Consider the following 230,686-nt stretch of genomic DNA (forward strand, 5'->3'; position numbering starts at 1 on the left):
TTATCGTGTAGAAAAGGAAATAACTTAAGCTCGGGTGGTGATACAGAATACAGTTATGCTTTACGTTTATTAGGGTATAAAATATGGTATGACGAGCGTTTATATTTTAAACACTATATGACAGAGGGCCGTATGCATTTAGAGTATTTAAGTCGATTACGCAAAGCTATGGCATATTCTAATTTTATGGTGTTGAGTTATAAGGAACTTTTAACAGGTAATAAACAAAGTTGGGCTAAGGTCTTAAATAAAGGGAGGAAAGCATTTTTATTGAAATTGTACAATAATTTATTATCTCTATTTAGTAGTAATTATGAAGAAAAAGAAGGGGCAAAAACCTATTTTAGACATTTATATTATTTAACTTTTTATAAAAAACAGCATTTGTCTAATGTAAAATTTATTACTCGTTGGCTAAAAGGAAAGAAGATATGAAAACAATTTGTTTTATGATAAATAAATTTCCTTCTATTTCGGAGACATTTGTGACAAATCATATTTTACAAGCTAAATTACATGGTTATAAGGTCATTGTGATGACAAACATAAAGTTAGGTTTAAATAATTCATCTCAAAAATCTTTATTATCCCAACATAGTATTTTGGAAAAGACTTATGAGGTTGATTATAAGATACCTAAGTCTAAAATAAAAAGGAGAATTAAAGCTTTTTTTTTAATTATTAAGTTTTTTAAATTTTGGGTACGTTTTAAGGGTGGTAATACCCGCAAACTCTTTTCTACAATACCTTTTAAATTAGGTTTTTATCATCAGTTTAAATCTATTTCTGTTTTTCACGTTCAGTTTGCTAAGTCTGGATTAGAATTAGCTAAGATGAAGTCTGTAGGTTTACTTAAGGGAAAAATAATTACGACTTTTCATGGGTATGATGCCCATTTTAAAGACGATAAAGGGTTGTCTCAATTAAAGCAGCGTTATGATTTATTGTTTAAAATGTCAGAATCTTTAACTGTTAATACGATTTATCTTAGAGATAAAGTAATAGCGCTTGGAGGAAACCCTAATGGAATAAAGGTTATTCCTATGGGGATTGATTTGCATTTTTTTGAAGCTCAAAAGGAAAAATTCTTCTCTGATAATTCGGTAGTAAATTTAGTTTCTATAGGACGATTAGTTTCATTGAAGGGTTTTGAATATGCCATTAATAGTGTTAAAGTAATTGTTGATAAAGGTTATGATGTACTTTATACTATTGTTGGTGATGGTGAGGAAAAAGATAGATTACAGCAATTAATTTATGATTTAGAATTATCAAATAAAGTGTTTTTAGTTGGTGCAAAAAATCAGCAAGAAATAAAAGATTTGTTAGAAGCTAATCACATATTTTTAATGAGTTCTATAACAGATGAAACAAATAGGTCTGAGGCACAAGGCGTTGTTACAGCAGAAGCTCAGGCTATGGGTTTGCCTATAGTTGCATTTAGGAACGGAGGTGTTCCGTACACTATAGATGAGGGCAAAACTGGGGTTTTAGTAAAAGAAAAAGATGTGGAAGCGTATGCCGAAGGCATTATCAAGTTGATAGAAAGTCCAGACTTATATGTTAATATGAGTAAAAATGCTAAGGAGTTTGTAAGTGAAAATTTTTGTAGAGAAACTTTATCTGAATTGTTTTTTAAATTATACGATTAAGCATGTATTTAGTATGTCTTATAAACAAACGGACGCCAAAAGCGTCCGTTTTACAAATACAGTGTTTTACTCTTATAGGATTTCTAAGATTTGAAATGTATAAAACGTTTCGTTTTTAATCGGCTATATTACATTATTGATTTCTTGAGAAGTGTTTATTTCTTTTGTTGTTTTTTTATGATTGATTTTCGTCTGACTTTGTATCTTAGTTGTGTTATATGTACTTATGCCAAAACAGCCACTATTTTCTATTATAATTCCCACTTTTAACCGTGCCCATTTAATTGGAGATACTTTAGACTCCATAATGGCACAAAGCTACCAAAACTGGGAATGCATCGTTGTAGATGATGGGAGTACGGACACTACCGATGCGTTATTGACTAATTATTGTAAGCAAGATTCAAGAATTCAATACCACCATAGACCTAATGAGCGACCAAAAGGAGGGAATACCTGTCGGAATTATGGATTTGAATTAAGTAAAGGCACATATATTAATTGGTTTGACAGTGATGATCTGTATCTACCAGAAGCGCTTCAAATTATTAGTGCTGCATTTGAAACTGATACTGATGTTGTTGTAAGTCCGATGGCACGATTCGATGGAATAACAAAGCAATATTTAGGGCAAAATACAATTGATACAACTCCTCTAATCCCAGCCTATTTAATAGGAGAGGTTGCTTTTTATACTGATGGTCCAACATGGAAACGTAGTTTTTTAGAGCAGCAAGACGTACTGTTTGATGATGGCTTACCAATTATTCAAGATTGGGATTTTAATTTGCGTATGTTATATCAGAACCCAAACGTAGTGTTTCTAAAAGAAGCTCAAATAGAATATCGGGTTCATAATCAGTCTTTACAAAAAGAGTTGGCTAGGTTAAATCTAGATATGATTGCAGCGGATTTTAAAACACGACATCAACATTTAGAGCTGTTAGCCATATATTATCCAAAAGGTGTTCCTATTTTAAAGCAACTTATTTTAAATCGGAGCAAACATTTTGTGAAGTTAGCATTTACTAGAAATGATGAATCTAAGTTTCATTTAGTCAAAAGATTAATGCAGTATCAGAAAACACATCAGGATTATTTGGGGCTTATTAAAACCTATTTAGGTGTTTGGTCTTATAAATGGTTGGGTAAAGGGTATTGGTTTTTTAGATGATTGTATTAAGAGGTAATAAGTGTAAAGTAAAAAGTGAGAAGATGGGTGTTTGAAGAAGCCTCTTTTGTCTTTGATTTCTATTGAGAAAATCATAACCACCTTTGCTAGAATGAAGGGTAGAATATAGGTTTTTGTTTTGAGTTCTAGGTTTGGGGTAATAGGTTTGTATTTGGTTGTTTATGTCTTCTCGATACAATTTATCATCGTTGCTCAACGATAAATCACTCGAAGTGACGTGCTTCTTGATACAGTATTATTTTTAGGTAAAGGTTTGATGCCCTTTGTTTTTATAACAGTTCCTTTAGTTTTACTAAGTATATATGCGCGTTTTTGTCATTTCGAACACCGTGAGAAATCTCATTGGAAATATAGAATTAAGAGGTTCCTCGTCGCTTTATTCTGTCGGAATGACAGTCGTACTTTAAAACGTAGTTTCACTCTTTTTTTTTAAACTAGGATGTCCAATCTTTAGTAATATCGCTTGTTTAACTGCGCAAAGTCATAAGGCCGGACAATTTTCTAAAAACCAACTATTATCAACTTCCAACCACCAACAAAATTACTATCTTAGCCCACAGCTAATAAACCCTTTGTTTTCATGACCAAACAACCTTTGGTATCTATTATAATTCCCACATTTAATCGTGCACATTTACTCGGTGAGACTTTAGATTCCGTGATGGCGCAAACTTATACTAATTGGGAATGTATAGTGGTAGATGATGGGAGTACGGATGGCACGGTCGAACTAATGGAGAGCTACTGTAAAAGAGATGCGCGGTTTCAGTATCATCATAGACCAGTAGATCGTTTACCAGGTGGTAATGCGGCTCGTAATTATGGGTTTGAAGTGAGTAGAGGTGAGTATGTGCAGTGGTTTGATAGTGATGATTTGATGAAAAATACATTAATAGAACAACAGCTTCAAAATATAGAGGATAGTCATAAGTGTATCTCTATATGCTTGTTAGACCGTTACAATGAAGATTTTTCAAAATTATTAAGGCCTGCTAAAAAACATGAGATTAAATATTCAATCTATGATGATTTTATTTTGAGAATTTTTAAAGCAAATTTACAAACGACCTTTTTTAAGAAATCAAAAATAGAAAATTTTCATTTTAATGAAAGATTAAAAAAAAGCCAAGAAGTTGAGTTTTTACAGCGTGTTTTTAGAGAGAATGAAGCATTTATTTATTTGTCCAATACTATTTTAGTTGATCTTAGGCGGCATACAAACTCTATAACAGCGAATTATAATTCGGATAATATAGCCTCTATACTTGAGGTTAAATTTATTTTAATAGAAGAATTTCCTAAAAACGGAAATAATGAAGTTTTAAGTCAACTCATACATAATTATTTAAATAGTTTAAGACATGCTTTTAAAGCCAAAAACACCTCTATTTATTTTATGTATTTATTTAAATTTAGATATTTAAGATTAATAGATTCCTGTTTCTTAATATTGATATATATCTATTACTTTATAACAAATAAAGGTTTGGTTTTATATAAAAGAAAAATAAAAAAAATAAGCTCATAAAAATGAAGATATTTCATGTTTTTCCAAAATATTCGAACAAATATCAGCCTTATAATAAGAGATTAATTTCAAGTTTAAAGACTTCATCAAAAATTGAGGTTGAAATAGTTTCGTTACGTGGCTATAGGAAAGATATTAAAAATATAACATATGTTCATAAAAAAGGTTTTTTAAATAAATTAGTTATTTTTTTATGGGGTGTGCTTTTTCTTATTAAAACAGATATAAAAGCTTTTCTAAAAAAGGAGGCTAGAAAAAAAATTCATCTATATGGTACTTATCGGGTTGTTTTAAATAACCCTAATTCTCTTTTTCACTTCCATAATATTCATTCTATAAATAAGAGTTTATTGGAATTATTAATTGAAAGAAATTATAAATTTATTGTTTCTATAAGAGGGAATGATGTTACTATTCTTCCGTTAATTGATCTAGAAGCAAAGATTTATACGATTAAAGTGTTAAGACATGCATGGAAAATACATTCAGTTTGTGAAAGCCTTAAAGATGATGCGATTGCATTATCGGGTGTAGAGTCTAATAAAATTAACGTTATTTATAGAACTCCAAATTTAAAAGATGTATACCCTGTTAAGGATTTAAATAATATTTTAAAGCCTATTAATATTTTCACTGTATCTAGAATACATTGGAAGAAATGTGTGTCAGAATCGTTTATAGCGATTAAGGATTTGGTAGATAGGGGTTTTGATGTGCATTACCACGTATTAGGAGATTTAGGTGGAACAGAAAAAGAAAAAATAATTTATTTAAGAAAAAAATTAAAATTAGAGGATAAAATTACCTTACATGGGTTCGTTAACGAACATGATTATAAATCTATTCTAAAAAGAATGCATATTTGTTGGATACCAACTATTAATGAAGGAATACCTAATACATTATATTTTTTCTTAAAAAGTGGCTTTCCTATAATTGCTTCAGATACAGATGGAATTCCTGAAGTGATTAAGAACGAGGTAAATGGTCTTTTATTTAAGCCATATGATTTTTTAGATTTAGCAAACAAAACAATTTATTTAGTAAATAATTCAGAAAGTAGAGTGTCAATCCAAAAACAAGCTCGATTAACTGTTTTGCAGGAAGAAAATAATGAGATTAAGGAGTATGAAAGATTGTATTTAAGTTGATATGGTAGTTAGTATTTTAATTTGATTAATGGGTTATGAATTATATTGTCTAGTAATTTGATGAGATAACTCTTTTTGTATCTACCACATAAAATAACGAAATACACCATTCCTATTTCTAGTTTGACCTCAATCGTAGGTGTGGTAAAAGAACAAGAGGATTTTACTAAATTTTTGAGCAGAAGACATTTAAAAAAGAACCAATTTATTTTATAACTGTATAAGGATATTCGTTTATTTTAAATTCTGTATGAGTGGTTATCATTTAAATTTATGCAAAGTATAAAAAGCCCGTATTCATAATTTAATACTATTTTTATAGCCATGAAAACAGCTTTGGTTCTCACTGTTAAAAATGAAAAGCGATTATTGCGTGATAATATGTTATATCACCACGCTATAGGTGCGCATCGTATATATGTTTATTTTGATGGTACAACAGATGGTGGTAAAGCTAGTATTGCAGACCTAGATTTTGTTACCATTCAAGATTCGGTATCGGGTGATTTGTATGCTCATTTACCTTATTTAGAAAAATTTACAAAAAATGCAGTTGAGCATCATACAGCCAGACAGTGTTTAAATACATATGATGCTATACAACATTGTAAGCAAGACAATATAGACTGGTTAATTTCATTAGATGCCGATGAGTTGGTTTGTTTAGACTTTAAACAGCAGCTATCTTTTCCTGATTTTTTTGCTACCGTTCCTAAAGAGGTTAATGCCGTTAACTTTAAGGTTTATGAAGTATTACAACGAAAATTACAGTATAATAATGTGTTTAAGGAAGAAACCCTATTTAAAACCACCTCTTCTTTTAAGAATAGGTTTATAGCAGAGCAAAAGAACATTCTTAATCCTTTTACAAATAAGAATCATTCATTTAGTTATTGGTATGGGCAACATCTAGGTAAATCAGCATTACGTGTTTCAAATGATATTATTCCTAAAAATGTGCATCGTTATAAAACAATTAGCGGAGTGTCTCTTAATAGCATAAGTTGCATGGCTTTATTACATTACCACGCCTATGATGCTAATGATTTTATAAAAAAATTTAAGAATTTTAAAAATCGTGCGAACACTTACTTGTCAGGTAATTCAGTGGATGCTTTAAAATTACTACTACGAGATATTGTTAATCAACCAGGTATTAGCACTAAGGCGTTAGAGGACTATTATAAGAACTATATTTTATTTTCGCCAGCAGACGTTAAACGTTTATTGAAGAATAGGTGGGGATTGGTTTTTCAGCATAAGCCTAAATTATTGCAAGAGATTACTAGTGTTCGAGATGTGTTTCATAGCCTAAATTCGATTAATAAAAATTAACATATTTTTTGAAACCACCACTTAAAATAGCCATTTACACTGGAGTAATCCCGAACACGACGTTCATAGAAACTTTAATCGCTGGGGTGGCTAAAGAGCATGAGGTGTTACTCTTTGGTACGGTTAAAAAGAATACCAGTTATCCTTCTAAGCGTATTAAAATTATTGATACGCCAACATCGCTATACAAAAACGTACCATTGACCCTTTGGAGAGCCATAAAATTAGGTGTTAAGTATCCTAAACGCTTAGCATTAGCTCTAAAAGAAGCAAAAACGTATTCTACAAATTATACTAAATGGCTTCGGTTTTCACGCTTTGTACCTGTATTATTATATGCGCCAGATATATTTCATTTACAGTGGACGAGCCGTATAGATCGTTGGCTATTTTTAAAATCGGCTTATCCTTGTCATATTGTAGTGAGTCTGTTAGGCTCTCAAGCTGCTATTTTACCCTATATTGAATCAGAAGTATTAAAGCGGTACCAACGCTGTTTACCAAAAGTCGATGCTATACATGCTATATCTGAGCATTTAGGTCATCAAGCTACAAATTTTAATGTCTTTCCAGAGCGTGTTCAAGTAATTCCTACGACAATTCCAGCGGCTGCGTTTTCCTACTATAAACCTTTTGAAAAACGGGAAACACAAGCATTTCAGTTGGTGTCTGTAGGACGTCACCATTGGGTAAAAGGCTATCGATATGGCATACAAGCGGTACATCAGCTTATTCAGTCGGGTATTGCTATTCATTATAGCATAATTGCGGCAGGGAAAATTCCAGAAGCTCTTTTATTTCAAGTTAGTCAGTTAGGTTTACAAGATCATATCACCTTTAAACCCAGTTTGACTCAAAGCGAGTTATTTGAACACTTGCAAACTTATGATGCTTTATTGTTGCCAAGTTTAAGCGAAGGTATTGCGAATGTGGTGTTGGAAGCTATGGCTATTGGAGTCCCTGTGATTTCTACAAATTGTGGAGGCATGGCAGAAGTTGTAATTCCCGAAAAAACAGGATGGTTGGTGCCTGTTAGAGATCCTAAGGCGATTGCTGATGCTGTGAAAGACTGTATGGACTTAGAGGAAGAGTTTAAGCGCAAGATCATACAACAGGCTTATGATTTGGTGAGTGCTAGTTATCATGAAAAACATAGTGTTGCGAAGATGCTGCGGCTTTATGATGAGGTGGTGGGAAGCATGAAGTTGGAAGCACGGAGTGGGAAGCTTGAAGTTTGAGGTTGGAGGCTTGAAGTTGGAAGCGGGAAGCATGAAGCATGAAGCATGAAGCATGAAGTAGGAAGTAGGAAGTAGGAAGTAGGAAGTAGGAAGTTGAAATTGAAGAAAAACCCTTCCGTCTTTGTTTTCTTTTTGGGAAAACAAATCCACCTTCCTTTATTCTAAGGGAAGAGCTTGATGTATAGGGGGTCATTGGGACTAGGTATTAGGGATTAGGAAGTAGAAATTCAACTCGAACTCGAACTTGAAACTGACTCGAACTTGAAATTAAATCCATCTTCCGATATAAATAAGTGACGAACTAACGATTGACTTCGCTTTTATTTATGAGCTTACATTTATAACTTACCTTTGTAAGTCTAATTTATACGGGAATCTATTAGATTATGCCTAAACGTTTAAAAATAGCTGTTTTTTCTGGAAGCATACCGAGTACCACTTTTATTGAGCACTTAATATCTGGTGTTTCTGCGAGCCATAATGTGTTATTGTTTGGTGTGCAAAAAAAGTCTGTTGCGTATTCATCTAAGCACGTAAAGGTGTATGACACTCCGAAATCGCATTTAAAAAATGCCATTGTCAGTAATTATAGGTTGCTAAAATTGCTAATCAAATCACCGAAAGATGCAATAAAATTATACCGTCATATTTCTCAATTTAAATCGGTTTATAATCGTTGGATTTGGTTTACAAAACTATTACCTATAGTGTTGTGTAAACCGGATATATTCCATATTCAATGGGCTAAGGATGTGGAGTTTTATATGATTTTACAAGATGAGTTTAAGATTCCAATAGTGCTGAGTTTACGTGGTGCTCATATTAATTATACACCTATTATAGATTTAGGAATTGCGGCACTTTATAAGCAAGAATTCCCAAAAATTAAAGCCTTTCATGCGGTTTCTAAGGCTATAGGAAAAGAGGCCATGCTGTATGGAGCTAAAGCCTCTAACATCCATACCATTCATTCTCCAATTCCTACTTTCTTTTTTAATCATTATAAGGCTTGTGAAACAGTACAAGATAATACTATACGCTTGATTTCTGTCGGGCGTTTTCATTGGAAGAAAAATTATGAATCTGCCTTAGAAACGATTGCTATTTTAAAAGGTAAAGGTTATCATATTCAATATACTATTGTAGGGGCTGATGAGTTCACTGAAGCCTTATTATTTCAATGTCATCAGCTTAATTTGGTTAATGATGTTACTTTAGTTGGAGCTATGCCTCAAATGGAATTAATTCCATTTTTACAACAATTTCATGCGATGCTGCTACCAAGTGTAGAAGAAGGTATTGCTAATGTGGTTTTGGAGGCTATGGCTATTGGGTTGCCTGTGGTGTCCACAAATTGTGGAGGTATGGCAGAAGTGGTGATTCCTAATGAGACCGGCTGGTTGGTGCCTGTTAGAGATGCTGAAGCGATGGCTGATGCTGTAATAGCTTTGAGTGCAACTTCAGAACCTGAATTGCATGCGCTTACGAAACGGGCTCATGAGTTTGTGAAAGGTGCGTTTAATGCCGATGATAGCATTGCGCAATTTGTGGATTTGTATAAGGAGGTTAGTGAGGAGCGGGAAGCTTGAAGCTCGAAGTAGGAAGTTGGAAGCTCGGAGTTGGAAAAAGAACCTTCCGTCTTTGATTTCTTTAGGTGAAATCAAATCCACCTTCCTTTGAAAAAAAGGAAGGAGCTTGGTGATGTTTGAAGCTCGGAGTTGGAAGTTGGAAGTTGGAAGAAAACCCTTCCGTCTTTGTTTTCTTTAAGTGAAAACAAATCCACCTTCCCTTATACCAAGGGAAGAGCCTGAAATATAGGATTTATTGAAATCTAAGGTTTATTTGGAATTTTAGGCTAGAAATTAGAAAACACTTGCGACTTTTATTTTTTTAGTGAAATTAAATCCACCCTCCTTTGAAATTATTATATTCGTCGTGCTATTACACTATGAAAACAATCACCACATCTGTTATCCCTATTACACCCACTTATGCTAAGGTAGAAGCTCCTCATGAATTGCATTTAGAGGCGATTTGTGTGTTTGCTGCGATTGGTTTTTTCTTAGATACAGATACCTACTGGAAAGACGAAGTGGTATTACAACCAGGATGCAAGCATATCATTTCAGAAGATGGCTATCTTATAGAAAGTACACCTTGGTTTAAGTGGCATTATACTCCGGATAACACACGCGATTTTAATACTACTTTAGAAGAATTTACTGTACTGTTCGAATCCATTATGGATGAGCAAACGGCAGGTAAAAAGGTGATTTTACCCTTGTCTGGAGGCCTAGACAGTAGAACACAAGCCGTGGCACTACAACATTTAAAAGCGTCAGTAAATAGCTACAGTTATGATTTCCAGGGAGGCTATAAAGAAACTAAAATCGCAGAGGCCATTGCTGAAGTTTGTGATTTCGATTTTACGGCTTATACGATTCCTAAAGGGTATTTATGGGATGTGCTAGATAATTTAGCAACATTGAATCGCTGTGAATCTGATTTTACGGCACCACGTCAAATGGCTATTGTTGACGAATTTGAAACTATGGGAGAGGTCTTTTCACTAGGTCATTGGGGAGATGTGTTGTTCGATGATATGGGAGTTAGCGATGATTTACCATTAGAAGATCAGGTGACGGTGCTTCAAAAAAAACTGATTAAAACTGGAGGAGCAGATTTAGCAACGCAGCTTTGGACCCATTGGAACTTAGACGGAGATTTTGATTCTTATTTTAACGATCGCATTTCCGCTTTGCTATCTGCTATAGACATTCCTAACAGTGCTAATGCACGCATTCGTGCTTTTAAAAGTTTGTATTGGGCACCACGATGGACGTCTGTAAATTTAGCCGTGTTTGCCAGTAAACACCCTATAACCTTACCGTATTATGATCAGCGGATGTGCGAGTTTATTTGTACCGTTCCTGAAGACTATTTAGCCAAGCGACAACTGCAAATTGGGTATATAAAAGAACGCGCTCCAAAATTAGCAGAGCTTACATGGCAGGAACAACGACCATTTAATCTCTATACGTTTCCTAATAATAGGATGCCTTATAATTTACCTTATCGCATTACGAATAAAATAGAACGGGTGTTTCAAGAACTTTCAGGTAAAAAGTATGTGCAACGTAATTGGGAATTGCAATTTCTAGGAGAGGCTAATCAAAAACAGTTAGATAAAAGTTTAACAGCTCAGAATTTTATAGATTTTATACCAGAAGTCACTATAAAAGGTGCTTTAAGTGGTTTGGATTCTAAAATAGCTAATTATCATGCACACCAAGTGAATATGTTGTTGGTACTCGCCGAATTTAAAAAGAGCACTAATGCATAGACCAATCCGTATATTATTTACCATTCCTAACTTTAAGAATGCAGGAAGTCAGTATGTTTTATTGGCTTTAATAACGAGATTACATAAAAATGATTTTGATATTAAAATAGGTGTTGAAAATCATTGGGATTATGCAAAAAAAGTAATTCTAGAAAATAATTTGGTGCAATTACCTAAGCCTTTTCAGGTTTCTAAAATACCTTACTTAAAGCAGTATATAAAGGTGCTTAAAACAAATAATATAGACTTGGTACACTCATGGGATTATAAATCGAATTATTTAGAGCCCTTGGCTTGTAGATTAGCAGGGGTAAAGTATTTATATACAAAGAAAAACAATTCTTGGTCTAGACCTTGGCAATTAAAAAGTATATTGTCGCATTTTATTGTGTATGATCAACCAGAAATGAAAACTCGTTTTTTTTCAAACCAAATATTTGCAAATAAAATAGGACTCATTCCGCACGGAGTAGATTTATTAAAGTTTTTTCCATTGGAAAAATCACCCCATTCAGCATTTAATATGTGTTATGTTGGCAATATCAATAGTAACAAAAATCAGTTGTTTGTGTTAAAAGCCATGTTGAATTTTCCTGAGAACATTCATTTAAATTTGTTTGGTAAGCCTGATTTAAACTATAAGAGTACCTTAGAATCATTTATTGAAGTTAATAATTTAAAACACAGAGTACATTTTCGTGGTTTTATAACTCAAAGTCAATTGCCAGAGATGTTTAGAACTCAAGATGTTTTAGTATTGTCGTCATTAGAGGAAGGATTTCCTGTTTGTTTGTTAGAAGCCATGGCTTGTGGATTACCGGTATTAAGTTCAGATTCTGGTGGAGGTGCAAAGTTTATGTTGCAGGATATGACCAAGGATTGTTTGTTTTCGATTGACGACAGTGCTGATTTTGAGAATAAAATTTTGAATTTAATCCAAGACCAAGATTTATATCAATCACTTTGTAAAGAGGGTTTAGATCTAGTGAAAAATAGGTTTTCAATAGAACAGGAGGTCAATAGTTATGTTAAATTATATAATAATATTTAATACAAGGTTAAATGTATTTTGGTTTTAAAGGGTTTAATAAACATGTATTAGTAGTTGGGTCTGCACGTAGTGGTACCAGTTGGTTAAGTGAAATAATAGCCTTACAAAGCCGTTACAGAATGTTGTTTGAACCTGAACACGAATTTAGAACACCAAAAGGTCATTTACTTTGTGATCAGTGGCTAACCCCAGTTGATAATACTAAGCATCAAAGGACTTATTTAAAAGCTGTATTTAGTAATCGCGTGGATTGTGATTGGATTGCTCAGATTTCTAATCGTAAAAATAAACAGCATTTGTGGCCATTTCTTCCCAAAAAGTATGTTATAAAAATGGTGAGAGGGAATTTATTAGCAACTTATGTTAATAATACTTTTAATATACCAACCATGCATATAATTCGAAATCCTTATGAAGTGATAAATAGTCAGTTACGTGTTAGTTTTCCTTGGCTTATTGATTTAACATGTTTTGCTAATCAGCCAAAATTAGTAAGCCTAATACAAGATACCTTCGATTTTGATATTAGTAATTTTAATACATTGAATGTTACGCAACGCTTAACTTTACGCTGGTGTATAGAAAATGTACTTCCATTAGAAGTACTGCAGCAACCTAAAAATCAATTTGAAGTTGTGCGACATGAGCAGTTACTTAAAAATATTAATCTATTTTATGGTTTGTGTGAACGCTATGATTTAGAACCGTTATCGGATATTAGAACACGGTATACAAAACCATCGTCTAAAATGCACCCAAGAAGTCAGTTGTTAGACGGCACAGTAGTACAAAAACCAATATTAGATGCAGATAAAATGACAGATATAAATGAAATTTTAATGAAGTTTAGGTCAACTTTATACCCTGTAGTTGATTCTTATACACGTGAGCCTTAATGAGTAAACATATAGCCCTCATATTATCGCAACCACCAGGCTATTCTGAGACTTTTTTTAGATCTAAAATAAAAGGCTTGCAGGAGGCAGGTTATCGGGTGAGTCTGTTTGTTTATAGAGGTGATGCTGAGTTTACGGACTGTGCCGTTTTTCCAATGCCTAAAGTGTTTACCAATCCTTTTCGTCATTTTTTTGCGACATTAGGAGTAGTTTTGGGATTACTGCCTTATTTAAAAAGGGTTACACGTTACATGAAATTAGAGCGAGACGCTGGCAGAGAACTTAAGCAGGTTCTTAAATATGTTTATATCAATGCAAAGGTTTTAAAGTCAGATGCTGATTGGCTACACTTTGGTTTTGCAACATTAGCATTGCAAAGTGAACATGTGGCTAAGGCTATACATGCTAAAATGGCTGTGAGTTTAAGAGGATTTGATATTGATGTGTATCCCATGAAACATCCTAATTGTTATGCTAGATTATGGCAAAACGTAGATAAAGTTCATGCCATCTCTAAACATACACTGCAACAAGGTCACTACTATGGTTTACCAAAAAACAGTCCTTTTCAAATTATTACTCCTGCCGTAAAATTAGTAAACACGGAACGTACTTATAAAAACCGTCAAAAAGCTGTGAAAATTATAACGGTTGGACGTTTACATTGGATGAAGGGATATAATGATATTTTGGAAGCTTTAGCTATCGTTAAACAATATAATAACAATTTTCATTATCAAATTATCGGCAGAGGACCGGAAGAAGAGGCCATAAAATTTGCGATACATCAATTGGGATTGCAAGAGCATGTTACCTTGTTAGGAAAGCAACCTCATGAAGCTGTTATTAAACATGTTGAAAAAGCAGAGTTATATATTCAATACAGCCATTCGGAAGGCTTTTGTAATGCGGTATTAGAGGCACAAGCTATGGGGAAATTGTGCATTGTGTCAGACGGAGGTGGTTTGCCTGAAAATATTGTACATGGTGAAACCGGTTGGGTAGTGCCAAAACGACAACCCAAACGATTGGCGAAGACCTTAGAGACCGTTATAACTTTAGATGCAACTATTAAAAATCAATTTTCAGAACGGGCTAAAGCACGTGTTAAGCAACATTTTACACTGAAGCAACAGCAGGCAAAATTTGTTGGGTTTTATAATGATTAACTACTTAAACTTGAATTAATGATCTTTAACTCATTAGATTTTGCAATCTTTTTACCCCTAGTGTTTTTTTTATACTGGTTTGTTTTTAATAAAACCGTTTCACTACAAAATATGTTAGTGGTTGTTGCTAGTTATGTGTTTTATGGTTGGTGGGACTATCGGTTTTTAGCATTGATATTATTTAGTACGATAATAGATTTTGGTATAGGGCAACTACTTTTGAAGACTGATGTTCATAAAAAAAGAAAAATACTATTATGGACAAGTGTCTCTGTGAATATAGGGCTGCTTGGCTTTTTTAAATATTATAATTTTTTTGCAGATAGTTTTGTAGAAGCTTTTTCTTTTTTTGGACAAAGTATTCAATCCAATACTTTAAATATTATTTTACCAGTAGGTATTAGTTTCTATACCTTTCAAACACTTAGCTATACCATCGATATTTATCGGAAAAAATTAGAACCCACATCAAATTTTATTGAATTTTCTGCTTTTGTAAGTTTCTTTCCTCAACTCGTTGCGGGTCCTATAGAACGTGCCACCAATTTACTACCACAATTTAAGAATAAACGACATTTTAAGTACTCAGAAGCTATGGATGGAGTGTACTTAATTATTTGGGGCTTGTTTAAAAAAGTGGTTATAGCAGACAATTGTGCTCAGTTTGCTAACGATATTTTTGAACATTCTGATAATTATTCGTCACCTACATTAGTTTTAGGAGCTTTTTATTTTGCTTTTCAAATTTATGGTGATTTTTCAGGTTATTCAGATATGGCTATAGGGACTGCTAAATTGTTTGGTTTTAATTTGATGCAGAATTTTTCTGTGCCCTACTTTTCAAGAGATATGGCCGAATTTTGGAGACGTTGGCATATTTCGTTATCCACTTGGTTTCGAGATTATTTGTATATTCCTTTAGGTGGTTCTAGAGGCTCTAAATGGCGACAAATACGAAATGTATTTATAATTTTTATCGTAAGTGGATTTTGGCACGGAGCCAATTGGACCTTTATTGTTTGGGGTTTTCTAAATGCCCTTTATTTTATGCCTCTATTATTAATGAATCGAAATAGAATACATACTAATATTATAGCAGAACATCGTATTTTACCTTCTGTAAAAGAATTTTTGCAAGTTATAGTGACCTTTGCTCTAACATTATTAGCTTGGGTATTTTTTAGAGCTAATACTATAACTGATGCTTTTTTGTATTTAGAAAGACTATTTCAGTTTTCGTTCAAAATAGATCGTCTAACTTTAGAGCGTTTTTCTTATGAAATGATACCGTTAGTTTTAGTTTTATTGGGTATAGAGTGGATTACAAGGACAAAGCAGCATCCTGTAAAGAATACGACTACACCTATGTTATGGAGTATGATTTTATTGTTATTAATATTTGTTTTTGGAAGCTTTTCAAGTGTACAGGAATTTATTTATTTTCAGTTTTAGGTATGAAACAATTTTTAATTAAAATAGTTTGGTTTTTAGTTACAGGATTTTTAATGCTTATAGTTTTAGATGTTACATATACTTCTCTTTATAAGCATTCAAACTATACAAGATCTAAAGTGTCTTGGTTAAGAACATTAGACTCAAATGATTCATATGATTATGCAGTTTTTGGCTCCTCTCGAGTATATTTTAATTTTAACCCCTTAATCGTAAATGCTAAAACAGGAGTTAAGGGGCTTAATTTAGGTTATCCAGGTGCAAATAATTTTGAGATTAAATTAATGATTAAAAGCTTCTTAAAGAAATATAAGGCTAATCGTATTTTTGTACAAGTAGATGATCAATATAATAAATATCACGCTGACCCAGTGGCAATAATTCCCTTTATACCATTTATACGAGAACCAGATCTATATAAAGATATTGGTAGAGTGAATTCTAAAGCTTCATCTTTATATTATTTACCTTTTTATCGCTTTATGAAATATGATTCTAAAATAGGTTTTAGAGAACTTATGATGGGATTAATTAAAAATAATAAATATGACAAGCGATTAGGATATCCTATTACTACCAATAAAGAAATGAAAGAAAGAAATACATCGTATGACTTTAAAATCGAAGACAAACCTAATCGGCATATTGAAGAAATAATTCAAATTTGTAAAAAAGAAAAGGTACAGATTTATTTCTATACAGCTCCTATATATAAAGCTAATGGCAACCTTGATGTTATAAAGCGGCAATTAGCTAACTATAAGGATTTTTCTGATTTTAGTGAGGATGAGAGTTTGTTTAGTGACCCTTACCATTTAAATGCGTTAGGAACTAAGGTGTTTACAGAGCAATTTATACATACTTATTTTAATCCTTGATTGCTACTAATTAATATGAAACTATTTTATCCAAAATCACACTACAACAAATCCTATCGTGGTCATACATTTCCCTTACTAAAGCCATTTTTAAAAGGGAAAGGTTTTACGGACCAAGAGCGTATAGCCATGTATGGTTTATCGGAGGAAGACCTTGTGTTTGTAGATACTATGGAAACATCTGATGTGGCTATATTAACCATGTCTTGGAATTATTATGTAACGACGAAACAGCAAGCAAATGCCATTCAATTTTTAAAGGAGACGCAGGGTTTAAACATACCAACTTGGGTGGTGTTGTTAGATGATGTAGGTTTAGATTTTCCTGGTTTTCCGCATGTGAAACTTTTTAGACAAAGTGGATACAATTCTAAGACGCCTGATTGGCATGTTGGTTTACCGGTTTTTATCTCTGACCCCTTAAAAGAACAGTATGACACTACTGCTATTTTTGAGCGTCCCTATACAGAAAACCCAACCGTAGGGTTTTGTGGGTATGCTACATCTGATGTTGTATTAGCATTAAAAACGAAATTTAAAGTTGGTTTAAAAAATTTGGCTTATTATTTAAAATTACATTCGCAAGAGCCAGAAATGTTATTAGCGGCTGCTCAGTGGCGGTATAAGATTTTAAAACGCTTAGAAGCTTATTCAGCTATTAGGACAAATTTTATATATCGCGAAAAATATCGTGCAGGGTCACAGAGTGTAGCAGAACGAGCGGTAGCTACAAAAGATTTTTTTGATAATATAAATGCTTCTGATTATGTGGTCTGTGTGCGTGGGACTGGTAATTTCTCAGTACGTTTGTACGAAACTTTGGCAATGGGACGTATCCCTATCTTTGTGAATACGGATTGTATATTGCCTTTAGAGGACGAGATAGATTGGAAACAGCATGTGGTTTGGGTGGAAGCCCATGAGATTGATAAGATTGGGAATATTTTGAGTGCGTTTCATAAAAAATTAGATCAGGAAAAATTTATAGCATTGCAACACGCAAACAGATGTTTATGGAATGATCGTTTAAGATTGAAGGGTACATTTCGATAGTAGTTTTAAATAAAAGTATAGATAAATTATTGATTGTATTGAATGCAAGACTTATCAAAAAAAATATCTTTTCTTAGTTTAAGAAAAAAGCTCTGGAAAAGTTGGCCTTATCAGATCTATTTAAATATATATGATCAATTATTATGGTCGTTCATTAAATTTAAAGGGAGTGAAGTTCGGGTAATTTGTGTTAATGGGATGAGACGTTCTGGTAATCATTATTTGATAAAAACACTTATGAAATCTAGTGAGAGTACTGTAGTTTTTTATAATAACTTAAAAGCTCATAGTAAAAAGCCCACTGTAGCAGGCGGGGTTGAAATTAAGTATAAAAGAAAGCGCGGTGTTTTAGTTATTTTAGGATTTGAAGATTTATTTATATCTGAATTTAAAGATTCATGTAACTTAATACTTAACCATAGTTTTCGAGGCTTACCTTATAAAAACCTACTAATTTGTAGAGATGTAAGAAATGTAATGGCAAGTCGTTTAAATCATCCTCATATGGCGCCAAGTTTAATAAAACATAAAAGCCAGTTAGAATTTACTAAAAAGCTTTGGTTGGATCATCATACTGTTAAAGATGACAATGAGATCCATGTTATACGATATGGGTTTTTATTAAAGGATTTATCTGGAATTATTTTCGAGGATTATTATTTAACTGATATTAGAGAGAATGAAGACATATCTAATAGATATGGAGGAGGTAGTAGTTTTGAAACTAATAACTTTTCGGAACGCTATAAGGCTTTTGAAGGTAATGATTGTTATGAAGACTTGATACAAGATATGCAAATGTTGGACATTAAGAATCATAGTACACATTGGAATAATTAATTATTTAGAAAAATATATTAAATTGAAAATACTAATTCTATTTACATATAATAAAAGTTTTTTATCGCTGTTTTTTGTTGAATTGGCTAAAAGTTTAAAAAGTGATGGGAATGAGGTTTCTTTATTCTCATTGAAAACAGAAGAGAAACCTGTATATAGTATAGATGGAATTAATTGTACGATTAAGCAAAAGGGAAGTTATATAAAGAATTATAGGTTAATAGGTAGGTTTATCAAACAAGAATCACCGGATATTATTATCTCAAATTTTAGCTATGTAAATCCTGCATTGTTCTTTGGTAAAATATTTAGAATAAAACAAAATATAGCATGGGTACATACGCTAACCGAGCAAACAAATCCAAGTAAAAAACAAATATTTATAAAACAACAGTTTTTAAAACTAGCCAATTTAGTGGTTGTTAATTCTGAATATTTAAAACAAGATTTGGTGACTCATTTTAAAGTGCCTTCGTTTAAATTAAAAGCCATTCCTTTTTGGACGACGTTAGGGACTTTTAAAAAAGAATCTACAATAGAATTAAGTCCAAATTCGCATTTTAAAATAGGTTGCCCTGGTCGTTTAGTTCCGGATAAGAATCAAGCTTTAATCATTTCCGCATTAGTTAATTTAGAAAACAACTCTAGCGTTACATTATATTTGGCTGGAGATGGGGCCAATAAGCAAAACCTAGAAAAGCAAATTGCAGGACATAGTTTAGATGCTCAAGTTGTGTTTTTGGGAAATTTATCTAGTGAAGCCATGAGAGGGTTCTATACCGGTATGGACCTTATTGTTTTGCCTAGTTTACATGAAGCTTTTGGATTGGTATTTATAGAAACCATATCTCAAGGAGTTCCTGTTTTAGTGTCTTCTGCTTTTGGAGCTTTAACTTTTATTGATTCTAATTATGAAGGTTTGTCGGACATTGTTTTTGATCCCGGTGATAGTGAGTCGTTAAAATTAAAAATAGAAAATATTATACAGGGTAAGGGCAAATCGAATCAGTATTATTTAAATTTATATGAGAACCATTTTGACAAAGACACTATATTACATCAATTTAAACAACTTTTAATTCCGTAATGCTATTCACCTTCCTTAAATATTTACAACCAACACACTACTTTCGTTTACCGAAAGGCAGTGGAGGTTTTATTTTTCCAAAAGTAGGTTTGCTGCCAGTGTCCGTTCGTTCTAAATTGACTGAAGATGTAAGTTATGCAAGTATTATGGCAAAAGATTATGACTTGGCATGGCAAGCCGTTCAAAAAGGTTATATAGGTGACGCAGAAACATATACCCAATTTGAGGATGTACCCGTAATAGATAATTATAGGTTCGCTCGAAAATATTTTAGTTCATTCTGGGTGTTTTATGTTTTAATAGTACGTGTTTTAAGTTTTAATAATCCTATAACAGAAATTCTTGGGTGGTGGAAAACCCGTAAGGTTTCGCGCAGCAGCTATTTAGAAACTCCATTAGTATATTCAGAATATGATGTTTTTGAGTCGGAGTTGGTAAAACAGACCCCTTTAGTTAGTGTGGTGATCCCAACTTTAAATCGTTATGTATATTTAAAGGATGTATTACAAGATTTAGAGCAACAAGATTACAAGTATTTTGAGGTTATTGTTATCGACCAATCAACGCCATTTCAAGCTGCATTTTATGAAGATTTTCAATTAGATATTCACGTTGTTCACCAAGAGGAGAAAGCCTTATGGTTAGCTAGAAATCGTGCTATAAAAATGGCTAAAGGTGAGTATATCTTATTATTTGATGATGATAGTCGTGTTTCAGACGATTGGATTAGTGAACATTTAAAGGCTTTAGATTTTTTTAAAGCCGATTTATCCTCGGGAGTTTCAATTTCCGAAGTTGGCGCTCCTACACCAGCGCATTATGCGTATTTTAAAATCAGTGATCAACTAGATACTGGGAATGTTTTGCTTAAAAAAGATATTTTTAGAACGATAGGATTATTTGATCGACAGTTTGAAAAACAACGTATGGGTGATGGGGAGTTTGGCTTACGGTCCTATTTAGCAGGTTACTTAAATATTTCTCATCCGTATGCGAAACGCTTACACTTAAAAGTGGGCAGTGGAGGTTTACGGGATATGGGCAGTTGGGATGCTTTTAGAACAAATTCCTTGTTTGAGCCACGTCCTATACCTAGTGTGCTTTATTATTTCAGACGGTATTGGGGACATACAGCAGCACGTTGGTCGTTATTGCGCACGGTGCCGTTATCTATTATGCCATATCGTTTTAAAGGATCAAAGTTGATGATGATGGTAGGAGCGGTGGTTTCTATTTTTATTTTGCCTTTAGTGGTTTTTCAGGTTTGGAAGTCTTGGAGGTTGGCTGGTGCGAAATTGAGGGAAGGAGCACTTTTGGAGAAGTTGGAAGTTTGAAGTGGGGAGTTTGAAGCTTGAAGTTTGAAGCACGGAGTATGAAGTAGGAAGGACGACGTTGGTTTGAAGGTTGTTGATTATTAAATTTATAAGATTTGATTTAGATTAGGAATGATGCTGCATCGTTCATAATTGGTTAGGAAAGTGACGTTGTTTTCTTAGCTAGCTTGTTAAAAGAGCTACGCCTTTTAGGTAAAACCTTCCGATTTTTGTGGGCACAAAAACCACCTTCCTTCAGCTGAAGGAAGGGGCTTGGAATGTAGGATTTAATTGGGATTTGTGGAATCTTTTATATAATACTTTATAAAAATTGGTCTTGTGCAGGATAATATATTTATTTTTAGGCGCTATTAAACATTACTCTTGAACGCTACTAAATTACTTATAGTTACCTCTGAATTCCCTCCGCAACCTGGTGGAATTGGTGATCATGCTTATAACATGGGGTTTTACTTAAGTCGTGCGGGTTACGATGTTTCTGTCATTGCGGATCAGCGTTCTGTAAATGGAGAAGAAGAAATTGTTTTTGACGCGACTTTACCTTTTAAAGTGTTGCGAGTTGCGATAACTAGTCCTCGTTTTAAGATGTACATCAATAGGATTAGGCTTTTGAGAAGTATTATTACATCTGCAGATGTTGTTATTGCTTCAGGGAAATTTTCATTGTGGAGTGTTGCTATTTTAGGGAGGCGACAATCGACAGCAAGTCTAGCGGTTATACATGGATCTGAAGTCAACTTTACCAATGCATTGTTGAAATTTAGTATTAACAAAGCTTTACAACGCTTTGTTAGAATTATAGCCGTATCTCAATTTACAAAATCATTAATTCCTACAGCAATTCAGAAGAAAACAGTGGTCATTCCTAATGGTTTTAATTCGGATAAGTGGCCTATTGATACGACTACGGGAATAGAATTAGAGGGGAGTCCTAAATTGATTACGGTAGGCCATGTTAGTGAACGAAAAGGCCAGCATGAAGTGATTAAGCTATTACCAAAATTAGCGTTGCGTTTTCCAGATATTACATATCATTGTGTGGGATTGCCAACGGAACAAAAGGCTTGCGAATTACTAGCTAAACAATTAGGAGTTGCGGATCGTGTTTTTTTTCATGGTCGCGTCAATAATGCCGTTTTAAAATTAGCATTAGAGGCTAGTGACGTTTTTGTGATGTTGAGTACGGTAACGACTTCAGGAGATGTTGAAGGCTTTGGCATTGCATTGTTAGAAGCGAACGCCTTAGGGATTCCGACCATTGGAGCAAAAGGTTGCGGAATTGAAGATGCTATACAAGAGGGTAAATCAGGAGCATTAGTGACTTTAGGAGATGCGCCTGCTTTTGAAGCGGCTTTAGGTAATTTATTGGCCTCTAAAGATTTATATGCGAAAACATCAAAAGTATGGGCAGAACAACACGACTGGGATGTTGTAATTAAAAGGTATATTGTAGAACTAGAAAAAATAATCCGTAAGACATAGTTGTTTTTGATATTTAAAACGCAATTACGAATAGATTCTCATTTTGAAACATCTCTTTATGATTAAGTTAAAGTTTAAAAATTAGCAATCTCATTGTAATTACTATAGCTTTTATAAATTTTTATGCGATTTTTGTCATGTAGAATACAGGGAGAAATCTCATAATGGAATATAATTATGAGACTCCTCGTCGCTTTGCTCTGTCGGAATGACAACAGTATTCAAATAAGAATATTATAATTATTTTTTAACAAAGGGCTCATAGAGTTCGTTGTAGTATATTTTTGTTAGTAAGAAAAAAGTATAAGGATCAATAAGCATACTAATAATCCTTTAGCTATTTTTAATAGTTAAATACGTAGCCAAATAAATGAAACTTGTCATCATATCTCATACCGAGCACTATCAAAAAAGCGATGGTACTATTGTTGGTTGGGGACCTACGATTACTGAGATTAATCACCTTACGACTATTTTTGATGAGATTGTTCATTTAGGAATGCTATATAGTGGCGAACCACCTCCGAGTGCATTGCCTTATACGAGTACGAAAATTAAATTTGTTAATATTCCAGCTGTAGGAGGTGCTAGTTTAAAGCATAAATTAAAAATTTTAACAGCAGCTCCAAAAACAATGCAGTTGGTAGGTCGTTATGTCAATGCTTCTGATTATTTTCAATTACGAACTCCAACCGGAATAGGAGTTTATTTAATACCTTATTTAACTTGGTTTACAAGAACTCCAGGCTGGTATAAGTATGCTGGGAATTGGAAACAATCGTCGGCGCCTTTAGGCTATGCTTTTCAGCGTTGGTTCTTAAAAAGACAATCGCGAATAGTTACCATTAATGGATCTTGGAATGACCAACCTAAACATTGTGAGACTTTTGAAAATCCTTGTTTAACTGAAGCGGATTTAGCTTTAGGTAAAGCCATTATGACAACAAAAAAGATGGAACATCCGATTAACTTATGTTATGTTGGTCGATTAGAAACCCCAAAAGGAGTTGGACGTATTATTGAAGCAGTCACCGCATTAAAACCTGAAGACAAAGCAAAATTAGGTACAATTCATCTTGTTGGAGACGGAGTTGAGCGCCAAGATTTTGAAGCACAGGCTGCATTAAGTGGAGTGCTCTTTAAGTTTCATGGGTTCTTATCTCGTACCTCTGTTTTTGAAGTATATAAAGTGTGTCATGGTTTTTTAATGCCAACTACGGCATCGGAGGGTTTTCCAAAAGTATTAGCAGAGGCAATGAATTTTGGTTGTGTTCCCATGGTCTCTAATATTTCATCTATTGGGCAATATATTAAGAACGAAGAAACTGGTTATATACTATTTGACATAAACAAAGATACGCTTAGTTCTCGAATTATTGATTTTGCAACTCTTTCTACACCAGACTATTTGCGTTTAGTATATAATGGACAAGCGATTGTTAATCGTTTTACGTTTGCATACTATAATAAGCATATCAAACACGCTATTTTGAATTAGATCTATGGGAATAGCTAAGACAGATAAACGTTACGACGATAATTTTATGCCACTCCTTTTAGGACATGTAATATTAGGGGTCGCTATTTTCTTTTTTGAACCTATAGCACGTATTTATTTTATAGGGGTCATGCTTTATTTTCTGTGGCATATCGCTTCTTCGGCCGATAAAGATAAAACGATGTATGTGTTGTTAGGCTGTGCTTATATCGCTGGAGGTGAGGTCTTTTTACGAATGACCAAAGGCTATTTTTTTTATGAAACGGGTAAGTATTTTGTGTTGTTAATGATGTTAATGGGTATTTTTTATAAAGGAGTATCTGGTAAGGCTTATCCTTATTTTTTATACCTAATTCTATTAGTGCCTGCCGTCATTGTTGCTTCCATTACCTTGACTTATGATGCTAATTTTAGAACTAATGTGACGTTTGTACTCGCTGGTCCTGTTACTTTAGGTATAGCCGCATTATTTTGTTATGATAAAAAAATAACACAACAGCAAATCTTAAAGGTCCTACAGTATTTAGTACTGCCCATTATTTCTATGACGGTGTATTTGTTTTTATACAATCCGTCGATACGAGAAACCATATCAAATACAGCGTCTAACCCAGCAACTTCTGGAGGTTTTGGCCCCAACCAAGTCTCTACTGCGCTTGGCATGGGTATGTTTGTCATGGTAGTTCGTATTTATATGCAATCGCCTAGCTTTTTTATGAAAGTTTTACATATTGGGATTTTTGCAGCCATTACATTTCGAGCGATCGTAACCTTTAGTCGCGGTGGCGTTTTTGCCGCTATAATAGTTGTTATTGGATTTCTTGGAATTTTGTTTTTTAAATCGAGTTATAAGGTTAAAAACCAAATTATTGGATCTACTTTTGTGTTTTTATTTGCTATTAGTTTGACATGGGTTATCGCTTCAGTACAGACGAGTGGGATGTTAGATAAACGTTATGCGAACGAAGATTCTTTAGGGAGAGATAAAGGAGATGCAACCACTGGGAGAGGAGAATTATTTGCCCAAGAAATGGATGGGTTTTTACAAGAGCCTATATTTGGTATTGGTGCGAGCAGGACTAAAGATATTCGTGTTGCTAAAACAGGACAACAAGTGCCAACACATAACGAGGTAGGTCGTTTATTAGGAGAGCATGGTATGTTTGGTGTCATAATTTTATTAATTTTATTACTAAAGCCCTTGGCATTTAGATCAACTAACACAAGAAGTTATTTTTTTTATGCGTTTTACTTTTTTTGGTTTGCCACTATTAATCATTCCGCTATGCGAATTGCGGCTCCTTCATTGTTTTATGCATTAGCCTTATTAAATATTACAAATGTTAAGAAAAAAAATATTATACATAGGAAACAACTTATACAATAATAAAACTAATCCTTCCTCTATACAGGTTATAGGGAGTCAATTAGAGAGTGAAGGGTTTGAAATGTTTTATAGCTCGAGTAAAAATAATAAGGTTTTAAGGCTATTAGATATGCTTTACTCTTGTATAAAATATAGGAAAGCCGTTAGTAATGTCATCATTGATACTTATAGTACGAGCAATTTTTATTTTGCCGTATTAGTGAGTCAGCTATGTCAACTATTGAAGCTACCTTATGTCTTGAGTCTTAATGGAGGGAATCTACCAGCACGTTTGAAAAATAACCCGAGATTGTGTACCATCACTTTTAAGCCTGCCAAAGCTTTAGTGTCGCCATCCTTGTATTTGATGGATGCTTTTCATAAACATGGTTATATGGACGTCGTCTATATTCCTAATGCACTGAATCTAAATTATTATAAATTTAAGAAGCGACCAATAGAAAATATTAATTTATTTTGGCTTCGTTCCTTTTGTAAAATATATAATCCTTGTTTAGCAGTTGATGTACTAAAAGCTTTACAAGAGGAAGGTTGTAAGGTGAGTTTGTGCATGGCAGGTCCCGATACAGATGGTTCTCTTAAAAAAGTAAAAAAACATGCTAAGGCTTTAAATATTGAGGTTTTTACACCAGGAAAACTTACTAAACCAGAATGGACACACCTTGCTAAGGATTACAATGTGTTTATCAATACAACTAACTTTGATAATATGCCAGTCAGTGTTATTGAAGCCATGGCCTTAGGTTTACCTATAGTCACTACCAATGTTGGAGGGATGCCATTTCTCATTGAAGATGGGGTTGATGGCATTTTGGTACCGCCTAATAATTCTAAAGTATTTGTAGATGCCATTTTAAAATTAAAATCTCAACCTAATGAGACGGAAACTATGGTGATTAAAGCTCGGGAAAAAGTAGAACAGTATGATTGGATGCTTTTAAAAGAGAGTTGGGCCAAGGTTTTAAGTCCTATTTAGCTTTCTAAGCTAAAGAAATCTTTATTAATAATATTATATTGCCTAAATTTTGATTGATAAAAAAATGAACGATTCTCACAATAAAACCTTAGAAGTTAATAAACGCCAAAAAGAGTTCTACAATGATACTAATAAGCATAAGAATGTAGCAACTAAAATTTGGTCAAAGTTAAGGAACGGAACTTTACATAAATATACGAATGACTTAGATCTTAAGAATAAAGTTTATACAGAACATAAACTTTGGTTGGGTGACTTAAAGGACAAAAAAGTACTTGATTTAGGTTGCTTGAGAGGAAACCATCTATCCTTGTATATGGCTCAAAACGCAAAAGAATATGTAGGTGTTGATCTCAGTGATGTGGCTATTGCAGAATTAAATGAGAAATTAAATAAGGCAGATTGTAGAAATGCAACAGGGATTGCTGTTGATTTTTTATCAGCAGACTTTAAGCATTCTAACTTTGATATTATTTATGCATATGGTGTTTTACATCACTTTGAGGATTTTGACTTATTGATTAATAAATTAAAAGAGAAGCTGTCCAAAAATGGAATTATTATATCTTATGACCCTTTAGAGACAAGTCTTCCAATAAAAATTGCTAGAATGGCATATCGACCTTTTCAGAGTGATAAAGACTGGGAGTGGCCATTTACAAAAGCGACTTTAAAAAAACTAGACTCCACTTTTACTATTGTAGAAAAACGAGGTATTCTCGGTCGTAGTAAATATGGTATGCTTTTAAATTACTTACCATTATCTTCGGCTTTTAAAAGTGGTAAAATTCAAAACATGATTAACAAAGATTGGAATGCAAAACAGTGGACTGCTATTTATTCCTGTATGCATGTTACCATGCTGTTAAGAAAAAAATAACTACTTTTTTCAGTTGTGTTAGTTGTTCAATTACCTGCACCTATCATTTAATGACTTTTGATACTAAATGAGAATCTAATTTACAGGTGTATGTATAGCTTATGATGCACATAAAAAACCGTAATAATTTAATAACCGTGGTTGTCAAAGTAAGTTGCTCCATTAAAAACTCCTTTAATCTAAAATAAATGTTAAAAACCTTTTAGACTTCTTATATTTACATCAGCGTTTTTCTTAATAATGACTAAAAATAAAAATATTCACTTCGAAGTTTCAGAGCGCAAAATTCTCTTGAGAATTGTTGACTTAATTATGGTGTTTATTGGGGTTTATGCTTTGAGTTATTGTTTTGACTTTGAGTATATTGAAGTTAGTGTAGAGAATAGTGTTGCCTTAATGTTATTAGGAGCCTATGTTACGTTATTCGGCACTATCTTTGAGATATACGATCTACAAAAAGCGAGTCGGATAGAGACAACGTTTAAAAATACAGTCTTAACGGCATCTACTGTTGTACTGTTTTATTTATTGACTCCTATATTATCTCCTGTATTGCCAAATGAACGTATGCAAATAGCCTATCTTTATTTGGCTATTATTGTTTCAATTCTCTTATGGCGCTTTGTATATATTCATTTAATTGAGTCTCCTCGTTTTTACAAGCGTGTACTGATCGTTGGTGAAATATCTAATATCGACAGTTTAGTTAAAGCTTTAAACACTTCGGACCCTAATTATAAAATAGTTGGTTTTATAAATAGTGAGGAGTCATCCAATGAATCTGTAGTATTTAAAGGGCTTCCAGAGTTTGAAGCCAAAGACTTTTTAAACACGATTAATAAAGAACGGATATCTGAGATTTTGGTGGCTAGTTCTAATACAGAAGCTATAATGGCGGAGGTATATCACGATTTAATTTCGTTATTAGAGCGTGGTTTTAAAATTAGGGATTATACCCAAGTTTATGAAGAGTTACTGCATAAGGTTCCTATTCAATTTGTAGGTAAAGACTTTTATAAATATTTCCCATTTAGCCGGAATAATGAGAATAAGCTCTACATATTTATACAACGTGCTTTTGATATTGTTTTTGCCATTATTGGTTTGGCAATTGGCATCTTATTATTACCTTTTATACTAGTAGGGAATTTAATAGGAAACCGAGGTCCTTTGTTTTATACACAAGAGCGTGTTGGTAAGAATAGTCAACTTTTTAATATACTGAAGTTAAGGAGTATGGTTGTAAATGCTGAAGCCAATGGTGTAAAATGGGCTCAAAAAAATGACAGTAGAATTACGGCCTTTGGTATGTTTTTGAGACGCTCTCGATTGGATGAAATTCCACAGTTTTACAATGTCCTTAAAGGTGAAATGAGTATTATAGGACCACGACCAGAACGTCCTTTCTTTGTGAATGAGTTGTCTCGGGCGATTCCTTTTTATGAAACACGACATATTATAAACCCAGGACTAACCGGTTGGGCTCAGGTTAGTACACGTTATGGGTCTTCTGTAGATGATAGTCTTACAAAGCTTCAATATGATTTGTTTTACATTAAGCATCGCAGTGTTTTCTTAGACTTAAATATTTTTATAAAAACGCTTAGTACTATTTTGTATTATAGGGGGCAGTAGATGGAGTGTTAGTTGGTAGTTTGAAACTTGAAGCTTGAAGCTCGAAGTTGGAAGTGATGAGTATTAAGTACAAAGTATTAAGTACAAAGTACAAAGTACAAAGGTATTAAGTATTATTTGTAATGTGAGACGTATAATGTATACTACTTTTTTAGATTGATTGCTTTTTGATTGTATTATATTGTTTTGTAAGTTTTTGAGATGCAGTGTGTTGTTCTGCTGCGAAAGACTTTAGACTCCTTCACCTTTTTACTAAAGAGCATTGACTTGTTTCTAATTAGCTTAATACTGAGAATTTCGATTTTCGTTTAAAACGCTAGACTTTTACTTTATTGCGGCAGGTCTTTGTTAAACCACTTTATTAAATACAAATATCTTATCAGCAAGGCAATTACAATTGGTATTAAACCAATAGCGAATACTTGTACACCTCCAATCCAGTGAAAGATCATTAGGGCGAACATTATGATTAAAAATTTAAGGTATCGTGTGATCCATTTCTTAACTTGTGGTTTTAATAACTGTAGCATTACAATTACATTTAAAGGAAATGCCCATAATAGATTGTAGTTGTGTGCGGTTGCTGAATGATCTGTTCCAAACCATAAGAACAGTATGAGCACACCGATTAGTCCTGTAGTTCCAAATATAACAAGGTCTAGCCATTTTGTTCTGGTGTTGTTTTTGGCATCCTTATAGGTTATATATAACATTATTAAGGCTATTAAACCTATAATTACTAAGGGACTGAATAAGCAATTTAAAGCTGATTTACTTTCTTTTTTTTGATAAAGCGTAGTTGAGTTTTGAACCAAATTCTCATTGCCATTTATGGTGGCATTCTCAAAAAACGTGTGAATGTATTCTGGAAGAAACATGTGCTCACTTACTGACGCTTTTCTGTCTATTACTGAGCCTAAAGCGATATCAATTCCAAAACTCCCCCAAGAGTTTAAGCCGACATGGTCGTGAATAAGCGTCCGAAAGGTCTTTGGTTCGAAATTTTCTGGTGTTTTAAAGTCTATTGTAGTGGTGGTTGTCGTTTGTGCAATATCTCTAATTCGTGTGGCGCAGTTATCATAGAAAAAATCATATAGATACCGTCTGTTTTCAGGTTTATAATTGTTTTCTAAATAATTGAATAGGTTTTGTTTCTCCGCTGAACTAAGGTTTAAAACTTGCTCGTTTATGGTACGATTACTATTGGAATAGTGATACAATAGATCCTTAAAATTATGTCTGCTAATAAGGTAGTTTAACTTGCCTTGTGCAAATTTTAAATAAAAATTAGGGGATTCAAAATCGTATTCACCATAACCATAAACCACATCTATGCCCAAGGCATTATCTTTTATTCGGAAGCCGTTATGACCAAAAGCATCATTTAAGGATTCACCAGGGCCAATGGTTAATACTGATACTTTTGCATCGTCTGAAAGTTGAAACTGTTGACCAAATACTGAAACAATGGAACATAGGAAGAAGAATACGAGTAACTTTAATTTCATAAGTATAACTATCTAAAGATGCTAAAATCTATTTTTAGTGAAAACACATTGGAATACAAGGCTGCACTTTGATCGCCAATATCTGTAAAGGCATAATCTATTTGGATTCCTCTATATTTAAACCCGACGCCAAAGTTGGGTTGAAATGTCACTTGTTCGGAATCATCGATTTGTAGCTCATTTTGAAAGTTGCCTACTCCAGCTCGCAAAAACACCAAGTCCGTATAGCCAAACTCGAAGCCTAAAGCCGGATTAATACTTGCAAAGGATGTAGAAATAATATCATTATTTTCAGCAAAACGCATATTTAGATTTGCAGCGGCTAAAAAGGAATAATCATAATTAAAAAGCCACTTTTTAGAGAGTCCGATTTGTAATTTAGGAATTGTTATTTCTGTGGTTTCTGGTAATTCTTGGTTTTCGCCATCAATAGCACTACTAATTTGTTCGAATTTTTCTTCGTCAATTGACCAAGCGTTATAGGTTGTGGTGATATCTCTTGCCATGATACCAAACTTCCAATTGTTTTTACTTTCAAACTGAATACCAGCATCCAATCCAAACCCCCAAGATGATGCGAAATCACCAATCACTCGTCTTATAATTTTTGCATTGACGCCAAAATTTAGACCGTCTAAAGGTAGTTTTCTGGCATAAGAAAATGTAAGGCCGTAATCTGCGGTAGAAAAGGTGCTTATTCTGTCGTAATTAATATTGCCTTGGTCGTCAATTAATTGTGTGGTGTCTAATATATCATCAACGCCAAATCTAATGAGAGAAAGGCCAACAGCACTTTTATTGTCTAAAGGCATGGCGTAGGCGATGTAGTTGTAATTGGCTATGTTAGCAAAATAACTAGAATGCATTAATGCGAGTTGGTTATCTTCTAGATGTACCAAGCCGGCTGGGTTCCAATATCCAGAATTAACATCGTCAGTTTGCGATACCACTGCATTACTCATACCCAAAGCAGCTGCATCAACACCGATATTCATAAATTCATTAGAATATTTCCGTGTTGTTTGTGCCGAAGCGATGAGCGCTGTAAGTGTGAATACCAAACCAAGCACATAATGTCGCATATAATTTTTTTCTTTTTAGCTTACTTTTTTTAAAATTGTTACCGTAATAAAGGCTATGCAGTCCCGATAGGTATCGGGATTGTAATTTCATTTAATCTAAAAATAATTCAATTTCTTTATACGACATTAGTTGTTTAATTGAGTATAAGAGAATTACCTAGTAATTTTTAAACAGCAAAAATTTTTTACAAAGATGCACATTATTTTTCTATATATTTAACTGATAAATACTGTTCTTATTGTTTTATTTTGAAGCAATTCGGAAAAATTATAAGATTGAGCGCAAATACTTTTTTATTTTTACAAAAAATACTTCTATGAGTTTTAAGAGACACATTCCAAATATAGTGACGCTCCTTAATTTATTTTCGGGTTCTATTGCTGTACTATTTGCTGTAAATGGGAATTTTATTGCAGCTGCTATTTTTGTGTTTTTAGGAATATTCTTCGATTTTTTTGATGGACTTTTGGCGCGGAAGCTCAATGTACAAAGTCCTTTAGGCATTCAATTAGACTCTTTGGCCGATTTAGTAACCAGTGGAGTAGTGCCAGGTATTATAATGTATAAGCTGATTTCTGACGCTACAAATTCTCCAAGTTTAGGTGTGAGTTCTGATAGTTGGAATTCTGTTTTTCATTGGGAAGAGTTTCAATTGCCAGTGCTACCTTTAATTGGTTTGTTAATTACCTTAGCCTCTGCTTATCGCTTGGCTAAATTTAATATAGATGAAGATCAACAGAGCTATTTTAAAGGTTTGCCAGTTCCTGCAAATACCTTGGTTATACTGTCATTACCACTGATTTTAGAATATCAGAATAACGACCTTATGAATTCCATTATTTATAATCCGTGGTTTTTAATTGGGCTAACGCTTTTGAGTTGTTACCTCTTAAATTCTAATATTAAATTATTTGCTCTAAAGTTTAAAAATTGGGGATTTAAGGATAATGCCGTTCGGTATATATTTCTAATATTGAGTCTTGTCATTTTGATAGTGCTACATTTTGCCGCAATTCCACTGGTTATTGGCTTGTATATTGTGCTTTCTTTATTGACGCAATCTAAAATTTAATAGTCTTATTATTAATGTCCGATAAAAGACATAAGGCCGCTGCGCTGTTAGACGTAAGAACCAAGACTTGATTCTAACTAACTGATAAACAGTTTTGTTTTAAAAGTATGTGCCCAAAAGCATAGTGTTTTTTTTAATTCTTAAAAGCCATTGTTTAAATAAGGTTTAAGAATCTTGATCGTTTTTAGTCGGACAACAATAATAATGTATCATATTTGGAAATAACAACCCATGAACGGTAGTGTTATTACCGAAGAATAATTTTATGTAGTTTGTAAAAAATATCTCGCAGATATATTAGATTTACACTGAAAAACAGCATTGGTTGTATTCAAAATGAGACTGCTGATTATGTTATTTTAGATCAGCCCATTAATACTGGGTGTTTAGAATAGAACTATTTATAATACAGTCGAGAAGTTATTGAAATTAAGGGTTTGAAGGTATTCGACTATGCTAAGATTGACATAAATTAAACATTGCTTTTTAAAATATTTTTATTCAAAATTTAATTCATATAAACACAATTATAATTAATGGCTTCAGGATTTTTTGCATTACTCGATGATATAGCAGCTATAATGGATGATGTTGCTGCGATGACTAAAATCACAACCAAGAAAACAGCCGGTATTTTGGGCGACGATTTGGCTGTAAATGCCGAGAAAGCTTCTGGGTTTGTATCTTCTCGTGAAATTCCCGTTTTATGGGCAATTACGAAAGGTTCCATGCTTAATAAAATAATAATACTGCCATTGGCTTTTTTATTAAGTGCATTTATACCTGGGGCAGTGATTGCTATATTGCTTTTTGGTGGCCTGTACTTGGCTTATGAAGGGGCTGAAAAAATCTACGAATATATTGTTCCACATCCACAAGACGTTGTCGTTGATCTAAAAAAGGATTATACAGAAGACGAGCTTTTAGAAAAGGAAAAGGCGAAGATTAAATCTGCTGTAGTTACGGATTTTATTCTTTCCGTTGAAATTGTAATAATAGCTTTAGGAACAGTAGTTAATGAGACGTTGGTGACACAAATTATTGTGGTTTCAATTGTTGCGTTAATTGCAACGGTAGGTGTTTATGGCATTGTTGCTATAATAGTACGAATGGATGATCTTGGATTAAAACTAATTAGTAAAAGTAATGGAAGTCGAGGTTTTTTATTTGGAATTGGGACGTTTTTGGTAAAGGCTTTACCGATTGTAATTAAGAGCTTATCAGTTATTGGTACGATTGCTTTATTGTTAGTTGCAGGTGGTATTTTTGTTCATAATATTGAATATATGCATCATTTTTTAGACCAGATTCCGTCGTTGTTGCGTGATTTTCTTATTGGACTTGTGGTTGGTGGTGTTTGTTTGCTGCTGGTTAATAGTTTTAAGATGTTGTTTTTGAAGAAGCGGTAATAGTTGGGGTTTTGTGAAATGAAATATTTCTTAAAAATGGAACAATAGCGATTTACAAGTTTTAAATCAATAACCAATATTGGTGTTTTTTAATAACGTATATAGAAGTGGATTAGCTTCGTAGAACTTAAAGGTTTGCCTGCCTTTATAGAAAGACAGAACACGTTTACTCTCTTATGTATTCTTATGTTTTTATATTTATAAAAACTTCGTCGCTTTGTCATTCCTGCGACGGCAGGAATCCACTTGTTTAAACATAATAATGTATAAAACTATTTATCAATATTATCTTTATATTATTACCAATAAAACCAATGGTACACTTTATATTGGTGTCACCAATGATTTAGAAAGAAGAATGTTTGAGCACAAGCGTAAACTCATAGAAGGGTTTAGTAAAAAATATGGGCTTACTAAATTGGTTTATTTTGAGAGTTATCAGTATGTGAATGATGCTATTAAAAGAGAAAAGAATATGAAGAAATGGAAACGACAGTGGAAGATTGATCTTATTGAAAAAGAGAATTTTAGTTGGGTTGATTTATCTAAGGATTGGACGGTGTTTGATGATTAGTTGGCTTTGTTATTGAGTAATTGGAGCTGATTGATTTGATTGTTATCTAAAGTTTGAAGATTAGAGATTGTATTTAGTTAGTGGATTCCTGCTTTCGCAGGAATGACAGAACAAGTTTATTATGGTAAACGCTATACTTAGACTATTTGTTTATAGTGGATTAGCTTCGCTGAACCTAAAGGTTTGTCTGCTTTCGCAGGAATAACAGCGAACAATTATACTTTTATGTAATATTTACTTTATTGAGGGTTTGTTTACTTTCGCAGGAATGACAGTGCGTGTTTATTCTTTTGTATTGTAAATTGCTTGTTGTTAGAGGTTTATATTTACTGAGCATAAAGGGTAGTTGGCTTTTACAGGGAAGGATAAAACAAGTTTATTTTTGTAAACACTATACTTAGAGTTGAAAATTTGAGACTGTTTGTTAATAGTGGATTAGCTTCGCTGAACCTAAAGGTTTGTCTGCCTACGCAGGAATGACAGAACGAAGAAATTAAAATAAATTAAACATAAACAATGTAGTCATTGGTGTTTCCTACCAACAATTAAAGAATAACTTATAATTTCGCAGTATTAAAAGGCTTTTCTGTATTTAAAACTCCAATTTCTTTTTACGTAGTTCAAAATTTTGACCTAAATACACTTTACGAACCATTTCATCACTAGCCAATTCTTCAGGTTTACCTGCTTTTAAGATACCTCCTTCAAACATTAAATAAGTTCTGTCTGTAATGGCTAAGGTTTCTTGTACGTTGTGATCTGTAATAAGGATACCAATGTTTTTCTTAGTTAGTTTAGCAACGATTCGTTGAATATCTTCAACTGCAACAGGGTCAACTCCTGCAAAAGGTTCATCTAATAATATGAAATTTGGATCGGTTGCTAATGCTCGTGCAATTTCTGTTCTACGTCGTTCTCCTCCAGACAGTAAATCTCCTCTGTTAGTTCTAATATGACCTAAACCAAATTCTTCGATGAGCGATTCCATTTTGTCGTGCTGTTCTTTCTTACTCAGTTTTGTAAGTTGCAACACGCTTAAAATATTATCTTCAATACTCAGTTTTCTAAACACCGATGCTTCTTGAGCTAAGTAACCAATTCCGTTTTGAGCACGTTTGTACATGGGGTATTTGGTAATATTGGTATCATCTAAAAAGATATTACCACCATTAGGTTTAATTATCCCAACAATCATGTAAAAAGACGTTGTTTTTCCAGCTCCATTAGGACCTAACAAACCAACAATTTCTCCCTGATTCACTTCTAAAGAGACATCTTTTACTACTTTTCGTCCACTGTAGGACTTCATTAAATGTTCTGCTCGTAACTTCATATATGGTCTAAGAACGCTAAATTTAATAAAATCATATAGATTCTATTAGCTTTGGCTATCAATTTATTATAAGTTTAACCTTGTGCGTTGTGTTCTTCTATGGCGTCCCAATATTCGTGTGCACGACGTAAATGTGGAATCACAATAGTACCACCAACCAAAGTTGCAATGCCAAGGGCTTCACTTATTTCTGCTTTGGTTAACCCTTCCTTATAAGACGATTCTAAGTGGTATTTTACACAATCATCGCAACGTAAAACCGTGGAAGCCACCAAACCTAAAAGTTCTTTGGTCTTTTTATCTAAAGCGCCTTCTAGAAACGCATTCGTATCGAGATTAAAAATACGTTTTACAATTTTATTATTATCAGCTAATATTTTATCATTCATTTTAGCACGATAATCGTTGAACTCTTTTACAGTATCAGACATAATTTAGGACTTAACTTTTGATTTTTTATTTTCTCTTGCAGCGCGTCGTTTTTGTTTTCTAACAACTATAGCTGAAATATATATACTTACTTGGTATAATATTAATATTGGAATCGCCACAATGACCTGGCTTGCAATATCTGGTGGTGTAATCACTGCAGATAAAATAAGCACAATTACTAAGGCGTATTTTCTGTATTTTCTTAAAAATTGAGGTGTTACTAATCCGATTTTAGTTAAAAAATAGATGAGTATTGGCAATTCAAAAACAAAACCTGCAGCTAAAGATGATGATCTTACAATTGAATTATAAGAGCTTAAATCAAATGCATTTGAAACTTCATCTGCAAAGGTATAGTTTGTTAAAAAGTTTAGTGATAAGGGGGTTATAACGTAGTACCCAAATGCCACACCCAAAAAGAAAAGAAGGGATGCGATTAATATAAAACCTCTAGAACTTCTCCGTTCGTTAGCTTGAAGTCCAGGACTAATAAAACTCCACAATTGATATAATACATATGGAAAGGCAATAACTAAACCTGCATAAATGGATGTCCAGATATGTGCAGAAAACTGACCTCCAACGGATCTTACTTCAATAACAAATGGTAATTCATTGGCGCAAAACGACATGTCCATTCCGAAAAACTTAGACATTTCGCATAATGCCACGTAGGTTGGAAAATCCATGTGCTTTGGAGCCATAATAATCCCAACAATAAAATCTTTAAAAATAAAAGCTAATATTGCTGCAACTAAAACACTAACAACAGCTCTAACTAAATGCCATCTTAATTCTTCGAGATGGTCTAAAAAAGACATCTCATCTACATTCTTTTTCGCCATTATATAATGCCTTCTTTTATTAAATCGTGAAGATGAACTACTCCAGAGTACCTACCATCATGTTCTACCAACAATTGAGAAATTCCAAATTCTTCCATAACTTCTTTGGCGTCTACAGCCATTGCATCTTCCGAAATTCGTCTTGGATTAGTACTCATTATGTCTTTGGCTTTAAGGCTCATAAAATCATCACTCTTACTCAACATTCTCCTTAAATCACCATCTGTAATAATGCCCATTATCTTTTCGTTGTCGATAACCGCTGTTACACCTAACATTTTTTCCGTTATTTCTACAATAACTTCTTTTAAAGATGTTTCTAAGCCAACTTGTGGTTTCTGATTTTGAGACGATAAATCATTCACTCTTAAATATAAGCGCTTACCAAGTGCACCACCAGGATGGTATTTCGCAAAATCTTTACTCGAAAACCCTCGTAATTCTAATAAACAAACTGCTAAAGCATCTCCCATAACCAATTGTGCTGTGGTGCTTGTTGTTGGTGCTAAATTATTAGGACAAGCTTCTTGTGCGACATAAGCATTCAAAATAAAATCGGCTTGTTGGCCTAAAAACGACTCAATATTACCTGTAATGGCAATCATTTTATTATTTGCATTCTTAATAAGTGGCACTAAAACTTTTATTTCAGGAGTATTTCCGCTTTTAGAAATACAAATTACAACGTCGTCTTCAAGGATTAATCCAAGGTCTCCGTGAATGGCATCTGCCGCGTGCATAAAAATTGCTGGCGTGCCTGTTGAATTTAGCGTAGCAACGATTTTCTTAGCAATAATGGCGCTTTTGCCGATTCCTGTAATAATAACACGACCTTTAGATTGGTAGATTAATTCTACGGCATCTGCAAAATCTTCTGTTAAAAGTTCAGACAAATGGTCTATGGCTTTGCTTTCAGATTTGATCGTTGATTGTGCCGTTTTTAAGATTGATTTCTTAGTGTTCAAAACTTATTATTTATAGAGTTTTCAAAGTTTAAAGAAATTGTTATCTTTAAACTTGTTGCAAATGTATATAAAATACCAATAGGGATTAATGAGTATTGCAGAAATTGACTTACACTCCGCATTAAAAAAGTACTTTGGATTTTCAGAATTCAAAGGCCTTCAAGAAGAAGTAATAAAGAACGTCGTTGCCGGAAATAACACTTTTGTTATTATGCCAACAGGTGGTGGAAAATCTTTATGCTATCAATTACCAGCATTAATAAAAGACGGAACTGCCATTGTAGTATCTCCTCTTATTGCGCTGATGAAGAATCAAGTAGATGCCATAAGGGCCGTGTCTGAGCACGAAGGTGTTGCTCATGTTCTCAACTCTTCTTTGAATAAAACGGAGGTAAAACGCGTAAAAGATGATATCACAAACGGCATTACAAAATTGTTGTACGTCGCTCCAGAATCATTAACTAAAGAAGAATATGTAGACTTTCTAAGAACGGTTAAAATTTCGTTTATGGCAGTCGATGAAGCCCATTGTATTAGTGAATGGGGACACGATTTTAGGCCAGAATATAGAAATCTTAGAACGATTATTAAGCGGATTGGTGACGATATTCCAATTGTTGGACTCACAGCAACAGCAACTCCTAAAGTTCAAGAAGATATTTTGAAGAGTTTAGGTATGCCAAATGCAGTCACTTTTAAAGCGTCTTTTAATAGACCTAATTTATATTACGAAGTACGTCCTAAAACTAAAAATGTAGATGCTGATATTATTCGTTTTGTAAAGCAGAACGAAGGAAAATCTGGTATTATATATTGTCTAAGTAGAAAACGGGTTGAAGGCTTAGCGCAAGTTCTTCAAGTCAACGGTATTAAAGCGGTACCGTATCACGCAGGTTTAGATGCTAAAACAAGAGTGAAACATCAGGATATGTTCTTAATGGAAGATACCGATGTTGTGGTGGCTACGATTGCGTTCGGAATGGGAATAGACAAACCTGATGTGCGTTTTGTGATTCATCATGATATTCCTAAAAGTATAGAAAGCTATTATCAAGAAACAGGTAGAGCAGGTAGAGATGGTGGCGAAGGTCACTGTTTGGCGTATTATGCTTATAAAGATATAGAAAAGCTCGAAAAATTTATGGCAGGTAAGCCTGTTGCTGAACAAGAAATAGGTCATGCTTTATTGCAAGAAGTAGTTGCTTTTGCAGAAACTTCAGTATCGAGACGAAAATTTATCCTACATTATTTTGGTGAAGAATTTGACAACGAAACGGGTGAAGGTGGAGATATGGATGATAATGTTAGGCATCCTAAAAAACAAATTGAAGCTCAAAATGATGTAAAAACGCTGTTAGAGACCGTAGAAAAAACGAAAGAGAAATATAAAGCAAAGGATTTAGTACAGGTACTTGTCGGAAATTCTAATGCACTTATTTCTTCGCATAAAACAGATTTACAAGCGCACTTTGGTGTTGGTAAAGCTAAACCACCACGATATTGGATGGCTTTAATTCGTCAGGTTTTAGTAGCTCGTTATTTAAAGAAAGATATTGAAACCTATGGTGTTTTAAGGCTAAGTGAAACAGGAAAGGATTTTATTAAAACGCCTAGTTCTTTTATGATGGCAGAAGACCATGTGTTTGATGAAGAATCAAACGATGGTATTGTTACGGCTGCTAAAGGTAGAGGAGCCGTTGCAGATGACAAACTAATGGGAATGCTTAAGGACTTACGTAAGCGAAATGCTAAAAAGTTAGGTGTGCCTCCGTTTGTTATTTTTCAAGATCCTTCTTTAGAAGATATGTCTTTAAAATATCCGATTTCTATTGAAGAATTATCTAATGTACATGGAGTTGGAGAAAGTAAAGCCAGAAAATATGGAAAAGACTTTGTTGGGTTAATCGCAGATTATGTTACTGACAATGATATTTTACGACCTGAAGATATGGTGGTAAAATCAACAGGTACTAATTCTGCTATTAAACTATATATTATTCAAAATGTAGATCGAAAATTACCGTTAAGCGATATCGCCTCATCAAAAGGTATGGAAATGCCTGCATTTATTAAGGAAATGGAATCAATTGTGTTTTCAGGAACAAAGTTGAATATCGATTATTGGATCAATGATATTTTAGACGAAGACCAACAGGAAGAAATTCATGAGTATTTTATGGAATCGGAAAGCGATAAAATAGATGATGCTATTGAAGAGTTTGATGGAGATTATGATGATGAAGAATTACGCTTGTATCGTATTAAGTTTATGAGTGAGGTGGCGAATTAGTTTTTAGTAATCAGTAATCAGTAATCAGTAATCAGTAATCAGTGATCAGTGATCAGTGATCAGTGATCAGTGAAAAATGGTCTATATTTAATGTAAGGATTGAATTTCTGATTTAGATTTTCTGAAAAAAAATGAATGAACGTTTTTAAATTATAAAATCAATACGTGAACCCGTTTTTGGCTGTTTTATTAGTCATATTCATTCCTTTTTATATCTGGATAATGGGGTATATAAATGCATATTTTTTTATTCCATTTTTTAAAGAAAAAGAGGCTTCCGATTTTTTAGAAGCTCATGGTTATGAGTTTGTTTCGTGTGAAGACACAAAAAGCGATGGACGCCATAACCTAGAAGAAAACCTTATAAAAAGACTGAATTCTTATAAAAGTTACTACCAGATTACTGCCAAATCTATTTTAGATGGTTCGGAGAAAACATTTAAGCTCATCCTAACGAAGACCTATTTGCCATTCCATCAAAATAGAGAATTGCATTATTTTGAAGACACATAAACTAAACCTTGAATCTCAGTTTCTAGTTTATTCCTCTTCGTCAGAAGATTCTATCACAACATACTTGCTAAACAGAATGTCATGCTTTTTTACCTTTAGTTGAATACTTCTAAGTGTTGCGTTTTCTAGTTTTTTTACCTCGCTTTCTTCAATCTGAAAATCTATTTTAGTGACATTTCGGCCTTTAATATCTGAGTTTTCGGATTCAAACTCAGGCATATCAGCTTCTAGTTTCAATTTAAAGTCATCACCAGAAAAATACAGTTGTGCTCCATTTTTACATTTCACATTAAGATCACCAACAATAACAGTTTGAAAGAAAAAGTAGCCTCCCAACTCATTTAGTCCAGCAAAAAGAACGTTGCTTTCAGAAACACCAAACGGTTTATTTTCTACATCATTTATAATGGCTTCAATGGTATCATTAGATTTTGATTTGCGATCGGAAGTTTTAGAACCAAAAAGTTGAGATAAAAATGCCATAAATGATTTTTTTTCAAAACTAAAAAAAAGAATCAGAACCCGAAATCGAATTTGAAGTTGTTTTATTTCGGTTTCAAATTCAGATTCGATTTCAAGTTAACTTTCTTATCTTTGCAGCCTTAAACAAAATAAAATACAATGCAAGACGGTATATACGCAAAATTCAACACTTCAAAAGGTGAGATTTTAGTAAATTTAGAGTTCGAAAAAACTCCAGGGACAGTTGGTAATTTTGTTGCTTTAGCAGAAGGGAATTTAGAAAATTCAGCAAAGCCTCAAGGTACTCCTTATTATGATGGGTTAAAATTCCATAGAGTTATTCCTGATTTTATGATTCAAGGTGGTTGTCCACAAGGTACAGGAACTGGAAATCCTGGTTATAAATTTGATGATGAATTTCATCCGGAATTAAAGCATAGTGGTCCTGGTGTTTTAGCCATGGCAAACTCTGGTCCTGGTACTAATGGAAGTCAGTTTTATATCACGCATATTGCTACGGATTGGTTAGATAATAAGCATACAGTTTTTGGAAATGTTGTGGAAGGACAAGATGTTGTAGATGCTATTGCACAAGGTGATAAAATTGAAAGTTTAGAGATCGTAAGACAAGGAGACGCAGCAGAGAACTTCAATGCAATTGAGGCGTTTAGAACGTTTGAAGGATCTCGTGAAAAACGAATTGCTGCAGAACGCGAAGCTGCGCGAGCAGAATTAGATAAGCTAGCTGAAGGATTTGAAGAAACAGCTTCTGGTTTACGTTATAAAATCATCCAAAAAGGCGAAGGTAAAAAAGCTGAAAAAGGACAAATGGTTTCTGTGCATTATAAAGGTCAATTAGCTGATGGTACGGTTTTCGATTCGTCATATAAAAGAAATTCTCCTTTAGATTTTCAAGTAGGAGTAGGACAAGTGATTCCGGGTTGGGATGAAGGTATTTGCCTTTTAAATGTAGGAGATAAAGCACGTTTGGTAATTCCTAGTGATTTAGCTTATGGTGCTGCTGGTGCAGGTGGAGTTATTCCTCCAAACGCAACATTAGTTTTTGATGTGGAATTAATGGGAACAAAATAATACGTGTATAACCACATATAAACGCATTACAAAAAACCTCTTAAAATTAGTTTTTAAGAGGTTTTTTTATATCTCATTTGAGTTGAAGTAAAAAAAGTGAACCTATAAAGTTCACTTTTTTTACAATGATATACGTCTAAATTATGCGGTCTGCATCTCGTGCTTTCCTTCGTATATCTCTTCGACTAACTTTTTGTTAAATGCTGGTAAGTCATTTGGATTTCTGCTTGTTACTAAGCCTTCATCGACAACCACTTCGCTGTCTTCCCATTTGGCTCCCGCATTAACTAAATCTCGTTTTATTGAATTATATGATGTTATTTTTCGACCTCTAATAACGTCTGCTTCCGCTAAAATTTGCGGTGCGTGGCAAATCGCTCCTACAGGTTTTTTATTAGTGAAAAATGATTTTACAAACCGAATACCTTCTTCATTTTGTCTTAGTGTATCCGGATTCATTACACCTCCTGGTAATACTAAAGCATCATAATTTTCTTGTGACGCTTCACTTATGGTTTTATCAACCGTATATTCATTGCTCCAATTGTTATTGGCCCAAGATTTAATTTGTCCTTGCTTTTCTGATACGATATGAACATCTGCATTGGCGTCTTTTAATGCATTCATCGGTTCTCTTAATTCACTTTCCTCAAAGCCATTTGTTGCTAATATGGCAACTTTCTTTCTATTTAAATTTTCCATTTGTGATTTTATATTTTGATTATTAATAATTTGATTCATCACTAAGTTAAAGAAAACAAAGGCGTACAGCGAATTTTGAAATGAACTTAACTCGGATTTAATAGTAGTTGTTAATGAATACGTTTTTCGTGTTAAAATTAAGGACAACCGTTAAAAAGTTTAACGATTATTAATGTGAATTGAGGTGCTTTAGTTTAAGAGAACCTATTTCATTTAAAATATTATCGTAATTAATCCCTTTTGGACAAATACTGATACTCTTCGGTAGTTTTAGACGAAATACAAATAAAAGGATGTATATCATTCATCTTTAAAAATATATTCTGTTTTATATTCCATATTATAAGCGTTAAGAAAATCGATATATTCTTCTTTAAATGATTTAATCTTATGATGCGCTTCTTGGTTTTTAATGTAGGCTATAACATTATCTATTCCTGACTGGCTTACGGTGAATGCTCCAAAACCTGTTTGCCAAGCAAATTTTCCATTAATGTATTGTTTTTTATTTAGCCATTTTGTAGAGTTAGCCTTAATGTCTCTCACTAAATCTGATAAATTACAGTCTGGTTTTGTGCCAATGAGTAGGTGGATATGATTTGGCATTCCGTTTATAATCATTAGTTTTTGGTTTTTGTTAGAGATGATTCCAGAAATGTATTTATAGAGTTCTACTTTCCATTTTTTAGCAATTAAATTATCTCTTCCTTTTACAGCAAATACAATGTGAAAATAGAGTTGTGTGTATGTGTTTGCCATGAGGTTTTGTTTTAAAGAATATATGCCGATCCTCTGGAGCTCAATGTTCTTGGTTTGTTTTAGTATTAATATGTTGCTACGCTTTGGCAATGACCTTTAAAATCTATAGCTGCTAAAGTTAAATATAGAGATAAATTGTCTAAATAGTTGTAAAATAGGTTTTTGAGATGAACTCTGTTATTTGTTGATGTTATGTCATTCCTCTGGAGCTAAGTGTTTATCCTATGATGTTTTTGGTTACTGGTATAATGCCACGCTGTGGCAGTTGATGTTATAAGCAATTTTTTTAATTAAATTGTTGCTCCAGAGGAGCAACATATTAATAACCAAATATTCTATGGTGCCAATAAAAACTCCAGCGGAGTGAAATTATTTAGTAATAAAAATAACATAATATTATGGTTTGTAGGCTTTTATTAGATGTCTGTTTGTGTCAATTAGGATTTTTGGATGTTTAAAGATTAAATGTCGCTCCGCTGGAGCTAAGTGTTTGTGCTTTTGTTGTTTTGATTATTAATGTGTTGCCACGCTGTGGCAGTTACCTTTTAAAACCTATACCTGTTAAAGTTAAATTTAGAGATAAACATTGTGATTAATCGAAAAAAGGTTTCTAAGGTTAATTCCGTAATTCTTTTTATGTATATATGTCGCTCCGCTGGAGCTAAGTGTTTGTGCTTTTGTTGTTTTGATTATTAATATGTTGCCACGCTGTGGCAATATGTTAAATAAGGATTCTTAATGTGAATTGAAGTGCTTTTAGTTTAGGCGAACCAATTGCATTTATAGTAGTAATCTATGCGTCTGCTTTTGTTAATGCTAAAACAATGTCTTTATAACAAAACATATCAACCTCTTCTTTTTTAGAGATGTCTAACAAATGTGTTTGTCTTAATGATTTACCCAATCGTACTAATTCCCAAAATGTGTCTGTATGTTTAGGAATTGGTATATTAGGATCATCTATAACTAAAAAAGCGTTATATTTTTCTCTATTGCTTGGCGATTGTAAAAGAGAATAGCTATAATCTAAAACATCTATGGTTCTAAAACTTGTTTTGTAATCGTCTCTGAGTTCTTCACTATTTATAAAGCAAACATTGCCTTCGGGTTCAGTTTCTAAAATAAATGTAAGACCCAACCTTTTTGATATCTGCTTAGTAAGTTTTTGTATGTGGTTGGTTTGTAGTTCTTCCAAAATTATAAAATGTCTGTTTATTAACTATAACACGTTTATGTCTCTAATTTACTAAATAATATTTAATGCTGTTAGAATGGATATGATATTAGAAATCTAAAAGATTCATATTTAAAAATAGGTTTCGACGTTCAATACAGTCCATTTTTTTAACTTTATAAAAAATTTAAAACATTATTTTATGAAACAACTATTACTTAATTTATTTACTGTTTTTGGCTTTGTTGGACTAGTTTCAGCGCAATATATTACGCCAGATACAGGTATGACCTACAGCTTGGACGACCTTGTTGTAGAAAGTCCGGCTACCATTTCGGTTAGTGGAACGACGTATACGTTGGTAGAAGATTTAACCATTTCTGCAACGGATACTTTTAATATTAGTGAGGATATCACTTTAGAGATTGGAGAGGATATTAGAATTACCATTTTTGGAAATTTTAATGTCGATGCGGATACGGCTATTTTTACAGCAATCGATACTGCTGCTCCGTACGATGGTTTTCGTTTTGAGGAATCTTCTGCGATTAATATTCAGAATGCAACCATACAATATGGAGGTGGTATGCGTGTATTAACAGAAACATTTACGTTAAATAACTGTTTAGTGACTAACAATGTTGCTGGTGTTTCTTCAGGTGGAGCTATTGGTCTTTCTAGAGGTATGCCTCAAATTACTAATAACACTATAATTCTTAATCAAACTACGGCTATTGGTTCTGGTGCTACAAATCTAGTATCTCCTTACATTTTTAATAATTATATTGAAGGGAACAATCAAGCAAATTCTAATCGACCTCAGATTAATTTAGGGCCACCAATGGTTGGTAATCCGACACAAATTATTCAGAATATTATAAAAGGTGATCGTAGTTTAACTTCGGTAGGTGGAATTTCTGTTTCAGATTTGTTGAGCACTCAAGGGGTTAATGCTGTTATTGAAGGTAATATTGTAAGCGATAACCGTTATGGTATTACAATACAGAGTAATGATGCTATTGCATTTATAACAAACAATGTCATTGAAGACAATAATTCTCAAGGAAACCCTAATTTAGGAGGAAGTGGAATAAATTTATTGGCTTCCGTGGAAGGTAATAACATTATTGCTTTTGGAAATGAGATTCGAAGAAACTTATGGGGAATTACACTTCAAGGCGAAGCTATGATTAACTTAGGTGATAATGTTGATAATGTTGGTCAGAATGTATTTTCTGAAAATGGAAATGGTGGTAATGTTTACGCACTTTTTAACAATACTGACAACCCTGTAACTGCAATGCATAATTGTTGGGATGAAGACAATGCACCGATTTCACTTGCTGATGCTGAAGCTGTTATCTCACACCAAAATGATAATGCAACTTTAGGATTGGTGACGTTTGATCCTGTGGATTGTGGGTTTTTAAGTGTTGAAGAATTGGCTTTAAATGACCTAACGATATATCCGAATCCTACTAATGGAGAAGTAAATTTGGATAACAATAAGGTGTTTACGCAAATGAATGTTTTTAGTATTGAAGGTAAATTAATTATGCAAAAATCACTTCAAATAGGCACTAGCACAATTCACCTTGATTTAAATTCTGGGATGTATTTACTGGAATTTAATGGAGATACGTCAAGAGCCGTAAAAAAGCTTGTAGTTCAATAGTTTCTTTCTCTACATAATATTGAAAAGCTCCACTGTAAAGGTTGGAGCTTTTTTTTTAAAATTATTTAAACGTCACTCTTCTTAGAGGCTTGCATGCTGTTTAAGAGAACCACTTTCAATAATTCTTCGTACTTGACCCCAAAACGTTATTAAAGAATTTGAGGCGTTATCTGAAAGCTTTGAAAGCAATAATAGATTGTTTACATATTGAACAATGAATTGATCATCTGGTTTATGATAGGCCATATTCCAATCTATAAAAGACCTTCTGTCAACGTCATTTTCATAAAGCTTCATTATGCTGTGATGGCGTTTGTCTTCTTTAATTTTATTATAAACTTCGAGTACATCTTTTTTTTCTCCTTCTAGGATTTGAACAAAGCTTTCGTTATGGTATATGAGACATCCGGTGATATTTCTTTCTCCATTTGTTGAAGTCGCTTCATTAAGAATATTTTCAAGATTTTTAGACGTAAGTCCAGGAATTGATTTAGAGTGGTAATTTAATTGATACATAAATTCTAGATATAATAATATATATGTATTGAAAATAGTTATTTCCTTCCAGTTAAGACCAAACTCAACTGCTTCCCAAAAATAGCAGCTATACCAGCGGCTAAACCACCAATAGCTCCTGTGACTAACATTAAAACATACGGATTTCCACCTAAAGGTAAGAGAACTGCAATGCGTTTGGCCAAAGTGAAATCGTTTCCACTACTTAAAAAATAACTCAATACAAACCAGAACAAAAGTATGGCTAAAAACGGGATAAAAAACACCCAAATTCGTTTTAATGGAATAAATAAAGCAGTCGCTACAGCGGCAACCATTACAGACCACCAAGGCAGAAATAATGAGAGAACGTAAGCTAACAGTATTGTGACTATAAAATTGATGATATTTTTACTCATTAGTTCTTAGGTGTTAAGGTTTGTGTGCCAATAATAACGTCGGTTGCAGTATCATTTTGTAAAAAATTAAGCTCGTGGTATTCTCCAGCAGCCCAATCGTCTATAAAATTATCGTAATATTTACTGCCAGGATTTCCCGATTGTCCTCCAGGATAAATACCTAAAGCTGTTGGAGGAGAGGTCATTTCTACAATCATTCGCCAAGATGGTCCATGATCTTCAGAAGTAGCATTAACAATGCTGCGATCTCCACCAATTGGAATATCGAATACGGAAAAGGCAGGTAATCCTTGTAATAAATGTGCAGCGTAAGTCGCTTTATACTTCAACCATGTGTAATCTCCTTTTTCTGCTTTAATTTCCATTAATCGTTCTGCAGCTGATTTAAAGGCTATTAAAAACAGATCTTTAGCTGTTTCTGTTTCGGGTGTGTCTTGAATATCCATAAAGGCATCATCTCCATTATTTTTGAGTAAATAAATGGTTTGGTAGGCAAAAGGTGTATCTAAAAGTGTATCGTCAACATCCATCTCATCCCAGACCAAATTATAAAGTTTGCCGTACCATTGTCTAAAAATACTTGGACCAACTTCATCAATATCGTTATTAAACCTCCAGGTTTTTATTTCATTATAGATAGCTTTTTCATCTGCTGTTAAATCAGATGCATCCATGTGCTCTAACATATAAGGTACTATTTCGGCAGCCTTTAAATTATAGTTATTATTGTGTAAATCTTTAAAATCTTGAATATTAAACGTATCCTTAGAGCTGAAGTAATCATTTATCACTCGATTTCTGTACGTTTCATAACCATCATTAAACACATAATAGGGGTAATTTTCGTCTACAGGATGTTGATTTGCAGAACTTACAAACCCACGTTCCGGATTTTTGGTAAAAGCATTAAATTCTTGTGGTATAAAACTCTGCCAATCATTTTCAGATTTACTACCATCCATTACAAACTTCCCTTGACCTTCCCATTTATTAGGAAATAAGCCTTGTATCCAAATGGCGATATCACCTTCAGTGGATGCAAAAACAAAATTTTGAGCTGGTGCGACCCAGTGTTTTAAAGCCTTGGTGTAGTCATCGTAATTCTTAGCTTTATTCATTTCGGTGAAGGTTTTCTGGCCATTTCCAGGGATATGTCCTGTCCACTGCATTGCATAACCCGATAATTCATTGTCAGATTTAAAATTTTTGTCATAAACCACAGGACCATGATGCGTGTACAGCACGGAATCCTTGTAAGTCTCCTTGCCTTTTATCTTTATCTCTTCAACTCTCACAGAAACATTTTTCCATTCGTTGTCAAATTTGTATTGGGTTCTGTCTTTATTAAATTCAATTTTAAACCAATCAATAACGTCTCTTGTGGCATTAGTTTCTCCCCAAGAAATATGTTGATTAAATCCTGAAATAACAGCCAAAGCACCAGGAAGTGTAGCGCCAAAAGCATTATGATTAGGTGTGCTCAGCTGCATAACAAACCAAATAGAAGGTAGATTTAATCCTAAATGAGGATCGTTTGCTAAGATCGGATGACCTGAATACGATTTTTCACCAGAAACAGCCCAATTATTACTTCCATTATCTGGGTTGGGTTGGGTAATGGTTTCAGAAACAGCCTCTAAAATGGTATCATTTAGTGACGTAGGACGAGGTGTTTGTGGAACATCAATATAACTCCAATCCGTTTCTTTTGGAATTATTGGATCTGTAATATCGAAGAAATCAGGAAATAATAAATCGAATCGGTCCTTTCCAAATAAACGTAATGCATTGGTGTTCTCCATGTCTTCATCACCTCCTGCTAGCATTTTGGTCATATACATTAATAATAACGCCGTTTTTTTGGTCGTCCAAGTTTCGGGTTTATAATCTAGTAGTTTGTATTCTACAGGTAAATCTTTAGGGTCTAATTGATTGATGTAACTATTAACACCATCGGCATAAGCCTGAACAAAGGCTGTTGTTTTCTCGTCTTCTGCCATTTTTTTTAAGGTCTGCTCAGCACCATAACCCATACCTCGTCTACGCTCTTGACGGTCGTAATTTAATGCGGCTTCTCCAATGATTTCAGATAAGCGACCTGCAGCTGCAAAGGTTTGAAATTCCATTTGCCACAATCTATGTTTTGCAGTAATATAACCTTGTGCTCTGTATAAATCGATTTCATTTTGGGCAAATACATGTGGAATTAATTCCGCATCATAATGAACGGTGACTTTATCTTTTAAATCGGGAATTGAAACCTCTCCTGTGATGGATTCGTCTGTTTCATTTTGCCAAACTCCAGTGTAAGGGTTTAAGAATTTACCGATGGGTGGAATGGAGCCGAGCTTAGTGTTTAATGCATAAAAAATGCCTATCGTTAGTACGAAGGATATAATTAGTTTAAGGTATTTCATGAAGTTCAGTTATAGAGAATTTAAAAGTAGGAAAATTATTGGAAATGTGAATGACTTATTTGTGCTAAATATCGGTAATGCTGAATGTGAATTGGTTTCGCAAAAATTACACGAAGAGTTATATAGAATTTGAAGTGACGAGACTCGAATTCCACTAATTAACACGAAAGCTGGACGGTTCAATGGCTTTGCGTCTTAGCGTCTTTGCGCGGAAGTTTTTAATTGTTGTTCAATCCTGTACTTATGAGTGGAAAGATATTACGCCGAGTTCCACAGAGTTTTCACGAAGATTCGCAGAGGTTACACAGAGATACACAGAGAAAAAAAAGTGTGATTTTAAGAACTATGTTTAAAAAGAAAAAAATATTTTACTAACAGCTAACAGCTAACAGCTAACAGCTAACAGCTACCGAAGTACTAATTTCTTTACAATGTCTTTTCTAAGCGATTCATTAAGCATTTTTATGATTTTTTCGGTGCCATAACTCAACTCTTCACGCAGGACACTAGAGCTTAATTGAACGTAAAGTGTATCGTGTTTAAGCTCGATTGCTGTAGTGTAATTATTGACTCCGTTTCCCATAAGATTTGCCCAAGCTTCACGCACATCTACTTTGTCTAAACCAGATTGTAAATTGTTGGTTTGTACAAACTCTTTAAGAATGTCTTGTATTGGTTGGTTATCGTTATTTCGTTTTGCCATCTTTCGTTGTCTTTAACGGTTTTTATCGATTTGTTATTACTGTAAAAGCAGGAATCTACTTGTTTGTTTATGTCAATTGGATTCGTGTCTTTCGCAGGAATAACATTAATTTAATTAAAATTATTCTAAATCTAATTTAATCGGTGTATATCTTTTATAAAGGTACACATTTTCATCTTCATTCATTATACGAAGTTGGTCAGAGTTGGCTTCTAAAACAGTTTCTTTCCAGTTAGCATAAGGTGTTGTATAGTAAATGTTTAATGTGTTGTCTTCAATTTTTAACTGAATGGTTTCTGCATCATCAGACGTGAAATAGGTGTCATTTATTCCTGGTTTTAGTTTTTTTCTAAAACCGGTTAAACTGTCACTAACACTTATGTAGTCTATGGTTTCGTTGAATTGATATTCTTTTTTACTACCATTTGCCATCGTTACTTCTTCTATTTCCCAATAGCCTTCTAAATGCGGAATAAAGGTTTCTGGGTTGTCAGCACAACTACATATAAGGAGGCAAAGCAGCCAGACGTAATTTTTCATAATTTAAACATTTTATAGGATTGATGTGTTTGTTTTATTACATCTTCGGTACGTTCTGCATGTGTATCGCTGATGAAAATTTGTCCAAAATGTTCATCGTCTACCAAGTTGATGATTTGAGTAACTCTGTTTTCGTCTAACTTATCAAAAATATCATCTAACAATAGAATAGGAGAGACCCCACTTTGTTGTTTTATAAAATCGAATTGCGCCAATTTTAAAGCTATTAAAAATGATTTTTGTTGTCCTTGACTTCCAAACTTTTTAATAGGAAAACCATCTATCGAAAACACTAAATCATCTTTATGAGTTCCGACACTTGTATATTGTAAGGCTTTATCTTTATTGATGTTTTTATTTAGGAGATCGTTTAATTCAGCATCAAACAAATCACTTTTGTAGGTTAAATCAATAGCTTCTTTACTTTGACTTATGGCCTCGTATCGCGATTTAAAAATGGGAATAAAGGTTTGTAAAAAAGCATCTCGTTTTTTAAATATTTCGGTACCGAACGTATGCATTTGTTCGTTATAGATAGCGAGTGTATCAGCATTAAAGGTGTTATTTAATGCAAAATATTTTAATAAAGCATTCCGTTGCGCTAAGACCTTATTATAACTAATAAGTTCTGTTAAATACCCTTTATCACTTTGCGAAATTACACTGTCTATAAATTTACGACGCGTATCGCTACCTTCTATAATTAAGTCGCGATCTGCAGGCGAAATAATAACCAAAGGAATAAACCCTATATGCTCACTAAATTTATCGTAAGCTTTACTATTGCGTTTAATTACTTTTTTCTGACCGCGTTTTAAGGATACGATAATTTTTTCGGCACGTTCATTTTTTGTGAAATTACCATCCACTACAAAAAACTCGGCATTGTGGTTGATATTTTGAACTGCAATAGGGTTAAAGTAACTTTTTCCGAAAGCCAAATGGTAAATAGCATCTAAAGCGTTTGTTTTTCCGATACCATTGGCACCAACAAAACAGTTGATTTTGGCGTCGAAATCGAAAACTTGACTTTCAAAATTTTTGTAATTAACTAAAGATAGTGTGTTTAGATTCATGAAAAGATAACGTTATGCCTAATTTTACTGATGTAACAACGCATTTTGAGCCTGTAATTAATAATTCAAAAATAACAAATAAATAGGCTTTTAAATCCCAATAAAAATTTTATTTTTGCGGACGCACAAAATGACAAGTTATGGCAACGTATAAGAAAAGAGGCTACAAACCAAAGACAGTAAAAGAGAAGGAAGAGGTTTTTGAAGAAGAATCAACAACAGCAGAAGTGTTTAACACTTTAGATGAAGGTGCTTCCAAAACAGAAGAGTGGGCTGTTAAGAACCAAAAGTATATTTTAGGTATTGTTGGAGCTGTAGCTTTAGTAGTATTAGCATTTTTAGGTTATAATAACTTAGTAGCAGAACCGCAACAAAAGGAAGCTATGAACGAAATGTACACGGCTAAAAAGTATTTTGACGATGCGGTTAGTGGTATATCTTCAGATTCGCTTTACAGAATGTCCTTAGATGGAGGTGAGGGTAAATACGGAATGCTAGATATTATTAATGAGTATGGAGGAAGTCCTGCTGCCAATTTAGCAAATTATTATGCAGGTATGGCTTATTTGAATTTAAAAGATTATCAGAATGCTGTTGAGCATTTAGGGAATTTTTCTAGTGATGATAAAATGTTGAATCCTATAGCAAAAGGCGGTATTGGTGATGCGTTTGTGCAACTAGGTCAAAAATCTGATGCCTTAGGTTATTATGAACAAGCATTTAAAGCTAACGTTAATACTTTTACTACACCATTATACTTAATGAAAGCAGCACGAATTGCTATCGATTTAGGTGAGAATGAAAAAGCTTTAGGGTATTTAAAGCGTATTAAATCTGAATTTTCTGCATCAACAGAAGCAAAAACAGCAGATGTGTTAATAGGAAAAGTAGAAGCAAGCTTATAGTGTATGGCTACTGCAAATCATAATTTATCGGCTTACGATAAAGCAACAATCCCAAACGCGAAAGACTTTCGGTTTGGGATTGTTGTTTCAGAATGGAATGACAAAATTACCGAAGGTTTATGGCAAGGTGCTTTTGATGCCCTTATAGACTGTGGTGCGATTAAGCAAAATATTGTTCGTTGGAATGTGCCTGGTGCTTTTGAATTAACCTATGGTGCAGCCCGAATGAGTAAAAGTATTTATGCTGACTCCGGAATGTTAGATGCTATTATTGTGATTGGTTGTGTTATTCAAGGGGAAACAAAACATTTCGATTTTGTTTGCGAAGGGGTAACTCAAGGAATTAAAGATCTTAATGTAAAAGGCGATATTCCTGTGATATTTTGTGTCCTTACCGATAATACAGAACAACAATCTATTGATCGTTCTGGTGGAATTCACGGTAACAAAGGCACTGAAGCAGGCATTGCTGCAATTAAAATGGCGGCTTTGCGTAAGGAAACTGTTTGAGTCTTCAGTCTTCAGTCAACAGTCTTCAGTTCACAGTCTTTAGTTCGCAGTTTTCAGTCGTTTAATTAATTACGGGTAAATTAATTTTAGTAAAACGATTTTAGAATTCGTAAAATTTAATTTTGCCTACTGCCTACTGCCTACTGCCTACTGCCTACTAACTCTGGCATCCTTTTTGTTAATAATTTTAAGGAATCCTTAAGGGGTATTTACTTGTATTTTCAGTACTTTTGAGATTAATCAAGTTTAATTTAAGAGTCACTTGTTTCAGCAAAGAAAAAATAAACGTTTCTCATATAAACCTCGCTTTCAGGATTCCGATGACAAAGCGTCTAAAGAAGACTTTGAGACCAAATGGAATAAAGTAAAAGGTGGTGGCAAAAAACGCGGAAGTGTTTTAACAACGCTACCAGCGCTAATTATTATGTTGGTTTTACTTTTTGTTTTAATCTATATTCTTAATGGATATATAAAATAAGATTATTATGGGATTAATGAAAATGAAAAAGAATCGGAAGTATAATTATAAACCACGTTTTTATAAAGGTGAAGGGAGTCCTTTTGAGCTTAAACACAAATTTGATGAACAACGAACAACGGTAAAACCTGCTAAAGGCATTAAAGGTAAATTAAATGCCGCCTTGCATGACTATAAGCACAATCAAGATGAAAATGTAAATAAGCGTGTGCTTATTATTGTAGCTATTTTAGTGTTGTTATTTTTATTTATTATTGGTTTCGACCTATCTATTTTCCTTCCAAAAAGCTAATGTCAGATATTATTCAACTTTTACCAGACCATGTTGCGAATCAAATTGCAGCAGGTGAGGTCGTTCAACGTCCAGCTTCAGTAGTTAAAGAGCTATTGGAAAATGCCATAGATGCCAATGCCACAGAAATTAAACTCATTATTAAAGATGCTGGTAAAACTTTAGTGCAGGTTATTGATAATGGTAAAGGCATGAGTGTGACTGATGCACGACTTAGTTTTGAGCGTCATGCGACGTCAAAAATTAAAGCAGCTGAAGATTTATTTCAATTAAACACCAAAGGGTTTAGAGGTGAAGCTTTAGCGAGTATTGCAGCTATTGCGCATGTAGAATTGAAATCGAAACAAGACCAAGACGATTTAGGAACCGCCATTGTTATTGAAGGTAGTGACGTAAAATCGCAAGAAGTCTCTGTGACTCCTACCGGAACATCGGTTGCTGTAAAGCATTTGTTTTTTAATATTCCGGCAAGACGTAATTTTTTAAAATCCGATACCGTAGAGTTACGCCATATTACAGACGAATTCCATCGTGTTGCTTTAGCGCATCCAAATATTGCTTTTGCTTTTTATCATAACGGAAGTGATTTATTTAATGTGCCACAAGAAAATTATAGACAACGTGTTGTTCATATTTTTGGTAGTAAAACGAATGAAAAATTAGTGCCAGTTGAAGAGGAAACAGAAGTGTTAAAAATTTCTGGATTTGTAGGAAAACCTAATTTTTCTAAGAAAACAAAATCGGAACAATTCTTTTTTGTCAACCAACGCTTCGTTAAGAGTCCTTATTTGAATCATGCTATAAAATCGGCATTTGAAGGCTTATTAAAAGAGGGCTATCATCCAAGTTATTTCTTGAATCTTACGGTCGATCCTAAATCGATAGACATTAATATTCATCCTACAAAAACTGAAATTAAGTTTGATGATGAACACACGCTTTATGCCATTCTACGATCAGCAGTTAAACATAGTTTAGGACAATTTAATATTGCACCAGTTTTAGATTTTGAGCATCAGAGTAGTTTAAATACTCCTTATGATTATAAAGATAAAAAGGCGTCAACTCCTGCTATAGAAGTAGATCGTAGTTTTAATCCGTTTGCAGATGAAACTAGGGTAAAACAGAAAGCAACAAGTCAAAATACAAGGTTTAAATCTGCACCAACAGCGTCATGGGATGGTTTGTATGCTGGTTTAGAATCTAATGAAAATGACTTACAGTCAGATTTTAGTCAAGTGACTTTTGAAAGTGAAGCAAAGGATGCATCAATTTTTAATGATTCAGCCATTGAAACCACTAAAACAACTTTTCAATTACAGCAAAAATATATTGTTAGTACCTTAAAATCTGGGATGTTAGTGGTCGATCAGAACAGAGCTCATCAGCGTGTTTTGTATGAGAACTTTTTGAAGCACATTACCATAAAGGAAGCCACAAGTCAGCAATTATTATTTCCTTTACAATTGCATTTTACGCCGAATGAAACAAAGATAATAGACGATCTAAAAGCAGATTTAGAACATACTGGTTTTGTGTTTTCAGAATTGACTGAAAAAGAAATAACCATAACAGGAGTTCCTGTTGGTGTCCCAGAAAGTGAGGTCTCTATTATTTTAGAACAACTAATTAGTGATGTTGAAAATGATGTGCCAGACACAAACTTTAGTGCTGCAGATTTATTAGCAAAATCTATGGCTAAGAGTTTGGCAATTAAAAATGGCCAATCATTAAATAGTACCGAACAAGAACATATGGTAAACAGTTTATTTGCTTGTAAGGAACCCAATGTGTCACCAACTAACAGACCGACGTTTATTACGATGGCAGTTGATGATATTGAAAAAAAATTCATGTAGTATATGAGATTTAATATAACAGATGGAGTAAAACATTTATTGATTATAAATGTTATAATGTTCATAGGAACCGTAGCCATAGGTGACGATTTGTTTAAAAACTTGTTTTCAATGTTTTTTCCAACAAACGATTTGTTTCAGCCATGGCAAGTTGTGACGCACATGTTTATGCATGGAGGTCCAACACACCTTCTCTTTAATATGTTTGCACTTTGGATGTTTGGGACACCAGTTGAGCAACGCTTAGGAACGAAAAAATTCTTGTTTATTTATTTTTCAGCTGGTTTTGGAGCCTTGTTATTTCAATTAGGTTATTATTATGTCGATTATTTTACGGCAATGCAAAACATAGCTGATTTGAATATGGGAAGTGAACTTTTACATAGAATAATGAATATTGATGCGTCATCAGGAGATTATATTCAAGGAGAAATTCTTCATCAGAAAATGATACCACTATTAAATGAGGCTAATTTTACGACTAATATTTCGGGTGATAATTTTAAAGCGTTATTTGATTTGAATGTTCTAAACAGAAGCGCTATGGTTGGAGCATCTGGTTGTATTATGGGAATTTTAGCCGCTTTTGGGATGATGAATCCAAATGCAGAATTAATGTTAATATTTTTACCAATACCAATTAAGGCGAAGTATTTTATTCCAGGAATAATTCTATTAGATATTATCTCTGCAATAACAGGAACATCGTTCTTTAGTCCAAGTAATACCGCATATATGGCTCACGTTGGAGGTGCTGTCATTGGATTTTTAATTATGTGGTATTGGCGAAAAAATGACATGAATAAATACCGTTGGAATTAATTATGAGCACTGTTCAAGATTTAAAATATAAGTTCAATAACCTCGATACTTTTGGTAAAATCATTGCTATTAATATCGTGGTGTTTATTATTGGTCTCATTTTTAAATCGTTATTACGATTTAACTTGTTTAGTTATTTTGAAATGCCATCAGGTTTCATGGATTTTATTCTGCAACCATGGTCTTTAATTACGTATGGTTTTTTACATAATGGATTATTCCATTTGGCGTTTAACATGTTATTCCTTTATTATTTGTCTCGTGTTACCACAAACTTGTTTCGCCAAAAAATGGTGCTAAATATTTATTTTTTAGGCATTATTTGTGGAGGTTTAGCGTATTTGGCATTTGCAAATCTTATGCCTTCTAGCTTATTTGGTGCCCATGGAGTTTTAGTAGGAGCTTCAGCAGGTGTAAGTGCATTGTTATTGTTTGTAGCGACCTATATGCCAAATACTGAAATTAGATTATTTAACGCTTTCAATGTAAAGTGGAAACATGTTGCCATGGTTATTGTTGGGTTGGATTTATTTAGACTTTTGCTTGGGCTTAATCAAGGTGGTTATATTGCACATTTTGGTGGCTATTTGATAGGTTATATTTATGCGACTAAACTTCTTAAGGGTACAGATATTGGAACAGGCTTTGAACGCACTATGGATAGCTTTATGGGTTGGTTTAAACCCAAATCTAATTTAAAGACGGTCCATAAAAATAAAACAAAAAGTACAACGACTCGAAAGACTAAAAATGCATCTGAAGCGTTAAATAAACAGAAAAAGATAGATGCTATTCTCGATAAAATAAGTAAAAGTGGTTATGAGAGTTTAACAGCCGATGAGAAAGCTTTTTTGTTTAAAGTAGGAAAAGATTAGTAGAGGTGAAAGGTTTAAAATTAGGTAGTAAAATTATATTTGTCATCAACTCGTTGGCAGCATTTTTATTGCTTATCTCTTATGTTTTACCTTATGTACCACCAAAGAGTTTTGCATCATTATCGGTTTTAAGTTTAGGTGTGCCATTACTTATTTTACTCAACGCTATATTCTTTGTTTATTGGTTACTTCGTGTAAAAAAACAAATGCTATTATCCTTAGTGGTATTATTATTAGGATGGAGTTATATTAATTCTATGTATAAGTTTTCGTCTTCTTCTGATATTAAAGACGATGCTAATTTTTCGGTTATGTCATTTAATGTTCGTCTTTTTAATAAGTATGATTGGATGAAAGATGAAACAGTAAAGGATAGAATAATAAGCTTTATAAAAAATGAGCAACCAGATGTTTTGTGTCTACAAGAATATCCAAGAGGCGAACGCGTTAAACTGGAAGGCTATAATGATTTTAATGCTACATATCATAAAGGAGTTAGAGGTGGTCAAGCTATTTACTCTAAATTTCCCATTATTAATTCTGGTTCGTTAGAGTTTCCCAATACATATAATAATGCCATTTTTGTTGACATTGTTAAGCAAACAGATACGCTTAGAGTTTATACCTTTCACTTACAGTCTTCTGGTATTGAAACTGATGTAGAGAAACTAAAGAAAGAAACTTCTGGTCATCTATTTAAACAGGTAAGATCAACATTTAGGGCACAACAAGACCAAGTGGAGTTGTTTTTGGATCACAAATCAAAATCTAACTATAAAACTATTATAACTGGGGATTTTAATAATACGCCTTATTCTTATATCTACAGAATGATAAAAGGAGATGAATTCAACGATACGTTCGAAGCTGCTGGAAATGGTTTTGGTAGAACTTACGACTTTAAATTTTTCCCGTTACGAATTGATTTTATTTTAGCAGATGAGTCGTTTACAGTGAATGGTTTTAAAACCTTTGATGTGAAACTTTCGGATCATTATCCAATAAAAACTACCCTTAGTTTACCATAGTTACATGAGCCAGCAATCTACGGTGTCTGCGATAATATGAATGATTAATCCTAAACCAATTAATCGCGTCTTTTTAGGAATAAGTAATGCTACATAAATTGCAATAGCATAATAGGTGTGTAGTGGGTGAAAATTGATACTACAGCGGTTTGGATCAAAAATTGGACTTGCTAGTAAGTGGTCTAAATCAATCAACATACCTAACATCATAATGCCATACGCTTTTAACCAATACGTTTTATAAAATGTTATGGCAACAAATAATGGTAAACCGAAATGTATGCCGTAATGGATTGTGGATTGAAACATTTTGATTTATATTTTATTTACGCAAGTCACTTCAAGAATTTTTAACACCTTGAAGTGTTTGTCTTTTTAGGTATAACTCCGTATTAGGCCCTTCGTTAAACACAAGATCTAAAACGCTAAGATTAGAAATAAAACCATGTTTCTCTGTAAAAACTTGGGTGTAAGGCTCAAATGAATTGACCTTAGTATTTCGCTTTACTAAATGTCTAAAATCACTTTTATCTTTTGGTGTCTTTTCAAAACCTATTGTTTTTTTAGGTGTAATATTTAGCTGAAGACTACTTAAAAGTACATCGAGACATCTTAAATTAAAATCTAAAATATAGTCAAATCGTTTTTCAAATAAAGGCATTAAATCATCGATATAGTATTCAAAAAAAGGTGACATACTATAAGCCGATTGTAAAGACTTTAAATATAGTAGTTGCCATGGTTCTTCATTGGCTATTTTTACATCTTTATAAAGTTGCCTATTTTTTTGAGTATAACTCACAGGAACAGTTAAGGCTAATTTGCCGTTTGCGCCATAGATTTCTGTTCTGTTTCTATACGATTGCTTTTGATAATTATCGCTGACTTCAATATGAATATGGTCTGCATTTACAATCGCCCAAAAGTGTGCAATGTTTGGAAAAGCAGTTGGATATATGAGAATATTCAAAATTTAATTCTTAGCCTTTTTCTTTTTTCTCCATTTATTAAATAAGGTAATTCCTATGATTAGGACAATAAATGGAATAAAATAAGACGTACGCTTACCAGAACCACTAACCGTTGTGAAAATTCTGTCCCAACGGAACTTCCAGTTTTTAATCCCATCATTAATCCCATCAATACTCATCCAAATAAATACAGGCTTACCAATGACATGATTATAGGGAACAAATCCCCAAGCTCTAGCATCAATTGAGTTATGACGGTTATCACCCATCATCCAATAATAATTTTGCTTAAAGGTGTATGACGTAGTAGGTTGGTCATCAATAAATATTTGATCTCCTCTGGTAACGACCTTATGACCTTCATATTCTGAAATAGCACGTTTGTATATGGAAATATTATCCATATCTAAATCTACTGATGCACCAGCTTTAGGAATCCATATTGGACCAAAAAAGTTAGTGTTCCAGTTATGTTTTAAATCGTGAGGAAATGTATTATCATCCCTTATACCTTCATCATCAGCATTAAATGTTATGGATTTAATATTAGGATGAACAACAGCTTGTTTTGCCGCTTCTGGTGTTGCCTGTATAACAAAATTTTCGGTTTGTGGGTTGTAGCCAATACCATCCGTTATATCGTATTTTTTTAGAATAGGTTTCACCTTTTGAGTAAGCTCATACATGGAGTTGGCATTCACATTGTTAAAAACAACATCGTAAGAAAACTGCACTCTTGCTCGTTCTGGTAGTTGATTTTGTTTTCCGTTTATATAAACCACACCATTTTTAATTTCAAGAGTGTCGCCAGGAATACCAACACAACGCTTAACTAAATTGGTTTTTTTATCAATTGGCTTGTAGTAATTACGGTCTGGTGTAAAGTTATTCATATCCACCAGAGTATCTGCCGGCTGTCCGAATACTACTATATCATTGCGTTCTATGTTTTCAAAACCAGGTAACCTAAAGTAAGGTAGTTGTAGTTTGTTCATCCATGAGCTATTGCGTTTCTCATAGTTATCGTTAAATAGATACGATTTTTTACCAATGATAGGAATGGTGTCATGTACCATTGGAGCTCCAACAGTTGTCATAGGTGTACGCGCTCCATAATGAAATTTACTCACAATTAGAAAGTCACCAACTAATAACGATTTTTCTAAAGAAGACGAAGGAATTACAAAAGGTTGAAAGAAATAGGTGTGCACAATTGTTGCTGCAACTACAGCAAATAAAATAGATGCAATCCATTCTCCTGACGAAGTTTTAGGTTTTAATTCTCTGTTTTCAATATAGTTAACATCAGCAACATAGTTAAGGTAAAAAAGGTAAAAGCCTAAGGTTACAATACATAGAAGTGCGTCAACTTTACTATCTTTTCCATATGCACGAGCAGTTTCTACCCAAACGGCAGGAATCATAATAAGATTAACTATTGGTAAAAACATTAAAATGATCCACCACCAAGGACGCGTAATAATTTTCATTAATACGACAGCATTGTAAATTGGCACAAATGCTTCCCAAGCTTTTTTACCTGCTTTAATGTATAATTTCCATGTTGCTAAGCCATGAATAACTTGTATAATGAGTATAAAAATAAACCACTGTGTCCAGGTCATAATCGTATATTTTGTAAGGGTAAGTTGAAAATTATTTTAAATCGATACAATACATTGGCAAATTAACCAATGTTTAACACATCCTTCATACTAAAGATACCTTTTTTATCTTTAATCCATTCTGCTGCAATTACGGCTCCCATGGCAAAACCTTGTCTGCTATGTGCAGTATGTTTAATACTTATTGAATCTATTTTAGAATTATAAGTAACTTCATGCGTGCCAGGAACACCTTCGATTCGTTTAGCATCAATTTGAATTTCATTGGGTTTTGCATCGTTTAAAGTCCACGTTTTATAATTGGTACTTTTAATGATTTGTTCTGCTAATGTAATTGCCGTGCCACTTGGTGCATCTAGTTTTTGGGTATGATGGATTTCTTCCATTTCTGTAGTGTATTCAGAAAAACCAGACATTAATTCACTCAATTTTTTATTGAGTTCAAAAAAGAGGTTGACACCTAAGCTAAAATTTGAAGCATATAGAAAAGTACCGTCTTTTGCCTTACAATAGTCAATGATGTCGTTGTAGTGCTCTAACCACCCTGTGGTTCCAGAAATAACAGGAATTCCGGCATCTAGTGCTTTTTTTATGTTAGTTGTGGCTACTGATGGAATACTAAAGTCTATAGCAACATCTGCATCTGAAAAATCGTAATTTGAGGTTTCATCAGTAACTTTTAAGACAATGCTATGACTGCGATCTACTGCGATAGCTTCAATACTTTTACCCATTCTACCATAACCTAGTAAAGCTATTTTCATGTGTTTATTTTTATTGTTTTTCTATGGTCACATGCTGTTCGCTATTTATCATTTCGTTGCGTGATAAAATTTTGAACGCGCTCGTTTCATATTAAAATTTAAAATTAAGTGTTAGGCCTAAGTCTGACGTATTTTCTAGTTGGTTATATTGGTAATGTGGACTTAGACTTAGATTTTCATCAACATTAAATTGAAGCAAATGCGCATCAATATTAGCATCGATAATATTTAGTGCGTATAAACCAAATGTAATTAAAAGCGACATTTCTTTGTTTCGTCTAAACTGTTCTTGCGCTCTAACAAGGCCGTCGTCCGAAATCACATTAAAAAATTCATCGTCCTTAAAACCAGCTAAACGACTTTTGTAAGCATCTCTATAGCGATTAAATTGATTATCGTTTCTTACATAAAAGTAAATACCAGCACCAATAGCTCCCCAAACAATGGGAATCTTCCAATATTTTTTGTTGTAAGCTTGGCCTAAACCTGGAAGTACTGCAGAATAAAATGCGGCTTTAGCAGGCCTTAATGGATCTATTTCTGTCTTAATTAAAGTTTCATTCGCGATAATCGGACTTTCTTCAATGTCAATACTAGTGCTGTCTTTTTTGGTTTGAGAAAACGAAAAAAGAAGCGAAAACAAGCATGCTAAAAGACAGTAAAACCCCTTATTTATCACGTTGAACTAATTTTTTAATGCGGTTAAAATCTTCTTCAGAATGAAAAGGAATTGTGATCTTTCCACTACCATTTTTTGCGACTTTAACATCTATTTTATGGCCAAAGTATGCCGAAAAGTCCTTTACACCTTTTTTTATGTGTTTAGGAATTTCAAACTTAGGGTCTTCGGTTTTAGTGGGTGCCTCAGAGTTTAAGTTTTTTACGAGTTGTTCTGTAGCTCTAACGGATAATTTATTAGTAATAATTTTTTCGTAAATTTCGAGTTGGTCAACTTGGTCTTCAACATTTACAATTGCTCGTCCGTGACCCATACTTATAAAACCATCTCTAATACCCGTTTGAATAATAGGATCTAATTTTAATAATCGTAAATAATTGGCAATAGTAGAACGTTTTTTACCCACACGTTCACTCATTTGCTCTTGGGTTAATTGGATCTCGTCAATTAAGCGTTGGTAAGATAAAGCGATTTCAATAGCATCTAAATCTTGACGTTGAATGTTTTCTACCAAAGCCATTTCTAAAGACTCTTGGTCATTCGCAATTCTAATATAGGCAGGTATGGTTTCTAAGCCAATTAATTTTGAAGCTCTAAAACGACGTTCACCAGAAACTAATTGATAGTTGTTAAAGGCTAATTTTCTAACAGTTATAGGTTGGATAACCCCAAGCTCTCGGATGGAAGAGGCAAGCTCTTTTAATGTTTCTTCATTAAAATTAGTTCTTGGTTGAAATGGGTTAACTTCAATACTTTCAATATCGAGTTCCACAATATTACCCACTACTTTATCTGCATTTATGTCTTCTGCAGAATTAATATCGTTTTCAGGATCTTTCAATAAAGCTGAAAGTCCACGCCCTAATGCTTGTTTTTTAGTTGCTTTCGCCATTATAATTCATTTTTCTTAATCAGCTCTTTAGCTAAGCTCAAATAATTTACTGCACCTTTACTGCTTACATCATAATTAATGATGCTTTCACCATAACTTGGTGCTTCTCCTAAACGCACGTTTCTTTGAATAATAGTATCAAACACCATATCACTAAAGTGTTTTTGTACTTCTTCTACAACTTGATTAGATAATCGTAAGCGCGAATCGAACATCGTTAGCAGTAAGCCTTCTATGTCTAACGCTTCATTATGTATTTTTTGTACACTTTTAATAGTATTTAACAGTTTTCCTAAACCTTCTAATGCAAAATACTCGCATTGAATTGGGATAATTACAGAATCGGAAGCCGTTAAAGCATTTAAAGTTAATAAGCCTAAAGAAGGAGCACAGTCTATTAAAATATAATCATAGGTGTTTTTTAAATCTATAATTGCATTTTTTAACATGTACTCGCGTTGGTCTTTATCTACCAATTCAATTTCTATAGCGACAAGATCAATATGTGCTGGTAATACATCTACGTTAGGTGCATTAGAAGGTACGATGGCTTCTGTTGCATCTGCTGTATGTTCTAAAACTTGATAGGAGCCAATTTCAACAGCTTCTACATCAATGCCTAAGCCAGAACTGGCATTGGCTTGTGGATCTGCATCTATAAGTAATACTTTCTTCTCGAGAGCACCCAGTGAAGCGGCTAAATTTACAGAGGTTGTTGTCTTACCAACTCCGCCTTTTTGATTTGCTATTGCAATGATTTTACCCATTTAATAATTTGGTTAAATATAAGGGCTTAAAATTACGATTATTTACGACTTTAGGAAATTGAAGTTGTTAACAGTTCTATAAAAAAAACAGCCTTCATTAGAAATTGTGAAGGCTGCTTGGTAATTTACTATGGAAATCTTATTTTTCTGGATTGTGAATACCTGTGATATGGCCTTGTGTTAAATATTTTTTGGCCGCATTATGTAAATCGGACATGGTTAAACTGTTTACTGCGTCCTCGAATTTTAAGATATTGTGAGCATCTTTTTTAGCTTGAGGTTGTTGATAGTTTATTTAGAAATTCTAGAATAGAGTAAAAGAATTTATCACCACCAACCGCCCAAATATTATTATGACCTGCTGATTTTAACTCTATAAATTTTTTGTCCTTACTTTTAATATTGGCGAAGTTGGTTTTGCCTTTCGAAATATTAATGGCGATATCTTTTCTGCCATGTACAACAAGAACTGGTTGTGTAATTTTTTTGGCATATTTTACCGGACTTGCCTCATCAGCATCAAAATCACCAATACTACCAGCTCTTTCGGCTAAAAAATTACTAAGTAGAGCAAAGCTAAATCCTGTGTTACGCCGAAAAAAGCCTTGAACATTAGATTTTAAATCGGTATAAGCACTTTCTGAAATTCCGTATTTTATACGTTGATCTGTTCCCATAGCTTGTAGGGCAAGTGCGCCTCCAATAGATTGGCCCCAAACACCTATATTATCTACGCCTTCCTTATTAATTAAATCATCTACCAATTTTTGAATGTCTTTAGTTTCTTTGACTCCATAGGTAAAAAACTGACCTTCGCTTTCGCCATACCCTCTTATGTCTAATGCAACAGAATTAAAGCCATTGGTTGACAGAAACTCACTTAATTCTAAAAAATGTTCTTTGGTATGGCTACTGCCATGAAGTAAAATAATAGTGCCTTTAGATTCGGCTAAACTTGAATAGGTGAGTAGCGCATATTGTTTTAAACCATCATAGGTTGTTATTGTTAGTTTTTTTCGTTTGAATTCAGGGTTGTCATTCTGCTCAAGCGTGGAACTTATGGTTTGTTGTGTTTTAAATGACTCTATGAGTGGATTTCTTTTTTCTATGAATAATCGAGGAAAAATGAAATATAAAAATAATAAGCCTATAGCTATCAGGATTAAACAAATGCGTTTAATAAGTTTGATAACTCTGGTTTTGGGCATCTTTTAATAGTAATTGCGAATTTTGACTGTTCTTAGTTTAAGCAGTACATTTTAGTTTAATCAATCAATATCTCTAATATCTGAATTGCAGCCTCACTAATTTTAGTTCCAGGTCCAAAAACGGCTACAGCTCCTGCGTCAAATAAATACTGGTAATCTTGCTTAGGAATAACACCTCCTACGATAACCATAATGTCTTCACGACCATATTTTTTGAGCTCATCTATAACTTGGGGAACTAATGTTTTGTGTCCTGCTGCTAATGAAGATATACCTAGAATATGAACATCATTTTCTACGGCTTGTTTGGCTGCTTCTTTAGGTGTTTGAAAGAGTGGTCCAATATCTACATCAAAGCCCACATCAGCATAACTTGTAGCGACTACTTTTGCACCTCTGTCGTGGCCGTCTTGTCCCATTTTTGCAATCATAATTCGTGGTCTACGGCCATCTTGCTCTGCAAATTGGTTGGCGAGTTCTCTTGCTTTTTGAAAACTTGAATCGTCTTTGATTTCTTTACTATACACTCCTGAAAATGATTTAATTTGTGCTTTATAGCGTCCAAACTCAGCTTCTAATGCATCACTTATTTCTCCTAAAGTAGCACGTTTTCTTGCTGCATCTACAGCTAAAGCTAGTAAATTTTCATCACTAGTCTTTGCTGCTGTTGTTAGTCTTGATAATGCTTCAGTTACGTCAGAATTATTACGACTTGCTTTAATTGCGTTTAGTCGTTCAATTTGTTGCAATCTAACAGTTTGGTTATCTACTTCTAACGTAGAAATAGGGTCTTCTTGTTCTAATCGGTATTTGTTTACTCCAACAATAATGTCTTGTCCGGAATCTATGCGTGCTTGTTTGCGTGCAGCAGCTTCTTCGATTCTTAATTTTGGAATGCCAGCTTCAATAGCTTTGGTCATACCTCCTAATTCTTCTACTTCTTGGATTAATTTCCAAGCTTCATTTACGATGTCGTCGGTTAGTTTTTCTACATAATAACTGCCAGCCCAAGGGTCAACTGTTTTCGTAATGTGCGTTTCTTGTTGTAAATATATTTGTGTGTTTCTTGCGATACGAGCAGAGAAGTCTGTAGGTAATGCAATAGCTTCATCTAGTGCGTTGGTGTGCAGGCTTTGTGTGCCTCCAAAAGCTGCTGCAGACGCTTCAATACAAGTTCTGGCAACATTATTAAAAGGATCTTGCTCTGTTAAACTCCAGCCAGAAGTTTGGCAATGGGTTCTTAGAGCTAAAGATTTTTGGTTTTTTGGGTTAAATTGCTTCACGATTTTTGCCCACAGCATACGTGCGGCACGCATTTTTGCAATTTCCATAAAGTGGTTCATGCCAATCGCCCAGAAGAATGATAGTCGTGGTGCAAAAGTGTCAATATCCATACCAGCTTCAAGCCCTTTTTTTATGTACTCTAAACCATCTGCTAAAGTATAAGCTAGCTCAATATCGCATGTGGCTCCTGCTTCTTGCATGTGATAACCCGAAATACTGATACTATTGAATTTATGCATGTTATTGCTTGTGTATTCAAAAATATCAGAGATAATTTTCATGGATGGAGTAGGTGGATAGATGTAGGTGTTCCGTACCATGAATTCTTTTAGGATGTCATTTTGAATGGTGCCTGCGAGCTGTTCGGGCTTTACACCTTGTTCTTCTGCAGCGACAATATAAAACGCCATAATAGGTAGAACGGCTCCGTTCATGGTCATGGAAACGGACATCTTATCTAGTGGAATTTGATCGAAAAGTACTTTCATGTCCTCTACCGAATCGATAGCGACACCAGCTTTTCCAACATCTCCAACGACGCGTTCGTGATCTGAATCGTAACCACGATGTGTTGCTAAATCGAAAGCAACCGATAATCCTTTTTGTCCGGCAGCTAAGTTTCGCCTGTAAAATGCGTTGCTCTCTTCTGCTGTTGAAAAACCAGCATATTGTCTAATGGTCCAAGGTCTACGAACATACATTGTGGAATATGGGCCACGAAGGTTTGGTGCGATACCTGCAACAAAATTAAGGTGCTCTAAATCTTGAATATCATCTTTTGAATATGTTGACTTTACCTTAATGTTTTCGGCAGTTAGAAAGTCGTTTTTCGCGATATGCTTCGTGCTCCGTGCTTCGTGCTTAAGTGTTATATGTTGCAGATTTTTTCTTGACATTATAAAAGTATTTTTTAAGGGTGAAACGTTACTATAGGTTTTTTCTATAGTGAGTTTTACTCTTTGTCTAATCTTGTGATTTCCAATTTTTCAGATAATCTTTTCTCAATAATTGGTTCAATTAGTGTTTTGCGCTTATGTATTTCTAAAAAAGGACTGATTTCTAAATCGGTTTTCATCTTGTCTTCTAAATTAGGATGCTTATTTGTTCCTAATAGAACTAGTTTTTCTGTGTCAAAATCCGATTGTTCTTTGGAAGCACTTTCTTTGATTTTTCGTTGAATGGTGCCTTCTTTTAATTGACTTAAAAAGCCTCCATTGGCTTCAATATCTTTAAAAAGTTCTAATGCTTTTTCGGCTAATTGCTCGGTTAAACTTTCAATATAATAGGCTCCATCTGCTGGATTATTTACTTTATCAAAGTAGCTTTCATTTTTTAAAACCAAAAGCTGATTTCTCGAAATGCGTTCACCAAATTCGTTTGATTTGTGGAATAAAGCGTCATAAGGTAAATTATAAACTATGTTTGATCCACCAAGAACTGCGCTCATGCATTCGGTAGTGGTTCGTAGCATATTTACATTATAATCGTAAATGGTTTTATTGCGCTTGCTTGGTGTAGCATTGATGTGGCATTCGGTGTTTGCTCCATATTCTGATGCTAAGGTTGACCATAATTGACGCAGTGCTCTGATTTTTGCAATTTCGAAAAAGTAGTTTGAACCTGTTGCGATGTTGAAGGTTATTTGGACGTCACTTAAAGAATAGGCTTTCTGGCGTTCAAAATAGTTTAAATATTCGTTGCTATGCGCTAAGCTATAAGCTAATTGTTGAATAATGTTTGCGCCTGCATTTTGATATAAGCTTAAATCTACACTTATGTGATTGGTAGATTTTACGATGGCTTCAAATTTATTGTGATCGTCGTTAAGGTTGTTGTGCCAATTGCCTGTTTTGGCTAGGTTACCTATGATATCAGTGTGGATTTGTATGTGAGACTTCTTAACTGCGCTCGAATTGACTTTTAGCAATTTTTCTATAAATTCTACTGAAAGAAATTCACACTTAATAGCAACGCTTATTTTTTCAAAATCTATATTTTGAAACAAGTCTTCAGCGGATACATCTTCAGATGTAATGTAAAATAAAATGTTTTCTGCGCCTCGATTAATTGCATCTAGGGCTTTTAGGTTTGCTTCTTTTGCCTTTTTTACTGTAATACATTGACCTATTTTCCATTCAGTTGCTTTGCTTTTTGAGACATTAGGTAGTGTTTCAAATTCATCTGCATGATAAAATGGTTTAACATTAATGCCTTCGTTGGTTTTCCAGATTAGCGTGTTATTGTAATCTGCACCTTTAAGGTCTACTTGTATTTTTTGTTTCCATGCTTTTGAAGATACGTCTTCAAAGTCATTAAATAATGATTTACTCATCTTTTTTGTGTTTCGGAATACTGTCTTCGTATTCAATAATGAAAATGTCTTCGTTAGACTTTTTCATGTAATAAGTTTCACGCGCTGTACGCTCAATGCCTTCATCTGTACTTAACTCTTTAATGGCTTTATTGTCTTTTGCCATCTCGTTGCGGTAGTGTTCTTTTTGGTATTCTAATTCGTTAATGTCGCTATTTAACTCATGATGAAACAACCATGAATGCGCATCAAAAAACAACATCCAAACCACAAAAACAATAAGAACAATGACATAAATGTTCTTAAATGGTTTTAGATATTTAAAATTGATTTTAGACATTATAAGCGTTCGTTGATTATGGTTTTAACGATATCTACAGCAACCGTATTGTATTTATTGTTTGGTATAATGATATCAGCATACTCCTTCATAGGTTCGATAAATTGCTGATGCATAGGTTTTAAGGTTGATTGGTATCGTTGGAGCACTTCATTAATATCTCTACCGCGTTCAGTTATATCGCGTTTTAAACGTCTAATTAAGCGTTCGTCAGAATCTGCATGGACAAATATTTTAATATCGAAAAGTTCACGAATTTCAGGATGAGAAAGGATAAGTATGCCTTCTACGATCATTACTTTTCTTGGTTTTGTAATAACTATGTCGCCGGTTCTGTTGTGTTTCACGAATGAATAAACAGGTTGGTTAATTGATTTGCCTTCTTTTAGTTCTTTGAGGTGCTCTTCTAACAATTCAAAATCAATTGATCTTGGATGGTCGAAATTAATTTTTACACGCTCTTCAAAACTGAGGTGTGATGTATCTTTATAATAAGAATCTTGCGAAATAACACCAACTTGTCCTTCTGGTAACTCTTTTAAAATAGTATTTACAACAGTTGTTTTTCCGCAGCCTGTACCGCCCGCGATTCCAATAATTAGCATATTAACTTTGATTTGTTAGACTGTTGCAAATTTAATTATTTAAGTAGAATTTGAGTTTATAATTCGGAAACTTTCTGTGGTGTTACAAAGTTATTAATTGAATTTCCCCAACTGTTATTAATATAATTCATTACATCAGCGACTTCCTCGTCTGAAAGCCCTAAAGGAGCCATAGTACTGTTGTAAGTTATACCATTCACCACAACTTCACCAGACATACCGTATTTGGCTGCTTTAATACTTTCAATCTGATTTTCTCTTAAAAAATCAGAATCTGCCAATGGAGGAAATGCTTTGGGTACACCTTTCCCATTTGGTAAGTGGCAGGTAATACACATGTCGGAATAGACGCTTTCACCTCTTTTAATGCTTGCTTCTAACTTTGGTTTATCTTGGTCTTGAATAGCTGCGTATTCATTTTGAGCTGTTAAATTTGGTTTGTTTTTGTCCGATTTACATGAAACACAGGTAAATAGAGAGAGTATGATGATAATTATATTTTTCATTTCCTGATCAGTTTTACAATTCCTAAGTTTTCAACGCCTACATAAATATAGCCATCAGGTCCTTGATTTATAGATCGTATACGACCTAATCCGTCGAGTAAACGTTCTTCTTTAATTATTTTGCCATCTTTTAGAGTGCACTTATCTAAATATTGAAATTTTAAAGATCCAACAAGTAGGCTGCCGTCCCAATCACCATATTTATCACTGTTAATAAAAGCCATTCCGCTAGGTGCTATAGATGGATCCCAATAGTGAAGTGGTTGTTCCATACCTTCTTTTTCTGTAATATCTGTAAATGATGTACCACTATAGTTAACACCATAACTTATTATAGGCCAGCCGTAATTTTTTCCTGGCTGGATAATGTTAACTTCGTCTCCTCCTCTTGGGCCATGCTCGTGTGTCCAAATTTGTCTCGTTTTTGGGTGTATACTCATGCCTTGTGGATTTCTATGGCCGTAAGAGAAAATAGCAGTTTTAGCATTAGGTTCATTTACGAATGGATTATCTTGAGGAATAGTACCATCATCATTAATTCTATAAACTTTTCCGCCGTCTCTAGTGATATCTTGCGGGTTTTCATCTCTATTGCCACGATCACCTATAGTAAAATACAGATAGCCATCATCGTCGAAGATTAATCGTGAGCCAAAGTGTTGACCTTTAGTTGTATTTGGTGTTGCTTTGTATAGTACTTCTAAATTTGTTAAGCTATGTTCTTTTAATTGAGCTCTAGCGATTGCCGTGTTTCCTCCAGAATCGCCACCACTTTCAGAGGCATAAGATAGATAGATCCAGTTGTTTTCTTTAAAATTTGGATGTAAGATGACGTCTAATAATCCTCCTTGACCGCGATCATAGATTTCTGGGAGACCAGATATTGTTATTTTTTTGCCATTTTTAAAATGAATGAGGTCTCCAGATTTTTCGGTAATTAGTATAGATTCATCTGGTAGAAATGTAAACCCCCAAGGATTGCTAAGTTCTGAAACAACAACTTCATGAGTGTTTTCGGTGTTTGTAGGGTTTTTATCTTGTGCACAAGCGAAAGTACTTGTAAAGATTAAAGTAATAAGAATGTTCTTTAAGTCCATATAATTACTATTTAAAAAGATTAAGACTTTAAAGTTAGGCAAATGTTATTGGATTCTAAAGAAATATTCTATATTTGCAGTCCGAAACAGGAAAACCAAAAATTCGGGGAGTAGTACCGCATCAAGTGTGGCATAAACTACCTTCAAAATTTGGTTTAACAATTGTATAATTTGAGTTTGAATTTAATTCTAAATTATATCAAAATTCGGGGTGTAGCGTAGCCCGGTTATCGCGCCACGTTTGGGACGTGGAGGCCGCAGGTTCGAATCCTGCCACCCCGACTAAAAAAACTCTATAAGTCTAACGATTTATAGAGTTTTTTGTTTTTTAGAATGTTTAGATGGGAAGATAAGAAATAAAAAAAAACTGCTTTCCAAATTTATATGAAAAGCAGTTTTTTAATCGGTTATTACTCTTTTATGAGCCGATGTTGACTTATTTTTCCGTTTGAAACAATTTTAACTAGGTAAATACCGCTCTTAAGTGAGGATATTTCGATAGCATTATTAGAATCAACTTCTTTTGAAATCACCACTTTACCTAACATGTCATAAATACTCACTTCAACGTTTTCGGTAGAATTGATGTAAAATTCATTTGAAGCAGGGTTAGGATAGATAGTAGTTGCTGAGTATTCTTTATCATCAATACTTAATGATTGCTGGTTAATAACACCGATGCCATCCAAATCAAACCCACTAGAATAAAAAGGTGTGGGAAAAGGATCATTGATGGCATTACCATAACTATCATAACTAGCGTAAGCTGGGTCAATACTTCCAACTACATCAATTATTTTGATGTGGGTAATATTGTTTTTGTCTAGTAAAGCATCCTCCTCTAAGTCTGATAAATCAAATGGTGTTCCAAATAACCCTTTGTATTTTCCTGCTAGATTATTTAAGTAGGATGGATCTAAAATTTCAAAGCCTCCAACTTGTGTTTCAGTTTGTGTTTCGCTGTGAGATGGAAACCTAACATAATTAACGCCATCAGAACTTACTTCAACAAAGGCTAATTCTAGAAATGTATCGCTAAAACTATTTTCAAAAACAACAAAATCAAATCCATCACCATCTCCTATTGGTGTTTCAAAGGTTAGTATGGCTTCACCGGCATCACCTAGACTCACTACATTATTAGTTGGTATACCTAAGGCATCTTCAGCAGTTCCATAAGTAGCATAATTACTACCTTCATGTTCTTGCGAAGGATTAGAAATATTTACATAACCACGTTGTAGTTCTATGCCAGTTGCCCAAGCTATAAAAACATCGCTGTCAGCAGCAATTGCTGTTGATCCTGGTTGTCCTGCAGCGGGTGGGTAGCTTTGTGCCTGCATAATAACGCTAGAACATATGAAGAGGGTGATCACTTTGATCATTTTACGATTAATTTTAAAGTTGTTGAACTTCCTTTAACTTCAATATTTACTAAGTAAATACCAGCTTCAATACCATCTAAAGCTATTGGTTGTGTGTTAGTGTATTTGGTGTCTTTTACTAATTTTCCAAACACATCATACATTTTGATATTTGCATTTTCTGTAAGGTTTAATTCAAAACTCTCTGATGCTGGGTTAGGATATAAGGTTGTTGTTTCAAAAGCAAAATCATTCACACTTAAAGTCCCTTCATTTTTATACACTCCATTAGGAAGTGGGCCTACGGTATATTCCGTTATTAAACTTCCACTTTCATCATATACAAATACTTTTCCTGGGCTTACATAGTCTATGGCATCTAATAAATAGAGCTTGTCGTCAATCTTATCGAAACCATAAGAAAGTTGTACATCATTAGATGTATTAAAAGCGACTGTTGGAAGTGTAGTGTCTGTAGAGGCCATTTTATAAATGTTATTATTTAGAACATAATATAAATCGGTATCATCTACAGCTAAATAACTTGGATGTTCTGTAGTTTCAAAATTAATTGTAACATGGTTTTGGTAATCTGACAAATCTATTTTGTGAATACTACCTTGAGTTTCATCACCTGTCCATGCTTGTTTTCCACTAGAAAGTACATATAAGTAATCATCGTCAACTTTTATTGTTGATGGCACATCTCCTACAGTGATTGATTCTACAGTACTGGTTGCTATATCAATTACAGAAACAGAATTACCGTATCCGTAACCACCTTGATGTGCGACAAATAATTTTCCATCTTTCTGTACGATTTTTTCAGGACCTTCAGCAACTGAGATTGTTGAGGAAATAGTATTGGTAGTTAAATCAATAACAGCAACATAATCATCTGTTGTATCTGCAGGATCTCCCCAATTAGTCACATAACCTTTTCCGTCATAAAAAGTTATATTACGTGGTGCGCTCAATTGATCTGTAATACTAGCTTCAAAAGCAAAAGTAGTGCTATTCACAACCTTTATTTCATCACTATAATGAAGTATAACATAAGCAAAATCACCATAGAAGCCCATGCCTTGTCCTGTATCTCCTAAGGTCATACCTGGATTTTGAGTTGCGAAAATGTCATTCTCTAAGGTCCCACTGGCGTCGATATGTGAAACTGAAGCCGTATTAGTACCAAATAAACCTTCGTTTAAAATAAATATACCATTAGAATAGTCTTGTGCATAACTGGTTGCAGAGAGTAAAACTGCTGCTAGGATGTAAAATGTTTTTTTGTAATAGTTTTTCATGATTAAATTGTTTTTAATTAATTATTATAAGTTGTTAAAATAAAATGCATTTGGAATGATTTGAACAGAAAATTGATGCTGTAAGTCACCATCTAGAGTATAAATAAATGCTTCACCATTAGATGTGTAATCTTTAGCGTCAGCGATATAGATAGTACCTTCATGTACTTCAAAACCATAAAGAATTTGTACGCCATCTTCAACTGGTGAAAAAGAAGGATTTTCAGAAAGCTGAAAATTAGTGCTATCTATAGTATAGACTTCATTATCTAAGATGTAATACAATATTCCATCTTCAAACTCTAGATAATTTGGGTGTTGCTCTGCTGAAAAATTAAGCGTTGTTATGTCATTACTATCAGATAGGTTGATCTTGAAAAGTTTTGCTAGGGTTTCGTCTCCTGTCCAAGAAGCTTTACCAGAGCACATCACATAAAGAAAACCATTATCAATTACTATTCCGTCGGGTACATCTGCAACAGTAATAGTATTCAAAACACTTTGTGATGCTGCATCAATAATACTGATGGTATTGCCATAACCATAACCGCCTTTGTGAGTTACGTAGAGCTTACCGTTTTCTAATAATATTTTTTCGGGACCTTCCGCTACTGGAATTGTGGCTTCGATAAGATTTGTATCTAAATTTAAAACAGCAACATAGTCGTCATTAACGTCATTTGGATCTCCCCAGTTAGTGATATAACCCTTGTTGTCACTGAATTCAATATACCTAGGGTTTACAATCATATCGCTCACTGTTGCTATATATTCAAAAGTATAACGGTTAACAACTTCTACTGTAGCTGAGTTGTTAACAACGAGATAAGCGTTGTCACCATAAAACCCCATGCTTTGTGCTGTGTCACCAAGACTCATTCCGTTTACTTCAGAGTAAATAGAATTAAAAACGTCGTTGGTGTTGTCTAAAAAAGAAACAGATGCATTAGAGTATCCAAATCCACCTTCATTCAAAATAAAAATTCCGTCTGTATAATCTCCAGAAGGCGGTTGCACGGAAATAGGATCATCTCTATCATCACTAGTACATGATGTTATGGTGATTAAAACTATCATAAGTAGACCTGTAAGTTTATAAACGTGTTTTTTCATTGTTTAAAATTTTAGATGTATATAGAAATTGAAATTCCGGCCAGGCATTGGGCGGTTGAGAACGCTTTCGTAAGATTCGTTCCAGAAGTTTAATATTTGCGCTCCTATTTTATAGTCACGATTTTTTCCTAATGTGTATTCGGCTCCTAAATTAGCCACCATATAGCTATCTAAAATATGTTCGGTAGCATGATCTGTGGTGGTAAAAACCTCATCATTATTAAGGTATTGATAATAGGTCGAAATTCTTTTATAATTATACCCAAAGGAAGTGGTGAATTTGTAAAACGGCACATAGATAAGCTGTTTCCCTGTGTCTTTATTTTCTGAAACTGTGTATGCAAAGGTTGCAGAACCTGTAAATTTGTGATTTCCAAAAGATTTCTGAAGTGTAACGATCGATTCTAGTCCGTAAATTTTAACTTTATTAGTATTCTCTGGTCTAAAAATACCAGAGCTGTCAGGCACCCAACGTAATAAGTTTTCTACGTAATTATAATAACCGGTTAAGGAAATAGAAAGATTTTTAAAATTGAAATTATTGCTAATTTCACCTTGATAAGATTCTTCAGGTTTTAATTCTGTATTTCCAACACCTTGCCAATACAAATCATTATAAGTTGGGATTCGGAAGTTTTTAGAGGTATTAACTTTTATTTGATAAACATCGGTGAGTTGAGCGCTAAAACCTGCAGAATATAATAAGGGATCTCCATATTGTTCATTTGTTTCTTGACGTAACCCTAATTCGTAAAGAAACGTTTCTGAAAGTACATGTTTAAAACTGATTAAAGCAGCTGATAAATTACGGGTTTCTGAAGCTATATTAGAACCACGACCATCGTTATGTGTGTAATTAAGTCCGGTAGTAAGTAACATTTTATTAGACAGCGCGAAGTCTAATCCGTATTTAGCAATAAAACTCTTCACCTTTCCGTAGGTATAAAAGTCATTGTCAATGTTTCCAAAATAACGGTATTCTTCTGTTGTAGTTGCTATTTTTAAATTAGACTTCAACTTATTGAATTGACTTTCCCATTCTACGAGCGAGCGTGTGTTGAAGTCCGTATATTTTGTTTTTAATGCGTTTGGTGTTGGTACTGAAAAATTTCGTCTACCATCATAAACATTCGCGAAAATTTTTAGGGTGTTATTAGAGTTTAATTTAGAAGTCGCCGCTAAACTGATATTAGTATTGTGATATTGGCCGTTAATATTGATACGGTCAGTTTCGGGATAAGGGTAGTCATTATCAGAAGCATTGCGTGCAATACCTAAAAGCACACTAAACTTTTCTGATGAATAATTGGTTTGGTAATCTATGCCATAGGTATTGAACTCTCCGTAGTTAGCAAAAAGTTCATTATGAAATCCTTTATTAAAGCCAAGTTCATTTACCAAATTGATAGAGCCGCCAATAGCTCCGCTACCATCGGCAACACTAGAGCCGCCTGGTTTTATTTCTATTTTATTATAGCCACGTGTATTTATGGTATTAAAATCGGTTTGTCCGGTGGTTTGTGAGTTAATGTTAATACCGTTCCAAAGGACAGAAGTTTGTGATGCTGTTGTACCGCGAAAAGAGGGGGAAGAAACCATGCCTAAACCATTTTCCTTAAAATAAACTGTACTATTAAAGTTTAGAAAATTAGTTAGAGAAGCTTGGTTTTGTTTTAAGACGCTATCCTTTACAATAGTTATATTTCTTGTATAGGTGGAATCTTTAAGTTGATAGGCAACAAGGCGTACCTCTCTCAAAGCCGTGATGGAATCGGTTTGCGAATGGAGCATAGAACAAAAACCTATGCAAAACAAAATGGTGCATACAATATATCTCATAAACCCGATGCCTTTTACCCGAAAGCTACTGTGTTAATTGTTTGTAAAATTGGCAGGTCTCCTGACTCGTGTCCTAACTAATGGTCCTTCCCATTCTGTAAAGAACAGTGGATGTTGAAGAGTTTCATTAGTGGCATCCCAAACGGGACAAAACTTACAGTTGCGGGAACAGTTCAGGATTATTAAGTTAACTACTTTTTTACCTGATTCCCTTTTAATCGTATCTATAAAATTATAGACATAAACCAATTGCGTGCAAAGATAAATAATTGTATTTTAGTTATATCAAAAATTCGTCTTTATTAGTGGGAATATTCAGCTAGATTTAAAGGCTCAAAAAAAAGTGCTGACTTGTGTTTTGTCAGCACTATGTATACAGATAAATAGAGTAATCGCATATTTACTTTATATTGGCAAAGGTTCTACTTTGTGAGCTTGTTTCACCGGTTACCGAATAAAAATAGAGGTAGTCGCTTGTGTTCGTTTCATTAGTAATTTTGATGCTGATTAGAAATCTCATTAAACGTCAATCTAACTTCAATATTAAATTTCCGATGTATAAATGGGTTTACAGCTTCTTTTAGCGGTTTTAACTCGCATGCTTCATCTTTAATGTCAAGGTTGTGGTCGTCACAATTGTGATAAAAATCTAGGCTGTAAAATGTCAGCGCTCTGTAGTCTATAGCCTGAACTTTTTAAAGTTGTTCTGAAGCTCTGGGGAAACTTCAGGGTAATTAAAAGAATTTGTGGGCTTTTGTTTATTAATAAATTTTCTAAAGATTATTCTATTGAATAAGTCTTGCTAATAAATATGTATCTCAAATGTATTAACTGTAGATTTAAAAGAACGCTCCAGGCTTATTGGGCCTAAAATAAGACTGCCATATTAATCTTCATTCAACTTGTTTTAATTCGTCAAAAAGTGTTAAAATTTTGTACAATTATTAAAAAGTTAACTTTTTTTTTAACCCTACGAAAGAGTTTTGTCGTCTTAGATAAAAATACTAGTCATGACTCATGTAAAAAATTAGTAGAAATCATGATTATAGCTAAGTAGTGTAGGGCGTCGCTTTTAAAAGATGAATTCTCTTGTTAATTAAAAAACGCAACGTGCTATATGTGATAATTTTATAAAAAATTAAAACCAATATATTAACTATTAACCATTAAATTCTAAAAAAAATGAAAAACATTTACAAAAACTTCTTATTAGCTATTGTAGCCTTATTAGCAACAGATTTATCTCACTCACAAGCATGGGGTAATTTTATCAATACAACATCAGGTTCATTAGATGGTGTATCGTTTACTTTTTCAATATCTGATGAAACTATCGCAACTAAATCTGGTTCAAATTTTGAAGGTGCTAACGAAGGAGATGCTTTTTATGCAGCACCTGGGTCTTGGTATGAATCTGCAATTAAAGTTAGAGAGCTTTTAGAAGGAAATTCGTTCACCATTACGTTTGATTCGCCTATCGAAAACTTAAAACTTTATCTTAAAGATTTAAGAGGTGGGTCGTTCAGTTTTGATCAAGAATTTACCGTTTTATCAGATTATAACTTTACAGCTGTAGATGCTACTACATTGTCAACGGGGCTTCCTGCGAGTGGAATCTTGCAGTTTAATGAGCCTGTTACTACATTAACAATGACTGTGGTTTACGGTGTTGATGCCGGTGCTGCTAGTCGTTACATAGCATTTTCTAACCTTGAAAGTACATTAGGAATAGATGACGTGTTTAAAGAAGCGAATACACTTAAGATTTATCCAAACCCAACTACAGATTTTATTCAAGTTTCAGGATTAAAAGCAACAGAAAGTTATAGCGTATTTAATGTTTTAGGAGAAGAGGTTCGTTCTGGGTTAGTTTCTGAGAATGATCAGATTGAAGTAGGAAATTTAGAAAGCGGATTATACTTTTTAAAACTTGAAAGTGGAAACACAATGAAGTTTATGAAAAAATAAATAGAAATACCGTCAACTAACGACGTAGTAAAGAGTAGCAGTTGAGAACAAAAACAAAGTTTAGTTCTTAACTGTTATTTTTGTTTTAAACTGAAGATAACATTGTGTTCACTTAACGGATTTATTAAAAGAATTGAAGTAAAAATAAGTGTCTTCTTCTTAAATGTTATATGAGTCTTACAAATTCAAGTCGCTGATTTTTGTAAGCTTTTATGGTGTCATTTTTTTTGAATGCTATAAAACGTTTTGCTGTGGATTCCATGCCTCAAGCGTAGCGATTTATTTTTTTATAAAGCAGAGAAAAAGTATGTCGTAAAATTGAAGGGTTTTCTTAATTTTAACTGTTTTGCAAATAATTTTAATTAAAAATGAACTAATATATTTTTTTTTCTTTATATATGTAGTTAAAATATAAATAGGACATTCCAAATTATTATGTTGCTTACGATTTAAGTGGATTTGGATGTATAAATTAATTAATAGCTAATTGTTCCCTAAACAAGAAAAATATTCGTTGTCAATAAAAGCATATAAGAATGTCTTCGATTCTTTGTATACTTCATTATGTGTTTTTGCATCGAGTTATGTTGGCAATATTGATGTAGCGAAGGATTTAGTTCAAGATGTGTTTATAAAAGTATGGGAAGATAAAATTGATTTTAAAAGTGAACTCGCTGTTAAATCTTATTTATACACTGCTGTAAAAAATAGGGCGTTAGATTTTTTAAAAAGTAAACGGTTTAAGGCTACAGATCATATGTCAGTTGTTGAACTGGACCATCTAAATAAAGAATCATTTTATTTAAAAGAAGTGGTTATCGAAGAAGCCGCAACTGTAATTGAAGAAGCAATTAATACACTTCCTAATAGATGTGCTCAAATTATGAGGTTAAGTATAAAGGAGCTGACAAATATTGAAATTGCTAAACAATTAGAGATATCTGTGAATACGGTTAAGGCACAAAAAAAAATAGCATACAAAAGATTAAGACCATTGCTAAAAGAGCATTTTGTATTAATAGCATTTGTTTTCTCTTCTTCTAATTAATAAACTTTACTACACTATATATTTAATTATCGTGAAATGTTAAAAAAATGAACTTTGGTGAAAATAAGTTGGTTTTCTTTAACCCTTCAGTACAGTTTTGTCGTCTTAGTTAAAAATAGTAATCATAATTAATGATAAATTTTAATAAAATCATAATATTATCTAAGCAGATAGCCGCTTCGCTTTTAAAAGATGAAAAGGCAGAATCCTTAGAGTCTTCAGATCTGTTTTCTCAAGAAGAAAAAGACAATATTTTAAAAAGATTAACAGATAAATCAGAGATAGCATCTCGGTTCCAATTAAAAAATAAAATTGATAAAAAGGAAGATTGGCAATCTTTAAAATCGAAGTTACATCTCCCTAAGAAAACGTATTATTGGCAGTATGCAACCGCAGCGTCTATAGCGTTGATTATGGCATTAACATTTGTATATCATAAAATTGATACACAAAAGGTTGATCCTGTTTTGGTTGACACCAAAATTGAAATTGGTACAGACAAAGCCATATTAACCCTTTCGGACGGTTCTACAGTGTTATTAGATAGTACAAATGTCTATCAAAATAAAAGTGTGAATGGTAATGGAAATAAAATTACATATGGAAGTGCCGAAAGCAACAATCAAGAATTAGAATTTAACTATTTAACTGTACCAAGGGGAGGGCAGTATCATGTAGAATTATCTGATGGTACAGAGGTTTGGTTAAATTCAGAATCTCAACTAAAATACCCTGTTAATTTTATAGAAGGAAATCCAAGGGAAGTGGAGTTGGTTTATGGAGAAGCTTATCTTGAAGTTTCAAAAAGTACAAAACATAACGGAGACACCTTTACTTTAAAAACAAAGGAACAAAACTTAACCGTTTTAGGAACCATCTTTAATGTTAATGCTGTAAAAAACGAAACAGAAATTATTACCACCTTAGTGGAAGGTAGTATTTTGTTGAGTAATGATTTGAATACAAGTATTTTAGTACCTAGTCAACAAGCTCGGCTATCTCAAGATAAAAGCGATTTTGAAATTTCTACAGTAGAGGTAGAAGAGTTTATTTCTTGGCGCAATGGTGTATTTAGCTTTACAAATAAATCCTTAAAAGATATTATGAAGGTATTATCAAGATGGTATGATGTTGATATACTAATAGTTAATGAGGAAATGGAGAACGTAGGTTTTACAGGCGTTTTAAATAAACAACAATCTATAGAAAACATATTAGAAATTATAAAGAGCACAAATAATATGAATTATAAAATAGAAAATAAGCATATAACAATAGAGTAAAAAAGGGATAAAACTAAACATCTCACCGCCAGTGATATCCCTAATTAATTGATTAATAAACCAACATGTAAATTTATGAAAAAAAAACTTACTAATCATCTTCTCTTTTCGGAGAGAAGGTTTTTTACGCTTCTCATGAAAACATTTATTTTTCTATTTTCTTTGTCCGTATTTAGTTTGACTTCAAAAAGCGGATTTTCTCAAAATGCTAAAATTAAAATTAAAAAGGATCAGGTTGTTTCAGTTGACGGAGTGTTTAAATTAATAAAGGATCAAACAGATTACACTTTTGTTTACCGTGCTGATTTGTTTGAAAATTACCCAAAAGTTCCCTTAAAGAAAGGCATATTTCCAGCAGACAAACTTTTAGAGATGAGCTTGTCAAAAGGAACATTTATCTGCGAATTTTCAGAACAAAATACTATTCTTATTAAAAGTAAGGTAACGGACAACACCACGGTTGTAAAACCCAATACCATATTACAACAAACAGTAAGTGGTAATGTGATTGACGAAACAGGGCTTCCGCTACCTGGAGTCGATGTAGTGGTGAAAGGTACTAGAAACGGTGTGTTTACCGATTTGGATGGTAATTTTACTCTCAAGATAAACGACGTTAGTGAAACCACTACACTAATTTTTAGCCATATGGGCTATAAAAAAATAGAGCAGCTTATAGGTACTCAAACCTTTTTTAAAGTTAAAATGATTCCAAACCTTGATAATTTAGACGAGGTAGTTGTGATTGGGTATGGAACGTCTAAAGTAAAAGATGCTACAGGGGCAATTGCTAGAATAACAGCTAAAGATATTGAGAATGCACCTATGGAAGGCACTATTGAAAGTTCACTTCAAGGTAAAGCATCAGGCGTAAGTGTTCAAGTGCAATCGGCTTCACCGACATCACCGATAAGTGTAATTATTAGAGGGCAATCATCATTATCTGGAGACAATCAACCACTATGGGTTATAGATGGTGTGCCACAATATACTAGCACAACTTCTGGGGGAGTTTACAACTCCCTAAATAATTTAAATATGAACGATATTAAAAGTATCGATATATTGAAGGATGCTTCTGCAACAGCAGTATATGGATCAAGAGCAGCTAATGGTGTTGTGATTGTTACAACAAAAGAAGGAAAGCATAATATGAAACCGATAGTTCAGATATCATCACGTTTAGGACTAACGGCTATGGATTTTAACGATTACGCATTATTTGAAACTGATGCATATAAAAATTTCACAATAGCAGCTAGTAGGGAGTCGGTTATTAGTAATGGGAGTTTTAATTATTTTATACTACCATATTTAGACGAACAGGCTTTTTTTAATTTAAACACTAGTGAATATGACGCTTCAGATTTACAAGTGTTACCAGATGCTTTTTATGATTCCAATACCAATTGGCAAGATGAGATGACACAAAATCCATTAGCTGTTCAACATGATTTTTCTGTTCGTGGAGGGTCAGAAAGAAGCACCTATTTTGTCTCGTTTAACTATAATGAAAGAGAAGGAATTATTAAATCTGGACAAAGTGAGTTATATGGTGGTCGTCTAAATTTTGACACAAAAATTGGAGAGAAACTTACATTTGGGTTAAATATAAATGCGAGTAAACGTACAGCAGACGAAAAGGATGGCATGCTAAGATCTTTGAAGTACACGCGTCCAGACCTTCCCGCTTTTAATGAAGATGGTTCAATATATACGGCAGATATATATACTGAAAATCCTTATACTACACTCTTAAATACCTATTCAGGAAAGAATTTTATATTTAATGGAACAGGGTATTTAGAATACGAAATAATTAAAGATTTATCCTTAAGAGGAGCTGTTACAAGTAATCATTCAGATAATGAATCATTACGTTATCACCGTTTAGGGAGTAGTGATAATAATGCGTTTAATAATAGAACTTGGTATAGTTATAAAAGAACATTTAATGTCATGGAAGGGACGTTGTCTTATGCTAAAGTCTTTAACAAACACAATTTTAATCTTTTATTAGGATATTCTAGTGAAGGAAGCAAGAGTAATAACTATTCAATGAGTGCTCAAGACTTTCCTGACGATGATGTTCTTAATAATTTTGGTTCTGCAGCAGATATTACCGGTGTGTCCGAAACTGAGTCACAGAATGCATTGATTTCTCAATTTGCCCGTCTTCATTATAAATTTGATGACCGTTATATTATATCTGGAACAGTTCGTCGTGATGGTTCTTCTCGTTTTGGTGAAGACAATCGTTTTGGAATTTTTCCATCTGGAGCTTTCGCATGGTTGATTACAGAAGAAAGCTTTATGAAATCTTCAAAAATTGAAAAATACATCTCGTATTTAAAATTAAGAACATCTTTAGGTATAACAGGTTCTCAAAATCTTAGTAATTTTGGTTGGATAACGTTAATTGGTTCTACAATTTATGATGATAGTCCTGGATTATCTCCATCAACAATTGGAAACCCAGACTTAGGATGGGAACAAACGGAAATGTTTGATTTAGGTCTAGATTTTGGATTGTTTGACCATCGGGTCTCGGGGACAGTTGGGATATATGAAAAGAAAAGTAAGGATTTGATTTATAAAAGACCGATAGCTTGGAGTTCTTCCTTTAGAGACGTAACATCAAATGTAGCGACAATTAGTAATAAAGGTTTCGAATTTGATATCAGATACAATATCATTCAAAAAACGAATCATCGCTTATCTTTTGATTTTAATTTTTCTAAAAATGTAACCAAAGTAACTAAAATTAATGGTTCACTCGAAGAGATACATTATCCATCAAGTCGTTACCCATATATTAGATTAGTTGAAGGAGGAGAGATTGGACAATGGTATGGATTAGAAACTGCAGGTCGTTTTTATGTAAATGCGGAAGACATGTATGGTTTTGTTGATAATACAGCTTCTACGGGGCAAGCATCACATTTTAACACATCTACAGAAACAACAGGGGATCTTATTTTTATTGATCAAGATGGAGATGGTAAAATAACTGATGACGATCGTGTAAATATAGGAAGCTCAACACCAAAAGGTTTTGGAGGTTTTGGTTTAACCTATCAATACAAAGGCTTCAGTATTAATACAACATTTAGTTATGCGTATGGGCATAAAAGATTCTGGAATTTGCCATATACAGATGTTGCAAACACTAGAAATTATAACCAAAGTAATTTAATAGCAGGACAAAGTACTATTCTAAACAATCCATACGATGCACTTTATCCAAGAATGGCTCCTGGTGGACTAGGTTCTAATAACAAGTTTTCAGATTTCTATTTACACGATGCATCTTATGTTCGTTTAAATGCACTAAATATTAGTTATAAGTTACCTAGTGATATATTTTCTTCTTCGACAATAAAAGGAATAGAACTTACGCTGCAAGGCACAAATTTATTTACAATTACTAAGTATCCAGGATTCGATCCTCAAGGGAATTGGTCGAGTACGTCTATCGGTTCAGGAATGTCAATAGATTCTAGTAGATATCCTTCAGCACAAGTTTACAGCCTTGGAGTAAAAATGAGTATACAATAAAAACACACACAATAAAAAATACACACATGAAAAAGATATTTTATATAGCGTTAATTGTTTTTGGGCTTGTCATTAGTTCTTGTGAAGACAACTTAGATTTAACACCTAGTTATTCTTTAAATGAGACTAATGCTATAGCTAATGCAGAAGATGCACGTGCAGCTGTTAATGGGGCATATGCAACCATAGTAAATACAGATAATTTCTCAGGTAATCTTTTTGTTTCATTAGCGTCTAGAGCTGGATTTGTTGATTGGTCTGCTGCTGATTATAATATGGAGTACTCACAATCAAATGAGACTACTACAGATATACCAAATAGATGGTTAGACTATTATGAGACTTTAAATGCAGCAAATTTTGCAATAAGCAATATTGGTAAACTAACTCAAGACCAAATAAACCTCGAGGAAAAAGATGCTTTATTAGCTGAGGCAAGATGTATAAGAGCATTTGCAAATATGTTTGTGTTCTGGAATTATGGACATTGGTGGTCTAGTGACGATAGTAACCCGAATGGTATAATTTTCCGTGAAGAATCAATTACTTTAGGAGATATTGAAAAAGAACGCCTAAATGTAGGCGATAGTTATGAGAAAATATTTGAAGATCTTGATTTCGCTATTGAACACTTAGATAATTTTACGAATAATAGATATATGTCTAAAGAATTTGCAAAAGTTTTAAAAGCTAAAATCATACTATACAGAAATGGATATAACGACGGAACAGCTAATCTAAATGAAGCGATTACCTTAATAGATGACGTTTTAAATACGAGTACTCCAGGTTTTTCCATGCAAGGAGATTTAGCTAAGGTCTACCAAGATTCCTGGGATTCTAAAGAAAATCTATTTTGTAGTTATGTCTCTGATAACGCAAATCGAATTGATAACATAAGTTATACATACTCATATTCTATAATCATGTTCTATGCAACCAAGTTACCTGTTGCTCCATATGATCAATTGGATGCAGGATTAAATTTTGGTCTCGAATGGTTTGTAAATGATCCACGTTGGGATATCGTTACGGGAGAGGCGAGGGCGCCTATTGCATGGGATACGGATCCAAGGTTTACATTTACTAAAGTCGCAAGGTTAGGTCAGTATGAAGGGCAATTAGCGAGTCCAGAAGATCTTAAATATAATACCTATTTCTTTAGATATCCAGAATTATATATTCTAAAAGCTGAATTATTAGCAAGAACAGGTGCTTCTGTTGCAGAAGCGATTGCTCCAATTAATGAGATGCGCTCTAGAAGAACAAATCCTATTTTAGAAAGCTTAAATCCTACAACACAACAAGAATTGATGGATGCTATATTTAAAGAATACTTTTTAGAGACTTTTGTTGAAAACGGAAGTGAATATTTTGCTTCTTTACGATTTAAAGATAGTTCAGGAAAACTTTGGATGGAAGCTATCAAAGGAGAGCCAATAGATGAAAATCACCTATGCTATCCTATTCCTAATGTTGAGATGCAGTATAACACATTAATAGATCAAAACCCTGGTTTGCAATAATTTAAATTATATTATATGAAATTTATTCCAAAATATATAGTTGCCATAGCTTGTATAGCATTGTTCAATGCTTGCGATGATGAATTAGAGGTTAGAATACCATATCCAAATGATATCACCTTTAATGAAATAGAATTAGACCGCTTTACTTACGAAATTTATGATGCTCCATTTAATGTTGGGAATAATGCGTCTGGTGTCGTCACCGTAAATGTATCTAATCCTGTTGGTGGGAATTTTAGTGGTTTCGCGTTATCTAATAAAAATTTTCGTTCTTACCCTTGGAGTTTAAGTAGAGATTTTGCTCCAGAAGGAGGTCTTACACCAAGTGAAGTGCAACAAGCTATAGACTCAACAGCTTTTAGTGTTTATACAGATAAAGTCAACAGAACAGAGAATTATCTTGTAGGGAATACAACTGGAGATAACGCTTATTTTACCTTAGTGGAACCTGGTATTGTAGAACATGTTTTAGTCGCAAATACATCTTACAACTACCTTTTATCAAGCTTTGGATCAATCTATTCTGCAACATACGAACCTGACACACAAGCTTATTTGTTTGATGGTCAGGCCGTACGAAATCACCAAATTGCAAACCCAAATAGTAATCTATTTAGTGCATTTAGTCTGCCTGCACCAAATAATGTAGAGGCTGTAAGTTTAAGAGGTCACAACGTACTGACTAAACGTGCGGCAGGAGAAGCAGCAGGAGAGGTAGCTGAACAAGCTGTTTTAAATGCAGGAGGTACGGAAGAAGAAGCAGAAGAAGCCTATGATGAAGCTTATTCTGATGCTTTTGATGCTGTAAATACAGGGTATGTAAAATTGATTATAGAAGGTTACTTAAATGGAAGTACGACGGGTAACGTAGAAGTTTATTTAGCCGTAAGGCAGGAGGTTGATCCTGAAAACCCTGAGCATGGTTTTATTTTAAACGATTGGCGAAAAGTGGATTTAACCTCTTTAGGGGATGTTGACAAAGTTGTATTCAAAATGACCTCTTCTTATGTTGATGATCAAGGAAAAATGATCTATCCAAATACATTTTGTCTAGATGGAATTCGACTTCAATAAAACATAATAATATAAACAAAAACGGAAATTAAGTTTTCCATAGATAAAACACGTATTGAAATTCAAATAAACTTTTCTCGTTTATAGTTTTCAATATTTAATCGATTCATATTTCTAAAACTTCTAAAATGAAAACAAATATTGCGCTATTACTTCTTTTTACGTTATTCTTAACGTCTTGCGGAGACAACAACCAAACAAAAGACTATATAGTACTTTCTGGTACCATTGATAACGCCTCTTCTACAAGGTTCATGCTTAGCGGTGATAATATAAAGGCAAGAGATATTGAGTTAGATGAAAATGGATCCTTTTTAGATACCATAACTTCAGGTGAAGGACGCTACATTCTTTTTGATCCTAGAAATAGATTTGACTTTTATTTTACTGATGGAGGAGAATATAATTTGACGGCAGATTTAAAAGATTTTAAGAAAACAGCAAAATTAACAGGTACAGATGTTAATGCTTCAAACTATCTATTTACTAAAATAAATAATATAAAGAAAGTAAGGGGTAATTATGTTAAGTTTAATTCTTTAAATGAATCAGATTTTTTAGCTAGACAGGCAGAGCTTCACACGCAATATGTTAGTTATTTGGATAGTTTTCCAAACTTGCCAAAAACATTTGAAAAATTTGAGCGCCAAGAATTAGAAAATTATAATTTTTTAACCTTAGCTAAGTACCCAAGCTTGCACAGAATGTATACTAAACAGCCAGATTTTGATGTATCGGCAGACTTCTATAAGAAATTAGAATCTGTAGACTATCTAGATGAGGAAGCCTATAACCGAGGAGGCTCTTATGAGAAATTAGTAACATTGCATTTTAATCGTAAAGCTGAAGAATTAGCAGAGAAAGAAGATATAGATAAATACTTTGCTAAATTAGAAGTGTTTGGTGCAATCCCTAACGATACGATTAAGAATAGCCTATTGTTCTCAGCAGCCAACCGCGATATTAGCTATACAGATAAAATTGATGACTATTATAACACGTTCATTTCTTTTTCTACGGACTCAGAGGATAAAGAAAAGATTAAAGAAAAGTATGACACTGTAAAAAAGTTAGCTAAAGGACAGCCGTCACCAGTTTTTACAGATTATGTAAATCATGCCGGAGGTACAAATTCTTTAAGTGATTTTGAAGGGAAGTATGTATATATTGATGTATGGGCAACTTGGTGTGCACCTTGTATAAAGGAGATACCTTCGCTTAAAAAAGTTGAAAAACAATATCATGATAAAAATATAGAATTTCTTAGTATTTCTATCGATGTAGAAAAAGCACACGACTCTTGGAGGAAAATGGTAACATCAAAAGAACTTGGTGGTGTTCAGTTACTTGCAGATGAAGCTTGGAAAAGTGAATTTATTAAAAATTATCAAATTAGTGGCATACCACGTTTTATTTTAATAGGTCCAGATGGTAATATTGTTGATGCAAACGCACCTAGACCATCGTCTTCTAAATTAATCTCATTATTTAATGAGCTAAATATTTAAATACATAAGTCGCCATTAATTTTAGCAAAATTAAAGGAGACTTGCAGTTACATCTTTCCTAACAATTTTATTGGTATTAAAACATTTGAGTTAGTCATAATCAAAGGTTAGGAGGATTATATTGGGTTATTTGAAAAAGTAACCCTTTTAAAATTGTTTGAAATAGTTGTCCTTTTTTTTATAGAAAACCCTATCCAGTAGTTTTTTAACAAAAGCAAAAATTAAAATAAATATTTAATGAAAAATATAATATTAGCAATCGCTTTACTAATGTTTGGTTTCGTAAATAGCCAAGTCTTTGACCCTGTAAAATGGACGACTTCTGTAGAGAAAATATCCGATACAGAATATCAGTTGATTTCTACTGCAAATATCGATGCTGGTTGGCATTTGTATTCGCAAACGGTACCCGATGGCGGTCCAATACCTACGACATTTACGTTTGATAATTCAGGAGAAAATTTCACTTTAAACGGAGCGACAAAAGAAGGTGAGGGGCATACGGTTCAAGATCCTATTTTTGAAATGGAAATTAAATATTTTGATGGAGAGTCAAAATTTATTCAAAATATAACAATCGATAAAGCGACAACGTCCGTCCATGGGTTTGTAGAATTTATGGTCTGCGATGATACGCGTTGTTTACCACCAACAGAAGTTGATTTAGAATTTTATATTGGTGATAAAAAAGAATTAACTACAGAAACGAAAGGAGATGTTACAACCGTAGCACCAATAGAAAAAAGTGTTAAAACGAGTGAAGATTCGGCCACTAATAAAGGACTGTGGTCTATCTTTTTTATAGCATTTTTATCTGGTTTTGCAGCCTTGTTAACGCCTTGTGTGTTCCCGATGATTCCTATGACAGTGAGTTTCTTTACTAAACAAAGTAAAAGCAGAGCTGCCGGTATAAAAAACGCCGTTATCTACGGTATTAGTATCATCGTCATCTATTTGTTATTAGGTATCGCTGTAACTGGAATTTTTGGTGCCGATGCCCTCAATGCACTCGCCACAAGTGTTTGGTTTAATGTTATTTTCTTTATTATTTTAGTTGTTTTTGCAGTGTCTTTTTTAGGAGCTTTTGAGATTATGCTACCCAATTCATGGGCTAATAAAGTAGATTCACAGGCCGATAGAGGGGGATTAGTTGGTATATTTTTTATGGCGCTAGCTTTGGCTATAGTCTCATTTTCATGTACAGGGCCTATTGTTGGAACCTTATTAGTTGAAGCAGCATCTAAAGGTGGTTTAGCTCCAATTATTGGTATGTTCGGGTTTTCATTAGCAATAGCTTTGCCTTTTGCTTTGTTTGCAGCTTTTCCAGGCTGGTTAAATTCACTGCCTAAATCAGGAGGTTGGTTAAACACCGTAAAAGTGTTTTTAGGATTTTTAGAATTAGCCTTAGCATTCAAATTCTTAAGTCAAGCCGATTTAGTACTGCAGCTTCATATTTTAGAACGCGAAGTATTTATTGCGATTTGGATAGCTATTTTTGGAACCTTAGCGCTTTATTTGTTCGGAAAAATTAAATTACCGCACGATTCACCATTAACGCATATTTCAGTAGGTAGATTAAGTTTAGGACTTGTTGTTTTAACCTTCACAATTTATATGATTCCCGGACTCTGGGGCGCACCATTAAATCTCATTAGTGCGTTTCCACCTCCATTAGAATATAGCGAGTCTCCTTATGGTGTAGGGTATTCTAAATTAGGATCTGGCGGAAGTGCTTCAGCTCATGTCGATTTGCCTGAAGGTGCTCATCTATTAGCGCCACACGATATTTTGGCCTTTAATGATTATGATAAAGGTTTGGCCTATGCAAAACAAGTTGATAAGCCAGTGATGTTAGATTTTACAGGTTGGGCTTGTGTGAATTGTAGAAAGATGGAACAAAATATTTGGCCAAATCCAAAAATTTTAAAAATATTAAAAGAAGACGTTGTATTAATCTCCTTATATGTTGACGATAAACGAAAACTTGAAGATGATGAGGTGGTGCCATCTCAACTTAAACCAGGGAAAAATTTAAAATATATCGGACAAAAATGGAGCGAGATGCAAACTATAAAATACAAGTCAAATTCTCAGCCATTTTATGTTTTAATGGATCATAACGAAGATAAACTTATAGAACCTGTTGGTTATACTCCAGACGTAGAAGACTATCACACTTGGTTAGAAACGGGGATCTCAAAATTCTAAAGGAAAACAATAGGTAGTAGAACAAATTTTAAATAAAATCATAAAAAAAATAAAACCATGAAAATTAATTATATCCTATATCTAACTATGATATTAGTAGTTAACAGTTGTAATTCAACTAAGAAAGTTTCAGAAGCACACCATGCCTCAATTGAAATATCAGATGATGAATCAGAAAATAGTATGGAGTTTGTCAATGCGGCTCGTATAGAGATAGACAAATTAGTAGCGGCTAATTTGCATACGCCTTTTGAAAAACTTAAAGAATATAGAGATAAAAACTTTGAAGCAAACTCAGGGGTAGAACTAACGCGTACTGAGCAAACGAAAAAAACGGGTAACCAAATGTATCATCACTTGCAAAAAAGCACATTATATATAGGTTCATCTTATTTATGTGATAGATGTCCTAATGTTCACTTAAGTGCGGCATCGGGTTTTGTAATTCACGAGGATGGTGTCATCGTAACCAACTATCATGTTATTGCGCCTAAAGATAAATTTGAATACGATGGCCTTTTTGCAATAGATCATGAAGGAAATGTTTATGTGGTGACGGAAGTTTTGTCTGCAAGTAAATCTAATGATTTAGCGATTCTTAAAGTAGAAACAAAAGGAAAGAAATTAAACGCGCTACCGTTGGCTGAAAATGAACTAATTGGAGAAGATATATATGTGATGGGACATCCGTTTAAAAATACCTTTTTTATGACCAAAGGGATTATTTCTAGAAAACATGTGAATTCTAAAGGCGGAAACCCAAGAATTTCAATTACAGCAGAGTTCGGTTTAGGGGCTAGTGGTGGGCCTGTAGTTAATGATTCGGGTCAAGTTGTTGGTGTGGTAAGTGCTACACGTGCACACTATTACGGAGGAAACTCTAAACATAAAGGGGATTTGCAGCTTTTAGTAAAAGTAGCTGTGCCTGTAAGTCAACTCAATAAGTATGTTCAATAGTAAATGTAAAAAATACCATTTAGTATACGTGCTATTTTAGACGCTATGGTCTAGGATGATGTGAGGTAGATACCTCCTAAGAAGTCGAATTAGAAAATGAAAGTAATGCGTTGTTGACTAAGGCTAGAGCAATTTTTAATCTCATAACAGAGATTGAAAAAAGGAATTAAACATTTTCCGCTTATCACTTTTGTTATGTTGTCCGTCGAAATAGTCAAGCCCTTTAGCGAAAAGATGAGGTGGTTTCTTTAGTTTTTATTCAAATAGAACCAATTGGTATTCAGTTTTTTTAAATGTAGCTTATTAATCCTTAACACACTTTATGATGAAAAATTTACTAAAAAAATTATTGCTTACTTTTTCGTTAGCTCTAACCGCTGTGACTTTCGGTCAAGCTAGTTTTGAATTCACTGGCAAACCAGCTGAAATTCACCCCAATGGCACTTTAATCCCAACTGATCCTTTTGTTTTTATAGTGAGCAATGTTCCTGATGGACAAAATAATGATGTTCTATTTAGTCTGTATCCTTACCCCAATGGTGTTGACATGAGTGCTTATCGTCATGGCTGGCAGAGTGGATCTGATAAGGTTAGGATGGCTTTAAGCAAGTTAAATGACCCAGATGTAAATAATGGTTTTTTTAAAACAGAAACAGTAGACAATGAGGATGGCACATTTACAAAAACCTATACGATATTTAATGTTAGTAAAGACAATTTATTTCAAAATACAGCTAAAAATGGCGGTATAGTAGATGGTGAAAGTTATGCTCCAATAGTAAGGATAATTCAGGCTAATGCACAGATTCTAGACGCAACAGGACAAATGGCTACCGGAAGTAATCCATTTGAGGTAGATCAAGCAAGTTTAGATAGAAGTCCTGATTATATTACAACTAGTTTTGCATTTAGTTACTATCCTCCAGAAGAGAATGCAACAACAGGAGGAGGAGAGCACCCTCATGTTACAGCGAATGCTTTAATTGATTTATATGATGATGGCACCGGAACTGGTAAGCAAAATCAAATTATATCATTTGATCACCAAATAATAAGAAAATACTCTACTGATGATCCTTTTACCATTTCAGCAACATCTAGTTCGGGCTTAACAGATATAACTTATAGTGTTGTATCGGGCCCTGCAACTATTAGTGGCAACACTGTAACATTAGATGGTAATTCTGGTGGTATTGTAACCATAAAAGCAGCACAGGCAGGAGATTTAAATTACAATGCTTCAGAAAACTACTTACAATTTGAGGTTGTAGATCTAAGTATTTATAGTCCTACCATTACAACAAGACTTACTGAAGATTATCCAATAGAGATGCCTTCGTTATATGCATATCCAATTTATTTAACAACTGAAATAGACGAACCTTCCGTTTTAAATATAGATAATGCAGAAATTAAGGTTAATGACGTACCCCTTGAAATAATTGGAGAAAACGGTATGTATTACGGGCTATGGACACCAGATTCGTATGGCCTTCATACAGTAGATATTACAACGAATGCTAATAATGGACAAAGTACAACCATTACAAAAATCGTAGAAGTTACTAATACTATAGCCTCTCAAAATGTACAAACTATAGAAGATGTTGTCATAGAATATGGTGTAACAGGACAATGGCATTACGGTACATATACGATGCCACAGCATGTAGGAAGTTATAATGAAGTTATTGCAAACCTTCAGTTTGACTGTCCGTCAAATACAGGAGATTGTGATGATTGGGACCGTAGAGCTTTTATTGATGTTAAAGCTCCAGATGGTAACTGGATTCAGATTATTCGTTATAATACGCCATACGGTATAGCGTGTGGTCATACAATTGATTTAACAGATTATGAAGCGCTTCTTCAAGGTGAGGTAGAGTTTAGAGTCTTTATTGATACCTGGGGAACAGGAGGCTGGCAAGTTTCTTTAGACTTAGATTATCAACAAGGAACACCTGAATATTTATACTCCAAAGTAGTAGAATTATGGGATGGTAATTGGGATTTAGGTAATCCTACTAATTTACAACCTGTACCTGTTGTAAACTACACTTATGATTCTAATGTGTTGAGTTCTCACTTACGTTTGTCTACTACGGGACATGGTTGGGGAGATCTTAATTCTCAAAATGCTGCCGAATTTTATGAAGCTTATAATTATATTGATGTTGATGGAGTAGAATACTATGAGCAACACTTGTGGAACGATTGTAACCCTAACCCTGATAATTGTATAGGGCAGCTAGGTGCATGGTATCACAACAGAGCAGGATGGTGTCCTGGAGCAATTGCTCCACCTAGCCTTACTGATATGACACCACTAATCATTAGAGGCACAGTCGATTTTAGTTATAGATTTGATCCTACTTATATAGATTATTGTCATCCTAATAATCCTGATTGTATTACTGGAGTTACTTGTGCGGATTGTAATGACAGCTTTAAAGCACAGTACTATATTGATGGGCAATTAATTAATTTTAGCAACGCTCCGTTAATACAGGGCACTTTAGATGTTGAAGAAATTAATAACACCGAAGTATACACGTTAGCAGCACACCCAAACCCATCTAATGGCATCTTTAATATAACAACTACAGCTACTCTTGGAAAATCAGTAATGCAAGTTATAGCTGTTTCTGGAGAAGTTTTAAAAACCTATTATTTTGATTCTTCTGAAGCATTAAACAACACACCAATTGATTTGTCTTCTATTGCTACTGGTATGTATTTTGTAACAGTTGAAAATAATGCTGGTCGAGGGCATTTAAAGATTATTATAAAATAATGTTATGAATATTATAAATTTCTTAAAGGTAGTTTTAATTCAAAAAAAGCAGTAGTGTCAGAATCAAATTTAGAACAGTATTTTTCAGAATTTAGAAAACATGTAGTTGGTTTAGATCAAACGTTTGTATCTCCTTATGGGAAAAAAAATATTATTTATGCAGACTGGACTGCTAGTGGAAGATTATACAGACCCATTGAAGAACAAATTTTAAATGTTATTGGTCCTTTCGTCGCAAATACTCATACAGAAACCTCTATTACTGGGAGTGTAATGACCCATGCTTATTCTGATGCACGATCTATTATTAAAAAACATGTTAACGCCTCTAGTAATGATGTATTATTAACAGTAGGGACTGGCATGACAGGTGCTATCAATAAGTTTCAACGTATTTTAGGAATCAAGATTAGCGAAAACCTAAAAGCGCATATTGAAGTTCCTGAAGAAAAAAGACCTATAATTTTTGTCTCACATATGGAGCATCATTCTAATCAAACGTCTTGGTTAGAAACTATTGCACGAGTAAAACTTATTCCGTCAAATACAGAAGGTTTACCTTGTTTAGAAGGTCTCGAGCAGTTGTTACAAGACTATAGTGAAACTCCTATAAAAATAGCGGCGATTACGGGTTGCTCCAACGTTACAGGTATTAGAACACCATATCATGCGATTGCAAAAATAATGCATAAAAATAACGGTTTGTGCTTCGTAGATTTTGCATGTTCAGCACCTTATGTTAAAATAGATATGCATCCTAGTGATACAGAGGAATATTTAGATGCCATTACATTTTCGCCTCATAAGTTTTTAGGAGGCCCAGGGACAACAGGTGTTTTAATTTTTAATAAAAAATTGTATAAAAACTTAGTGCCAGACAATCCAGGAGGCGGCACTGTTAGTTACACCAATCCATGGGGAGACCATGATTTTATAGATGATATAGAAAGCCGTGAAGATGGAGGCACACCAGGCTTCTTACAAGCCATTAGAATTGCACTTTCTATACGGTTGAAAGAAAAAATGGGAGTTCAAAATATTTTAGATAGAGAGCACGAATTGAATACGATTGTTTTTGAAAGATTATCAAAAATCAAAAATTTAAACATTTTAGCTCCTAAGAACTTAGATCGCTTGGGCGTTTTTTCTTTTTATATTGAAAATGCGCATTACAATTTAGTAGTAAAACTACTCAACGATAGATTTGGTGTGCAAACAAGAGGAGGTTGTTCGTGCGCAGGAACTTATGGGCATTATTTGTTGAATGTAGACCAGCTTACTTCAAAATCTATAGAACTAAAAATATTGGAAGGCTGTTTAGCAGAGCGTCCAGGTTGGGTGCGTATGTCTATTCATCCCACTATGCTCAATACTGAAATTGAGTTTGTATGTGAGGCGATAAAAGAAGTGGCAGATAACTTCTCAACTTGGTCTAAAGACTATGACTATAATGCTTCTAAAAATGAATTTATTCACAAAGACAACTATAACACAGAGAACGAAATTATTGAGGAATGGTTTGTAAATTAAAATTGGTTAAAAAAACACATCAAGTAGTATGTGTTTGATTGACAGTGTCTTAATGGTGCTACGTTCTTTGCGTTGTAAAATATCTAAAACTATGAATTTATGAAAAAATGTAACCTTTTACTTCTCGCTTTATTTTTATCGTTAGAGCTGTTCTCTCAAAATCAAAAAGATAGAGAAATTATAATCAGTCATACCAATGTTGAAAAATTGAATCAAATTTCAGAAGAATTCTTAGCGATACAGGATCAATTTTTGGACAGGGAAATACTAGAAATATTAATTACTGACCAAGGGGATAAAAAGTATTTTTCTCATTTCGATACCACTGGAAACCCAGTTTATTATTCCTTAGAAAATGAAAGCTCTGCAATATCGTCTAAAGTAGACCTTATTAGAACCGGTGGTACTTCAGGATTAAATTTAGATGGTAGTGGTATAGAGTTTGGTTTATGGGATGCTGGACCACCTAGAATTACACATCAAGAATTCAATAATAATATCACGGTAATTGATAACACAACGGTGTCCTCGCATGCAACACATATTTCTGGAATATTAATAGCTTCAGGAGTAGATCCCCAAGCAGAAGGTATGGCGCCTTCTGCAACAATTAAATCATATAATATATCAAACTGGATTTCGGAGCTATCAACTTGGGCTGCTATAGGAGGTTTAATATCAAGTCATTCGTATATTATAGCCAACCCAAACACGGATTATGAGAAGTACGGGATTTATAATCAATACTCACAATTGTGGGATGAGATTTCTTATAATGCACCTTATTTAATTATGTGTACAGGTGCCTCTAATAACGGGAATAAAGGCTATAATCCTGATGGTTCTAGGTATGACTTACTTGCGAGTAATAAACTTGGTAAAAATTCAATTGTCGTTGGAGCTTCATTAGATGTATTAAATTATACTGGGCCAGAATCAGTGGTTCAAACTGCTTTTACAAGTTGGGGACCAACTGATGATTGGAGAATTAAACCAGACCTTACTGCTGTTGGTTTTTCTTCCTATTCTACAAGAGATGCTAGTGATTCAAATTACGCTACAGGAAATGGTTGTTCTTTTGCTGCACCTATTGTTTCTGGAGGATTAGCACTTTTGCAACAACATTATTATAACAATAACTCAGTTTATATGAAAGCTGCAACGGCTAAAGCTTTAATTTTAAGTACTACTGATGAAGCAGGAGACTACGATGGTCCAGATTTTTCTAACGGATGGGGATTGTTTAATGCCTTCAAAGCCGCAGAGGTGATTACAAATAATGGGGAATCTGCAATAATTTCTGAATTAGTATTAAATGAAGATGAAACATATTCGGTAGAAATAGATGTGGATGGTACACAACCATTATCGGTTGCTATTTGCTGGAATGATCCAGCAGCAGAACCTTTAGCAGATGAACTTTATAATGATGCAACTCCAATGTTAATAAATGATTTGGATGTTAGAGTTGTGTCAGATACAGAGGTGTATTACCCTTGGATGATGGAGCCTAATGCTAATTATAATAATTACGCGTTAGCTGCTTCTAAAGGAGATAATTACAGAGATAATATCGAAATAATTAATGTTAAAGATATTAGTCCTGGACAATATACGGTTAATGTTAGTCATAAAGGGACTTTAGTAAATGAGTTGCAGGAGTTTTCATTAGTTATTAATGGTGTACTATCAGAAAATCTTTCAATTGCACATATTGATAATATGGCAGATGGTATTTCCGTTTTTCCAAATCCAGTAAATGATGTATTAAAAATTAAATTTGACTCTAGTCAATTTCAAGAACTAAAAGCTAGTCTTTATACTATTTTAGGACAAAAAAAGATTGAAACAAATTACTCTAATCAAAATACTATTGAATTAGACGTTAGCGCTTTAGTAAAAGGGGTTTACTTTTTAAGGATTCAGGATGATAAAGATGTTTTAGTTTCTACAAAAAAGATAGTTGTCAATTAAGTGGTAGATAAAAATAACAAGATTTTTGATTCTAGGCACTTATTCAAATTGTTTTGTGATGGACTTCATACACTTTTGAAAGCATTTTTAGATTTAGGAGATAATTGATTTGAACTTAGTTTTGGTAAAAACAATTATATACGTAAAAAAAAAGTGCTGACTCGTATTCAGTCAGCACTTTAGCTACAGATAAAAATGACTAACTCAAATTTTAAATCTCTTATATAATCTTTATATCAATAGAAGTCCTGCTTTGCCAACCCGTTTCATCGGTTACGGAATACGCACAGTGGTAATCACCGGTGTCAATATCATTAGGTATAGTGATTACAATGTTAATTTCATAAGATGTTGGAGCATTTTCAATAGAAAAACTTTCCATATATATGAATGGATTCACAGCTGCTTTAATAGGTTCTGTCTCGCAATACACATCTTGGTCATCATGTGTGTGATGGTCAAAGTTGTGGTGAAGATCTAAACTATAAGAGGCTAGTGCTAGGTTGTCTGAAACCTGAGCTTTAAATGTGTAGGTTTCTCCTCTAACTAATTGCTCGCATGCTTGTGGAAAGCCTTCGTTATAATTGATGCTAATTGTTGGTTTTTGTTCATCTATATCAACACTATCATCACTAGAACATGAGATTATGAATAATGCAATGGACAGGAGGTTAAAATATTTTAATATCGATCTCATTTTCTAAGGTATTAAAACCGCATAGTATTTTTATACTATGCGGTATAATTAATAATTATGGTGCTGTAACATCAATATGTGCATGGTGTTCTTTGGTATTACCGTCTTCATCTTCAACTGTGAAAACCATGTGATACTCACCTTCAGGTGCCGTTACCGGAACATCAATATGCTCATGGAACTCAACTTCTGTTAATCCGTGGTAACCTTCTGAAAATACGATTTCTTCATCCCATTCTACCTCTCCAGCGCCAACAGGAAGATCATGTGCATGAATATCAACTGTAATGTTATGAATACCATTAAGGGCATTAATCACAAATTCAGCATGAAAATCAGTTCCTCTAACTGCCTCTGTATCAACATGATCGTCGCTTATAGTTACATAGTCCAAAATCTCTAAATGCCCATCAATTTCAGTGCTGTTTCCAAGCTCATCAATAACCACTAATTCTATATGGTATTCACCAGCAGGAATGTCGGTTGGGACATCAACATGCTCATGAAATGTAGGATTAATAACTTGGTAATTGCTGCCTGAAAATTCTTGGAAAAAATCCCACTCAACTTCACCATCGGCAAGTGGTAAATCGTGTGCGTGTATAGAAAGTGTAATGCTACTTACTACAGCTTCAGCATAAATGTCAGCTTCTAAATGAATATCTGAGCCTTTATACGCCACTTGTTCTGTAGAATGTGCACTACCTTCTCCATATTCAAAACCAGTTATTTCTGGCGCATTAAGACTCGGTGAAACATTGTCGTCATCACTGCTACATGAGTTTAAAAGAATTCCGAAAAAAGCGATAAATGCTAAAAATTTAAAATTTGATTTCATAAGATTTGTTTTGGTGTTTAAAATGTTTGTTTTCATGATTTTTAATTTAATTGTGGTTGTTAAAATGTTTGTGTTAATGCTATTGAGATGTTTCTTCCTGCTTCAGGAACATCGATTAAGCGGTAAAAACTTGTGTGATCAAAATATTTAGTGTCAAAGACATTATTGAGTTTAAACTTTAATTCTAAAGGCTGTTTTGCTTTAAATAAGTTGATGTCTGTGAGTAGCGACATATTTAAAACTTGATAGCCATCTGTTTGTTCTTCTGGTGGTACAATTTCATCTTGTGCTGCTGTAATTCTATAATCGGCAGTTAGTTGTGGTTCCTTAAAAAATAGTACATCTTTAAATTGGTAACGCGCTGAAAATAATCCTGATAATGGTGGGGAAAACGGAATAGTAAAGCCCTCTTTAGGACCACTCGTTTGTCTGGAATACACATATTCTGCTGAAGCATCTAATTGTAAATTATTAATAATACTTGTGCTTGCTCTAAGTTCGCCACCTGCTCTAAATACCTTACTTTGGGTGTATTCATAAATCTGTAAGGTTTCGTAATAGTTAGACGTCGGATTTAGATAAATAAAGTTTTCGAAAATATTGATAAACGGACTAATACCTACGCTAAAATCTTTTGTGGTATGGTCTATATCAATATCTAATTGATAGGATTCTTCAGGATCTAAATCGAGATTACCTTGTTCGTAGCGATACATGTGATAATTCACGCCATCTGAAGCCAGTTCATTAGGTAGTGGCATTCTAAAACTTTTTCCTGCATTAATTTTAAAGGTGGTATTATTTAGAATGTAACTTAACCCTACAGAAGCACTGACATTTCCAAAATCTAGTGTTTTATCTTGTGCACGTTGCAAATACACATACGAGGTCGTACCATTGGGATTGTTGATGGTAGATGGATACCAATCAGAGTAAGATTTGCTGTTTATTTGTCCGTAATCATATCGTACACCAGCTAAAAGATGTAAGTCGGAATGGATTTCATATTGATCAAAAGCAAATGCACCCACTGTAAAACGCGTGTACTCTGGTATTAAAAATCCCCAACCACTTATGCTATTATCTTGAAATTCTAGATTTACTCCTGCAACAACATGGTGTTTGTTAAAAGGCTCAAAAGCGTCCTTTACATTTAAGGAAAAGGTGTTTTTATGAAATCCACGTTCTTTTGTGTTTGGTGGAGTAGGCATATAACCATGAGGAGTTGGTTCAGAATGCTCTTCTCTTAAATTATTTTGAAAGCCTAAATCTAGCTGAATCGTGTGATGATCTAATTCTATCGATGTGTTATTGGTCACCTTAAAATGATTCACCTTATGATAAGGTAGGTCAATATCTCTATTTGAACGGTCATAATCGATACTCGAGGTTCTGACTTCTAAACCATGAGCATTGGCAAAAAAACCGTTTTTCGAGTTCACATTACTAATCGTCGTTTCCGTTGTAAAGCGGTCTGAAACATAACCAAAACTTAGACTTCCGTTGGCCTCTTTTCCTGCAGTGTTACGCAAATTATTCTCGTGCAACGTAAAGACGTAATTTTCGTAATTAATCTTATCTGTAGGCACTTTGTAATCCCCATAATCTCTATAAGTTAATCGGCCTCTATAAAACCAATTATGACTTCGTCCTTCTACACCTGCCGAAATGCCTAGCAAATCATTATTACTTTCTCCTAAAAGGTTAACATCTCCACTAAAAGAGTGCTTAAAAGGAATAGGGTTAGATTGAATATCTACAACACCAGCAATAGCGTCTGAACCGTAAACTAAAGATGCAGGTCCTTTTACAATTTTGATGTTTTCAATACCATATTGATCAATTTCTAATCCATGGTCATTTCCCCATTGTTGTGCTTCGTGTTTTACTCCATTTTGAACTACAGCAACTCTATTAAACCCTAAGCCTCTTATGACGGGTTTAGATTGTCCTGAACCAATATTTATGGTACTCACTCCAGGAATTTTACTTAAGGTTTGCATTAAGCTGTTTTCCCTGTTATTAGCCAAAAATTCTTTGGATACCAATTCAGAAACCACTGGAGATTCTTTGTTGATTCTTTTTTTAGATTTTCCGTTGACTTCCACTTCTTGAAGCGCCGTTGTAGACTCCTCTAAAAAGACCTCAAGCACTTCCGTATTTGGACCGACCTCAATACAAATCGTTTGCGAGGTGTAACCTAAGTGCGATATGGTTAAGCAATAGCTGCCCTTAGAAACATTATTTAGGGTAAATGTTCCTGTTGCGGAAGAAATTGAATATTGGTTTTCGCCAATAATATTGACACCCTCTAAGGGTTGTAATGTTTTTGCATCTGCAATAGTTCCTTTTATTTGAAAAGAATCGTGAGCAAATACCATTGAGCTTAGGCTAAAACATAGCCATAAACTCAGCATTTTGTATAACATAATGAGATACTATAAGATTTGATAATGTGTTCTTAAGAGCGAACTTTAACAAAACCTATACGCATTTGTATTATTTAAAATATCAATGAGAAGTGTTTCAATAGCTGTTGCTAATAACGATTTAGAAACTTCTAAAAAACATGAATAGCAGAACCTAGGATCTAGCTCAATTTTAGAATCTAAATAGATAGCTTGAAGCGCTTTGTTGCAAACTGATCACAGCTTAAATAATAAAAAATGTATAGGATTACTTATAGTGTAAAAGGTGGAGGTCTGGAAAGTAATTGATTTGTAGCAATAGTATTAGACATTACAAATTCGTAATGTGTAGTACTGTTTCTATACAAGACCAACTCTGTATTTTCAATAGAAAATTCTAATGGGTCTGGAGTTAGAGCAGGAGTTAAATTATTGATTGTAGCGTTATCACAAATAGCACAATGTAAAGCATGGTCTTGATCGTCATCATGCGTTAGTGCATGAAGCCCTACCATTTTCATCGAGAGAAAAAGGATAAGGAACAAAAAAGTGATACTATTTTTTAGGTGACTAAATTTCATTAAAATGAAAACAATCTTAATAATTTAAAAATACGCTACCATACAACGTTTAAAAATTATAACGTGTATATTGTATATATGATTTGCAAAGATATTATTTATTTATAATATTGCAAGGCTGTCGCATTAATATATTGCAAACAATTCGCATTAAACATGAAACGAAGACAAACACCAACAAAATCAGCGGTTTTAGATGTGTTGACTAAAGCTGGAAAAGCCATGAGTCAAGATGCCATAGAGCAGGAGATTCCTATTGATATCAACAGAGCTACGATTTATCGGGTTTTAAATCGTTTTTGTGATGATGGTATTTTGCATAAAGTTATTGCTGAAGATGGTAAACAATATTTTGCCTTATGCGATCGCTGTGATGACACTCACAAACAACACCAACATTATCATTTTAAATGTACAGTTTGTGAAACATTAGAATGCCTTCCCAGTGAAGTTAGTTTTTCTATTCCGCAAGGATATGTGGTCCAAAATGTCAATTGTGTTTTAACCGGTGTTTGTAAAAACTGTGCTTAATTTTCTAGGCCTAAAAATTCATTGTCACTTAAGGTTTTCATAAAAGCGATTAAACTTGTTTTTTCTACTTCCGTAAGCGGAATTCTATTATTGTTAGCTTTTAAAATAGGGTCGAGGTTATCTGCTTCTATAACACCATTGTCAAAATAATCTAAAACGGCTCGTAACGTCGCAAATTGACCAAAACTTCCGTAAGGTGCTGTGTGCTCAATGTTTCGTAACGTTGGGACTCTAAAACTCATATAGTCTTCAATAGCACCTGTTACTCTAGCGCGTCCGGCTTCATCAGTATCAGTATTTAAAGGGAAACCAATATTTCTAAAACTTTGGTCGGTAAATAATTCAGAGCTATGGCAACTCGCGCATTTTTGTTCGAAAATTAAAGCGCCTTCTGCTTCAATTTGGGTATAGCTGTCTTCATTTCGTTTCACACGATCGTATTTGCTATTGGCAGAAATTAATGTGTATTCAAATTGTGCAATACTTTTGTAAATGCGTTCTGAGGTAATGTCTGCATCACCAAAAGCTTTTTCAAACAAGTCTTGATATTCAGCGTCATTTTCAATTTTACTGATGACTTCTAATATCGAAGAGTCCATTTCTTCATGGGTGATAATTGGTACTAAAGGCTGATTTTCTAGTTGAAGCTTACTACCATCCCAATTGTAAAAATTTAGGAATGCTAAATTTTGAATTGGTGGTGTATTCCTTAATCCAACTCTGCCTTCAATTCCTATGGCTTGCGCATTATTATCTCCAAAAGCATGAGCTTGAATATGGCAACTTGAACAAGAAATGGTATTATTGGTACTAAATCTTTTTTCTGAAAATAGTTTTTCACCCAATTCAACGCCAAAAGTTGTTGGCTTATTGGTGTAAAAGGAATTATTAAGCAATGGAAAACCCTCAGGTATACTTATGTTCAGTTCAGGATTATTAAAAGGAGTAGACTCATAATTGTCATCATTACTGCAGGATGTTACTAATACAATCACAGCTAAAATAGATACTATATTTTTCATTTTGAAGCTATTTGTGGGCATGAAAATTAAAATAGAGTCGCCTAAATAGTGTGTTTCAGGCGACTCTAAAATTAAGGTTTAGTTGTTTACACTAATGATAGAGAACATTCCAGTACTATCAATTGTGCTAGCACCTCCAAGATTGTCTACAAACTTAGTCATTTCAACAGCTGTATGAATACTTGGTGTTGCATTGTTGTCACCTAGTGTTATAGTATGACTTTGACCACTTAATAAATAGTCAAAATCTGCTTTGATTGCTATTGTTGGAGCACTATTACCAACGACTGCCGTAGTCGGAAGCGTTAAGGCAATGTCTCTATAGGCATCAACACCTTGCGTATAACTTCCTTCTTCTCCTTCTACAGTACTTCCTGAATGGATAGACAAATCATCATTACTTGAACCATAGAATCCTTCAATTTTTGTAAAACGGTATCCAGTTCCCCATTCCCAATGCATTTCAGTATCATTTTCTCCTGCATTTGCATAGAAATTTGGAAAGCTTGTTTGATCTAAAGTGTTCAATTCAGATTTCACTCCTAAACCAAATTTAATTTCAGTATAATCACCGACCGGAATATCATTCATTACATAACTTAAGGTTTCTGAATTAGATTGATTAACAACAGTAGCGCCATTATCTAAATCATTTACATTATAAGGGATTTCAGTACCATCTGCCTTTATTAAACGGATGTTACTAATAACGTATTTTACTTCTTCAAAATGGTGTATTTGTCCTGCTTCCGACGTGTTTTTAGTCGCAGTACTCGATGTCGCATCACCAAGAACGATAGGAGTATCACCAAAGGTGTTGTTGAACTCTAATGTTACATTGTTTGCAACAGGATTATCATCATCTTTACTACAAGACATGAAGGCAACTAATACAGCTGCTGATAAAATATAATTTTTAAGATTTTTCATTGTTTTAATTTATGTTAATTGGTATTCTTTAATATTAAGTGCGTTTAAAATTCGCCTGTTGCATTGGTGGTGGAACTAAAATTTCTAGATAAGGCTCCGAATGATGAAACTCTAAGTAACCCACCATAACTTTGTTGTTAATGAGGTTAGGAGTTTCTATTTCAAATTCGGGGTTGGACTCAAACGCCAAATCTAAATTTTTGGTATTCATTATTTTTTCAGAATCGGATGGCTCGGTGTCTTGCAACTCTTTACTTAAATAGCATTTACCGTTACATTTTAGCTCAGGTTTATCTTTGTTGATGCAAAGCTCTATTGTAATCGCTTGTTGGTTGAGTTTAAAGTGCATAATGACCACCGCTTGCTGAGACACAACAAACAGGAAAATAAAGGTCATTATATAACTAAAAACTTTTTGCATCTATTTAGAAATTGAATTTTAAAGAGGTGAATATATTACGTCCCATTCTTGGGATATTTCCCCAATCGGCATACGTACTATAGTATTCGTTTAAAATATTTTCTGCGCCGACTTGGACTACGGTTCTATAGGCTGCAATTCTGAAGGTGTAATCTGCGGATAAATTCCAAATGGTGTACTGAGGTGTTTGGTCTTCACCATATTCAGGACTGTAATTAATTTGTTCTAAATCGCCATTAATCGACGTTTGAAAATTGAACCTATTGTATTTATAATGCAATGCAGTTTGATAGCTTAATGGTCTAATAAATGGTAAATTGTTACCATTATCATCTTGTCCACGAGCATAGGTAAGTGTGCCTTTCCAGTGCAGGTTGTTTAAAATAGAATAGCTACCGTTCAGTGAAAAATTAAATAAGGTTGAATAATCTAAAGAGGTATACCCTTTAACACCAACAGACTGGTAGTTCATTGGACTTCCTAAACTCAGAATTCTACCAATAATATAATTTTGAATATAGAAGTAATTTACCTTCGCTTGAATACTGAGTTTGTTATCTGTGAAACCAGCACTCGCATTGCCTTCATAAGAAATTTCATTTTTTAAGTCAGGATTACCAATATAATCGTAACGGTCAAAACTATTGTAAATGTAGTAACCATAACCTTCGGAAACTGAAGGTGCTCTGTGGCCGTAACCACCACCTACAGAAAAATCGAATTTATTAATGTTTAATTCATAGCCTGCGTGTAAACTAGGTAGTAGTCGCGTTTTTTCTTGAGGTGTTCCAGGATGAAAAATCCAGTTGAATTCTACATATTTTGAATGGTTGTAATTGACACCTAAAGATCCACCAAAATTCAGTAGACTTTGATCTGAAATCTCCCAAGCGTTGTTGATTGAAAGTCCTGCAAAGGTTGTTGTCACAGCAGGCCAACTGTAGGCAAACATGGTACGTTCGCTTCGGTCTTGTGGATACATGCGCATTTCTGCAGTAGATAAATTGTTATAAGCATTCAGTTGAATTTCTGAACTCAATTTATTGCTCTGTAAATTAATATTAGATAACAAACCATAAGTGGTGCTCCAACCTGGCATATCCATGTGGACCAGATTTTCTGGACGTGTGGTGTCGTCCATATAATGTTCTATGGCATTAAAATAAACTTTGGTGTCCCAAGCTCTCACAAGGCCTTCTTCAAATAATTGTTTGTAAGTTGCTGAGGTGATTAACGCTCTAGATAACCATAAATCCATAGGTAACGCAGGATAACCAACATCTTTAGCTTCATCGTAAATCGCTTCAACTTTTACAGATGATAAGTCACTCGTTTTATAGGCTAAACCAAGTGAAGCATTGAATTTTGTAAATTGCGAATGCGCAACCTCGTCGTCATTACCATCACTATAATTTTCAGCTTTTCGGTAGGCTAAACTTCCATCGGCAACAAATTTATCGGAAGAATATGAAGCATTCGCTAAGTTGAAAAACTGTTTGTTATTAAACTCAAATCCGGTTTGGTAAGCTCCATTCCATTTTTTAGGAAGATTAAAAGGTGTGCTTTTTCGTTTCAAATCAATACTTCCTGCAACGGTTGCTCCATGCATATTACCTTCTTGTCCAGATTTTATATCTATGGCATCTAAATTATTACTCTCCACATAAGAGGTAATAGGATCCATTTTATCTGTACAAGCTCCAAAAACATGCATCCCATCAATAGTGATTGTTGAGCGTTCCGAACTCATGTTATTTAATAAAGGTTCCCATGCAAAAGCACCACGTTTAATGAAACTGATATTATCTGATGATGCCAAAAACTCATCGACTGAAACGGCCATTTTCATGTCGGTTTCAATTTTCTTTTTAATCATAGTTATTAATTGCACTTCATCTAGCGCTATAATGCTGTCTTTCTTTTTCTCTGTGTTTTGCGCAGTAGAAAAAAGACCGACAAATAATACTATGAATAGTGTATTAAATCTCATCATTATTAAAATAATATGTCAATATGTAGTTCACTTCTTGCTCCTTCAACACCTGGTGTAAATTCCGTTGAAACTTCAGTGCCTTTAATAATCGCACCGAATTGATTCTGTAATCTAAAATTTAGGGTCCAGTTTCCGGTCATCGTATAATTAACCACTCCATAATACAAGCCATCATCTTGCTGTGTTAAATCTTCATTATTAGGTGAGGAATGATTTCCCATTGAAGGTTCTGGCATTCTTGGATCTAATAATAAAGTGTAATCCGAAACTGCTGTGTAAGAAAACTGCGAAGGATCAGGAAATGTTCCTGGTTCATTAGTGGGTTGGTTGTATTTGTAGATGCCTGCAACCAATTCGTTTTCTGCAATCTTAGGTTGTTGAGGAGCGACTAAAGCGATAAAGTACTGTTCGCCATCATTTGCAGTAAAGGTGGTCATATTTAAATTCTTGTTCACTTGTTCTTCCACCAATATGTTCTGCGTTACTGCGTATGTTTCACCATTGTCTGTGAATGACATATAGAGTTTCCACTGATCGGAATCATTACTTATGTTCGTAAATACAACATATCCATCATAATAGTTTTCTGCAGTATTATAGTCTAAACTATATTGATGCGGACAAGAACTGTTATTTCCATTATAATTGGTTACGAGTGGTAAAAACGTAACATCCGAAGTGCTTAAATTTTCATTAGTTTGAGTATTGGTTATGTTTACACGAATCTCATTATAGCCTTTATAGAAGGTGCCGTTTAAAGCTTCAATACTGATTTGATAATCGTTCTCTGATATAGAAACGACTTCTTCAAAATTGATATGCTCTATGACTTCTGTGCGTATTTCTGCTTCGTAATCGGTTTTGTCTATTGTACATGATGTCACTGCAAGTGCTATTGCAGCCACAAAAAAATTAATGTTTTTCATCACTTAATAATGTCTTATTAAAAAAACTTGAAAATTGTAGTCGTCTCTAACACTGTTACTTGTTGCCGTTTAAAAAAAACAGCATAGTAGCAGGTTAGGTACGTAATAAAACAGGAACTGTTTTAGTTACAACTACAGGAAATGGATAGAAACTACGAGTAAATAAGTCGTGCGGATAGCTATGCAATAATTACACTAAAGCGATACGGATACCTATTTTTTTACTATTTGTAAATATTAACATATGAGGTATGGCGTAGCCCAATGACATCGCATTTTGCTTTATACAGGTTCTAAAAGTTACTGAGTTTCTATTTTAAACTAGACAAGCGGAGGATGGAAGACAAAACTCGTGAAATCGAATTTGTAGATTTTGTTATACGTTGGTTCTATTGGAGCGTTTTGTTCTTTAGAAATGAAAACCAAGTTGTTTTTGAAGATATCTTGGTAAAATACGACTTGTTGCTCAGAAGATGATGTATGGTTTTTATCACTACTTTTTTCGGAATCTGAAGCTTTAGCTAATTCCTTTTTTAAATGGCATTTACCATTACAAGATAGTTCAGGTTCGTCTTTGTTGACGCAAAGTTCATCTTTAATATAGTCATAAAAAGCGGCGTATTCCACATAGGGAATAGTTGGTTTTAGAAGCATAAATAATGCTAAAAAGAGTGCCGCTGTTTTCACAATGCAAAGGTCTTGAATATTTTGAAAATCTCCTAATTATTAAGTTGGAAAGTATTAGGACGCTATCTTTTAATGGATTTACGTGAAAGCGTCTTAAAATTAAAAAATTAAAATCATGAGATGTCTTTTTTATCAATAATTGATATTATTTTCGAGCATGAAGTACGTAGCACATTATTTAATAGTTAGAAATACAGCAGCTCTATATGAATATAAAGATTGATAAATTCGTTTTATCTATAATAGTGGTTATACTAATGGCTTACTTTTTTCCAGAATGGGGCATTCCTGAAAGTAAAATTCCCATCGATACTATTAGCGCGATAGGTATTTCATTAATATTCTTTTTCTATGGATTAAAATTAAACCCTACCCAACTTAAAGCTGGTCTTAAAAATTGGAAGCTGCATTTGCTAGTACAAGGCGCCACATTTTTAATGTTTCCGTTATTGGTTTTATTGTTTCGACCATTAATACAAAATCAGGAACAGGAAACCATTTGGTTAGCCTTCTTTTTCTTGGCAGCATTGCCGTCAACGGTGTCCTCTTCTGTAGTTATGGTTGCTATGGCAAAGGGTAATATTCCTGCGGCTATTTTTAATGCTAGTATTTCTGGCATTATAGGTATTGCCATTACACCATTATGGATGGGTTTATTTGTAGATCCTGCGCAAACAAATTTTGATTTTACGGAGATTTACATAAAGCTTATAGTTCAAATTATTCTCCCTGTAATTATAGGACTTTTTTTACAGCGTTATTTTGGTGAATTTGCTCGTAAGCATAGCAGTAAATTAACACTGTTTGATAAGTCTATTATCTTATTGATCATTTATAAGAGTTTCGCCGCGTCTTTTTATAATGGTATTTTTAGAGTTGTTTCACTTGTAGATTTACTCTTCATATTTGTAGGTGTATTGCTGCTCTTTATGGTGGCGTTTTTAGGAACAGGTTTTATTTCTAAAACGTTAAAATTGAGTCGAGAAGATAAAATTACAGCACAGTTTTGTGGCACTAAAAAATCGTTAGTTCACGGTACTGTTTTTTCTAAAATATTATTTGGAAATATGGCAACCTTAGGGATTATATTATTACCAATAATGGTGTTTCATGCAACACAAATATTAATTATTAGTGTTATTGCTTCAAAAGAACTGAATCGTCAAAAGTAATTTTGTTTTAGAACTTTAAAACCACTCAAAGTGTATTCCTGAAGCTACAACTGCACCTACGAGAATAATTAGTACAATTATTATAAACTTAGCTCCAAATTTGGTTTTTTCGTCTTTTTGAAAGATATAGTCTCTTCTTTCTTCGTCTTCGTCTTTTACAAATTTCATAGTGTTTTAGTTTTTTTAGTTGTTAATATAAACGGTTTTTTTATTGACAAATGCCAACATACCTTCTTTAGATAATTCACGACCATAACCTGATATTTTTGTACCTCCAAATGGTAATCTTGGATCAGATTTTACCATATCATTGATGAAAAATGCACCATCTTCAATTTCTGAAATCCGTTTTGAGGCGGCTTCATAATCTGCTGTAAATACCATTGTGCCTAATCCGAATTTAGAGGTTGAGGCTGTTTTATAAGCTTCATCTTCAGATTTAACTTTAATAACCGCTGCAACTGGCCCAAATGTTTCTTCTATGAAAACGGCCATGTCTTTAGTGACATGCGTTAAAATAGTTGGCTGGTAATACGCGCCTTCTCGTGTATGGCCTAAAAGCACTTTTGCGCCTAAATCAATTGAGCTTTGGACTTGTTCTTCTAGAGTTTCCGCTAAATCTTCACGCGCTAAGCACGACATGGTTGTATTTTCTTCAGTTGGATTTCCATACTGTAAGGCTTCAACTTTAGTTTTGAATTTCGAAATGAATTCATCATAAATGTCTTCAACAACTATAAATCGTTTGGCAGCAATACAGCTTTGTCCAGAATTTTGCATTCGTGCTTTAACCATGGTGTCCATATGCCGATTTAAATCGGCATCTTTTAAAACGATACAGGCGTTGTTTCCTCCCAATTCTAATAGTGAAGGTTTTAGGTTTTTACCAGCAAGCTCAGCTATTTTTCGACCTGCTTTTTCGCTTCCTGTTAAAGAAACAGCTTTCACAATGTCGTTTTCCATGAGCTCTTCAATAGCGTTGTGATCTGTGACTAAAGTTTGAAAACAACCTTTTGGAAAGCCAGCATTTATAAATAATTTTTCAATGGCAATGGCACATCCAGTCACGTTTGATGCGTGTTTAAGTAGTGCAACATTTCCAGCTGTTAATGTTGGCACTGCAAATCGAAACACTTGCCAAAACGGATAATTCCAAGGCATAATAGCTAAAACACAACCCAAAGGATCGTAACTAATAAAGCTTTCATGCGCTTCAGTTGCAATAATATCGTCTTGTAAAAACTGTTCGGCATTTTTAATGTAAAAGTCAATCAGTAAAATACACTTTTCAATTTCAGCTGTACTTTCTGTAATTGGTTTTCCCATTTCAGATGTCATAAGCAGGCTTAATTCTGCTTTATTTTCAAAAACTTGATCTGCAAGATTTTTTAATAAATTTAATCGATCTTCAATTTTAAAGTTTTTCCAAGTCTTAAAAGTCTGGTCTGCTAAGTCTAATTTTTCATCTAATCGCGATTTAGAATCTAGCATATAGGTTTCAAGATGATTTCCATTGTAAGGGTTATAAGTTTTCGTCGTTTTTTTCATAATAAAAGGTGTACTTCAAAATTAAATGTTATCAATTCAAATGATTAATCATATTACTAAAATCTTTGACGCTAATAGTAAATAGCATTTCAGCTAATATCGATATCTAAAGAGTTAAGCGATGGTTCGTGTTTCGCTTATATTTGAAACACAGCAAGGCGCTGAATTTTAAAATTAATTAAAAAAACATAACAACATGAGTAATAACGGAAATACAGTTTTAGGAATTTTAGCAGGAACAGCAGTAGGAGCAGTTTTAGGAATCTTATTTGCGCCAGATAAAGGTAGTGTAACAAGACAAAAAATTGCAGATGAAGCTGCGGCGAAAAGAGATATAATGACAGATAAAGCATCTGACTTAAGAGATTCTTTAGGTAATACTATTTCTTCTCACAGAGAAAATTTAGATCATCAGGTAGAGTCTATAGTTTCTAACGCAAGTTATAAGGCAGAAGATGTTATAACGACGCTTGAAGCTAAATTAAAAGACTTAAAAGCTAAGAATAAGAATTTACAGAAAAAAGCCTAATTGATGAGTGTTTTTGACGACATAAACCAAACCACAAGTAAAGCTTCACATATTGGTGAGCGCTATATTAGAGCGTCTCACCAATATTTTAGACTCAAAATATTTCAGCAATTAACATTGTCATTAAGTTTAGTGACTAAAGTGTTGGCTATTGGAAGTCTCTTGTTTGCAGGGTTGGTATTTTTATCTATCGCTGCAGCATTAGAAATAGGTGATGCCTTAAATAGCTTTGCACTCGGATTTTTAATCGTAGGATTTGTTTACGTTTTGTTATCGGTAATTATTTATTTGTTGAGAGCAAAATTCAATACGATGATTATAAAACGAGTAGGACTAAAATTTTTCAATTAATATGAAGACATACACATCATTTGAAGATATTGAAACCGATTTAAAACGTTTTAAACTAGAGCGTGATATCGCATGGGAAGAATTGAAACTGACCAAAAGTGAATTTAAAGAAGATTTACAACCAATGAATTGGATAAGTTCCGCCTTAAAATTAACTGGAAAATACAGTTTTATAGCTTTAATAAAAAAGTGGTTTTTTAAAAAATAACACTAACTGACCTTAACTTTAGAAGGAGTTTGCATTTTAAATTCATTAGGTGAAACTTCAAATTTTTCTTTGAAAATTTTAGAAAAGTAACTTCTACTGGTAAAGCCTATAGAGTAAACTACTTGCGAAATATTTAAGTCCGTAGTTTTTAGTAAATCTCTAGCTTGCTCTAATCTTACGTGTCTAATAAATTCAGTTACAGTTCGCGTGTATAAAAATTTAAAGCCATCTTGAAGCTTGGCTTGCGATAAGCCTGTTTCTGCAGATAAATCCTCTAAATTGTACGATTTAGAAGGATTTTTTAATATTTTTTCGCCAATTTTTCTAATGCGTTTTAATTCACTTTTTACCAAAGATGTTGGTAATTCAACCCCTTTAGATTGTTTATTGTATTGTTGAATGTGTAGCGATAAAATTTCGTAAACTTTGGCTTCCATTTTTAAAATACGCAACATGCCTTTAGTTTTGGTGTTGTGTAATTTTTTAACGTGATCTGCCATTTTTAGATTAAGCGTTCCATGATGTAAAAAACGGTTTTCGTGAGCTGTATCAACAAACACTTCATGCAGTTGTTGGTTTAATGTAGATACTTTAGTGGTGCGTTTATTTAAGAAATCTTTTCTTACAATTTGAATAATATTCGTTTCTATTTTTACTCCTTTTTTAAAGTGGAAACAATTGAAACCGTCTGCTTTGTTGGTATAAATTAATGTTTGAAACTGCTCAATTAATGTCTCTTTACTCTGAATACCAAATCGATGTAGAAATTCGCCTTGAAGATTGTATATAAAACGAACAGGGTTAAATTCTGTAGCTTTAAATTTTATAACAACATCATTGTAAAATTCAATATCATAAATCATAAGATTTACGCCCCAATCAAAAGGAATAATCTTTACAGTTCCTTTAGCTTTTTCGTTATCTACAACGAGCGTACATTCTCCCCAACGTTCTAAAATTTCTCCACCAATATTAGTTTGCAATTGGTCTATAATGTCCTTGGTTTTTTCGGCACTTATCGCTATTTCTGTCATAATTTATTCGCTTAACAATAGTGTTAAATTAACACTTCAATAGTTAATCTTGCCTGCTGTTAGCAGAAGGCTCTCGCTCTTATTGTTTTCTCAAATAAATCTACCTCAATGTTAGACAACAACAAATAGAATGATTTGTAAAAAGTAAAGATAACTTAATTTTAGAAAGATATTTTAATTTTTTCAGGCTTTGAAGTTAATTTTTAAATCTATTGAGCAAACAAACTGAGCATCAAAGAATTATTTTTGAGTAATTAACCAAATACCTAAGAAATGAACATATACGAAGCTATAAGAAATGATCACGACATTCAAAGAGAACTTTTAGATAAACTAATTCAGACATCGGGAGATACAAAAGAACGCACTAAGATTTTTAAAGACTTAAGAAAGGAACTCGATATGCATGCTAATGCCGAAGAACGACATTTTTATAAACCATTAATTCCATCCGATATGATGCAAGAACATGCTAGGCATGGCATTGCAGAACATCATGAAATTGACGAGCTTATTGAACAATTAGAAAAAACAGAAATGGACTCCTCTGCATGGTTAAAAATTGCCAAAGATTTAAAGCATAAAGTAGAGCATCATTTAGAGGATGAAGAAAAAACATTTTTTCAATTATCTGGTAAAGTTTTAACCGAAAAACAAAAAGACGATTTAGCTACAAAATACAATGCTTACATGGAGGAACATAGGTAAGGCTTTATATTAAAGAACAGCCGTGTAATTGAGTTAATCCTAATAGCTTATGCATTAAGTTACCCATAGGTGTTTCGTTAACTTTGAATGACTGATTAAGAATTAAGATGTAAAGTGGTACACATCTATAAATTAAAGTGCCATAAACATTAAAAGCAATTATATTATGAGTACTTATACCGAAGAAGTCGGAACCAAATTAAATAACTTATTAGAAAAAACATACGATGCTGAAAAAGGTTTTACCAAAGCAGCAGAGAATATTGAAAACACTTCGTTACGATCTTACTTTAAGAACAAAGCACAAGAGCGTCTTAATTTTGGACGAGAATTAAAAGAGGAAATCAGAAGTTTTAATCAAGATGTTGATAAAGGCGGAAGTATAACAGGTTCGGCTCACAGAGCTTGGATGGATGTGAAAAGTTTATTTTCGGCCAATGATGAAGAGTCTATGTTAAATGAAGCTATTAGAGGAGAAAAAGCTGCTATTGAAGAATACGACGATGTCTTAAGTGAAACAAGTCTTCCAATGAGCACTAAATCTATATTACAATCGCAGAAATTGGCAATTAATAATGGATTATCTAAGATAAACGCATTAGAAGATATTCAATAAGAACGAAGAAAAATAGGTTAGGTTGAAAAGGGTGTCATATAGTTATGTATGATGCCTTTTTTTCGCTTAAAATCAATATGTTATATGAGTTAGGAATCTTGCCTATTGTGTCAAGAATACTGTGATTTTCAGGTTATCTTTAGTATGAGGAATTAGACGAGCTAATTTCAAAGACTAATTACTAAAACCAAAACAATATGTTACGTTGGACAATCACATTCGTTATAATAGCAATCATAGCAGCCATACTAGGATTTGGTGGCATTGCAGGAGCAGCAGCAGGAATTGCTAAAATAGTATTCTTTATATTTATAGTACTTTTTGTACTGTCTTTATTAAAAGGAGTTATTAAGAAATAAATACCTCAAATATATATACCTATAAAAACTACTAGCCATAGACGATAAAATGTCTTTGGCTATTTTTATGGATCAAAAGATTAGACATTATCAGGTTTTTAGATTCATTTTATTTTGCTTTATATTTTTGAAGACGCATTGGGTTTTAGTTTCCTACTTCTAATCATTCTACACGTTTATAATTTTCGGAATAAATTTTATTACCATCTTCATCAATTTCAATTTGTTCGAAACGATTTTCAGTTAATTCAAGTATAAAATTAAATTCCTCTTGCTCTGCGATAACTTCATTCATAAAAGCAGAACCGAACTCTAATTCTTCAGTTAATGTCCCATCTCCATAACTATAATTACCATAGCCAAAAAACTCAATAGAATCGGTTTTTAAAAGCTTACACCACATAACTTTTGTGTCTGTGTACATTTTAACTTGTCTAGAAATGGTATTATTAGAAAAAGAGTCTACAACCTTATTATCTATATAATTATAAAAACCGACAAGTTCCCAAGTGCCTTTCAGATTAAGTTTCTCTGAATTTTTTTTCGTTTCAATGTTTTCTGCAACCTTTTGGTCTTGTTCTTTACAAGAAGATATAAACACCAAGGCTGCACTTAAAAGTAGTATTTTATACGTCATAATTTCTAAGGTGTTACTGTTAATCACCTTTAAAGTACGAAATTATAAGGAGAAATTACTTCGATTCATAAATTATATGATGTTATAAGAACTGTTAATAACTTCATTGTAAGGATTTGAACAAAAAACCTACTTTTGTTTTATATAATAAAATACAAAATATGTCTGATACAATTGAAAAAGTAAAGTGTTTAATTATAGGATCTGGACCTGCAGGATACACAGCTGCAATTTATGCGTCTAGAGCAAATATGTTTCCTGTTTTATATCAAGGAGAACAACCAGGTGGTCAATTAACCACTACAAATGATGTAGAGAATTTTCCAGGTTATCCTGAAGGTATTACTGGTCCAGAAATGATGATTCAGTTACAAAAACAAGCAGAACGTTTTGGTACAGATGTACGTCATGGTTGGATTACAAAGGTTGATTTTTCTGGGGATGTCCATAAAGCATGGGTAAATGAAGAGAAAGAAATTCATGCAGATACCATTATAATTTCTACAGGAGCCTCTGCAAAATATTTAAACTTACCTTCTGAACAAAAATATTTAAAATTAGGTGGTGGAGTATCCGCTTGTGCTGTTTGTGATGGTTTCTTTTACAGAAATCAGGAGGTTGTAATCGTAGGAGCCGGAGATTCTGCTTGTGAAGAAGCACATTATCTATCTAAACTTTGTAAAAAAGTAACGATGTTGGTTAGACGTGATGAGTTTAGAGCCTCAAAAATCATGGCTAAGCGTGTTCAGAATACTGAAAATATTGAAATACTATATAATACTGAAACTGATGAAGTGTTAGGTGACGGACAAGTGGTTACTGGTGTTAGAGTTTTTAACAACCAAACCAATGAAAAGCACGAAATCGAAGCCACAGGATTTTTCGTAGCAATAGGTCATAAACCGAATACAGATATTTTTAAAGGTTATTTAGATTTAGATGAAACCGGTTATATTATTAATGCTGTGCCAGGAACAAGCAAAACTAATGTAGAAGGTGTGTTTGTGAGTGGAGATGCTGCAGATCATGTTTACAGACAGGCAATTACAGCTGCAGGAACGGGGTGTATGGCAGCATTAGACGCGGAGCGTTATTTAGCTGCTAAAGATGCTGATTTTGAAGTAGCTACATCTAGTTATAACTAAACAAACTACCTTTTTTTTATAGAGCCGAAGTAATTTACTTCGGCTTTTTTTTGTGCTCAATTTTTAACGCTGTTTTTTGGTAATATTTTAACAGATATGCTCAATATGACTTTTGTCATAATTTAAAATGCTTTTTGTGGCAATCTTTGCACCAACATAAAAACGCAATTACTATTATGATACATTTATTTAAATTACCAGTATTTTTCCTAACCGTTATTCTAAGTAGTCTATTTTCTTTTCAGGTAGCATTTTCTCAAAGTTTCACATTAAATAATTCTTCATCAGTATTGGAGGTGCATGGTACATCGTCTTTACACGATTGGGTATTAGAAACAGAAAAGCAGTCTGGTAAAATAGTAATCACAAACGCTGATGAGTTAGAGATTAGTAGTCTTAACATTACTGTAGAAGCAGAAAGTCTTAAAAGTGGCAAGTCTTCAATGGACAAAAACACTTATAAAGCTTTAAATACGGACGATCATAAGACTATGAACTTCACGCTTAGTTCTGTTAAACAAATAGAAAAATTAGCCGATAAATCGTTTAAGGCTTCTGTATCAGGAAAAATGACTATTTCTGGGGTTACTAAAACTATTTCTCTTGATATGTCAGTAAAACTAGAAGGCAATAAGGTTTTACTAAACGGTGAAAAATCATTCGAAATGACAGACTTTGGAATCGATCCACCAAAAGCTTTATTAGGTACTATTAAAACCGGAAACAAAATTAAAATAGTATTCAAATCTGTATTCAATTAAAAATAAATCAAATATCAAATCAACTTAAAATTAATAATTATGAAATCAGTATTAAAACTCGTAACACTTGTCATTGTACTTACAATGGGGTATTCTATATCTGCACAAACGACGTCAAAAAGAGACCTAGATAATTATAGGCAACCAGATCAAAGAGGTATTAATGTTTTTGAAGCACCAAAAGATACGCTTACAACTTTTGAAGATTTATACGTAAGAGTAGGAGGGTCATTTGCACTTCAGTTTCAAGCTTTAGACCATGATAATTCAGGTGCTGTGCCATTAGGCGAGATAGGAAGTAACTTTAACTTAGCAACAGCTAATTTAGATTTAGATGTAGCTCTTTATGATGGTGTAAGTATGCATTTAAGAACGTATTTATCTTCACGTCACCACCCAGAACCTTATGTAAAAGGTGGTTATTTTAAGGTTGATAAATTAGATTTTATCTCTGAAGGATTTATGGCAGACCTAATGAAACATACGACAATTAAAATTGGTCATATGGAGAATAACTATGGTGATGCACACTTTAGAAGAACAGATAACGCTCAAGCAATTCACAACCCATTTGTTGGCAACTTAATTATGGATTCGTTTACAACAGAAGTTGGTGCCGAAGTGTATTACACAACAGACATGGGCTTATTTGGTATGATTGGATTTACAAACGGTAAATTAAACCAAAAAGTTGTTGCCTCTGACGGTAAAACTGGAGGAGCTGCTTTCTTAGCAAAATTAGGTTACGATAAGCAAATTAACGATGACTTTAGATTTAGATTAACAGGATCTTTATACAATACAGGTTATGCGCCAAACGTATATTTATACTCTGCGGATAGAGGTGGATCTAGATATTATAGCGTAATGGAAGAGCCTGGATCTTCAGCATTTAGATCTGGTCGTTTTGATCCAAGCTACGGCAATCAAATTACTGCAATTATGATTAACCCATTTGTAAAGTATGGTGGTTTAGAAGTGTTTGGTACAATTGAAATGACTTCAGGAAAACGATTAGCTACAGAAACAGAAAGAAGAAATGTAGATCAGTATGCAGGTGAAGTAATTTACAGATTTGGTGAAACTGAAAATGTATTCTTTGGAGCACGTTATAACACTGTAAGTGCAGAGTTAGCTAGCGGAGATGACGTAAGTATTGATAGATTTCAATTAGGTGCAGGTTGGTTTATGACTAAAAATGTACTTATGAAAGCAGAATATGTTAGTCAAACATATAATGATTATGCAGTGGGAGATCAGTTTGAAGATGGTGAGTTTAATGGTCTTATGTTAGAGGCAGTAATAAGCTTCTAAGAGTTAGTTTTATTAATATGACCTTCATCTTTGTGATGAAGGTCTTATTTTTTATCTTTCAATTATGCTTAAAACAGTATCATATATTATATTATTTATAGTAGGATCTACGTTAATAGGTTTTAATGAGGTAGAATCTAAAGAATCAACAGTGGTATTATCCACTGATAGTTATGTAAAAATTAAAGGAAAAACGAATGTAAGTACCTTTGAGTGTAACTTTGATATAACTACTATTTCAGACGGAATACGTATTAAATACAATGCTTATGATGAAAGAATTAAATTCAATGACACCAAATTAACACTTCCTAATTTAGAATTTAATTGTGGTGGTAATGCTATAAATAGAGATTTTAATAAACTGCTTAACACTGAAGAATATCCAGAAATAATTCTTAAACTTAAAGAGATTTCAAAAGGAGAGTCGGTTAAGAATTCAACGTCAGCACTAATAGAAATTACTTTAAGTAATAAGGTAAGGACTTATACTGTTCCTATTGTTGTAAATAACGATGAAGACTTAATTGTAAGTGGTGTATTGCCATTAGATATTAATGACTTCGGTTTAGCCGCACCAACTAAAATGTTGGGAATGGTAAAGGTTTCACCAAATATTGAGATTCAGTTTTCGCTTAAAATATTAGAGTGCTAATTATCAATTAGCGTATTTTCTTCTGTAGTTTAGCGGTATCTTCAAACTTTGTAATCGTAATTGCTGGACTTCCAAATAGGTAAAGTTCACTATCACCAGAAGCTGCAATAGTAATATTTTCTAAGGCAGAAATGGTTAAATCCCCATTATCTTCTAAGCTAGCATCAACGGTTTTAACATCAAATTTTGATCCATTAAAATTAGTTGAATTATCCATTCTAAATACAGAACTATTTGCATTACCTTCAATTACAGCATCAGAACGTAGATATAAATCAAAATCTGCAACGTTACTTGTAATTAAAGCATCTAGCTTACTATTGTCTGTTAATTCTATTTTTGTGTTAACAGCTGTAAGGTTCAATCTTGTCTTAGATTTCCCTGAGCTTTTATATATAAAATCTTTCGCATTAATATTTAAATATGCTCTAGAATCATCAGCTGTAATTAAGGTTACATCGTTGAGTTCCATGGAGGTTAATGACCTAATTTCACCGTCACCTCTAGTTTCTATATTGCTAAGTCCATCACCATAATTTACAGTGATATTTAATTTCTTTTTAGTCGTAATGCGTACGGTTTCTGTAAATGTAAGTACCCCTTCAACCACACCAAACTGAATAACTTCATGCAAATTATCATCTGCTTCAATATCTACAGAGGGCTTACTGTTATAGACGACTTCAATTGAAAAATCACCATCGACTACAATGGAGTGAAAATCATCAACGTATGTTTGTTTAACAGTAACATTTCTGTCACCTTTAATTTTGTCGTTTGATTGCGCTTGAGCTACTGGCATCGCAACAAGCAGTAAAAGAAAAATGCGTATTGTTTTTTTCATGTTTTAAAGTTTACTGTCTTTTAAAAGAGACACAAAACCCATAAAATAAGTTACTTATTATAATTTTTAACTTCAATATGATGTTCTGATTGTCAATATTAGTGATTTCTGTTTAATATTGCTCAATTAAAAGCTAATAAACTAAGTTATACAAAAACCATCCCAAACTCTATTTAGAATTTAGGATGGTCTTTAATTGGTTGGTATATAGTTGTTTATTGTTGCTTAATACGACCTGCAGAATTATCAGATTTGTTTACCTTTTCTGGGTTGCCATAGTATTTGATATCTCCACCACTTGTAGCATTAGCCGTAAGCGCTTTGGATGTATTAACCGAAATGTCTGCACCACTGGTTGCTTTAACATTAGATGTTTCTGCTTTTAATTTCGACGCATCAATATCACTTCCACTTGTAGCTTCTGCAATTAAATTTATAGTGGAACCACTTATTTCAATATCACTGCCGCTCGTAGAATGACAATTTAAAGATTCTGTTTTTACATCTAAAGTGATATCTGCTCCGCTTGTGGCGTTTAGTTCTAAATCTGAAACTTCAATGGTGTTTGTAGATAAAACATCACTACCACTAGTTGCCTTAATAGCTGAAATAGTTTTAAGATTTACCATTATTTTTTTTGAAGTTGCTCGTCTTATGTTCTCAGCTGTATAGATTCTTAAGACACTATTTTCTACTTCGGTCATTATAAGTTCGTGTAGATTTTCATCAGCTTCAAGACGTATTGAAACGTCATCAGATTGCGTAATATACAGGTCTAGCCCTTGACTAACTTTAATTTCGTCGAAGTCATTAGAAATGCTTCGCTCTGCATTTACAACATTTCCGTTGCCATCTATACCTGGCATAAAATTGCAGGATAGCATTAATATGCTAATAATACTAATTATGATAATTCTTGTTAATGTAGTCATGATTTCTGTTGGTTTTTTGATACTGAATCAAGTTCAGTATTGGTTGATGAATTGTTTGTTTTATAAATTTATCTTGATGTAACGTCGTTTCAAATTCTAAAATGATGACTTGTAGAATTTATGACCTCAATTGTCATTAACTTCAATTTGAACTCCGTTTTCGTCATTTATTTGAACTCTGACTTCAGGTTCATTCTCATTGGTCGATTTTGTATTTGTGATCGATTCTATAATTTCAGTTTCTACTTCATTAAAAGCCTTCTCTTCCTCTTCTATAACCTCTACTGCACAATCTAAACACTCAACCTCATTCTTATTGATTTTTAAATATTGCCCATCATTAGAATTCGTTAAAAGACTATTGTAACTGTTGTAATAATGATTCACATATTTACTTGTATTTACATCAGAATACAGTACAACTCCTTCAGGTAGATAAAGTATAACTCTAACCTCTTGTTCGCTGAATTTATTTTTAACATCTGAAGCATGATAAGCTTCTAACTGCAATTCGTTATTAGAAAACGTGTAGTCGTAATTAATGTTTTCGGCACGTTCTTTTGCACTATTGTAATTGCTACCACTAGCTTCTTTTACAATTGTTATTTTAGCTACAGAATCTGTTGTAGAGTATACAATTAACTTTATATCTGATGATACAAGGTTACGGCCATCATCGTCTTCTGTTATTTTGAAATCATTATGATCACTATATACAAAACTATTAAAGCGATCAAAGCCTGTCATCTTAATTTTTAAAGTGTCATTAGCTTTAATATTAAGTTCGTTTTTAGAAATTATTTCTGCATCATAAGCGTGTTCTGTAGCTTGCTTTACTCCTGTAATTACAATGCCAATTATAGCCATAATCCATAGTCCGAGTAATGTGAATTTAGCAACATTACCAATAGATTTTAGGTTGTTTACTAAGATTTTGAGACCCAAATAGAACACAAAGAAAAAAGGAATAGCAAATGCAAAAAATAGAAGCGTTGACATTAACCACATCGGAATATTTGCGGCATTTGCAGCATCTAAGAAATTCATTGGAGGAAAATGAATAGCATCCGTAACACCTACAGTGAAGAAGGCTACAATTAATGCGATTAATGCACTGATACCAACTATAATTAAAAATACACCTATGAACTTTGCAATTACTTTTAGGAAGAACATAATGATAGTTCCAATGGTTTCAAAAAACGATTGTGAACTAGACTTTAACTTATTGCCTTGCTTTTGAAAATCAACACTTTTTACAGAGTCTGAAACCGTATCAGAAACATGATCAAACCCCTCTTTTAGTTTGTCTCCATGTTTTTTTAAATCTACATTTTTAATGTTGTCGGATACAGAACCAATGCCGTCTTTAATTTTTTTTTCGATGTTGCTGATGTTCACAGGATCACCAGTCATGGTTAGTTTTTCGGCTGTGGTTTTTGCTTCAGGGATTAACGCCCATAATAAAATGTATAGTAGTACACCTGTACCAGCACTAAAAAACAGGATGACCCAAATAAGCCTAACCCATAAAGCATCGAGTCCGAAGTAGTGTCCTAAACCAGCAGAAACACCACCAATATACGAGTTGTCTGTATCTCTAAATAAACGTCTGGTTGTATGCGATTTTTGATGGTTATGTTGTTTTGGTTCGTCTTCAAAAATTTCGTCATCAACTAAATAGTCTTCAGGCTGGCCCATAATGGTTATAACCTCGTCAACTAACTTAATACCAACAACTTGTTTTTCGTTTTGAATGCGTTCTGCAAATAATTCTGCAATTCGTGCTTCAATATCTGCAATAATTTCTGAACGTCCTTGAGAGTCAGTAAATGAACGTTTTATAGCCTCAAGATAGCGCGATAATTTAAGGTATGCATCTTCATCGATATGGAAGAATATACCTGCTAAATTTATATTGACTGTTTTATTCATTTCTTTGGTGTTTTTGTATTGGTTACTAGGTTAACTGCATTTTGTAAATCGCTCCATGTGGAGTTTAATTCATTAAGAAACAGTTGTCCTGTTTCTGTTAGTCCGTAATATTTTCTTGGCGGACCAGAAGTCGATTCTTCCCAACGGTAATTGAGCAATCCAGCATTTTTTAATCTTGTTAATAGAGGATATATAGTTCCTTCTACAACAAGCATTTTTGCGTCTTTTAGTGTGCTAAGAATTTCGGCAACGTAAGCATCGTCATCTTTTAAAATGGATAGGATGCAATATTCCAAAACACCTTTACGCATTTGTGCTTTTGTGTTTTCTATCTTCATGTGTGTGTTCTATTTTTTTATTAAAGTCACATGCAATTCGCGCAAGAAACTTAAGTTGTCATTTGATGGTTTTGTTTTTGCTGGTGTCATGTGATATGCGTCTTTAATTTAATTAAACTGTTCATTTTTTGATTGATTTGATTATTGATGAATATTATTCTTGAGATACTTCGACAAGCTCAGTATGAGAAATCAGTATCATTATTTTAAAAAATTAATGGTCAATGGGTATTTATAGGTGTTTCCATCTCTAGCCGATAAACTAGCTTTAACTATAAGGGCTAGCTCTATTATAAATGCGATAATAGCTATGGCACCTAATCCACCTCCTATATAAAGTAGAGGTGAAGGCTCTCCAATATTAATATGAAAATTGTGGAACCCATTAAAGTCAATAACATCCAAACTTCTAAATAGTTTGAAAATGAAAAAGGGAACACTCAATGTACCTAAAATAATAGCATATAGTAAAATGCTAATCTGAAAATTAATAGCTTGTTTTCCGTGTTGATCTATAAATTCGGATTTATTTTTATTCGCTGCCCATAATACTATAGGACCTATAAAGTTTCCAAATGGAATAATAAATCTAGAGAAGGTGGACAAATGTATGAATGTCGCCAAGTTTTTGTGATGATTATCTATCATTTTTAAATGTATATAATAGTTTCTTATACAAATATATGTCTTTAAAAAGGTATTATGTTACACATAGTACTGAAAATTAACATTTCTTTAACATTAGTGCGATTAGATATTTTGATTTATTTTAGTGGAAATTATGGTATTAATTAGTTTCCCATCGTTGTGGGAAAGAAATAAGTTTCAATGAATATTTCTCCTTCAAAACTCAATACATTTTTAATGTTTAAGCTGCCTGCAGCATATTTTACAGGTGTACGTACAAAATCGTTATCTGATACGACATGTATAGTGACTGTTAAACATCGTTGGGTAAATCAAAATCCATTTAAATCAATGTTTTGGGCTGTACAAGGAATGGCTGCCGAGTTAACGACTGGAGCACTAGTTATGAAAAAAATTAGAGGTAGTGGTAAAAAGATATCGATGTTAGTCGCTTCTAATAATGCATCTTTTACAAAAAAAGCTACAGGTAGAATTATGTTTACTTGTAAGGAAGGCCATAAAATTGATGACGCTATTTCTAAAGCGATTGAAACTGGAGAAGGGCAAACCGTGTGGTTAAATTCAAAAGGTATAAATAAGGAAGGAGTAGAAGTGTCTGATTTTAATTTCGAATGGACATTGAAAGTGAAGTCTTAACATTATCATTATAAATGGACTGTTAGTTACATATAAAGAAGTCAAAGTTTGACAACCTCAATCTAATTGAAAATAAAATATTTGTAACAAATATGGAAATAGGACAACCTATATAAGAATCAATCATAAATCAAAAACATCATAACAATATGGAAAAATTACCAGACTTTAATGACAGAAATGCACATGAAATAGATTACCGTATTTACGGCGAAGAAATGCAGTATGTAGAAATAGAACTCGATCCTCAAGAAGCTGTAATTGCAGAATCTGGAAGTTTTATGATGATGGACGATGGTATTAAAATGGACACCATTTTTGGTGATGGATCAGGAAAAGATACAGGGTTTTTAGGTAAAATCTTGGGTGCCGGAAAACGCATCCTCACAGGCGAGAGTTTATTTATGACGGCTTTTTATAACGATCTCACAGGGAAACGTAATGTGTCTTTTGCTTCGCCTTATCCAGGCAAAATAATTCCGATTGACTTAAACGCATATCAGGGAAAATTTATCTGTCAAAAAGATGCGTTTCTCTGTGCGGCAAAAGGAGTAAGTGTTGGCATTGAGTTTTCAAAAAAATTAGGCCGCGGGCTTTTTGGTGGTGAAGGTTTCATTATGCAAAAGTTAGAAGGAGACGGAATGGCTTTTGTACATGCTGGTGGAACTACAGCAGTAAAAACCTTGGCAGCAGGAGAAACTTTACGTGTAGATACAGGTTGTATTATTGGTTTTACACAAGGCATTGATTACGATATAGAATTTGTTGGAGGTATTAAGAACTCCATTTTTGGTGGTGAAGGTTTGTTTTTTGCTAAACTTCAAGGGCCAGGAAAAGTGTATATTCAATCCTTACCTTTTAGTAGGTTGGCAGGTCGTGTTTTAGCTTCAATACCTAAAGGTGGAAAATCTAAAGGAGAGGGAAGTATCCTTGGAGGCATTGGTGATTTATTAGATGGTGATAATAGGTTTTAACACCTTACATTTATAAATAAAACAGTGTCAAGAGGTTGAATTACAGGAATTACCTTTAACAGACAGAAGGTTTAAACGTGTAAATCCAAACTTTTAACATAACAAGCTGTTAAACTTTCAACGAAAACGATTTTCATTATTAATTTTTGCTATCTTTAAAATTCAATTGAAACAATAGCGTATAGTAAAAAATTACTTTTTGTTAACCTAAAAAACATAAAAACACCTATGGCGCGAGCAATGTACGAGTACACTAAAACGGTACTCAGCAAAGTGAGTTTTGATCCGACATTATTCTGTAAGGAAGTGCAAAAAGCAGTAAGACGTTTACTGCCTCACGAATTAGAAGAGTTAAGAATTTTTATTCAGTCCTTAGTCAGTCAAAACCCAGACTTAAATCAATGTTTAATTTATTTGAAAGCATAAATAGAAAAAAGCGACTTAAAAAAGTCGCTTTTTTTTATAATATTACCTTAGTATAATAACTGTATGCTAAATAAAGTTATTTGGCTTTAGGGCTAATAATTTCTACATTCTGAAAAGCAATTGCGCCACGAATAATTCCAGAGATTACATTGTGTATTGCATCTATAATTTGCATTTTTAATTCACTTTTATGATAAATAATACTTACTTCTCTAGCAGGAGAAGGTTCTTTAAAGTGTCTTAAATTAGGGCCTAATTTTTCTATGGTATCTAAAGTGTGTAAATAGGGAAGTAGTGTCATGCCCATACCTTCATTAGATAATTTAATTAAGGTTTCTATACTACCACTTTCAAGTTGAAAGTTTTCATCTGTCTGATCTTTAAAGCTTTTACATAAGTTTATAACGCCATCTCTAAAGCAATGACCGTCTTCTAAAAGTAACATGTCGTCAATGCTTAAATCAGAAACTTCAATGGTTTTTTTATCGTTTAATCTATGATTGTCAGGAATGTAAGCTACAAAAGGTTCGAAATATAGAACGCGTTCCTTTATATTATCACTTTCTAAAGGGGTTGCAGCAATTGCAGCATCAAGGTGACCATCACTAAGTCGTGCTAAAATTTCCTCAGTTGTTAATTCTTCAATTTTTAATTTAACTTTTGGATATTTTTTAATAAAAGTCTTCAAAAACATTGGTAAAAGGGTTGGCATAATGGTTGGGATAATTCCCAATCGGAACTCACCGCCAATAAATCCTTTTTGCTGATCTACAATATCTTGAATTCTATCTGCTTCATTTACAATATTTCTAGCTTGATACACTATTTTTCGACCAACGTCTGTAAGCTCTATTGGCTTTTTTCCGCGATCAAAAATAACGATGTCTAATTCGTCTTCTAATTTCTGAATTTGTGTACTTAGCGTAGGTTGGGTTACAAAGCATTTTTCGGCCGCTTTAGTGAAGTTTTTATGTTCTGCTATAGCTAAAGCATATTTAAGTTGAGTAATAGTCATAGGTATTCATTTAGACTATAAAAGTATAAAAACTATTCATGAAAACTATGATAAATAACACTTATTTGAGTCGTAAATTTGTTTAAACAAAAATCAAAGATTATGAAACTAAATAGCATAGGTTTAGATACCGTAAAAACAAAAGGATTAGCTGATGAATTAAATCAGTTATTAGCAAACTTTCAATTGTATTACCAAAACTTAAGAGGTATACATTGGAATATTAAAGGACGTGGATTTTTTGATCTTCATGTAAAGTTCGAAGAGTTATATACAGATGCCAACTTAAAAGTAGATGAAATTGCTGAGCGTATTTTAACATTAGGTGAAACTCCGTTACATACGTTTGAAGATTACACAAAAGCAGCTAAGGTTCCCGTTGGAAAAAATATTTCGAAAGATGAAAAAGCAGTTGAATTGATTGTTGATTCTCTTGCGGAATTATTAAAAATGGAGCGTTCTATTTTAGAAGCAGCAGGTGATGCGAATGATGAAGGTACCAATTCTATGATGAGTGATTTTATTACCGAACAAGAAAAAACGGTTTGGATGATGAAAGCTTGGTTGGGTGAAACCGTTTAAGACTGATATAATTTTATATTTAAAAAAGACTGCTCGAGAGCAGTCTTTTTTTTGTTTCAATTGATGTGTATTCTATTCTAAAAACGAATGTTCAAGTCTAAATCTTTATCTTCAACTTTAAATTTAGCCTCATCGTAATTTGGTGGTCCAAAAGACATGACGTTATTAGAAATCCCGTAAGATTCTAATGGCATTCCGTTGTCTTCAAAGTCCATACGTTTATTGTCATTGGCATCGTGCATTGTCATTATTGCATACTCTCCTGGCAGAACGTTTTTAAACCTAATGGTTACTTTTCCGTCTTTTATTTCTGTTTCGGCATCCTTAATTCCTTTTCCTTTCATAAAGGTTTCTGAAGTGTGTAAAGACGTAAGTACTTTTCCGTTATCGTTTTTTACGTTATCTATAGTTACGGTAATTGTAATGCCTTTATCTTCTACTTGAGAGAACCCAAATAGTGATGTTAATACGATTGCGAATGTTAAGATTAATGTTTTCATAATAATAAGTTTTTAATGGTTGTTGTAAAACTGTTCTTTTTTGTTGATGATTCAAATATCTAATAAAACAACATGATTTAATATTTGTAATTACTGTACTGTAGTATTATGTGGATGAGTTGTGCTTAAGCTGGAAGGTTGAAGTTGGAAGCTTGAAGAGATAGATGAATTCACATGGTAATCTTTCTGGTGATTTTTTGACCACGTGAATATTTACACAAAGTTTCACAAAGAAGGCGTGAAGATACACGGTGAAATTTGACTATTAGTGAAGTTTTAGTATCGCAATAATGTATTTAGAAATCTAGAATCAAGACTTTTATAGCGTAATATATTAAAGTGCCTTTAGGTACGAGATATTGGGAAAAGTATATCGTTTAGCTTGGTTTTGTGCCTTTTGGTACAACATATGGAATGTATAAAAACAAAACCATTTAGATTGAAAATATAATTAAAGAAGTCCTCTAGCCTTAATTTCCAAATACTTATTAATGGTATTAACGGTTAAGTTTTCTGGTGCTGTTAAAATGGACTGAATGCCGTGTTTTTGAAGTTCTTTTACCATCAATCGTTTTTCAAAAGCAAATTTTTCTGCTATGGTTTTATGGTAAATAGATTGTAGGTCTTCAGCGTTTTCATTTAAGATGGTATCTAACTCTGTGTTTTCGAACAACACCACAACAAGCATGTGTTTTTTAGAGATTGCTTGTAAGTATGGCATTTGTCGTTTTAAAGCGCTAATATGTTCAAAATTGGTATAGAGTAGAAGGAGACTACGATGGGTTACTTTTCGTTTTAATTGCGCGTAAAGCAAACCAAAATCACTATCGTTAAACTGTGTATCTATGTTGTATAAGTTTTCTAAAATCCGATTAAGGTAGGTTAACTTTTGAATTGCAGGTAAGAAGGATTCTATCTTTTTTGAAAAGGAAATCATACCTACTTTATCATGTTTTTTTAAAGCGACATTACTAAATGCTAAGGTGGAGTTTATCGCATAATCTAAGAGTTTTAAACCATTAAACGGCATTTTCATTATTCTGCCAGTATCTATGATAGAGTAGATGGGTTGCGATTTTTCATCTTGATATTGATTCACCATTAATTGTGCACGCTTCGCTGTAGCTTTCCAATTTACAGTTCTAAAATCGTCACCTTGCACGTATTCTTTTATTTGTTCAAATTCTGAAGTATTACCGATACGTCTTATTTTTTTTAAACCAAACTCCGTTAATGAATTACTGATCGCTAGAAAATCGTATTTCTGCATTTGAATAATGGAAGGATACACCATTACCATTTGCTGGTTTTGAAACTGATACCTTCGCTTTACGATTTTGAGAATAGAAGACACAAAAATATTAAGGTGACCAAAATAATATTCGCCACGATCTACAGGTCTTACTAAGTAATCGAAATCATGATTTTCATTTGGATTTAAAGTTGTTTGGTAAAGAAAATCGCGTTTCTGAAACTGTACAGGCAACTCATCAATCACATCAATATAGGTCTTAAAACCATATTTGTTAGTAATTGTTATTGGCACAGGATTATTGTCGCTATTAGAAAATTTATCGGGTAAAATTCGTCTAGCTTGTACAGCGTTTTTTGGTTGATAGAGTAGAAGTAAATCAATTAATAAAAGTACAGCAATGATTATTGTAACAATCCACGCGATTGAAAACAACGTAGGCATCCAATACGACAAAAGAAAGCATACAGAAGCCACAGCTAAATATATATAGAGCTGTTTGTGTATGTATAATGATTTTATGAATTTCATTTTCCTTTAATTTCTCGCAAAGACGCTAAGACGCAAAGCAGGTTTCTAAATTTTCCTAATTCTACATAATACATATTAACGAGGCACTTCAACCGATTGTACAATCATTTCAATAACGTTTTCTGTGGTCATACCTTCCATTTCGCGTTCTGGTGTTAAAATGATTCTATGATTTAAGACAGGATTCAACGATTTTTTTACATCTTCCGGAATTACAAAATCACGACCACTAATAGCTGCAAAAGCTTTTGCTGTATTTAATATAGCTATGGATGCTCTTGGAGAGCCACCAAGATATAAATGTGGATGATTTCTAGTTTTCGATACAATCTCAGCGATATATTTAATGATTTTTTCTTCAACAAGAATCGCTTGTGTTTTAGATTTATAATCTTCAAGTGAAGCGGTATTTAAAATAGCGTTGATTAAGGTTTGTGGTTTTTCTCCTTTACGCTCGTGATGTGATGCTATGATTTTAACTTCATCTTCTAAGCTTGGATAATCTACCTTAATTTTAAAAATAAAGCGGTCTAATTGTGCTTCTGGTAATGCATAGGTTCCTTCTTGCTCAATTGGGTTTTGAGTGGCCAAAACCATAAATGGATTATCAAATTTATAGGTGAATCCGTCAATCGTTGCTTGGCGTTCTTCCATGGTTTCAAACAAGGCGGCTTGCGTTTTTGCTGGTGCTCTGTTGATTTCATCAATTAAAACAATATTTGAGAAAATAGGCCCTTTTTTAAATTCAAATTCAGACGATTTCATATTTAAAACCGATGTTCCTAAAACATCACTAGGCATTAAATCTGGTGTAAATTGAATACGACTGAACTCAGTTTTTAAAACCTTTGCAAACAGTTTAGCCGTTACTGTTTTAGCAATGCCTGGAACACCTTCAATTAAGACATGTCCGTCTGCTAATAAGGCTACGATAAGTAATTCTACAAAATTATCTTGTCCGATAATGACTTTTCTCAATTCGACTTTAATGCTTTCTACAGCCTTTTTTAAGTCTTCTAATTGAATTCTATTATCAAAATTTAAGTCGTCATTTACTGCTTCGTTGTCTTCCATTGATTATGGGATTTAAATTGTTCTATTAAGGTGTTTAACCTTTCTAATTCTGTACTATTGATTTCGTTTTTATGATTCAAACTTTTAATTAAGTTGAATAACGTCTGTGTATCTTCAAGCGAATTATTACTTCTTGCTGCTAAATTGTTTATAAAACTGGTGTTTATTTCAGCCGTTGAAAGATGTAAGGTGTTTCTAATATACTCTAAAAAATGATGAATTTTGTGTTGTGAAATCTCTTTGTGCTTTCCACTTTCATAATACATATTGGCAATCGTTCTTGTGAAATCTACCGTTTGGTTTTTCAAAGGATTTACAATTGGAATAGCACGTTGCTTCCGTTTCCCTTCAAAAATAATATAGATTAAAACACCAATTAGCATTATATAATAAGCCCATTTTAAGGATTTAGTGTTTAAAAACAGATACATTGGTGAGGTGTAAAATGTCTTTCCTGTTTTGTAATAGGTGTCGACATATACAGGTTGTGTTGTATCTATATAAGAAAGAAGTCCGGCTGTATAATCTTGATTTGGTGATTGTAAAATAAAATAGTTGGTAAAGGCTTGTGGAAAGGTGCTGAGTATTATTTCTCCATCTCCAAAAGGCTGTTTAATAGTGCTAATTAACGTGTCTTCCATCGGCATGTTTTCGCCTCTATAGGTGTCAATAAGTCCAATAACGGAAGTATTTAAGGTGTCTATTTTATTAAAATGAAAGAAGGTTGTGGAGCGATCGTACTTGTACGTTTTTTCAGAGTCTAAAGCAGGATTGACAAGCTTTACTTGGTATTCGTTATTGAAATTATCAAAGGTGTTAACCGATCTTGTATGTAAATTTAAGGTGTCTAATAATTTTTCTTCAAAATCTACCGCTGCTACGACTAGTGTGTTTCCGTTTGAGACCCAATCTAACACACTATTTAACTCTTCTTTTCCAAAGGAAATTCCTCCGTTATTAAAAAGATACGTGCCATTAATAGTATTGTTTTTGAGGTATTCAAAAGGTGGGCGATCTACAATAAAGACTGAGTCTGCAACACGTTTTAATTGGTCGTTAAACACATAAGTGCCAAACGGAATTTTGTGATGCGTAGCATACGATGGAAACCAATTTACAGCCTTCGGTTTGTTCATTTCTAGAACAACGATAGCCAAAATAGTTAGTGCTACAAGTGCGATATATAGTTTGCCTTTTTTACTCAACGCTTTGTTATGGTATTATTTAGTTGTTCAAAAGGACGTTTTAAGGTTTCAAACTTAAAGGCATCGACAGTAAATTCACCATACCAAACGTAATCATAAATTCTAGTGATATTTTTAAAATCAGTTTTTATATGTTCCTTATCAATTTCTTGGATATAGTCTTCATTAGTTTTTTGAGGTTGCCATGAAATATTATCATTTTCAGTTAAATATTTTAAGGATAAAAGATAATAATAACGAATGGCTAATCGGTAATTTTTCTGATTAATAGCTTCATTAATTAAGGCTGGAATGTCTTCATTTTTTATAATTTGTTCTTCTTCAGAGAATAAGATTGAACCTTGTTGTTTTGCCTTTGTAATGAGGTTGTTAGAATTCACTTTTAAGAAAAACCGGACTAATAAAAAGACTAAAAAGCCTAATAACAAATAGGGTAGAATCTTAAAAACAAAATACAAAAATCCGGATGCTGTACCCACACCAAAAATGGCTTCCCAAAACTTTCTAAGTATATTTTGAAACCAACGATACGCTTTGTCTAATATGTTTTCTTCGGGTTCAACTTCTAAATAATTAAAGTCATCATCTGCTTTGTAGGCTTCTAATTGGTCTTCTGTGATGTGTTGTTTTTCAACAGAAGTGTCATCGTAATTTACGGGTTGCTCACTTTGTTGCGCAACAGAAAGTTGCACAAAACAAAAACAAAGAAGAAACAACCTATATACTAACATTTAGTCTTCTGTTTTTCCAATTTCGCTAATACGATCATAAGTGCCAGTGAAGTTTACTTTCTCATGTAAATGAAAGTAAATTACTGCTCCCGAAATCATTAAAATAATGTTTAAAATAAACTGAAAGAACGTGTTTAAAACGTTGAGTAAAACAATAACAGGATCTGTAGACATACTACTTATGTTGGCAGGATCAATTTCACCTGAAAAAATACCAGTACTGATAAGTGTATATATAACAGACGGAAGTGATAACACCATAATAAGGACGTAATAAATAATTCCTAAAACGATAAAAGCACCGAAAGCAGTCCAAAAATCGGCATTTGCTAAAGTAAAGCTTTGAGTAAACGCATCTGAAGTTGATCGCTTTGGTTCAAAAACATAAATGCTAAATACAATAGCCATCGGAATCATAACATAAAGCACAGGAAAGAAGCAAAGCATCATTGCAATAATCAGTGTAATTCCTTTTAAAAAACTAAGTCCAAAAAATGGCCAAAACGATTTATAGACATTACTTTTTACTTCTACTGCATCAACGTCACCTTTATGATCTACATAAGATTTAATGTAAAATAATACTGCAGCTGCGGTAAGGATATAAGCTGCAATTGCAGAAATAAGATAAATAATGGCAACGCTTATGATTACAAAAATGTTGGTTGAGCCTATGCTAGGCTCAGTCATACTTGTAAAATCGAACATGTCGCCTGCGAGATAATTATACGCTGAAAGTGACAACATAAATACCACAATTGCAGGACCTGCGATATTGAAAATAGTTTTCATAAACGGCTTAAACTCATTTCTAATAAAGCCAAACGTATCACTTAAAATACTACTAAAATCTCTTTGTTTTCTGAATTCAATATAAGGTCTATTCATGTTTAATGGGTTGGGTTTAGGTTGAGCTCTATAGTATTTTTAGACGCTGTATCTTGTTTTAGTTTTCTGTTTAATTGAATTGGGTAAATTACGTAGTAAAAAAGGATTAATGCTAGAGAACTGGTAATAATTAATAGGGCTAGCCAATCTGGCATTTCGGTATGTCGGGTCACAAAACCTTCTAAAAAGCCAGCAATTATAAAAAATGGGATGGTGCTCATTAAAATTTTTAAGCCGTTAATTACACCACGTTTAAAGGATTCTAGTCGTGGCAAAGTTCCTGTAAATAACATGCCATTGCCCATAACCAGACCAGCACAGCCAGCGATAATAATGACAGATATTTCAATAGTACCGTGAATCCATATGGTACGTGCAGATTCCCAAAGTAAACCTTGTTCGTAAAAAAAGTACTGAAAACTGCCTAACATAATGCCGTTTTGCATCATTATAAATAAGGTGCCAACACCTAAAAGGATACCATAACCAAAGGCAAACAACGCTACTTTTATATTATTTAGTGTAATACCAAGGAACATGTGGAATTCGCCTTGTTGTTTATAAACAGCCATAGGATCGCCTTTTTCTATATTATCTAAAGTCATGTTTACATAACCATCTCCAAGAAAAGACCTTACAAAATCGTCTTCGCTAGCGGCAGAAAATGCACCAACAATAACAAACAAGGAAAAGGTTAAAAAGGCAATAAGAAGTTCACGATGATGTTTATAGAACATAGTTGGAAACTCCGTTTTAAAAAAGGAAATAAGCCTGTTTTTAGGCTCTTTTTTAGTTTTGTAAATACTTTGATGCGCGTTAGATGCCAATTGGTTTAAATAGCGTTCTGTATTGCTATTGGCGTAAAAGGTTTTAGCGTAACTTAAATGGTCGGTAACTTCAATATAGAGGTCAGAAAGTAAATCGGGATCTATTTGCGTTTTATTTGTAAGAATATTTTCAAATTCTAACCATTTGTCTTTATTTTGCTTTACAAAAGCCGCTTCGCGCATTATATTCCCGTTTAGACTTTCAAAGAAAAGAAAATATGGATGAATTTCAAATAGAAACTGCCCAAAATGTAGGGATTAATCAAAATGTTGCTAGTATTGGCGATAGAATGCTAGGTTACCTTATAGATAGTGCCGTTATTCTATTGTATTCTATAGGTGCTATTCTACTTTTAGCCACGTTAAATTTAGATTTGGGAGATACTTGGGCTATTTATTTGTTGATTTCGTTACCTGCGTTTTTATATTATGTGCTACTCGAAACATTTATGGATGGTAAAACCGTAGGGAAAGTTATTATGAATACAAGAGTTGTAAAATTGGATGGTTCTAAACCCAGCTTTTCTAATTATTTTGTGCGTTGGATTTTAAGAATTGTAGATGTGGTTTTAACTTCTGGAGGTGTAGCTGCTTTTACCATTTTACTAAAAGGCAATGGGCAGCGTTTGGGTGATATTGCTGCTGGTACCACAGTAATTAGTGAAAAGCAACAAGTTACAATTCATGATACGCTTATCAAAGATATTGCTACTGATTATGTACCAACATACAGCCAAGTGACCATGTTAAATGATAAGGATATGCAAACCGTTAAAAATTTATATGACAATGCTGTAAGAAACGGACATCATAATATTATCCTGAATTTACACGTTCGGTTATTGAAAATTATGGCCATAGAAACGAGTGAAAAACCAGTAGATTTTGTGGCAACCGTTATAAAGGATTATAATTATTATACGCAAAACATGTAAGCAGAGAACCACTTTTTCATTTTCAGAAAAAGTGAGTGAATCGCTTATCCCAGACTCGCTTTGGGATCTCAGAGAACCACTTTTTATTTTTCATGAAAATTGTGAGAATCGCTTATGCTGAGCGCAGTCGAAGGACTTATGATAAACGTTACTAAGAGTCAGTTTATAGTTCGAATGCGGTAAACAACGTTTCCCGAAGTATTTGAAAGAACCATTTTTCATTTTAAATTAGATGCCTACCTTCGCACATTACAATAATGTAAATATAATCACTCTATGTTTTTTCAATTTATAGATATTTTAGGAACCATTGCTTTTGCCATTTCAGGTGCATTGATGGCTATGGGTAAGCGTATGGATCCGTTTGGAGTTCTTATTATTGCTTTTGTAACTGCAGTTGGAGGCGGTACACTGCGTGATGTTATGATTGGGATTGAGCCTGTGTCTTGGATGAAAAATATGACATTCGTTTATGTTATTATTGGTTCTGCCGTATTTGCTGTTGTATTCAAAAAACAAATTAACTACCTGAGAAAATCGTTGTTTTTATTCGATACTATTGGAATTGCACTTTATACGGTTGTAGGTGTAGAAACCGGACTTGTAGCAGGTTTACACCCAGTAATTTGTGTAGCTATGGGAACAATGACGGCTTGTTTCGGTGGTGTGTTAAGAGATATATTGTGTAATGATATTCCTGTAATTTTCAGAGAAGAAATTTATGCTACAGCGTGTATTTTAGGAGGTTTTACATATTTTTTACTCTTACAGTTTTTTGCGGATAGACATATCTTGTTCGTTATAGTGGCTTTGGTTGTTATTACTGTAAGATTAGTTGCTGTTAGATTTAAAGTGAGTTTACCTAGTTTGTATAAAAGCGAAGACAACAAGCAGTAATTGTTATTGATTGTTAAAGTTTGATTTATCTTTTTTAGTCTTGCTCCAGGCGATAACCTTAACACCTTCTGAATATTGAATTTTCTGTTGTTAGTTCCCAAGGTCTGTGCGCAGTGGCTTTTAATAAGTCTTGGATTTTCATTTTTTGAAATGGCTACTTAGTTGTTTTTGTGGTATTTTTTAGAGAAGCACTTTATTGCTTATCGTTTTTAAACACCATTAGCTTTATGGCTTTGTCAGAATCTTCTAAGACCATAATGTTATAATGCTTCCATTCTATAGTAAGCCCCTTATCTTCGGCTTTATTTAGCGAGTTAAATGATACCATTTTCTGTGTTTCGCCTTCTGATAGTAATATATGATATGAGTTAAAGACATCGGTTTGGTTGCCATCTATATCTTCAGACCATTCGCTTATATAATCCTTAAATAGAATTTCAAGCTTACCAATTATAGCAGTTTGCCCCAAATCTATAAACATTGGTTTTTCAAAGTCTAGTTTGTTAACGACTAAGGCAACTAGGTCTTTATCAATTTTTAAATCGAAAGAATAGTTTTGATATGCTTTTGGATAGTTTATTTTTTTACGATTGTTAAATGCGTCATAACACCATAGGAAAGTAGCATATTCTGTATGGTTTTCAAATACGTTTAATTCTAGTTGAATTTCTGGAGAGCTGTTATTTATTACTGTTGATTGAATGAATAGATTTGAAGGTTCGATAATTATATTTTCAAATTGAATACTAGGATTTTTTCCTATTTTTAAAGGTATTGTAATAGAATCGTTTGTCATGTTGTTTTTAGATTGTGCATATCCTGTGTATGACATACATACAAGTAATAAAATCAATATGTTAAATGTGAGAACCTTCATAGTTAGGTGTAGTTTATCATTAATAAAGGCTATCAAATTTGAATGCTACCATGTAATAAAATAGGCCTATTGTCGCCAATAAATGAAGTCCGAAACCAATGAAATTTACGACTTTGACGTAGGTTTTATTAAAAACATCAAAAATAGCGAAAAAGGCAAATAGTAAAATACAAGACTCAAAACCGATGACAATTAATTCTATTAATTCAAAGTGATGCGCTTTTATATTCGGAATAGTGATAGTCTCAAAACCCAATATACCAATTACTATGGCCATATTTAAGTAAGGAATTGTTAATGCTGATTTCTTTTTTTTGTATGTGACGATAATGGCTGCTATATGGCAAATTATGATGATAATTAATACTGTAATGATATGCGAATCATTCATAAACAACTGTTAAATAGGTGTTAGTTATGGGGTAAATTAGCGATTATTTTTGGTTTAGCACCAATGTTAGCAATTCTGAGTGGTTTTAAACGTTATGGAATTTGACATAATTACAGTAATCCTTTGTTGTATACTTGCTTTAGTTCAAAATGTAGCCTAGTGAAAATATGGAAATAAATAGCCACAGCGTAATTGCCAAAACTATAGGTTTCATTCCTGTATGTTTTAAGTCTTTTATTGAAATTGTAGAGCCTACAAGAAACAACGTTATTATTAACAATCTTTTGGACATTGAAACAATAAAATGAGTAGTTGGATCAGGTAAAATATGGTAACTATTTATTATGATTGCTACAATAAATAAAATAATAAAGTAAGGGATTTTTATTTTTTCGTCTTTTGTTTTGAAAAGAAACATTGAAAAAATTGATAACGGAATAATCCACAATGTTCTAGAAAGTTTTACTGTTGTGGCTATTCTTAAGGCCTCTTCTCCGTAACCTAAAGTAGCACCTACTACCGAGCTTGTATCGTGTATCGCAATCGCACACCACAAACCAAATTGTTCTTGGGATAGATTTAAAAAATGTCCAACTGCAGGAAACACAAACAAGGCGATAGAATTTAAGAGAAATACAATTCCTAGAGCAATACTTATTGTTTTGCTTTTAGCTTTGATAACCGGTGAAATTGCAGCTATTGCACTTCCGCCACAAATTGCTGTTCCTGAAGTAATAAGATGTCCTAGCTTTAAATCTAATTTTAAAAGCCTTGAGAGTAACAAGCCTAACGATAAGGTTAAAATTATTGAATAGATGGTTAAATTTAATCCTGCTTTTCCTGTTTCTAATGTTTCTTTAATAAACATTCCAAAACCTAGTCCCACGACCGAAATTTTTAATAAATAATGAATGGCTTTATGGTTGTATGTCTTAAAAGGAGTGTTAAATAGAGTCGTATATATAAAACCAACGATTAAAGCTGTCGGGCTGTTTATAAATCCTAAAAGGGCAATTATAATTATACCGAAGTAAACTGTTTTCGAAAAACTATCTTTCATATCATTTGTTATTATTTGATACAAAAGTAATTTGCTTAAATAACTTTTAAGCAAATCAATTAGCTGTGTGAGATAACTAAAGGTTATAGCTGTGGCGGACAAATTTTTTGAAATATTCAAACGTATTGGAGAGATACCCTGTTCTAGTAACGAAATAAAACCATCTTGAAATGCTTAAATCCTTAATGTCAATTATTTTAAGTTTGTTATTCATTAAATCATCAGAAATAGAATGGACTGAAAGAAGTGCGTAATGGTCAGAATTGTATAGGTAATTTTTAATGGCTTCAGTACTATTAAAAAATACAACGGAATTAAGCTTTGTTATTTTATGATTCAATAAAAAGGTATCAATTATTGCTTTTGTTCCAGAACCTTTTTCACGTTCTACCATTGGAATTTCTTGTAAGGTTTGTAAATCAATTTGTCCTGTATGAAAAGTGTTGTTTTTAATATTTGTCACGAGAACAATTTCATCCTTAATGAACTTTTCAAAATGTAATATGGGGTTGGCAGAACTTCCTTCTGTAATTCCGAAATTTATGTCTTCATTTAAAATTAAGTTTTCAATATTTTCAGAATTATTACTGATTACATTAAATTTTGTTTCAGGGAATTGCACTCTAAATTTGGCAATTATTTTAGGTATAATATAGTTAGACAAGGTAGTACTTACACCAAAGTCTATAAAATCTGGGAAATCTTCTTTTTTATGAAGAAATTTCTCGTCCATTTCGGTATAAATAGCCAATATTTTATTCGTGTAGATTAGAAATGATTTTCCCTCTGTGGTCAGTTCTATCGCGTTTCTTTTTCTTATAAATAACGTGGTCTTATAGTCTTGCTCTAAATTTTTAATTGCTTTCGAAATCGCAGGTTGTGAAATATATAATTGTTCAGCAGCTTTTGTAAAACTTAAATGTTTGGCAACAATTTTAAAAATATGTAATTTGGTTTTCATTAGTTTGTGCACATGTTTGTGTATGATTAGTTGCGTAGTTAAGCGAGTAAGTTAGCAAATAAAAACCGAATAGAAAATACGCGTGTATTTTTGTAAGTAGGCTAGAAATAAGCAATTAATTATCCACGGTGTTAGCAGTATTACTATGTTATTCAACCCGATTTTTATCATTCATTTTAGTCGGATTTTGTCGTGTGTCAAAGACATCAATAATTATAATTTCATTATCTACAATTCTGTAAATAAGTTTATAGTGTCCACTTATTAAGTATCTATTATTTTTATTTAGAATTGTCAAATTAGGTTCTACAGGACCAGAATTCGGATTTTTTTATTAATTGTTTCGAGGATTCAAGTATTTGTTTTCTGATTTTATGAGCAAGTTTTTTTATTTAATACAATAGAATAATAATCAAAAATATCTTTTAAATTTCTAATAGCAAACTCAGTCTAAACTATTTTAATTGTTACCAATTTGCTGATATTCTCTCTAAATCTTCTTGATTTTTTACATTTCTATTTTTAAAATCCAATTCAGATTTTTCAATTCGATTAACTAATTCTTCGACAGTAAATGGTTTTAAATCAGGATTATGTTCAATCACTCTTTTTAGGATATAATTTTCCAATTTGTCAAATAATATCTCGTCCTTAATTTGAGCTAGATAAGTTATTAAATTGAGTTTTCGAGTTTGTAAATCTATAATTTGCGTATATAATAAAAAAAATAATTTTTTTACTAAATGATTATTTGAAAAACTATTCTCTTGTATTACTACCAACTTGTTATACAATCAAAAAATCAACCTTAAAAACCTGTTAAAGTCAACATCAGTTGACTTTTTGTTTTGGATTTTAAACCTTAATCATATCTCTATATTCCTGAAAAAAGGCTTCAAACAAACTCATATTTTCATTAAAGAATTCCATTACATCTCTCCACGTATTCTTGTTATGTATAGATACTTTTTGTTCTAATGGTAAGTAGATTCGAGAAATTTCCTTCCCGTTTTCCAGATAATACTCTTCATTATATATAACGTCTGGTAGGTAATCATTTTTTAGAATGCCTTTTAAAGCTACAAGTTTTTCCCAACAATTAATGCGGTTTTCTAAGTCATCTTCAAGATCTAAAGCAATTAATGCCGATTTAGTATCGAAATGAAATTTAAAAGAAAAGCCTTTAATTTTGGTATCATATAACAACCATTTTCGTGGAAATGACTTTCCGAAACTGGTCCAGAATTCTTCTCTTAATTGTCTACTTTCTTCTTTTGAAAACATATTAAATCATATAAGCAATTGCAATACCTAACACGATAGCCACCAACTTAGATAAATTAAATTTATGACCTTCACCAGTTTCAAATAAAATGGTTGTAGAAATGTGTAAAAAGATACCAATAACGACGGCATTAATAACATCTACATAGGTTGCCATAAAAGTTGAGTGGTTAGAAATAAAAGTCCCCAAAGGCGTCATTGCCGCAAAAATGATTAGAAAACTTATAATCTGTTTCTTGTTGTAGTTAGATTTTAATAAAAAAGTAGCAACTAATATTGCAATAGGTATTTTGTGAATTAAAACACCATAAACCATATCGTTATGTTGGTGTATGGGAAAACCTTCTAAAAAACTATGAATACACAAGCTGATGAAGAGCAACCAAGGAAAATCATTATCGTTCTTATGGATATGTACATGGCCATGCTCAGCACCTTTAGAAAAGAACTCTAAAATAACTTGAAGTAAAATACCACACATTATATACAATCCGGTTTGCTTTGCATCAATATGGTGATACACTTCTGGTAATAAATCAAAAAGTGTAAGTGCAAGTAAAAAGGCACCACTAAAAGATAGTAGCAACTTAGTATAATTGGACTTTTGTGTTTTAGTGAGTATAGCAATAACAACACCAATAACAACGGCAAGTAATGGTAATAAATAGCTGTTCATTCAGTTTACTTAAAAATCATAATCATACGTTCCGATGTTTTAGCGTGATACTTATGGAGTTTATAATCTCCAAAAACATCTAACAAATGTACTCCGGCTTTTTCAAAAAGTGTTTCAAAATCTTTTAGTGTAAATGCTTTTACACGTTCTTGAAATTCAAAATGTTCTCCGTCGGCTTCAAAACTAATATCTTTTACGATGTATCCTTCTTTGACAGATCGTTTTTGATGAAAATCAATGCCGTCAACCGTTTTTACATCTTCGGCAATTAAATTATCTATAATGTAATTGGTATTCATAAAATCGATAACACCAAATCCAAAGTCATTTAATTCTGCCTGAATAGACTTTATAGTTTCAAGATTGCATTTATCATCTTCAAAATAGCCAAAACTTGTAAAAAGATTTAAAACAGCATCAAACGTATCAGGATAAGGTTTGCTCATATCATGGACATCAAATCGTAGCGATTCATTTTCAAACTGCTTAGCGTGTGCAATGCTTTGTTCAGATAAATCAGCTCCAGTAACATTGTAACCTAAAGAGTTTAAGTACACGGAATGTCTCCCTTTACCACATGCTAAATCTAGAATTTTGCCATGCTCTGGGATATTAAGATAGTTGGTTAGATTATCCATAAAGTTTTGCGCTTCAGTATAATCTCTATCTTTATATAAAATATGGTAGTACGGAGTGTCAAACCACGAAGCATACCATTGTTTAGTTGATTTAGTCATAATTATCTCCTATTAAAAAAGGAGTCTTTTTAATTAAAATAATTAGTGGCCATCATAAGTGCTAAGGGAAAGGTACTCTTAATTATCAATAACAGCGTACTGTAAGTTTTATCCAAAGTTTCGAGATGATGACTCCTAAGTTAGTTTTTAGGATTACATGCTACAAAAATACTGTATTTTTGCAATCTATTAGAAGGAACATATGGACAATAATTTTAAGATGTTAGCCAAAACATTATTTGGTTTCGAAGATTTACTAGCAAAAGAACTCACTCAACTTGGTGCCATGAACGTAGAGAAAGGCATACGGAATGTGACTTTTGAAGGTGATAAAGGTTTTATGTATAAAGCTAATCTTGGACTTAGAACTGCTATAAAAATACTTAAACCTATTCATTCTTTCAGAGTTGCCAAAGAGGACGATCTTTACAAAAATGTAAAGAACATGAAATGGGAAGAGTACCTAAAATCTACGGGGTCTTTGGCTGTAGATGCTACAGTACATAATAGTGTATTTACCCATTCGCTCTATACAGCTTTAAAAACTAAAGATGCGATTGTAGATCGTTTTAGAGATATCGATGGCACAAGACCAGATGTAGATTTACGTTTTCCAGATTTAAAAATTAACGTTCATATAGATCGTCAACGTTGTACTATTTCGTTAGATACTTCTGGCGAATCGTTACACAGACGTGGCTACAAATCAGCAACAAATATTGCACCTATAAATGAAGTTTTAGCGGCAGGATTAATTATGATGAGTGGTTGGGACGGTCAATCAGATTTTATGGATCCGATGTGTGGTAGTGGAACTATGTTGGCAGAAGCGGCAATGATTGCATGTAATATTCCACCAAACTTAATGCGAAAAGAGTTTGCTTTTGAACGATGGGAAGATTGGGATGTCGATTTGTTTGAGAAAATTGAAGAATCTCTTTTAAAGAAAACACGCGATTTTCATTATAAAATATTAGGTTACGACAAATCTCCGTCCGCTGTAGCTAAAGCGAAAGAAAACATGAAAAATGCGCATTTAGATGAATTTATTCATATTCAGCATGAAGATTTCTTTAAAACTCAAAAATCGGGTAACGATAAATTACATATGGTTTTTAATCCTCCGTATGGTGAGCGTTTAGAAAATTTAAATGTTGAAGAATTCTACGGAAATATTGGAAGCACATTAAAACATGGTTATCCAGGAACCAACGCTTGGCTAATAACCTCAAACCTTGAAGCTTTAAAATCAGTAGGATTACGTCCATCTCGAAAGATTAAAGTCTTTAACGCTAAGCTTGAAGCCAGATTGGTGAAGTATGAAATGTACGAAGGAAGCCGAAAGGCTAAAAAGCAGTAAGTGAATTTTGAGCAGTTAGACTTTAGTTGCGAGCTGTGAACTGTGAATTGAAAGTTTACAGTTTCATTTGTGATTTTCAGAAACTAAGATGATTTTTTAGAAAAATTACTCAGTGAATCTTTGTGGTTTCTCTGTGCGTCTCTGTGTAATAAGCTTCTTTTTCGAATTTGCAGTGTCCAATTTTGAGTCTTTGGTTTTCTGTTACAACGTTTTATTAAGTCGATACTGAAAAATACGCTGTGAATCTTCATGTTTCTTCGTGAATCTCTGCGTAATTATATTCTTTACGACTTAGCGTCTTTGCGAGATGTAGATTTGAAACAGAACACACGTTCTTAGCTCGCTAACGCCTCTAACTGTATATTATAATCATACTGTAAATCCTCATGCAACACTTTAATCTTTTTCTTTATGGAAAGAATTTGACGTTCATATAAATTACTCAAGGTTGTATTTTTATGAATCGAAGGTTGTAGGTCATTCAAGCGTTCACAAAAGTAGAGTAGGAGTTCTACTTCCGTTGTTTTCTTTAAAGAATACCGACTATACACACGGATTTGTCTCAATATTTTCCGAATCGTTTTCTTCATATAAAAATAGCTATCGGTATTAATACCTTCAAACAATTCGTCTAAAGTTAATTTTACACTTGCGATATAGCCATCTTCGTCATGAGATTCAAATAATAAGTAGGTAAGTAAGGCTTTATTTTCTTTTTTAAATTTACCTAAGCGTAAACAGAGTTCTAAAAGCTCTTCTTGAGAAAGGTGCTTGAGTTCTTTTTTTATGGTAACGATAGATTCAATCTTCATGCTATAAATTTAAGATTTTTCGGTGTAGTTGTATGAGAAACTGGGACAAAACTAAAAGCAGCTAATTATATAAGATAATTAACTGCTTTTTTATTTATTGTAAAATTGTAATTCTTACTTATCTCAATTTTGGATAATCGGCAGGGTTCAATTCATGCATTACATCGTAGATGGCTTCAAATATATCTTCGGCAGATGGTTTTGAAAAATAATCACCATCAGTTCCGTATGCTGGTCTGTGTGGTTGCGCAGCTAAAGTTTTTGGTGCACCATCTAAAAACTGAAAGGCGTTTTGGGTATTTAAAATTTCATTCAAAATATACGCTGAAGCTCCTCCTTTTACATCTTCATCAATCACCATAACGCGGTTGGTTTTGGCGATACTTTTAACGATATCATGATTAATATCAAACGGTAATAACGATTGTACATCAATGATTTCTGCATCAATACCAACCACTTGCAATTCTTTGGCAGCTTTTTCTACTAATCGCAATGTAGAACCGTAAGAAACTAAAGTGATATCCTTACCTTCTCTAATGGTTTCTACAACACCAATCGGTGTTTTAAATTTACCAATATTATTAGGTAATTTTTCTTTTAATCGGTAACCATTTAAGCACTCTACTACTAAAGCAGGTTCGTCGCTATCTAACAAGGTGTTGTAAAAACCAGCGGCTTTTGTCATGTTTCTTGGTACTAATACATGAATACCTCTAATTAAGTTCAGTACACCTCCCATTTGTGAGCCAGAATGCCAAATACCTTCTAGTCTGTGACCACGCGTTCTTACAATTAATGGAGCTTTTTGACGCCCTTTTGTTCTGTATTGAACCGTTGCTAAATCATCACTCATTATTTGTAAGGCATACATAATGTAGTCTAAATACTGAATCTCTGCAATAGGTCTTAAGCCACGCATTGCCATACCAATACCTTGCCCAATTATGGTAGCTTCTCTAATGCCTGTATCAGATACTCTTAGTGCTCCGTGTTTTTCTTGAAGCCCTTCTAATCCTTGGTTTACATCTCCAATATAACCAGCATCTTCTCCAAAAATTAAGGCTTCAGGATAGTTGCTAAATAAAGCGTCGAAATTCTCTCGTAATACCACACGTCCATCAACTTCTTGTGCATTAGGATCGTATGTTGGAAGAATTTCTTGTTGGTTTAATACATTTTGTTGCGATTCACTATATAAATGTGAACTGTATTTTGGTTGAATGGTTGCAATATAATTTGTAATCCAATGTTGAAGCGCTGTTTTTTGCGAAGAGGATTCAGATACTACATAACGCAATGCTTTTCTTGTTGCCGTCAAAATATTACGACGTAGTGGTTCGTCAAAACCTTCTAATTCATTTTTTAGCTTTGTAATAAAAACGCCATTAGGACTAGATGCTGCTAATTCCTCTAATAAATGAAGTGCTTCTTTACGTTCTGCGATAATAGGATTTATACACGCTGCCCAAGCGGCTTTTTTACCTTCTCTAACGGCTTTTTTAATTGAGCGTTCTAAAGCAGTAAGTTCTTCGTCTGTAGCAATGTTATTTTCAAGAATCCAAAGGCGCATTTGTGCATTACAATCGTATTCAGCTTCCCACTTTAAACGCTCTTGATTTTTATAACGCTCATGAGATCCAGAAGTAGAATGCCCTTGTGGTTGTGTTAATTCTTGAACATGAATCATAACAGGAACATGTTCGTTTCTTGAAATTTTAGCAGCACGTTGGTACGTGTCCATTAATTCAGGATAGTTCCAACCATCAACTCTAAAGATTTCATAACCTTTTTCGTCTTCATTACGTTGAAATCCTTTTAATATTTCTGATATATTCTCTTTGGTTGTTTGATGTCTTGCGTGTACAGAGATGCCATAATGATCATCCCAAATGCTAATAACCATAGGGACTTGTAATACTCCGGCTGCATTTATAGTTTCAAAAAATAAGCCTTCACTTGTACTCGCATTACCAATTGTTCCCCAAGCAATTTCATTTCCTTCGTTAGAGAATTTTGTGGTGTCAATTCCGTCAACCTTTCTGTATATTTTAGAAGCTTGCGCTAAACCTAAAAGTCTAGGCATTTGACCAGCTGTTGGAGAAATATCTGAACTAGAATTCTTTTGTAATGTTAAGTTGTTCCATTGTCCATTTTCATCTAAACTATGTGTTGCAAAATGGCCTCCCATTTGACGACCAGCAGACATAGGCTCGTCTTTAATATCTGTATTGGCATATAAGCCAGCAAAAAATTGCTCAATAGTAAGTTCTCCAATAGCCATCATAAAGGTCTGATCTCTATAATAACCAGATCTAAAATCACCATTTTGAAAGGCTTTTGCCCATGCGATTTGAGGAATTTCTTTTCCGTCACCAAAAATACCAAACTTGGCTTTTCCGGTTAAGACTTCTCTACGACCAAGCAAACTACACTCCCGACTCGTAACAGCAAGTTTGTAATCATTTAAAACTTCTGTTTTAAAATCTTCAAATGTAATTTCGGTTTTGGTATTAGGATTCGTCTTCATAAACGCATTTTTTAAGTATTGCGAAAGTACGAAAAATTAAGATTTAATGCAAGGTCTATTTGTGTTATAGTATTGCGATATTCTCAGTGAAACCATGAATTCTTTGAAAATAATTGAAATAAATTAGTGATTTCAACATTTCAATAAGAATCTGTTAATACCACTTTCGCCTAAAAAGGCCAAGAAGTACTTGTGGGTCTACCGTAAACATAAATCGGATGCGTTGGTCGTAGTTAGGTTGACCAACTTCCCAACCAAGGTTAGAATATATAGGAAAGTAGATCTCAAAATAATCTTCAACAAGATTTAAACGTATACCAGAATCATAAACAAATTTAGGGTCGACGTACTTGTTTTTTACTAATCCAATATCCGTATAAGCTTGAATATATCTCCAAATAGAAGTGCTAAAATTGGCGGTTGTCATCCATTGATTGGCAAACGGAGTTTCTAATTTAGACTTAAAGCCACCTTCGGCAATAATAATTTGTTGACTAAATATTCCTGAAGCTTCTGAGCGACCTAAATAGTTAAAGTCAAACAGATAGTCTGTTGGACGGTCTAAAGCAAAACTAAAATAATTAGAATTGGGATCAGACTTGTTGTTTAAGAAAACGCCAGCAAAAAATCTAAAATTAATATTTCGGTTGCCTTGTGTTAGTTTTCTAAACTCATAATTAAAAGAGACCTTACTGAATTTATTGGCAACCTGAATATCTGTTGATAATCTAGAATAATTAATAACTCCAGGACTAAAATGCGTGTATCTTAAATTAAACACGCCATAATCTGGCTCCTCTAATAAAACGGTTGCATCCTCACCAAGTTCTCGATTAATACTCACGTAACGCGCCATTATTTGATCCGTTTGAGGAGATCTAAAATTAGAATCATCCCTAAAGCTGAATGCAATAGTTGGTCTAATTCTAGTAAAAAAGGCATCCGTAGCAAAGGATTGGTAACCTGCCGTTATACCATATGTAATATCAAAAAGATTTTGATCTTCAAAATTGTGCGTGTAAAATATTGACGTAGAGCCTGTGAGTGTTTTGGACTTTGTAGCATATTGTGGTGAAAAACGATAGTTTAATCGCTTTCTTAACAACGTTTTGTTATACACTTTTGTGCCTAAAGTTAAGCCGTCATAGATATTATTAAACTCAACCAATGGCATAAAGAAAATCTGATTGTAATTAGGGTCTTCTAAATCTTTAAATAACCGTAATTGAAATGGTTTGTTGTTTAAAAACGAGCCTTGTGTAGCTTTATAATTATCGCGCTGATTGTATTCTGGAATCACGTTATTATAATCTAAAGCAAACTTATCTGTACTGTCTTTTGCTAAAGTAATGGTTTTAGTGTCTTGTATATTCTCTACCCATAATTTTCCAATTACCGAATCATTTTTTAATTTAAAAAGTGAAATAGGCATGGTATTATCGCGCTTATTTTTTATGGTTAATTTTAAAGAATCTTCTAAGGTTTTTACAGATGAAATTTTGAAATCTATCTTTTTTCTAGTGTTTAAATAATCGGTAAAAAACCAACGAATATCTTTTGAAGTTTTAGAGCTGATAAACGTTTCAAAATCAGATAAGGCAACCGATTCTAATTGTTTTGACTTTAAAAAGTCGGTGATGTGATCAGATAAACTAGTATCGTCCATAAACTGATCTAAGTAGTTAAGACCTATTCCTGCTTTGTATTTACCAGCAATATTTGTATTAAACTTCGTTAAAGAATCTTTAGACGTGGTTAAAGGTTGATCTCTATTTTTTCGAGCAATTTCCATGGAATATAGATAGTACTGAAAATTAAAATTTAAGTCTGCAGCATGAAACGATTTAATGCCCCAAACATCGGCTAAAGTGCCCAATAGTTTTACGTCTGGATAATTCTCTTCAACATATTTAATTAAATAATACACCTGAAGTCCTTCACTTAACCAATGCTCTTTTCTTGGGTTAAGCAACAGAACATTATCAATATATTTTTTTAATGCGGTTTTGAGAAGTTTTAATTCATATTGAAAGTCCTCTTGAAACGGACGGAAAAACGGAGGTAATTGATTTAAACCATACAACGGGTCTTTTTGATAATCAATAGACGTTACCAATAATTGTTTGTGCGGATACGTACCAAGATGTTTTGTAAGATAACGTGTAATCTTATCGGTAATTAATGCTTTTACAGGTCCTGGTAAGCCTTTTTCTTTGATGTCTGATACGATTATAAAGTCATCAGTTTGAACAAAATTATACAATGGAAATTTATAAAGCGATAAGTAGGTGTCTGTTCGATCCTTTCCACTTAAAATAGTGGTTTGTGTGTTCTTTTCGTTGTTAAAAGTTGTAGCGTTAAAGTTGAGCTCAGACGTTACTTTATAATTTCTTGGATGTGTAATACTAAGGGTTATATCGGATTTTGGAATAAATAAATCATCTAGATTTTTATTGCTGTAATAATGCCATTCGCCATCGTAAACAGCAGGAGTGATGTACCAATATTTTAAGTCGAAATCGTTGGTCTTAGTTACCCCATAATCTGTAAACGTTGCATCAGGAATTAACAATTGGTAGTTAAGATGTAAGGTGTAAGATTCACCAGCTTGTAGTGGGTTTTCTAAATCGACTTTTATAACATCAGGATGTGCTTTAAGACGATCAAATTCTAATAGAGTTTCTGTTTCATTTTTAATTGAAGTTACTACTGTAAAACCGCGCTCTTCATTTTTTGCTAAATGGAATTTAGTGCTAAACTCTTCTTCAAAACGTTTGGCTAATGGTGTCGATTTTGTAGAGTAACTATTATTCCAATCATTGAGATAAATAGTATTGAGCACATCAGTTGTTTCATTCTTATACACTATGGTCTGCGATACTGAAATAGTTTTGGTGTCTATATTAATATCTGCAGCAACAGTCATGGTGTTTTGAGCTGCAATAGTGTAGCCAAAACCAACGAAGAGGACTGTTATAATGAGGTGCTTAATCAATTAGAGAATAATAAACTTTAGAGGATTAAAATTAGTATGAGGTGTAGCTAAATAATATAAGCCACTTTGTAAATCAGAAACATCAATGTAGTGTTTAGTATCAGAATTCATTTGAAATGTTTTTACCTGTTGGCCCATACTGTTGTGGATTATTAACGTTTGGTTATATAATTCTACGGCATCATTAGTAACAACAAGTTTATCGTTTATAAGCGTAGCATCCAAACTAAACTGCGATGAATATTGAAAATGATCTACACTTAAAAATGTAGCATCGGTTTCTAAAGACAATGTAACGGGTAAGTGGTCACTAAAATTGTGTAAATGATTTCTTAATGTATACGAAAATTGTGAGTCTGTGGTTTCACATTCAGTCGAATTAATAGATTTATTCCAACAAGACACTAAACCATTGTTGCCATATACTTGGTAAGATTCTGGTACATACGTAACATCAGCTGTACTTGCCATGTTTTTAGAAGTTAATATAAAATCAAAACGATCGTCAAATCCTCCATTAGCTCCACCCATTCCTGTTTGTGTACGTGTCGATTGGGTAAATACATCAATATAATTGGTATTATTATGCCAACTACCCACGCGGTTGGCCGGATCTGTAAACGTTATAGCATTACTATCACTTAGTAAGTTTTGGAATGCTGCTTCGGTTGCCGTATAAACATTTAAATCACCTCCCAAAATCACCTTACTATCAGATGGTAAGGTGTCTAAATAGTTTTCTAAATCTAAAACCATTTCTGCCCGTTTTTGAGCATTCGCAGTTCCGCTTGAAGCTTTTAAATGGCAGACAACAACATAGATATCTGTTGGGTTTGTATTGTGATTTGTAGTGTTTAGTCGTAGACGATACACGTTAAAATCTCTTAAATAGGTTGGAACAATTATTTCTTCTTCTAAGCTGAATTTTGTGCTATTATAATACAATAAGTTCTGTAAGTCATTTTGATCGCCATAAGAATCATCAGACGTATTAGAGACATACGTTGCCATTTCAAAATTGGTATCAATAGCAGATTTTGTAGTGTTTAAAACATCAATGGCACCAGTAATATTATTAAGCTCACAAACCAAAAATAAATCGGGTTCATAATCCGAAAGTATATAAGATAAATCTGTTAACCGATTAGGAACAGCATCTTCTAATGGATAATTGAGTAAATTATAAAACATTACTTTAATAGTTTCTTGACTAGAAACTTGCGATATTGTAAATAGCATAATTACAAGACAACCTAAAAACTTCTTTTTCATAGCAGTGAAGGGAGAAATTTAGATGTTCTTAGAAATTAGGGCTAAGATCGTATTCTTTATAAAAGTCGTTAAGGATATCAATGACTTCATCTCCAGTATCAACAAGGTGAATAAGGTTTAAATCATCAGCACTAATGTTTTTGGCATCTATTAAGGTGGTTTTTATCCAATCTATTAAACCTCCCCAAAATTCTTTTCCAACTAAAATTATAGGAAAGGATTCTATTTTGTGTGTTTGAATTAAAGTAATCGCTTCAAAAAGTTCGTCTAAAGTTCCAAAACCTCCAGGCATTACAACAAAACCTTGAGAGTATTTTACAAACATGACTTTGCGAACAAAGAAATAATCAAAATCTAAACTCTTATCAGAATCTATGTAAGGATTATCGTGTTGTTCAAATGGCAATTCTATATTTAATCCTACAGAGGTTCCGCCTGCAATATGTGCTCCTTTGTTACCAGCTTCCATAATTCCTGGTCCACCACCTGTAATAACACCATAGCCATGTTCTACAATTTTTGAAGCCACTTCTTCTGCTAATTTGTAATATTTATGATCTGGTTTAGTACGTGCTGATCCAAATATAGAAACACAAGGTCCTATTTTACTCAGTTTTTCATAACCGTTTACAAACTCTCCCATGATTTTAAAAATCGCCCATGAGTCGTTTGTTTTTATTTCATTCCATCGTTTACTGTTACTTTCTGTATGCATAAAATCAATTTAATTTATTATAACAATATAAAAGCCATACGTCAATATGGCTTTGTCTTAATTAAAGACTTTCAAAGTTAAGTTAAAATGATTGAAATAGGTATTTAAACACAAAAAAAATAAGCGTACCTAGATATTGAGATACGCTTGTGAATTTAATTTATTTAGTATTTATAGTGGTTTTCGACCAGAAATAATATTGTACAAAATAACAACTACTGCAATCACTAATAAAACATGAATGAGGCTACTGCTACTCATACCAGGAATTATATCTAATAATCCAAGCAACCATACTACGATACAAATTACGGCTACAAGCCAAAGAATACTTTTCATAATGTTAAGGATTTTTGTGTTAGTCCTATCAAGTTATGAATTAAACCGATAGCGTTTTAATTTTTGTCGTAATCGAGTTAACAATATTATGATACAAGTTAGAATTAATTGTCCAATAGCCTTCCAGCGGCTATAAATCCCTTCTACATTTCCTTTTTTAAGAACTGAGCCGTATAACTTTTCTTATCTTTTATGAGTTGTTCAGGTGTTCCTTTAGCAACGACTTCTCCACCGCCTTTTCCACCTTCGTAACCAATATCAATAATGTAATCTACGGTTTTAATAACATCGAGATTGTGCTCAATAATTAAGACCGTATTGCCTTTATCGGCAAGTTTATTAAGGACTTTCATAAGCACTCTAATATCTTCAAAATGTAAACCTGTTGTGGGTTCGTCTAAAATATAAAAGGTGTTTCCTGTATCGCGTTTGCTCAGTTCTGTCGCTAACTTAATACGTTGAGCTTCTCCTCCCGATAGTGTGGTACTTTGTTGTCCTAAAGTAATATAGCCCAAACCAACATCTTTAATGGTCTTTAATTTTCTGTGAATTTTAGGAATATGCTCAAAGAAATTGACAGCTTCTTCAATCGTCATATTTAACACATCACTAATCGATTTGCCTTTATATCTAATTTCTAAAGTTTCACGATTGAAACGCTTGCCTTGGCAGGTTTCACATTCCACATATACATCTGGTAAGAAATTCATTTCAATCACTCGCAAACCACCACCTTGACAGGTTTCGCAACGTCCTCCTTTTACATTAAAACTAAAACGACCTGGTTTGTATCCGCGAATCATGGCTTCTGGTATCATGGCAAATAGCTTGCGTATTTCGTCAAAAGTTTTGGTGTAGGTTGCTGGATTACTTCGTGGTGTTCTACCAATTGGCGATTGGTTAATGTCGATAACCTTATCTAAATGCTCTAAGCCTTTAATGCTTTTGTAAGGCATTGGTACCTTAACGCCATTAAAATAATGCGCATTGAGAATAGGGTAGAGGGTTTCGTTAATTAATGTCGATTTCCCACTTCCAGAAACGCCTGTAATTCCAATCATTTTTCCCAACGGAAACTCGACATCAACGTTCTTCAGATTATTCCCTGTGCAGCCTTTTAAAATGAGTTTTTTACCATTGCCTTTTCGTCGGGTTTTCGGAATTTCAATTTCCTTTTCACCATTGAGATAAGCGGCTGTAAGTGTGTGTTGAGATACTAATTCTTTCGGTGTGCCTTCGCTAATAATTTCACCACCATGTTTGCCTGCAAATGGTCCAATATCAATCACGTGGTCGGCACGTTCTATCATATCTTTGTCGTGCTCTACAACAATCACAGAGTTACCAACATCGCGTAATGAGATTAAAGAGTTAATCAATTTTTCGTTATCGCGCTGGTGTAAACCAATACTTGGCTCATCTAAAATATAGAGTACACCAACCAATTGCGAACCAATCTGTGTGGCTAGTCGTATACGTTGTGCCTCTCCTCCTGATAAGGATTTAGAACTTCGGTTTAAGCTGAGGTAGGTGAGCCCTACATCGAGTAAAAACTGAACTCTACTTCTAATTTCTTTTATAATTTCGGCAGAAATTTGTTGTTGTTTGGGAGATAAGCGTTCTAATAAACCATTAAACCAATTGCCTAACTCTATCACATCCATATTTACCAAATCGGCAATACTTTTGCCATCCACTTTAAAATAAAGTGACTCTTTGCGTAAACGAGAACCATCGCAAACTGGGCAGGTGACTTTGTCCATATACTCTTTTGCCCATCGTTTTAAAGACGAAGAATCTGAGTTGTATTGACTTTCAATAAAATTAGCAACACCTTCAAAATCTATATTATAATCGCGAGCAACACCTAAGAGTTTGCTTTCAACTGTAAACTTATCTTTTCCACCCTTAAGAATTACTTGTTTCGCTTCTTCAGGAATAGCGGCCCAAGGATCATTTAACGAAAATTCAAAACGTTGTGCAATGGTTTCAAACTGTTTGAAAATCCAACTTTTCTTTTGCGGACCATGTGGTGCTAAAGCGCCATTTTTTATAGATAGCGATTCGTCTGGAACTAATTTTTTGTCATTCACCACATACAATTCTCCAATACCATTACAGTTATTACAAGCTCCTTTTGGTGAGTTGAATGAAAAATTATTAGGTTCTGGATTAGGATAGGAAATTCCAGTAGAAGGACACATTAAATTCCGGCTAAAAAAACGAGGTTCATTGGTGTCTTGGTCAATAACCATTAGTACATCATCTCCATGGTACATGGCTGTATTAATGCTTTCCATTAACCGTTTTTCATTGTTGTCGGAGTCGTCAATCTTAAGTCGATCAATGACAATTTCAATATCGTGCGTTTTGTAACGGTCTAGTTTTAGACCTTTCTCAAGATCAACAATAACTCCATCAGTTCTAACTTTTACGAATCCTTGCTTGGCTATTTGCTCAAACAATTCGCGATAATGCCCTTTTCGAGAGCGAATAACAGGCGATAAGATATTAATCCGTTTGCCCTTATAAGCATCTAAGATGAGGTCTTTTATTTGTTCATCATTATAACTTACCATTTGCTCACCTGTATTAAAACTATAGGCATCAGCAGCTCTGGCATAAAGTAATCGTAAAAAATCGTATATCTCAGTAATCGTCCCAACAGTAGAGCGTGGCGATTTACTTGTTGTTTTTTGTTCTATGGCAATGACTGGCGAGAGTCCATCAATCTTATCGACATCTGGCCGTTCTAAACTTCCCAAAAACTGACGTGCGTAGGCCGAAAACGTTTCAATATAACGACGTTGTCCTTCGGCATAAATAGTATCGAAAGCTAAGGACGATTTTCCACTTCCTGACAAACCAGTAATAACCACTAATTGTTCGCGTGGAATGGTAACATCAATGTTTTTTAAGTTGTGAACACGTGCTCCTTGTACTTCAATGGAATCGTTAAATGGGCTCATATTTAGATTTATCCTCTCGTTTTTAGCAAAGTTGCAAAGATACAAATTCTAGATGTCATTGAGAGGGAGAATGATAAAGCAATCTTATTGCAAAGGATTGTTATTCGTTATCTGATTTAATACCGCTTCGCTTTTAGAGATTAGAACTAAGATTTATTTCTAAACCACGGAATAACGGAATCAACTCTACCATATATAAAGTACAGAAACAGCATAAAAATAATTGTGATTGAAAAATATTATCCACCAATTAACTCTATGTTATAAGGTGGCATTAGTATGACTATTAATAGGTTTGTTAATTAAAAAATGGGAATTATTTATCTCCACCTATCCTGTTGTAGGTGCGAATGACTAAAACAGCCCAAACCACAACACAAATCGATACAAATATCGAAAACGATAACATTATTTCATTGGCCTCCATTCAATATTTGTTTTAAAAAGATAGTAAAAGCGAGAATTGTAGGCGCCCATAAACCAATAAAGATTGCATGATGCTGATCACCTCTTAAGAATAAATATAAAGCAACGATGATAATTAATGCACAGAGCATCATAATAAAAATGTTGAGAGGGCCTATTTTTTTTGTAAAATTCATGCTTAGTTAATTCGTTAATGGTTTAAATTTAAGAAAAAAAAGCATGAGTTTCTTATAAGTCACGATTTTAAGTGGTTTTCCTGATAAAAAACAACTGTCTTTCCTTTTTTGAAGGACAGCTCATACTTTATACATCACTTGAATGGAGTTTAGTTTCTCATTTTAAACACAGAATATCCTTACATAATAAAGAAATCAATCCCATAGCGATGTTATAACAAAACCACGTCATTTTACGTGGCTTTTTAGTTTAAAGCCCTTACCTTTATATCGACAGAAATAACAGAAACAATACTTATGGATATTAAATTAGCAGTTCTAATAGATGGAGACAATATAACATCGGCTTATGTTAAAGAAATGATGGAAGAAATTGCAAAGTATGGCAATCCAACGATTAAACGTATATATGGTGATTGGACCAAGCCACATTTGTCTAAATGGAAAAACCTTTTATTAGAAAATGCGATTACACCAATACAACAGTATGGATATACCACAGGTAAAAACGCTACCGATTCAGCCATGATAATTGATGCCATGGACATCTTGTATTCCGAAAAAGTAGATGGGTTTTGTTTAGTTTCTAGTGACAGTGATTTTACGCGATTAGCAACACGTTTGCGCGAAGCCGGAATGAAAGTTTATGGTATAGGTGAAAAGAAAACACCAAGTCCATTTATAGTGGCTTGTGATAAGTTTATTTATATAGAAATCCTTAAAAATATAACAGAAGAAAGTGCTTTAGAATCCACGACAAAATCTACGCCATCTAAGAGTAATTATGATAATATTACAGCAAAGGATATTAAACTTATTGCTACAACTATAGATGATGTAGCAGACGATGATGGTTGGGCTTTTTTAGGTGATGTGGGAAGTTTGCTGCAAAAGAAACAGCCAAATTTTGATTCTAGAAACTACGGCTTTCAGAAATTAACACCATTAATTAATTCAATTTCAGCCTTTGAAATAGAGCGACGCGAAGATTCCAAAGGGCGCTCAAAACTGATTTTTGTAAAACTAAAAGAAGACAAGCCAAAACGTAAAAAGAAATAGGTTTAGGTAATTTAAATTATTCAGTGGTGTGTCTTGTTTTCAATAAGAAAGAACCAAACTTGCGTCTGTTAAATAGACGTGATTCTGAAGATATTCAGTTTTATTGTTATAACTTGCTAGCTAACTTTAAACATAAAACTATATGAAAAAAATTACTTTAGCGATTGCTTTATTAACATTAGGAGTACAGGCTCAAACATTTCCGGCACCATACTGTGAAATTACAAGCGGAGCAGATGTTAGTGTTGAAGAAATCACATCTGTAAGTTTTGCCGGAACTATTATTACCAATTCTGATGACGTTACAGTTCTAATAGATAAAACGGCTACAGTTGTAAATATTGAACCTGGTGAAACCTATTCGTTAGAAGTCGAAGGAAATACCTATGGTGTTTTTGAAACTAATATTGTAGCGTTTATAGATTGGAACCAAAACGACATTTTAGATGATGAAGGTGAAATTTACGAAGTTGGAGCTCTTTTTGACACCGATGGTGCAGATGACCAACCTGTTTCTCTGGATATTACTGTGCCAGAAAATGCAGTTACAGGAGAAACACGAATAAGATTAACAAAAACATATACCGATTTTGGAGGTGATGGTTATCCCGCTTCTCCTGCAGAGATAGATTCATGTGGGATAATGTTTGATGTGTTTGGAATGGGTATTGAACCCGGCTACGGTCAGGCCTTAGATTTTACATTAAACCTTGCGCCATTAAGTGTTGATGAGTTTGAACAAAACGCATTAGCCGTTTATCCTAATCCTGCAAAAGACGTTTTGAATATTGATTATAAGTCGGCACTAACAGCTGTTAAAATATACAATATTGTAGGGCAAGAGGTGTTACACATGGCAACAACAAGTTCGCAAGTACAGTTAGATGTTTCAGAATTTACATCTGGTATTTATATCGTAAAACTATTTGCCGAAGAAGGACAGCATAGTTTTAGAGTTGTTAAGGACTAGTGAGACTTAGTGAAATCTAATAACAAAAAAAACTTAGTCTTTTTTAGACTAAGTTTTTTTTGTTATCAACTAGAAATGCAAAGTGTTATTTAGTAATCTTAAGCTCTCCAGCTGAAATGGCTTTTGTATAATCCGCCTTAACTTTATTTAAAAAACCAAAGAATTTAGTGCCATCTTTTTTCTTAAGGATTACAGTCGTAGATCCGTTATTGTCAGTTGTTACATTAGAAACAACGACATCATTATTATTAATAGATTTATATTGCGTTACAACGCCGCGTTTAATTAAAATATTTGCTTTAGGAAAATCAATATGATTAAAGCCTTCAGCAGATGGCGTATTAACCGTTAAAACATCTCCAACTTTAGGCTCATTATGTGCCGAAGCCGTTAAAAAAAATGTAAAGCATAAAAGTGTAAAAAGTAGTTTTTTCATAAAAAAATAGATTTATATTGTTTATATGATAAAAATAAGAAGATTTATAGATGTTATAAGTGACTTTTAATAATTCTTAACATTTTTTAATACGATTAATTTTGGCCTATATTTTTTCTTATTTTAGACATTTAAAATAACCATGTAAATTATAAAAATCACTATGAAATTACTAGGAATAGGGTCGAGAATTAACCATTCAGAATATGGAAAAGGAGTTGTTACTAATGTGACATCAAAACACTATTGGGTTACCTTTATAGATAATGGATTAGAAACTATAGATTTAGATGCAGCGTTTGAAGTGATTGAAGCCGCAGAAGACGAAGTTGATACCATTAGCTTTTATGAAGTAGAGCGTAGTTTAAAGTCCATCTTAAAAAATTGGTCTGATGTTTCAGAAGTTGTAAGCATTGCAGACAAATGGAAAGGTGGAAAACTGATTATGGAACCAGGTGATTCTAATTTAAAACCTAACGAATTACCTATAGATACTTTCTTTCGTAAAATCACTATGGTACGCGATCGTTTACGTGTTATGGAACAAAAGATAAATTCAAGTAATCTTGAAGAACAAGAAAAGATAGATTTACAACAATACATTACACGAAGCTATGGAAGCTTAACCAGTTTTAATGTATTATTCAAGTTGAAAAGTCAGCAGTTTGTTGGACAGCGAAGTAAGTAGTTTACGGCAGATGTCACAGTTAAAGAGATAGGTTGTGTTTACACGCTTAAAACTCAATAACTTCCCGTTTCTGACATTTCCGAGACTAAAAACAAAAGTATTAGAGATTCAACCCTTTAACATCAGTAATCTCTATACCCAAAAATAAAAACTTATGAAAGGTTGGGAGTTCAGTGCCACTTTCTGTAACAATCCAGTTTTCCCAAGTGGCTTCTATGCCTTCAATAGGAAGAATATCTACCCACATTTGAAAGCTTTTTGGTTTTCCAGAGGCATCTAAATGCCATAAATAGGAATCTCCAGGTGTTGTTCCGCCAGAGGTGTACGTCACTAAAAGTGCGTTATTATCATTTTCTGTTTGTACCAAGCGACGTTCTACACCAGCATCAAAAACTTTGTAAGGTGCTACTAGCCAAAAGGAATCGTTATTAAAGTAGTTTTCAGCTTTAGCAATATAATCTTGTTTTTCAACTCCATTATACGCTTGTTCTGCTACAAATACTTTTGAATTGTTTCGGTTTTCTAAATCTAAAATAACAGTAAGCTGATCCCAGTACACTTCGCATGACTTATCGGATTTATACCATTTATAGTGATGACGTCCTTTAAATGTCCATTCTAAATAATCAGTATTTAAGTAAGCGTCTTCTCCCAATGCATCAAGCATTTTCTCAGCGAGTTGGTCTGCTTCAGCACCTTGTTGTCCTGTTGGTAGTTCTTCATTGTATTTTAAGTACATAAAGCCGAAGAGTAGGAGTGTGGGTAACGTGAAGAATACAATTAGTCCTCCGATTATTTTAAGTGCTTTTTTAAGTTGAGATGATTTAGCCACAGGGTTATGCTTTTAGATTTTCTGTAAATTTTCTTTAAAATTAAACGGTATTGTTCATTTTGTCTTGTCCCAAAACGAATCAATCCCAATAGTTATCGAGACAAAACGATTTATTAGGAAATTATTCATCCACATATAATGTTTTATTTCGGTTTTTGTGAATGCTTCATATTTTCTAATACTCTAAAAACTGCTTTTCAAGTTCAATACGTTTCATTTTACTGAATTCAATCAGTTCTTCAAAAAACAATGTAAAGTCGGATTCAAAAGCATCGTAGTGTTCTTTTAATTCTTTAGTAGCTTCATTCATTTTAGAACGGCCTTTGGTTCTTTGGTTCATGCCATTAAGCACAATCTGAATACCGTCAATTGTCGCATAGCTCAGTAGCCAATTGCCTTCTATCATTATCGGAACTAAATTTTGAAAACGAGGTGGTAATAGGTCTATGTTTTTAGTTAGACTGTTATAAAAATCTGCGATGTATATGTCTAACGGAATATCGGAATAGGTCGTCCAGTTTTTGGCCAAAAAATGATCGAAAAATATATCTACAATCACACCGCTATAATGGCTGTACCCTTTATGTAAGCGTTTGGTACATCGTCTAAAAAGGGGATGAGCATCTGTAAAGGTATCAATACGACGATGCAGTTGAATTCCAATCTGTATTTCTGTTGGGTATAATTTATATTTATTACCTCTAACTCCGTCGCCAACAAAATTGCCAATGGCGATGTGTTCGTTGTCTCCTGAAAGATAAATATGAGCGAGAAAATTCATAATTCGAAATTACAAATTCATAATCACAAAATAGTTAAAAACGGTATATCTATTTATATTTGCTAAAAATAGAATTATACATGACGTTAATAAAATCAATATCAGGAATTAGAGGTACTATTGGAGGATCAGTAGACGACAACTTAACGCCAATAGATGCGGTAAAATTTGCAGCAGCTTATGGGACTTGGATAAAACAACAACGTAATAAAGAGAATTATATCGTAGTTGTTGGTCGTGATGCTCGTATTTCGGGAGAAATGATTCAGAATTTAGTGATGAATACTTTAGTTGGTCTTGGTATCCACGTTATTGATTTAGGATTGTCTACAACACCAACTGTTGAAATCGCTGTGCCTTTAGAACATGCAGATGGAGGTATTATTCTAACAGCAAGTCACAACCCAAAACAATGGAATGCTTTAAAGCTTTTAAACGCAAAAGGGGAGTTTTTAAATGGTGAAGAAGGTCAGAAAATATTAGAAATCGCAGATTCAAATAGCATGGATTTTTCTGAGGTCGACGACTTAGGGAAAATCACCATTAACGATGCGTATATTGATATTCATATCGATGAAGTTTTAGACTTAGATTTAGTCAATGTAGACGCCATTAAAGATGCTAATTTTAAAGTGGTTGTTGATGGTGTAAATTCTACAGGAGGTATCGCCATTCCTTTATTACTAGAACGCTTAGGAGTTGAACCTGTGAAATTATACTGTGATCCAACAGGTCACTTTCCGCATAATCCAGAGCCATTAAAAGAACATTTGGGAGACTTAGCAAAAGCAGTGGTTAAAGAACGTGCTGATTTCGGAATTGTAGTCGATCCAGATGTGGATCGTTTAGCCTTTATGGATGAAACTGGTGAGATGTTTGGTGAAGAATATACTTTAGTCGCTTGTGCAGATTACGTGTTAAGCAAAACACCAGGCAATACAGTAAGTAATATGAGTTCTACACGTGCTTTGCGCGATGTTACTGAAAAACATGGTGGAACGTATGAAGCAAGTGCTGTTGGTGAAGTCAACGTTGTTACTTTAATGAAGAAAAACAATGTGGTTATTGGCGGTGAAGGTAATGGTGGTATTATATATCCAGAATCTCATTACGGTCGTGATGCATTAGTTGGCGTAGCGTTATTTTTAAGTTTGCTAGCTGAAAAGAAAATGAAAGTGAGTGAATTAAGAGCAAGCTACCCAAATTACTTTATGAGTAAAAAGAAGATTCAGTTAACTCCAGGTTTAGATGTCGATGGTATTTTAAAAACAATGGAGGCAAATTACAGTCATGAAAATTTAACCACCATTGATGGAGTTAAAATTGACTTTGCAGATAATTGGGTACATCTTCGTAAAAGTAATACAGAGCCTATTATTAGAATTTATACAGAAGCTCCTTCGCAAGAAGCGGCTGATTCTTTAGCGGATAGATTTATTGGAGAGATTAAAGCTATCGCTAATATTTAGTGGCTTTAAAACAAACTCAATACTTATAATTTGAATGCCATTATGAGTGTTTTGACTTGAGACATTTCGACTGCACGCATTGTGACATTTCAATAAAAAATGACAGAAGTATGATTTTAGAAACAAATACTACAGAAACTACAGAATTAGAAGCTTATTTTAATTCATTTAGACAACATATAATTGGTCAAAACCAAATGTTTGATTCGCCTTATGGAGAACAAAAAATCATTTATACAGATTGGACAGCTTCAGGTCGTTTATACAGACCTATTGAAGAGAAATTAATGAACGATTTTGGTCCTTTTGTAGCTAATACACATACAGAAACAACGGTTTCTGGTACAGCAATGACTAAAGCGTATCATAAAGCAAAGCAGATTATTAAAGATCACGTCAATGCTAACGAAGATGATATTTTAATCTGTTCTGGTAATGGTATGACAGGTGTGATTAATAAATTTCAGCGTATTTTAGGATTAAAAGTGCCAGAGAATTTAAAGGAGTTTACCAACATTCCGGAAGAAATGAAACCTGTCGTTTTTATTTCGCACATGGAGCATCATTCTAACCAAACAACATGGTTAGAAACTATGGCAAAAGTAGAGGTTGTTCCGCCAGATGATGACGGTTTATTTTGCTTAAAAAATTTAGAAACCTTGTTACATCAATATAAAGACTGTACATTAAAAATTGCTTCAGTTGTTGGTGGATCGAATGTTACAGGTCTTCAGGTTCCGCATCACGATGTGGCTAAATTAATGCATCAACATGGTGGAGTTTGTTTTGTAGATTTTGCCTGTTCTGCACCTTATGTCGATATGGATATGCATCCCACTGATAGCGACGCACAATTAGATGCCATTTTCTTTTCGCCTCATAAGTTTTTAGGAGGTCCAGGGACTTCTGGTGTTTTAGTTTTTAATAAAGAATTGTATAAAAATATGGTTCCCGATTGTCCAGGAGGAGGTACCGTAAGTTGGACCAATCCTTGGGGAGAACATAAGTATATCGATAATATTGAAGATAGAGAAGACGGAGGTACTCCAGGATTTCTACAGGTGATAAAAACAGCACTTGCTATTCGTTTAAAAGACCAAATGGGAGTGGATAAGATGTTGCAGCGCGAACATGAATTGGTTGAAATTATATTTAATAAACTTGGCGATGTTTCTAACATTAATATCCTTGCAGGTCAGCATAAAGATCGCTTAGGTGTGATTTCATTTTATATTGACGATTTGCATTTTAACCTTGCGGTAAAGTTATTGAATGATAAGTTTGGTGTGCAAACACGTGGAGGCTGTAGTTGTGCTGGTACATATGGGCATTTCTTATTGCATGTAGATCAGCAAATGTCTAACGAGTTAACCAATGAGATTTCTATTGGAGATTTAATTCGAAAACCAGGTTGGATTCGTATGTCTATTCACCCAACAACGACAAATGCAGAAATTAACTATGTCTGTGAAAGTATTTTAGAGTTAGCCAAAAATCACGAAGCTTGGGCAAAGGACTATGAATACTCTAAATGTAATAATGAGTTTATTCACAAAACGCTAGTTAATGAGTCATCTTCTGCCATTGATGTAGATGCTTGGTTTGATATGTAATTTTAGAATTTTATTTTTTCTTTGCGTCTTTTGCGCCTTTGCGAGAAAATAAAGCATATCAAGATTCCTTTTTGAAGGAATGAGCGTTAAAGAAATTCAGTAGGTACTTTATCTCTATGTTTCCAACGTCTATGTGTCCAAAGATAATATTGAGGAGCCTCTAAAATTTGTTTTTCAACCAGTTTAAAAAATAGGTCTGTAATTTCGTAGTCTTTAAACTCTTTTGGGTGCTCAGTTATGGTTTGAAACGTTGTTTCATAATAACCACGCTTAATTCGTTTCACGCTAAAGAACACGACCGCCATGTCTAATTTTTTAGCCAATATTTCGGCACCAGTATGCATTGGTACTTTTATGCCCATAAATTCATTCCAATGAAAAGCTTTATTCGCTTTAGGTGTTTGGTCAGAAACGAATCCGTTGATGGTTAATTCTCTTTTTTTCTTACTTTCCAGAAGAACTCCATAGGTTTCTTTAGTGGTGATAAGGTGAGAATTATATTTGGCTCTAATACGTTTTACTAATTTGTCAAAATGCTTGTTAGTTAGGCGTTTGTATACGGCATACCCTTTGTGCTTTATATGTTTTTGCAAAATAAAAATCCATTCCCAACTCCCATAATGGGCGCACATTAAAATAATACTTCGCTGTTTTTTTTCTAAATCGTTAATGAGTTCAACATTAGAAAACTTAAAGCGCTTATTCATTTCAGCTTCAGATATCGTCAATGATTTTATAGCTTCAAACATCATGTCACAAAAATGGTGATAAAATTTACTTGTAATAGATGCTATTTCTTGTTCTGATTTATCCGGAAAAACCAATCGTAAATTTTCTTTTACAACAGATTTTCTATAGCCAAAAATTCTATACATAAAAAAGTATACAATATCCGAAAATCCATAAAGTAATCTAAATGGTAATATTGATATTAACCAAAGAATTGGGTAAACTAAAATATAAGCAATAAGTTGCATTAAAGTATGATTGCATTTAAGCACAAATATATATATTTGAATTATAAGAATTAGAGTTTATGGACAATTTAGGTATAAGTTTAGTAACTATTGTAATTATTGTTGCTAACGTTATTATGTCTTTTAAAGGCTTTGAAGATCGTGGTTTTTTTGAGCGCTTTAAGTTTAATGTTGGAAGTATAAAACGTGGTGAACAGATTAGAATGTTAAGTTCTGGGTTCTTACATGCCGATATTACACATTTACTATTTAATATGTTTACGCTGTACTTTTTTGCAGATGCAGTGGTTATGAAACTAGGGTCTTTCAACTTTATAGTTATATATTTTGCGAGTTTAATTTTTGGGAATTTATTATCACTATATTTTCATAAAGATGAATCGTGGTACAGTGCTATTGGTGCCAGTGGAGCTGTAACAGGTATTTTGTATGCAGCTATTTTATTGCGACCAGATATGAACTTGTATATGTATTTTATACCGATTCCAATTCCAGGTTATGTGTTTGGTATTGGCTATTTATTGTATTCTATTTATGGAATGAAAAAACGGATTGGCAATATTGGTCACGATGCCCATTTTGGTGGAGCCGTTGGAGGTTATGTCGTCACTTTAATAATGATGCCAAGCTTATTTACAACCAACTTAGGTTATGTAGGCTTGTTAGCGATTCCTATTATTATCCTTTTTGTTTTGTATAAAACAGGAAAATTAAAATGATGTAAATACATTATCATTTAGTCAAATAAAGAATAAAAAGGTATGACAAAAGTCATGTTTTGATGTGAAAACTAAAATCATCTTTGTTGCTTATTCAATTTTTAAACAAAAAAAATAGAAGATGGCTTTAACAAAATCACTCCATAGTTTTCATATTCCGGTTATGGGTTTAGCATATACTATTGATAGTCCAATCCGAGTGGCGCAATATGGTATTTCGTCTGTAGTCTCAATTATAGACGATGAACTTATAGAAAAAATGAATGCTTTTTACAGTAAAAAATTCAACTTACCTTATCAAGAAATCACAAAGAAAGCACAAGATTATCGTGCAGAACGCATCACATCATATTTAAATTTAGCAGATACCATTGTTAAAGATAAATTTTCGAAATTTAAAACAGAACTTTCCGAAAATAAGATAGCTTTAGAAAATTTTATAGCGACGTTACCACATACTTCGGATTTTAAGGAAGGGCTTTCCAATTTATTACAAGAAGGTATCGCATTTAAGGATACCGTTAAAAATTACCTCGAAACACATTTAAGAGCTGGTGACATTGATGTTAATATCATGACGAAAGTCGATAAAGATAACTTTGTTAAAGGTGATCAATTACCAACGGAATTCAATGATGCGCATGCATCACTGCGTGGTTTTGCGAATAGTAATTTAAGTTCGTCGGTTGTACTTTCTGCAGGAATGAATCCTAGATTATACAGTTACTTTGAAAACTTTAAGGACTTTTTTCCAGACGCGAATGGTCAGTTGAAAAAGAAAATCATTTTAAAAGTTAGTGATTACCGTTCGGCAACTATTCAAGGCAAGTTTTTAGCTAAAAAAGGACTTTGGGTTTCAGAATATAGAATAGAATCTGGTTTAAACTGTGGTGGTCATGCTTTTGCTACTGAAGGCTTTTTATTAGGTCCGATTTTGGAAGAGTTTAAAACGAAGAAATCTGAATTAATACAAGACACATTTGATGTGTATGTAAAAGGATTAAGTCAAAAAGAATTTGTTGTTCCTGAGCAACCTTTAGAATTAAAAATTACGGTTCAAGGAGGTGTTGGTACAGCAGAAGAGCATGCTTTTTTACTCAATAATTATAACGTTGATTCCGTTGGTTGGGGAACACCGTTTTTATTAGTTCCAGAGGCGACATCTGTAGATCAACACACACGAGATTTATTAAGTAAAGCCAAAGAAACGGATTTGTATTTAAGTGGAATTTCGCCTTTAGGTGTGCCATTTAATACCTTAAGAGGAACGACGAACGAGTTTCATAAACAAAAACGTATTGCAAATAATAAAGCAGGCAGTGCTTGTCCTAAGAAATTTTTGGCATTAAGTAAGGAGTTTGGTGCCGAAGGGATTTGTACCGCATCAAAAAAATACCAAGATGTTAAGTTACAAGAATTAGAAGCTAAAAAAGATGATGTATCGCCGAGTGCTTTTGAAAATGCAAAAGCTAAAATAACCGAAAAAGCATGTCTTTGTGTTGGTTTGGCAAATGCGTCTTATTTGGAAAACGAAATTGAAATTAAAGGTCAGGAGCAAGGTGTTGTTATTTGTCCAGGACCCAATATGGCTTATTTTGATAAAGAAGTATCATTGTCTCAAATGATGCAGCATATTAACGGAAATACTACGGTGCTTTCAAATACAGATCGTCCAAATATGTTTGTAAAAGAATTGAAAATGTATGTGGATTATTTAAAAAATGAAATCGCCACAATTTCTGAAGATTTAACGGCTAAACAAATTAGAAAATGGACGGCATTTAAAAGCCATCTATTTGATGGTATTGGTTATTATCAAGATTTGTTTGCAACAGCTTTATCTTTAAATTATGATACCATACAAAAAGAACTTCAATTTTATAAAGAAGAATTGACAGCTGTGTCAATACCTCAGTTGGATAAGGTTTAGTGCTGCTAAATAGAATACATCCGAAATTAAAAAAGCCTTTACAACTACTGTATAGGCTTTTTTTTTATCTTAAATACTAACGTGTTATGATACAATTATTTTACTGATCTAATAACTCCTTCACCTTTGCTTCCAATGCGTATCCTCTAAGATTCTTAGCTACAATTTTACCTTCAGCATCTAAAATAAATGTAGCAGGAATAGCCCTTATGTTGTACAGCTGTGCCACAGGATCTTGAAAATACTGCAAGTTAGATACTTGTGTCCAAGTAAGTTTGTCTTTTTCTATAGCATTTATCCACGTTTGCTTTGGGTTTTTCTGAGCGCGCGATCCATCTAAAGACACACCAATGATTTCTAATCCTTGATCGTGATATTTATTATAAATTTTAACCACATTTGGATTTTCTCTACGGCAAGGACCACACCATGCTGCCCAAAAATCTATAATTGTTACTTTCCCTTTAATGTCATCTAGGCTAACTGTATTTCCATCTGGTGTTGGAGCTGTAAAGTTTGGTGCTATTTGTCCAATATTAACAGGTGCCTTTTTCTTATAGGCAGCTAAGAGATTCTCTAATTCTACTTTTAGTGAGACCCCTTTTGGCGATGTTTTTAGTTCAGAATCAAGGTTGTTAAAAGCCGTGAACAATTCATCTATATTGGCATTATTTTTAGCCGATTCTGTTTCAATTACAGCAAGACTGTAAAAACTGCTTTTATTATTTTTTATAAAATTAAGCGGAAACTCTTGAAGTTTCTTTTGAGCCAATTGAGCTAACCTTGTTATAGAGTCTCGCATCGCTAAAGCTCGGTTAGACCTGTTGTTTCTTAGTTGCATCCGTAAGCTTACTGTTTCATTATGTGTGGCTGAGAACGCTTCTTGATAGCGTTCGTAATCGTTTTGGGATGAGGATCCGGTAATTTCAGATTGTGTGATGTTTGCTTTGTTAATTGTGATATCAATTACACTATTTTCGAGCATAAAATTGAACTTGCCATTTACCGAGTTTATAGAAATTGAAGAGCGTGTAGGATAAGGTACTTTTCCGGTAAAGGTGAACTTTTCATCAACAACAATGGCTGTATCAATAGTGCGCTCGAACCCATTTTTTTGAACCGTTTTTAGATATGATCGCACACCATTATAGACTCCTTCTGCTTTACCGTTAATAATGTAATCTGTTCGTTTTTCTTCAGGTTTACAGCCTATAAACAACAGTCCAATAAACGTGAAGATTAATACGTTTTTCATAGCTCTATTTTTTTTGTGAAATTCTTAATTGATTATAGAATTACAAATATAAAAACAAAGGATTAAATTCTAGACGAATACTAATTTAGTTAAAAGTTACTACGCTTAATCTGTGAATCCCATAATTTACAATACTTTTGCATCAAAGATATAAGATATGCATAACGATACCATTGTAGCTTTAGCAACACCTTCAGGTAGTGGTGCCATTGCGGTAATTCGATTATCTGGACAAGAAGCCATTTCGATAGCTTCAAAATCCTTTAAGTCCGTTTCTGGTAAAGACTTAAATCAACAAGCCACACATACCATTCATTTAGGTCATATTGTTGAAGACAAGCGAACGATTGATGAGGTTTTGGTGTCTGTTTTTAAAGACCCAAATTCGTATACTGGCGAAAATGTAGTGGAAATTTCTTGCCATGGCTCGTCTTATATTCAACAGGAAATAATTCAGTTATTTTTAAGACAAGGTTGTAGAATGGCAACGGCTGGTGAGTTTACCTTACGAGCGTTTTTAAATGGAAAGCTCGATTTAAGTCAGGCTGAAGCTGTAGCCGATTTAATTTCTAGTGATAATGAAGCGTCGCATCAAATAGCGATGCAGCAAATGCGTGGTGGCTTTTCTTCTGAAATTGCGAAGCTGCGTGAAGAACTACTAAACTTTGCATCGTTAATAGAATTAGAACTCGACTTTGCTGAAGAAGATGTGGAATTTGCCGACAGAACCCAGTTTAAAGACCTTGTAGAGCGTATTACCTTTGTGTTGAAACGCTTAATTGATTCTTTTGCGGTTGGAAATGTGATTAAAAATGGTATTCCGGTTGCTATTGTTGGTGAGCCTAATGTTGGAAAGTCCACCTTATTAAATGCCTTATTAAACGAAGACAGAGCCATAGTTTCTGAAATTGCAGGAACCACAAGGGACACTATTGAAGATGAGATATCTATTGGAGGTGTTGGTTTTCGGTTTATAGATACGGCAGGTATTAGAGATACTAAAGATGTTGTTGAGAGTATTGGGATTAAAAAGACGTTTGAAAAAATAGAACAAGCCCAAGTGGTGATGTTTTTAATTGGTAGTCCACAACTGACCGTTAGCAGTGAAGCCGTAGAAACCTTTAAAATTGAAATTGAAAAAATAAAGAACAAATTTCCACAAAAGGAACTTTTAGTCATTTTGAATAAGATAGATCAGATTACAGATACTGAACTCGCTAATTTAAGAACCGACTTAGAGCCACACAGTTCAAACGTAATTCCTATTTCAGCAAAAACAGGTTTTGGAGTAGAAGCGTTAACCAATTCACTTCTTAATTTAATTAATACAGGAGCCCTCAGAAATAACGAAACTATTGTGACCAATTCACGCCATTATGATGCCCTTTTAAAAGCTTTTGAAGAAATCCAAAAAGTGCAACGCGGTTTAGAGTCTGATCTTTCAGGCGATTTATTAGCTATTGATATTCGTCAGGCCTTGTATCACTTTGGTGAGATCACTGGAGAGATTACTAATGATGATTTATTAGGGAATATTTTTGCTAATTTTTGTATCGGGAAGTAACTTACTTTCTTTTATTTGTTAATCCATTGTTATTGTTGACTTTATAAGTTTTTATCTTCTTTTATTTGTTGTTTATTTACTCTTTTTTGATTAAATTTGTTGTATATCTGTTGCCTTAAATTCGGTTTTGTTGCCCATTTCTGTTGGCGAAGATATTGGCGAAATGATGCACCATAACGCACCACGTTGCACCATAACGCTACATAAAGCACCATTTATGAGCAGTAATTTATACATCCCAAAAACTTGTAAGCATTGCGGAAATGCGTTTACAGCACGTACAACAGTAACTAAATACTGTGGCGATACTTGCGCTAAAAAAGCCTATAAGGCCAGAAAACGCAAAGACAAAATCCAAGCTACTCTTGATGCGGATATGAAGCAAAAAAATGAAGTGGTTGAGGTTCACAATCCCAATGCTGTAAACAATAAGGATTTTTTAAGCGTTACAGAAGCCTCACAACTTATTGGTGTTAGTAGATGGACCATTCAAAGAATGATTCAACAAGGACGTTTAAAAGCGGTCCCTTTTGGCAGAAAACGTATTGTAGCCAGGTGGCAAATAGAAAACCTTTTTAATTAGCATCCTATGAAAGTAACATTGAGACAACGCAAGAAGAACGACAAAATAAGTTTGTATTTAGATTACTATCATAAGGGTAAACGCAAAACAGAATATTTACGTTTATATCTTACGGTTAATCCTAAAACCAAAACCGAAAGAGAAGTTAACACGAAAACCAAGCAACTTGCAGAAACTATTTGTGCACAGCGACAAATTGAAATTCAAAATGGTATCTATGGCTTTCAAGATATTGAAAAGCTGAAGGGTAGTTTTATTACTTACATTACAGCTTTAGCAGAAAAGAAAAATACAAGCTCTGGCAATTATGGGAATTGGAATAGTATGCTAAAACATTTAAAAACCTTTTGTCCAACTGATGTTAGTTTTCAAGATATAGACAAATCGTTTGTTGAGCGTTTCAAAGAGTATTTAGATAAAGATGCAATAGGTAGAGCAGGTAAAAAACTGTCTCAAAATTCTAAATATTCATATTATGGTAAATTTTCGGCAGCACTTAAACAAGCTGTTAAAGATGGTATTTTAAAAGTAAATCCTGCTAATGGTGTAGAGTATTTTAAACAAGGTGAACCTCAACGAGAGTTTTTAACACTTGATGAATTGCAAAAAGCAGTAAATACAGAATGCGAACTACCTATTCTAAAAAATGCCTTTATTTTTTCAGCTTTAACCGGATTGCGTTGGTCTGATATTGAAAAACTAATATGGTCAGAAATCCAGCACTCAAAAGAAATGGGATATTATATCCGATTTAGGCAAAAGAAAACCAAAGGTGTAGAAACCTTACCAATATCAGAACAAGCAAGAAAGTTGTTAGGCGATGAAGGTAAACTTGAAGAAAAAGTTTTTGATGGTTTACATTATAGTGCCTGGTCTAACTTAAAATTACAACAATGGATGATGAAAGCAGGTATTACAAAGAATATCACGTTCCATTGTGCGCGCCATACTTACGCTACTTTACAGCTTACTTTAGGAACAGACATATATACTGTATCAAAATTATTAGGTCATAAAGAGTTAAGAACAACACAGATATATGCCAAAGTAATTGACGATAAAAAGAAAGAAGCTGCTAACCGTATTCAACTGGATTTATAATGAAAGCAAGTATATTTTCAAGTTTGGTTTCTATAACCAATGGCTTACATAGAGATAATAGACGGGAAAAGGATTTTAAATACTTGTTGTCTGATTTTAAAATGAATCCAAAAGCTAATAAAGCAGTTTTTAAAGTAAACTTTAAAAAGCCTTTAAATGCTAAAAAAGAATACTACCAAAAGCTAATATATAATGAAACGGAAAAGACATTAGTATCATTTGAAATAGAATTTCCTAAAAATGCTACAATTCCAGAAAATAAATACAGCTTTACTATTCTACTTAATAAATTTGACAAGTACTTAAATGACATTGCAAGTTTTATAGATGAAAGAGGAATAACAGCAGATTTAAGTGACGATGATAATTATATCATAAACTACTTAAAAGTTTCTGTAATACGATTATATACTGAACTGCAAGAACAATATGGACAATTTTCAGAAAACACAAACTTCACAATTTTAGAAATAGCTGAAAAGTATTTTAATGACACCACGTTTGATGTTAACCAAATAGAAAAAACGAACAGTAATAAAACAGTTACTAAAAAAGCACCGAAAGTTACAGCGAAACCAAAAACCTCATTTGGTTATAAAAACAAAGACACCTCAACCTTATTAACTGTACTAAAGCTACTAAATTTAAAAATAGATGTATTAGATAACCGAACAACAGTTGAACAGTTACACAAGCTATTAATAGCAAAAGATTTTAAAGATACAGAATCGCAAATCTATCTTCAATGCGAAACAACACAGTTTAGTTACTTGGTAACAAAGCTAAAACCATTTTTCAATGGTTTTAATCCTACAGCAATTGAGCGTTCTGGAAAATTTATAACCAAAACAAATACACCACTTAAAGCAAATAATCTTCATAAAAACAAAGTGCACAATCCAAAAGAAAAGGAAGAAATAGATAAAATCATCCAACAACTGCAATAAAAAACAGTAAGAATAGTAAGAAACCTTACTGTTGTCTTACCCTTGTTTTACACTCTTACTAAAATCGGCGAGCCAATTTTAAACCTTTGTCCTGTTCTTGAAATACAAGAATGACATTTGGCCAGATGTCCATTTACTATATTAAAATTATTAGTTATGGACGAAATATTAGAACGTCTCAAAATTATTGAAGAACACGTTTTAGACAGAAACATTATTGTAAAAAACGTATTGAGCTTTAACGAAGCGTGTAGGTTTTTGGAATTATCACAATCCCATTTATACAAACTTACAAGTACCGGAACCATTCCACATTACAAACCGAATGGTAAGAAAATTTATTTTAATCGTGTAGAGTTAGAACAATGGTTGTTAAGTAACCGTGTGGACTCACAAGACGAAATCGAACAGCAAGCTGCCGATTACCTAATTAAGAAAGGAGCGGTAAAGTTATGACAGAAATAATCGATTTACTCTTGGCACTCTCTCAAGAAATAAAGGACTTAAAAACACGTATCGAATTGTTACGACAATCGAGAGCAGAAGTATTAAAAGATGCGTGGATAGACAATCAAGATGTATTGCAGACCTTACACATTAGTAAGCGAACTTTACAAACTTTTAGAACTAACGGAATATTGCCTTACAGTAAAATAAAAGGCAAGTTCTATTACAAAGTTGCTGACATAGAGCAATTGCTTCAAGACAACTACTACAACCATAATTTCAAGTACAATGGAGATAAGTAGAGAAGCAATTTTAGATAAAACACATTATGGTTTAAAGATTTATGCCTACGTGTTAAGACAGTATTATCCTGATACAACAGTCCTTTCCGTAAAAGGAAGGGACTGCGGGATAACTCGTAACCCATTTAATGGTGGAAAAGAAACTTTACGGATTCATATTGATGGAGTGATTGCAACCCATAGAGATACCGAAATTGAAACTTTTAAAGGTGATGTATTTGAATTTGCACAATATCATTTTAAAACCATTGATGAAGCAGAATTATTGCAGAAAATAAATGAAGCACTACATCTAAATTTAGAAATCAAGGAAAACGACGAATTAGAATGGTTTAACGAACCAGACAATACCTGGTATGCTTACTGTAGCTTTTTCAAAGCACCTGTTCGCAATGTATTTCCTGCGGAAACAATGCGACTGCATCAAATATTTGCATTAATCACAAGTGATAAATACAAAGCGATTACCGAAGAGTTAAGAGCAATAACAGATGTAAAAGAGGCACGTAAATTCAAAGCGAATCGCTTTGATTACGTCACCTTTTCAGGAACATTTGAAAAACGTAACGATAAAAAATTGTTACAACATTCCAATTTGCTAACAATTGATTTCGACCATTTAGAAAATATTCCAAAGTTTAAGGAACAATTATTAAACGATGAATACTTTGAAACCGAAATGCTATTTATTTCGCCATCTGGCGATGGTTTAAAATGGATTATTCGGATAGATATTTCCGAAACATCACATTCAGAATACTTTACAGCAGTAGCAAATTACATTAAACACACCTATAACATTGAGGTTGACCAGTCAGGTAAAGACGTTTCCAGAGCGTGTTTTTTACCATACGACCCAACAGCCTTTTTACATAAAAGACATCAAGCATTATGAGCAAAATATTTAATCCAAAAGAATGGTTAGAAGTTCCAAAAGAGCAACAACAACCAACAAGCAACAAGGCAACAACTCACGTTGTTGCTGTTGCTAATAACGATATAGAATCCTACATAACTGCTATTGAACAGGCTGGTATTGATATAACTGGCAATTATGCTATTTGGCGTGATTTAGGTTTCGCATTAGCTGAAGAATATGGAGAAATAGGTAGAGATTATTATCATAGAATTAGTAAAGCCTATGTAGGTTATGAAACTAAAGAATGTGACGAGCAATTTAATAAATGTCTAAAAGCAAAAGGACACGGAATCACAATTGCAACCTTTTATCATCACGCACACCAAGCAGGTATAAGAGTACCAAAAAACGAAACGATAATAGCAGAACAAAAAGAGGGAAAGCAACAAGAATCTATGCCTACTATTCCAGAAAAGGTATATAATTCGCTTCCACAATTTTTACAACAAGTTGTAAATCCTGCAAGCAGTCAAGAGGAAAAGGACATTTTATTATTGGGTGCTTTAACAGCTTTTAGTGCCTGCTTCCCAAAATTATTTGGAATCTATGACCAGCGTAAAGTGTATGGTAATTTATACTTATTCGTAACTGCACCTGCTTCTGCAGGTAAAGGCAGACTTAACCAAATTAAAAATTTGGTAGACCCTGTGCATAAATTAAAAAGAGAACAAGCCAAAGTATTAAAGCAGCAATTCCAAACGGAAACAGCTACTTATAATATGAATAAAGGAAAAGATGAAAATTTAGAGAAACCAAGCAAACCACCAGAACGAATGCTCTTTATTCCTGCTAATAATAGTGTAACAGGAGTCTATCAATTAATATCAGATAATGAAGGTAGAGGATTGATTTTTGAAACCGAAGGCGACACGTTAGCACAAGCCTTTAAAAGCGATTATGGTAATTATTCCGATGGATTTCGTAAAGCCTTTCATCACGAAACTATAAGCTATTATCGCAGAACTGATAGAGAATATGTAGATATTGAAAAACCGTGTTTATCTACTGTATTGTCTGGCACACCAAAACAAGTAGCAACCTTAATTCCTAATGCAGAAAATGGTTTATTTAGTCGTTTTATGTTCTATTATATGAATATAAAACCAACTTGGAAAAATGTATTTCAAAATAACAATAATATAAGTTTAGATGATTACTATAATCAATTAGGTAATGAGTTTTTAGGCTTGTATAAAACACTTAAAAACAATCCAGAGATTGAAGTACAACTATCCAAATCACAACAAGAGCAATTCAATATATTTTTCGAATCATTACAGACCAAATACATTAACCTGCAACCCGAAGAGTATATTGCAACCATTAGACGATTAGGATTAATTGCATTTAGAATAATGATACTATTTACCGTTTTTCGCATTATGGAAGATGGCGATGTTAATGCTACTAAAGAATGTGAAGATGTGGACTTTGAAAATGCTTTAACCATTATTTCAATTTTAGTTAAGCATAGTAGTAAAGTGTTCAACGATTTACCTATTGAGCAAAAAACCACGAAGCGGTTAAATAGAAAAGAACGCTTTTTAGAGCATTTGCCAAAGCAGTTTAATCGACAAGACTATTTAGACTTGGCAACCAAACAGAGCATACCTCATAAAACAGCAGAAGGTTACATTACCAAATTTGTAGAGGCTGGATTAATACATCGAGAAGCTCACAATGTATATTCAAATACTACAAAAGAGTAATTAAGGATTTTAAGGATTAAAGGATATGAGTTAAACGATTTCCTCAAATCCTTAACTTCCTCATTTGCTGTTAATAACTGTTTATATCTTTTTCTTACTTCTTTCTTTCCTTTTCTTAAATTAGACAAATATTGACAAGTCTAAATAATTCTATTATGGAGTTTGGAGAATACATACGTTCATTACGCGAAAAGCGCAATATGCTTCTACGTGAAATGGCTGCAAACCTAAATATGGATGTAGCCTATTTAAGCAAAATAGAGCGAGGAAATCGTATGGCAAGACGCGAACAAGTGGTCGCTTTTGCAAAAACATTGAAAGAAGACGAAAACGAATTAATTAAGCTATGGATGTCTGAACAAATTGTATTGATGCTCAAAAATGAAAAAGAGCGTACGGAAATCCTCAAAATAGCTGAAGAAAAAATTAGTAAGATTGGTAAAACTAAATAAATATGGTAACAGAAGAAATAAAAGCAATGCGTTTAGAAGCATTTTTAAATAGAGCACACAAGTTTGATGGGAGAATTAAAACACCCAAAAAAGGTGAGTATTATTCCTTAACGAGAGCGGAAGAAAAAGGTAACCCACAAAAGGAACTCACAATTTTAAAGAATAGAATTGAACAGGCTATTGAAATTTTCTTTAAGCAAAATATAGATTACCAAACAGAAGAAGGCTTAAAAGTTTTAGGCTCTCTAAATGCACAAGCAAAAAACAGCAATGATGTTGCTACTGTAATTGAAAAAGGATTATTAATAACAGAACAATTTAAATAGGGTTTATGTAACTACTAAAGACATTTCTATGGAACACCTCAAAACCAACATACTTAACTTTAAATGGCCTAATAGCGCACCTACATTTTTCTTTTCTTTAGAAGATATAGAAGGCAGTCACCCAATCCATAAATCAAAGTTTTCAAGGCAGATTAAAGAGGCGTTTCCAGATATAGACCTATCACAAACAGACCAAATATATACCACCTATACCAATAAAATACCGAATGCACCAAGCATAAAAATTAATTTGGTTAATGGTAGAGAACTACGCATTTACAAACAATTCCTTAAACACCAATTAAGAAATTATTTTCAATCAAAAGATTATATAGTTGTCAAAAACTTTGTAGGCGATGTACAAGTGTGGATGCCTTCTATAAAAGGCAATACAGAGCATTATAATTTGTATTATAAGTTTTCATTCAAAATACAATTTGCAAAGTTAACCGACTTACCAGAACTTATCGTATCGTATGATGGTACATCAAAAGTCCTTAATACTTCTGTTAAGGGTATTGAGGATACAGAGTTAATTAGGCGTTGTGTATATGGTCAAAAGACAATTAACTATCAAATGGACCTTGACACAGAAGAAAAGGAAGAATTTTATAATGCTATAGAATTTGACAAGGCATTTCCAATTTTTAGTTTACCGTTAGCCAGAGCATTAGATATTCCTATTGAAGAACCAGTAAGACCAGCCAATAAATATCAAAAGTATGTAGCACTTATTAATAATTTTGCAACCAATTATCTATTCAAAGAAGATTTTAAAGCCATTTTCCCATTTAAAGAAGATGCGTTTATAGATGTACCACGTAACCGTATAAATCATATAGACCCACAATTGGGTTTGCTGGAATTTGGCAAAGACCAATTTGGCAATAAAAAAACGCATTTAGTGCCTAAATTGGCAATGAATAACCTAAATCCTTATAAGAGACCAAATAATCAGAACATTAAGTTTTTCTTTGTGTACCATACCTCTCATAAAGAAGCCATTAAATCCTTTTATAACAACCTTAAATCTGGTGTTACCTCTCAAAAAAAGTATTTCAAAGGGATTGAAGATTACGTAAATATTAAGGCTGCAACTTCTAAAGAACATTTCATTGAGTTCACTAACCAAAACGACCCAATACCAGAAATTACAGAGCAATTAGAAAAATTATCTTTCGACCACGATACTGTTCGCTATGCAGCATTTTATTTAAGTCCTTTTGATAAGTTTACGCCAAATGCAGAAGACCGCGACATCTATATTCAAATCAAAGAACTGTTCTTAAACGAAGGCATAGTAACCCAAGTTGTAGATTATCATAAGATGGTTGAGAATATCGAAAACCAATACAATTTTCAATTTTCGTTACAAAATATGGCATTGGCGATACACGCTAAATTAGGCGGTGCACCTTGGAAGTTGGCAGTAACCGACAAAAAAGAATTAGTAATTGGTGTTGGCGCATTTACCAATCAAGGCGAGAATAGGCGTTATATAGCAAGTGCCTTTAGTTTTCAAAATAATGGCTTATTTAGAAAGTTTGAATATTTCGACCAAACAGAAACAGACCTGTTAGCAGGTAGTATCTGTAAAGCTATTAGAGATTTTACATCGGTTGCAGAAGCAGATAAAGTGGTCATTCATTTTTACAAGGAAATGAGTTACGAAGAGTTAAAACCCATTATAAGTGGGATGCATTCATTAGGCTTAAAAGTGCCTTTATACATTCTCAACATCAATAAAACAGAAGCAGAAGATATTATTGCTTACGACCTTAATTGGAATAAAAAATTAATGCCAGTTAGTGGTACATACATACGTATTAGTGAAAACCAATTTCTGTTGTTTAACAACGCACGTTATCCCAATTCACAACGCTATGCAGATACAGATGGTTATCCATTTCCAATAAAAATTAAAATAAGCAGTCCAGATGAAGATGCTTTTGAAGATGCAAATGTAGTATTAGAATTATTAACGCAAGTATATCAGTTTAGCAGACTATACTGGAAATCACTACGACAACAAAATGTACCAATTACCATAAAATATCCTGAAATGGTTGCACAAATAGCACCACGCTTTAATAATGGTGTTCCAGATAATGCAAAAAATGCTTTATGGTTTTTATAATTTACCAATCAATTTATTTGCACAACTTGTGCATTGATTAATTTGTATATTTGTCTAAATTATATGAAAATAATTGTTTCCATATCAATGTCTATTTTATTCTTTTTTCAAGGGATAAGCATAGATATGGACTTTTGTGGCCCAATTAAAGAAATTTCAAATGTAATTACCCATTATCAAAACCATAAAGTTTATGGCGACTCTTTCTTTGAATATTTAGTTGAAGACTACATTGACAGCGATGCTAAAAATGAAGAACATCATCATAACCCAGATAAGGAGAATACACCAGTCCATTCCCATAATCAGTGTTGTCACCCTTTGGTATTAATTATTGCGAACAATAATTTGGCTTTAACCAAGCAACTAAAATTTGAAGAGAAAAAACAGTATAATTTACATAAAGTAGACTTCACTTCCAGATATTTGGAATCACTTTTCCAACCCCCTAAAGTATAATTCAGTTTTTTTAAAGGATAACTATATCCAATTTTGAACCTAAAAGGTTCTTATCATTTCGTGTAATTCTATTTCTTATATCAGAATTGTATCGAATAGTTTAACTGAATTAATACATTTTATATGATTAATAAAATCATTGATTTTTCAATCAATAACAAATTCATTATTGGTTTGCTTACGCTTACCATAATTGGAGCAGGTATTTGGAGTATGACCAAAGTACCAATCGATGCTGTTCCAGACATTACTAACAACCAAGTACAGGTTATTACGCAAGCACCCAATTTAGGTACAGAAGATATTGAACAGATTGTAACCTATCCTATTGAGGTGGCAATGAGCAATCTTCCCGATGTTCAGGAAATTCGTTCTATTTCACGTTTTGGCTTATCTGTGGTTACCATTGTGTTTGATGATGATATGGGAACTTATCTACCACGCCAATTAGTAGCCGAAAAACTAAACGAAGTCAAAGAACAAATTCCTGCTGGTTTTGGAGAACCGACTATGGGTCCTATTTCCACAGGTTTAGGTGAGATTTATCAATACACCTTAAAAGTAGCACCAGAGTATAAAGACAAATACAACATTGCAGATTTACGCTCAATACAAGATTGGATTGTACAGCGTCAAATGGCAATGGTAGAAGGTGTGGTTGAGGTAAACGCAATAGGTGGGAAAATTAAACAATACGAAGTAGCGGTTGACCCAAACGATTTAAACGCTATTGGTTTAACCATTACCGATGTGTTTAATGCACTTGAAGCCAATAATCAAAACACAGGTGGTGCATATATTGAAAAAAACCATCAGGCAAATTTTATTCGTGGTGAAGGCCTGGTACGCAGTTTAGATGACATTAAAAAAATCACAGTCAAGAATATTAATAATATTCCCGTAACTATTGGAGATATTGCTACGGTACAATTCGGTTCTGCAATACGTTATGGTGCATTAACCCAAGATGGTGAAGGCGAAGTTGTAGGTGGTTTGGTGATGATGCTAAAAGGTGCTAATTCCAATGATGTTATCGCAAATGTAAAAGAGCGAATGGCTCAAATAGAAAAGTCATTACCAGAAGGTGTAATCATCGAACCTTTGTTAGACCGAAGTAAGTTAATAGCAGAAACAACTTCTACTGTAACCACAAATCTTATCGAAGGTGCATTAATAGTAATTTTTGTCCTTATCTTCTTATTGGGTAATTGGCGAGGTGGTTTAATTGTCGCTTCAACCATACCATTATCCTTATTGTTTGCTTTTATCTTAATGAACGTTTTTGATGTTTGGGTAAACTTAATGAGTTTGGGTGCAATAGATTTCGGAATTATTGTAGATGGAGCTGTAATTATTGTAGAAAGTACAGTATTTCTAATTGCATCACAAGTACTAAAAAAGAAACAACTAACATCCAAAGAACGAGATAAAGTTGCTTCTAATGCTTCAAAAAAGATGATGAATGCTGCGTTTTTTGGACAGTTGATTATCCTTATTGTTTTTCTACCCATTTTAGCCTTACAAGGTATAGAAGGAAAGATGTTTAAACCAATGGCACTGACCTTTATTTTCGCTATGATTGGTGCAATGGTACTTTGTTTAACGTATGTACCAATGATGTCTGCTTTAGTTTTAAGAGCACCTATAAATGATAAAAAATCCTATGGAGACCGATTTGTGCATTGGGTTGAAGATAAATACCAACCTTTATTGGTTAGAGCATTGCGAAAAGGTAAATGGGTAATTGGTATTGCAGTTGTGCTGTTCGGGATAACGGTTTTTATGTTTTCAAGAATGGGTGGCGAGTTTATCCCACAACTCGATGAAGGTGATATTGCATTTCACGCTATTTTAAAACCAGGTAGTTCACTTACAGAAACTATTGAGACCACTACCAAAATAGAACAAATAGTAAAAGCCAAATTTCCAGAAGTCGAAAAAATAGTCAGTCGTATAGGCGTTGCCGAAATACCAACCGACCCAATGCCAATGGATTTAGCAGATGTTTTTGTGATTCTGAAACCTAAAAGCGAATGGACATCAGCAGAAACAAAGGATGAATTGATTGAGAAAATAAAAGAAGCGGTTGAAATCGTTCCTGGTGTTAATTATGAGTTTACCCAACCTATTGAAATGCGTTTTAATGAGTTACTTGAAGGTGTTCGTGAAGATATTGCCATAAAACTCTATGGTGAAGAAATTGACATCTTATCCCAAAAAGCCGAAGAAATATCTAAAATTATTGCAGGTACAGAAGGTATTGGAGATATGAAAGCGGAAGCCACAACAGGTTTGCCACAAATGACCATTAATTACAATAGGAACAAATTGGCACAATACGGACTTCAAATAAATACACTGAATCAAACCGTACAATCTGCATTTGCAGGTGGTACAGCAGGTGTGATTTTTGAAGGTGAAAAACGCTTCGATTTAGTGGTGCGTTTAAGTTCTCAAAACCGAAAAGATATTTCAGATGTTCAAAACCTGTACATTAATTTACCTTCTGGTACTCAAATTCCGTTACGTGAAATTGCTGATATAAGCTACAAAGCAGGACCAATGCAAATCAGTAGAGACAATACCAATAGAAGAACCTATGTTGGCATTAATGTAAGAGGTCGTGATGTAAAATCTTTGGTAACTGAAATAAAATCAAAATTAGATGCACAATTGGAATTACCATCAGGTTATTTTATTCGATATGGTGGTGCATTTGAAAATCTGGAACGTGCCAGCAACCGTTTACAAACCGTTGTACCTATTGCATTGTTGCTCATTTTTATATTGATTTACTTTGCTTTAAAGTCCTTACCACAAACCTTAATGATTTATATAGCCATTCCAATGGCAACTATTGGTGGTGTAGTAGCCTTATGGTTGCGTGATATGCCATTTAGTATTTCGGCAGGTGTTGGTTTTATTGTGTTATTTGGTGTTGCGGTATTAAATGGTTTAGTAATGATAAGTGGCCTCAACGAATTAAAGGAAGAAGGTGTTACCAATCTAAAAGATAGAATTGTTGAAGGTACTAAACGAAGAATCAGGCCTATTATGCTAACCGCTTTTACAGATGTATTAGGCTTTCTACCAATGGCGATTTCATCATCAGCAGGTGCAGAAGTACAACGTCCATTGGCTACTGTGGTAATTGGTGGGTTATTAACTTCAACTTTACTAACACTATTTGTGTTACCTATTTTATACCATTGGGTAGAAAATAAATCATTTAGGTTTAAACCGAATAAAAAGTTAGTAACAGCGTCTGCTATGGTATTATTACTATTCGGTTTTACAACACAAAGTAATGCACAAGAGATAAACGATACAATTCCCGAAATTTCATTACAGGAAGCTATAAAACTCTCAAAAAGTAATTATCCAATGCTCAAACAACAGCAATTGGAAATCACTAAACAAGAACAATTAAAAGCGACTGCCTATGATTTTGGTACTACTCAAATTTTTACTGGTGGAGAAGAAATTGATAATGGTAATGGCATTTATACAACCATTGGTGTTGGTCAATCTAATATTGATGTATTTGGTATTGGTTCTAAAAAGAAGCTACAAGAACAACGGATACTATTGGCTCAAAAAGCCTTTCAACTTTCCGAATTGGAATTAGAATTAGAAGTAAAAAAGGCTTGGTCAAAATGCTATCAAATGAAGCGAAACTATCATTTGTATAAAGAATTAGATTCCATTTATTCCAAATTTGAACAAGCAGTAGCTTTAAATTATGAAGTCGAAGCCATTTCTAAATTAGAATATTCAGCAGCAAAAAATCAAGCGTTTCAAATTCAAAATAAAAAAGTACAAGCCTATAGTGATTATCTTATTGCCTTACAGCAATTCAATTTGTGGTTGGTATCAGAAGAAATTTTTACAGTTTCAGATGAATTTGATGTAACTGTAGATATGGAGATGAAAACGTTTGATGTTGAAAGCCATCCGCTTTACAGTATGTCACAGAATATTGTAGATGAAGCTGAAGCCAAATACAAAGCTGCAAAAACAGATAATTTGCCAAAGTTCAATTTTCAAGGTGGTTTACAAAAAGTAAATGGTAATTCAGGATTTTACACGTATCAAGCAGGAATTTCCATTCCGTTTTTATCAGGTTCTAACAAAGCTCAAGTTAAAAGTGCCAGAATTGATAAAGAAATAGCCGAAACCAATGTAGCGTTCAAAAAACAAGCAATAAAATCAAGGTTTGTTCAGGCTAAAGAAAATTATATCAAATGGAAAACATCTTGGGAGTTTTACAAAGACCAAGTATTGCCATTAACAAAAGAGCAAAAAACAGGTGCATTACTAGCATATAGAGAAGGCGAAATTGATTATACTGCATTTACGCAGTTGATTAAAGAAGCCATTCAATCAGAATTGGAAGCACAAACAACATTAGTAAATTATTTAGAAAGCACATTTCAACTACAATATTTTAATCAATAAGACAATGAAAAGTAAAACATATAAAATCCTTATCGTAATGGTGTTAACCATTTTTGTGTCAGCTTGCGGAAATAAAGAAAGCCATAACGAAAATGATGGTCATTCCCACGATGAAGAACAAAACACAGAAGTTAATGAAGCAAATAATGAAAGCGAAGAAGTAATGCTTTCACAACAACAATTCGATGCGTTAAAAATGAAAATCGATACACTTGCATTGCGCAATATGAGTGGTTATGTAGAAGCAAATGGAACGTTAGAAGTACCACCACAAAACGAAGCAGCCATAACTACAGTTGTTGGTGCAAATGTCGTTTCAATTGAAGTTATTGAAGGAGATAAAGTCAATAAAGGTCAAGTAGTGGCTTATCTATCACATCCAAATATTATACAAGCGCAAACCGATTACTTAAACGCTTATAGTAATAGTAATTTTTTGAAAAAGAATTATGAACGTCAACAAAAGTTATATGAAGCAGGTGTAGGTTCTGGTGCTAATTTTCAAAAGGCAGAAGCAGAATATGATGCCTCAATAGCAATGGTAAATGGTCTCGAAGCACAATTAAAAATATTAAATATCAATACCTCTTCTGTTCGTAATGGCACAATTGCACAACGTATTGCCTTGCGAAGTCCAATAGAGGGTTTTGTGCAAAAAGTTGAAGTAAAAACAGGACAATATGTAGAACCTCAAACCGAATTATTTGAAATTGTAAATACGCATCACGTTCACGCAGATTTAATGGTTTTTGAAAAAGATGTATATAAAGTACAGAAAGGTCAAAAAGTAAACTTTACAGTACAATCAATTCCAAATACAGAACTTACCGCAGAAATTTATTCTGTTAGCAAAACGTTTGAGGACAATCCAAAAGCAGTTCACGTACACGCAGAAATAGAAAACAAAAAAGGCAATTTAATTCCTGGAATGTATATTCAAGGTAAAATTCAAGTTGAAAATACAGAAACAAAAGCATTACCAGAAAGTGCCGTTATAAAAGAAGGCGATAGATATTATGTGTTTTCAGTAGAAAAAGAAAATGACGATTGGAGCTTTAAACCTATCGAAGTAGTTATAGGCACTAAAGATGGTCTTTGGGTTTCAATTCAATTCGTTGAAAACGTGGAAATTAACACGCAATTCGCATATAATAATGCGTATTACCTTAACGCAGAAATGAAAAAAGGGGAAGCAGAACACGCACATTAATTATGAACACAATAGAAGAAGTATTAGAGTCAAAAGATATTCGCATAACAGCAATGCGTTTGCTTATATATAAGTTTCTTGCAGAAAAAGAGGTCGCTGTTACTTTAAGTGATATTGAAAATGCTTTTGAAAAGGCAGATAGAACGACTTTATACAGAACTGTAAAAACATTTGAAGATAAAGGAATAGTCCATCAAATAGATGATGGTACGGGAATTACAAAATATGCGCTCTGTGAAAAAGGATGTAATTGTGAAATTGAAACCGATTTACACTTGCATTTCCATTGTATTAATTGCAATAAAACTATTTGCTTAACAGACCATAAAATCCCTCAAATAAAAGTACCAGATGGTTTTGTGTCTGAAAACGTCAACTTGGTTGTAAAAGGTATTTGTGATAAATGTAGTAGCTAAAAATGCACTTCCATTGCAGTTGATTTTAAGGCATCTTTGAAATAAATTTAAGAATCAATGAAAAAAAAGAAACTAAATTTAAAAGACCTAAAGGCACATTCAGAAAATGAACATAGTCACGATGATGGACATAATCACGGAAGTGAACCGAACAATTTTAAAGCATACATTCCAGCAATAGTAAGTTTTACAATGCTCATTGCTGGTATTGCTTTAGATTATTTTAATGTTACATTCTTTAAAGACTGGATAAGAATTATTTGGTATGGCATAGCCTATATTCCTGTTGGTTTTCCTGTGGTAAAAGAAGGATGGAAAAGTATTACAAAAGGCGATGTTTTCACAGAATTTTTCTTAATGTCAATCGCTACAATTGGAGCATTTATCATTGGCGAATATCCCGAAGGTGTTGCGGTAATGTTATTTTATGCAGTTGGCGAATTGTTTCAAAATGCAGCAGTCAATAGAGCAAAAGGAAATATAAAAGCATTATTGGATGTTAGACCGAAAGAAGCCAATGTGTTTCGTGAAGGTGATTATAAAAGTGTTTCGCCAGAAGATGTAAACATTGGAGAGAAAATTCAAATTCGTGTTGGTGAAAAGATTCCATTGGATGGTGTTTTATTATCTGAAAAAGCATCATTAAATACCGCAGCTTTAACAGGCGAGAGTAAACCTGATTCCATACAGAAAGAAGCAAAAGTTTACGCAGGCAGTATTAATTTAGAAAGTGTTATTGAAGTTGAAGTAACCAACAAATTTGAAGATAGTTCTATTGCCAGAATATTAGATTTGGTTCAAAATGCAACAGCACGTAAATCTAAAACAGAATTATTTATCAGACAGTTTGCACGTATATATACACCAATAGTGGTGTTTTTAGCTATAGGTGTAACATTCATTCCTTACTTTTTTGTAGATGATTATGTGTTTAGAGATTGGTTATATAGAGCCTTAATTTTCTTGGTAATATCTTGTCCTTGTGCGTTGGTCATTTCGATTCCGTTGGGTTATTTTGGTGGATTAGGCGCAGCTTCTAAAAATGGAATTTTATTTAAAGGCGCATCTTTCCTCGATGCAATGACGAAAATAAACACCTTGGTAATGGACAAAACAGGAACGGTTACCAAAGGTGTATTCAAAATAAAAGAGGTTAAAGCAATTGGTTGGGAAGAAGCCGAATTTATGAAATACCTAATGGCAATGGAAGAACAATCTACTCATCCAATCGCTAAAGCAATTTTAGAGTATAAAGCAGAAGGAGAAGATTTTGAAGCACAAGACGTTTCTGAAATTGCAGGTAAAGGATTAAAAGGCATTGTAAATGGTAAAACAGTTTTAGTAGGTAATAAAGCCTTAATGACTACGAATAACATTAATGTTCCATCGGAAACGGTATCTATTGTAGAATCTATTGTATTAGTTGCAATTGATAATCAATTTGCAGGGTACGTGGTCATTGCAGATGAATTGAAAGAAGATGCCAAAGAAACAATTGTTAATTTACAAAAAGTAGGCATTAAAAATATTATGATGCTTTCAGGTGATAAAGATTCCATTACTCAACAAGTCGCTAAAGAGTTAAATATTAAAAGTGCTAAAGGTGGATTATTACCAGAAGATAAATTGAATGAAGTTGAAACATTAAAGAAAAACCCAGAAAACAAAATAGCCTTTATTGGCGATGGCATCAACGATGCACCAGTTTTAGCAGCGAGTAACGTTGGTATTGCGATGGGTGGTTTAGGTAGTGATGTCGCAATAGAAACCGCAGATGTTATTATTCAAACTGACCAACCTTCAAAAGTAGTGAGAGCCATTAAAATAAGTCGTTCCACCCGCAAAATTGTTTGGCAGAATATCATTTTAGCATTTGGAGTAAAAGTTGTTGTTCTAATTTTGGGTGCAGGTGGCTTGGCAACAATGTGGGAAGCGGTATTTGCAGATGTAGGAGTGGCATTATTGGCTATTTTAAATGCAGTAAGATTACAACGGATGGAATGGCGTTAATCCACTAAACTTCTGTTAAACAAAATCAATAGTTGTTAAAATTTTATACCTTTGCAATAAGTATGAAGCAAGTATTACATAAAATAATGTCCTTATTAATGGCTTTTGTAGTGTTATTTTCTACAATGTCATTTACTATGAATATGCATTATTGTGGCGATACTTTAGTGGAAACTGCTATATTCAATAAAGCAAAAGGTTGCGGAATGGAAATGGAAAAACCTTCTACAGAAGGTTGCTCTATAACCAAGAAAAATTGTTGTAATGACGAACAGTTAGTCATTGATGGTCAAGATGAATTAAAACTAAATTTTGACAAACTTACTTTTGAACAACAACAATTTGTAGCTTCATTTATATATACTTACATCAACCTTTTTGAAGGTTTAGATAAAAATGTATCTTCTTACGAAGAGTACAAACCGCCACTCGTCATAAGGCAACTCTACAAAATAGACGAGACTTATTTAATTTGATTTTTAAACTTTAGACTGTTTTATCCTATGGCTTTATGTTATAAGGATAATTTGCTGTATTCGGTGTTGTCGTAACACCAATGTCTAACTGTTTAATTATCAAACAATATGCTTAATAAAGCAATTAAATTTCTTATCGAGAATAAACTCGTTGCAGTACTTCTACTCGTCCTTTTTGTAGGTTGGGGAACAGTAAACGCACCTTTTAATTGGGATACTGGATTTTTACCAAGTAATCCTGTAGCTGTAGATGCAATTCCAGATATTGGAGAAAACCAACAAATTGTATTTACAAAGTGGGATGGTCGTTCGCCACAAGATATTGAAGACCAAATTACCTATCCATTAACCACTTCTTTACTCGGTATTCCAGGAGTAAAAACCATTCGTAGTTCGTCTATGTTTGGCTTTTCAAGTATCTATATCATTTTTGAAGAAGACATAGAATTTTACTGGAGTCGTAGTAGAATATTAGAAAAACTTAATTCCTTACCAAGCGGATTATTACCAGAAGGTGTCAATCCTGCTTTGGGTCCAGATGCCACAGGATTAGGACAGATATTTTGGTACACGCTGGAAGGACGTGATGAAAACGGAAACGTTACTGGTGGTTGGGATTTACAAGAATTACGCAGTATTCAAGATTACTATGTGAAATATGCCTTGTCTTCTGCAAGTGGTGTTTCTGAAGTAGCTTCTATTGGTGGTTACGTGCAAGAATATCAAGTCGATGTCAATCCAGAATTAATGCGACAATACAATATTGGGTTAAACCAAGTGGTAAAAGCAGTAAAAGAGAGCAATAAAGACATTGGTGCACAAACCTTGGAAATCAATCAAGCAGAATATTTAGTTCGAGGTTTAGGATATGTAAAATCCATTTCAGACATAGAAAATGCAATCGTTACTTCCGAAGATTATACAGCAATACGAATTAAGGATATTGGTAAAGTTTCATTAGGTCCTGCAACCAGACGTGGCTTATTAGATAAAGAAGGTGCAGAAGTTGTTGGTGCGGTTGTAGTCGCTCGTTATGGAGCGAATCCGATGGAAGTAATTAATAATGTAAAAGAGAAAATCAACGAATTAAGCGCAGGATTACCTTCAAAAGTATTACAAGATGGTAGAACATCACAAGTTACCATAGTACCGTTTTATGACAGAACAGAGTTAATTCAAGAAACATTAGGCACACTTAACGAAGCCTTAACGCTTGAAATATTGATTACCATTTTGGTCATTATCATTATGGTGTTTAATCTTCGAGCTTCAGTTTTAATTTCTGGACTATTGCCTGTTGCAGTTTTAATGGTATTTATTGCAATGAAACTCTTTGGTGTAGATGCAAACATTGTTGCTTTATCAGGCATAGCAATTGCTATTGGTACTATGGTCGATGTTGGTGTCATACTTTCAGAAAACATCATTAGGCATCTTGATGAAAATGAAAATGTCATTCCGACAGAGCGAGGAACGAGCGACGAGGAATCTCATAAAAAGTTACCCATAAACACATTAGTCTACAACGCCACAGCCGAAGTATCTGGTGCAATCGTAACCGCAGTAATGACGACAATTATCAGTTTCATTCCTGTATTTACAATGATTGGTGCAGAAGGAAAATTATTCAGACCATTAGCTTTTACAAAAACGTTCGCTTTAACAGCATCTATTATTGTAGCCTTATTTTTAATTCCACCATTTGCAGCATTTTTATTCAGAAAGAAAAGCATTAAAACCAATTTTAAATATGTTTTAAATGGTGTTTTAATAGCTTTAGGAATCGTAGCAATAATTTATGGGTATTGGTTAGGATTGATTTTGATAGCTTTCGGAATCACAGCATTACTTAATCTTCAAAATAAGATAAAAGAGAAACAAGCTAATCTTATCAATATCATTATTTCAGCATCAGCAATAGTATTCTTGTTAGCCGAATATTGGAGACCATTAGGTGTTGATAAAAGTATCTTCTGGAATCTCATTTTCGTAAGTGTTATATGCTTTGGTTTATTAGGTGTTTTTTCTTTATTCATCAAGTATTACACTCGTATTTTAAAATGGTGTTTAGATAATAAATTAGTGTTTTTATCTGTGCCAACAGCTATTGTAATAGCAGGATTTTTCATTATGAAAAACACAGGTAAAGAATTTATGCCATCATTAAATGAAGGCTCATTTCTGCTAATGCCAACGTCTATGCCTCATTCTGGCGTAGAAGAAAATAAAAGGGTTTTACAGCAATTGGATATGGCAGTAGCCAGCATTCCAGAGATAAAAACGGTTGTGGGTAAAGCAGGTCGTACAGAATCAGCTTTAGACCCAGCACCTTTATCAATGTATGAAAATATCATTCAGTACAAACCAGAATATATGCTGAATGAAAAAGGCGAACGCCAACGTTACAAAGTAAATGATGATGGTTTTTTTGAATTGAAAGATGGTCGTTTTATTCCGAATCCAAACAATACAGAAAATGTCACCTTGAGCGCAGTCGAAAGGTCTCAATTAATAGAAGATAATGATGGTGTGTTTTATAGAAACTGGCGACCAGAAATACAATCACCAGACGATATTTGGAACGATATTGTAAAAGTCACCAAATTGCCAGGCGTTACATCAGCACCAAAGCTACAACCTATTGAAACCCGATTGGTAATGCTTCAAACAGGAATGAGAGCACCTATGGGAATTAAAGTAAAAGGTCAAGACTTAAAACAGATTGAAGCGTTTGGTGTGCAATTGGAAAACATCATCAAAGAAGCTAAAGGGGTTAAAAAGGAAGCTGTTTTTGCAGACCGTATCGTAGGGAAACCCTATTTGTTAATTGATATTGATAGAGAGAAAATTGCACGTTATGGTATCTCAATACAAGATGTACAAGATGTACTTAAAGTTGCAGTTGGCGGAATGGTATTAACCCAAACCGTTGAAGGTCGAGAACGATATGGTGTACGCGTACGTTATCCAAGAGAATTACGAGCAAACCCAACAGACTTACAACAAATTTACGTGCCAGTTGAAAAAGGAAGTCCTGTGCCTTTAAGCGAATTGGCAACTATAAGTTACGAACAAGGTCCACAGGTCATTAAAAGTGAAGATACCTTTTTAGTTGGCTATGTATTGTTCGATAAACTAGATGGTTTTGCCGAAGTCAATGTAGTTGAAAGCGCACAAGCTCTAATTCAGCAAAAGATAGATAGTGGCGAATTAGTAGTTCCAAAAGGTATTAACTACCAATTTACAGGAACGTATGAAAACCAATTAAGAGCAGAAAAAACCTTGTCGGTTGTTGTGCCTTTAGCATTGGCAATCATTTTCTTGATTTTGTATTTCCAGTTCCGTTCAGTAGGAACATCATTAATGGTATTCACAGGTATCGCAGTAGCGTTTGCAGGTGGTTTTATTATGATTTGGTTGTATGGTCAAGGATGGTTTTTAAACTTTAATTTCTTTGGCGAAAATCTACGTGATTTATTCCAAATACACCCAATTAATTTAAGTGTTGCAGTCTGGGTAGGCTTCATTGCGCTTTTTGGAATTGCAACCGATGATGGCGTAGTAATGGCAACCTACTTAACACAGACATTCGATAGAAATTCACCAGAAACTAAAAAGGAAATTAGAGCCTCTATTGTAGAAGCAGGTGAAAAACGAATCAGACCTTGTTTAATGACTACAGCTACGACCATTTTAGCATTATTACCAGTATTAACCTCTACAGGTCGAGGAAGCGATATAATGATACCTATGGCAATACCAAGTTTTGGTGGAATGCTTATAGCCTTAATCACTTTGTTTGTTGTACCAGTATTGTACAGCTGGAAAGCCGAATTTCAACTTAAAAGAACATCAAAATGAAAAATATAATTCTAATAATCAGCATTTTGTTTGTTTCCGCTTTCGCGAAAGCACAAGAGCTTCAATCCTACATTCAAGAAGCAGAATCAAACAATCCAGAAATTCAAAAGTTTAAGTTGCAATATAAAAGAGCTTCAGAAAAAGTAAATGAAGTGAATACCATTCCGAATACCGAATTTGGAGTTGGTTATTTTGTAAGTGAACCAGAAACACGAACAGGAGCACAACGCTTTAAAGTATCGGCTAAACAAATGTTACCGTGGTTTGGTACAATTACGTCAAGAGAAAATTATGTGAGTTCGTTAGCGAATGCTAAATATGAAGATATTGTTATCGCAAAGCGAAAACTAATGGCTTCGGTATCGCAATCCTATTATAATTTATACGCCAATAAAGCAAAGCAAGAGGTCTTAACTGAAAACATTAAACTATTAGAAACTTATGAGACGTTGGCATTAACTTCTGTTGAGGTTGGTAAAGCATCCGCAGTAGATGTGTTGCGATTGCAAATGCGTCAAAACGAAATGCAACAATTAAAAGATGTATTGCAACAACAGTTTTTAGCAGAACAAACTAACTTCAATAATCTATTGAATAGAGATAATGATGTTACCGTGAATGTGGTAGATAGTTTAATGATACCTTCAGAAGACTTTGATATTACTTTTGAAAAATTAGTATTACATCCTGAATTACTAAAATTTGATAAACTCTATCAATCCATAGAGCAATCAGAATTATTGAATCAAAAAGAAAGCAGTCCAATGATTGGTTTTGGATTAGATTACATCAATGTTGCTGAAAGACCAAATATGGATTTCAGCGATAACGGAAAGGATATTGTAATGCCAATGGTTTCGGTATCTATCCCAATTTTCAATAAGAAATATAAATCGCAAACCAAGCAAAACGAATTGCAACAGCAAGAAATAACAGCTCAAAAACAGGAACGTTTAAATGCATTGGAAACGCTTTTAGACAAAGCGAATAACGAACGCATTTCTGCAAGAATAAGTTATGCTACCCAAACCAAAAACCTAAAGCAGGCCAAAGATGCAGAAGATATTTTAATCAAAAGCTATGAAACAGGAACGATTGATTTTAATGATGTTTTGGATATTCAAGAGTTGCAGTTAAAATTTCAAATGAACCAAATAGAATCTGTGAAGACCTACTATGTGCAAAGTACAATCATTAATTATTTAATTCAGTAAACAATGAAAACATTTAACACAATATTTCTCTTGTTTCTAACTTCAATGGCATTTGCCCAAGTTGGTACAAATGGTGAAGATAGAAAAGAAGAAGGCCGAAACATACAAGAGTATAACCTTACTATAGAAGAAAATGAAATAACCCTTGCAGGTGTAACTGCAAACGGAATGACAATTAATGGTGGGATTCCTGGTCCTACTTTAGAATTTAATGAAGGTGACCTCGCTATTATTAATGTAACCAATAAAATGGATGAAGAAACATCTGTACATTGGCACGGTTTAATACTTCCTAATTTTTATGATGGTGTTCCTTATTTAACAACACCACCTATAAAACCAAATACTACATTTCAGTATAAAATACCTATCAACCAATCTGGTACATATTGGTATCATTCCCACACGATGTTGCAAGAGCAAAAAGGGGTTTATGGCTCAATAGTTATTAAGCCTAAAGAAAAGACCTTGGACTATGATAAGGATTTAGTTGTAGTCCTTTCCGATTGGACAAATGAAAAACCAATAAATGTACTGCGAAACCTTAAACGAGGAAATGAGTGGTATCAGGTTAAAAAAGGAACAGCGGTACCATTAAGCAGGGTTATAAAAGAAGGTGCATTAGGTGCACAATTCAAATTTTGGCGCGATAGAATGGAAGGTGCAGATATTGCAGATATCTACTATCCTGCGTTTTTAGCCAATGGTAAAAAAGTTGCAGAATATCCAGAGTTTAAAACAGGTGAAAAAGTACGACTACGTTTTATTAATGCATCTGCTTCATCTTATTATTGGATGGATTTTGGTGGTGGTAACCCGATGATTGTTGCGAGTGATGGTGTGGATGTAACACCAAAATATAAAAACCGATTTCTTTTTGCAATTGCCGAAACCTATGATGTGATTGTAACCATTCCAGAAGGCACATTGGAAATTACCGCAACAGCACAAGATGGTTCTGGTAATATGTCCATTCGTTTAGGTAGCGGAAAACTGTATCCAGCAACAGTTATAGACAGACCAGATAAAGTAGCTATGATGAAGCAAATGGCAAAAATGGATATGAAGATGGGTGCACCTGCTTTAGTAGGAAATAAAAACAGTAACACACCAGAAGTCCTAATGCAGAAATATGGGATGAAGATGAATATGGATATGAAAGATGGACAGATGGAGAATGAAATGAATATGGAAATGAAAAAGGATGTGATGCCAATGAATCATAAGATGATGCAAAAGGACAACACTTCATTTAATTATGATACACGTAAAACGTATTTCAACTATGATTTTTTAAAGGCAAAGGAAAAAACCACTTTTAAGACAGATGCGCCAGTAAATGAAATTCTACTTAATCTAACGGGTAATATGCAACGCTATGTTTGGAGTATGAATGGTACACCATTGTCCGAAACAGACAAGATTAAAATTAAAAGTGATGAGGTTACAAGAATCACCTTAAATAATCTAACAATGATGCATCACCCAATGCACTTGCACGGTCATTATTTTAGAGTGATTAATGAAAATGGAGAGCGTTCGCCATTAAAGCACACGGTTAACGTACCACCAATGCAAAAAATGGTCATCGAATTTTATAATGAAGAATATGGTGACTGGTTCTTTCATTGTCACATATTATATCATATGATGGGTGGTATGGCAAGAGTATTTAGTTATGATACACCACGAGATGAAAGGATGAAGCCTTATCCAGTACAAAACCTAATTGACGAGACAGACCATTATTATTCTTGGGGAATGGCTCGAACAGGTTCAAACTTCAATGAACTTTTTTTAACCACAAGTAATATCAGAAATGAATTTGGTTTAAGAGCCGAGTTAGATTATGATAAAAATCTTGAAGCTGAAGTTAGTTACAATAGATACCTCAATGATTGGGTTCGTTTATATGTTGGTGTAAATACTGAAACCGAAATCCCAAATTCGTATGATGAGTTTAATACTGTAGGGTTGATTGGTATAAAATATTTTACACCCTATAGATTTAATGTAGATGTGAGTATGGACCATCAATTGCGCCCAAGAATACGTCTGGACAGGGAATTATTGATTTTTCCAAGAATTTTCTTGGAAGGAGAATATGAGTACAGAGCAGATTTTGGATGGGTTAATGAGTTAGAAAACAACAAATCTTATGAAGGTGAAACTCAATGGCTAATTGGAGCATCGTACATCTTATCTCGAAATTTTTCAATTCAAGGGAATTATAACAACCGATATGGTTGGGGTGGTGGACTTTCAATTAGATTTTAAATAAAATTATAACAATGAAACACACATATCACATACACGGAATGACCTGCAACGGTTGTCGCAGTCACGTTGAAGAAACGCTCTCTAAAGTAGAAGGTGTTTCAAAAGCAACAGTCGATTTGGATAAGTCAGAAGCTACCATCGAAATGGAATCGCATATTCCCATAGAAACTTTTCAAGAAGCCTTAAAAAAGGATGGTGATAGATACAGTATTCATAAACAAGGTGAACAGAATCAACATTCAAAAGATAAAAAGAAAGAGCAACCCAAAGGAAAAGGCACAGGCACATTTTATTGTCCTATGCATTGCGAAGGCGATAAAACTTATAATGAACCAGGCGATTGTCCTGTTTGCGGAATGGATTTGGTGGAAGAACAAAATCTATCCACATCAACAGCAGAACAATGGACGTGTCCTATGCATCCAGAAATTGTAAAAGAAGAAGCAGGTTCGTGTCCTATTTGTGGGATGGATTTAGTGCCAATGGAAGCAGATAGTTCAGCAGAAGAAAAAACGTATAAAAAGCTATTAAAGAAATTTTGGATTGCCACAGCATTTACCTTGCCCATTTTCTTAATGGCTATGAGCGAAATGCTCAATAACAATCCGTTGTACGATATAATGGAACAGAAATATTGGAACTGGATTCAGTTTGCATTATCAATTCCAGTAGTGTTTTATGCCACTTGGATGTTCTTTGAACGTGCCTATAAAAGCATTAAGACTTGGAATCTCAATATGTTTACACTTATTGGGATTGGTGCAGGTGTGGCGTGGTCGTTTAGTGTTTTTGGTATGTTCTTTCCAGACGTATTTCCAAGTCAATTTAAAACAGAATCAGGTGCAGTTCACGTCTATTTTGAAGCAGCAACTGTGATTTTAACGTTAGTGCTTTTAGGTCAATTGTTAGAAGCTCGTGCACATAGTAAAACCAATTCGGCAGTAAAAGAACTGTTGAAATTAGCACCTAATAAAGCCATAAAAATAGTAGATGGTGAAGAAGTTGAAGTCAGTATTGACGAGATAGAACTTAATGATATTCTAAAAGTGAAACCAGGAGATAAAATTCCTGTGGATGGTGTGATAACTGAAGGCGAAACAACTATTGATGAATCTATGATTACAGGCGAACCTATTCCTGTAAACAAATCTCAAGAAGATAAAGTAAGTAGCGGAACCATTAATGGGAATCAATCCTTTTTAATGAAAGCAGAAAAGGTAGGAAGTGACACTTTATTATCACAAATCATTCATATGGTTAATGATGCCAGTAGAAGTCGTGCACCTATTCAAAATTTAGCAGATAAAGTTTCAGGCTATTTTGTGCCAGTTGTAGTTCTTATTTCTATTATCACATTTATTGTATGGTCTATTTGGGGACCAGAACCAGTTTATGTGTATGCGTTTGTCAATGCAATTGCAGTACTAATCATTGCTTGTCCTTGTGCTTTAGGTTTAGCAACACCAATGTCTGTAATGGTTGGTGTGGGTAAAGGTGCTCAAAATGGTGTATTGATTAAAAATGCTGAAGCTCTTGAAAAAATGGATAAGGTAAATACGCTTATCGTTGACAAGACAGGAACAATTACCGAAGGAAAACCAACAGTTGAAACCGTTGGAGCTTTTAATGATGCTTTAAGCGAAAAAGAAGTGTTACAATACATCGTGTCATTAAATACAAATAGCGAACATCCTTTGGCAGAAGCGACAGTTAAATATGGCAAAGAACACAACGCAGAAATTTTAAAGTCCGAAGATTTTAGTGCTGTTACAGGAAAAGGTGTTGAAGCGACAATAAAAGATAAAAAAGTAACATTAGGTAATCCTAAAATGATGGAATATGCTAAAGCAGATGTTACATCGACAATGAAAGACGAAGCTAAATCTTACCAAAAACAGGGTAAAACAGTTTCTTATTTGTCAATAGATGAAACCGTCGTTGGATATGTAGTTATAGGCGATAAGATAAAAGAAACAAGTGCTAAAGCCATTAAAGCACTTCAAGATAAAGGGATAGATGTAATAATGCTAACAGGTGATAATCACAATACAGCACAAGCAGTAGCATCAGAACTAAATCTTGCAGATTTTAAAGCCAGTATGCTACCAGAAGACAAACTCAAAGAAGTAGAGAAACTACAAAAAAATGGAAAAGTAGTTGCTATGGCAGGTGATGGCATTAATGATGCACCAGCATTGGCAAAAAGTGATGTAGGTATTGCAATGGGTACGGGAACAGATGTAGCGATAGAAAGTGCTATGATAACACTCGTAAAAGGCGATTTACACGGTATTGTAAAAGCAAAAAATTTAAGTAATGCTGTAATGAAGAACATTAAGCAAAACCTATTTTTTGCACTTATCTACAACACTTTAGGTGTGCCTATTGCAGCAGGTGTGTTGTTTCCATTCTTCGGAATACTACTCTCGCCAATGATAGCAGCTTTAGCAATGAGTTTTAGTTCGGTTTCGGTAATAGGTAACGCACTACGATTAAGAACAATTAAAGTATAACTATAAAATCAAATAATTATGGAAAATTCAAAAAAACACTCAAACAAAGGAAATTACAAAACCTTCTTTATAATGTTGGCTTGCTCATTTGTAGCAATGTACATCACAATGTATTTAAACACCTATTCCATAGACCACGTATGGTTTAGTTTAACACGATTCTATATGACGTGTTTAGGAATTTCAACAATGGCAGTAATAATGTGGTTTTTTATGCGAAAAATGTATAATGATAAAAAGAAGAATATCGCAATACTCGCAAGTAGTTTCATTCTGTTTGTAGGTGCATTAGGGTTGGTGAGAACACAAGCACCAATTATTGGTGATGTCCTTTGGATGAAAGCAATGATACCACATCATTCTATCGCTATTTTAACAAGTGAAAGAGCAGATATTCAAGACCCAGAAGTTAAAAAATTAGCAGAAGACATTATAAAAGCACAACGTAAAGAAATAGAAGAAATGAAAGCAATGATAAAACGATTAGAGAATGAAAAATAATAAAATAGTCATATATATTGGCATACTCGTAGTAGGTGTGTTATTGGGTTGGTTGCTTTTTGGTGGCTCATCAAATGAAGAAATAGACCATAATCACGATGCGGTTGCAGCAACCAATCAAATGTGGACGTGTTCTATGCATCCACAGATTATGCAACCAGAGCCAGGCGACTGCCCCATTTGTGGTATGGATTTAATTCCTGCGGAAAGCGGAAGTGATGGCTTAATGGCAGACCAATTTAAACTAACAGAAAATGCTATGGCTTTATCTAATATTCAAACATCTATTGTTGGTAAAGACAATGTTGAAGGCAATACTATCAAATTATCTGGTAAAATTGCTGAAAACGAAGAAGCTAATGCAGTACAGGTAAGTTATTTCGCTGGAAGAATTGAACGATTGAATGTGAGTTTTACAGGCGAAGAAGTTCGTAAAGGTCAGTTATTGGCAACCATTTATTCGCCAGAACTCTATGCAGCACAACAAGAATTAATCACAGCAGCTTCTTTAAAAGAATCTCAACCTGCTTTATACAAAGCAGTCCGTAATAAATTGAAATTATGGAAACTCTCTGAAAATCAAATCAACCAGATTGAAGAAACAGGAAAAGTAAAAGAAAACTTTCCTGTTTATGCAACCGTTTCGGGTACTGTTACAGAAAAATTGGTAGAGCAAGGCGATTACATCAAACAAGGACAACCCTTATTAAAAATTGCCAATCTCAACACAGTTTGGGGAAACTTTGATGTGTATGAAAATCAGATTGACCGCTTTAAAAAAGGACAGGAAGTGATGATAACAACCAATGCTTATCCTAATAAAGAGTTTAAAGGTAAAGTTGATTTCATTGACCCAGTTTTAAACACGAAAACAAGAACTGTAACCTTACGTGTTGTTTTAAGCAATAAGGACGATGTATTTAAACCAGGAATGTTTGTAACCGCAAATATTGAAGGCAGTACAGCTAAAAATGATGAAGTATTATCAATTCCTGCATCTTCTGTATTATGGACAGGTGAACGTTCTGTGGTGTACCTTAAAACAAATCCAGACCAACCTATTTTTGAAATGGTTGAAATTAAATTAGGCAATCAAATTGGTAATGAATATGAAGTTGTAGAAGGTTTATTTGTTGGAAATGAAATAGTGACTAACGGAACATTTACGGTTGATGCAGCAGCACAATTACAAGGCAAAAAGTCTATGATGAATAAAGATGGTGGTAAAGTAATGACTGGACACGAAGGTCATTTAGGTATGGATAACAATGCATCTAACAAAGAAAGTGACCACACTAATATGAATGAGCGTTTGGAAGTATCAGAGAAATTTCAACAACAGTTAAATAGTGTTTACAATGCGTATATCAATTTAAAAGATGCTTTAGTAAAAGAAGATTCAATAAGTACTTCAGCAAACGCAACAACTTTATTAAATAAATTGAACAAAGTAGATATGAAATTGTTGTCAGATAATAAGGCGCATAACCATTGGATGTCATTAGAAGGCGAAATAAAATCTTCTGCAACTTCAATTTCTGAAACGTCCGATATAAAATCACAAAGAGACCATTTTAAACATTTATCATCACATCTAATCAATGCTGTACAACTATTTGGTATCAATGAAAAGGTCTATGTAGAATTTTGCCCAATGGCAGATAACAACAATGGTGCATATTGGTTGAGTAAAGAAGAAAAAGTAATCAATCCATACTTTGGCGAAGCAATGCTAACCTGTGGAGAAGTAAAACAAGTCATAGAATAATTAAACAATAATCAAACCTCGATTATCGAGTAATAACAATTAAATTTTTAAAAATGAAAAGAGTAATTTTAAGTGTAGCTGTAATAGCAGCATTAGGTTTAACAAGTTGTAAAAACGAAACCAAAAAAGAAACAGAAACCACAACTACTGAAATGTCAAAAGATATGGCAATGACAGACCTGTCTTTTGGTGTAAGAGGAAATTGCGGAATGTGTAAAAACACTATCGAAAAAGCAGCTAACGGTGTTGAAGGTGTTGCAAGTGCTAATTGGGATGTCGATAAAAAGAAGATTGATGTGTCTTTTGATGATACAAAAACCGATGCAATGGCAATCCATAAAGCAATCGCAGCTTCAGGATATGATACCGAAAAAGTAGCAGGTGATGAAGAAGCATATGATGGTTTACCAGGTTGTTGTAAATACGACCACGAAATGATGATGAATCAATCTGGTGAAATGAAAAGTGATGACCATTCAAATCACGACCATTAAGCAATAATGAAAGAGTCTTTTTCGGAAGGCTCTTTTTTATTCCCCACAACCCAAAACCCAGTTTTTTCGTACCTCAAAATCCTCTGTCTTTTGTGTTGTTCCGCGCGCCAATGCCTAATTGGTTTTATGTCATAATACTTGTATCTAAAGCTATAATGGCACATTGCTTGTTTTATTTAAACGTCGTTATTTTATAAAATTGGTACAATAAAAAAGCAAAGAGTCATTGCCAACGCTCAAAACAACTATTCCGCCACAAAACCAATCCCAAGCTATGTTACATAATAGAAGTTATAGGAGCAAAAATCCTTTCAATGGTTGCCTATGGCGTGTTATTATATTTTCGTCGCTATAACTGCTATTATGTAAAATATCCGCTTACCCTACGCTCACATTGGAATATAAAACCACATTTGGCACTATATTGAATCAGTAGTAATTTAAAGTAGGTTAGTATATTAGTTATCTCATTCATCTGCACAAAACCATCGTTAAGTCCAAGTATTCCTTACCTCAAGTCTTTGTTTGTTTCATTTCGTTAACAAATATTAAAGACCACTTTTCCCCACCACCCAAGTCAGCGGTTATAAAAAAATAGGTTTATAATATTTAGTATTACGCCATAGCACATTACTTTTTATCGTGCCTCAAAAAAGCAATAAGCTATTGTCTAAAAGTCCTGTATAAGTAGCTTGTTTAAATGCTGTTTTATCAAACAACTATTTAAAACGCTACCCATACAAACGCTTCATCCAACGCTCAATAACAAAATGCAACCTATTTTTTTAAGTGTTAAATCCCCAGAAAAGTTAAAAGCATTTGAAACAAGACTAAAACAATTTGAAATATTAAAATAAAAAAAGAAAGCAAATATATGTGGCTACCTCTGCCAGCCGCACAAGGCTATAAAGGTCAAGCCCTACGGGTTTTGAATAAAACTTTTTTCAATACCCTTTTCTTTTAATTAAACATTTTTAACTCAAAAAACTTTTACCCAAAAACCTTGACAGCCTTACCCACGCCACAAGTACTATGGCTATCTTTTTTCTTTTCAAAAAAAATAATGGCGCGAAGCGTAGCGAAGCAATTTTAAATTGGATAGCTATGTCAACTTTTGAACTAAAAACACACCAAATCGGAAGAACTTACTCAAACCCTCATTTTTTCATACTCAACAAAGGTCTAAACAGCGGAAAACCCTTAACAAATCCTTGTCCTAATTGTTTTGTAGTCACAACTTCAACCGAAGAAGAAAAAAACACGCTTTTTCACATATCTATGATGTTGCAAATAGGCGGTTTTTATGCTTACTATTTAAAAGGTAGTGTTATTCCGTTTATCTCAATAGATGATTGTAGAAATATGCTTAAAAAAACTTATTCATCAATGTTAAATGAAAACCCTCAATTACAAAAGCATATTAGGATAGTTTCAGCAATTAATAAAAAGGAAGCAGAACTGAACAGTATCATTTCAAAAATGGCAGATTTAAAAGTGTCATATATTCAAAATGTATTTTCTAAAATGCAAAAGGAAGCAATCTAAAGCAACAAAATCCATATCTAAAGAGTTGCATAATACTTGACTTATATTTCAGCGGAAGGTACAACTTCGTGTTAAGTCCGTACCAAGTCCGAAGAAAATTATGTTTCATTTAAATTATTTATGTTATGGGTAAAATTGCTCAAGGTATTTTAGGAGGTCTTTCAGGTAAAGTTGGAAACGTTATCGGTGGAAGTTGGAAAGGAATTGATTACATTAGAATTAAACCTTCAAGTGTAGCCAATCCAAGAACTGTTGGTCAAGTAAACCAAAGAACCAAGTTTACTGCCACTTTAGAATTTTTACAGGCTGTAAAGCCTTTTATTAAGTTAGGCTATAAAGGGTTAGCTGTTAAGAAAACAGAATTTAATGCTGCGATGTCGTATGTGTTGAATAATGCGATTACGGGAACTGAACCTAACTTTGTAGTTGACTATCCAAATGCTTTAGTAAGTCGTGGAGGTTTATCTGGTGTGCTAAACCCAACGTCTGATTTAGCAACTGCTGGAGAAGTAACTTTTGGTTGGGATGATAACTCTGCCGAAGGTAACGCAAATACTACTGACAAAGCAATGTTGATGGTTTATAATCCATCAAAAAAGGAATCTATTTCTTTACTTGATGGTGCGGACAGAACAGTAGGTTCTCAAATTGTTCCAATCCCAACAACTTATGCAGGAGATACAGTAGAGCTATTTATGGCTTTTATTACTGCTGATGGTAGTCAAGTATCAAACAGTATTTATTTAGGCTCTGGTACAGCTAATTAATGCTTGGTGTTTTTATTTGGAAACCGCTCTAATCGAGCGGTTTTTTTTATGCTATATTTGTTGCTCTATTTATTAATAGTTGTTACTAATCTTCTCTTTTTATATGTTTTTTGTATGCTATTTGTTGCCCAAATGCAGTAGTACCAATGGATATAGGGTTAGTTAAATATTGTATTGGGAAGTAATAAAAGAAAACATTCGCAAAAAAAATCAAGTTACTGCTGTATAGATAGTGACTAAAGTTGGTTTAAACTCTAGTCATTTACAAGTAGCAAAAGTGAGTTTTGAAATAAAAGAAATTATAACCAACACTAATATTTTATACAAATCATTACTTCATATTACTGCGAGTATAGCGGTGACTCCGTTGAATCAACTCTAAAAACGGTATAACAACTTATAACATTGAACTTGCGAGCGGATAGGATGAAGATTTAATCTTTAGCCTTAATAAATTTCTTGTTGATATATAACTCTCCTCTCTTAAGTTTTCTTAAGTAAGCATTCATATCTGCATATATCTCAGGAGCTAAAATATATAACCCTGCAATGTTTGGAAATGACATTGCCAAAATCATCATGTCGGCAAAACTTAGTACGGCACCTAAACTTACAGAAGCCCCTAATACCACAAATCCCAAATACATAAACTTGTATATTAACTCCCCTTTTTTACTGCGTCCAAACAAGTAGGTCCATGAACGCATTCCGTAATAGGACCAAGATACCATTGTAGAGAAGGCGAATAAAAACACAGCAATTGCTAGAACTATTGGGAACCAAGAAATCACGCTTCCAAAAGCTGAAGACGTAAGTTCTACGCCGCCCATTTCTAAATTACCTTCGTGTTTACCAGTAAAAATTAAAACCAAAGCTGTCATGGTACAAACCACCATAGTGTCTATAAACGGTTCTACGATGGAAGTAAATCCATCGGCAATAGGATGATTTGTTTTCGCAGGACTATGGGCTATAGCGGCAGATCCCACACCTGCCTCACTAGAAAATGCGGCACGTTGTAAACCTATAATTAGCACCCCTATAAAGCCACCTTTAAGCGCATCGGCAGAGAAGGCTCCATCAAAAATGGCTAAAAAAGCACCTCCAAGCCCTTCAATATTAGTTCCGATAACCACCAAACAGCCCATAATATATAAGATCGCCATTATAGGTACCACTTTTGCAGTAAACTTAGCGATACTTTTAATACCTCCAATAATTACGATGCCGACCAGTACTGCAAAGCCAATTCCGAACCAAAAGCCTTGGCCTTGAAGAAATGGTACTTGTTCAGAAACTATTTTAAAAGCCTGGTTTGATTGCAACATATTTCCACCGCCAAAGGAGGCACCTATACCTAAGAACGCAAAGAAAGCTGCAAGAAATTTTCCTAATCGTTTATAATTTCGTTTTTCAAGACCGTGTCGTAAGTAATTCATTGGGCCACCAAAAACCCGTCCATCGGCATCTATAACGCGATACTTAACACCCATGGCGCATTCGGCGAACTTTAAAGACATTCCAAAGAAACCAGCCATAAACATCCAAAATGTTGCACCAGCTCCACCTAAAGAAATAGCTACAGCAACACCTGCAATATTTCCTAAACCAACTGTGGCAGATACGGCAGTAGCCATCGCTTGAAAATGGGTAATACTTCCTGGAGCGTTAGGATCATTAAACTTTCCTCTTGCCAAATCAATAGAATGGCGAAAACCTCGAATATTAATAAACTTCAGGCGAATTGTAAAAAAAATACTACCAAGTATTAACCAAATCACTATAAAAGGTATGGTATTGGTTACAACATCACCATTAGGGTGTAATAAAGGCTGCTTTTTCTTAAAATCAACCCTTCCAAGTTTAAGTTCTTGGGCAGTCGATGCTTTTGAAGATGGTTTTATCAGTGTGCCTTCGGTAACATTGTGATGTAGCTTTCCGGCGTATTTTGTTAGTAAAATAGTTTCTTCTCCATCAATTTCAATACGTGCAATCTGTTGGTTTGGTTTTACCTGCTCTCCTTCAGCTACTAACCATTTTTTAAGCAAGTAGTTTTCGTGTTCAATAGTAGTATTTGGTGGCATTATGTCTTCATGAGCAATATAAACCACAGGGTCGTATACACCGATGGAGGCGAAAGGATCCCAGAATAGTATAGCTCCTAAAAAATCAACCGCGGGTTGCACATTACTATTAAAAAATTCAACGATGGATGTCGCTGGTACATTAAAAGATTTTGATAGAGAATTTCCATCAGCGTCAGTTACCGTTACCGAATGTTCTATTCCTTCTACTAATCCTATAGAACGTTCAGAAATTAAAGGCGTATTTTGATTGCTCCATTTATACTGATAAGGAGGTGTGCCTCCCTCAACTTTTAGTTGAGCCGTTCCGTTATTGATTTCGGAAGAAGGATTGTCTAATTCGAGACTGATTGTTAATTCTGTAGAGGTATTTGTGTAATTTTGAGCCTTAGAGCTCGTTATTAGAAAAAATGAAAGGAAAATAAAAAATAGTGTTCTTATCATCAATTTTTAGCTTTGATTAACGTTAGAATGTAGGGTTTTTGCAATTTAGCGATAAAGAGAAGTTTACCCAAGTTATTATAAATATTTTCTTAAAATAGTCACAAGTAATTATAGCTTTATTACAGTTTGTTCTTGTAATATTTTTAACTTTTAATAATCAAAATAGAAAAACAGATGACATGCTTTCCAGTGAAATTTGCAAGGAGGATAACCTGTTTGTATAGAGTCTACTATGTTTTTTATAAAAGTGTTCTTCAAATTTTAGTTACATTTAGCCTTAAAAAGGCTATGGTTTAATGCGTGAAACATCACATTTATTCATCAAATGTATTGCTTTATTGATAGCAATAAATATTTATTCTCAAGCTGACACTCCTAAATCTTTAGATGATCAGATTGATGAAGGTATTGCGCTTATGTTTCAAAAAAAACACTCGAAATCAATTGAGTTATTAATCAATGCCGAAGCAATAGCTAAAAAAAATGACTGGTATGAGCAGGCTTTTAGGTCAACCCTAAATATTGGTTCAAATTATTATTTATTGTCCGATTTTGGCGAAGCAGTTTTGTATTACTTGCAAGCCTATGATATAGCGATTGAACATTTAGATTCTCGTCAAGAAATGACAGTGCTCAATAACATTGGTATACTCTATTTTCAAGAAGAAGATTTATTACAGGCTAAGAATTATTTCTTCAAAGCTTACCAAAAAGCAAAAGGTATTGGAGATGAGATTAAAGTAGGCTATTATGCCGTAAATCTTGCTTTGGTATCTAATAAAATGAAAGCACCAGATTCTGCTCAAACCTATATAGAAGAAGCGTTACCACTATTGAAGAAGCAGCCAAACGTCTTGCTACAAGGAAAAATGGCGCAGTCTGAAATGCTTCTATTGAAAAAGCAATATGCTAAATCTGAAGACATCGCTCTCAAATTATTGCCTAAGTTTCAAGATGTATCCCAAGTAGAGAATAGAGTTTTTATTCTATTGGTTTTGGCTGAAATCAAAGAAGGTCAAAATCGTTTAGATAAAGCGCTACAGTATGGTATAGAAGCCAGAAATACGCAAGCAGGCATTGAGAATCGGGAAGAAGTTTATGGTTATCTTTCTAATTTATATGGTAAAATGGGACTGCTGGAAAAGGCTTTGATTTATAAAGACTCTGTAATTATTGCATCAGACTCGCTAACCACTATTAGAAACCGAAGGTTATTTGAAACTGAAAAAGTAAAGTTTCAAATTCAAAATTATCAGCATGAACTTTCTGAAAGTAAAGAAATCTTAAGGCAAGAGCGCCGTTTCTTTTATGGCATAATCGGAATTACGGTGCTAAGTATGGGTTTTATTTTGTGGATTTTTAGGAGTAACTCAATAAAGCATAGACAACGGAAAACCATCGTTGAATTAGAGTTAGCTAAAGAGAAAAGTGATTACTTGCTTATAGAAAAACAATTACGAGAGCAAGAAACGCTGGCTCTATTAGAACAAGAACGTTTTAAAAATGAATTAGAGGCTAAAAATAGAAAACTGACTGCTAAAGCTTTGTATTTATCGAGTAAGAATGATTTAATTGAAGAGGTCGTACAATCTTTATCTAAAAACACTGAAATCTCAGAAAATCCAGAATTAAAGAAACAAATAAGAGAATTAAAAAAACACCTTAAAACCGATACGCAATGGGATAGTTTTTTTACGCACTTTGAGGAAATTAATCAGGGGTTTTTAGATCGGCTTAGGAGTAAACATGAAAAACTGACGCCGAGTGATATTCGGTATATCACTTATTTATACATGAATTTATCAAATAAAGAAATTTCATCGCTTTTAAACATTACGCCACAATCTTGTAGGAAGCGTAAAGAGCGTCTTTCTAGTAAGTTAAATATCCCTGACGAGACTACAATTCATGATTATTTATCAATGATATAATGGCGATGTCACGCTAAAAGAATAGAGGTGTCACGAAATGTCACGCTTAAAATACAATCAAAAATCCGTCTAGTATCTATATTTATCACCCTAATCCAAAATAAAGATATTATGAAAAAAAGAACTACGTTATTATTTTACCTCCTAGGGGTTATGATGTCGTTACACGTCAACGCTCAAATAGAATTTGAAGGAGCAGAAGCTTATGGGCAATTATTTGATGTTACTTATAGTGAGACACAAGAAGACGTTATTTACGCACGTACATTGACAAACCATATTGTAACTTCTTTAAATGGAGGAGATACTTGGGATATTTTATATTCAGATCCTATGGACAATTATGCAACATTAAAAGATTTAAGACTCATGAATAATGGGACCACCTTAAGTTTTAATGTTAGTGCGGAAGGGACTACTTATAATAAAATTGTATTATTTGACTTAGCTACAGCGTCTGTGATTAAAACATTTTCTCCACCTAACTATTTTGAATTTGATATTTTAATAGAGTCGTATGATATTTCAGATGCTAATAACGATGTGGCTTTATTGCATACAACATATACGTTATCTACTACTTATACTCACGAGGTGTTTTATACCTCTGATGGTGGAGATAATTGGTATTCTATTTATTATAGTCCAACTAATTATAACGTTGCTATTAATAATGTAAGTATCTCTCCAGAAGACGACGACAAACTATTCTTAATGCGTGGTGGTTCTACATCTAGAGAATTAGGAGGAGTCTTTGTGTCTACTGATGCTGGGCAAACTTGGGAGAATAAGATACCAGGCAATACTTATGACGCTATAGCATTTAATCCAGATAATGCAGAGGATATCTTATTAGGAACAAGCTATGGATATGATACTCATGTAGAAAATTTATACCGTTCTTTAGATGGTGGAGATACTTGGGCTATTGTGCCTATAACATGGACAGACATGTCTACAGATCATATTAATAAAATTGAATTTAATCCTAACAACTCTAATGAAATCATAGTATTGGAAGAAAATGAAATGGTTGTCTCTTCTGATAATGGAACTACGTGGCAAAACTATGTTTATACCACAATAGATCCGGAGGCATATTACTACGGATTAACCGCATCGTATAACCCATTTACGGCTGATGAACTATTAATTACAACAAACTTTTACCCATTCCTAACTACAGATGGAGGGGTAACACTTACTAAGTTAGAAAATCCTTTTATAAACTCTACAGGGATTATCTCAACTTTCTCATCAGATGACGAAAAGCATATCTATTACGGGATGCGTGCAGGCTATATGCATAAGGATTTTCAAAACAATACCGAAGAAGGGCATTATCTTCAATCTTTGGCTCAAGGGTTTGGATCAGCAGTGAAAGTGTTTGCGGATCCTGTTGTTCCTGGACGTGTTTTTACAAGTAATAGAGCGTTAAACACATCTTATATTAATGTGAGTTCTGAGCATGGATTAGATCCGAAATTAATAGCGAGTTCTATGTTTTTCTTAATTCTTGAAGATGTATCTACGTCTATTGCTAATCCAAATATAAGCTGGATATCTACAGGTTTGGAGGTGCACAAAGTGGATTTGACGGATATGGATAATATTATTGATGAGAATATTGCTGTTCCTGAATTGGGAGAGGTTATTACAGCTGTACAAGTAGATAGTGACGCTGTAACTACTATCTTTATTGCGCAAGGCATTAATTTTTATAAATCTACAGATGATGGTGCGACTTGGACTGTAAGTAATGCTGGGTTAGAAGGTTTAACGCTTGAGGATCAATTAATTTTAGATATTGAACAAAACCCTTTAAATGCTAACCAACTAATGCTGTCAGCAACTAATGGTATCTATTTATCTGAAAACAAAGGAGATTCTTGGACGTTTATTTCTTCAGAATTTACTAATGACGTTGCCTTTTCATCAGTTACAGAGAATACCATCGTTGGAGTTACACACTACTCTGATGGGTATAATTTTCCTCTACCTGTTGCAAAAGCAAAAATTATTGTAAGTACAGACTTAGGTGAAACATGGACCGAAATATCACCTGAAATGTTAGAGTATCCATTTACGGAGTCTTCGGCATTTGTCTTTACGGAGGATGAAATTAGTGTTTATTTAGGTGTTCATGATTTAGGTTTAATACAATATACTATTGATATGTCAACGTTGTCAATTCGTTCTGAAATAGTATATAATGACACTATTAAATTTTACCCTAATCCAACCAGAAATAGTTTTTCCGTGAAAAGTGACGCTAACTTAAGTGCTGTTACTATTTATAATTTAGCAGGTCAAAAAGTTAAAACAATTAATCATCCTAATGGTGAAATTAATGTTAATGAATTAGCATCAGGAGTGTATATGGTAAAAGTACAAACCTCCAATGGTACATTGACTAAACGCTTAATAAAGTCTAATTAATAGCCTTGATTTTTTAATATAATTAATAGCGCTTTAGTTCTTGTTAAATTAAGAACTGAAATTTATTTAAAGCCCATTTTATATCCTATAAAATGGGCTTCTTTTTTTGTGTAATTCTAGCTTCGAAAAGTCTTTGTATTCATGTGCTCAAAACGACTACTTTTGGTTAAGCATATTAGAAATTGGTTTATAGGTAAGCAATTATGAGATTATTATAAGGATTTACCGACAGATAATGGTCTTTATAACCCAAGATATCTTCCTTTTTATCTTTTGGCTACAATGTAAAAACCGCGTAATTCAGTCGGCTGGAATTAGTATGCAACACGTTGCCGATTATGTAGAATTAGCGATGTATGGACTAGGAAGTCAGCTGCTAATCCCATTTATAAAGACTACAGATTTACACTATTTAATGCTTGAAGGCGCAGAAGTAGAGAACGTGTTTTAATAACATAGTGATCTTTTTAGTGTTTTGAATTTTATAGTATTACTAACTTTATTTTGCTGGAACACGTATTAGATATTCTCTGAAACCAATTATAAACAATTGGATTTAAATTGCTGTATCGGGAAGTAAATTAACATATTATATGTTTTCAAAACTCATAATTTAATAGTTGAGGTATAGATCAAAGTAGATTAACAATGCAACCTTCATCGTTCTTCATTTTGTAGCGACTTTCTTTTATTGGGTAGTTACTGTTTTTTTTTGATCTATATTTTGAGTAGAATATGTTATTTTGGAAAATAATGTCATTAAAAACTATCAATTCTAAAATAACAGCAAATTTGTTATTACTGATTGCTTATATTTGAGGTAACCGTTTTTTTTAGATGCCACATGATAAAGGAAGTATTTCTTACACCATTTCAAAAATTTGTTAAAGTTGAAGGGCTTGGAGGTATCTTATTATTACTTGCCACCATTTTAGCTTTAGCATGGGCAAACTCGCCTTATGGTGATTTGTATAATGAAATATGGCAATACGATATAGGTATTGCAACAGAAACATTTGAGTTTAAAAAACCATTAATTCTTTGGATTAATGATGGTCTTATGGCCATATTCTTTTTCTTAATTGGTTTAGAAATAAAACGCGAACTGATGATTGGTGAACTCAATACACCCAAGAAAATAGCGTTTCCTTTGGTTGGTGCTTTAGGAGGTATGATTATTCCTGTTGCTTTTTTTCTAACTATTAATCAAAATCCTGATACAACGCATGGCTGGGGAATCCCAATGGCTACAGATATTGCATTTTCATTAGCAATACTCAATGTTTTAGGTAAACGTGTGCCGTTAAGTCTTAAGGTGTTTTTAACCGCATTTGCCATTGTTGACGATATTGGTGCTGTCTTGGTTATTGCTATTTTTTATAGCGGAACCATTAATATCACTTTGCTTTTAATAGCAATAGGCTTACTTCTTATAGGTTACTTAATGTCATATAAAGGGTACTACTCAAGGTTTTTAACCTTTTTTATGGGTATTATTATTTGGTTTCTATTCTTAAAGTCTGGCATCCATCCAACGGTAGCAGGAATTATGCTTGCATTTGTTGTTCCAATTAGGCAAAAGGTTGATAACACGACTTTTATAGATCATTTAGAAGAGGTTTTTAACGACCTTAAAAAAGCGAGTAATTTAAAAAAACCTATTTTATCGTCTGAACAAATCCATCTTATTGACGATCTTAATGATTGGAGCCATAGGTTTCAGTCTCCCCTGCAACATTTAGAACATAATCTACATGGTTGGGTCGCTTATATTATCATTCCCATATTTGCGTTTGCCAATGCAGGTGTCAATGTTACGGGATCGAGCCATATAGATATGGCATTAGCCATAAATATTATTATCTGTTTAGTTTTAGGCAAAGGTATTGGTGTGTCTTTAATCGTATTCTTAGCAAAGAAAATAAAGCTTATAGATGTGCCAAATGATATTAGTTTTAAACAAATTATAGGTGTTTCGTTTTTGGCAGGTATAGGGTTTACTATGGCTATTTTTATTGCTAGTTTAGCCTTTGAGTCCTCATTAGAGTATGTTGATTCTGCTAAAATAGGCATCCTTATAGGGTCACTCATTTCTGCGGTTATTGGCTTTACTATTTTACGGATGAGCGCCTCTGAAACTGTTTCTCCAGATTCCGATTAACACGGTTTTACGTATTTAAATTAATGAGGGTTAGAATGGTGAATATCCGATCTAACCCTCTTTTACTTTCCTATGATTTATATTTAACAAACAGTTAACTTTTATTAGTTCAGTACAAAACGAACTAACTATATATTTGCAGCGTTAATCTTTAAAATATTTTAAATATGGAATTAACTCAGCAAAAGAAGCAGCTGGTAGAAGAGGTCGGTCTTGTTATAGAGGAGCGCGCCAATCTATCGCCTTTAGCTTCCCGAATTTACGCCCTACTTATTTTGTCGTCGAATGATGGCTTAAGTTTTGAGGCTATTGTATGTACAATGCAGGCTAGTAAAAGTTCAGTTTCTAATAATATTAATGTACTTCTGCAGCTACATTATGTAGATTACTATACAAAGCCTGGCGATAGAAAACGCTATTTCCGAACGTCTCATTTCTATATTAAAAACACTTTAGAGCAGCAAGTTCATTTAATTGAAAAGGAACTTAGTGTTGTTCAAAAAATAAATGACTTTAATAAGAATCATAATCCAGAAAAGTTTAAAAATGAAAAATCTCTTGGTTTGCTATTTGAAGAACATTTAGAGGACCAATGCGCAAATATACATCAGAAATTAAAAGCTATTGAAGCTTTCCAAAATCAAGCCTAAACCATTACACCCTATGAAAACGATAACTAAAAACATTTTACCACTTTTATTACTTTTTATAATCACTTCCTGTAGTGACGAAAAAGGATCACAACAACCAGCATCTGCACAACCAAGAGCTATGGCATTACCTGTTATAGAAGTGCCGAGTAGAACAGTAACTACGTTTACGACATTTCCTACTCGAATAGAAGGTATTGTAAACAGTGAAGTAAGAGCTAAAATATCTGGCTATATAACAGAAGTTTTAGTAGACGAAGGACAAAAAGTTCGTAAAGGACAGACCTTATTTAAGCTCGAAACTCAAGCCATGAACCAAGATGCTGCTGCTGCTAAAGCTAACGTTAATGCGGCACAAGTTGAGGTTGATAAATTAGGACCATTGGTTGAGAAAAACATCATCAGTTCTGTACAATTAGAAACTGCAAAAGCAAAGTTACAACAAGCAAAAAGCGGTTATAACAGTATTGTTTCAAACATAGGTTACGGAACAATTAAGAGTCCTGTGGATGGTTATGTGGGAGAAATTCGTTTAAGAAAAGGATCTTTGGTGAGCCCGAATAATCAAAACCCAATAACAACGGTTTCAGACATTAGCAAGGTATATGCTTATTTTTCAATGAATGAAAGCGCGTATCTCGATTTTATTCAGAATGCTAAAGGGAGTACAAAAGAAGAGAAAATTAATCAGCTTCCAGAAGTAACGTTATTATTAGCCAATGGTAGCGAATATGGGACTAAAGGAAAGATTGAAACCATCAACTCGCAAGTTAATAAACAAACAGGAACCATTTCTTTTAGGGCACAATTTAATAATGAGAGTGGCATTCTTAATAATGGAAATAGCGGTACTATTAAAGTACCAACAGTTTTTGAAGATGTTTTAGTAGTACCACAAACGACAACTTTTGAAAATCAAAACAGTCAATTTGTTTATACCGTAAAAAAAGATTCGAGTGACGCTGCAGTTGCTATCGCAAAAGCCATTAACATTAAAGGCAAGACGGCAAACTTATACATTATTGAATCTGGATTAGAACAAGGTGAAAGTATCATCGCCAATGGTATTGGAAAATTAAGAGACGGTATGGCAATTCAACCTGAAGTTTCAGATTTTGATAGTGTTGCACAGCCTATAAAAAGTGAATTTCAATAACACTTAACCTATACACTTATCATATAAATTGAATCTACTGTTCTATATATAGCATAGTAAGCATTAAATAGTAAATCATCATGTTAAAAACATTTATAACGAGACCTGTACTGTCTACAGTCATCTCAATTATCATTGTTATATTGGGTATATTGGGATTAAAATCCCTGTCGGTAACTCAATATCCAGATATTGCACCACCTACCATTCAAGTTTCGGCTAATTATCCTGGAGCGACTGCAGGTACGGTTTTAGAAAGTGTGATTATCCCTATTGAAGAACAAATAAATGGAGTAGAAGGGATGACGTACTTAACGTCAACCGCAACCAATTCTGGCTCTGCTAATATTACAGTTTATTTTGATCAGGATGTCGATCCCGATATCGCCGCAGTAAACGTACAAAACCGTGTAGCACGTGCTAATCCGTTATTGCCAGCTGCAGTAAGACAAACAGGAGTTTTAACGCAGAAACAACAGACTAGTGCCTTAATGTTTATTAGTTTTTTTAGTACTAATGAGGCATATAACGATACCTATATTCAGAATTATTTAAAAATTAATGCGGTTCCTGCGTTTCAACGTGTTAATGGAGTTGGAAATGTATCCGTTTTTGGTGCTAAAGATTACGCGATGCGTATATGGATTACACCTGAAAAATTAGCTGCCTACGGTTTAGCACCTTCAGATATTTCAGCTGCTATAAATGAACAAAGTCAGGAAGTTGCGGCAGGAACCTTGGGCGAAAATAATGGTGAAGCATTTTCCTATGTAATAACCTATGATGGTAGATATAAAAATCAAGAACAGTATGAAAATATCATTCTAAAATCATTAGGAAACGGTGAGTTTTTACGATTAAAAGATGTAGCTAAAATAGAGTTAGATGCCCAATCCTATGCTGCAAGTGCGAATACTAACGGTAATCCGAGTGTGGCTATAGGTGTGTTTCAAACCAAAGGGTCAGATGCACAGGCTATTATTGAAGAGGTTAAAGCAGAGTTAGAAGAGTTAGCTGAAGGTTTTCCAGAAGGGATTGACTATTTAATTCCGTATGATACCAATGCGTTTTTAAATGCTTCGGTTGAGAAAGTAACACACACTTTAATAGAAGCTTTTATTTTGGTGTTTATTGTTGTTTTTATCTTCTTACAAGACTTTAGATCAACTTTAATACCTGCAATTGCGGTTCCCGTTTCTATTATTGGAACGTTTTTCTTCCTAAATCTATTTGGTTATTCTATAAACCTATTAACGCTTTTTGCATTAATACTAGCTATTGGAATTGTGGTAGATGATGCCATTGTAGTGGTTGAAGCTGTACATGCAAAAATAGATGAAGGGGCAAAAGATGTACAAAAAGCAACTATAACAGCCATGAGTGAAATCTCTGGTGCTATTGTATCTATTACCTTAGTTATGGCTGCAGTTTTTGTGCCTGTAACTTTTGTAACGGGTCCGACAGGTGTATTTTACGAGCAATTTGGTGTCACCTTAATTGTAGCGATTATTATTTCTGCGGTTAACGCTTTGACTTTAAGTCCGGCGTTATGTGCCATATTTTTAAAACCACATTCCGACGAAGAAAAGAAGCGTACACTATTGCAACGTTTTTACAATGCGTTTAATGTTGGTTTTAGTGCTATGACCCAAAAATATGGACAATCTATTGGGTTTTTATACAAACATAAATGGATAAACGTGGTTATACTTTTAGCTGCTATTGCAGGTATATGGTATGCGTCTTCTACGACACCAACAGGTTTTGTGCCAGATGAAGACAGAGGATTAATATTTGCGAATATTGAATTGCCACCAGGAGCATCTGTAGATAGAACGGCAGCTGTAAATGCTAGTTTACGAGGAAAAATAGCAGGAATAGAAGGTGTTGAAGGCGTCACTCTAATTAGCGGTAGAAGTTTAATCAGTGGTGCTGGTAATAACTATGGTTTAGGGTTTGTTAAATTGAAAGATTGGAGTGAGCGTACTACAGAAGAAACCTCTGTTAAAGCTATTATAGGAAAGTTATTTGCTATGGCTTCTACTGTTCCAGAAGCAAATATTATTTTCTTTTCACCACCGAGTATTCCAGGTTTTGGTAATGCAGCAGGTGTTGAAGTTAACTTATTGGACCGTTCCGGTGGTGATTTTGCATCGTTAGATAAGGTAAACCAAGAGTTTATAAGGACGTTGAGCCAACGACCAGAATTTCAGTATGCCAACTCATCATTCAGTACGAAATATCCACAATACAAAATGGATATTAATGTACCATTAGCAAAAGAATACGGTGTAAATATCAATAGTATTTTTAATACTATGCAAGGTTATATAGGAAGTATTTATGCTGCGGATTTTTCAAGATTTGGAAAACAGTTTAGAGTTTACATCCAAGCGATGCCAGAAGATAGAACCGATAAACAAGATTTAAGCAATTTATATGTAAAAACGGGTTCAGGAGACATGGCACCGGTTACACAGTTTGTATCTTTAGAACGAGACTTTGGACCACAATCTGTAACGCGTTTCAACCTGTTCAATTCAACATCTATTACAGGTGCATTAAATGAGGGTTACAGTACAGGAGATGGTATTGCAGCCGTGGAAGAAGTGGCAACATCCTTGCCAAGTAATTATTCTACAGCGTACTCAGGATTAACACGTGAAGAGTTAGCAGCAGGCAACCAAACGACGACTATTTTAATTTTAGTTATTGTGTTTGTGTACTTCCTTTTAGCCGCACAATACGAAAGTTATTTTATTCCGTTTGCTGTTTTATTCTCATTACCATTAGGCATATTTGGTGCATTTATCACAACAAAATTAGCTGGATTAGAAAACAATATTTATTTCCAGATTGCCCTAATTATGTTAATTGGGTTGTTGGCAAAGAATGCCATTCTTATTGTGGAATTTGCAATACAAAGACGACAACAAGGAGAAACTATTTTTAATGCTGCAGTAGATGGTGCAAAAGCACGATTACGACCAATTTTAATGACTTCCTTAGCCTTTATATTTGGATTAATGCCATTGGTGTTAGCAACAGGAGTGGGTTCTGAAGGAAACAGAGCCATTGGTACAGGTGCTGTTGGAGGTCTATTGATAGGAACTATTTTAGGTGTTTTTATTATTCCAATTCTGTATATATTCTTTCAGTATTTACATGAGAAAGTGAGTAAAAAACCAATAACAGCAGTAGAGGAAGCCTAATTTTTCAATTTGAAATTAAACAAGATGAACAAATCAATTATAATAAAATTCAGTTTAGTTGTTGTTACTATGTTAACCTTGCAATCGTGTTTTGTAGCAAAGGACTATGTACAACCAGAATTGGAGCTGAATATAGACGAAGCAAAATTTAGAACTGATAACATAACACAGGATAGTCTCACCTTTGCCGATGTGTCTTGGAAAACGTTGTTTACAGATCCAATTCTAACACAGTATATTGAAAAGGGTTTAGAGAATAATATCGATATTCGTGTGGCACTGCAGCAAATTATAGCGTCTGAAGCCTATTTTAAGCAAGGAAAAGCAGGGTATTACCCAACCCTTTCTGCCAATGCGCAATACACGCATCAAGAGGTTTCAGAAAACAGTCAGTTTGGTACTGCCTTTGGCGGTTCTTTAGACCAATATCAATTAAATGGTGCCTTATCTTGGGAAGCCGATATTTGGGGGAAAATTAGATCTAACAAGCGTGCCTTTAACGCGAGTTATTTACAAACTATTGCAGCACACAAAGCTGTAAAAACGCGCTTAATTGCTAATATTGCTTCAGTTTACTACCAGTTGTTGGCCGTAGATGAACAAATTACAATTACAGAACAAACTATTGAAACAAGAATTAATAGTTTAGAAACTTCTAAAGCCCTTAAAGAGGCAGGAAATGTAACAGAAGTGAGTGTTAAACAAACCGAAGCACAGTTATACACAGCCCAAGCTATTTTAGTAGATTTAAAACAGCAATCGCATTTGTTAGAAAACACATTGTCTATTTTATTAGGTGACATGCCAAAGGATATAGAGCGTTCTACTTTAGCAGAACAAGTTGTACGTACGGATTTAACACTAGGTGTACCATCTCAGTTATTGAGTAACAGACCTGATGTTATCGCCGCAGAATATAATTTAAGACAAGCTTTTGAATTAACAAATGTTGCACGTAGTAATTTTTATCCATCCTTAACCTTGTCTGCTAGTAGAGGATTTCAAAGCTTAGAATTAGATGAATTGTTTAGTGCCAGTTCATTATTCGCGAATATTATTGGAGGTGTTGCTCAACCAGTTTTTAACGGAAGAAAAATTAAAACACAATACGAAGTTTCAAAAGCAAACCAGGAGCAAGCACGTTTGCAGTTTGTGGAATCGTTATTAGTGGCTTCAAAGGAAGTGTCTGATGCTATGTTTGCGTATAATACGGCTTTAGAAAAAATTGAAATTAAACAAAATGAGTATGATGCCTATGCTTTAGCAACTGAATATTCACAAGAATTATTGAACAATGGTTTAGCCAATTATCTCGAAGTTCTAAGAGCAGAGGAAAATGCATTAAATTCTAGTTTGGGATTGATTACTGCAAAAAATAATCAACTTCAATCCATTGTAGATTTGTACCAAGCCCTTGGTGGTGGATGGAAGTAAATTTTGAAAACCAAAATATTATTTGTGACATGTGATCGTCGTTTTATACAAGATTAATTACTGATTTTAAGAAAAATTTAAAAACGAAAACTAAAATAATTCGGAAGTTTAGTGATGTTGATGTATATTCACCGATTAAATTTAGTTACAATAATTTGATATTTCTTTTTAAACATGTTTTTCAGGTTTTTTTTAAAGAATTAGCATATTGTTATCTGCATAGCTTAGTCTTGTTTAAACATCCAAATTTTCAAAAATAATAGATAATGGAATTTACTAACCCTTTAGTTTACGGTGTTCCGGTATTTCTAGCTCTTATTGCTTTAGAGCTGACCTACAGTAAAGTATTAGATGATAAACAATTATATAATTGGAAGGATTTGTTATCTAGTGTTTCAATAGGCATAGGATCGGCCGTAATTGCAGCGTTGATAAAGACGGTATCAATGATAGTGATTTTTGATTTTGTCTATAATATTTTCAATCCAATAGTTAATGGAGTTCGTACAAATATTATGGGATACGAGTCTTTTGGATATGTTTGGTACATTTGGGTCATTTGTATGCTCTTAGATGATTTTACCTATTATTGGTTTCACCGACAAAATCATATGGTTCGTTTTTTCTGGGCAGCGCATATCGTACATCATTCTTCTGATAATTTTAATTTAGGAACTGCTGTTAGAAATGGTTGGTTTACTATTTTTTACAAACCTTTTTTCTATGTGTGGATTGTTATGATCGGTTTTCCACCAGAAATGCTTGTAGTGTGTTTAGGTATTGAGGCGCTATGGCAATTTCAGCTGCATACAAAGTATATTAAGAAAATGGGTTTTATAGAGAAGTTTGTAAATACGCATACCATGCACCAAGTACATCATGCAAGAAATATTGAATATATGGATAAAAACCATGGTGGTTTTCTGAATATTTTTGATAGGATTTTTGGAACTTGGAAAGAACTCGATGAAACTATTCCTATCGAATACGGAGTTTCAACTCCACCAAACTCTTATAACTTATTTATAATACTAACTCACGAATACAAAAATATCTGGGAGGATATGAAAAAATCGAAGAACTGGTATCATAAGTTTATGTATGTTTTTGGTCCTCCAGGCTGGAGCCATGATGGTAGTACATTAACCATTAAACAAATACGACGCCAAATGGCAGAAGAGGCTGGGCAAGAGGCCTCGTATTCTAGTTAGTACGTTTAGCCGATTGTATTGCTATTGCAACGATGTAAAACAGTAGCCTCTTCTTTTTTCAAAGTAAGCTAAAAGTCCATTGATAATAGGAATGTTCCAACAATCCAAAGTGTTAAAGATAAAGCACCTCCAATAAATAAAAAGTGCTTAAACTTATAAACTCCTGTTCCGTATATAAGGGTATTGGTTTGGTATCCAACAGGTGTGAAAAAACTAAAATTGGATCCAAACATAACAGCGAATAAAAATGGTTTTATATCTAAATTTAATCCACTTGCAACAGCAATCGCAATTGGAGTCATAATTATAGCCGTTGCATTATTAGAAATAACACCAGATAAAATTATGGTGAGGCCAAATAGTAATCCTAAAACTATGGTTGGCTCTTGGTTATTCATTATACTCAGTAAATGCTGAGATAACCACACATCTGCTCCGCTATTCGTCATCGCAATGCCAAGAGGAATCATACCAGCGAGTAAAAATATTATTTGCCAATTCACCTTTTGATAAACGCTTTCAAGTTGAATATTATTGGTTAATAACATTGCAGCAACTCCAACTAATGATGCCGTTAAAATACTAATCACGTTTGTAGCTGCAAGTGAAATAACCCCTAACAAAATTAATAGTGCAATCGTCCTTTTAGATTTTGAAACCTGGCGTTTAAATTCATGTTCATTTAAAATGGCAATATTTTCTATATTATATAAATCTGAAATTTTATGTTCTTGCATTTCTAATAAAACACGGTCTCCTGGTTTAAGGTTAATCTCCTCGATGTTTTTTCGTAATAAGCGTTCTTGTGTATTTCTTAAATTTTGTCGTTTTTTAATCGCAATAGGAAATGCGCCTTCAAAAGAGATGCGACGCAAGCCTTTTAGTGTTTTTCCGATGAGATTTGAACCTGGTAAAATGAGGGTTTCAATATACGTAAGATCGTTTTGTTCATCTTTGTTATAGTTTTCAAGTTGTTGCTTTTGTCTTTTTTCATTGAGAACAAATCCGTTTTCTTTCATAAAGGTTTGAAAATTATCTAAATCGCTCATCAACACTAAATTATCATTAGCCATGAGTTTAATATATTTCCCTGGATCATTAATGACTTGGTTATTTCGAATTAGTTTTAACAATTTAGCATCCTCTTGGTTCATAAATTCAATGTCTCCAAACCTTTGCCCAATTAATGGAGAATCTTCCGTGACTTTTATAGTAAACACGTACGATTCAATGTCGTAATCACGCGATAGATTTCTTTGTTTTTTCTTTGGTAAGAAACGTGAAGCCAAGGTCATTATTACCAACCCAATGAGAAAAAAAATGATGCCATATCGAGTGAATTCAAAAAAACTAAAGGCTTCGACTCCTTGTTTTTTAGCAATTGCATTTACTATTAAGTTAGTAGATGTTCCCATTAACGTGCAACTTCCACCTAAAATGCCAGCAAATGAAATAGGCATTAATAGTCGCGATGATGAAAACCCATATTTTTCTGATAATCGTGTTATTATTTTTATAAAGATGATAACAACAGCTGTTGTGCTTATAAAAGCAGATATACTTGCTGATATAATCATAAACACTGGCGTTAATAAAATGAGCGATAATATTTTTAATTTCTTAATGCCATCAGAAAGTAATTGAATGACACCATTTTCTTCAAGTCCAACCGCTATTATCATTAATGCTAAAACGGTAATTGTTGCCGGATTGGCAAAACCACTGATGGCTTCTTCAGGAGTTGTGAGTTGTAGCAAGACTAATGCTACAATAATAAAAAACGAAATTTTATCGACCGGAAAAAGCTCTGTAATAAACAGTAAAATACTGATGCCGATGATAATAAATACCAATATTATAGGTAGTTCCATAAGGTATTGATAAAAGGATTAGAGTACAATCTAAAGATAAGACCTGAAGAACTAGAAGATTAGCTCATTTCAATAAATGATTGCTTTATCTGTCGATACTTTTTTATTTATTAGCGGCGTTAAATCTAATTTCCTTTTAATCTTTCCCATAAAGCACTCATTAGTTTTTTGCCATCGCGCTGTGTTCGTTCTTGTTCTATAAAATTAACGTTTCCGGAAGCATCAACATCAATTAAATATTTAAATACAAAACTTTCAGACTGTGGTTCTAAATTTAACAGTCCAAAACGTAAATCATTATAATATAGTTTATCGTCTATTTTAGAAATGGTGAACCAACCTTCTGAAATCGCAATCATCCGCTTTACTTTTTCATTTTGAATGAGGTTGCCTAACAATTCGTGATTTTTAGGATAGCTTTGAAAGCTTATCACTTTGGTGTCAAAAAATGAATACTCGCCTAATAAATAGGCGTTTTTAGTGTCTACATTAGCATTCCATAGAATGGTATTTAATGGTGAAGGCCTAGTGTCTATTTGGTTGTAAGATATATTTTGAGTGTGTAATGCGCTTTTAAATTGTGTTAATGCTGCATCTTTTAAAATGAAGGTTAGGGCTAAATATGCGGTGCTTAAAGTTAAACCGATACCATTATAGAGACGTCTTTTTTTAGATGTTCGTTTTTGAAACATCGTTAAAATCAAAAACACTAAAAAAGGAAACGTATATAACGGATCTATAACAAATATGGTCTTAAAAGCGAGTCTCAAGTCTATTGGCCAAAATAATTGTGTTCCCCAAGTGGTATGCGCATCTAAAATAGGATGTGTTATCAATGCCCAGAAAAATAGCCAAGCCCAACCTTTATAATCTTTGTAGGTTTCATATCGCGATACAAGCCATCCCAAAACGGGGGCAAAAAGTACTGAAAATACAATTGAATGGGTAAATCCACGATGGATTGCTAATGCCGAAACGGTATCCGTAAAGTGAGAAGCAAAAATATCTAAATCAGGAATAGTACCAGCAATGGCGCCATACAAAATAGCTTTGTTACCTACTTTTTTGCCTAATACTGCTTCGCCAACGGCAGCGCCTAAAACGATTTGTGTGAGTGAGTCCATTATATTTTACGAATATAATGTTTCGAATGAAATTACTCTGAAAATATTATGTTGTAATTGAGACAAAAAGGTAATTAATGTGATAATTGTTTATAAATTAGAATAATTAGTCATAAAGCCTAGGTACTCAATTTCTATATGGTAAAAATTAATCTATATTATGGTTATAGCTATTGTAGAAACAGTAGCTTTATTCGTTATGATATTTGCGATGACTGGTTTACCAGGAAACTAAATATAAGTTTATTTTTATTACTGACACTAAAACCTTTACATGTTGTAGTATTGTTTTTGGTACTTTTTTTTAGTTAAGTTCAATTTTAAATAATTCAGAATCTCTAAATGAAATATTGTTGACGATTTATCGTTTCAAATTTTTATCTATAATAATCTGAACCACTGAACATAGATATTCACCTTTCGTAGGATAAAAACCGATCATGTTATTTTTTTTTATAAAATTGCGTTACTCTTTTGTGATTCAAAGAGTAATACACTTGTGTTTATTTTATGTATTTGATTTTTAGTAATTTGCGCTGTTTTTTTTAGTTAAAGACTGCACATTTAAGTTTTTGAATGTAACTTACACTTTTGTTAAAACATTAGAATAGAATAAATATTTAATATAAAATTATTTCATATGAGTATTAGTAACCAATCAAATATTATTCATAAGCTTGCAGCAGTTTTAGGAAATATTCTTGTGTTTTTATTTCCGAAAAAGGCTAGCGAATTGTCAAAAAATAGGATTACCTTAATACATAAGAATAAAAATAATTTAAATATCCCTGAAAGGTTAATGCGCTTTGCTCTTGTAAATAAGCTTGATAAGATTCAAGATTACGATAAAATTGCAGAGATGAATCGAAATTTTTGGGTTAATAAAGAAGCGACTGAGCTTTTTTCTGATACAGAAGATAAATTTGAAAATGATTTTCTACCAAACTGTAGCTTTGTATTTGATTTATTAAAAAAGGAATTGTTAAATGAGTCCGAAGAATTTGATACGCTTGTAGAAATAGGAACAGGTAATGGGGAAGTTCTTAATTACCTTAGTGCTGAATTTCCGCAAATAAATCGTTTTGTTGGTATTGACCTTAGTTCAGATCAGATTGAAATCAATAAAGAAAGATTTAGTAATAACAAAAGAGTAGAGTTTGTCACTGCAGATGCTTCAGATTGGGTTAACCAACATGGAAGTAGTAATACTATTTTTGTTTCGTCTGATGGTGTTTTAGAGTATTTTTTAGAACAACAACTACAAGAGTTCTTGAATCAAGTACATAGATTGGGTAAAACATTTTTTGTAGCTATAGAGCCTAATGGTGTTGATCATAATTTTGAAACAAACCCTAACTCGCAGCTATATGGAAAAGAGCCTTCATTTTCGCATAACTATCCTAAACTTTTTAAAAATGCCGGGTTCAATTTATGGCATTTTTCACAAAAAACCGGATTTAAAGGTGGGACTCAAACTTTCATTGGTGCAAAATATTAATATTAGATATTCAATATTTTGATTTTTTTTGTTTTCAAAGTCCTATAATTTCATTTAATATATTGAGCTAAGGAAGTTTGATAAAAACGAACCATAGTTTATGACATTCTAGTTTTAGTTTAAAATTCATGATCTTGTGCCCAAGTGTTTCTATTAGGATCGCTTCTTTTTGAGAACTCGTATTTATTTTTAAATATTGGAATACCTGTTTTACGTTTATTCTGCATATTTATAACCAATTAGCTACCATTAAAATTCAAAAAATTCTTAGCGAGCTAATAAATAATCTATTTCAATATTTTTTTTACAAGAGTAAATAATTATGCTGTTTTATGGCTACTTGAAAACGTCAGAAAACATGACTATTTTTTTTTGAAATCATTATGAATTATTTGTTTTTATTGAAAAAACGAGAATTCGATAATGTAAGAAATTTATAACATAATTAAATGTGTTTTTAGTTGTAAGCTGTTGTTTGTTAACTTTTTAGTTGTTAAAAAATCAGTTTAATTAAATATAATTGACTATGTTTGAATTTATAACTTTCTTAAGTTTTACTGATTTTATTTAAGATAGTAGTCCCCTTCACAGAAACAAATCAGTAACGATTAGTAGCGATTCATTTTAAAACTCTTATCCTATTTATTAATGATGTTAATAGGGTAATGATTGTGTTAAAAGGTTAAATAGTTTTTGTCTTTATAATTAAAAAGTTAGAAAAAAATGAAAAGTCGTGCTAATATATCCAAAATTGATAGATGTAATGGGCTGTCCCAAAAAGCATTTTATAATAAATATGTAAAAACTTCATTACCTGTTGTAATTACTGATAAAGCTGAATGGACATCATCAGAAAAGTTCACAATCGAGTATTTGAAATCCAATTACAACCACTTATCTAAAACCATTGATGGTAAAACCTATTCATTATCAGAAATAATTGATTTATGTCAAACATCAACACCAGAAAATAAAGCTCCTTATCCCAATACGTATGACGCTCTTCGTGATTTTCCTGAAAACTTTGGAGATTTACCAGAAATATTATACGGAAAATCAAATAGACTAAACAGTCGCCTGTTAAGTAATTTTTTCGCCAAACATACTAATCAACATGAATTGTTTTTTGGAGGATACGGATGTTCATTTCCAACCGTTCATTTCGATTGGCTCGGAGTACATTCTCAAATCACTCAAATAATAGGAAAGAAAGATGTTATCTTATACTCACCCGACCAAACCCCTTATTTTTATCCAGATAAAAGACATCACCATCACAGTCCTGTCAATATTTTGAATCCAGATTATGACAAATTCCCATTATTCAAGAATGCAAAAGCTGTAAAAACGACATTAAATCCTGGTGAAACCTTATTTATACCTGCAGGTTGGTGGCATACCACTTATATGCACGATTTTAATCTTACCGTTGCAATCTCTCATGTAAACTCATATAATTGGAATTTCTTTATGGATGAACTATATTTAAACACAAAAATTCATTATCCTAAACTAGCTTGGATGGTTAAGATTTATAAAGTGGTTGTGGGAAAAATGTTTAATGTCAAGGAAGCTTTGGTGAATTGAGTGAATCATAATTTTACCACATCTATAATAGAAAAAATATGATTTACAAACATAGTCTTTTGATTAAAGCCCAATCGATTCTTTATATTATTTGGTTTGAATTTGGCACTTATAAGACCTTGAAAATATTATTTTTACGAAAAATATCAATTAAAAAAATATAAATTAAATGAATTTGAAAGCTTTTGTAAAAAAATATGAGATTTGGATCTTTCTAGTACTTGGCCCCTTATCCAATATCATTTTTGTTCAGGCTAGGATTCACGATTTGATGTCGCGTTCTATGTATAATACAGGTCGATTTTGTCTTCTATTGTTTATATTAATTTGTATAATAAAATATACTAGAGGAAATGAAGGCATAAGAGATTTATTTAAGCCCATGCTAAAATGGAAAGTGCATCCAAAATGGTTTTTTTTGTGTTTAATTTTTCCTACAACCATAGCGACTATAACATTATTATTAAAGGCGCTCTATTATGACGTCGAATATTCTACGTTTTTTACTCTTATTACAACAACTGTTAGAGGGTATATTGCCAATTTTGTTTGGGCTTTCCTTGGAGAAGTGGTTTGGGTTAGTTATTGTATTCGGCAATTGTCAAAAATCGTGAAGCCACTTTATGCAAGTCAAATTATTGCTGTGTTTTGGACCTTATGGTTTATTCCCATATTAATTCTTGGAGAAGGTACATTTCCTGAAATCCCAATTTTACCTGCGTTCCTATTTTTTATGGGACTTTCTGGTATGTGTGCTTTTGTTTACAAACATACTAAAAGTGGTCTTTGTGTTCTTTTATTACAGACTATGGTGAACTATACTGCCGTGTCACTACCAATAATGCCGACAACTGGAGGGGCTCCTACATACATCACCTTTGCGGTCATATATTTTCTAGTTATGCTAGGATTATGGGGTTTAGAGTTTCTAATTACAACAAGCAAAAAGAAAGAACTCATACAGAGCGGTTGGTTTCCAAAGAACTAATGATTATGATGAAATTTTCAAATTAGACTAAAATATTTTGGTCATTAATATCAAATATCTCCGAGACTATAAATCTGTAGTGGTTTATAATTATTGATTTTGACTAATTTCTAATATAATAAGGAATGGAGGAATTTTATAAATTAAAATTTATAATAATTTAGTATTTAAGTCTTATCCAATAGCGATATGTTCGTTTATCATGTTAGATATTGATTTTGTTAGTTTTACGAACGGTAATTATTATACCTATTTGATTTATGCAAGCGATTATATCTTGACTTATGTTTGGTGTTTTAATAACAAAAACTCAAGAGGTTTTTGATATTGATGGATTTTATTGATTTTGAACGACAAAAGAAACGATTTATCTAATTTATGTTAATTAGGTTTAAAAATTTATTTAAATTTCGTCAAAATTCCCCTCAAAATTTAACTAACTGCGGTCTGGGCTTTTTCCCTGATACTTAGACTAATGAAATAGTAGTTACTATTAAAATATTATATTACTTAGTAAACTGTAAATTATACAAATGTATATCTAAGTATATTGATATTTACGATTATTAAATTGGAATAAAATGAGTGAACATAGTCAAGTTTATCTACTTTTTGAAAAGGCGGCAAAATCTTATCCAGATGATCTTTGTATAATTACAGAAACAGATAAGCTCACCTATAGTCAAACAGAGGAAGCAGTCTCAAGAATTTACAACCTAATTTTAAATCATGCCAAAGATGAGAGTATTATTGGTGTTCCAACGACACGGTGTACAGAACAGATAATTTTCGTATTAGCAATTTTAAAAGCATCTAAAGCATATCTTCCAATTGATTTTGGATATCCTAAAAAAAGACTTGATGGCATTATTTCTAATTCAAAACTTTCATTTTGTTTAACAACAAAGGAGGATGAAAGTAATGTTATAGCAATGGGACTTAAACCATTAACTAATGGACTTAAACAATCCATTGATAATGGGATAAATGACACAAGCTCTAAAAATACAGCGACTTATATATTGTATACTTCCGGTTCTACAGGAGAACCTAAAGGAGTTTGTATGAGTGAAAAAGCCATGGTTAACCTTATTAATTGGCAAAACGAAAATTCAAGATGTAAAATAGGTACACGTACTTTACAATTTGCGCCATTAAGTTTTGATGTTTCATTTCAAGAAATCATGGCTACATTAAGTAATGGAGGTACCCTTGTTTTAATTGATGATGTCTTAAGGTTAGATATGGTTGCGCTCTTAAATTATATAGAGAAGCAGCAAGTTAATAGGTTGTTTTTACCATTTGTAGCATTGCAAGCTTTAGCAGAAGCGGCTTTAAGTACGGAGGTTTATCCTGAATCCCTAAAAGAAATAATGACTGCGGGCGAACAACTTAAAATTACATCTCAAGTTCGTAACTTTTT

200 protein-coding genes, 1 tRNA gene and 1 riboswitch (2 of these 202 only partly in view) are annotated in these 230,686 nt (G+C 33.5%); of the genes, 117 read left to right on the top strand and 84 right to left on the bottom strand.

The features are described from left to right. The 24 genes from K1X16_RS07015 to K1X16_RS07130 form a co-directional block, all read left to right on the top strand. Positions 1 to 435, top strand: partial view of a glycosyltransferase gene (locus K1X16_RS07015; protein ID WP_225035556.1) — the 3' portion only. The gene continues 561 nt to the left of window position 1, outside the view; 435 of the gene's 996 nt are visible here — the last part of the coding sequence; the start codon falls outside the window, past its left edge; it ends in the stop codon at positions 433 to 435. A gap of 14 nt (positions 436 to 449) precedes the next feature. Next, positions 450 to 1,652 carry a glycosyltransferase gene (locus tag K1X16_RS07020; RefSeq protein WP_225035557.1) on the top strand — a complete coding sequence of 401 codons (1,203 nt, stop codon included), beginning with the start codon at positions 450 to 452 and terminating at the stop codon, positions 1,650 to 1,652. 226 nt (positions 1,653 to 1,878) lie between these two features. Next, a complete protein-coding gene (locus K1X16_RS07025) occupies positions 1,879 to 2,826 on the top strand; it encodes a glycosyltransferase family 2 protein (protein ID WP_225035558.1) in 948 nt (315 codons plus the stop codon). 598 nt (positions 2,827 to 3,424) lie between these two features. Then, a complete protein-coding gene (locus K1X16_RS07030; RefSeq protein WP_225035559.1) occupies positions 3,425 to 4,372 on the top strand; it encodes a glycosyltransferase family 2 protein in 948 nt (315 codons plus the stop codon). 2 nt (positions 4,373 to 4,374) lie between these two features. Beyond that, complete coding sequence (locus K1X16_RS07035) at positions 4,375 to 5,523, top strand: glycosyltransferase family 4 protein (RefSeq protein WP_225035560.1); 1,149 nt, start codon at positions 4,375 to 4,377, stop codon at positions 5,521 to 5,523. Between the two features lie 324 nt (positions 5,524 to 5,847). After that, positions 5,848 to 6,858, top strand: a complete 1,011-nt coding sequence (locus tag K1X16_RS07040; RefSeq protein WP_225035561.1) for a glycosyltransferase family 2 protein — start codon at positions 5,848 to 5,850, stop codon at positions 6,856 to 6,858. A gap of 8 nt (positions 6,859 to 6,866) precedes the next feature. Further along, entirely contained in the window at positions 6,867 to 8,096 is a 1,230-nt protein-coding gene (locus K1X16_RS07045) for a glycosyltransferase family 4 protein (RefSeq protein WP_225035562.1), read from the top strand. A 386-nt stretch (positions 8,097 to 8,482) separates the two neighbouring features. After that, positions 8,483 to 9,685 carry a glycosyltransferase family 4 protein gene (locus tag K1X16_RS07050; RefSeq protein WP_225035563.1) on the top strand — a complete coding sequence of 401 codons (1,203 nt, stop codon included), beginning with the start codon at positions 8,483 to 8,485 and terminating at the stop codon, positions 9,683 to 9,685. Between the two features lie 359 nt (positions 9,686 to 10,044). Next, positions 10,045 to 11,439, top strand: coding sequence for an asparagine synthase-related protein (locus tag K1X16_RS07055; RefSeq protein WP_225035564.1), 1,395 nt, complete (start codon positions 10,045 to 10,047; stop codon positions 11,437 to 11,439). Then, positions 11,432 to 12,490: a glycosyltransferase family 4 protein gene (locus K1X16_RS07060; RefSeq protein ID WP_225035565.1), complete on the top strand. Its 1,059-nt coding sequence runs from the start codon at positions 11,432 to 11,434 to the stop codon at positions 12,488 to 12,490. Before K1X16_RS07055 ends, K1X16_RS07060 begins: the two co-directional genes overlap by 8 nt. Before the next feature lie 11 nt (positions 12,491 to 12,501). Beyond that, positions 12,502 to 13,386: a sulfotransferase domain-containing protein gene (locus K1X16_RS07065; RefSeq protein WP_225035566.1), complete on the top strand. Its 885-nt coding sequence runs from the start codon at positions 12,502 to 12,504 to the stop codon at positions 13,384 to 13,386. After that, positions 13,386 to 14,555 carry a glycosyltransferase family 4 protein gene (locus K1X16_RS07070; protein ID WP_225035567.1) on the top strand — a complete coding sequence of 390 codons (1,170 nt, stop codon included), beginning with the start codon at positions 13,386 to 13,388 and terminating at the stop codon, positions 14,553 to 14,555. Before K1X16_RS07065 ends, K1X16_RS07070 begins: the two co-directional genes overlap by 1 nt. A gap of 18 nt (positions 14,556 to 14,573) precedes the next feature. Continuing rightward, positions 14,574 to 16,007, top strand: a complete 1,434-nt coding sequence (locus K1X16_RS07075; RefSeq protein WP_225035568.1) for an MBOAT family O-acyltransferase — start codon at positions 14,574 to 14,576, stop codon at positions 16,005 to 16,007. Positions 16,008 to 16,009: 2 nt separating this feature from the next. Continuing rightward, positions 16,010 to 16,885, top strand: coding sequence for a hypothetical protein (locus tag K1X16_RS07080; RefSeq protein ID WP_225035569.1), 876 nt, complete (start codon positions 16,010 to 16,012; stop codon positions 16,883 to 16,885). Between the two features lie 15 nt (positions 16,886 to 16,900). After that, the gene (locus K1X16_RS07085; RefSeq protein ID WP_225035570.1) at positions 16,901 to 17,938 is read left to right on the top strand and encodes an exostosin family protein; all 1,038 of its coding nucleotides are present in this window, start codon (positions 16,901 to 16,903) and stop codon (positions 17,936 to 17,938) included. A gap of 237 nt (positions 17,939 to 18,175) precedes the next feature. After that, positions 18,176 to 18,778, top strand: a complete 603-nt coding sequence (locus K1X16_RS07090) for a hypothetical protein (protein ID WP_225035571.1) — start codon at positions 18,176 to 18,178, stop codon at positions 18,776 to 18,778. A gap of 22 nt (positions 18,779 to 18,800) precedes the next feature. Beyond that, a complete protein-coding gene (locus K1X16_RS07095; RefSeq protein ID WP_225035572.1) occupies positions 18,801 to 19,865 on the top strand; it encodes a glycosyltransferase family 4 protein in 1,065 nt (354 codons plus the stop codon). Next, the gene (locus tag K1X16_RS07100; protein ID WP_225035573.1) at positions 19,865 to 21,199 is read left to right on the top strand and encodes a glycosyltransferase family 2 protein; all 1,335 of its coding nucleotides are present in this window, start codon (positions 19,865 to 19,867) and stop codon (positions 21,197 to 21,199) included. Before K1X16_RS07095 ends, K1X16_RS07100 begins: the two co-directional genes overlap by 1 nt. A 363-nt stretch (positions 21,200 to 21,562) precedes the next feature. Beyond that, entirely contained in the window at positions 21,563 to 22,681 is a 1,119-nt protein-coding gene (locus tag K1X16_RS07105; RefSeq protein ID WP_225035574.1) for a glycosyltransferase family 4 protein, read from the top strand. Positions 22,682 to 23,051: 370 nt separating this feature from the next. Beyond that, a complete protein-coding gene (locus K1X16_RS07110) occupies positions 23,052 to 24,179 on the top strand; it encodes a glycosyltransferase (protein WP_225035575.1) in 1,128 nt (375 codons plus the stop codon). A 4-nt stretch (positions 24,180 to 24,183) separates the two neighbouring features. Next, positions 24,184 to 25,566, top strand: coding sequence for an O-antigen ligase family protein (locus K1X16_RS07115; RefSeq protein ID WP_225035576.1), 1,383 nt, complete (start codon positions 24,184 to 24,186; stop codon positions 25,564 to 25,566). Then, the gene (locus tag K1X16_RS07120; RefSeq protein WP_225035577.1) at positions 25,520 to 26,542 is read left to right on the top strand and encodes a glycosyltransferase family 4 protein; all 1,023 of its coding nucleotides are present in this window, start codon (positions 25,520 to 25,522) and stop codon (positions 26,540 to 26,542) included. Before K1X16_RS07115 ends, K1X16_RS07120 begins: the two co-directional genes overlap by 47 nt. 64 nt (positions 26,543 to 26,606) lie before the next feature. Further along, positions 26,607 to 27,422, top strand: coding sequence for a class I SAM-dependent methyltransferase (locus K1X16_RS07125; RefSeq protein WP_225035578.1), 816 nt, complete (start codon positions 26,607 to 26,609; stop codon positions 27,420 to 27,422). A gap of 240 nt (positions 27,423 to 27,662) precedes the next feature. Further along, a complete protein-coding gene (locus tag K1X16_RS07130) occupies positions 27,663 to 29,057 on the top strand; it encodes a sugar transferase (RefSeq protein ID WP_225035579.1) in 1,395 nt (464 codons plus the stop codon). 329 nt (positions 29,058 to 29,386) lie between these two features. Here K1X16_RS07130 and K1X16_RS07135 read toward each other — a convergent pair whose 3' ends face one another. Both K1X16_RS07135 and K1X16_RS07140 read right to left on the bottom strand, forming a co-directional pair. Next, positions 29,387 to 30,565, bottom strand: coding sequence for a DUF4105 domain-containing protein (locus tag K1X16_RS07135; protein ID WP_225035580.1), 1,179 nt, complete (start codon positions 30,563 to 30,565; stop codon positions 29,387 to 29,389). An 8-nt stretch (positions 30,566 to 30,573) separates the two neighbouring features. Then, positions 30,574 to 31,647, bottom strand: coding sequence for a PorV/PorQ family protein (locus tag K1X16_RS07140; protein WP_225035581.1), 1,074 nt, complete (start codon positions 31,645 to 31,647; stop codon positions 30,574 to 30,576). 317 nt (positions 31,648 to 31,964) lie between these two features. On the opposite strand from K1X16_RS07140, the gene K1X16_RS07145 reads away from it, so the two are divergent. The 3 genes from K1X16_RS07145 to K1X16_RS07155 all read left to right on the top strand — a co-directional run bounded on the left by K1X16_RS07145 (position 31,965) and on the right by K1X16_RS07155 (position 34,703). Continuing rightward, the gene (locus tag K1X16_RS07145) at positions 31,965 to 32,720 is read left to right on the top strand and encodes a CDP-alcohol phosphatidyltransferase family protein (protein WP_195872255.1); all 756 of its coding nucleotides are present in this window, start codon (positions 31,965 to 31,967) and stop codon (positions 32,718 to 32,720) included. 536 nt (positions 32,721 to 33,256) lie between these two features. Then, complete coding sequence (locus tag K1X16_RS07150; protein WP_225035582.1) at positions 33,257 to 34,129, top strand: DUF808 domain-containing protein; 873 nt, start codon at positions 33,257 to 33,259, stop codon at positions 34,127 to 34,129. 262 nt (positions 34,130 to 34,391) lie between these two features. Then, positions 34,392 to 34,703: a GIY-YIG nuclease family protein gene (locus K1X16_RS07155; RefSeq protein WP_225035583.1), complete on the top strand. Its 312-nt coding sequence runs from the start codon at positions 34,392 to 34,394 to the stop codon at positions 34,701 to 34,703. A gap of 592 nt (positions 34,704 to 35,295) precedes the next feature. Here the strand turns inward: K1X16_RS07155 and lptB are convergent. From lptB to K1X16_RS07175, 4 genes are all read right to left on the bottom strand, one after another. After that, positions 35,296 to 36,036 (bottom strand): LPS export ABC transporter ATP-binding protein, encoded by a 741-nt coding sequence (lptB, locus tag K1X16_RS07160; protein ID WP_195872258.1) that lies wholly within the window; start codon positions 36,034 to 36,036, stop codon positions 35,296 to 35,298. Positions 36,037 to 36,110: 74 nt separating this feature from the next. Continuing rightward, entirely contained in the window at positions 36,111 to 36,467 is a 357-nt protein-coding gene (locus K1X16_RS07165) for a carboxymuconolactone decarboxylase family protein (RefSeq protein WP_195872259.1), read from the bottom strand. A 3-nt stretch (positions 36,468 to 36,470) separates the two neighbouring features. Further along, positions 36,471 to 37,313, bottom strand: a complete 843-nt coding sequence (gene tatC, locus K1X16_RS07170) for a twin-arginine translocase subunit TatC (RefSeq protein WP_195872260.1) — start codon at positions 37,311 to 37,313, stop codon at positions 36,471 to 36,473. Beyond that, complete coding sequence (locus tag K1X16_RS07175) at positions 37,313 to 38,278, bottom strand: SIS domain-containing protein (protein ID WP_195872261.1); 966 nt, start codon at positions 38,276 to 38,278, stop codon at positions 37,313 to 37,315. The genes tatC and K1X16_RS07175 overlap by 1 nt, the downstream gene beginning before the upstream one ends. 88 nt (positions 38,279 to 38,366) lie before the next feature. Here K1X16_RS07175 and K1X16_RS07180 point away from each other — a divergent pair, with 88 nt between their 5' ends. Further along, a complete protein-coding gene (locus K1X16_RS07180) occupies positions 38,367 to 40,568 on the top strand; it encodes an ATP-dependent DNA helicase RecQ (protein ID WP_225035584.1) in 2,202 nt (733 codons plus the stop codon). Between the two features lie 165 nt (positions 40,569 to 40,733). Continuing rightward, positions 40,734 to 41,081, top strand: coding sequence for a hypothetical protein (locus K1X16_RS07185; protein ID WP_225035585.1), 348 nt, complete (start codon positions 40,734 to 40,736; stop codon positions 41,079 to 41,081). Positions 41,082 to 41,108: 27 nt separating this feature from the next. Here K1X16_RS07185 and K1X16_RS07190 read toward each other — a convergent pair whose 3' ends face one another. Next, positions 41,109 to 41,564, bottom strand: a complete 456-nt coding sequence (locus K1X16_RS07190) for a hypothetical protein (protein ID WP_225035586.1) — start codon at positions 41,562 to 41,564, stop codon at positions 41,109 to 41,111. 138 nt (positions 41,565 to 41,702) lie between these two features. Between K1X16_RS07190 and K1X16_RS07195 the strand changes: the two genes are divergently transcribed. Further along, a complete protein-coding gene (locus K1X16_RS07195; RefSeq protein WP_225035587.1) occupies positions 41,703 to 42,635 on the top strand; it encodes a peptidylprolyl isomerase in 933 nt (310 codons plus the stop codon). A gap of 141 nt (positions 42,636 to 42,776) precedes the next feature. Here the strand turns inward: K1X16_RS07195 and K1X16_RS07200 are convergent, their stop codons facing one another. The 3 genes from K1X16_RS07200 to K1X16_RS07210 all read right to left on the bottom strand — a co-directional run bounded on the left by K1X16_RS07200 (position 42,777) and on the right by K1X16_RS07210 (position 45,291). Next, complete coding sequence (locus tag K1X16_RS07200) at positions 42,777 to 43,337, bottom strand: type 1 glutamine amidotransferase domain-containing protein (protein WP_225035588.1); 561 nt, start codon at positions 43,335 to 43,337, stop codon at positions 42,777 to 42,779. A gap of 300 nt (positions 43,338 to 43,637) precedes the next feature. Then, positions 43,638 to 44,096: an IS200/IS605 family transposase gene (gene tnpA, locus K1X16_RS07205; RefSeq protein WP_225035589.1), complete on the bottom strand. Its 459-nt coding sequence runs from the start codon at positions 44,094 to 44,096 to the stop codon at positions 43,638 to 43,640. Between the two features lie 793 nt (positions 44,097 to 44,889). Next, entirely contained in the window at positions 44,890 to 45,291 is a 402-nt protein-coding gene (locus K1X16_RS07210; protein WP_225035590.1) for a type ISP restriction/modification enzyme, read from the bottom strand. Positions 45,292 to 45,472: 181 nt separating this feature from the next. On the opposite strand from K1X16_RS07210, the gene K1X16_RS07215 reads away from it, so the two are divergent. Beyond that, a complete protein-coding gene (locus K1X16_RS07215; RefSeq protein WP_225035591.1) occupies positions 45,473 to 46,945 on the top strand; it encodes a T9SS type A sorting domain-containing protein in 1,473 nt (490 codons plus the stop codon). An 81-nt stretch (positions 46,946 to 47,026) separates the two neighbouring features. On the opposite strand, the gene K1X16_RS07220 is transcribed toward K1X16_RS07215, so the two are convergent. The 6 genes from K1X16_RS07220 to recF form a co-directional block, all read right to left on the bottom strand. Continuing rightward, positions 47,027 to 47,461 carry a BLUF domain-containing protein gene (locus K1X16_RS07220; RefSeq protein WP_195871970.1) on the bottom strand — a complete coding sequence of 145 codons (435 nt, stop codon included), beginning with the start codon at positions 47,459 to 47,461 and terminating at the stop codon, positions 47,027 to 47,029. 38 nt (positions 47,462 to 47,499) lie between these two features. Further along, on the bottom strand, positions 47,500 to 47,859 hold the full coding sequence (locus tag K1X16_RS07225) for a hypothetical protein (RefSeq protein WP_195871971.1): 360 nt from the start codon (positions 47,857 to 47,859) through the stop codon (positions 47,500 to 47,502). Then, positions 47,859 to 50,276, bottom strand: a complete 2,418-nt coding sequence (locus tag K1X16_RS07230; protein ID WP_225035592.1) for a penicillin acylase family protein — start codon at positions 50,274 to 50,276, stop codon at positions 47,859 to 47,861. The genes K1X16_RS07225 and K1X16_RS07230 overlap by 1 nt, the downstream gene beginning before the upstream one ends. A 406-nt stretch (positions 50,277 to 50,682) precedes the next feature. Beyond that, the gene (locus tag K1X16_RS07235) at positions 50,683 to 50,979 is read right to left on the bottom strand and encodes a DUF721 domain-containing protein (protein ID WP_195871973.1); all 297 of its coding nucleotides are present in this window, start codon (positions 50,977 to 50,979) and stop codon (positions 50,683 to 50,685) included. 120 nt (positions 50,980 to 51,099) lie between these two features. Further along, complete coding sequence (locus K1X16_RS07240) at positions 51,100 to 51,519, bottom strand: lipocalin family protein (protein ID WP_195871974.1); 420 nt, start codon at positions 51,517 to 51,519, stop codon at positions 51,100 to 51,102. Continuing rightward, positions 51,516 to 52,595, bottom strand: a complete 1,080-nt coding sequence (gene recF, locus K1X16_RS07245; RefSeq protein WP_225035593.1) for a DNA replication/repair protein RecF — start codon at positions 52,593 to 52,595, stop codon at positions 51,516 to 51,518. Before recF ends, K1X16_RS07240 begins: the two co-directional genes overlap by 4 nt. 140 nt (positions 52,596 to 52,735) lie before the next feature. On the opposite strand from recF, the gene K1X16_RS07250 reads away from it, so the two are divergent. The 8 genes from K1X16_RS07250 to K1X16_RS07285 all read left to right on the top strand — a co-directional run bounded on the left by K1X16_RS07250 (position 52,736) and on the right by K1X16_RS07285 (position 59,364). Continuing rightward, the gene (locus K1X16_RS07250) at positions 52,736 to 53,500 is read left to right on the top strand and encodes a tetratricopeptide repeat protein (protein ID WP_225035594.1); all 765 of its coding nucleotides are present in this window, start codon (positions 52,736 to 52,738) and stop codon (positions 53,498 to 53,500) included. A 3-nt stretch (positions 53,501 to 53,503) separates the two neighbouring features. Further along, positions 53,504 to 54,010: a 6,7-dimethyl-8-ribityllumazine synthase gene (ribH, locus tag K1X16_RS07255; RefSeq protein ID WP_195871977.1), complete on the top strand. Its 507-nt coding sequence runs from the start codon at positions 53,504 to 53,506 to the stop codon at positions 54,008 to 54,010. Between the two features lie 262 nt (positions 54,011 to 54,272). Then, on the top strand, positions 54,273 to 54,488 hold the full coding sequence (locus K1X16_RS07260) for a hypothetical protein (protein WP_195871978.1): 216 nt from the start codon (positions 54,273 to 54,275) through the stop codon (positions 54,486 to 54,488). 7 nt (positions 54,489 to 54,495) lie between these two features. Beyond that, positions 54,496 to 54,780: a riboflavin synthase subunit beta gene (locus K1X16_RS07265; RefSeq protein WP_225035595.1), complete on the top strand. Its 285-nt coding sequence runs from the start codon at positions 54,496 to 54,498 to the stop codon at positions 54,778 to 54,780. Then, a complete protein-coding gene (mutL, locus tag K1X16_RS07270) occupies positions 54,780 to 56,639 on the top strand; it encodes a DNA mismatch repair endonuclease MutL (protein ID WP_225035596.1) in 1,860 nt (619 codons plus the stop codon). Before K1X16_RS07265 ends, mutL begins: the two co-directional genes overlap by 1 nt. A gap of 3 nt (positions 56,640 to 56,642) precedes the next feature. Continuing rightward, positions 56,643 to 57,461 carry a rhomboid family intramembrane serine protease gene (locus K1X16_RS07275; RefSeq protein ID WP_225035597.1) on the top strand — a complete coding sequence of 273 codons (819 nt, stop codon included), beginning with the start codon at positions 56,643 to 56,645 and terminating at the stop codon, positions 57,459 to 57,461. A 2-nt stretch (positions 57,462 to 57,463) separates the two neighbouring features. Further along, a complete protein-coding gene (locus tag K1X16_RS07280; RefSeq protein WP_225035598.1) occupies positions 57,464 to 58,336 on the top strand; it encodes a rhomboid family intramembrane serine protease in 873 nt (290 codons plus the stop codon). 5 nt (positions 58,337 to 58,341) lie between these two features. Next, positions 58,342 to 59,364 (top strand): endonuclease/exonuclease/phosphatase family protein, encoded by a 1,023-nt coding sequence (locus K1X16_RS07285; RefSeq protein ID WP_225035599.1) that lies wholly within the window; start codon positions 58,342 to 58,344, stop codon positions 59,362 to 59,364. Here the strand turns inward: K1X16_RS07285 and K1X16_RS07290 are convergent, their stop codons facing one another. The 14 genes from K1X16_RS07290 to K1X16_RS07355 form a co-directional block, all read right to left on the bottom strand. Then, positions 59,365 to 59,673, bottom strand: coding sequence for a DUF6122 family protein (locus K1X16_RS07290; RefSeq protein ID WP_225035600.1), 309 nt, complete (start codon positions 59,671 to 59,673; stop codon positions 59,365 to 59,367). A gap of 31 nt (positions 59,674 to 59,704) precedes the next feature. Beyond that, complete coding sequence (locus K1X16_RS07295) at positions 59,705 to 60,334, bottom strand: WbqC family protein (protein WP_225035601.1); 630 nt, start codon at positions 60,332 to 60,334, stop codon at positions 59,705 to 59,707. 3 nt (positions 60,335 to 60,337) lie between these two features. After that, the gene (lepB, locus tag K1X16_RS07300; protein WP_225035602.1) at positions 60,338 to 61,960 is read right to left on the bottom strand and encodes a signal peptidase I; all 1,623 of its coding nucleotides are present in this window, start codon (positions 61,958 to 61,960) and stop codon (positions 60,338 to 60,340) included. Positions 61,961 to 62,022: 62 nt separating this feature from the next. Beyond that, positions 62,023 to 62,724: a 4-hydroxy-tetrahydrodipicolinate reductase gene (gene dapB / locus K1X16_RS07305; protein ID WP_225035603.1), complete on the bottom strand. Its 702-nt coding sequence runs from the start codon at positions 62,722 to 62,724 to the stop codon at positions 62,023 to 62,025. A 91-nt stretch (positions 62,725 to 62,815) separates the two neighbouring features. Further along, positions 62,816 to 63,403, bottom strand: a complete 588-nt coding sequence (locus tag K1X16_RS07310) for a DUF5683 domain-containing protein (RefSeq protein WP_195871988.1) — start codon at positions 63,401 to 63,403, stop codon at positions 62,816 to 62,818. Next, a complete protein-coding gene (locus K1X16_RS07315) occupies positions 63,393 to 64,295 on the bottom strand; it encodes a ParB/RepB/Spo0J family partition protein (protein WP_195871989.1) in 903 nt (300 codons plus the stop codon). Before K1X16_RS07315 ends, K1X16_RS07310 begins: the two co-directional genes overlap by 11 nt. Further along, entirely contained in the window at positions 64,295 to 65,062 is a 768-nt protein-coding gene (locus K1X16_RS07320) for a ParA family protein (RefSeq protein ID WP_195871990.1), read from the bottom strand. The genes K1X16_RS07315 and K1X16_RS07320 overlap by 1 nt, the downstream gene beginning before the upstream one ends. A gap of 269 nt (positions 65,063 to 65,331) precedes the next feature. Further along, positions 65,332 to 66,270 carry an alpha/beta hydrolase gene (locus tag K1X16_RS07325; RefSeq protein WP_225035604.1) on the bottom strand — a complete coding sequence of 313 codons (939 nt, stop codon included), beginning with the start codon at positions 66,268 to 66,270 and terminating at the stop codon, positions 65,332 to 65,334. Between the two features lie 56 nt (positions 66,271 to 66,326). Then, entirely contained in the window at positions 66,327 to 68,450 is a 2,124-nt protein-coding gene (gene scpA, locus K1X16_RS07330; RefSeq protein ID WP_225035605.1) for a methylmalonyl-CoA mutase, read from the bottom strand. A 56-nt stretch (positions 68,451 to 68,506) separates the two neighbouring features. Further along, positions 68,507 to 69,886: a methylmalonyl-CoA mutase subunit beta gene (locus K1X16_RS07335; protein WP_225035606.1), complete on the bottom strand. Its 1,380-nt coding sequence runs from the start codon at positions 69,884 to 69,886 to the stop codon at positions 68,507 to 68,509. Beyond that, positions 69,879 to 70,205 carry an FtsB family cell division protein gene (locus K1X16_RS07340; RefSeq protein ID WP_225035607.1) on the bottom strand — a complete coding sequence of 109 codons (327 nt, stop codon included), beginning with the start codon at positions 70,203 to 70,205 and terminating at the stop codon, positions 69,879 to 69,881. Before K1X16_RS07340 ends, K1X16_RS07335 begins: the two co-directional genes overlap by 8 nt. Next, on the bottom strand, positions 70,205 to 70,810 hold the full coding sequence (udk, locus tag K1X16_RS07345) for a uridine kinase (protein WP_195871996.1): 606 nt from the start codon (positions 70,808 to 70,810) through the stop codon (positions 70,205 to 70,207). Before udk ends, K1X16_RS07340 begins: the two co-directional genes overlap by 1 nt. Positions 70,811 to 70,866: 56 nt before the next feature. Next, on the bottom strand, positions 70,867 to 71,316 hold the full coding sequence (locus tag K1X16_RS07350; RefSeq protein WP_225035608.1) for a c-type cytochrome: 450 nt from the start codon (positions 71,314 to 71,316) through the stop codon (positions 70,867 to 70,869). Further along, positions 71,313 to 72,413 carry a PQQ-dependent sugar dehydrogenase gene (locus K1X16_RS07355; RefSeq protein ID WP_225035609.1) on the bottom strand — a complete coding sequence of 367 codons (1,101 nt, stop codon included), beginning with the start codon at positions 72,411 to 72,413 and terminating at the stop codon, positions 71,313 to 71,315. The genes K1X16_RS07350 and K1X16_RS07355 overlap by 4 nt, the downstream gene beginning before the upstream one ends. A gap of 207 nt (positions 72,414 to 72,620) precedes the next feature. Here K1X16_RS07355 and K1X16_RS07360 point away from each other — a divergent pair. Continuing rightward, a tRNA-Pro gene (locus K1X16_RS07360) sits at positions 72,621 to 72,695 on the top strand. Positions 72,696 to 72,823: 128 nt separating this feature from the next. On the opposite strand, the gene K1X16_RS07365 is transcribed toward K1X16_RS07360, so the two are convergent. From K1X16_RS07365 to K1X16_RS07380, 4 genes are read right to left on the bottom strand one after another with little or no spacing between them, the layout of a single operon-like run. Next, a complete protein-coding gene (locus K1X16_RS07365; RefSeq protein WP_225035610.1) occupies positions 72,824 to 73,756 on the bottom strand; it encodes a T9SS type A sorting domain-containing protein in 933 nt (310 codons plus the stop codon). A gap of 38 nt (positions 73,757 to 73,794) precedes the next feature. Further along, positions 73,795 to 75,081, bottom strand: coding sequence for a YncE family protein (locus K1X16_RS07370; protein ID WP_225035611.1), 1,287 nt, complete (start codon positions 75,079 to 75,081; stop codon positions 73,795 to 73,797). Positions 75,082 to 75,105: 24 nt separating this feature from the next. Beyond that, positions 75,106 to 76,194, bottom strand: a complete 1,089-nt coding sequence (locus K1X16_RS07375; RefSeq protein WP_225035612.1) for a YncE family protein — start codon at positions 76,192 to 76,194, stop codon at positions 75,106 to 75,108. A 3-nt stretch (positions 76,195 to 76,197) separates the two neighbouring features. Then, complete coding sequence (locus K1X16_RS07380; RefSeq protein WP_225035613.1) at positions 76,198 to 77,985, bottom strand: TonB-dependent receptor plug domain-containing protein; 1,788 nt, start codon at positions 77,983 to 77,985, stop codon at positions 76,198 to 76,200. An 81-nt stretch (positions 77,986 to 78,066) separates the two neighbouring features. Beyond that, positions 78,067 to 78,298: riboswitch (cobalamin riboswitch) on the bottom strand. A gap of 917 nt (positions 78,299 to 79,215) precedes the next feature. On the opposite strand from K1X16_RS07380, the gene K1X16_RS07385 reads away from it, so the two are divergent. From K1X16_RS07385 to K1X16_RS07440, 12 genes are all read left to right on the top strand, one after another. Next, complete coding sequence (locus tag K1X16_RS07385; protein WP_225035614.1) at positions 79,216 to 80,001, top strand: T9SS type A sorting domain-containing protein; 786 nt, start codon at positions 79,216 to 79,218, stop codon at positions 79,999 to 80,001. A gap of 487 nt (positions 80,002 to 80,488) precedes the next feature. After that, positions 80,489 to 81,049: an RNA polymerase sigma-70 factor gene (locus K1X16_RS07390; protein WP_225035615.1), complete on the top strand. Its 561-nt coding sequence runs from the start codon at positions 80,489 to 80,491 to the stop codon at positions 81,047 to 81,049. Positions 81,050 to 81,180: 131 nt separating this feature from the next. Beyond that, positions 81,181 to 82,332: a FecR family protein gene (locus K1X16_RS07395; protein WP_195872004.1), complete on the top strand. Its 1,152-nt coding sequence runs from the start codon at positions 81,181 to 81,183 to the stop codon at positions 82,330 to 82,332. 135 nt (positions 82,333 to 82,467) lie between these two features. Then, the gene (locus tag K1X16_RS07400; protein ID WP_195872005.1) at positions 82,468 to 85,890 is read left to right on the top strand and encodes a SusC/RagA family TonB-linked outer membrane protein; all 3,423 of its coding nucleotides are present in this window, start codon (positions 82,468 to 82,470) and stop codon (positions 85,888 to 85,890) included. Between the two features lie 26 nt (positions 85,891 to 85,916). Next, the gene (locus K1X16_RS07405; protein WP_225035616.1) at positions 85,917 to 87,416 is read left to right on the top strand and encodes a RagB/SusD family nutrient uptake outer membrane protein; all 1,500 of its coding nucleotides are present in this window, start codon (positions 85,917 to 85,919) and stop codon (positions 87,414 to 87,416) included. 15 nt (positions 87,417 to 87,431) lie between these two features. Continuing rightward, entirely contained in the window at positions 87,432 to 88,493 is a 1,062-nt protein-coding gene (locus K1X16_RS07410) for a DUF4465 domain-containing protein (RefSeq protein ID WP_195872007.1), read from the top strand. Positions 88,494 to 88,621: 128 nt separating this feature from the next. Beyond that, positions 88,622 to 90,001 (top strand): TlpA family protein disulfide reductase, encoded by a 1,380-nt coding sequence (locus K1X16_RS07415; RefSeq protein ID WP_195872008.1) that lies wholly within the window; start codon positions 88,622 to 88,624, stop codon positions 89,999 to 90,001. 237 nt (positions 90,002 to 90,238) lie between these two features. Next, positions 90,239 to 92,209 (top strand): protein-disulfide reductase DsbD family protein, encoded by a 1,971-nt coding sequence (locus K1X16_RS07420; RefSeq protein WP_225035617.1) that lies wholly within the window; start codon positions 90,239 to 90,241, stop codon positions 92,207 to 92,209. 87 nt (positions 92,210 to 92,296) lie between these two features. Beyond that, positions 92,297 to 93,166, top strand: coding sequence for a serine protease (locus K1X16_RS07425; RefSeq protein ID WP_225035618.1), 870 nt, complete (start codon positions 92,297 to 92,299; stop codon positions 93,164 to 93,166). Positions 93,167 to 93,491: 325 nt separating this feature from the next. Then, a complete protein-coding gene (locus K1X16_RS07430; protein ID WP_225035619.1) occupies positions 93,492 to 95,960 on the top strand; it encodes a T9SS type A sorting domain-containing protein in 2,469 nt (822 codons plus the stop codon). A gap of 54 nt (positions 95,961 to 96,014) precedes the next feature. Beyond that, positions 96,015 to 97,490 (top strand): aminotransferase class V-fold PLP-dependent enzyme, encoded by a 1,476-nt coding sequence (locus K1X16_RS07435; RefSeq protein ID WP_225035620.1) that lies wholly within the window; start codon positions 96,015 to 96,017, stop codon positions 97,488 to 97,490. A 99-nt stretch (positions 97,491 to 97,589) separates the two neighbouring features. Further along, positions 97,590 to 99,464, top strand: a complete 1,875-nt coding sequence (locus tag K1X16_RS07440; RefSeq protein ID WP_225035621.1) for a S8 family serine peptidase — start codon at positions 97,590 to 97,592, stop codon at positions 99,462 to 99,464. A 220-nt stretch (positions 99,465 to 99,684) separates the two neighbouring features. Here the strand turns inward: K1X16_RS07440 and K1X16_RS07445 are convergent, their stop codons facing one another. From K1X16_RS07445 to K1X16_RS07460, 4 genes are all read right to left on the bottom strand, one after another. After that, positions 99,685 to 100,161, bottom strand: a complete 477-nt coding sequence (locus K1X16_RS07445) for a DUF4625 domain-containing protein (protein ID WP_225035622.1) — start codon at positions 100,159 to 100,161, stop codon at positions 99,685 to 99,687. A 55-nt stretch (positions 100,162 to 100,216) separates the two neighbouring features. Then, the gene (locus tag K1X16_RS07450; RefSeq protein ID WP_225035623.1) at positions 100,217 to 101,035 is read right to left on the bottom strand and encodes a DUF4625 domain-containing protein; all 819 of its coding nucleotides are present in this window, start codon (positions 101,033 to 101,035) and stop codon (positions 100,217 to 100,219) included. Positions 101,036 to 101,058: 23 nt separating this feature from the next. After that, complete coding sequence (locus K1X16_RS07455) at positions 101,059 to 103,380, bottom strand: TonB-dependent receptor (RefSeq protein ID WP_225035624.1); 2,322 nt, start codon at positions 103,378 to 103,380, stop codon at positions 101,059 to 101,061. Between the two features lie 299 nt (positions 103,381 to 103,679). After that, positions 103,680 to 103,922 (bottom strand): hypothetical protein, encoded by a 243-nt coding sequence (locus tag K1X16_RS07460; RefSeq protein WP_195872015.1) that lies wholly within the window; start codon positions 103,920 to 103,922, stop codon positions 103,680 to 103,682. 222 nt (positions 103,923 to 104,144) lie between these two features. On the opposite strand from K1X16_RS07460, the gene K1X16_RS07465 reads away from it, so the two are divergent. Continuing rightward, the gene (locus K1X16_RS07465) at positions 104,145 to 104,519 is read left to right on the top strand and encodes a Fur family transcriptional regulator (protein ID WP_225035625.1); all 375 of its coding nucleotides are present in this window, start codon (positions 104,145 to 104,147) and stop codon (positions 104,517 to 104,519) included. Here the strand turns inward: K1X16_RS07465 and K1X16_RS07470 are convergent. The 6 genes from K1X16_RS07470 to K1X16_RS07495 form a co-directional block, all read right to left on the bottom strand. Next, positions 104,516 to 105,541 (bottom strand): cytochrome-c peroxidase, encoded by a 1,026-nt coding sequence (locus tag K1X16_RS07470; RefSeq protein WP_225035626.1) that lies wholly within the window; start codon positions 105,539 to 105,541, stop codon positions 104,516 to 104,518. The genes K1X16_RS07465 and K1X16_RS07470 overlap by 4 nt on opposite strands. A gap of 78 nt (positions 105,542 to 105,619) precedes the next feature. Further along, a complete protein-coding gene (locus K1X16_RS07475) occupies positions 105,620 to 106,471 on the bottom strand; it encodes an MbnP family protein (RefSeq protein ID WP_225035627.1) in 852 nt (283 codons plus the stop codon). A gap of 34 nt (positions 106,472 to 106,505) precedes the next feature. Next, complete coding sequence (locus tag K1X16_RS07480) at positions 106,506 to 106,892, bottom strand: hypothetical protein (protein ID WP_225035628.1); 387 nt, start codon at positions 106,890 to 106,892, stop codon at positions 106,506 to 106,508. Between the two features lie 4 nt (positions 106,893 to 106,896). Beyond that, on the bottom strand, positions 106,897 to 108,885 hold the full coding sequence (locus tag K1X16_RS07485) for a TonB-dependent receptor plug domain-containing protein (RefSeq protein ID WP_225035629.1): 1,989 nt from the start codon (positions 108,883 to 108,885) through the stop codon (positions 106,897 to 106,899). Between the two features lie 2 nt (positions 108,886 to 108,887). Beyond that, positions 108,888 to 109,811: a FixH family protein gene (locus K1X16_RS07490; RefSeq protein WP_225035630.1), complete on the bottom strand. Its 924-nt coding sequence runs from the start codon at positions 109,809 to 109,811 to the stop codon at positions 108,888 to 108,890. A 321-nt stretch (positions 109,812 to 110,132) separates the two neighbouring features. Beyond that, positions 110,133 to 110,498 (bottom strand): hypothetical protein, encoded by a 366-nt coding sequence (locus tag K1X16_RS07495; RefSeq protein ID WP_195872022.1) that lies wholly within the window; start codon positions 110,496 to 110,498, stop codon positions 110,133 to 110,135. A gap of 206 nt (positions 110,499 to 110,704) precedes the next feature. On the opposite strand from K1X16_RS07495, the gene K1X16_RS07500 reads away from it, so the two are divergent. Further along, the gene (locus tag K1X16_RS07500) at positions 110,705 to 111,670 is read left to right on the top strand and encodes a bile acid:sodium symporter family protein (RefSeq protein WP_225035631.1); all 966 of its coding nucleotides are present in this window, start codon (positions 110,705 to 110,707) and stop codon (positions 111,668 to 111,670) included. A 15-nt stretch (positions 111,671 to 111,685) separates the two neighbouring features. On the opposite strand, the gene K1X16_RS07505 is transcribed toward K1X16_RS07500, so the two are convergent. Further along, the gene (locus K1X16_RS07505) at positions 111,686 to 111,838 is read right to left on the bottom strand and encodes a hypothetical protein (RefSeq protein ID WP_195872024.1); all 153 of its coding nucleotides are present in this window, start codon (positions 111,836 to 111,838) and stop codon (positions 111,686 to 111,688) included. Between the two features lie 15 nt (positions 111,839 to 111,853). After that, entirely contained in the window at positions 111,854 to 113,218 is a 1,365-nt protein-coding gene (locus tag K1X16_RS07510; RefSeq protein ID WP_225035632.1) for an NAD-dependent succinate-semialdehyde dehydrogenase, read from the bottom strand. Positions 113,219 to 113,414: 196 nt separating this feature from the next. On the opposite strand from K1X16_RS07510, the gene K1X16_RS07515 reads away from it, so the two are divergent. Genes K1X16_RS07515 through K1X16_RS07525 form a run of 3 tightly spaced genes read left to right on the top strand, consistent with a single transcriptional unit; the run spans position 113,415 to position 114,306 of the window. Next, entirely contained in the window at positions 113,415 to 113,747 is a 333-nt protein-coding gene (locus K1X16_RS07515) for a YtxH domain-containing protein (RefSeq protein WP_195872026.1), read from the top strand. Between the two features lie 3 nt (positions 113,748 to 113,750). Then, positions 113,751 to 114,098 (top strand): hypothetical protein, encoded by a 348-nt coding sequence (locus K1X16_RS07520; RefSeq protein WP_225035633.1) that lies wholly within the window; start codon positions 113,751 to 113,753, stop codon positions 114,096 to 114,098. Position 114,099: 1 nt separating this feature from the next. Next, positions 114,100 to 114,306, top strand: a complete 207-nt coding sequence (locus K1X16_RS07525) for a DUF6327 family protein (protein ID WP_195872028.1) — start codon at positions 114,100 to 114,102, stop codon at positions 114,304 to 114,306. Between the two features lie 2 nt (positions 114,307 to 114,308). Here the strand turns inward: K1X16_RS07525 and K1X16_RS07530 are convergent, their stop codons facing one another. After that, positions 114,309 to 115,340: a helix-turn-helix domain-containing protein gene (locus K1X16_RS07530; RefSeq protein ID WP_195872029.1), complete on the bottom strand. Its 1,032-nt coding sequence runs from the start codon at positions 115,338 to 115,340 to the stop codon at positions 114,309 to 114,311. Positions 115,341 to 115,613: 273 nt separating this feature from the next. Between K1X16_RS07530 and K1X16_RS07535 the strand changes: the two genes are divergently transcribed. From K1X16_RS07535 to K1X16_RS07545, 3 genes are all read left to right on the top strand, one after another. Then, a complete protein-coding gene (locus K1X16_RS07535) occupies positions 115,614 to 116,048 on the top strand; it encodes a hemerythrin domain-containing protein (RefSeq protein WP_195872030.1) in 435 nt (144 codons plus the stop codon). 166 nt (positions 116,049 to 116,214) lie between these two features. Continuing rightward, entirely contained in the window at positions 116,215 to 116,664 is a 450-nt protein-coding gene (locus K1X16_RS07540; RefSeq protein ID WP_225035634.1) for a ferritin-like domain-containing protein, read from the top strand. A gap of 197 nt (positions 116,665 to 116,861) precedes the next feature. Further along, a complete protein-coding gene (locus K1X16_RS07545) occupies positions 116,862 to 117,023 on the top strand; it encodes a DUF1328 family protein (protein ID WP_195872032.1) in 162 nt (53 codons plus the stop codon). Between the two features lie 163 nt (positions 117,024 to 117,186). Here K1X16_RS07545 and K1X16_RS07550 read toward each other — a convergent pair whose 3' ends face one another. Continuing rightward, positions 117,187 to 117,660, bottom strand: coding sequence for a hypothetical protein (locus tag K1X16_RS07550; RefSeq protein ID WP_225035635.1), 474 nt, complete (start codon positions 117,658 to 117,660; stop codon positions 117,187 to 117,189). Positions 117,661 to 117,821: 161 nt separating this feature from the next. Here K1X16_RS07550 and trxB point away from each other — a divergent pair, with 161 nt between their 5' ends. From trxB to K1X16_RS07570, 4 genes are all read left to right on the top strand, one after another. After that, positions 117,822 to 118,805 (top strand): thioredoxin-disulfide reductase, encoded by a 984-nt coding sequence (trxB, locus tag K1X16_RS07555; RefSeq protein ID WP_195872034.1) that lies wholly within the window; start codon positions 117,822 to 117,824, stop codon positions 118,803 to 118,805. Positions 118,806 to 118,981: 176 nt separating this feature from the next. After that, on the top strand, positions 118,982 to 119,566 hold the full coding sequence (locus K1X16_RS07560) for a YceI family protein (RefSeq protein ID WP_225035636.1): 585 nt from the start codon (positions 118,982 to 118,984) through the stop codon (positions 119,564 to 119,566). A gap of 39 nt (positions 119,567 to 119,605) precedes the next feature. Beyond that, positions 119,606 to 120,880 (top strand): hypothetical protein, encoded by a 1,275-nt coding sequence (locus tag K1X16_RS07565; protein ID WP_195872036.1) that lies wholly within the window; start codon positions 119,606 to 119,608, stop codon positions 120,878 to 120,880. 64 nt (positions 120,881 to 120,944) lie between these two features. Continuing rightward, on the top strand, positions 120,945 to 121,535 hold the full coding sequence (locus K1X16_RS07570) for a YceI family protein (protein ID WP_225035637.1): 591 nt from the start codon (positions 120,945 to 120,947) through the stop codon (positions 121,533 to 121,535). Positions 121,536 to 121,542: 7 nt separating this feature from the next. Here the strand turns inward: K1X16_RS07570 and K1X16_RS07575 are convergent, their stop codons facing one another. The 5 genes from K1X16_RS07575 to K1X16_RS07595 all read right to left on the bottom strand — a co-directional run bounded on the left by K1X16_RS07575 (position 121,543) and on the right by K1X16_RS07595 (position 126,232). Continuing rightward, positions 121,543 to 122,379 carry a GIN domain-containing protein gene (locus tag K1X16_RS07575; protein WP_225035638.1) on the bottom strand — a complete coding sequence of 279 codons (837 nt, stop codon included), beginning with the start codon at positions 122,377 to 122,379 and terminating at the stop codon, positions 121,543 to 121,545. A gap of 215 nt (positions 122,380 to 122,594) precedes the next feature. Next, positions 122,595 to 123,311: a head GIN domain-containing protein gene (locus K1X16_RS07580; RefSeq protein ID WP_195872038.1), complete on the bottom strand. Its 717-nt coding sequence runs from the start codon at positions 123,309 to 123,311 to the stop codon at positions 122,595 to 122,597. A 126-nt stretch (positions 123,312 to 123,437) separates the two neighbouring features. Further along, positions 123,438 to 125,246: a PspC domain-containing protein gene (locus K1X16_RS07585; RefSeq protein ID WP_225035639.1), complete on the bottom strand. Its 1,809-nt coding sequence runs from the start codon at positions 125,244 to 125,246 to the stop codon at positions 123,438 to 123,440. After that, on the bottom strand, positions 125,243 to 125,584 hold the full coding sequence (locus K1X16_RS07590) for a PadR family transcriptional regulator (protein ID WP_195872040.1): 342 nt from the start codon (positions 125,582 to 125,584) through the stop codon (positions 125,243 to 125,245). The genes K1X16_RS07585 and K1X16_RS07590 overlap by 4 nt, the downstream gene beginning before the upstream one ends. A gap of 201 nt (positions 125,585 to 125,785) precedes the next feature. Beyond that, entirely contained in the window at positions 125,786 to 126,232 is a 447-nt protein-coding gene (locus tag K1X16_RS07595) for a DUF4870 domain-containing protein (RefSeq protein ID WP_195872041.1), read from the bottom strand. Positions 126,233 to 126,412: 180 nt separating this feature from the next. Here K1X16_RS07595 and K1X16_RS07600 point away from each other — a divergent pair, with 180 nt between their 5' ends. The 3 genes from K1X16_RS07600 to K1X16_RS07610 all read left to right on the top strand — a co-directional run bounded on the left by K1X16_RS07600 (position 126,413) and on the right by K1X16_RS07610 (position 128,268). After that, positions 126,413 to 126,868 (top strand): DUF4442 domain-containing protein, encoded by a 456-nt coding sequence (locus K1X16_RS07600; RefSeq protein WP_225035640.1) that lies wholly within the window; start codon positions 126,413 to 126,415, stop codon positions 126,866 to 126,868. Positions 126,869 to 127,017: 149 nt separating this feature from the next. After that, a complete protein-coding gene (locus K1X16_RS07605) occupies positions 127,018 to 127,842 on the top strand; it encodes a TIGR00266 family protein (RefSeq protein ID WP_195872043.1) in 825 nt (274 codons plus the stop codon). Positions 127,843 to 128,070: 228 nt separating this feature from the next. Beyond that, a complete protein-coding gene (locus tag K1X16_RS07610; protein ID WP_195872044.1) occupies positions 128,071 to 128,268 on the top strand; it encodes a hypothetical protein in 198 nt (65 codons plus the stop codon). Between the two features lie 76 nt (positions 128,269 to 128,344). Here K1X16_RS07610 and K1X16_RS07615 read toward each other — a convergent pair whose 3' ends face one another. Continuing rightward, the gene (locus K1X16_RS07615) at positions 128,345 to 129,283 is read right to left on the bottom strand and encodes a LysR substrate-binding domain-containing protein (protein WP_195872045.1); all 939 of its coding nucleotides are present in this window, start codon (positions 129,281 to 129,283) and stop codon (positions 128,345 to 128,347) included. Between the two features lie 102 nt (positions 129,284 to 129,385). Here K1X16_RS07615 and K1X16_RS07620 point away from each other — a divergent pair, with 102 nt between their 5' ends. Next, positions 129,386 to 129,865 (top strand): Dps family protein, encoded by a 480-nt coding sequence (locus K1X16_RS07620; protein ID WP_195872046.1) that lies wholly within the window; start codon positions 129,386 to 129,388, stop codon positions 129,863 to 129,865. Positions 129,866 to 129,942: 77 nt separating this feature from the next. On the opposite strand, the gene K1X16_RS07625 is transcribed toward K1X16_RS07620, so the two are convergent. The 7 genes from K1X16_RS07625 to K1X16_RS07655 all read right to left on the bottom strand — a co-directional run bounded on the left by K1X16_RS07625 (position 129,943) and on the right by K1X16_RS07655 (position 137,056). Then, positions 129,943 to 130,365 (bottom strand): DUF2141 domain-containing protein, encoded by a 423-nt coding sequence (locus tag K1X16_RS07625; RefSeq protein WP_225035641.1) that lies wholly within the window; start codon positions 130,363 to 130,365, stop codon positions 129,943 to 129,945. A gap of 451 nt (positions 130,366 to 130,816) precedes the next feature. Further along, on the bottom strand, positions 130,817 to 132,148 hold the full coding sequence (locus K1X16_RS07630) for a DUF58 domain-containing protein (protein WP_225035642.1): 1,332 nt from the start codon (positions 132,146 to 132,148) through the stop codon (positions 130,817 to 130,819). A 75-nt stretch (positions 132,149 to 132,223) separates the two neighbouring features. Continuing rightward, the gene (locus K1X16_RS07635) at positions 132,224 to 133,222 is read right to left on the bottom strand and encodes an AAA family ATPase (RefSeq protein WP_195872049.1); all 999 of its coding nucleotides are present in this window, start codon (positions 133,220 to 133,222) and stop codon (positions 132,224 to 132,226) included. Beyond that, positions 133,201 to 134,427, bottom strand: coding sequence for a DUF4350 domain-containing protein (locus K1X16_RS07640; protein WP_225035643.1), 1,227 nt, complete (start codon positions 134,425 to 134,427; stop codon positions 133,201 to 133,203). The genes K1X16_RS07635 and K1X16_RS07640 overlap by 22 nt, the downstream gene beginning before the upstream one ends. After that, positions 134,424 to 135,158, bottom strand: coding sequence for a DUF4129 domain-containing protein (locus K1X16_RS07645; RefSeq protein WP_225035644.1), 735 nt, complete (start codon positions 135,156 to 135,158; stop codon positions 134,424 to 134,426). The genes K1X16_RS07640 and K1X16_RS07645 overlap by 4 nt, the downstream gene beginning before the upstream one ends. Beyond that, positions 135,159 to 136,046 (bottom strand): hypothetical protein, encoded by an 888-nt coding sequence (locus K1X16_RS07650; protein WP_225035645.1) that lies wholly within the window; start codon positions 136,044 to 136,046, stop codon positions 135,159 to 135,161. A 2-nt stretch (positions 136,047 to 136,048) separates the two neighbouring features. Then, positions 136,049 to 137,056: a stage II sporulation protein M gene (locus K1X16_RS07655; protein WP_195872053.1), complete on the bottom strand. Its 1,008-nt coding sequence runs from the start codon at positions 137,054 to 137,056 to the stop codon at positions 136,049 to 136,051. Between the two features lie 35 nt (positions 137,057 to 137,091). Here K1X16_RS07655 and K1X16_RS07660 point away from each other — a divergent pair, with 35 nt between their 5' ends. Further along, positions 137,092 to 137,808, top strand: a complete 717-nt coding sequence (locus K1X16_RS07660; RefSeq protein ID WP_225035646.1) for an RDD family protein — start codon at positions 137,092 to 137,094, stop codon at positions 137,806 to 137,808. A gap of 276 nt (positions 137,809 to 138,084) precedes the next feature. Beyond that, positions 138,085 to 138,705 (top strand): trimeric intracellular cation channel family protein, encoded by a 621-nt coding sequence (locus K1X16_RS07665; RefSeq protein ID WP_225035647.1) that lies wholly within the window; start codon positions 138,085 to 138,087, stop codon positions 138,703 to 138,705. A gap of 193 nt (positions 138,706 to 138,898) precedes the next feature. On the opposite strand, the gene K1X16_RS07670 is transcribed toward K1X16_RS07665, so the two are convergent. From K1X16_RS07670 to K1X16_RS07705, 8 genes are all read right to left on the bottom strand, one after another. Continuing rightward, on the bottom strand, positions 138,899 to 139,537 hold the full coding sequence (locus tag K1X16_RS07670) for a hypothetical protein (RefSeq protein ID WP_225035648.1): 639 nt from the start codon (positions 139,535 to 139,537) through the stop codon (positions 138,899 to 138,901). A gap of 64 nt (positions 139,538 to 139,601) precedes the next feature. Then, positions 139,602 to 139,973 (bottom strand): hypothetical protein, encoded by a 372-nt coding sequence (locus K1X16_RS07675; protein ID WP_225035649.1) that lies wholly within the window; start codon positions 139,971 to 139,973, stop codon positions 139,602 to 139,604. A 139-nt stretch (positions 139,974 to 140,112) separates the two neighbouring features. Further along, positions 140,113 to 141,033, bottom strand: a complete 921-nt coding sequence (locus K1X16_RS07680; protein ID WP_225035650.1) for a YeiH family protein — start codon at positions 141,031 to 141,033, stop codon at positions 140,113 to 140,115. Between the two features lie 76 nt (positions 141,034 to 141,109). After that, the gene (locus tag K1X16_RS07685; protein ID WP_225035651.1) at positions 141,110 to 141,994 is read right to left on the bottom strand and encodes a LysR family transcriptional regulator; all 885 of its coding nucleotides are present in this window, start codon (positions 141,992 to 141,994) and stop codon (positions 141,110 to 141,112) included. 467 nt (positions 141,995 to 142,461) lie between these two features. Further along, positions 142,462 to 142,776, bottom strand: coding sequence for a hypothetical protein (locus K1X16_RS07690; RefSeq protein ID WP_225035652.1), 315 nt, complete (start codon positions 142,774 to 142,776; stop codon positions 142,462 to 142,464). A 73-nt stretch (positions 142,777 to 142,849) separates the two neighbouring features. Beyond that, positions 142,850 to 143,278, bottom strand: a complete 429-nt coding sequence (locus K1X16_RS07695; RefSeq protein WP_225035653.1) for a DUF4268 domain-containing protein — start codon at positions 143,276 to 143,278, stop codon at positions 142,850 to 142,852. Position 143,279: 1 nt separating this feature from the next. Beyond that, entirely contained in the window at positions 143,280 to 143,954 is a 675-nt protein-coding gene (locus tag K1X16_RS07700; protein WP_195872060.1) for a ZIP family metal transporter, read from the bottom strand. 5 nt (positions 143,955 to 143,959) lie between these two features. Further along, on the bottom strand, positions 143,960 to 144,691 hold the full coding sequence (locus tag K1X16_RS07705) for a class I SAM-dependent methyltransferase (RefSeq protein WP_225035654.1): 732 nt from the start codon (positions 144,689 to 144,691) through the stop codon (positions 143,960 to 143,962). A gap of 202 nt (positions 144,692 to 144,893) precedes the next feature. Between K1X16_RS07705 and K1X16_RS07710 the strand changes: the two genes are divergently transcribed. Continuing rightward, positions 144,894 to 146,051, top strand: a complete 1,158-nt coding sequence (locus K1X16_RS07710) for a class I SAM-dependent RNA methyltransferase (RefSeq protein WP_225035655.1) — start codon at positions 144,894 to 144,896, stop codon at positions 146,049 to 146,051. A gap of 335 nt (positions 146,052 to 146,386) precedes the next feature. Here K1X16_RS07710 and K1X16_RS07715 read toward each other — a convergent pair whose 3' ends face one another. From K1X16_RS07715 to uvrA, 7 genes are all read right to left on the bottom strand, one after another. Continuing rightward, entirely contained in the window at positions 146,387 to 146,863 is a 477-nt protein-coding gene (locus K1X16_RS07715; RefSeq protein ID WP_225035656.1) for a hypothetical protein, read from the bottom strand. Between the two features lie 118 nt (positions 146,864 to 146,981). Beyond that, positions 146,982 to 149,393: a thiamine pyrophosphate-dependent enzyme gene (locus K1X16_RS07720; RefSeq protein WP_225035657.1), complete on the bottom strand. Its 2,412-nt coding sequence runs from the start codon at positions 149,391 to 149,393 to the stop codon at positions 146,982 to 146,984. A 154-nt stretch (positions 149,394 to 149,547) separates the two neighbouring features. After that, positions 149,548 to 152,388, bottom strand: a complete 2,841-nt coding sequence (locus K1X16_RS07725; RefSeq protein ID WP_225035658.1) for a metalloprotease — start codon at positions 152,386 to 152,388, stop codon at positions 149,548 to 149,550. Continuing rightward, positions 152,389 to 153,627: an endonuclease/exonuclease/phosphatase family protein gene (locus K1X16_RS07730; protein WP_225035659.1), complete on the bottom strand. Its 1,239-nt coding sequence runs from the start codon at positions 153,625 to 153,627 to the stop codon at positions 152,389 to 152,391. It lies immediately after the preceding gene. Positions 153,628 to 153,688: 61 nt separating this feature from the next. Next, positions 153,689 to 154,375, bottom strand: coding sequence for a TIGR00730 family Rossman fold protein (locus K1X16_RS07735; RefSeq protein ID WP_195872067.1), 687 nt, complete (start codon positions 154,373 to 154,375; stop codon positions 153,689 to 153,691). 171 nt (positions 154,376 to 154,546) lie between these two features. Further along, entirely contained in the window at positions 154,547 to 154,714 is a 168-nt protein-coding gene (locus K1X16_RS07740; RefSeq protein ID WP_195872068.1) for a lmo0937 family membrane protein, read from the bottom strand. Positions 154,715 to 154,857: 143 nt separating this feature from the next. Continuing rightward, entirely contained in the window at positions 154,858 to 157,683 is a 2,826-nt protein-coding gene (gene uvrA / locus K1X16_RS07745) for an excinuclease ABC subunit UvrA (protein WP_225035660.1), read from the bottom strand. 899 nt (positions 157,684 to 158,582) lie between these two features. Between uvrA and K1X16_RS07750 the strand changes: the two genes are divergently transcribed. Together K1X16_RS07750 and K1X16_RS07755 are read left to right on the top strand one after the other, a co-directional pair. Continuing rightward, positions 158,583 to 159,344, top strand: coding sequence for an NYN domain-containing protein (locus tag K1X16_RS07750; RefSeq protein ID WP_195872070.1), 762 nt, complete (start codon positions 158,583 to 158,585; stop codon positions 159,342 to 159,344). A 142-nt stretch (positions 159,345 to 159,486) separates the two neighbouring features. Beyond that, positions 159,487 to 160,314: a T9SS type A sorting domain-containing protein gene (locus K1X16_RS07755; protein WP_225035661.1), complete on the top strand. Its 828-nt coding sequence runs from the start codon at positions 159,487 to 159,489 to the stop codon at positions 160,312 to 160,314. Between the two features lie 85 nt (positions 160,315 to 160,399). On the opposite strand, the gene K1X16_RS07760 is transcribed toward K1X16_RS07755, so the two are convergent. Beyond that, positions 160,400 to 160,750 carry a hypothetical protein gene (locus K1X16_RS07760; protein ID WP_225035662.1) on the bottom strand — a complete coding sequence of 117 codons (351 nt, stop codon included), beginning with the start codon at positions 160,748 to 160,750 and terminating at the stop codon, positions 160,400 to 160,402. 163 nt (positions 160,751 to 160,913) lie between these two features. Here K1X16_RS07760 and K1X16_RS07765 point away from each other — a divergent pair, with 163 nt between their 5' ends. Beyond that, entirely contained in the window at positions 160,914 to 161,438 is a 525-nt protein-coding gene (locus K1X16_RS07765) for a hypothetical protein (protein ID WP_225035663.1), read from the top strand. A 100-nt stretch (positions 161,439 to 161,538) separates the two neighbouring features. Here K1X16_RS07765 and K1X16_RS07770 read toward each other — a convergent pair whose 3' ends face one another. After that, complete coding sequence (locus tag K1X16_RS07770; protein WP_225035664.1) at positions 161,539 to 162,270, bottom strand: hypothetical protein; 732 nt, start codon at positions 162,268 to 162,270, stop codon at positions 161,539 to 161,541. A 175-nt stretch (positions 162,271 to 162,445) separates the two neighbouring features. Then, positions 162,446 to 163,051: an ACP phosphodiesterase gene (locus K1X16_RS07775; protein ID WP_225035665.1), complete on the bottom strand. Its 606-nt coding sequence runs from the start codon at positions 163,049 to 163,051 to the stop codon at positions 162,446 to 162,448. Positions 163,052 to 163,131: 80 nt separating this feature from the next. On the opposite strand from K1X16_RS07775, the gene glmM reads away from it, so the two are divergent. After that, positions 163,132 to 164,520 (top strand): phosphoglucosamine mutase, encoded by a 1,389-nt coding sequence (gene glmM, locus K1X16_RS07780; protein WP_225035666.1) that lies wholly within the window; start codon positions 163,132 to 163,134, stop codon positions 164,518 to 164,520. Between the two features lie 110 nt (positions 164,521 to 164,630). Continuing rightward, on the top strand, positions 164,631 to 166,133 hold the full coding sequence (locus tag K1X16_RS07785) for an aminotransferase class V-fold PLP-dependent enzyme (RefSeq protein ID WP_225035667.1): 1,503 nt from the start codon (positions 164,631 to 164,633) through the stop codon (positions 166,131 to 166,133). Between the two features lie 86 nt (positions 166,134 to 166,219). Here K1X16_RS07785 and K1X16_RS07790 read toward each other — a convergent pair whose 3' ends face one another. Beyond that, positions 166,220 to 167,110 (bottom strand): lysophospholipid acyltransferase family protein, encoded by an 891-nt coding sequence (locus K1X16_RS07790; protein WP_195872078.1) that lies wholly within the window; start codon positions 167,108 to 167,110, stop codon positions 166,220 to 166,222. Between the two features lie 59 nt (positions 167,111 to 167,169). On the opposite strand from K1X16_RS07790, the gene K1X16_RS07795 reads away from it, so the two are divergent. Both K1X16_RS07795 and K1X16_RS07800 read left to right on the top strand, forming a co-directional pair. Further along, positions 167,170 to 167,829 carry a rhomboid family intramembrane serine protease gene (locus K1X16_RS07795; RefSeq protein ID WP_225035668.1) on the top strand — a complete coding sequence of 220 codons (660 nt, stop codon included), beginning with the start codon at positions 167,170 to 167,172 and terminating at the stop codon, positions 167,827 to 167,829. A gap of 121 nt (positions 167,830 to 167,950) precedes the next feature. Next, a complete protein-coding gene (locus K1X16_RS07800; RefSeq protein ID WP_225035669.1) occupies positions 167,951 to 169,759 on the top strand; it encodes a hypothetical protein in 1,809 nt (602 codons plus the stop codon). A gap of 100 nt (positions 169,760 to 169,859) precedes the next feature. Here K1X16_RS07800 and K1X16_RS07805 read toward each other — a convergent pair whose 3' ends face one another. Continuing rightward, a complete protein-coding gene (locus tag K1X16_RS07805) occupies positions 169,860 to 171,014 on the bottom strand; it encodes a TlpA disulfide reductase family protein (RefSeq protein WP_225035670.1) in 1,155 nt (384 codons plus the stop codon). Positions 171,015 to 171,171: 157 nt separating this feature from the next. Between K1X16_RS07805 and mnmE the strand changes: the two genes are divergently transcribed. The 26 genes from mnmE to K1X16_RS07935 all read left to right on the top strand — a co-directional run bounded on the left by mnmE (position 171,172) and on the right by K1X16_RS07935 (position 205,473). Beyond that, positions 171,172 to 172,578: a tRNA uridine-5-carboxymethylaminomethyl(34) synthesis GTPase MnmE gene (gene mnmE / locus K1X16_RS07810; RefSeq protein ID WP_225035671.1), complete on the top strand. Its 1,407-nt coding sequence runs from the start codon at positions 171,172 to 171,174 to the stop codon at positions 172,576 to 172,578. A gap of 130 nt (positions 172,579 to 172,708) precedes the next feature. Continuing rightward, on the top strand, positions 172,709 to 173,161 hold the full coding sequence (locus K1X16_RS07815; RefSeq protein WP_225035672.1) for a helix-turn-helix domain-containing protein: 453 nt from the start codon (positions 172,709 to 172,711) through the stop codon (positions 173,159 to 173,161). A gap of 6 nt (positions 173,162 to 173,167) precedes the next feature. Then, positions 173,168 to 174,262, top strand: coding sequence for a site-specific integrase (locus K1X16_RS07820; protein ID WP_225035673.1), 1,095 nt, complete (start codon positions 173,168 to 173,170; stop codon positions 174,260 to 174,262). After that, entirely contained in the window at positions 174,262 to 175,209 is a 948-nt protein-coding gene (locus K1X16_RS07825) for a DUF6617 family protein (protein ID WP_225035674.1), read from the top strand. The genes K1X16_RS07820 and K1X16_RS07825 overlap by 1 nt, the downstream gene beginning before the upstream one ends. Positions 175,210 to 175,365: 156 nt before the next feature. Beyond that, a complete protein-coding gene (locus tag K1X16_RS07830) occupies positions 175,366 to 175,665 on the top strand; it encodes a helix-turn-helix domain-containing protein (RefSeq protein ID WP_195872709.1) in 300 nt (99 codons plus the stop codon). After that, positions 175,662 to 175,958 (top strand): helix-turn-helix domain-containing protein, encoded by a 297-nt coding sequence (locus K1X16_RS07835; protein ID WP_225035675.1) that lies wholly within the window; start codon positions 175,662 to 175,664, stop codon positions 175,956 to 175,958. The genes K1X16_RS07830 and K1X16_RS07835 overlap by 4 nt, the downstream gene beginning before the upstream one ends. After that, entirely contained in the window at positions 175,945 to 176,853 is a 909-nt protein-coding gene (locus K1X16_RS07840; protein WP_225035676.1) for a BT4734/BF3469 family protein, read from the top strand. Before K1X16_RS07835 ends, K1X16_RS07840 begins: the two co-directional genes overlap by 14 nt. Continuing rightward, entirely contained in the window at positions 176,850 to 178,586 is a 1,737-nt protein-coding gene (locus K1X16_RS07845; protein ID WP_225035677.1) for a DUF3987 domain-containing protein, read from the top strand. The genes K1X16_RS07840 and K1X16_RS07845 overlap by 4 nt, the downstream gene beginning before the upstream one ends. A 155-nt stretch (positions 178,587 to 178,741) precedes the next feature. Then, positions 178,742 to 179,038: a helix-turn-helix domain-containing protein gene (locus K1X16_RS07850; RefSeq protein WP_225035678.1), complete on the top strand. Its 297-nt coding sequence runs from the start codon at positions 178,742 to 178,744 to the stop codon at positions 179,036 to 179,038. A 2-nt stretch (positions 179,039 to 179,040) separates the two neighbouring features. Beyond that, the gene (locus K1X16_RS07855) at positions 179,041 to 179,364 is read left to right on the top strand and encodes a hypothetical protein (RefSeq protein WP_225035679.1); all 324 of its coding nucleotides are present in this window, start codon (positions 179,041 to 179,043) and stop codon (positions 179,362 to 179,364) included. Positions 179,365 to 179,392: 28 nt separating this feature from the next. Continuing rightward, a complete protein-coding gene (locus tag K1X16_RS07860) occupies positions 179,393 to 181,501 on the top strand; it encodes a Piwi domain-containing protein (protein WP_225035680.1) in 2,109 nt (702 codons plus the stop codon). A gap of 63 nt (positions 181,502 to 181,564) precedes the next feature. Beyond that, entirely contained in the window at positions 181,565 to 181,960 is a 396-nt protein-coding gene (locus K1X16_RS07865; RefSeq protein WP_225035681.1) for a hypothetical protein, read from the top strand. Positions 181,961 to 182,083: 123 nt separating this feature from the next. Beyond that, a complete protein-coding gene (locus K1X16_RS07870) occupies positions 182,084 to 186,418 on the top strand; it encodes a CusA/CzcA family heavy metal efflux RND transporter (protein WP_225035682.1) in 4,335 nt (1,444 codons plus the stop codon). A gap of 4 nt (positions 186,419 to 186,422) precedes the next feature. Then, positions 186,423 to 187,628, top strand: coding sequence for an efflux RND transporter periplasmic adaptor subunit (locus tag K1X16_RS07875; protein WP_195872700.1), 1,206 nt, complete (start codon positions 186,423 to 186,425; stop codon positions 187,626 to 187,628). Between the two features lie 2 nt (positions 187,629 to 187,630). Then, positions 187,631 to 188,044: a Fur family transcriptional regulator gene (locus tag K1X16_RS07880; RefSeq protein WP_195872699.1), complete on the top strand. Its 414-nt coding sequence runs from the start codon at positions 187,631 to 187,633 to the stop codon at positions 188,042 to 188,044. Between the two features lie 57 nt (positions 188,045 to 188,101). Beyond that, entirely contained in the window at positions 188,102 to 190,054 is a 1,953-nt protein-coding gene (locus K1X16_RS07885; protein WP_225035683.1) for a heavy metal translocating P-type ATPase, read from the top strand. Positions 190,055 to 190,116: 62 nt separating this feature from the next. Then, the gene (locus K1X16_RS07890; protein ID WP_225035684.1) at positions 190,117 to 190,530 is read left to right on the top strand and encodes an HYC_CC_PP family protein; all 414 of its coding nucleotides are present in this window, start codon (positions 190,117 to 190,119) and stop codon (positions 190,528 to 190,530) included. A 108-nt stretch (positions 190,531 to 190,638) separates the two neighbouring features. Continuing rightward, on the top strand, positions 190,639 to 194,391 hold the full coding sequence (locus K1X16_RS07895; protein ID WP_225035685.1) for an efflux RND transporter permease subunit: 3,753 nt from the start codon (positions 190,639 to 190,641) through the stop codon (positions 194,389 to 194,391). Then, positions 194,388 to 195,605, top strand: a complete 1,218-nt coding sequence (locus tag K1X16_RS07900) for a TolC family protein (RefSeq protein ID WP_225035686.1) — start codon at positions 194,388 to 194,390, stop codon at positions 195,603 to 195,605. The genes K1X16_RS07895 and K1X16_RS07900 overlap by 4 nt, the downstream gene beginning before the upstream one ends. A gap of 3 nt (positions 195,606 to 195,608) precedes the next feature. Then, positions 195,609 to 197,882: a multicopper oxidase domain-containing protein gene (locus K1X16_RS07905; protein ID WP_225035687.1), complete on the top strand. Its 2,274-nt coding sequence runs from the start codon at positions 195,609 to 195,611 to the stop codon at positions 197,880 to 197,882. Positions 197,883 to 197,896: 14 nt separating this feature from the next. Beyond that, on the top strand, positions 197,897 to 200,398 hold the full coding sequence (locus tag K1X16_RS07910; protein ID WP_225035688.1) for a heavy metal translocating P-type ATPase: 2,502 nt from the start codon (positions 197,897 to 197,899) through the stop codon (positions 200,396 to 200,398). 18 nt (positions 200,399 to 200,416) lie between these two features. Then, on the top strand, positions 200,417 to 200,899 hold the full coding sequence (locus tag K1X16_RS07915) for a DUF305 domain-containing protein (protein WP_027879803.1): 483 nt from the start codon (positions 200,417 to 200,419) through the stop codon (positions 200,897 to 200,899). Next, positions 200,889 to 202,667 carry an efflux RND transporter periplasmic adaptor subunit gene (locus K1X16_RS07920; RefSeq protein WP_225035689.1) on the top strand — a complete coding sequence of 593 codons (1,779 nt, stop codon included), beginning with the start codon at positions 200,889 to 200,891 and terminating at the stop codon, positions 202,665 to 202,667. The genes K1X16_RS07915 and K1X16_RS07920 overlap by 11 nt, the downstream gene beginning before the upstream one ends. Positions 202,668 to 202,720: 53 nt before the next feature. Further along, positions 202,721 to 203,161: a heavy-metal-associated domain-containing protein gene (locus K1X16_RS07925; RefSeq protein WP_225035690.1), complete on the top strand. Its 441-nt coding sequence runs from the start codon at positions 202,721 to 202,723 to the stop codon at positions 203,159 to 203,161. A 1,104-nt stretch (positions 203,162 to 204,265) separates the two neighbouring features. After that, a complete protein-coding gene (locus tag K1X16_RS07930; protein WP_225035691.1) occupies positions 204,266 to 204,706 on the top strand; it encodes a DUF6943 family protein in 441 nt (146 codons plus the stop codon). A gap of 125 nt (positions 204,707 to 204,831) precedes the next feature. Next, on the top strand, positions 204,832 to 205,473 hold the full coding sequence (locus K1X16_RS07935; protein WP_195872691.1) for a DUF6266 family protein: 642 nt from the start codon (positions 204,832 to 204,834) through the stop codon (positions 205,471 to 205,473). 434 nt (positions 205,474 to 205,907) lie between these two features. On the opposite strand, the gene K1X16_RS07940 is transcribed toward K1X16_RS07935, so the two are convergent. Beyond that, positions 205,908 to 208,001, bottom strand: coding sequence for an amino acid carrier protein (locus K1X16_RS07940; RefSeq protein ID WP_225035692.1), 2,094 nt, complete (start codon positions 207,999 to 208,001; stop codon positions 205,908 to 205,910). Between the two features lie 296 nt (positions 208,002 to 208,297). On the opposite strand from K1X16_RS07940, the gene K1X16_RS07945 reads away from it, so the two are divergent. From K1X16_RS07945 to K1X16_RS07985, 9 genes are all read left to right on the top strand, one after another. After that, a complete protein-coding gene (locus tag K1X16_RS07945; protein ID WP_225035693.1) occupies positions 208,298 to 209,932 on the top strand; it encodes a tetratricopeptide repeat protein in 1,635 nt (544 codons plus the stop codon). Between the two features lie 111 nt (positions 209,933 to 210,043). Beyond that, the gene (locus tag K1X16_RS07950; protein ID WP_225035694.1) at positions 210,044 to 212,371 is read left to right on the top strand and encodes a VPS10 domain-containing protein; all 2,328 of its coding nucleotides are present in this window, start codon (positions 210,044 to 210,046) and stop codon (positions 212,369 to 212,371) included. A 235-nt stretch (positions 212,372 to 212,606) separates the two neighbouring features. Beyond that, a complete protein-coding gene (locus tag K1X16_RS07955) occupies positions 212,607 to 212,822 on the top strand; it encodes a hypothetical protein (RefSeq protein ID WP_225035695.1) in 216 nt (71 codons plus the stop codon). Positions 212,823 to 213,215: 393 nt separating this feature from the next. Next, positions 213,216 to 214,532: a Na+/H+ antiporter NhaA gene (gene nhaA, locus K1X16_RS07960; RefSeq protein ID WP_225035696.1), complete on the top strand. Its 1,317-nt coding sequence runs from the start codon at positions 213,216 to 213,218 to the stop codon at positions 214,530 to 214,532. A gap of 167 nt (positions 214,533 to 214,699) precedes the next feature. Further along, positions 214,700 to 215,182 carry a GbsR/MarR family transcriptional regulator gene (locus tag K1X16_RS07965; protein ID WP_195871730.1) on the top strand — a complete coding sequence of 161 codons (483 nt, stop codon included), beginning with the start codon at positions 214,700 to 214,702 and terminating at the stop codon, positions 215,180 to 215,182. Between the two features lie 13 nt (positions 215,183 to 215,195). Continuing rightward, positions 215,196 to 216,338 carry an efflux RND transporter periplasmic adaptor subunit gene (locus tag K1X16_RS07970; protein ID WP_225035697.1) on the top strand — a complete coding sequence of 381 codons (1,143 nt, stop codon included), beginning with the start codon at positions 215,196 to 215,198 and terminating at the stop codon, positions 216,336 to 216,338. Between the two features lie 80 nt (positions 216,339 to 216,418). Then, positions 216,419 to 219,550: an efflux RND transporter permease subunit gene (locus K1X16_RS07975; protein WP_195871732.1), complete on the top strand. Its 3,132-nt coding sequence runs from the start codon at positions 216,419 to 216,421 to the stop codon at positions 219,548 to 219,550. Between the two features lie 24 nt (positions 219,551 to 219,574). Next, positions 219,575 to 220,984, top strand: a complete 1,410-nt coding sequence (locus K1X16_RS07980; RefSeq protein ID WP_195871733.1) for an efflux transporter outer membrane subunit — start codon at positions 219,575 to 219,577, stop codon at positions 220,982 to 220,984. 266 nt (positions 220,985 to 221,250) lie between these two features. Then, on the top strand, positions 221,251 to 222,195 hold the full coding sequence (locus K1X16_RS07985) for a sterol desaturase family protein (protein WP_195871734.1): 945 nt from the start codon (positions 221,251 to 221,253) through the stop codon (positions 222,193 to 222,195). A 68-nt stretch (positions 222,196 to 222,263) separates the two neighbouring features. Here the strand turns inward: K1X16_RS07985 and K1X16_RS07990 are convergent, their stop codons facing one another. Beyond that, positions 222,264 to 224,066 (bottom strand): SLC13 family permease, encoded by a 1,803-nt coding sequence (locus K1X16_RS07990; protein ID WP_225035698.1) that lies wholly within the window; start codon positions 224,064 to 224,066, stop codon positions 222,264 to 222,266. 125 nt (positions 224,067 to 224,191) lie between these two features. Further along, entirely contained in the window at positions 224,192 to 225,190 is a 999-nt protein-coding gene (locus K1X16_RS07995; RefSeq protein ID WP_225035699.1) for a metal-dependent hydrolase, read from the bottom strand. A 640-nt stretch (positions 225,191 to 225,830) separates the two neighbouring features. Between K1X16_RS07995 and K1X16_RS08000 the strand changes: the two genes are divergently transcribed. From K1X16_RS08000 to K1X16_RS08015, 4 genes are all read left to right on the top strand, one after another. Beyond that, positions 225,831 to 226,688: a class I SAM-dependent methyltransferase gene (locus K1X16_RS08000; protein WP_225035700.1), complete on the top strand. Its 858-nt coding sequence runs from the start codon at positions 225,831 to 225,833 to the stop codon at positions 226,686 to 226,688. A gap of 723 nt (positions 226,689 to 227,411) precedes the next feature. Next, complete coding sequence (locus tag K1X16_RS08005) at positions 227,412 to 228,275, top strand: cupin-like domain-containing protein (RefSeq protein WP_225035701.1); 864 nt, start codon at positions 227,412 to 227,414, stop codon at positions 228,273 to 228,275. Positions 228,276 to 228,444: 169 nt separating this feature from the next. Beyond that, entirely contained in the window at positions 228,445 to 229,263 is an 819-nt protein-coding gene (locus K1X16_RS08010; protein ID WP_225035702.1) for a type II CAAX prenyl endopeptidase Rce1 family protein, read from the top strand. A 581-nt stretch (positions 229,264 to 229,844) separates the two neighbouring features. Continuing rightward, on the top strand, positions 229,845 to 230,686 hold the 5' end (the start) of the coding sequence (locus K1X16_RS08015) for a polyketide synthase (RefSeq protein ID WP_225035703.1). It continues 5,818 nt past the right edge of the window; only the first 842 of its 6,660 coding nucleotides appear in the window; its start codon is at positions 229,845 to 229,847; its stop codon lies off the right edge, out of view.

It is taken from the genome of Winogradskyella sp. SM1960 (genome assembly GCF_020179375.1).
GTDB classification, from domain to species: domain Bacteria; phylum Bacteroidota; class Bacteroidia; order Flavobacteriales; family Flavobacteriaceae; genus Winogradskyella; species Winogradskyella marina.

What these genes read in the sequence shown, in the direction of transcription:
- K1X16_RS07885 (WP_225035683.1), top strand. Translation starts at nt 188,102, where the DNA reads ATGAAAAAAAAGAAACTAAATTTAAAAGACCTAAAGGCACATTCAGAA.
- K1X16_RS07430 (WP_225035619.1), top strand. Translation starts at nt 93,492, where the DNA reads ATGAAAAATTTACTAAAAAAATTATTGCTTACTTTTTCGTTAGCTCTA.
- K1X16_RS07120 (WP_225035577.1), top strand. Translation starts at nt 25,520, where the DNA reads ATGTTAAGAAAAAAAATATTATACATAGGAAACAACTTATACAATAAT.
- K1X16_RS07080 (WP_225035569.1), top strand. Translation starts at nt 16,010, where the DNA reads ATGAAACAATTTTTAATTAAAATAGTTTGGTTTTTAGTTACAGGATTT.
- K1X16_RS07630 (WP_225035642.1), bottom strand. Translation starts at nt 132,148, where the DNA reads ATGAAATTCATAAAATCATTATACATACACAAACAGCTCTATATATAT.
- K1X16_RS07570 (WP_225035637.1), top strand. Translation starts at nt 120,945, where the DNA reads ATGCTTAAAACAGTATCATATATTATATTATTTATAGTAGGATCTACG.
- K1X16_RS07890 (WP_225035684.1), top strand. Translation starts at nt 190,117, where the DNA reads ATGAAGCAAGTATTACATAAAATAATGTCCTTATTAATGGCTTTTGTA.
- K1X16_RS07760 (WP_225035662.1), bottom strand. Translation starts at nt 160,750, where the DNA reads ATGAAAAAACTACTTTTTACACTTTTATGCTTTACATTTTTTTTAACG.
- K1X16_RS07775 (WP_225035665.1), bottom strand. Translation starts at nt 163,051, where the DNA reads ATGAATTTTCTCGCTCATATTTATCTTTCAGGAGACAACGAACACATC.
- K1X16_RS07065 (WP_225035566.1), top strand. Translation starts at nt 12,502, where the DNA reads ATGTATTTTGGTTTTAAAGGGTTTAATAAACATGTATTAGTAGTTGGG.
- K1X16_RS07275 (WP_225035597.1), top strand. Translation starts at nt 56,643, where the DNA reads ATGAGATTTAATATAACAGATGGAGTAAAACATTTATTGATTATAAAT.
- K1X16_RS07845 (WP_225035677.1), top strand. Translation starts at nt 176,850, where the DNA reads ATGAGCAAAATATTTAATCCAAAAGAATGGTTAGAAGTTCCAAAAGAG.
- K1X16_RS07545 (WP_195872032.1), top strand. Translation starts at nt 116,862, where the DNA reads ATGTTACGTTGGACAATCACATTCGTTATAATAGCAATCATAGCAGCC.
- K1X16_RS07595 (WP_195872041.1), bottom strand. Translation starts at nt 126,232, where the DNA reads ATGATAGATAATCATCACAAAAACTTGGCGACATTCATACATTTGTCC.
- K1X16_RS07600 (WP_225035640.1), top strand. Translation starts at nt 126,413, where the DNA reads ATGAATATTTCTCCTTCAAAACTCAATACATTTTTAATGTTTAAGCTG.
- K1X16_RS07505 (WP_195872024.1), bottom strand. Translation starts at nt 111,838, where the DNA reads ATGAAATTTGTAAAAGACGAAGACGAAGAAAGAAGAGACTATATCTTT.
- K1X16_RS07915 (WP_027879803.1), top strand. Translation starts at nt 200,417, where the DNA reads ATGGAAAATTCAAAAAAACACTCAAACAAAGGAAATTACAAAACCTTC.
- K1X16_RS08000 (WP_225035700.1), top strand. Translation starts at nt 225,831, where the DNA reads ATGAGTATTAGTAACCAATCAAATATTATTCATAAGCTTGCAGCAGTT.
- K1X16_RS07195 (WP_225035587.1), top strand. Translation starts at nt 41,703, where the DNA reads ATGCAAGACGGTATATACGCAAAATTCAACACTTCAAAAGGTGAGATT.
- K1X16_RS07740 (WP_195872068.1), bottom strand. Translation starts at nt 154,714, where the DNA reads ATGAAAAGTATTCTTTGGCTTGTAGCCGTAATTTGTATCGTAGTATGG.
- K1X16_RS07420 (WP_225035617.1), top strand. Translation starts at nt 90,239, where the DNA reads ATGAAAAATATAATATTAGCAATCGCTTTACTAATGTTTGGTTTCGTA.
- K1X16_RS07550 (WP_225035635.1), bottom strand. Translation starts at nt 117,660, where the DNA reads ATGACGTATAAAATACTACTTTTAAGTGCAGCCTTGGTGTTTATATCT.
- K1X16_RS08010 (WP_225035702.1), top strand. Translation starts at nt 228,445, where the DNA reads ATGAATTTGAAAGCTTTTGTAAAAAAATATGAGATTTGGATCTTTCTA.
- K1X16_RS07975 (WP_195871732.1), top strand. Translation starts at nt 216,419, where the DNA reads ATGTTAAAAACATTTATAACGAGACCTGTACTGTCTACAGTCATCTCA.
- K1X16_RS07460 (WP_195872015.1), bottom strand. Translation starts at nt 103,922, where the DNA reads ATGGTAGGGCTTCATGCACTAACGCATGATGACGATCAAGACCATGCT.
- K1X16_RS07385 (WP_225035614.1), top strand. Translation starts at nt 79,216, where the DNA reads ATGAAAAACATTTACAAAAACTTCTTATTAGCTATTGTAGCCTTATTA.
- K1X16_RS07560 (WP_225035636.1), top strand. Translation starts at nt 118,982, where the DNA reads ATGATACATTTATTTAAATTACCAGTATTTTTCCTAACCGTTATTCTA.
- K1X16_RS07655 (WP_195872053.1), bottom strand. Translation starts at nt 137,056, where the DNA reads ATGCGCGAAGCGGCTTTTGTAAAGCAAAATAAAGACAAATGGTTAGAA.
- K1X16_RS07675 (WP_225035649.1), bottom strand. Translation starts at nt 139,973, where the DNA reads ATGAATGATTCGCATATCATTACAGTATTAATTATCATCATAATTTGC.
- K1X16_RS07995 (WP_225035699.1), bottom strand. Translation starts at nt 225,190, where the DNA reads ATGGACTCACTCACACAAATCGTTTTAGGCGCTGCCGTTGGCGAAGCA.
- K1X16_RS07225 (WP_195871971.1), bottom strand. Translation starts at nt 47,859, where the DNA reads ATGAGTAAAAATATCATCAATTTTATAGTCACAATACTGTTAGCTTAC.
- K1X16_RS07135 (WP_225035580.1), bottom strand. Translation starts at nt 30,565, where the DNA reads ATGAAATTAAAGTTACTCGTATTCTTCTTCCTATGTTCCATTGTTTCA.
- K1X16_RS07965 (WP_195871730.1), top strand. Translation starts at nt 214,700, where the DNA reads ATGGAATTAACTCAGCAAAAGAAGCAGCTGGTAGAAGAGGTCGGTCTT.
- K1X16_RS07380 (WP_225035613.1), bottom strand. Translation starts at nt 77,985, where the DNA reads ATGCTCCATTCGCAAACCGATTCCATCACGGCTTTGAGAGAGGTACGC.
- K1X16_RS07610 (WP_195872044.1), top strand. Translation starts at nt 128,071, where the DNA reads ATGGCGCGAGCAATGTACGAGTACACTAAAACGGTACTCAGCAAAGTG.
- K1X16_RS07100 (WP_225035573.1), top strand. Translation starts at nt 19,865, where the DNA reads ATGCTATTCACCTTCCTTAAATATTTACAACCAACACACTACTTTCGT.
- K1X16_RS07635 (WP_195872049.1), bottom strand. Translation starts at nt 133,222, where the DNA reads ATGGAAGACAACGAAGCAGTAAATGACGACTTAAATTTTGATAATAGA.
- K1X16_RS07680 (WP_225035650.1), bottom strand. Translation starts at nt 141,033, where the DNA reads ATGAAAGATAGTTTTTCGAAAACAGTTTACTTCGGTATAATTATAATT.
- K1X16_RS07825 (WP_225035674.1), top strand. Translation starts at nt 174,262, where the DNA reads ATGAAAGCAAGTATATTTTCAAGTTTGGTTTCTATAACCAATGGCTTA.
- K1X16_RS07180 (WP_225035584.1), top strand. Translation starts at nt 38,367, where the DNA reads ATGAGTATTGCAGAAATTGACTTACACTCCGCATTAAAAAAGTACTTT.
- lepB (WP_225035602.1), bottom strand. Translation starts at nt 61,960, where the DNA reads ATGACCTGGACACAGTGGTTTATTTTTATACTCATTATACAAGTTATT.
- K1X16_RS07455 (WP_225035624.1), bottom strand. Translation starts at nt 103,380, where the DNA reads ATGGTATTTGCTCACGATTCTTTTCAAATAAAAGGAACTATTGCAGAT.
- K1X16_RS07240 (WP_195871974.1), bottom strand. Translation starts at nt 51,519, where the DNA reads ATGAAAAATTACGTCTGGCTGCTTTGCCTCCTTATATGTAGTTGTGCT.
- K1X16_RS07620 (WP_195872046.1), top strand. Translation starts at nt 129,386, where the DNA reads ATGAAACTAAATAGCATAGGTTTAGATACCGTAAAAACAAAAGGATTA.
- K1X16_RS07625 (WP_225035641.1), bottom strand. Translation starts at nt 130,365, where the DNA reads ATGAAAACATTAATCTTAACATTCGCAATCGTATTAACATCACTATTT.
- K1X16_RS07795 (WP_225035668.1), top strand. Translation starts at nt 167,170, where the DNA reads ATGGACAATTTAGGTATAAGTTTAGTAACTATTGTAATTATTGTTGCT.
- K1X16_RS07670 (WP_225035648.1), bottom strand. Translation starts at nt 139,537, where the DNA reads ATGTCATACACAGGATATGCACAATCTAAAAACAACATGACAAACGAT.
- K1X16_RS07035 (WP_225035560.1), top strand. Translation starts at nt 4,375, where the DNA reads ATGAAGATATTTCATGTTTTTCCAAAATATTCGAACAAATATCAGCCT.
- K1X16_RS07530 (WP_195872029.1), bottom strand. Translation starts at nt 115,340, where the DNA reads ATGACAGAAATAGCGATAAGTGCCGAAAAAACCAAGGACATTATAGAC.
- K1X16_RS07985 (WP_195871734.1), top strand. Translation starts at nt 221,251, where the DNA reads ATGGAATTTACTAACCCTTTAGTTTACGGTGTTCCGGTATTTCTAGCT.
- K1X16_RS07515 (WP_195872026.1), top strand. Translation starts at nt 113,415, where the DNA reads ATGAGTAATAACGGAAATACAGTTTTAGGAATTTTAGCAGGAACAGCA.
- K1X16_RS07735 (WP_195872067.1), bottom strand. Translation starts at nt 154,375, where the DNA reads ATGCATACAGAAAGTAACAGTAAACGATGGAATGAAATAAAAACAAAC.
- K1X16_RS07535 (WP_195872030.1), top strand. Translation starts at nt 115,614, where the DNA reads ATGAACATATACGAAGCTATAAGAAATGATCACGACATTCAAAGAGAA.
- K1X16_RS07165 (WP_195872259.1), bottom strand. Translation starts at nt 36,467, where the DNA reads ATGTCTGATACTGTAAAAGAGTTCAACGATTATCGTGCTAAAATGAAT.
- K1X16_RS07790 (WP_195872078.1), bottom strand. Translation starts at nt 167,110, where the DNA reads ATGCAACTTATTGCTTATATTTTAGTTTACCCAATTCTTTGGTTAATA.
- K1X16_RS07220 (WP_195871970.1), bottom strand. Translation starts at nt 47,461, where the DNA reads ATGTATCAATTAAATTACCACTCTAAATCAATTCCTGGACTTACGTCT.
- K1X16_RS07290 (WP_225035600.1), bottom strand. Translation starts at nt 59,673, where the DNA reads ATGTTTCAATCCACAATCCATTACGGCATACATTTCGGTTTACCATTA.
- K1X16_RS07615 (WP_195872045.1), bottom strand. Translation starts at nt 129,283, where the DNA reads ATGACTATTACTCAACTTAAATATGCTTTAGCTATAGCAGAACATAAA.
- K1X16_RS07580 (WP_195872038.1), bottom strand. Translation starts at nt 123,311, where the DNA reads ATGACTACATTAACAAGAATTATCATAATTAGTATTATTAGCATATTA.
- K1X16_RS07565 (WP_195872036.1), top strand. Translation starts at nt 119,606, where the DNA reads ATGAAATCAGTATTAAAACTCGTAACACTTGTCATTGTACTTACAATG.
- K1X16_RS07025 (WP_225035558.1), top strand. Translation starts at nt 1,879, where the DNA reads ATGCCAAAACAGCCACTATTTTCTATTATAATTCCCACTTTTAACCGT.
- K1X16_RS07350 (WP_225035608.1), bottom strand. Translation starts at nt 71,316, where the DNA reads ATGAAAAATATAATTATCATCATACTCTCTCTATTTACCTGTGTTTCA.
- K1X16_RS07085 (WP_225035570.1), top strand. Translation starts at nt 16,901, where the DNA reads ATGAAACTATTTTATCCAAAATCACACTACAACAAATCCTATCGTGGT.
- K1X16_RS07365 (WP_225035610.1), bottom strand. Translation starts at nt 73,756, where the DNA reads ATGCAGGCACAAAGCTACCCACCCGCTGCAGGACAACCAGGATCAACA.
- K1X16_RS07090 (WP_225035571.1), top strand. Translation starts at nt 18,176, where the DNA reads ATGAAATCTAGTGAGAGTACTGTAGTTTTTTATAATAACTTAAAAGCT.
- K1X16_RS07150 (WP_225035582.1), top strand. Translation starts at nt 33,257, where the DNA reads ATGGCTTCAGGATTTTTTGCATTACTCGATGATATAGCAGCTATAATG.
- K1X16_RS07375 (WP_225035612.1), bottom strand. Translation starts at nt 76,194, where the DNA reads ATGAAAAAACACGTTTATAAACTTACAGGTCTACTTATGATAGTTTTA.
- recF (WP_225035593.1), bottom strand. Translation starts at nt 52,595, where the DNA reads ATGAATCTAAACACACTATCTTTAGTTAATTACAAAAATTTTGAAAGT.
- K1X16_RS07895 (WP_225035685.1), top strand. Translation starts at nt 190,639, where the DNA reads ATGCTTAATAAAGCAATTAAATTTCTTATCGAGAATAAACTCGTTGCA.
- K1X16_RS07730 (WP_225035659.1), bottom strand. Translation starts at nt 153,627, where the DNA reads ATGCTATTTACAATATCGCAAGTTTCTAGTCAAGAAACTATTAAAGTA.
- K1X16_RS07700 (WP_195872060.1), bottom strand. Translation starts at nt 143,954, where the DNA reads ATGAACAGCTATTTATTACCATTACTTGCCGTTGTTATTGGTGTTGTT.
- K1X16_RS07355 (WP_225035609.1), bottom strand. Translation starts at nt 72,413, where the DNA reads ATGGACTTAAAGAACATTCTTATTACTTTAATCTTTACAAGTACTTTC.
- K1X16_RS07190 (WP_225035586.1), bottom strand. Translation starts at nt 41,564, where the DNA reads ATGGCATTTTTATCTCAACTTTTTGGTTCTAAAACTTCCGATCGCAAA.
- ribH (WP_195871977.1), top strand. Translation starts at nt 53,504, where the DNA reads ATGGCTACTGCAAATCATAATTTATCGGCTTACGATAAAGCAACAATC.
- K1X16_RS07685 (WP_225035651.1), bottom strand. Translation starts at nt 141,994, where the DNA reads ATGAAAACCAAATTACATATTTTTAAAATTGTTGCCAAACATTTAAGT.
- K1X16_RS07075 (WP_225035568.1), top strand. Translation starts at nt 14,574, where the DNA reads ATGATCTTTAACTCATTAGATTTTGCAATCTTTTTACCCCTAGTGTTT.
- K1X16_RS07785 (WP_225035667.1), top strand. Translation starts at nt 164,631, where the DNA reads ATGATTTTAGAAACAAATACTACAGAAACTACAGAATTAGAAGCTTAT.
- K1X16_RS07840 (WP_225035676.1), top strand. Translation starts at nt 175,945, where the DNA reads ATGGAGATAAGTAGAGAAGCAATTTTAGATAAAACACATTATGGTTTA.
- K1X16_RS07850 (WP_225035678.1), top strand. Translation starts at nt 178,742, where the DNA reads ATGGAGTTTGGAGAATACATACGTTCATTACGCGAAAAGCGCAATATG.
- K1X16_RS07115 (WP_225035576.1), top strand. Translation starts at nt 24,184, where the DNA reads ATGGGAATAGCTAAGACAGATAAACGTTACGACGATAATTTTATGCCA.
- K1X16_RS07910 (WP_225035688.1), top strand. Translation starts at nt 197,897, where the DNA reads ATGAAACACACATATCACATACACGGAATGACCTGCAACGGTTGTCGC.
- K1X16_RS07410 (WP_195872007.1), top strand. Translation starts at nt 87,432, where the DNA reads ATGAAATTTATTCCAAAATATATAGTTGCCATAGCTTGTATAGCATTG.
- uvrA (WP_225035660.1), bottom strand. Translation starts at nt 157,683, where the DNA reads ATGAGCCCATTTAACGATTCCATTGAAGTACAAGGAGCACGTGTTCAC.
- mutL (WP_225035596.1), top strand. Translation starts at nt 54,780, where the DNA reads ATGTCAGATATTATTCAACTTTTACCAGACCATGTTGCGAATCAAATT.
- K1X16_RS07110 (WP_225035575.1), top strand. Translation starts at nt 23,052, where the DNA reads ATGAAACTTGTCATCATATCTCATACCGAGCACTATCAAAAAAGCGAT.
- K1X16_RS07440 (WP_225035621.1), top strand. Translation starts at nt 97,590, where the DNA reads ATGAAAAAATGTAACCTTTTACTTCTCGCTTTATTTTTATCGTTAGAG.
- K1X16_RS07040 (WP_225035561.1), top strand. Translation starts at nt 5,848, where the DNA reads ATGAAAACAGCTTTGGTTCTCACTGTTAAAAATGAAAAGCGATTATTG.
- K1X16_RS07820 (WP_225035673.1), top strand. Translation starts at nt 173,168, where the DNA reads ATGAAAGTAACATTGAGACAACGCAAGAAGAACGACAAAATAAGTTTG.
- K1X16_RS07250 (WP_225035594.1), top strand. Translation starts at nt 52,736, where the DNA reads ATGGCAACGTATAAGAAAAGAGGCTACAAACCAAAGACAGTAAAAGAG.
- dapB (WP_225035603.1), bottom strand. Translation starts at nt 62,724, where the DNA reads ATGAAAATAGCTTTACTAGGTTATGGTAGAATGGGTAAAAGTATTGAA.
- K1X16_RS07325 (WP_225035604.1), bottom strand. Translation starts at nt 66,270, where the DNA reads ATGCCCAAAACCAGAGTTATCAAACTTATTAAACGCATTTGTTTAATC.
- K1X16_RS07800 (WP_225035669.1), top strand. Translation starts at nt 167,951, where the DNA reads ATGGCTTTAACAAAATCACTCCATAGTTTTCATATTCCGGTTATGGGT.
- K1X16_RS07660 (WP_225035646.1), top strand. Translation starts at nt 137,092, where the DNA reads ATGGATGAATTTCAAATAGAAACTGCCCAAAATGTAGGGATTAATCAA.
- K1X16_RS07645 (WP_225035644.1), bottom strand. Translation starts at nt 135,158, where the DNA reads ATGTTAGTATATAGGTTGTTTCTTCTTTGTTTTTGTTTTGTGCAACTT.
- K1X16_RS07050 (WP_225035563.1), top strand. Translation starts at nt 8,483, where the DNA reads ATGCCTAAACGTTTAAAAATAGCTGTTTTTTCTGGAAGCATACCGAGT.
- K1X16_RS07415 (WP_195872008.1), top strand. Translation starts at nt 88,622, where the DNA reads ATGAAAACAAATATTGCGCTATTACTTCTTTTTACGTTATTCTTAACG.
- K1X16_RS07480 (WP_225035628.1), bottom strand. Translation starts at nt 106,892, where the DNA reads ATGCAAAAAGTTTTTAGTTATATAATGACCTTTATTTTCCTGTTTGTT.
- K1X16_RS07830 (WP_195872709.1), top strand. Translation starts at nt 175,366, where the DNA reads ATGGACGAAATATTAGAACGTCTCAAAATTATTGAAGAACACGTTTTA.
- K1X16_RS07905 (WP_225035687.1), top strand. Translation starts at nt 195,609, where the DNA reads ATGAAAACATTTAACACAATATTTCTCTTGTTTCTAACTTCAATGGCA.
- K1X16_RS07155 (WP_225035583.1), top strand. Translation starts at nt 34,392, where the DNA reads ATGTATAAAACTATTTATCAATATTATCTTTATATTATTACCAATAAA.
- K1X16_RS07765 (WP_225035663.1), top strand. Translation starts at nt 160,914, where the DNA reads ATGAAATTACTAGGAATAGGGTCGAGAATTAACCATTCAGAATATGGA.
- K1X16_RS07945 (WP_225035693.1), top strand. Translation starts at nt 208,298, where the DNA reads ATGCGTGAAACATCACATTTATTCATCAAATGTATTGCTTTATTGATA.
- K1X16_RS07590 (WP_195872040.1), bottom strand. Translation starts at nt 125,584, where the DNA reads ATGAAGATAGAAAACACAAAAGCACAAATGCGTAAAGGTGTTTTGGAA.
- K1X16_RS07525 (WP_195872028.1), top strand. Translation starts at nt 114,100, where the DNA reads ATGAAGACATACACATCATTTGAAGATATTGAAACCGATTTAAAACGT.
- K1X16_RS07235 (WP_195871973.1), bottom strand. Translation starts at nt 50,979, where the DNA reads ATGGCAAAACGAAATAACGATAACCAACCAATACAAGACATTCTTAAA.
- K1X16_RS07940 (WP_225035692.1), bottom strand. Translation starts at nt 208,001, where the DNA reads ATGATAAGAACACTATTTTTTATTTTCCTTTCATTTTTTCTAATAACG.
- K1X16_RS07880 (WP_195872699.1), top strand. Translation starts at nt 187,631, where the DNA reads ATGAACACAATAGAAGAAGTATTAGAGTCAAAAGATATTCGCATAACA.
- K1X16_RS07990 (WP_225035698.1), bottom strand. Translation starts at nt 224,066, where the DNA reads ATGGAACTACCTATAATATTGGTATTTATTATCATCGGCATCAGTATT.
- K1X16_RS07145 (WP_195872255.1), top strand. Translation starts at nt 31,965, where the DNA reads ATGAGTTTTAAGAGACACATTCCAAATATAGTGACGCTCCTTAATTTA.
- K1X16_RS07750 (WP_195872070.1), top strand. Translation starts at nt 158,583, where the DNA reads ATGGATATTAAATTAGCAGTTCTAATAGATGGAGACAATATAACATCG.
- K1X16_RS07215 (WP_225035591.1), top strand. Translation starts at nt 45,473, where the DNA reads ATGAAACAACTATTACTTAATTTATTTACTGTTTTTGGCTTTGTTGGA.
- K1X16_RS07400 (WP_195872005.1), top strand. Translation starts at nt 82,468, where the DNA reads ATGAAAACATTTATTTTTCTATTTTCTTTGTCCGTATTTAGTTTGACT.
- K1X16_RS07860 (WP_225035680.1), top strand. Translation starts at nt 179,393, where the DNA reads ATGGAACACCTCAAAACCAACATACTTAACTTTAAATGGCCTAATAGC.
- K1X16_RS07405 (WP_225035616.1), top strand. Translation starts at nt 85,917, where the DNA reads ATGAAAAAGATATTTTATATAGCGTTAATTGTTTTTGGGCTTGTCATT.
- K1X16_RS07930 (WP_225035691.1), top strand. Translation starts at nt 204,266, where the DNA reads ATGTCAACTTTTGAACTAAAAACACACCAAATCGGAAGAACTTACTCA.
- K1X16_RS07715 (WP_225035656.1), bottom strand. Translation starts at nt 146,863, where the DNA reads ATGAAGATTGAATCTATCGTTACCATAAAAAAAGAACTCAAGCACCTT.
- K1X16_RS07125 (WP_225035578.1), top strand. Translation starts at nt 26,607, where the DNA reads ATGAACGATTCTCACAATAAAACCTTAGAAGTTAATAAACGCCAAAAA.
- K1X16_RS07060 (WP_225035565.1), top strand. Translation starts at nt 11,432, where the DNA reads ATGCATAGACCAATCCGTATATTATTTACCATTCCTAACTTTAAGAAT.
- K1X16_RS07720 (WP_225035657.1), bottom strand. Translation starts at nt 149,393, where the DNA reads ATGAAGACGAATCCTAATACCAAAACCGAAATTACATTTGAAGATTTT.
- scpA (WP_225035605.1), bottom strand. Translation starts at nt 68,450, where the DNA reads ATGTCAAGAAAAAATCTGCAACATATAACACTTAAGCACGAAGCACGG.
- nhaA (WP_225035696.1), top strand. Translation starts at nt 213,216, where the DNA reads ATGATAAAGGAAGTATTTCTTACACCATTTCAAAAATTTGTTAAAGTT.
- K1X16_RS07020 (WP_225035557.1), top strand. Translation starts at nt 450, where the DNA reads ATGATAAATAAATTTCCTTCTATTTCGGAGACATTTGTGACAAATCAT.
- K1X16_RS07855 (WP_225035679.1), top strand. Translation starts at nt 179,041, where the DNA reads ATGGTAACAGAAGAAATAAAAGCAATGCGTTTAGAAGCATTTTTAAAT.
- K1X16_RS07705 (WP_225035654.1), bottom strand. Translation starts at nt 144,691, where the DNA reads ATGACTAAATCAACTAAACAATGGTATGCTTCGTGGTTTGACACTCCG.
- K1X16_RS07230 (WP_225035592.1), bottom strand. Translation starts at nt 50,276, where the DNA reads ATGAAATACCTTAAACTAATTATATCCTTCGTACTAACGATAGGCATT.
- K1X16_RS07485 (WP_225035629.1), bottom strand. Translation starts at nt 108,885, where the DNA reads ATGATGAGATTTAATACACTATTCATAGTATTATTTGTCGGTCTTTTT.
- K1X16_RS07465 (WP_225035625.1), top strand. Translation starts at nt 104,145, where the DNA reads ATGAAACGAAGACAAACACCAACAAAATCAGCGGTTTTAGATGTGTTG.
- K1X16_RS07520 (WP_225035633.1), top strand. Translation starts at nt 113,751, where the DNA reads ATGAGTGTTTTTGACGACATAAACCAAACCACAAGTAAAGCTTCACAT.
- K1X16_RS07925 (WP_225035690.1), top strand. Translation starts at nt 202,721, where the DNA reads ATGAAAAGAGTAATTTTAAGTGTAGCTGTAATAGCAGCATTAGGTTTA.
- K1X16_RS07865 (WP_225035681.1), top strand. Translation starts at nt 181,565, where the DNA reads ATGAAAATAATTGTTTCCATATCAATGTCTATTTTATTCTTTTTTCAA.
- K1X16_RS07540 (WP_225035634.1), top strand. Translation starts at nt 116,215, where the DNA reads ATGAGTACTTATACCGAAGAAGTCGGAACCAAATTAAATAACTTATTA.
- K1X16_RS07500 (WP_225035631.1), top strand. Translation starts at nt 110,705, where the DNA reads ATGAATATAAAGATTGATAAATTCGTTTTATCTATAATAGTGGTTATA.
- K1X16_RS07665 (WP_225035647.1), top strand. Translation starts at nt 138,085, where the DNA reads ATGTTTTTTCAATTTATAGATATTTTAGGAACCATTGCTTTTGCCATT.
- K1X16_RS07280 (WP_225035598.1), top strand. Translation starts at nt 57,464, where the DNA reads ATGAGCACTGTTCAAGATTTAAAATATAAGTTCAATAACCTCGATACT.
- K1X16_RS07425 (WP_225035618.1), top strand. Translation starts at nt 92,297, where the DNA reads ATGATATTAGTAGTTAACAGTTGTAATTCAACTAAGAAAGTTTCAGAA.
- K1X16_RS07935 (WP_195872691.1), top strand. Translation starts at nt 204,832, where the DNA reads ATGGGTAAAATTGCTCAAGGTATTTTAGGAGGTCTTTCAGGTAAAGTT.
- K1X16_RS07695 (WP_225035653.1), bottom strand. Translation starts at nt 143,278, where the DNA reads ATGTTTTCAAAAGAAGAAAGTAGACAATTAAGAGAAGAATTCTGGACC.
- K1X16_RS07265 (WP_225035595.1), top strand. Translation starts at nt 54,496, where the DNA reads ATGGGATTAATGAAAATGAAAAAGAATCGGAAGTATAATTATAAACCA.
- K1X16_RS07470 (WP_225035626.1), bottom strand. Translation starts at nt 105,541, where the DNA reads ATGAAAAATATAGTATCTATTTTAGCTGTGATTGTATTAGTAACATCC.
- K1X16_RS07900 (WP_225035686.1), top strand. Translation starts at nt 194,388, where the DNA reads ATGAAAAATATAATTCTAATAATCAGCATTTTGTTTGTTTCCGCTTTC.
- udk (WP_195871996.1), bottom strand. Translation starts at nt 70,810, where the DNA reads ATGCTAATTATTGGAATCGCGGGCGGTACAGGCTGCGGAAAAACAACT.
- K1X16_RS07475 (WP_225035627.1), bottom strand. Translation starts at nt 106,471, where the DNA reads ATGAAAAATCTTAAAAATTATATTTTATCAGCAGCTGTATTAGTTGCC.
- K1X16_RS07395 (WP_195872004.1), top strand. Translation starts at nt 81,181, where the DNA reads ATGATAAATTTTAATAAAATCATAATATTATCTAAGCAGATAGCCGCT.
- trxB (WP_195872034.1), top strand. Translation starts at nt 117,822, where the DNA reads ATGTCTGATACAATTGAAAAAGTAAAGTGTTTAATTATAGGATCTGGA.
- K1X16_RS07650 (WP_225035645.1), bottom strand. Translation starts at nt 136,046, where the DNA reads ATGAATAGACCTTATATTGAATTCAGAAAACAAAGAGATTTTAGTAGT.
- K1X16_RS07805 (WP_225035670.1), bottom strand. Translation starts at nt 171,014, where the DNA reads ATGAAAAACGTATTAATCTTCACGTTTATTGGACTGTTGTTTATAGGC.
- K1X16_RS08005 (WP_225035701.1), top strand. Translation starts at nt 227,412, where the DNA reads ATGAAAAGTCGTGCTAATATATCCAAAATTGATAGATGTAATGGGCTG.
- tnpA (WP_225035589.1), bottom strand. Translation starts at nt 44,096, where the DNA reads ATGGCAAACACATACACACAACTCTATTTTCACATTGTATTTGCTGTA.
- K1X16_RS07315 (WP_195871989.1), bottom strand. Translation starts at nt 64,295, where the DNA reads ATGGCGAAAGCAACTAAAAAACAAGCATTAGGGCGTGGACTTTCAGCT.
- K1X16_RS07055 (WP_225035564.1), top strand. Translation starts at nt 10,045, where the DNA reads ATGAAAACAATCACCACATCTGTTATCCCTATTACACCCACTTATGCT.
- K1X16_RS07980 (WP_195871733.1), top strand. Translation starts at nt 219,575, where the DNA reads ATGAACAAATCAATTATAATAAAATTCAGTTTAGTTGTTGTTACTATG.
- K1X16_RS07335 (WP_225035606.1), bottom strand. Translation starts at nt 69,886, where the DNA reads ATGAGTAAATCATTATTTAATGACTTTGAAGACGTATCTTCAAAAGCA.
- K1X16_RS07340 (WP_225035607.1), bottom strand. Translation starts at nt 70,205, where the DNA reads ATGTCTAAAATCAATTTTAAATATCTAAAACCATTTAAGAACATTTAT.
- K1X16_RS07070 (WP_225035567.1), top strand. Translation starts at nt 13,386, where the DNA reads ATGAGTAAACATATAGCCCTCATATTATCGCAACCACCAGGCTATTCT.
- K1X16_RS07445 (WP_225035622.1), bottom strand. Translation starts at nt 100,161, where the DNA reads ATGAGATCGATATTAAAATATTTTAACCTCCTGTCCATTGCATTATTC.
- tatC (WP_195872260.1), bottom strand. Translation starts at nt 37,313, where the DNA reads ATGGCGAAAAAGAATGTAGATGAGATGTCTTTTTTAGACCATCTCGAA.
- K1X16_RS07955 (WP_225035695.1), top strand. Translation starts at nt 212,607, where the DNA reads ATGGTCTTTATAACCCAAGATATCTTCCTTTTTATCTTTTGGCTACAA.
- K1X16_RS07200 (WP_225035588.1), bottom strand. Translation starts at nt 43,337, where the DNA reads ATGGAAAATTTAAATAGAAAGAAAGTTGCCATATTAGCAACAAATGGC.
- K1X16_RS07710 (WP_225035655.1), top strand. Translation starts at nt 144,894, where the DNA reads ATGGACAATAATTTTAAGATGTTAGCCAAAACATTATTTGGTTTCGAA.
- K1X16_RS07950 (WP_225035694.1), top strand. Translation starts at nt 210,044, where the DNA reads ATGAAAAAAAGAACTACGTTATTATTTTACCTCCTAGGGGTTATGATG.
- K1X16_RS07320 (WP_195871990.1), bottom strand. Translation starts at nt 65,062, where the DNA reads ATGGGTAAAATCATTGCAATAGCAAATCAAAAAGGCGGAGTTGGTAAG.
- K1X16_RS07140 (WP_225035581.1), bottom strand. Translation starts at nt 31,647, where the DNA reads ATGCGACATTATGTGCTTGGTTTGGTATTCACACTTACAGCGCTCATC.
- K1X16_RS07870 (WP_225035682.1), top strand. Translation starts at nt 182,084, where the DNA reads ATGATTAATAAAATCATTGATTTTTCAATCAATAACAAATTCATTATT.
- K1X16_RS07450 (WP_225035623.1), bottom strand. Translation starts at nt 101,035, where the DNA reads ATGAAAACAAACATTTTAAACACCAAAACAAATCTTATGAAATCAAAT.
- lptB (WP_195872258.1), bottom strand. Translation starts at nt 36,036, where the DNA reads ATGAAGTTACGAGCAGAACATTTAATGAAGTCCTACAGTGGACGAAAA.
- mnmE (WP_225035671.1), top strand. Translation starts at nt 171,172, where the DNA reads ATGCATAACGATACCATTGTAGCTTTAGCAACACCTTCAGGTAGTGGT.
- glmM (WP_225035666.1), top strand. Translation starts at nt 163,132, where the DNA reads ATGACGTTAATAAAATCAATATCAGGAATTAGAGGTACTATTGGAGGA.
- K1X16_RS07605 (WP_195872043.1), top strand. Translation starts at nt 127,018, where the DNA reads ATGGAAAAATTACCAGACTTTAATGACAGAAATGCACATGAAATAGAT.
- K1X16_RS07585 (WP_225035639.1), bottom strand. Translation starts at nt 125,246, where the DNA reads ATGAATAAAACAGTCAATATAAATTTAGCAGGTATATTCTTCCATATC.
- K1X16_RS07835 (WP_225035675.1), top strand. Translation starts at nt 175,662, where the DNA reads ATGACAGAAATAATCGATTTACTCTTGGCACTCTCTCAAGAAATAAAG.
- K1X16_RS07130 (WP_225035579.1), top strand. Translation starts at nt 27,663, where the DNA reads ATGACTAAAAATAAAAATATTCACTTCGAAGTTTCAGAGCGCAAAATT.
- K1X16_RS07030 (WP_225035559.1), top strand. Translation starts at nt 3,425, where the DNA reads ATGACCAAACAACCTTTGGTATCTATTATAATTCCCACATTTAATCGT.
- K1X16_RS07575 (WP_225035638.1), bottom strand. Translation starts at nt 122,379, where the DNA reads ATGAAAAAAACAATACGCATTTTTCTTTTACTGCTTGTTGCGATGCCA.
- K1X16_RS07510 (WP_225035632.1), bottom strand. Translation starts at nt 113,218, where the DNA reads ATGAAAAAAACGACGAAAACTTATAACCCTTACAATGGAAATCATCTT.
- K1X16_RS07920 (WP_225035689.1), top strand. Translation starts at nt 200,889, where the DNA reads ATGAAAAATAATAAAATAGTCATATATATTGGCATACTCGTAGTAGGT.
- K1X16_RS07370 (WP_225035611.1), bottom strand. Translation starts at nt 75,081, where the DNA reads ATGAAAAACTATTACAAAAAAACATTTTACATCCTAGCAGCAGTTTTA.
- K1X16_RS07875 (WP_195872700.1), top strand. Translation starts at nt 186,423, where the DNA reads ATGAAAAGTAAAACATATAAAATCCTTATCGTAATGGTGTTAACCATT.
- K1X16_RS07970 (WP_225035697.1), top strand. Translation starts at nt 215,196, where the DNA reads ATGAAAACGATAACTAAAAACATTTTACCACTTTTATTACTTTTTATA.
- K1X16_RS07490 (WP_225035630.1), bottom strand. Translation starts at nt 109,811, where the DNA reads ATGAAAAACATTAATTTTTTTGTGGCTGCAATAGCACTTGCAGTGACA.
- K1X16_RS07755 (WP_225035661.1), top strand. Translation starts at nt 159,487, where the DNA reads ATGAAAAAAATTACTTTAGCGATTGCTTTATTAACATTAGGAGTACAG.